Origin of the sequence: Pseudomonas gebzensis (assembly GCF_034427815.1) — a bacterium.
In the GTDB taxonomy this organism is placed as follows: domain Bacteria; phylum Pseudomonadota; class Gammaproteobacteria; order Pseudomonadales; family Pseudomonadaceae; genus Aquipseudomonas.
In genome coordinates, this window is sequence record NZ_JAXQNS010000001.1 from 676,148 (window position 1) to 853,689 (window position 177,542).

The window sequence follows — 177,542 nt, forward strand, 5'->3', positions numbered from 1 at the left end:
AACCCCGAGCGCATGGTCGAAGAAACCCTGCACAGCCACTTGCTCAAGTCCAACTGCCCGGTGACCAGCCAGCCCGACTGGGGCAGCGTGGTGGTCGACTACCAAGGCCCGGCGCTGGACCACGCAAGCCTGCTGGCCTACCTGGTGAGCTTCCGCCAGCACGCCGACTTCCACGAGCAGTGCGTCGAGCGCATCTACCTTGACCTCAAGCAATTGCTCGACCCGCAGCACCTGACCGTGTACGCCCGCTACGTGCGCCGCGGCGGCCTGGACATCAACCCGTACCGCAGCAGCGCGGCGATCACCCCGCGCAACCTGCGCCTGGTGCGCCAGTAAGCGAGCACTAAAAAAGGCCGCGCAAGGTGGCCCTGGAGGAAGCGCCGGCCCAGCGCGCCGAATTGCCGTGATGGGCCGCGCAGCGGCCCGGTCGCACGAGTGAACACCCTTCGGGCAAGACGCCCTCCGGCAGTTGCCTGGCCTGGACGCCTCAGATGCCCATGCTGTGCAGCGAATTGGCGATGCTGCGCAGGGTGGCGGTGAGGTCAGGGTGTTCGACCTCGAAGCGTTCGATGGCCAGATTCACGCCGTCGACCACGTTGTTGTCAGCCGTGGCTTCTTCGAGTTTCAGTTGCGCTTCGATCTCGCGCGCCTCTTCATGCAGGCTGGCCACTTCCTCATCGGAAAGCGGCACGTTGCGATCGAGTTGGTCGCGCAGGCTGTTGAGGCGCTCTTGCAGTTCGGGGGCGGACATGGGGCGTACTCCATCAATGACTTAAGGCATGGACCTTGAGAGTCAGGTAAAGGTTTCTGACGTGCCTGCAAGCGTCATCCACTGCCTGTGACTTTGCATGATGGGCGTCAAGCGCAGGGCTTGGGCAGGTTGGGCGAGGGTGAGGTGAAAGGCATGCCCGACCGCTGGCTGTGTTCCGTGCGGCCTGGCCGAGGGTGAAGGCTTTTCACGCAGGCGCTAAGGCTTCTCACCCTTGGCCAGCCGCTGGGCGATATCGGTCAGGCACAAGGGCAGGGCCTCGAGGTGGTCGATCACCGAATGCACGCCCAGGGCGTACAGCGCCAGCGTAGCCTCACCCCGCGCCTTGACCTGCGCGCTTTCGCTCAAACCCTGCCATTGGCGGGCACTGTGCGCACACGGTGGAGTGCAGGCAGCCAGGCCCACGGTCCAGAGCCCGGCATTGAGCGCCGATTGCAGCAGCGTGGGTTCAGCGCTGACCACCACCCCCCCGTGCAAGTGCTCGCAGCCCAAAGCCATCAAGGCTTGCCAGCAGGCATCCGGGGCTGGCCAGGGCCGTGACGCGCCGACCTGTCGGGGCAGGCCTTGCGGCAGGACGGCGGCCAGTCGACTGTGCTCGGCACTGGCGCCTGCGTCCAGCCACAGGCAGGGCAGCGACCGTTCGGCCAGATGGGCCAGGCACGCCAACGCCCCCGGTGTGGGATGGGCGCCGTCATCGTCAACGTGCACCAGGCAACCGCGCAGGCTGAACAGCACGGCAGTGAGGCGGGCGGGTGAGGGGGAGGAGGCGTGTGGCATGGCAACGTCCATGAAAGAACCTCCACCCTAGAACGACGGCGTGACCGTTACATGACAGAGGGCAATCTTTCCCAGTGTGAAGGCAAGACTGTTCATCGGCAGCGGACCCCTTATACTGGCGCTTTGTCAGGCAGCCGCCCCTTGCGATGCCGTCATGGACCCTCGATGGAGAAGCATTTATGCGTAGGACCGGCGTGATTGATCGCGTCACCCAGGCCTGTATCTGTGCCAGCTTGCTGCTGGCACCGATCACGGCAACCCAGGCCGCCACCGAGGAAGACCCCTGGGAAGCCGTCAACCGGCCGATCTTCCGGTTCAACGACGTGCTCGATACCTATGCGCTGAAGCCTCTGGCCAAGGGCTATCAGGCCGTCACGCCACAGTTCGTCGAAGACGGCATCCACAACGTGTTCAGCAACGTTGGCGACGTCACCAACCTGGCCAACAACGTGTTGCAGTTGAAGTACCGCGAAGCGGGCATCGACACCGCGCGGATCATCTTCAACACCACCTTCGGCATCGGTGGCCTGTTCGATGTCGGCACCCGCATGGGGCTGCAGCGCAGCGATGAAGACTTCGGCCAGACCCTGGGCTACTGGGGCGTACCGAGCGGGCCGTACGTGGTCATCCCGCTGCTGGGCCCAAGCACTGTGCGTGACGGGTTGGCGCGTTACCCGGACACCTACACCAGGCCGTACCGCTACATCGACCACGTACCGACCCGCAACTCGATCCTGGCGATGGACATTGTCGACACCCGCGCGCAACTGCTCTCGGCCGAGAAGCTGATCAGCGGCGACAAGTACATCTTCATTCGCAACGCCTACCTGCAGAACCGCGAGTTCCGCGTCAAGGACGGCGAAGTCGAAGACGACTTCTGATCGATCCGCTGTCCCTGAGCCGCGCGGCAGACGCGCGGCTCAGCGCATGTTGAGGATGCGCAGCCCCAGTTTCTGTTCCCCGTCGGGCTGATCGGCGATCCACACCACTTCGGTGCTGGCCTGCAACCCGGTGAGCGCGGCATGTTCCGACTCGATACGCACCTGCAGGCGATCACCCACCTGAAACTGCTGCGGCGCCTGCACCTGCATGCCGCTGCTGGACAGGTCCAGGCACACGGCGGCAATCACTTCACCTTCGTGCAGCAGACTGGCGGCCGCATCGACGCGCATCCGGATGAAATCGCGCTTCTCGCTGTAGTTCTGGGGCGTCTGTGACATAGGGACAACCTTCCATCTGGTAGGGCTTGAGAACTTTCTTATAACTCCCGGCGATTTCGCCTGTAAAGTGCAGGATCGTCGCCCCCTTCGCGCTTGAAACGCCTGGCGGATGGGAGTACCGTCTGCGCCTTACAGGGCATTTCTACCCTGGGTTGATGGCCAACTTCCCGGTCCATTGCCCAGCGAAGAGTGGCCAGAGAGAATCCAGTAGTGCCTGCCAGCCACCTTGCAGGGCTACGCCAACCTATTTCTGGCGCCGTTCGCCCACATGCAGAAAACCAGTGCAACGCTGCTGATCATCGACGACGACGACGTAGTACGGGCGAGCCTCGCCGCCTATCTCGAAGACAGCGGTTTTCGCGTGCTTCAGGCCAGCAACGGCCAAGCGGGTCTCCAGACCTTCGCACAGCAGCCCCCCGACCTCGTCATCTGCGACCTGCGCATGCCGAACATGGGCGGGCTCGAGCTGATCCGCACCCTCAACGAGCAAGCACCGCAGTTGCCGGTGATCGTCGTCTCGGGTGCCGGGGTGATGACCGATGCTGTCGAGGCGTTGCGCCTGGGCGCTGCCGACTACCTGATCAAGCCGCTCGAAGACCTCGCCGTACTCGAACTGTCGGTGCACCGCGCCCTGGAGCGCGCGCACCTGCAGCAGGAAAACCTGCGCTACCGCGAAAAGCTGGAAACCGCCAACCGCGAACTCGAAGCCAGCCTGCACCTGCTTCAGGAAGACCAGACCGCCGGGCGCCAGGTGCAGATGAACATGCTGCCGCAGAGCCCGTGGAGCGCTTCGGGCATCGCCTTCGAGCACCAGATCATTCCCTCGTTGTACCTGTCGGGGGATTTCGTCGATTACTTCCGCATCGATGAAACGCGTATCGCCTTTTATCTGGCCGATGTCTCCGGGCACGGCGCATCGTCAGCCTTCGTGACCGTCCTGCTGAAGTTCATGACCACTCGCCTGATGTTCGAATTCAAGCGCAACAGCAGCCTGCGTGATTTCAAACCGTCCGATGTGCTCGGCCACATCAACCGCGGCCTGATCAACTGCAAGCTCGGCAAGCACGTGACCATGGTCGGCGGCATCATCGACGAAGACACCGGCCTGCTGACCTACGCGGTTGGCGGCCACCTGCCGCTGCCGGTGCTGTACAGCCCCGGCCAGGCCCGTTACCTGGAAGGGCGCGGGCTACCGGTGGGGTTGTTCGAAGAGGCGACCTATCAGGACCATGTGCTGGAGCTGCCACCGCAGTTCAGCCTGACCCTGTTGTCGGACGGCATCCTGGACCTTTTGCCCGGGAGCACCCTCAAAGAGAAAGAAGCTGGCTTGCCCGAGGTGGTCAAGGCAGGCGGGGGCAGCCTGGATGGCCTGCGCCAACGATTCGGATTGGCTACGCTTGGGGAGATGCCGGATGATATCGCCCTATTGGTGTTGAGCAGGAACCTGCAATGAGTACTGGAAGAATCCAGTTTGCCGAAGAAGCCGGCACGTTTGTGCTGAAGTTCGTCGGTGAAGTGCGTCTGACCTTGTGCACCGCTTTGGATGCCACGATCGAGAAGATCTTCAGCTCGCGAAGCTTCTCCAACATCGTCATTGACCTCACCGAAACCGAGAGCATGGACAGCACCACGCTGGGCCTGCTGGCCAAGCTGTCGATCCTTTCGCGCCAACAGGTCGGCCTGCTGCCGACCGTGGTCACCACCCACCCCGACATCTCGCGCCTGCTGCAGTCGATGGGCTTCGAGCAGGTGTTCAACATCGTCGATCACCCGCTGCCGTGCCCGGAGTGCCTCGATGACCTGCCGCCGCAGGATCAGAGCGAAGATGTGGTGCGCGCCAAGGTGCTCGAAGCGCACCGTATTCTGATGGGCTTGAACGAGTCGAACCGCGAAGCGTTCCGCGATCTGGTGAATGCGCTGGAACGCACCTGAAACCAATGATCAGCGCCTGAAAAGCGGCTCGATGTGGTTGCTTCGGCACGCGCTCACGATCCGTCTAAATTCAGCCCGCTTCCGGCCTGTACGCGCTCAGTGTAGGAGTGGCCGGTCCGGCGCCCCGGTCAGCCGCCCTAACGCATGCAACCCATAACGCCAGACAACAACGCGACTGTAGCCATTAGGCCTGCTGCGCAGCCCATCGCGACTGAAGTCGCTCCTACATGTGCGCGTGGGCCGGGAGAAATCGTTCGTGCCAGCACGCCATCAAAATGGCAACTTCAGCTGCAAAGCGCGGCAGACCCTGCCTTCATGCCTTACCCACGAACTCCGTCTTCTCCCTCCCGTCCGAATTCAACTGATACACCCGCGCCGGCCGCCCATCCTCATCGAAAAACACCTGCCCCAGCCCCGCGCTGTTCCACAGCCGTTCCCCCGCCTGCCGGCTACTCGGCGTGCGCGGCTCCACCTGCATCTCACGGCGCTTGGTAAAGCCATTGAGCGGCGAGTGCGGCGAATACAGCCAGCGATTGAGCCGGTCCAGCACATCGAGCAAGCGCTTGGGGAACTGGTTCTTGATGCCGCTGCTGGTCACCTGCCACAGGTGCGGGCTGTGCTGGCGCTGGCGGATCAGCACTTCATAGACGAACGAGTAATGCACATCCCCCGAGAGAATCACGTAATGCCCCGGCGTGCGTGAGTGGCGGAAGATATTCAGTATGGTCTGCGCGCCCTCGCGATGGGCCATCCAGTTCTCCGCATCGACCAGCAGCGGATACCCCAGCCAGCTGAACACCCGCTGTACCGTTTCGATCAACTTCACCCCGAAGATCGGCGCGGGAGACACGATGACCGCCGAAGGATGATCCAGCAGCGCCTGCTGCAACTCGCACAAGCCCTCCCAATCCAGCAGCCCAGAGGGTTTGTGCGGTCGATCCTCGTTACGCCAGCGCCGGGTGCGCGTGTCGAGCACCAGCAAAGGCGGATCGCTGGCCAGCGCGTAGTGCCAGCCCTGAAAGCCCAGCAGCCGTTCGATCAGCGCATCGTGACGCTCGGCATTCAGCGTCTGCTTGGCGTCCAGTAGCTCGATGGCCGCCTCGACAAGCCCGCCACAGCGATCCGGATCGTTGCCCCAGCCCTGACACAACAGATACCCGAACAGCGCATTGCCAAGAATCTGCCGCGAGAACGGATGGCCATAGGCGGTCTGTTCCCACAGCAGCGACAGGTTCCAGTCATCGGTCACATCGTGGTCATCGAAGATCATCAGGCAGCTCAGGTGCGCCATCACCCGCGCCACCCGATCCAGCCCACGGGCAAAGCCCTCGATGTGCGGCAGCTCCTCGCCATAGCGCTGCTGATGCTGCGGCGCTAGCCCTGCGGGCATCTGCAGATCGACCAGCGTCCACGGCACCGGCGACCACACCAGCAGGTACATCGCCATCACCTCGGCAAAGCTCACCAGGTGGTTGTCCGCATTGGCCGAGGAAAAGATCGGCTTGCGCTTGCCGCCGAAGAACCGCCGCTTCAGCCCCTCGGTCCCCGCATGGCTGGGCAGCAGCTCCGCACGGCGGTAGTAGTAGGCAAGGTCGCCATGCAGCGCCTGAGTGTGGTCGATGCAGGCGTCCTCCAGCGTCTCATCGAACAGCCCGAGCCGCTCGATGAGCTGGTGGATTGCCCGCAGCATGGGCCCGGCCACATCGTCGGCATACACTTGATCGCCCGTCATCAACAGCGCAGCCGGTCGATCCTGCGGCGCCTCGCAGCCCAGCAGCAGCTCATCCGCGCACAGCAGGCCATCACGCGCCGGGTGGTGCGGCTTGCGGCAGGACCCATGCAGCAACTGATCGAAGCGCCCGCGCAACACCAGGTTCGGCTGCGACTCACCCGGGTAGAGCAGGTGCGCCGCCCAGTCCCGCACGCCGCCCAGACCAGGCATCTGCACGTCGTAGGGCAGCATAGTATCGACCGGCAGGGGCGCCGCGAAATGCACGTCCAGCAAGTGCACGAACGCCTCGCGCCCGACCGGCACCACGGTGCAGGTGGTCTCACAGGCTTGGCCCGGCATGCTGAACACCGGCGCAAGCGGCCGCGTGGCCACCAGCCAGATCGCCAGCCGAGAAGGTTCGAGACGCCGCAGCACAGGGCCGGCGAGGATACAGGGGAGGGGAGAGGTCATTGGGATTCAGAGGTTGAAAGAGGAAGAGGACAGTAGAGTCGAAGACAGTTTACAAAGCCGTGATACCCGATCGTGATCAGGGCCGCTTCGCGACCCACCACGCCTGACCAGGGCGCCTAACGAACCGCTGCAACAGATCGGCGCTGTTTTATAAGGCATCGACGCCGTTTTGTTGGAGCACCCGACCGGCTGCTCCAACAAGATCGGGATGGCTGTCCATGGTCACCCCAGCAGGAAAAACAGCCCCCTGCAGGTGCGGCTATTGCCGCGATGGGCTGCAAAGCAGCCCTGACCGATCCCAACCCCACATAACGGATCAGCACCACCGCATACACCCGTCGCTTATTTCTTCGCCATCACCGCTTCGAGTTTTTCCTGGTCACGGGCGAACTGACGAATGCCCTCGGCCAGCTTCTCGGTGGCCATGGCATCTTCATTGTGCGCCCAGCGGAACTGGCTTTCGTTCAATTGCTGCTTGGCCTCACCGGCATTGCCCGGCTGGAGGCGGCGCGGCAATTCGCCTTCGTCCTGGCCCAGCTTCTCCAGCAGTTCCGGGCTGATGGTCAGGCGATCACACCCTGCCAGTTGCTCGATCTGATTGAGGTTGCGGAAGCTCGCACCCATCACCACGGTCTTGTAACCGTTGGTCTTGTAGTAGTTGTAGATCTTCGTGACCGACTCGACACCCGGGTCGGCAGCGCCGGTGTATTCCTGGCCGGTACTCTTCTTGTACCAGTCGTAGATACGGCCCACGAACGGCGAAATCAGGAACACCCCCGCATCGGCACACGCCTGCGCCTGGGCGAAGGAGAACAGCAGCGTCAGGTTGGTCTGAATGCCTTCCTTCTCCAGCTTCTCGGCCGCGCGGATGCCTTCCCAGGTCGAGGCCAGCTTGATCAGCACGCGGTCACGGCCCACACCGGCTTTGTCATACAGCTCGATCAGGTGCCGCGCCTTGTTCAGCAGCGCCGCCTCGTCGAACGACAGCCGCGCATCGACCTCAGTGGAAATACGCCCCGGAATCGCCTTCAGAATCCCACTGCCCATCGTCACCGCGAACTGATCGCAGGCCAGATCGACGTTGCCCTTGGCATCCGCCTTGACCTTGCCCAGCAAGTCGGCGTAACCCGCGATGTCGGCCGCTTTGAGCAGCAGCGACGGGTTGGTGGTGGCATCGACCGGCTTCAGCCGAGTGATTGCATCCAGGTCACCGGTGTCGGCGACCACGGTGGTGAACTGCTTGAGTTGTTCCAGCTTGGAGGTCATGGCGTGCTCTTTCCTTTGCGAGTGCTCGACAGTACCCGACGCCCGTACTTCGCTCAAGGCGGTAGGGCAAGTCGGATCGGACTGTAGGCTTCGAGTCAGAGCGGCCCGGTCAGGTTCAGTTCACCGGCCTGCCAACAGCTCAGCGGCCTGATCCAGCACCACCAACGGCTGCGGATGCTTGTGAATGTCCGACGACAACAACTGCCGAAACCGCCGCGCCCCCGCAAAGCCCTGACCCAGCCCCAAAATGTGCCGCGTCACATGGTGCATCGCACCACCGCTTTCGATGTGCGCCACGATGTACGGCCGCAACTGCGCCAACGCCTCGGCCCGCGTGATCACCGGCGCCGCGCTGCCGAACAGCCGCTGATCCACCTCGGCCAGCAGGTACGGATTGTGATACGCCTCACGCCCCAGCATCACCCCATCGAAGGTCTGCAAGTGCGCCTCGCACGCGTCCAGCGTCTTGATCCCGCCGTTCAGCACGATCTCCAGGTCCGGGAAGTCAGCCTTCAGTTGCGCCGCCACGTCATAGCGCAGCGGCGGCACTTCACGGTTCTCCTTCGGCGACAGGCCCTCGAGGATGGCGATACGCGCATGCACGGTGAAGCTGCGGCAACCGGCATCGCGCACCTGACCGACGAAGTCGCACAGCTCGGCATAGCCGTCACGACCGTTGATGCCGATGCGGTGCTTGACCGTGACCGGCGTAGCGACCGCATCGCGCATGGCCTTCACGCAGTCAGCGACCAGCGCGGGGTGGGCCATGAGGCAGGCGCCGATCATGTTGTTCTGCACCCGGTCGCTCGGGCAGCCGACATTGAGGTTTACCTCATCGTAGCCGGCCGCTTCGGCGAGCTTGGCGCAGGCGGCGAGGTCCGCCGGGGTGCTGCCGCCGAGTTGCAGGGCCAGGGGGTGTTCGGTTTCGTGGTGCTGGAGGAAACGGTGGGCGTCGTTGTGGAGCAGGGCGCCGGTGGTGACCATTTCGGTGTAGAGGAGGGTTTGTTTGGAGAGGAGGCGCAGGAAGAAGCGGCAGTGGCGGTCGGTCCAGTCCATCATGGGGGCGACGCTGAAGCGGCGGCAGGGCTCAGGGTGCGTGGTTGCTGGCTTTGATTCGGTATTTAAGGGCATTGTGGCTTACGCGTTTATGTACCAATTTCCAGATTCGTTGAGCGGTTGAGGTGTGACATTGGTGAGCTGCACTACCTCAAACTGCGCTTGTATCACTGGAAGTCCTGGCAACGATCAGAGCAGGGGAAAGACTGACGATACGGTTAGCTGCACCGTCCAGATCAGTCTCAAGAAAAAATGGTGTTGTAGTCTATCAAGAAGCCCAGATCTTCGCCCGAAGCAGACTGTCCAGGCGTGGGCCAAGCGTAGTAAAACGGCGCTATCCGAGCCTGGCGCCGTTGATCGGGCCATAGGTCAGAGGCTAGCGGTCTGGCACATGATCGAGTGCTATCTGTTGCAGGCTTAGAAGTCGCGGCCCCTTGGGGAGAGTAAGCGGCGCACGCTTGGAGCCATCCAGTGCAGCCCCCTGGCCGGCGTAATCGACTCAGACGTTTCGCAGAAGGCGCTAGTCGACTACGCATTGTGAGGCATGAGCCGAGGGGATGATGCAGCGAAGCCGCAAACTGCTGGCAATGACCTGGCTCACTTTGGTTCGGTACTGTCGCTGGCTCGCGCTACCTGGGAATATGAGGCGAACCAAATGATAGCAGCTTGCAACCCATTCCAGCTTTTGTATAGGGCAGCAATCAGCCAAGAGTCGACCCGTGCAGCTTTGCACCTACAGTACGTATAAGCCTTTCTATATCTGCAGTAAATCAGGAGCTTGTCAGCGGCGTTGGTATAAATAAAAAGCGGCTACCAGACCTGCTAAGAGTGACTCGTTATCCTCGCCCAACTGTTTGAATGTTTTCAGCGATTTTCTAAGTATTTCAGATGCAACGATGAAAGTTCTCTTTCATCAAAGCGAAAACTGTCGGCCTGCTGTTCGATATGTAGGGCCGCGTGTTCAATGAACCGTTGGACGCGCCGAGGCATGTCAGGCTGATGAGCATGATAAAGAAAGATCGCGTAGCGCTGGCTAATGCTGTTGCAGAATAGAGGAACCAGTTCGCCGTTCCGTAGGTGAGGGGCGGCGATTATACCATCGATCATCCCTATACCCATGCCCGCCAAAGCCGCCTGCAGTTCTGTACCAACATCATTGGTACAGAATGAGACATGAACAGGCTCATACTCGGCGATGCCATCGACATTGAATTCCCAAGGAATGACCCGGCCGGTGTTTGGCCGCCGGCTGCCGATGCACGAATGATTGACTAGATCCATGCGGGTAACAGGAGCGCCGTGTTGATCCAGATATTTTGGAGAGGCGCACGCGATCAGTTGGAGTCGCAACAGCTCCCTCACCACGAGCTGACCTTCGGGGGAGAAACCTGATCGGAAGCCAACATCAATGCCGGCGCTCACGATATCTGTGTATCGATCCTCCGCAACCAGATCGAATTCAACAGCTGGATGAGCCTGCTGAAAGCTCTTGATCAGTGGCAGTATGAGGTTTTTGCATAAGCTCAATGGTGCTGTCAGACGGATGAGTCCTTGGTCAGAAGCAGTGGCCTGTCGAGTCTGTTCCCATGCCGATGCCAGGGCCGCAACCCCGCCTCTGGTTCGTTCGAGGAAGGTGCGCCCCTCTTCGGTTAGGCTGGAGTTCCTCCGCGAGCGCCTGAACAGCTGCAATCCCAGCTCAGTCTCCAACTGACGAACAGCTTTGCTAACCGCTTGAGGGGTTACACCTAGGACTGCGGCAGCCTTATAGAAGCTGCCCAGATCGGCGGATTTGATGAAGATTTCGATAGCTCGAAGACGGTCCATGGGCAACTCGTGGTTGTTTGTAAATAAGCATTTTACCTATTATTTGGTTGGCCATTGAAGGATAGGGTGTCACGCACCTCTCCAACAGTGAAGAGTCTTGGCATGAGCCGATCAAACATTGCAGGCAAAGTTGTCATCATTACGGGTGCCAGCAGCGGCTTGGGCGAGGCTACAGCGCGCCTCCTGGCTCGTGGAGGTGCACGGGTTGTTCTGGGTGCCCGGCGGCTAGCACGGCTTGATCAAATAGTCGCGGAGATTGCAGCTGAAGGCGGCCAAGCCATCGCAGTGCAAACCGACGTGACGCGTCAAGAGGATCTAAAAGCGTTGGCAGCCGCCGGCGTCGAGAGGTTTGGCCGAATCGACGTGCTGGTCAATAACGCAGGCATCATGCCGTTGGCGCCTATCAGTAAGCTCAGGGTTGATGAATGGGATCGCATGATCGACATCAACATAAAAGGCGTGCTTTACGGTATCGCGGCCGTATTGCCAGCCTTCGAGGCTCAGAGCAGCGGGCATATCATCAACATCTCATCAGTAGCCGGTATCAAAGTCTTCGCACCTATCGGCAGTGTCTACAGCGCTACCAAGTTCGCTGTACGGGCGATTGCCGAGGGGTTGCGTAGTGAGCTTGGCCATAACATCCGCTCAACAATCATCTCTCCCGGCGCGGTTGAGTCAGAGCTTAAACAGCACACCGGCGATAGCGCTACTGCGGAGCTGGTAGAAGGCTACTACCAAGCCAACCAGATTTCTTCCGCTGCAGTCGCTCGTGCTATCGCCTATGCCATCGAACAACCTCAGGACGTAGATATCAATGAAATTGTGATTCGTCCAACAGTCCAAGAGTTCTAAAGAGGAATAGACCATGACTAAACAAGTAATATCTCGGGTTTTGGCAACTGCTCAACTAGGTAGTTTGGAGCTAAAAAACCGTCTTGCTGTTGCTCCCATGACCCGCGTCACTGCCACTGAGCATGGAAGAATCACTGCAGTGATGCATGATTACTACTTGCGCTTCGCATTGGGTGGTTTCGGCCTGGTGACTACCGAAGGGCTTTATACCGACAAGAATTACTCTCAGGGATACGCATTCCAACCTGGCTTGGCTGACGACGACCAGGCGCAAGCATGGATCGCTACTGTGCAAGCGATTCAGGCCCAGGGCAGCAGATTCTTCGCTCAGATAATGCACTCGGGCGCGCTCAGTCAAAGTAACAGTTTCTGCACAGAAACCGTTGCGCCTTCGGCGATCAAGCCAAAGGGCCAGCAACTGAGTTTCTACTACGGGGCAGGCGATTACGCCGAACCGCAAGAATTGAGCAATCAGCAAATCACTGAAATCGTCGAGGGCTTCGTCAGCTCAGCGGCTCGCGCAGTACGTATATCGGGGTTCGACGGCGTCGAGATCCACGGTGCCAACGGCTATCTGCTTGATCAGTTTCTAAGCGCCGAGACAAACGAACGCACTGATCGGTGGGGTGGAACCACCCGTGGACGCGTCTCGCTGCTCACGGAAATCGTGCACAAGGTCAAACAGGAAATCGGTCAGTCAGCTCAGGTCGGGATCCGCATTTCTCAAGCAAAAGTGAACGATTTCACCAGTAAATGGGCGGGCGGTGAAGCTGACGCGCAGATCATCTTCAGTGCCCTTGCGCAAGCTGGGGCAGACTTTATCCATGTCACTGAGTATGACGCTTCAAAGCCAGCCTTTCCCGGCGGCCAGGACACCCTGGTGTCTCTCGCACATCGATACGCCCCTGGCGTTTCGATCATTGCCAATGGCGGTTTGGAAGATATCGAGAGTGCTGGCAAGGTGCTGGATGCAGGCGCGAGCGTACTGGCCATTGGCAAAGCGGCACTGGCTAATCCAGACCTACCAAACCGATTGGAAGCGCAGCTTGACCTACGTCCGTTCAGCGGTGATGTGCTACAGCCAATTGCTAACATCAAGGAAACCGAGCTCACGATCAAGCTGACGCGCTCACGTAAAACACTTCGCCTGAAGATTCCACAGTGGCAAGGTGGTGACAACCCGCCTACTGGATTCGGCGCAGAGCTACTCGCTTTCCTGGCACCAGCCAGTGCTAGCCCTCTGATCGAGATTCCGGTAAGACCCTATAAGGGGCAGGAGACGGTAGTTGATGATGGCGTAGCCCATCGTGAAGCGATCATGGAGCAGCTCCAGGCAACATCTGAAGTTCTTAATCACTATCGGCCAGATCGTGTTGTGGTCTTTGGAGGCGACTGTCTGGTCGACCAGGCCCCATTCGCTTACCTCAACGAAAGGTATAACGGACAGCTTGCTATCCTTTGGATAGATGCGCACCCGGATATCAAAAATCCGAAAGAGTATTGCAACGCCCACACGATGGTACTTGCCAACCTGCTGGGTGAAGGAGACGCAATGCTAGCTGCCGAAGTAAAGGTACACATTGATCCGAAGAAAGTGATGTTTGCTGGGCTGCGGGGGGATGGTCTGACGCCCCAGGAAGCTGACTTCATTGAGCGCCATAGCCTAGAAATTGCCACACCGCAAGCGCTTAGCTTGTCCAGTGAAAGCGTGCTGGAGTGGATCCGTCTCAACGAAGTCGAGCATCTAGCTATCCATTTCGACTTGGATGTTCTGGACCCAACTGAGTTTCGGTCGGTGTTTTTCGGTGAGCCTAATCCGGCGAGCGATCCTTATGAGGCATTCCCAGCGGGAAAAATGAGCGTGGCCCAGGTGGTGCGATTGATCCAGGATGTGTCTAGGGCGACTGATGTAGTAGGTCTAGGTATTACCGAACATCTGCCATGGGATGCCATCACGCTCAAGGAGATGCTTTCTGACATCCCGATTCTCTCGGGTAATGAAACGGAATCGCTCCCTGGTGATCAGAATCCCTCATAAACGAAAGGAGATGCGACAGCAGATGGGTGGGTGAACGTCGCCTGCTTCAATATCAGCTCAAGGCCGATTGCTACACTTCACGACGGCAGCAATCAGTCCGTCAGCCGCGCGCCCTTGTAGTGGTCTACTAACCCCGGACACCCATTTAGGCGAGAATGCTCGCCACAGAGAGGTGTCTGATGACCAAGCAACGCCGTACCTTTACCCCTGAATTCAAGCGCGAAGCTGCCTGTCTGGTGCTCGACCAAGGCTATAGCCATGCCGAAGCTGCACGCTCGCTCGGCTTGGTGGAGTCGGCCCTGCGCCGGTGGGTTAATCAGCTTCAGCAAGAGCGCGGCGGCATCACGCCGGCCAGCAAAGCGTTGACGCCAGAGCAGCAAAAAATCCAAGAACTGGGAGCTCGGATCACGCGCCTTGAACGCGAGAAGTCGATACTAAAAAAGGCTACCGCGCTCTTGATGTCGGAAGATCTCGAGCGTACGCGTTGATCCGTCAGCTCAGCGCCCATGAGCCCGTTGATTGGTTGTGCGAGGTGTTTGAAGTCACTCGCTCAAGTTACTACGCACATCGTCATAAAAGACGAACTCCGGACGTTGAGCGACTACGATTGCGCAGTCGAGTGAATGAGTTGTTCACGCAGGGGCGAAGTGCGCCCGGCAGCCGTAGCATCAAGACAATGATGCAAGAAGAAGGTGAGCAAATCGGGCGATTCATGGTGCGCAGCCTGATACGTGAACTGGCGCTGATCAGCAAGCATCCGGGATCACACGCCTACAAAAAGCGACGGTAGAGCGACCAGATATTCCGAATATTTTGAACCGGGCATTTGATGTCGAAGCGCCGAATCAGGTCTGGTGTAGCGACATCACTTACGTTTGGGCGCAGGACAAATGGCACTATCTGGCAGTTGTGCTGGATCTCTATGCACGCAGAGTAGTGGGCTGGGCCTTATCGGAAAAGCCGGACGCAGACCTCGTGGTCAAAGCGCTGGATGTGGCTTACGAACAACGTGGAAGACCTCAGGGCTGCTGTTTCACTCCGATCAGGGATCCCAATATGGCAGCCGTCAGTTTCGCCCAAGGCTATGGCGCTACCATGCGCCAAAGCATGAGTCGCCGAGGCAACTGCTGGGACAATGCACCGATGGAGCGAGTATTTCGCAGCTTGAAATCAGAGTGGATACCGACCACGGGCTACATGACCGGCCTGCAAGCTCAGCGAGACATTAGCCAGTACCTGATGAATCACCACAACTGGATCCGACCTCATCAATTCAACGATGGACTGGCTCCGGCGAAAGCTGAAGAAAAACTCAAAACCGTGTCCGGGATGAGTTGACCACTACATGCTGAAGATTGTCCCCGACCCGCCGCCTACCGCTTCATTGCTTTCCCAGCGCACTGTCCTGCTGCGCCACCCTCATAAGCCTGCCCTTCGCTGTCGCTATCCACGCTCTGGAACGGTCCTCAAGACTCATCGCCATTTGCAACGTAAGGGACGGCAGGCGCCGGCTTTCGGTTAGGCAAATAGCAGCCAATCTTCCAAGAACGGTCTAAGCCAGGGTGCGCTGCATTCGTCGGGCCATCCTGGCATTGAGCAGGTACGTCACGTATGAATACCCCTTCCTCCAGATCTTCAAGCCCAACAACCCAGTCCATCGGCTCAGCCACCTTCGGCGAGGGTGCCAAAGGCCTCAGCACACATCGCCTTTTCAAAGTCCAACCCGGCCACGACCACCAGTACTTACTGGAACAAACCAGCATCCTAATGAACTGCGTTTACCGCCTGACCCTCGAAGCAAGCCTTGAGCGCAACGATGCTTTGATCGTCGCGGCCCATCACTTGAGTGGCATGGCAAAAGCGTTGATCGAAGATATCGCCATGGCACAAATGCTCGCTCCCACTGCAAGCCAATGACGCATGCAGCGTCGCAGAGGCTTGAAATCACGCATTCGGATTCAGCATCAGCCCCCAGCATGCTCCATGTCGTTGCGAGGGCGTCTTGGCTTGAGGTTGCCCGGCATGGAGCTGCTTTTTAGCCTCCTCACAGGTCAATCCGTTTCGACCGGTACGCGTGCTCTGTCGGTGAGCGGGGCGGGCGCAGGTAGGGGTATCCGCCTGAACTTCGCACGTCCTGCGCAAATCTCACGTTATAGCTTGCGAACTCCGGCACACCCAGGCACTAGCGGGTGTGCACTACGCGCGCCTGCAAGGGAATGAACCGGCAAAGCAGGCCCGTCACTCAGTCCCCCGCACAGGCTGCTCCGGTCTGGGCACTGGTCTAGCCACCACGACCAGCCGTAACCACCCGTCCAACCACCCGCCAACGCCCCACCCAAGGACACCCGCATGCCCCGCACCCGCGCCGACAGCAACACCCAACTCGCGGCCATCTTCGATCAACTCCTGGCCCTACGCGAAAGCGTGCACGCCCTGCACACCACCGAACAGGACCGCGCCATTTCCCTACGCGGCCACCAGACGGTGGACGACGACGAAGCCCTGGACCTGGCCTTCGCCAAGCTCCAGGACGACATCGCCGGTATCGAAGAAGGCCTGGCGACCATCGCAGAGGCCATGGGCGATATTCCGAAGCTCTGAACCCCAACGCACACCCTGCGCACCCGTCCGTCTACCGAGCGCCCATCGGCTTGGCGCTAACCAGGCCTTGTGCGGTCTGAACTACCGCCATCGAGGTTCGAGCAGCAAGCGTCAATCTCCAAGCCCACCCTTTATTACTCACGACAGGAGTCGATCGTGACCGCAACCGCCGACAAACCCTCCCTGCGCCGCGCCATCACCGGCTCCATGCTGTTTCTCTTCATCCTTGGCGATGTGCTCGGCGCCGGTGTGTACGCGCTCGCCGGCACCATTGCGGGGGAGGTGGGTGGCGCGATCTGGGTGCCGCTGTTGATTGCGCTGTTCTTCGCGATGCTCACGGCGGGGTCTTATGCGGAACTGGTGACCAAGTATCCGCACGCGGGGGCGGCGTCGGTGTTTGCGGAGAAGGCCTTCAAGTCACCGCTGCTGTCGTTTCTGGTGGGCTTTTGCATGCTGGCGGCGGCCGTTACCAGCGCGGCGGGGTTGTCGCTGGCGTTTGCCGGGGATTACCTGAGCGCGTTCATCGATGTTTCGCCTTACCTGGCCGCGACCGTCTTCCTTGTGGTGATCGCCGCGCTTAATGCGCGGGGCATCAAGGAGTCCTTGGGGGCGAACCTGGTGATGACGCTCATCGAGCTGTCGGGCCTGATTTTGGTGGTGGTTGCCGCTGCCTGGTATTTCCGCACCGGCGACGCCGACCTGGGGCGCACACTGACGTTCAAGCCGGGCGTCAACCCGATGCTGGCCGTGCTCGGTGCGGCGTTGCTGGCGTTCTATTCCTTCGTTGGTTTCGAGACCTCCGCCAACCTGGCCGAGGAAATCAAGGATGTGCGCAAGGTCTACCCGCGCGCCTTGTTCGCCGCGTTGCTCACGGCGGGGGTGGTGTACATGGCGGTGGGGGTGGCGGCCTCGAGCGTGTTGCCGACCGACAAACTCGTGGCCACTTCGGCGCCGCTGCTGGAAGTGGTGCGCGCCTCGGGGCTGAACATTCCGCCCATGCTGTTTGCCTTCATCGCCTTGGTGGCGGTGGCCAACGGCGCGCTGCTGACCATGATCATGGCCAGCCGGCTCACCTATGGCATGGCCAACCTGCGCCTGCTGCCGGGCGTGCTGGGCGCGGTGCTGCCGGCGCGGCGCACGCCGTGGGTGGCGATCGTGGCCACCACGCTGGTGGCGATTGCCCTGACGCTCACCGGCACCTTGGCCACCTTGGCGCAGACGGTGGTCTTGCTGTTGCTGTTCGTGTTCCTCAGCACCAACATCGCGGTGCTGGTGTTGCGCCGTGATGCCGTGGCCGAGGCTCACTTTCGCGTGCCGACGTGGGTGCCGGTGCTGGCGATCGTGTCGTGTCTGTTGCTGCTCAGTCAGCAGGGCTGGGACACCTGGCTGCGGGCGGGCGGTCTGATGCTGGTGGGGGGGCTGCTGTACCTGTGCACGCGTGGCCAGCGGCTGGCAACCGGCAAGCCTGATTGAGGGGCTGACACAGGGCGAGTCAGGCGCGGAGTGCACGCTGGTACCTTGCAATCGGCCAGCCGGCCAACGCGCTCGCTGGGCCTGCTAACGACCGGCAAGCCCGACTCACGGGCTGACACACCGGCAAGCCTTCAGGCAAGAATGGCATGCGGGTAGTTTGCTAATCCGCCATCCGGCCACGCGCTCGCTGGGCTGTGCCCCCTCACTGGTGAAACCGCCGCCCCAACGCATCCAACCGCACCGCAATCGGCGGCAACCGCTCACTGCTCCTGCCCAGCGTCTCCACATCCTGCGCCGTGTTCTGCGCAATGCTCTGCACCGATTGCAGGCGCCCGACGATGTCCACATTCGCCGTGGACTGCTCACGGGTGGTCGACACGATCCGGCCATTGAGCTGGTCGATCTGCGAAATGTCATTGCCCACCGCCTGCAGCATCGCTACCGCCAGCTGGCTGTCCTCCACGCACCTGGCCACGCCCTCACGGCTCTCGTGCATGGCCTCGACCGCTTGCCGGCTGCCGTGTTGCAAGCCTTCGATGATCGTCTTGATCTCCTGGGTCGACACCGCCGTGCGCTGCGCCAGGCTGCGCACCTCATCGGCGACCACGGCGAAGCCGCGGCCTTGCTCGCCGGCGCGGGCGGCTTCGATGGCGGCGTTGAGGGCCAGCAGGTTGGTCTGGTTGGCGATGCTGCTGATCACTTCCAGCACCGAGCCGATGTGTTCGGCGTGCACGGCCAGGCCCTGGACCGTCTCGTGGGTGTCGTGCAGGCGGGTGGCGAGCTGGGTGATTTCCTGTTGGGCGCGGCCGACGCTTTCCTGGCCACGGATCACTTGCTGGCTGGCCTGCCCGGCGTGTTCGACGGCGTGCTCGACGTGCACGGTGATATGGCCCATGGCGTCTTCCATGCGTTGCATGGCGTCAGTCATCTGGGCGATTTCCGCCAGTTGGTGGCGCGCGCCTTGTTCCAATGTGCCGCTGGCGTGGGCCAGTTCCTGGCCGAGCTGGCCGAGGCCGTGTGAGTCGTGGGCGACGCCGTCGACCAGGTCGGTGAGCTGGGTCAAGAAGTGGTCGAAACGCGTTGCCAGCGAGACATGAACATTAGCCGGGCTGCCCTTGGCCGCCTCACCGCTGAACTGGGTGGTGACGGCGAGCATCTTTTCCAGCATCTCCTGGCTGTCCACCGCTTCTTTATGGCTGTGTACCGCGAGGTAGAGCAGGGCGATGGTTTCCATCACCACGTAGAACGCGTGCACGAAAATCATGCTCCAGCCGCCGTGATGGTCCATCACGAACACCGGGAAACCCTGGTGCTGCAAGGCATGAAACACCACGTGATGCAACGCGATGGTGACGGCGGCCACCAGAATCGGCAGCCAGTCGCGGTAGAACGTCAGCACCGCCAGCAGCGCGAAAATACCGAAGTGCGATTCGATGGCGCCCTGGGCCTGGTTGATGTGCAACGCCGCCATCACCATCAGCCCAACCCCCAGCGCACAGCGCATCAGGCGCGTGCCGCCGATGACGCGATAGGCCAGGGTCAGCACCCCACTGGTGCCGCCGCCGATGAAGAGCGCTTGCAGCAGCGTGTCGTGCCAGAACGCCAGGCCCACGGAGAACAGCGTCATCAGCCAGATGAGGGCGAGCATGATGCGGTCGGCTTTGCGGTAGTGCTCGATGAAAGGGGCGTGCGCAGGCATTCACTCGTACTCCATGTGGGCTGGGCAGGGTCAGGCAAGCATGCGACGTGCCAGACGGGCATGCGGGCGGTGGATCGGGTGCAGGGGATGGTAGGAGGCTATCGGCGTTTTTGGATGGGGCTTTAGGCTCGAAACGGCTGTGGCGATCGTCGGCTGATGGGGGACTTTGTGGCGGTTCAGCAGTCAAGCAGGTCATCGGCAAAAAAGAGTGGGCGTGTGGTTAATGCCAGTCAGTTGAGCGATTGGGGCCGCTTTGCGGCCCATCGCGGCTGACCGGAGCGCCGGACCGGCCGCTTCCACAGGAGGTGCGGCGCTCATGTTAGGCGCGATTGGCTGCAAAGCAGGGTAACCGGCTGGTTTCACCTGCCAGTGGCATCATCCCCATCCACCCGAGCAGAAGTGGATCGGGGCAACGCCAGCCGCACTTGGATCAGCCCTGCATACGTGCACGTTCAAGGGCCAACGCCATGGCCCGTTGATCCTGGCTGAAAACCTCTTGACTCGCACCCCGCGCCGCCACGTCCCCAATCACCAGCACCGCCGGTGCCTTCAGCGCAAATCCCACCGCCGCGTCATACATCCCCGTCAAGTCGCTGTAGCACGCCCGCTGCTGCGGCAACGAGGCGTTTTCGATCATCGCTACGGGCGTAGACGCCGCCATGCCGCCGGCCAGCAACGCCCGCCGCACGTCCTCCAGCTTCGCCACGCCCATGTACACCACCAGCGTGGTGCCGCTCTGCGCCAGCGCCTGCCAGTTCAATGCGCTGTCGTCTTCGGTGTGCGCCGTCACCAGGGTCACGCCGCGGGCCACGCCGCGCAGGGTCAGGGGGATGTCGCAGTGCGTGGCGCCGGCCAGGCCTGCGGTGATGCCGTTGACCAGCTCGACCTCGATGCTGCGCTCGCGCAGCCAGTCGGCCTCTTCGCTGCCGCGGCCAAAGATGCACGGGTCACCGCCCTTGAGGCGTACCACGCACTTGCCCTGGCGGGCGTAGCGCAGCATCAGGCGCTGGATGAAGGCCTGGGGCGTGGAGCGGCAGCCGCCGCGTTTGCCAACGCCGATGACGTTGGCGGTGGGGCAGTGCTCGAGCACGGCGGGGTTGACCAGGCTGTCGATCATCACCACGTCGGCGCTGCGCAGAGCGCGCACGGCCTTGAGGGTGAGCAGTTCCGGATCACCGGGGCCGGCGCCTACCAGCCAGACTTTTGCGTTCATGGGCGTTTCCTCATCAGGGCGGTGGAGACCATTGGGCGCGGTCCTTCACCAGGGTTGTTATCCGTGCAGCAGCCGGATTAGCGGCGGCGCATCAACAGCAGATAGAGCGTGCGCAACCTCTTCACGGGGGCGTCGCCCCTGCAGCAGCCAGATCAGCGGCAGCGCACGCAGCAGCAAATAATCCAGTGCGGCAGTGCGCGAGGCCTGTCGTGGAGTCCCTGTCCATGCAGCAGCCAGATCAGCAGCAGCCCATTCATCAACAGCGAAAGCAGCGCAACCGTGCGCCAGACCTTCACCGGTTCACGTTCCAGCAGCGGACGAAACCGCGTACTGGGATATTGCTCGCCATGCTCCAACGCCAGCCGCCATTCTTCGGCCGTTTCAAAACGTTCGGCCGGATCGGTGGCCAAGGCTTTGCCGAGGTTGTACACCAACCATTCCGGCAGGTCGGGGCGGTAGCGGCTGGCGGGCACGGGGGTGCCGAAGCGGGGGCGTTGAAAGGCTTCGATCTCGCCGTGGGGGTAGTGGCCGGTGAGCAGGAAATACAGGGTCACGCCCGCGCTGTAGAGGTCCTGGGCCGTGCTGGGCAGGGCGCCGGCGTAGGCTTCCGGGGCGATGTAGTTGGGTGTGCCGGGCAGTTCGCCGGGAACCTGCGCGGACAGCCCCGGGCAATAGGCCAGGCCGAAATCCAGCAGGCGCAGTTCGCCGTTGTCGCCCAGCAGCAGATTGGCCGGATTGACGTCGCGGTGCACGATGTTGCGCCGGTGCAGCATCCCCAGCGCCCGCAACAGCGACGTGGCGATGTCGAGCGCCTGGGTCAGGCTCAGCAGGCCGTGCTGACGGTGCTGTTCGGCCAAGGTGATGCCGGGGTGCTCGCGCATCAGGTAGTACAGATGCTGCCGCTCGCTGGCGGGGTGCACGTCGGGGAAGAAACGCCCGGCCACGCGGCGCAGGAACCATTCTTCCTGAAGCAGGCGCTGGCCGGCTTGGTTATCGCCTTCGCACCGCGCCGGCAAGGTTTTCAGCAACCAGCTGTGTTGCTGCGCATCGCGCACGCGGTAGAGCACCGATTGCCGGGTCTGGCCGAGCAGCGTCTCGACCTGCCAGCCTTCGAAGTGTTGGCCTGGTTTCAAGGCCGGGGGCACAGGCCATTGCTGCGCCTGGTCGAGTGCGTCGGTCAGGCTGGTGTCGCCCAGTTCATCGACCCGCACCAGCACGGCGCTGGCGTTGTCCTGGCTGCCGGCCAGGTGCGCGGCGCACACCAGCGCATCGGCGGCCTTCTGCAGGTCGGGTTCGTCGCGCAGCACGCCCGCGATGGCAGCATCGCCCAAGGTTGCCCAGACGCCATCGCTGACCAGCAGGAAGCACTCGCCCAGGCGCAGTTCGCCGTCTCGATAGTCCACCACCAGATGCTGCTCCAGGCCCATCGCGCGCTTGAGCACGTGCTGCAGGCCAGGTTGGGACCAGACGTGGTCTTCGCTGAGGCGTTGCAACTGCCCGTCGTACCAGCCATAGGCCCGACAGTCGCCGATGTGCGCCAGGGTGAAGCGCTGGCCGCGCAGCACCAGCGCACTGAGGGTGGTCAGCAGGGGCTGGCCGCCGCCGTTGGCGTGCAGCCAGCGGTTCTGCGCCAGCAGCAGGCGGTCCAGCGCCTGGGCCACGCCCCAGGTCTGCGGGGTGGCGTAGTAGTCGTGGGCCAAGGCCTGCACCGTGGAGCGCGCCGCCAGGCCGCCATCGGCGCACTGGCTGACGCCGTCGGCCAGCGCGAACAGGTAGCCCTTGCTGGCGGCCAGCGATGAGGCTGGGCTGACCATCCGCGTGGCGTCCTGGTTCTCGGCGCGGGGGCCGCTGGCGCTGCGTTGGGCGTAGCTCAGGCGCAAGGGCATGGCAGGGCCTCAGATCCGCGCGGCGGTGAAGGCCGCCGAACCCCAGGTGGTTCTCCAGCGGCGCTTGACGCTGTGCAGGCCGAACCACGCCACCACACCGAGGCTGGCGAACAGCCACAGGCCGAGCTGATAGTCGCCGGTCTGCTGCTTGATCGCGCCAAGGCCTGCGGCCAGAAGAAAGCCGCCGATGCCGCCGGCCATGCCGATCAGGCCGGTCATTACGCCGATTGCCTGGTTGAAGCGCTGCGGCACCAGTTGGAACACCGCGCCGTTGCCTGCACCCAGGCCGAGCATCGCGCTGACGAACAGCGCCAGTGCAGCCACCGAGCTGGTCAGGTTCATGCCCACCGCCGCGATGCACAGGGCGGCTATGGCGTACATGCCGAGCAGGGTGCGAATGCCGCCGAAGCGGTCGGCCAGGGCGCCGCCCAGGGGCCGCATCAGGCTGCCGCCGAACACGCAGGCGGCGGTGTAGTAACCGGCGGTGACCGGGCTCAGGCCGTACTGGTCGTGGAAGTAGCCGGGCAAGGCGCTGGCCAGGCCGATGAAACCGCCAAAGGTGACGCTGTAGAACAGCATGAACCACCAGCTGTCGCGGTCGGTCAGGGCCTTGAGGTAGTCGGCGGTGGATTTCGGCTTGCTGCGGTTGGGGGCGTTTTTCGCCATCAGGCTGAAGGCGATCAGGGTCAGGATCAGCGGGATCAGCGCCAGGCCGAACACGTTGGTCCAGCCGAAGGCCGCGGCCAGCACGGGGGCGGCAAGGGCGGCGAGTACCGTGCCGGAGTTGCCGGCACCGGCGATGCCCATGGCCTTGCCCTGGTGCTCGGCGGGGTACCACTGCGAGGCCAGCGGCAAGGCCACGGCGAACGAGGCGCCGGCCATGCCCAGGCAGACGCCGAGCAGCAGCGCCTGTTCGTAGCTGTGGATGCCCAGTTGCCAGGCGGCCAGCAGCGAGACGATGACGATCACCTGGCCGATGATGCCGGCGGTTTTCGGCGAGCGCTGGTCAGCCAGCATGCCCATGATGAAGCGCAGCAGCGCCCCAGCCAGGATCGGCGTGGCGACCATGAAGCCGCGCTGCTGGGTGGTCAGCTCCAGGTCGGTGGCGATCTGCACGGCCATCGGGCCGAGCAGGTACCAGACCATGAAGCTCAGGTCGAAATACAGGAACGCGGCAAACAATGTCGGGGTGTGCCCGGCTTTCCAGAAACTGTCGTTCATTCCAGCACCTCATCTGCAAAAGGAGTCAACCAAGGTCATGTGCTTGCAGGTGGGCGAGCCCTCACGGCTGCTCCACCGCCTCGTTTCGCGAGGCCAGAAACGCAAAAGACGTCGCAATCCCTCATCCGCTTGCGCGAAGGGAGGTGCGACGTCTTTGTCGGGGTGGGCAGCCGCCGTTGGCTACCTGGGCTTAGGTGAAAGCAGGTTGTGTGCCAACGGTTGTCGTGGGCTGTGGTACGCAGGTTCGCTGGGGTGGGGCAGGGTGCGCGAGGGGGTGCAGGTGGGCGGATGTGCCCTGATTTGAGCAGCCGCTGCTGCATTGCGGTGCACAGCCGCTGTGATGACAAGGGCCAGATTCGGTTTGGCTGGTCGCGGCGCCTGAGCTGACCGCGGCGCTCCGGTTGGGCCGAGCCCTATTGGCCATCGCGACTGAAGTTCTACCTGACCGTACAGAGTTCCGATACCGCACGTTCAGGGCGTTGGGCGGCATCAGCCCAACAGCTCGTTCATGGCGATGATCTGTTCGGCCACCTGGATCAGCTTCTGCTGGCGGCTCATGGCCTGGCGGCGCATCAGGGTGTAGGCCTCTTCTTCGCTGCAGGCCTTCATCTTCATCAGCATGCCCTTGGCCAGCTCCACCCGCTTGCGCTCGGCCAGCTGCTGGTCGCGGGCCTGCAATTGCGAGCGCAGCACCTGATCGCTTTCGAAGCGCGCCATGGCCACGTCCATGATCGGCTGCAGGCGCTGGGCGTGGATGCCTTCGACGATATAGGCGCTGACGCCTGACTGGATCGCCTGGCGCATCACGCTCGGGTCGTGCTCGTCGGTGAACATGACGATGGGCCGCGGCTGGTCGCGGGTCATCATCACCACCTGTTCCATCACGTCGCGGCTCGGCGATTCGGTGTCGATCAGCACCACATCCGGGCGCACGGCCTCGACCCGCGCCGGCAGGTCGATGGTCAGGCCCGATTCGTCGATCACCTCGAAGCCGGCCTCGCTCAGCGCAGTGCGTAGGCGGCCGACCTTTCGCGAGGTGTCGTTGATCAGCAGGATGCGCAGCATGTGAGCCTCCGCTTACTGGTCATGGCGGGCGTGCAGGGCAAAGCTGCGCGCGTACCCAGCCGGGTCGGTGCCGTCCCAGACGCTGCCGTCGAGCAATTGCGAGCGACGCATCGGGCTGGTGGGGACGGCAATTTCCAGGCTGCCTGCGGCTCGGCGATACAGCGCCCATTGCTGCACCCGCTGGGCCACCGCGAGGTAATCCGGGTCGTCGCGCAGCAGGCCCCAGCGGCGAAACTGGGTCATGAACCACAGGCCATCGGACAAGTAAGGGGCATTGGCAGCGCCGTGGTTGTGAAAGCTCAGCGGGTGAGCGTCTTGCCACGGCGTGCCGAGGCCGTCGTCGTAGTGGCCCAGAAAGCGCGGCTCGATGCTGGCCAGCGGCACGTCGAGGTAGTCGCGGCTACTCATCAGCTGCGCGGTGCTGCGCCGATTCTCGACATTGGCTTCGATGAAGCGGCTCGCTTCCAGCACCGCCATCACCAGCGCACGGGCGGCGTTGGGGTACTGCTCGACGAAGGCCCGCGTGCAGGCCAGGACCTTCTCCGGATGGTCGGGCCAGATCGACTGGCTGGTGGCGACCGTGAAGCCTTGGCCGAGGTCGACGGCCTGGGCCGACCACGGCTCGCCCACGCAGAAGCCGTCGATGCGCTCGGCCTGTAGGTGCGCGAGCATTTGCGGCGGCGGCACCACCACGCTGTTGACGTCGTGCAACGGGTGAATGCCTTGGCTGGCGAGCCAGTAGTACAGCCACATCGCGTGGCTGCCGGTGGGGAAGGTGTGGGCGAAGGTGAGCGATGCACCTGGCTGAGCGGCGCGCTGCTTGAGGGCGGCGGCGCAGGTGACACCGGCACTTTTGAGCGCTTGCGAGAGGTTGATGCTCTGGCCGTTCTGGTTCAGCCCCATCAGCACCGCCATGTCGCTGGCCGGTGCGCCGCTGATGCCCAGCTCGATGGCATAGATCATGCCGTAAAGGGCATGCGCCGCATCCAGCTCACCGCTCTGCAGCTTGTCGTTGAGGCCGGCCCAGGACGTTTGCCGGTGCAGGTTGAGGGTCAGCCCGTAGGGTTGGGCAAAGCCCTGGGTGGCGGCGACCACCACCGAGGCGGCATCGCTCAGCGGCATGAAGCCGATGTTCAGCGCGTTCTTTTCCGGGGCGTCGCTGCCGGCCGCCCAGGCCAGTGCATGCAGTGCGGTGAAATCGGTGCTGTTATCGCTCACGCGGTGATTCCTGAATCGTGGTGCATGGAAGCGCGCGCGGGGCGCGTGCTTGTGTTCAATGGGCGTCCCGCAGGTCGCTGCCTGTCACCCCGGCTCCGGCGTGCGGTGCTGCAGGTTGTTTGCGGTCATCGCTCACGCTGTGATTCCTGAATCGTGGTGCATGGAGGCGCGCCCTTGTGGTCAGTAGACGTCCCGCAAATAGCGCCGCGCCTTGCTCAACTCGCTCACGTACAACGTCGCCGCCGCGCTGCTCATCTTGCCGTGCCGCTGCACGATGGCTTTGAGCGCGGCATCGACGTCCTTGGCCATGCGGGCGGCATCGCCGCACACGCAGACATGCGCGCCCTGTTCCAGCCACGCCCATATCTCGGCGCCCGCTTCGAGCATGCGCTGCTGCACGTAGACCTTCACGTCCTGGTCGCGGGAGAACGCCGTGTCCAGCCGCTGCAACACGCCATTGCGCTGCCAGTCGCGCAGCTCCTGGCGGTAGTAGAAGTCGGTGCGCGCCCGTTGCTCGCCAAAGAACAGCCAGTTGCGGCCAGCGCCCTGCGCCTGCCGTTCCTGCAGGAACCCACGAAACGGTGCAATACCGGTGCCAGGCCCGATCATGATCAGCGGGGTGTCGGGATTTTGTGGCGGGCGGAAGTGTGCGCAGGGTTGCAGGAAGAGCCGCACGCCGTGCTCACCCGCCATGTCCGCCAGGAACGTGGAGCACACCCCGCCGCGTGCGACACCCTGGTGCGTGAAGCGCACCGTGGCCACGGTCAGGTGCACTTCGTTGGGCGTAAGTGCCGGGCTCGAGCTGATCGAATACAGCCGCGGTTGCAGCGGCTTGAGCAGTTGCAGCCACTCCTGCGCGCTCAGCGCGACTGGGAACTCGCGCAGCAGCGCGGGCAGTTGCCGGCCCCAGAGCCAGGTCTGCAACGCGGCGTGCTGGTCTTCTTCAAGCAGACTGCGCAGTGTCGCGCTGCCGTTCAGTTCGGCGACGCGGCGCAACAGGTTCGGGTTGATGCGGGCGATTTCCAGGTGCTCGGTCAGGGCCCTGCGCAAGGGCATGGGCGGCTGCTGGTCCAGCGCAACCGGGCTGTCACCGTCCAGGCCCATCGCCGCCAGCACCTCGTCCACCAGCCCTGGCGCATTGACCGGCCAGACGCCCAGCGCGTCGCCGGCGTGGTAGGGGAAGTGATGGCCGTTGAGATCGAATGCCAAGTGACGGGTTTCCTTTTCGGCCCCCTCGGCGTTGAGCAGACGATTGCTCAGCAGCGTGGTGCGCAGTGGCTGGGCGCGGGTGTAAGGGTTGCGCTCGGGGCTTGCGGATGAGGTGGACAAAGGCTCGCCGGGCGAGGCTGCTTCGAGGGTATAGGTGAGGTCACTGGCGGTGCTGGCACTGCTGATACCACTGGCACTACCGACGCCGTTGGCAGTGCTGGCACTGCGGGTGCCACAGGCATTACCGGCACCGTTGGCAGTGCTGGCACTGCTACCGCCACCAGCATTACCGGCACTGCCGGCACTACTGGCACCATCGGCACCACTGCCGCTACCGCCATCGCTAGCCAGCTTCGCACAAAGCTCGACCAGCCATTGTTCGGCAGGGCCTTCATAGTCCGGCTCGCAGTCCAGGCGCGGCTGCAGGCGCTCGGCCCCCAGGGCCGCGAGGCGCTCGTCGAGCCTGCGCCCGAAGCCGCAGAATTGCTGGTAGCTGGAATCCCCCAAGGCCAGTACGCCGAAGCGGCTGTCAGTCAGGGTCTGCGGTTCGGCCTGCGACAGTGTGTGCCAGAAATCGACGGCGTTGTCCGGCGGGTCGCCGTCGCCAAAGGTACTCGTCACCAGCAGCACCCCCGCAGCGCTGCGCAGTTGCTGCAGCTCGACAGTGTCCATGGCCTGCACCCGCGTGCGCTGGCCGGCGCTGCTCAGTCGCTGTGCGCACAGGCCCGCCAGCGTCTCCCCGTTACCCGTCTGCGAACCCCAGAGCACCAGCCACTCGGCACTTGGCGCCAGAACGGAGCCCGCAGCGGTCGGGAGCAAGTCGCCTGTGCGGGAGAACACCCCCGCCAACATACCGTTGAGCAACACACGTCGCTGCGGATCGAACGGCGCCTGCTCAGGCAGCGTCGGCACACCCGCTTGCGGGCCTTGCGCATTGCGCAGGCCCAACAGATAACCCTGCAGGTACAGCTGCTCGTCAGCGTTCAACACAAGCGGCGGGGCATCGTTCAGGTTCAGCAGCCGCGCAACGCTGTCGATCTGTGTCGGCGCGAAAGCCCGGGCGGCGTCCCCGCCAGAAGCCTCGGTCTGGCCGGCGCATGAGGCGACGGCCTGCAGGACGCCTGATGCCACCCCCAACTCAGCAGGGCCTGCCGTCTCCGGCTCGGTACCGGGCGCTGCTTGCAACGCCACCGCGCTGTACTTGAAGGCCGGCTGCAGCGAGGTCGGGTCAATGGCATCACTGGTCACGGCATTCACGGCCAGCCCTTCACCGAACACATCGTTCCAGTGAAACGGCGCAAAGCAGTGACCGGGGCGCACGCGGTCACTGATCAGCGCCGGCAGCACTGCCACGCCGCGGCGCGAACGGACCTGCACCGGCTGGCTCGGCTTGAGGCCCAGGCGCTCGGCATCCTCCGCATGAACCTCGATGAAGGGGCCGGGGTTGAGCTTGTTCAGCGTCGGCACTTTGCCGGTCTTGGTCAGGGTGTGCCACTGGTGCTGCACGCGCCCGGTGTTGAGCACCAGCGGGAAAAGTTCGTCGGGCAGCTCGGCAGGTGGCAGGTGAGGGCGGGCGAAGAACTGCGCCTTGCCGCTGGCGGTCGGGAAGGTGAGCGCCGCGTGTTCGCCAGGGGCGGCGGACGAGCCGTAGCGAATCGGGTTGCGCACAGGCCCGTCCGCGGCTGCGCAGGGCCATTGCAGTGGCTGTTGCCGCAGGCGCGCATGGCTGGCGCCGCGCAGGTCATAGCCGGTCTTGGGGTTGGCCGTGCGTTTGATCTCTTCGAACACCTCGGCCGCGCTGGCGTAGCTGAACGCCTCGGCATAGCCCATGGCGCAGGCGACCCGGGCGATGAGTTGCCAGTCCGGCAGGGCCTCGCCGGGCGGCTGTACGGCTTGCTGGGTCAGGGTCAGGTTGCGCTCGGAATTGATCATCACGCCCTCGGCTTCGGCCCACAGCGCGCCGGGCAAGAGGATGTCGGCGTAGCGATTGGTCTCGGTGTCGAGAAAGGCGTCCTGGGCGATCACCAGCTCGGCGGCGCGCAGCCCGTCGATGACCTGCTGACGGTTGGGCACGCTGGCCACCGGGTTGGTGCAGATGATCCAGCAGGCCTTGATGCTGCCGGCCGCCATGGCCTGGAACAGCGCGACGGTGCCCTGGCCGCCGTCGCTGCGCAGGCTGTCCGCTGGCATGCCCCACAGTTGCTCGATGAACGCGCGGTCTTCGGCTACCAGGGCCGAGCGCTGGCCGGGCAACCCAGGGCCCATGTAACCCATCTCTCGTCCGCCCATGGCATTGGGCTGGCCAGTCAGGGAAAACGGCCCGCTGCCGGTGCGGCAAATCGCGCCGGTGGCCAGGTGCAGGTTGCACAGCGCGTTGGTGTGCCAGGTGCCTTGCACGCTCTGGTTCAGGCCCATGGTCCAGCAGCTCATCCAGTTCGCCGCTTCGCCGATCCACTGCGCGCATTGACGGATGTCGGCTTCGGCAAGGCCTGTGACCTGCGCCACGTAAGTGGGCGTGTAGGTCTCCAGGAAGTGTTCCATGACCTCCCAGCCCTCGGTGAAATCGGCGATGAACGCCGGGTCGGTGTGGCCGTTGCGCACCAGCAGGTGCAGCAGGCCGTTGAGCAACGCCAGGTCGGTGCCGGGGGCGATCTGCAGGTACAGGTCGGCCTTGTCGGCCGTGCCGGTGCGCCGTGGGTCGACGACGATCAGCTTGGCCCCGGCCCTGACCCGCTCCAGCAGGCGCAGGAACAGCACGGGGTGACAGTCGGCCATGTTTGCGCCGATCACCAGGAACACATCGCTATGGTCCAGATCGTCGTAGGCACCGGGCGGCCCGTCAGCGCCGAGCGACAGTTTGTAGCCGCTGCCGGCGCTGGCCATGCACAGGCGCGAGTTGGATTCGATATGGCGGCTGCGGATAAAGCCCTTGGTCAGCTTGTTGGCCAGGTATTGGGCTTCCAGCGACATCTGCCCGCTGACGTACAAGGCGAAGGCATCCGCGCCATGCTCATCGATGATCGCGCGCAGGCGCCGGGCCGTGGCCTCGATGGCAGGCTCGATGCCGACGCGCACCGGGTCGTGGCTGCGCGCCTCGCGGACGAAGGCATGCGTCATCCGTCCACTGTCGGCCACCGGCACGGCGCACGTGCTGCCTTTGGTGCACAGGCGGCCGGCATTGCTGGGGTGCTGTTTGTCGCCCGAGACTTTGACGATCAGATTGTTTTCCACCTGCATGACGATGCCGCAGCCCACCCCGCAATAGGGGCACACACTGCGTACGGTCTTGCTCGGCTCAAGGGTTTGGTTCATCGCCGTGCTCTCTTGCAGAAACCACAAAGGCGCCATGCGGCTCCCGCGTTTTCAAACGGGAACTACACGGCGCCTTTGTCGTGAGGTGTTGCCTGGAGGGACCGCCATCGTCGTTGACGGCGTTTGCCGATGAGTAGCAAGAGCTGGGCCATGCGCGCTGGCGCAGCGCTGTTCACCAGGCCGAGTGGGCTGAAGGGGGGTGTGCAGCTGGCGCAAAACACGCGTCCTGCTGGAGCAGCCGCGCCTATCCGGTCACGCCTTGTTGCAGGCGAGTCGCGAGGGGTTGCGTAGCAGCGCCAATGGTTGCAGCCGCGCTTTCAGCGGGCGGTATGCGTCGACTGCGTCAGGGCGGCTGCGCGGTCCATTGCGGCAATAGCCGCACAGTCTGGCATTGTGTCGGCCAGAGCCAGAACTCGGGCGCCCACGGTCGGAGTAGGAGCGGCCGGTCCGGCGCTCCGGATTGCCGTGATGGCCGGCGCCGCCGGCCTGAATCAGGCGCCGCGCAATTGCAGGTGAATGGACGTTGCAGCCTTGGGCCGGCTGCGCTGCCCATCGCGGCAATAGGTGCGCCCACACTGGTCGTGTGCGGGGCTGGTTGTGCTGCGCTTGGCGGCTGAAGTCTATGTGTTCAACGCAGCTGCCCGTGCTGCAGTGCGGTGGATCACGCGCTGCACGGCGACCCGCCAGCGCCTCGACCTGGGGCAGGCTTGACCGGCCTGCACTGTTTTGGGACGGGCCAGCCGTCTTGCGCTGGATGGGCAGAAACGCCACGCCACCCTCCCTCGTGCGCCTCGCAGGCCATTTTCACTGTTGTGGCACAACCGCTGCATAGGCTTGAGCCATCCGCTGCACAGTGCCTGCGGACGACCTCGACGATCAACGGCGATCGTCTGGCCTTCGCAGGCCCAGGTGACAACGACTGCGTCAGGCCCACGGGCCGGCAGCAAGAACAGGCAATGGCGCCTGGAACCCTCTGGTTCCAGGCGTTTTTTTTTGCTTCGAAACAACCGGATCGGCTTCGAGAGGTGCCTTATGAACAGCGACTTGGCGAGTGACCTGCAAAACCTCGTGATCATCGGCAACGGCATGGTTGGCCATCACTGCGTCGAACAGTTGATAGACCGCGGAGCCCTGAGCCGTTATCGGATTCACGTGTTCAGCGAAGAACCCCTGCGCGCCTATGACCGGGTGCACCTGTCCGAATACTTCGGCGGGCGCGACGCCGAGTCCCTGGCGCTGGGGGACGCCGCGCTGTATCGGCGAGCAGGCGTGACCTTGCACCTGGGCGTGCCGGTGCTGGAGATCGACCGGGCCCGCCAGGAAGTGATCACCGCCAATGGCTGCCTGGCCTACGCCCACCTGGTCATGGCCACCGGCTCCTACCCCTTCGTGCCGCCCATCGAAGGCGCGGCAGGGGATTCGCGCCTGGTCTACCGCACCCTGGCGGATCTGGACACGATCCGCGCCGCGGCCGGCAATGCCCGGCGCGGCGTGGTGGTGGGCGGCGGCCTGCTCGGGCTCGAAGCGGCCAATGCGTTGCGCAGCCTGGGCCTGGAAGCCCATGTGGTGGAGTTTGCGCCGCGCCTGATGCCGGTGCAGCTGGACGAGGCGGGCGGCGTGGCGCTCAAGGCGCGTATCGAGGCGCTGGGCGTGCAGGTGCACCTGTCGCGCAGTACGCAATCGATCACACCCGGCGACCACTACCGTTTCCGGATGAATTTCGCCGGCGATGAGTACCTGGAAACCGACCTGGTGGTGTTCTCGGCCGGTATCCGCCCGCAGGACGCGCTGGCCAAGGCGTGTGGCCTTGACCTGGGCGCGCGCGGCGGCATCGCCATCGACGGCGACTGCCGCAGCAGCGATCCACACATCCATGCCATCGGTGAATGTGCGGCCTGGAACGGCAGCGTGTTCGGCCTCGTGGCGCCGGGTTACCAGATGGCGCGCAGCGTGGCGGCGCAGCTGTGCGGGATCGAGACAGACACCTTCGCCGGGGCGGACATGTCCACCAAGCTCAAGCTGCTGGGCGTCGACGTCGGCTCCATTGGCGATGCCCAAGGCGCCAGCGCCGGGGCGCGCAGCTACCGCTTCATCGACGAGGCCACCGCCAGCTACCGCCGCCTGGTGGTGTCTGCCGATGGCAAGCAGGCCATCGGCGCCGTGCTGGTGGGCGACAACCGCTATTACGACACGCTGCTGCAATACATCCAGAATGGTCTCAAGCTGCCAGCCGACCCAGCCTCGCTGATCCTGCCCCAGGGCGAAGCGGCGCCGGCCCTGGGCGTGGACGCCTTGCCCGCTACGGCCACCGTGTGTTCCTGCCATAACGTCACCAAGGGCGCGATCTGCTGCGCCATCGACGCCGGCTGCGGCGACCTCGCTGCGCTCAAGGGCCAGACCAAGGCTGCCACCGGCTGCGGCGGCTGCGCCGGGCTGCTCAAGCAGGTGTTCGAGCACGAGCTGACGGCCCGCGGCGTGACGGTCGACAACAGCCTGTGCGAACACTTTGCGTTCACCCGCCAGGCGCTGTATTCGCTGGTGCGCGTCGAGGGCATCGAGACCTTCGATGAGCTGCTGGCCCGTCACGGCAAGGGCCACCTGGGCTGCGACATCTGCAAGCCGGTGGTGGGCTCGATCCTGGCCTCGTGCTGGAACCGGCCGATCATGGAGCCCTGGCTGGTGCCTCTGCAGGACACCAACGACACCTTCATGGCCAACATGCAAAAGAACGGCACCTACTCGGTGGTACCGCGCATCCCCGCCGGTGAAATCACCCCCGACGGCCTGATCGCCATCGGCGCGGTGGCCAAGAAATACGACCTGTACACCAAGATCACCGGCGGCCAGCGCATCGACCTGTTCGGCGCGCAGTTGCACGAGCTGCCGGACATCTGGGCCGAACTGATCGCCGCCGGCTTTGAAACCGGCCACGCCTACGGCAAGTCCACCCGCACCGTGAAAAGCTGCGTGGGCAGCACCTGGTGCCGCTATGGCGTGCAGGACAGCGTGCACATGGCCCTGCGCATCGAGCACCGCTACAAGGGCTTGCGTTCGCCGCACAAACTCAAGTTCGCCGTGTCCGGCTGCACCCGCGAATGCGCCGAAGCGCAGAGCAAGGACGTGGGCGTGATCGCCACCGAGAAGGGCTGGAACCTCTACGTCAGCGGCAACGGCGGCATGCGCCCGCGCCATGCCGAGCTGTTCGCCACCGACCTCGACGACGACACCCTGATCCGCTACATCGACCGCTTCCTGATGCTGTACATCCGCACCGCCGACAAACTGCAGCGCACCTCGGTGTGGCGCGAAAGCCTGGAGGGCGGCCTGGACTACCTCAAGGCGGTGGTCATCGACGACAGCCTGGGCCTGGCCGGCGAACTCGAAGCGCAGATGCAACTGGTGGTCGACCGCTATGAATGCGAATGGGCCAATGCCCTGGACGACCCGGAAAAACTCAAGCGCTTCCGCACCTTCGTCAACGCCGCAGGGGCCGACCCGGACGTGCAGTTCGTCAAGGAGCGCGGCCAGCGGCGCCCGGCGCGTCTTGAGGAATCGAATCTGATCAGTGCAACGGAGGTGGTGTGATGAGCGGCTCGACTGCAATGAAGCTTGAACCGATCGCGCAGTGGCAGAGGGTGTGCAGTCGCCAGGACCTGGTGGCCCATTCCGGCGTGGTGGCCGTGCTCGATGGCGCGCAGATCGCGTTGTTCTACGTGCCCGGCGAGCACGGCGAGCACGGCGATGACCGGGTCTACGCACTGCAAAACCGCGATCCGCGGTCGGGCGCCAACGTGATCGGGCGCGGCTTGATCGGCAGCCTTTCGGGACGGCTGGTGGTCGCAGCGCCGCTGTACAAGCAGCACTTCGGCCTGGAAGACGGGGTGTGCGTGGAACAGCCGCAGGAGCGGCTGCGCGTGTGGGCGGCGCGGCTTCAGGGCAATGACGTGCAAGTGCGCGCCACGTGACCCTCGCAGGTCCGCGCGCTCGCTCGCCTCAGTAGCCTGTGAGGATGCCAGGCACTGCACGAACCGTTCTGTACTGGCTGGCGCGGAATTTATAGGCGCAGGCAAGCCAGCGCGGGCGACACCTGCCTGACACGTCGTCGTGCGTAACCGAACAGGTGCTACTGGTCGTTAAGACCTTGGACTTTCACAAGAAAGCGAAACCGCGAGGTAAAGAACGGGTAAAGAGCGAAGGCCTGCTGCGAGGTGCAACTGACCTGTGAATCAAGGACAGAACGGGCAGTACAGGTTATCGAGAAAGTCCTCGCTATCGATCGCGGCATCGAGCACCTGCACCACCACCGGTCCGTGTGTCTTGCACGCCAGTACTTGCCCCGCACCCTCCTGCGTTGGCGGCTGATCGCTGAATTCATTGCTACCGCACCAAGGGCACTTGTGCAGCGGCGCATCGCTCTGCGCGAGGATGGCCAGCGTCCAGCCGCAGCCGGTGCAGTTCAGGCGATGCAAGCGTCGGGCAGGCGTGCAGGTTGGCATCAGTCGGTTCCAGAAGGGTGCTTGAGGCCTCTGAAGAAATCGGAGGCGGCCAGTGCGAAAACAGTGCTGACCAACCGGGTCGAGTCATTGATCAACGGCGTTGCAAGCCTACCTCATTCTCCTTCGCGGACTGCCGCCCTGTGCTCAAAGACGCGGTGCAAGAACGTCGAACAATCTTCCCCCACGCTGGGCAGGTCGCAGAGGTGTGCCCCGCACTGCCAGCACCTCAGCCTTCTTCGGTAGGTGCCGGGAAATCCCCCTTGCTTCATCGATGGCAAGTGCGAGCGGCCCCTTCGCGAAATCGCTGCGGACCTGTACCCAGTACTAAAGAACGAGCCAATGCCCGCCAAAGGACCGTTTCGGCCTGGCGGCAGAGGTTTAGGCTCGGACTCGTGATCGTCAAGGAGGACAACAAGACGCGCGCCGTCCTGCGAGACGACTAGCACGTCTCACCTGACTTCCTTGTTCCCATAATAAAAAGAGGATCTCTCATGAGCAGTACCTTCTTCATTCCCGCCGTGAACATGATGGGCATTGGCAGCCTCGACGAGGCGATGCTTGCCATCCGCAAATACGGGTTTCGCAAGGCCTTGATCGTCACTGATGCCGGCCTGGCCAAAGCCGGCGTCGCTGCCAAGGTCGCCAACCTGCTGGCCCAGCAGGATATCGACTCCACCCTGTTCGACGGCGCCAAACCGAACCCCACCGTCGGCAATGTCGAGAGCGGTCTTGAACTGTTGGGCCGCAGCAGCTGCGATTTCATTATTTCCCTGGGCGGCGGTTCGCCCCATGACTGCGCCAAGGGCATTGCGCTGTGCGCCGCCAACGGCGGGCACATCAGTGACTACGAAGGCGTGGACCAATCGGCCAAGCCACAAATGCCGCTGATCGCGATCAACACCACCGCCGGTACGGCGAGTGAAATGACCCGGTTCTGCATCATCACCGACGAAGTGCGCCACGTGAAAATGGCCATCGTCGACCGCAATGTCACGCCGCTGCTGTCGGTCAACGACCCGTCGCTGATGGCCGCCATGCCCAAAGGCCTCACTGCCGCCACGGGCATGGACGCACTGACCCACGCCGTCGAAGCCTACGTGTCGACGGCAGCGACGCCGATCACCGACGCCTGCGCGATCAAGGCCATCGAACTGATCTCGGCCAACCTGCACAGCGCCGTCATCCAGGGTGATGACATGGCCGCCCGGGAAAACATGGCGTACGCGCAGTTCCTGGCGGGCATGGCCTTCAACAATGCGTCGCTGGGTTATGTGCACGCCATGGCGCACCAACTGGGCGGCTTCTACGACCTGCCGCACGGCGTGTGCAATGCGATCCTGCTGCCCCACGTGTCGAGCTTCAACGCCAGCGTCTGCCCGGCGCGGTTCAAGGACATCGCCCGCGCCATGGGGATCGATACGCAGCAGCTGGATGCAGAACAGGGCGCTGCTGCGGCAATCGCGGCCATCCGCACGCTGTCTGCGCAGGTGGGCATTCCGAGCGGCCTGGTCGAATTGAGCGTCAAGGTGGACGACATTCCGACCCTGGCCACCAATGCCATGAAAGACGCCTGCGGCTTTACCAATCCGCGCACCGCCAATCAGCATGAGATCGAGCAGATTTTCCACACGGCGATGTGACCGATGTGACGTGAGGCTTGGAAAAACGCCCCGCCTTCGTTGGAAGTGCGGGGCGTTTTGTTAGGTTCGGTCTGAGAAGGCTTGATGCCTGGTCATGCTGCGTTGAAAACAGCCTCGCCGGACCTGCGGCTCAAGGCTCTTCAGACCGACCCAATAGTGTATGGCAGCGACTGCATACGCACTTTCCAAAGTGCTCTGACGGGTTGACGCGTCCCTGGACATGCTGTGCTTGAGGGTGCCGGATCAGCCTCGACATGACGTCATCTCAAGCTGTACAAGCCGCTCTTCATGAATCCGAAGGCTGGATGCCAGCGCTAGCCTTCCGACTCCCGCGCCGCCGCCATCTGATCATTGAAGCGGGTGAAGAACCCCGCGTAATCATCCCCGCGTTCGGCAAACCTGAGCGGTTTCACGCGTTCCACCAGGATTTCGTCCGCCTCGGGCGAGTGCTGGAAAATCCCCATCACTTCATCGATGAACTCGCGCAACGGCATGGCGTGCGGGTCGTTCGCCTGGCGCTCGCCCATCAGTTGGGTCTGCACATAGGGCGGCGCGATTTCATGCACGCGGATGTTCGTGTCCTTCAACTGATAGCGCAGCGACTGGCTGTAGGAATGAATCGCCGCCTTGGTCGCGCTGTAGCTGGGCGTCAGCGCCAGCGGCAGAAACGCCAGGCCTGATGACACGGTGATGATCGCCGCATGGGGCTGTTGCAGAAAATGCGGCATCAGGAGGCTGTCGAGCCGCATCGGGCCCATCAGGTTCGTGGCGACGGTCTCTTCTAGCTCGGTGGCGCCGACCCTCAACGACTCACCGCGCATGATCCCGGCAGCATGCAGCACCCCATTCAAGGCGGGATGCTCACGAAGCAGAGCTTGCCCGACGCGCTGGATATCCTGGGCATCGCTGACATCCAGCACCACGTACTTCAGCCCGGGATTGTCCGCCACGCCCTGCTGCAACACGGCCTCACGCCGCCCGGCGATGATCACCTCGTTACCCAGTGCCAGGAAAGCCTTGGCCAGTTCCAGGCCGATGCCGCTGCCGCCGCCGGTGACCAGGAGGGTATTGCCTGTGGTGTGCATGATGGATCCTCGTCTTGATGAGTGAACACGTGCTACATGCAGTACCCTAGTTCGCTGGCGCGTCCTTCGGAAGTACGCGCCGAAAAGTGCCGTACTTACCGCGAGGAAACCATGGGCATGACTGACCCGACCCAACCTGCATCGCGTAGCCCCGCATGGCCCCATGGCACTGACCAGGTCGATCCGGAACTGGATCGGCTGGTGCGCGAAATCATCGGCCGCATCGCTGACAAGTGGACGATGCTGGTGATCGAGGCCCTGGCTGAACAGGGCTGCCTGCGCTTCACCCAGCTGGCCGCGCAGGTGGGCAATGTCAGCCAGAAGATGCTGACCAAGACCGTGCGCCAGATGGAGGCCGACGGCTTGCTGCTGCGCACGGTCTACCCCGTGGTGCCGCCGAAGGTCGAGTACCGCCTCACCGAGATGGGCATGAGCCTGGGGGAGGCGTTATGTGGCGTGTGGTTGTGGGCCGAACGGCATCGGCAGACCATCGAGGCGTCGCGGCGCGCGTATGAGGCGCGGGGCACTGATCCCGCTCGCTAGAAGCCGCACCGGTGCCTGCTCGCAACGCGGGGATCCCTTCACACGCTACGGACCTGATGACCCACCCTGCTCACCGTCCACGACCGGGTCTCCATCGAATTACTCCAGTTGCAGATCGCCGCAGGCGCAGGCGGCAGCGCTGCACCCGCGATCCCCCTCTGATGCTGCAACCGCAATCCACCTTCATTGCGCGGCGCGAATTGGGCCGGCTAAGCCGGCCATCGCGGCAATCCGCAGCGCCGGACCGGGCGCTTGTACCGATCAGTGTCGAGGTCGCTTCAGCAGCCTCGTGGCGAGCCCACTCTCGCCGATTGGCGTCGGTCTGTCTGGAGGGGAACAACGTTCAGCCCTGCTTGGCGCCACCACCGATCTGCCACACATACGGCGGCTCAGCGCCGTTCACCTGCCAGTCGCCCACGATGCGTTCCTTGTAGATCACCGGATTGTGCGACGCCGCCGTGCGTGCGTTGCGCCAGTGGCGGTCGAGCTGTTTGCCGGTGCTGGTGGTCGAGGCGCCGAGCGCGTTGAACAGGTCGCTGGTGGCGCGCAGCACCAGGTCCACCGCGGCCACCTGCGCTTGCGCCGATTCCAGCTCGGCGATGACATTGGCCTGGCGTTCGGCCGCGTCGTCGTTGCCCAGGCGCGCGAGGTAGGCGCGTTGCGCGGCCTCGGCGGCGCGCACGGTGCCGGCCTCGGCGGCGTAGACCAGGCCGCTGGCCTTGCCGATCACTTGCAGCACCTGCGCGTCCTGGCTCACGGCCGGGGCATTGCCATGGCTGAACACCCGGGTGCGGCTACGCGTTGCGGCGCTGAAGTCGCGCACCGCCGCGCGGCCGGCGCCGACGATCACGGCGAGCAGCACCAGCTGGTAGAACGCGGTCTGGTATTTGAAGCGCGTGCTGAAGTCGATGATGTGCTCCGGCTCGACCACGGCATTGACCAACACCGTGGTGCCGCTGCCGGTGGTGCGCTGGCCGAAGCCGTCCCAGTCGTCGCTCAAGGTGATGCCCGGCTGCCGGGTGCGGACGGCGGCGATGACGTCGGCGCCGGTGTCGTCGCGACGGGCGAACAGGTCGATCCAGTCGCTGAACAGGCTGCCGGTGCTGTAGTACTTGGTGCCGTTGACGACCCATTGCTCGCCCTGACGCGAGACGCGGGTGATGACATCGCCGATCTTCACCGCGCCGATTTCGGTCCAGGCGCAGCCCACCAGGTCGCCTCTGACGAAGCGCTTGAACCAGACGTCCTGGGCGGCGCTGGCGTGGGCGTTGAGGCGGTCTTCGACGAAGGCGAAGTGGCCGCGCAGCGCTTGTGGCAGGTTGGAGTCGGCCTCGGCGAGCTCGATCAGCAGCTGCAACAACTGCGGCAACGATGCGCCGGCGCCGCCGTGCTCCACGGGCACACGCACGGCCCCGAAGCCGGCTTCCTTCAACCAGCGGATCGGCTCGTACGGCAGGCTGCGCTGGCGTTCGCGCTCGACGCTGCCGTCGGCAATCTGCCTGAACACAGGGCCGAAGCGGGCGGCCAGGGTGGCGTAGTCGGTGCCGGTAGACAGATGAGGTACATGGGCTTGGGCGGTCATCGTGATGCTCCTGTGTCGATGCGAAGGCAGAAGCACCTGCATAGCAAACGCCATGCCTGTCCAATAAATGCTTATATATCAATGGGTTGAAGCTTATGGGCCTGTTTCGGCTGTAGCGCTGGCAACAGGCTGTTGAACGGCTGTTGCTGGCCACACAATGCCGCCTCTGGCCCTTGCTGTTGCCCTCCGGTCAGCGCTTCAACAGGGTGTGGCCCACACAACAGCAGTGTCCTTGGGCTGCACCTCGCAAGCCTCTGATTTTAAATGGATTAAGCGGTTGGCACGGTTGCTGCTCAGTGCTCTGGGCATCAACGCCCGTCGGGCAGGAGGAAAATGCATGACCGCCACTGCGATCAAGGTTGTCGTCGTCTCAGGAAGCTTGCGCGTACCGTCACGCACCCACAGTTTGCTCGAAGCACTGGTGCAGCGACTCCAGGCCAGGCGCCCGGAGGTGCATGTCCACTGGGTGCGCGTCGCCGCGCTGTCCGCCAGCTTGGCCGGTTCGCTGGAGCGCGACAGCGCAGCGGCCGAGTTACAGCCGCACTTGCAGGCCATCGAGCAGGCCGACCTGCTGCTGGTCGGCTCGCCGGTCTACCGCGCGTCCTACACCGGGCTGTTCAAGCACCTCTTTGACCTGGTCGACCATCAGTCGCTCAAAGGTGTGCCGGTGGTCTTGACGGCCACCGGCGGTAGCGAGCGGCATGCGCTGATGATCGATCATCAGCTGCGCCCGCTGTTCGCTTTCTTCCAGGCCCACACCTTGCCCTATGGCCTGTACGCCAGCGTCGAGGCCTTCGACGACGGCCATCGCCTGGTCGACCCCACGCAGTTCGAACGCCTCGAGCGGGTGCTCGATACCGTCGAGGCGTTCTTTCCTCTTCCGGTCGCCAGCGCGGCCTGACCCTACCGAGTGACAGGAGATTTGCACATGAGCCAAGCGATCAGATTCGCCTACTGGGTGCCCAACGTCAGCGGTGGCCTGGTAGTCAGCAAGATCGAGCAGCGCACCAGCTGGGACATCGACTACAACCGCAAACTGGCGCAGATCGCCGAACGCGCAGGTTTCGAATACGCGCTGTCGCAGATCCGCTTCACCGCCGGCTACGGCGCCGACAACCAGCACGAGTCGGTGACCATCAGCCATGCGCTGCTGGCCGCCACCGAAAAGCTCAAGGTCATCGCGGCCATCCTGCCCGGCCCCTGGACGCCCGCGCTGGCGGCCAAGCAATTGGCGAGCATCGACCAGTTCACCGCCGGGCGCATCGCGGTCAACATCGTCTCGGGCTGGTTCAAAGGCGAATTCCGCGCCATCGGCGAGCCGTGGCTCGACCATGACGAGCGCTACCGCCGCTCGGAAGAATTCATCCGCGCCCTCAAGGGCATCTGGACCCAGGACAACTTCAGCTTCCACGGCGACTTCTACCGCTTCCACGACTACACCCTCAAACCCAAGCCCGTACAGCGCCCGCATCCGGAGATCTTCCAGGGCGGCAGCTCGCGCGCTGCGCGCGACATGGCCGCGCGGGTATCGGACTGGTATTTCACCAACGGCAACAGTGTCGAGGGCATCAAGGCCCAGGTCGACGACCTGCGTGCCAAGGCCGCGGCCAATGGCCACTCGGTGAAGGTCGGGGTGAACGCCTTCATCATCGCCCGTGACAGCGAGGAAGAGGCCCGCGCCGTGCTGGCCGAGATCATCGCCAAGGCCGACCCGGAAGCAGTCAATGGTTTCGGCAGCGAGGCGAAGCACGCCGGCGCCGCGAGCCCGGAGGGCGAGGGCAACTGGGCCAAGTCGACTTTTGAAGACCTGGTTCAGTACAACGACGGCTTCAAGACCAACCTGATCGGCACGCCGCGGCAGATCGCCGAGCGCATCGTGGCCCTCAAGGCCGTTGGCGTGGATCTGATCCTGTCCGGCTTCCTGCATTTTCAGGAAGAAGTGGCGTACTTCGGCCAGCACGTGCTGCCGCTGGTGCGTGAGCTGGAGCAACAGCAAGTGGCAGCGCGAGCTGTGGCTTGAACCTGCCGTGAACTTCCCCCTCGGAAGGGCCGCATGGCGGCCTGACGCGGTGGCGGCCGCTCACCTGGATTGCGCTTGCGGGCGCGCGGCTTGGCCGCGCACCTCGCCAAAGCAGCCGACGGGCGGCTGAGGCGGTGCACTGCGCAAAATAGCCAACGGGCGGCTGACGCTGTGCACTGCGCAAAACAGCCAACGGGCGGCTGACGCTGTGCACCGCGAGCCACGCAACAAACCCGGCAAGCTGGACAGGCCATCGCAGGCCGGCATGGTCGAAGCCCTTGGCGGTGCTTACTTTCTAGATCGAGAGTTGCAGCGCCCGTTCGGCGTGTGCCTGGCTCTGTGCGCGTCGCCGGTTGACCACCAGCTCGCCGATGGCGATCAGCCGCGCGCGGGTGATGTTGCGGCTCAGCCCCAGCAAGCGGGCGGTGTGCACCTGATTGCAGTGGCAAAAACGGTAGGCACTGCGCAGCAGGCTGTCTTCGACCGTCTCATGCAAGGCGCCGGCCTGCTCCTCGAACAGGCGCTCGAAGGCGCGCAGCAGTTGTTGCTCGGCACTCTGGACGGGCGCTGCCTGGGCCTGGCCATGACGCTCGATGCGCAGGTGCGACAAACGCAGGTCAGCGTCCTGCACCAGGCCGTTACGGCACACCAGCAAGGTGTGGTGAATGACGTTCTCCAGCTCGCGAATGTTGCCGGGCCAGTCGTAGCGCATGAGCTTGCGCTCGGCGTCGGGGCTCAGGCGCACGTCGCCGTAACCCAGGCGGCTGCAGTAGGTTTTGATGAAGTGCCGGGTCAACGGCATGATGTCGCCCGGCCGCTCACGCAGCGGGTGCAGCTGCACGCTGACGACGTTGAGGCGGTAGTACAGGTCTTCGCGGAAATTGCCGGCGCCGATCGCCTTGTCCAACTGCACGTTGGTGGCAGCGACCACGCGCACGTCGATGGCAATACTCTTGCGCGAGCCCAGGCGCACCACTTCACGCTCCTGCAGCACGCGCAGCAACTTGACCTGAATGGCCAGCGGCAAGTCGCCGATTTCGTCGAGAAACAAAGTGCCGCCGTTGGCCTCTTCGAACCAGCCGGCCTTGGCGGCCAGAGCCCCCGTGAACGCGCCTTTTTCATGGCCGAACAGTTCGGCCTCCACCAGGGATTCGGAAAACGCGCCGCAATTAACCGCAACGAACGGCCCGTTGCGCCGGGCGCTCAGGGTGTGCACATGGCGGGCGACCAACTCTTTGCCTGTACCGGTGTCGCCAATGATCAACACGCTGGCCTCGCTGGGGGCGACTTGCTGCAGGTGGGCGAGCAACGCCTGTGATCGGGGGTCTTTGAACACCTGGGCGGTGGCGCGGATCGAGGTGGCCAGAGCGGGCGAGGGGGGAAGGGTCAGCAGCTGCATGGGAGTCCCTGTTAAGCATGGGCGTGCAGGCAGTTATAGAGGGGTGTGGATGTTTAAAAAAATACTAAAAAATCCTATTTATAGTTTTTTAAGGAATATTGGTTCGTCGCTGGGGTGCAGTGAATCCGCCCATTTGCCGGCAAGGCTTCGTTCGTGGCACGTAGATTCCTCCATCCTTGCGGGAACATACCTTCGCGCCAGGGCCTCCAAAGGCAACCCCACCTGGAGACGCCCCATGCAACCCGAAACCGCCGGTCAGGAAGAACAAGGCCCCAGCCAGGTGCCTTTCGTCAACGATCCACGCAAGCCTGCCAACCATGATGTGAAGCCGCTGGAGCCTGAGGATGAGGAGCCCGACGCCGAAGGTGAATAGCCCTGCCAGGGCGTGACGCCAGTCGTTTACCGCTGCGCCTTGGTTTCCCACAGCACCGGCCAGTCGTGGTCGCTCAAGCCCATGCAGGCATTCATCTGCGCGGCGTGGATGAGCACGAACCGCGCACCGTCATACCGCCAGCGCGCCGTTGTGCCGCAGCCGCCCATGCCCATGGCCAGCGTCAGGCTGGTCAGTTCGCCCGTCGCCGGGTCGAAGGCAACGCTGCCGTCAGGCTCCACATCCGGCAGCACCACGCCCTCCTCGAAGGGGGCGCCTTTCACCTGCGCGGGGTCGGCGAGGGGCGTCACGTACAGCCGGTAGGCGCAGTTGTAGGCGCTGCAGCCAGTCTGCACGATGAGCAGTGCCTGCTCGGCGTTCAACGCATGCACTTCACCCTTGGGCTCATCGTCATCCACTACATCGCGTTGCCATTGCTGGCGGCTGGCATCCATGGCCGCCTTGAGCACCTGTTCTGCCACGCCTTTATCCAGCGGGGCCGGCGCGGTCCAGGCCGGCGCCACGGGTGCTGCGGGCGCCGCCGGCACGTCACTGGCCGGTGCGGCGCCTGGCCGGGCCAGGGCGGTGACGGTGCCGACGCGGCCTTGTATGTCATCGATCAATAGCAGCGCGCCGGTCATGCCGTCGAGCGAGGCGGTGGTGGGGTCGTCCGAGGTGCTGAAGGCCAGTTCATGGGCGTTGCGCAGCGCCTTGATGAAGGTCAGGGCGCTCGCGCCGGTCGCGCTGCGCAGTTCGGGCACTGCCGACACGTCATAGTCGGATCGCTTGCGTTGCACCAAGGGCATGCGCACAGGCTGGCCATCGATCAGCGGGTCGCCGTGCAGCTCGATGTAGCTGAACACGCCCACGCGCAGTGCACCCTGCGGCCCGGCTTGGCGGGTGATGCGCAGGGGGAAGTACAACTCGCCGGCCTCGGCACTGGCCGGGCGGGTAGACACGGCGGTGCAGGTCCGCACGTTGTCGCAGGTGACGTTCCAGTCCTTGATGTCGCGGGACAGGGGCGGGGTGTCGGCGGCGTGGCTGGTGCAAGCGACCAGGCAGGTCAGCAGGGCGAAAAGGCGGCGCATAGGGCGGATGACCGAATCGGGAAGGGCAGTCGATTAGCGCATGAACGCACGCCCTGCGCAGCAGGCGAGGGCGCTTCGCACAAGAAAAAACGCAGGCCTCATAACAAAAGCTGCCAACGCTGCCAGCAGCGCCAGATTCCGGCAGGCGGCCTTTGGCCTTGCCGGCAGCGCCGTGCTGGCTGAGCCGGCGCATGGCTCAACCCTTGAGCAACCTCGCCCTGGCCAACGCCAGCCAGGCCTTGGCCGCGAAGGACAGCTGCCCGTCGCGCCGCCACGCCAGCGACACTTTCCAGTTCAGCGCCGGCGAGTGCACCTCGGCCACCGTGAAGCGTTGCGCATCGAGCGTGTCGCAGAACACCTTGGGCAACAACGCGATGCCGACCCCCAGGCTGACCAGCGAGGCCATGAAATCCCATTGCCCACTGCGCCCGCTGACCCTGGGCGCGAAGCCCGCTTCGGCGCAGGCCGCCTGAACCATGTCATTGAGCGCGAAGGCATCGCCGTAGAGGATGAATTCGCGCTCCGACAGCTCGCCAAGCGCCACGCTGTCTCGCCCCTGCCAGGGCGAGTCCTTGGGCGCCAGCAGGCACAGCGGTGACTCGAACAGCGGCAGGGATTCGAACTCAGACCACAGGTCACCTGCACCGGCAAAGTCCAGCAGCGTGCCCATTTCCAGCACGCCGTCCCTGAGATGACCGAGTGTGTCGTTGCTGCCGATCTCGAACAGCTTCAGCTCGATGTTCGGATACGCCGCGTGATAGGCCGCAAACACCGGCGCCAGAATCGAATGGGTAGACGGCGACAGGCCCATGCGCAGCACGCCGTGTTCGACCTTCTGCAGCGCCTCTACTTCGCGCTTCATGCGCCCGTGCACGGCGATCATCTCCTGGGCGCGCTGGTACACGATGTCACCGGCGTCGGTGACGGTAAACCGCTTGCCTTCACGTGCCAGCAGCGGCACGCCGAAGCTCTGCTCCAGCAACTGCACCATCTTGCTCACGGTCGGCTGGGTGAGGTGCAACTGCCTGGCGGCCTTGGTGAAGCTTTTCTGATCGACCACCGCTACGAAATAGCGCAATGCGCGAATGTCCATGGTGCATGCCTGTTGTGCATCATTTTCATAACTTTAATTCATTTTTTCTTTTAAAAAGCAATCGTTAGCCTGTGTGCTTCGAGTGAAGCGTCAGGTACCCCAGCAATGTCGTCTCTCCCCTGTGTACATGCCTCCAGCCTCGGCGCTCGTTGGGCCAAGGCCCTCGCCCAAGTCGCGCTGCTGAGCGCGCTGTGGTGGGTTGCCGACCGCCTGGCCACACGCCTGGCGCTTCCGTTGTCCGGCGGCATCGTGGGCATGGCGCTGCTAGTGGCGCTGCTGCTGGCCGGTGTGGTCAAGCCGGCCTGGGTCGAGGCGGGGGCCGAGCTGATCCTGGCCAACATGCTGCTGTACTTCATTCCGCTGGTGGTCTCGATCGTGCAATACACCGACTTGTTCGAGCATCAAGGGCTGAAATTGCTGGCGGCGATTGGCGTGGGCTTTTTGTCGGTGATGCTGGTGACTGCCTGTGTGGTGGAGCTGATCTGTCAGCGCATTCGCAAACGGCAATACGGCAAGCTGACCCAGCTGCGCAGCGGTCGCCCAGTGGTCAGTGAGAAGGTGTCGTGATGAAAGACGCTGTGATCTCTCTGTTGTTTCTGCTCGTCACCCTGGCGCTGTTTTATGGCAACCAGGCTGTCTACAGGCGCCATCCTCGGGTGTGGCTAACGCCGGCAATCGTCACCTCGGTCCTGCTGATCGCGCTGGTCCAGGCCACCTCTTCGAGCTACCCGCTGTACTTTCAGGACACCCGTTGGCTGGTGTGGTTGCTCGGGCCGGCGACGGTGGCCTTTGCCTTGCCGATCTACAACAACCGGCGGATTGTGCGCCGGTACTGGCTGGCGCTGCTGGCTGGCAGTGTGGCGAGCATCGTGGTGTCGGTGGGCGTGACCTTGCTCGCCGCCCGCGCCTTGGGGCTGGACGAGGCGATCACGCGCAGCCTGCTGTCGCGTTCGGTGTCTACCCCGTTTGCGCTGGAGGCCACGGCGCATCTGGGCGGCACGGCCCAGTTGACGGGGCTGTTCGTGGTCATCACCGGCGTGTTCGGCATCGTCCTGGGCGAGCTGGTTCTGACGCTGATCCCCTTGCGCACGCGGCTGGCCAAGGGGGCGCCGCTGGGCAGTGCGGCCCATGGCTTTGGCATGAGCATCGCGCGCGGGCTGGGCCAGGAAGAAGGCGCTGTGGCCAGCCTGACGATGATCTTCAGCGGCGTGCTGATGGTGCTGGCCTCGCCGCTGATCGCGATGGCAGTGGCCTGAATGGCCGCGCGTGATCGCGCTGCCGCAGGGCAGCGCGCGATACTCTCAGCGGCGTGTGCGTTGCAGGGTGCGCTTGGCAAACGGCACGTCTCGCCAGCCGCCGTTGTCGAACAGTCGTAAGTCGAACAGTCGTAATGTGACGGCCCGGGAACCTGACATGAAGAAAAGCGATCTCCCCATCAAACACTGCGTCGTCTGCGCTCGGCCCTTCACCTGGCGCAAGAAATGGGCGCGCTGTTGGGCCGAGGTGCGCTACTGCTCGGAGCGCTGCCGGCGGCAACGCGCTGTGATCCAGTCGACATCCTGAGCCGCAACCGGGCCGCCGCGTGGCACGGGCCGGGTCTGCGGTGAACTTTGCCTGCGAGCGGACTCAAAGTGGGCTGAGCCCCTCAGCGGTGCTGCTGCCCTGCCGCTAAAGCCCCCTCATTCAAGGACGCCCCGCATGACCGAGCAACCGATCTTTTCCGCCGATGACCACAGCGCTGCTTTCCAGACGGCCATCGCCAACGCCCAGGCCACGTTCAAGTTCTTCTGGCGTGAACTGTCGTGGGAGATGCGCCGCATCGTGCCGGCGTTGGAAATCGCGGCCGTGAAGATGTCGTTCCCGGTGCAGAGCGACGATCCACGGGCGCCCACCATCGAGAACATGTGGCTGAACGACATCGATTTCGACGGCGCCACCATCACCGGTGTGCTGCTCAACGAGCCGCAATGGGCCACCGAATTCAAGGCGTCGGAGTACGTGACCCTGCCGTTTTCGCGGCTCAATGACTGGATGTACGTGAGCCAGGGCACGGTCTGCGGCGGCTTCACCATCGACTTGATGCGCAGCGACATGAGTCCTGCCGAGCGTGACGAACATGACCAGGCCTGGGGCATGGACTTCGGCGAGCCGGGTGTGATCGAACTGGTGCCGCAGGCGCCTGATCAGCCCGCCCAGCGCCTGACCCGTGGCCTGGACACAGCGCAGGACCGGCTGACCCTGCAAGCCCTGGACGCGGGTGACCACCCGATGGCGCTGAACATGGAACAGAAGGTCGAAGAAGGCCTGCGCCAGCACCCAGGCATGGTCAGTGACGCCGATCAGGCTGGCTGGCTGCTGTTGCACCGCGAAGCCCTGGCGGGCAACTTTCCCGTGGTGCGCGCCTTGCTGCAACACGGCGCCGATGCCTCGGCCCTGACCGCAGACGGGCAGACACCGGCACAACTGGCCGAGGCCGCCGGCTGGGAACGCGTCGCTCGCTTGCTGCGTGGCCAGGCGTGAAATTCAGTCGCCGCCTTTGGACATACAACGGCGGCGTATGGGGTTCAGGCGCTCACGCCAGCGGTGCACGATCATGCAGCTGGGTCGCCAATTCACGAATCCGCTGCGACCACGCCACCTTCGCCACCCAGTCTGCTGGCATGCCCGACACCCCGTATAGCGCGCCCGCCAATTGCCCCGCCGTGGCGGCCACGCTGTCGGCATCATCCGCCAGGTTGGCGGCCAGCAGCACGGCATCGCGGAAGTTGTCGGTGTGCCAGACCGCCCACAAGGCCGCCTCCAGCGTGTCGACCACGTAGCCGGACGAGCGAATCTGCTCGCGGGATTTGGTTTTGTATTCGCCGGCATTGATGATCAGTGGGCGGGGCGACAGCGCGCACACCAGCGGCGCCAGTGCTTCGTGTTTGTCTGCGCCGTTGAGCGCCAGGTGCAGTTGCGCGCCGAACAGCTGGCAGCACTGAATCGCTTCCTGCGCGCGGTGCGTGACCTCGCTTTGCGCCGCGCTACCGTGCCAGGTCGCGCTCAGCGAGTGCCGGTGGAAGAGGGCGGTCGGCGCCAGGCGGATCAGCGAGCCGTTACCTGCGCTCGATGCTTCTCGGTTGCCCGGCCAGTGCTTGCCCTGGAGTTCCCAGCCGTGCAGGGCCTCGCGGGTGGCGTTGCCGATGTCGAAACAGCGGCCGTTGGCGCTGTTCTCACCGTGGCGATACCAGCGCAGCAACGCTTTGGCATAGGTGTCGTAATCGAAGGCGCCATGGCTCAGGTAGGTATCGGCCAGGGCCAGGGCCATGCTGGTGTCGTCAGTCCACTCGCCAGGTGCGAGTTGAAACGGGCCGCCGCCGACCATGTCGTGCACGTGATTTCGGTCACGGGGCTGGAATTCCAGCGTGGTGCCCACGGCATCGGCGATGGCCAGGCCCAGCAAGGCGCCTTGGGCGCGGTCCAGGGCTTGCGCTGCATCGAGGCTGCGGGCACTGGGCCTGGCGGCCACTGGGGCGTCACTGGCGGATGACGGCAGTAGCGCGTCATAGCGACGGACATGCAGGCTCAAGGCCTCGGGTGTGCTGCGCAGGTCGATCATAGGTGTCCTTTGCGAGGGCGTGTTCGCGCAATGGGTACAGCGGTTTGTGCGCGCTACTGAGTGAATGTTCCTGTCTGAATCTCTCGATGTGGGGTTTGTTGAAGTCGTTCTCAATCCTGAAGCGCCTTTCGTGCAATGATGCGCCCTGCGCACGTCCTTGACTGCGCCCCGGCCCACTCCGGAATCTTGCCCGCGGATTGGCGGTCGATGAGCCACGAACAAATCGAACCCATCGATAGTCAATGAGCAGGCCATCCCGGCTTGTCCTTCGCACATGACGCATCAGGAACCTCGTCGATGAAATGGAGTGAATCGGTATTCATGCGTCAGCGTTGCCTGAGCATTGTCATCTTGCTGAGTCCGGGCCTTGCCTTTGCCGCGCCTGCCGATGTCTGTGGCAACGCGCGCGCAGTCTTGCAGTGCGAAGTCGCGGGGGGTGGGGCGTTGGCAGTGTGTGGCAACTTCCAGGGCGACACCTTGCAGGGCTTGCAGTACCGGTACGCGCGCAAGGGTGTTACCGAACTGCAGTACCCCAAGGCAGGGTTCTCGCTGAAAGACTTCAACGCCAATCACTATGTGCGCTACCAGGTGGACTACAGCCTCATCAAGTTCACCAGCGCCGGTTACACCTATGGCGTCTACAGCAACTACGACGGCGAGGCAGGTGAAGCCCGCGGGCGTACCGCTGGCGTGGCCGTGACCAACGCATCGGGTGTTGAGGTGGCCAATAAACGCTGCACGAAGGTGCTGGTCGATGACCTGCAACAGGTCATCCCGCACCTGACCTGCGACCCCGATGACGCATTGGGATGCCTGTGAACCCGCGCCCGCATCGCCCGTACCGACCAGGAGCAACGGTGTCATGAACACGTCGATTGAACGACTGCAACACTGGCTCGAGGCCCATCTTCCCGACCTGCGTGAAGACTTGTCACCCGGTTGCTCGGAAGCTGCGCTCGACGCGTTCGAAGCGCTCATCGGCCGACCCTTGCCCGAGTGTCTGAAAGCCCTCTACCGAACGCACGATGGCCAAGGGTGTGAAGTCAATACCGGCCCTTTTTTCGGCCTCACCTTCTTGTCACTGGCCCAGGCCCGCGCCCACTGGCAATCCTGGAACGACATCATCGACGCGTGGACCCCGGAAGATCGTGATGAAGCCAGCGCGTTTTCACGCTCGGCCACGCCCGGCGCGATCAAGCCGTTGTATGCCAACCGCTACTGGATTCCCTTCGCCTACGATTACGGCGGGAATTACCTGGGTGTCGATCTGGACCCTGATACGCAAGGCACTGTGGGGCAGGTCATCAACTTTGGCCGGGACGAGGACGAGAAGTACGTGCTGGCCGATTCGTTCGGCGCCTTCCTGACGTGGCTGGTCGAGCAACTCGAGGGCGGCCAGTTCGTGCTGCGTGAGGAAGACGATGGCGGCATGAGCCTGAACACCCGAACACCGGCGACCTTCCACTTTCTCGATGCCGTTGCGTCATTGTTCGCAGTAGCGCCCGGGAAGCCGGCATGATGGGCAGCTCAGGGTCGATGGGCGACATTCTCGAAGGCGTTCAGCCCGCCTGAAGACGCTGAATGCTGAGGTGCATCTGCAGGGTGATCCACTCAAGGAACGCCTCGCACTTCGGGCTTTCACCAAAGGGTTTGGGTGACAACAGGCAGTAGGTCGAACCGTCACGCACGAATCCGTAGGGTGCCATCAACTGGCCGGAGCGCAGTTCGTCCTCGACCATCAGCGCAGACGCCATACTCACACCCAGCCCCGATGCAGCTGTCTGCAGGCACAGGTAGAAGCGCTCATAGTCGAGCTGCGTCGAACGGGGGGCCTCCACGTCGCACAAACGCATCCAGTTATCTGATCTACCTCGGCTGGCAATCGCTCACCAGCACATCGGCGTTGCAGGTCGGCTGTTCGAGCGCTCCGTGCCCTTCGGCAGGCAAGGCGTTCGGCATGGGCTTTCTGACCAACGCCTTGAACCCCAAGACCCTGCCGTTCGTGGTCGCCACCTACAGCCAGGTCGTGCAGGCCGACAACGCGCTGGCCACCCACTTTGCCTATGGTGTGTTCATGTCGGCAGCCCATGCGGTGTGGTTCAGCCTGGTTGCCGTGTTCTTTCGACCGACGCGCTGCGCCAGCGCTTGCTGGCCAGGCAGAAGGTCATCGACAGAGTGATCGGCTCGCTGTTGATCGGCCTGGGCATCAGCCTGATCCTGCCCGGGGTAGGGCGCTGACACGGGCGGGGCTTGTCGTGGTCGGTGGTCGCGGTCGAGGAAACAGGCCACGACGTCGACAGGCCTTGCCGGGTCCGCCAGGGCGTGCTGAATGCGCTGTCAGTCGCCACGCTCGAGGCCGCAACGGCACGCCGGCCTGGCTGTGGACGCAGGCCCCGCTGCGCAAATAAATGAACTCCTTTTTACGCGGCCCTCTCCATTGTGAAACCCCATGAGACAGGCGTGCGATGCTCCCACACAGCCAGCAGGGCCAAGGCCCGATCACCTTCGTGTTGATGCACTTCCTCGGCGGCTCACACCGTACCTGGGGGCCTACGCTGCCTTTTCTCGACCGCGAGTACCGCTGCATCGCCCTCAATACACCGGGCTTCGGTGATGCTAGCGAGGTTCATGGCTACACCGTCGAAGCGATGGCCGATCAGGTCGATGAAACCCTTCGCCAGCTCAAGCTCGAACGCTGCATCCTCGTCGGCCACTCGATGACCGGCAAAGTGGCTGTGGTGCTGGCCGCGCGACGCCCTGACTACCTCGAAGGCCTGATCCTGGTCGCCCCCTCGCCACCCGGGCCGCAGCCGATGAGTGAAGAGGATCGCGACCAACAGCGTGCCTACACGGCGTCGCGTGCAGATGCCGAAGCCTTCGTCGATGAGTCGAGCTGCCACCGGCTCCCCGATGCGCTGCGCGAAGTCGCCATTGCCGATGCTCAGGCGCTCAGCCTCGATGCCTGGCGCGCCTGGGTCGACCACGGCAGCCGCGAAGACTGGCAAGACCGTATCGGCCAGTTGCCGTACCCGGCGCTGCTGATCTGCGGCGCGGACGACGCCCAGGTGCCCGCGGCGGCCGAGCAGCAACGGACCACCCTGGCGCACTTTCCCGACAGCACGCTGCTGACACTGCCCGGCGCCGGGCACCTGATGCCCCTGCAGACCCCGCAGGCGTTGGCCGAACCCATGCTCGCATTCGCTCACCGTATCGCTGTTCGTATCCCTGAAGGAGACCATTGATGGACTTAGGCTTGAAAAACCGTGTGGCATTGATCAGTGGCGCAGCAGGCGGTATCGGCCTGGCCACCGCGCGCCTGTTGGCTGAGGAGGGTGTCAGACTGGTGCTGACCGACCTCGATCAGAACGCGCTCAACGGCGCGGCCAAGGGCCTGGCGGGCGAGCCGTTGCTGATTGCTGCCGACATGACCCAGCAGGCCGAGGTCGATCAGCTGGTGCAGCAGGCTGAAACGCGTTTTGGCCAAGTGGACATCGTGATTCACACCGCCGGCGTGACCGGGGCCAAGGGCGATCCGCTGGCGTTGGCTGACGAAGACTATGAACAAGCCTGGTCTACCGATTTCTTCAGTGCCGTGCGCATTGCCCGGGCTACCGTGCCAGCGATGCGCAAGCGCGGCTGGGGCCGGCTGGTGTGCATCACGTCGGAAAACGCGGTGCAGCCTTATTGGGAAGAGGCCGTGTACAACGTGGCCAAGGCCGCGCTGGGCGCGTTCATCAAGAACCTGTCCTACAAGGAAGCGGCCTACGGCGTGTTGTGCAACACGGTGGCACCTGCTTTCATCGAAACCGGCATGACCGACGGCATGATGAAAAAACGTGCTGAAGAGGAAGGTGTCAGCTTCGAGGACGCGGTGAAGAGTTTCCTCAAGGAGGAGCGCCCCGGCATCGTGCAACAGCGTCGCGGCCAGCCCGAAGAAGTCGCGGCGGCGATTGCCTTGCTGGTGTCCGAGCGTGCGTCGTTCATCAACGGCAGCAACCTGCGCGTGGATGGCGGGTCGGTGCAGGCGGTGCAGAACTGAGGCGCGGTGCTTGAACAAGGCGCCGCGCTCGACACCTGTCGGCAAGGGCGCTGCGTCACCGCGCAGCAATAGCGCAGACGTCATGACGGCGCTTCCCACCGTGGGAAAGCGCCGTTTTTGGCTGAGTTCGCCGTGCTGGGTCGACGTCTCAAGACGCTTCGCGCAACGTCGAGGCAGGCTTGGCCAACTGCGAATTGTCCGCCACCGAAAACGCGCACCTCTGGAGCATTTTGCCCATTGCGCGCAGGTTCGAGGCATGGCCCAGCGTGCTCAGCGCAACGCGTTTGACTCCGTCATCAGCCAAGCCCCTCTTCTGCACAGCAGCAAAGTGGAGAATACTGCTGACTTCTTCTGATCAGGACACTGCCGATGAAACTCTACTTTGCTCCGTACGCCTGTTCACTCGCCTCTCACATCGCTCTGCGTGAACTGGCGCTGCCGTTTACCTTGATCCGGGTAAACAACCAGAGCAAGCGCACCGCCGATGGTCGTGACTTCTATCAGATCAACCCCAAAGGTTATGTTGCGGCGCTTGAACTGGCCGACGGTACGGTACTGACCGAAGCCCCGGCGATTTTGCAGTACCTCGCTGACCTGCGCCCCGAAACCGGTCTGGCCCCGGCCAACGGCACGTTGCAGCGTACCGAGCTGCAAGCGCAGTTGAGTTTCATCGGCAGCGAACTGCATGCTGGCATGAGCCCGCTGTTCAATGACGCCATTCCCGACCAGGTCAAAGCCGTGTTGCGCGAACGCCTGAGCCGACGCATGGCCTACATGGAGCGCGTGCTGGCCGAGAACGACTACACGTGCGGCGAGCACTTCACCGTGGCGGATGCGTACCTGTTCACGGTGCTGGGCTGGACCGACCGTTTGAGCGTCGATCTGAGCGCCTTCCCGGCGCTTGTTCAGTTCCGCCAGCGGGTTGCAGCGCGGCCATCGGTCATCGACGCCTTGCAGGCCGAAGCCGCATCGGCTCCGGTGGCCTGAATCGCCTGAATCGCCTGAATCGCCTGAATCGCCTGAATCGCCTGAATCGCAGCGCTGTCACTGAGTGGCGCGGCGCTCAGGCCTTTTTTACAGGCGCAGCAACGCTGCGCGTCGTCGGCCGGTGAACTCAGGGCCAGTCAGGCGTCGCGCGGCAATGCGCTCGAGTCGTCAATACTGCCGTGCGTGCGCACCTGCAAGCCTTCATCGGCGTGCGGAGCCTGGAAATGGCGGGTGATCAACTCGAACTCGGCCTGTGTGGCCGAAAATGCGTGCTCGCCACGGCCGTTGCGGGCCTGCAGGCGCTCCAGGCAGAGCGCGTCGTCGAGTTCGAGGTAATGCAGCAGCGCCGTAGCGCCTGCGGCAGTGGCAAGACCGCCGAGCCACTGACGGTCCTCGGGTCTGTTGGCCGGGAAGTCCAATACCACCTCCAGCCCCTTGCTCAACAGGTCGGTGACCAGTGGGCCGACCACGGCGCGAAGGCGTCTGGCGTGTTGCACGTAGTCGCTTACCGAGGTGATCTGCCCGGGATAAAGCGCCGATAGCCAGTGGTCCTCACTGAGCAGGAGGGCAGCGTGCCGGGTCGCCAGCGTTTCGCCCAAGGTGGATTTCCCGGAAGCGATCTTCCCGCAGAGCAAATGAAGGGTAGGCATGTGCAAGGTGTCCTTTGGCAGAGAGGGCGCAGAATGCCGAGCGGCCCCGCACTCGCAGGGCCGCTCCCTGCGCAGCATGCGCAATGTGCAGCCTAAAAGCGATCCAGGCGATACGCATGGGTCTGGCTGGTCCCTGCGCGTTCGGCCAACTGCCCCACCCATTCGGCCGTCAGCGCCGCTTGGGTCAGCCCCAGGTGCTGATGCCCGAACGCCAACAACACGCGGCCCTCACACACACGGTCGATCACCGGCAGCGAATCGGGCAGGGAAGGGCGCATGCCCATCCAGGGCGTCGCCCCTTCGCGGCTCAGCTCGCGTTGAAACAGCCCGTGGCTCAGGCGATGCAACTGCCAGGCGCGCGGCAGGCTGGGCGGCGCCTCCAGGCCGGCGAACTCCACCGTGCCGGCCAGGCGCAGGCCGCCGCTCATGGGGGTCATGATGAACTTGCGTTCCAGCGAGGTGACGGCGAAGGGCAAGCGCTGGCGTTCGGTCGGCAGCATCAGGTGATAACCCCGTTCGGTGTCCAGCGGTACGCGCCGGCCGGTCAGCGCGGCGGTGAGGTGCGCGGAGTGGGCGCCGCAACACAGCAGCACTTGGCGGGCGTGCAACGGGCCGACGTCGCTGGCCAGGCGCACACCGCCGCTGTGCAGCTGCCCGTCGTTCACCTGTGCCTGGACGAAACGCACGCCACTGGCCTGGGCTGCTGCGAACAGCTCGCACAGCACGCGGTAGGGGTCGATGAAGTGGCCGGTGCTGGGGAAGAACAAACCGCCCAGCAGCGCAGGATTCAATTGCGGGGCTGCCGCCTGCACGTCGCCGGCAGACCACAGCGCTACCGGCACCTCCTGCGCCTGCATGCGCACGCGCAGACCTGCCATCGCCTCTCGGGAATCCTCACGCTCGAACACCAGCAGCGAGCCGTCCTGATGGAACAGCTCACTGCGCCCGATTGACTCAAGCAGCCGCTGCCAGGCCGCCAGGCTTCCCTCATTCAGCGCGCGCAGGCCTGCAATGCTGCGCTGAAACGGCGCAGGCCGCAGGTTGAGCAGCAAGCGGGTGAACCATGGCAGGGCCTGGGGCAGGTATTTCCAGTCCAGGCGCAGTGGCCCCATCGGGTCCCGCAGCATGCGTGGCAGGCGCTTGAGGATCGACAGGTCGGCGATGGGGAACACCTGTTCGGTGGCCAAGTGCCCGGCATTGCCCCAGGACGCGCCATGCCCCGGCGCCTGGCGATCGACCAGCACCACCTGACGGCCCTGACGCGCCAGTTGCAGCGCGCAGGCCACGCCGATGATGCCGGCGCCGACCACGACGATATCGCTCGTGCGAGTCTGCTCCATGCTCAGCCTTCCCGCTTGCCGTCAAGCAGCCGCCGCAGGTGCAGCGGGTTGCCGTGCTGGAGAGCCTGGGGCAGCAGCGCATCGGGGAAGTCCTGGTAACAGACGGGCCGCAGGAAACGCAGGATCGCCGCTGTGCCCACCGAGCTGGTGCGCGCATCGGAGGTGGCCGGGAAGGGGCCGCCGTGGACCATGGCGTCACAGACTTCCACGCCGGTTGGCCAGCCGTTGACCAGGAGGCGGCCGGCTTTGCGCTCCAGCGTTGGCAGCAGTGCGCGGGCCGCCTCGATGTCGGCGTCGTCCAGCTGCAAGGTGGCGGTCAGCTGGCCCTCGAGATGCTCAGCCACTTCGCGGACCTGTGCATCGCTGGTGCAGGTGACGATCAGTGACGCGGCGCCGAACACCTCGGCTTGCAGCGCCGGATCGGTGAGAAAGGCCTGCGCGTCGGTCACGAACAACTGCGCCTGGCCTTGGTGGGCGCTTTGGGTAGCCTGGCCGCTGGCAGCCGTCGTGGCTTTGCCGTTGGCGGCCAGGGCGTCGATGCCGTCGCGATACGCGCGGGCAATGCCCGGCGTCAGCATGGTCTGCGCTGCGGCGTGTTTGAGCTGTGCGCTGGCGGCGTCGATGAAGCGTTGCAGGGCAGGGCTCTGGCGAGCGATCAGCAGACCGGGGTTGGTGCAGAACTGGCCGGCGCCTTGGGTGAGCGAGGCGACGAAACCTTGTGCCAGGGCCTCGGCGCGCGCCTCCAGGGCGTGCTCGAACAAGAACACCGGGTTGATCGAACTCATCTCGGCGTACACGGGAATCGGCTCTGGTCGAGCCTGCGCCGCTTTGCACAATGCCAGCCCGCCGCTGCGCGAACCGGTGAAACCCACGGCCTTGATGCGCGGGTCGCTGACCAGCGCAATGCCCACCTCGTTGCCCGCGCCGTACACCAGCGAGAACACACCTTCCGGCAAGCCACACTGGTCCACTGCGCTCATCACTGCGCGCCCCACCAGCTCGCTGGTGCCGGGGTGGGCGCTGTGCGCCTTGACCACCACCGGGCAGCCGGCGGCCAGTGCCGAGGCGGTATCGCCACCCGCCACCGAGAAGGCCAGGGGGAAATTGCTGGCACCGAACACCGCCACCGGCCCCAGGGCGATCTGCCGTTGGCGCAGGTCGGGGCGTGGCAGCGGTTGGCGCGCTGGCTGGGCCGGATCGACGCGCACGTCGAGCCATTCGCCGTCCCGCACCACGCGGGCAAACAGGCGCAACTGCGTGCAGGTGCGCCCGCGTTCGCCCTGAATGCGTGCTTTGGGCAGGCCGCTTTCAGCCACGGCGCGGTCGACCAGGGTGTCGCCCAGTGCTTCGATGTGCGCGGCAATCGCTTCAAGCAGCTGCGCGCGGTGTTCCAGTGTGGTGTCGCGCAGGGTATCGAATGCCGCATCGGCCAAGGCGCAGGCCTGGGCCACGTGTTCGCCGCTACCGCCGCGGTAAGCCGGCTGCAGCGCCTGGCCGGTGGCCGGGTCGATGGCGTGGATGGGGTCGCGGGTGCCGGTGACCGGGGTCTGGCCGATCAGCAGATTGCCTGTGAGGGTCATGGGGCTTCCTTGGAAAGAGGGCTGTGGCGTAATGCCAGTCAGTTAAGGATGTGGTGCAGTCTCGAGGTGGGCGCCTGGTTCTTGCTCGCCAAGCGCTCAGGGCCGGCGCGCTTATCGAGCGTAGAGGCGTTGCCTAGGCGTTTTCGCGAGCAAGCGCCAGGCCTTCCCCTCGCGCCTACAGTGAATCACTTTCGCTCGACTGCCCGGCATCGGGCTGGAGCGGGGCTGCCACGCAGCCCCGGTGCATCACGCCAGGTTCTGCTCGGCTGACCAACTGGCGTACCAGTTGCGGAACAGCGTGTACTGCTGCTCGGCATAGTTGCGCTGGGCGTCGGTCAGCGCGTCGGTGTCGTTGAAGTGCAGGGCATATTCGCGGTCGCCGTTGAGCACCATCAGGTGCTTGTAGTACAGCACCAGGTCGCAGCCTTCATCGAACGACGACAACACCCCGAGCGCTGCTTCCAGCTCGCGCGCCAGGCGGCGCGCGCGGGCATCGCCCTTGGCCGCTTGCTTGCTCAGGCTGACCAGTTGCAGCACTTCGCGCGGCAGGGCGTTGCCGATGCCGGTGATCGCGCCGGTGGCGTTGCAGTTGACGAAGCCATGCACCACCTGGGTGTCGACGCCGACCATCAGCGTCACGGCATCGTCCTGGGAGGTGATGTGTTCGGCGGCGTAGCGCAGGTCGGCGCCGCCGCCGAACTCCTTGAAACCGATCAGGTTGGGGAATTCGCGGCGCAGCTCGAAGAACAGGTCAGCGCGGGTGGCGAAGCCGTAGTAGGGGCTGTTGTAGATCACCGCCGGCAGGTTCGGGGCAGCCGCGAGGATCGCCGCGAAGTGATGCTTCTGCGCGATCAGGGATGCGCCGCGGCTGAGCACTCGCGGAATCACCATCAGGCCGGCCGCGCCGACCTTGGCGGCATGCGCGGCATGGGCAACGGCCTCACGGCTGTTCACCGCCCCTGTACCGACGACGGTCGGAATGCCGGCAGCCACCAGCCGGGCCACACCTTCCTGGCGCTCGGCTTCGCTGAGCAGCGGCCAGTCGCCCATCGAGCCGCAGTACACCACCGCGCTCATGCCGGCGTCGATCAGTTCGCGGCCCTTGCGCACCAGGGCGTCGAAGTCCGGTGTGCGATCGGCGGTGCAGGGGGTCATGAGGGCCGGCATGGTGCCGCTGAAGAGGTTGTTGTTCATTGAGGTCGCTCCTGGCGATGTGCGGTGTTCAAGGTTCGATAAGAAGGGGCTCAGATGCCCCAGGCGAAGGGGTCTTGCTCATCGATCAGCAAGGTGCTGTCGGCGGTCATGTAGGCGCGGCCGGTAATGAACGGGCGGATGTGTTCGCCGTCACGCTCGTAACGGCCCTGGAACTGGCTGCCGGTGATGCTCGCCTGCAACCAGATCTGGCCCTCGGCCAGCGTGCCGTCGGCGGCCAGGCACGCCAGCTTGGCGCTGGTGCCGGTGCCACAAGGCGAGCGGTCGTAGGCCTTGCCGGGGCACATGACGAAGTTGCGGCTGTCGGCCTCGGGGTCGTCTGCGAACAGCTCGACATGGTCGATGGGCGCGCCGTCTTCCCCGGTGACGCCTTGCGCTTGAAGGGCGTTGAGCAATGCCCAGGTGTAGTCGGTGAGGGCGTCGCGGTTGTCCAGTTCCAGGCGTTGGCCATGCTCGCTGAGCAGGAAGAACCAGTTGCCGCCCCAGGCCACGTCCCCGTGCACCACGCCGTGGCCGGGCAGGCTGACCGCAACCTGCTGGCGATAGCGGTAGGACGGTACGTTGCCGACCGTCACCTCGCCGTTTTCATGCAGCCTGGCGCTGACCTGGCCGACCGGGGTGTCGATCAGGTGCATGCCCGGCTCGATCAGGCCCAGGTGGCGCAGCGAAGCAATCAGCCCAATCGTGCCGTGGCCGCACATGTTCAGGTAACCGGCGTTGTTGAAGAAGATCACCCCGCAGGTGGCGCCGGGCGACACGGGCGGGCAGTACAGCGCGCCTACCAGCACGTCGTTGCCGCGCGGCTCCAGCAGGCAGGCGCGGCGCCAGTGGTCATGCCGCTCGCGCAGCTCGTCGCGCTGTTCGGCCAGGGTTGAGCCCAGCAGCTGCGGGAAGCCTTTGAGCACCAGGCGGGTCGGTTCGCCGCCGGTGTGGGAATCGATGATGTGAACGTGCTGCATGTGCTTCTCCATCAGCGGGTCAGTCAGGAAGCGACGGCAGTGCCGTGCTGGCCGGTGGCGGTGTCGTTGACGGCTTCGCTTTCATCCTCGCCCTCCAACTGCACCAGGTGTGCCGGTACGCCAGTGGCCGCGCCCCAGTAGTAGATGCCCAGGGCGCAGACGGCCACGGCCACGGTGTCGAGCGGATGGCCAATCACCCCCAGGCCGCCGAAGCTGCCCAGCCATGACAGCAAAATGGTCACGGCGTAGAAACCGATCAGCCAGGCCGAGGAGCGCACCTGCTGGCCCAGCGACAGGTGCTGGGTGGGTACGAAGCGGCCGCACAACAGGTACAGCACGAACATCAGGATCTGCAGGGCCAGCAGCCAGGACACGGTGCTCCAGCCCGACCAGTACACGATCAGCGCGGCGATGATGAACGACAGCGGCCCCAGCACGCCCATGCCCTTGACCCGGAACGGGCGCGGCATGTCAGGGGCGTTGCGGCGCAGCGCGGCAACGGTGACCGGGGCCACTGCGTAGCTCAGCACCAACGCGGCAGAGACCACGTTGATCAGCGCTTCCCACGACGGGAACGGCAGGGTCCAGAACACCGACAGGCCGAAGGTCAGCCACAGCGCCGGGCGCGGGATGCCGGACTGCTCGTCGATGCGCGTGAAGTAGCGGAAGAAGGTCCCGGTCTGCGCCCAGCCATAGATCACCCGAGGCGTGGCGTTCATGTAGATGTTGCCGCAGCCGCTGGGCGAGATCACCGCGTCGGCTACCACCAGGTAGGCCAACCAGCCCACGCCAAGGGCCATGGCGATGTCGCGGTAGGGCAGGGCCAGCTCCTTGGACACGGCAGCCCAGCCGTTGGTGAGCATTTCAGTCGGCACGCTGCCGAGAAACGCCAGTTGCAGCAGCGAGTAGATGGCAGTCGACAACAAGACCGAGAGAATCAGCGCGATGGGTATGGTGCGCTGTGGGTTCTTCACTTCGCTGGCCACCGAAATGATCGGCGTCAGGCCCAGGTAGGCGAAAATCACGCCACCGGCCGACACCGCCATTTCCACACCCGAGAGGCCGAACGGGGCAAAGCCCTGTACCTCGAAGTTCTCGGGCTTGAAGAAGGTGAACAGCACACCGATCACCAGCAGCGGCACGATGAACTTGAACACGCTGACCAGGTTGTTGGCCTTGGCGAAAGTTTTCACGCTGCGGTAATTGAGCACGAAGAACAGCCCGAGCAGGGCGAATTGCACCAGCCAGCCGAGCACCGTGGGGTCACTGGAGCCGGTCTTGGTCAGCCCCGGAAACCAGGCCGCTGCGTATTGGCGCGAGGCGACCACCTCGATGGCGATCAGGCTGGAAAAGGCGATCAGGGTGATGAAGCCCATCAGGTAGCCCAGCAGTGGGCCGTGGGAGTAGACCGGGTAGCGCACCACACCGCCGGCCCGCGGCAGCGCCGCGCCCAGCTCGCAGTACACGATGCCCAGGAGCAGCACGGCAAAGCCGCCGAGGAACCACGACAGGATGCCCGCAGGCCCGGCGATGGCCGACACGTGGCTGGCGGCGAACAGCCAGCCCGAGCCGAAGATGGCGCCAAGGCCGATGAAGGTGAGGTCCAGCAATGACAACTGTTTCTTGAATTTGCCTGACATGGGTTCGCCTTTTTGTTGGTTATTGGATAGGCAGGTCTGATGTCACGAGGTGTGGCGTATGGGCCGCGTTGTTGTTGGGCGTGGGCGGCGTACATGGGGCATAGCCTGAACCGATCCGGGCGACGGTTCTTGATGGTTTTCGGCAGGTGCCGTGACGAAATCGGCACAGTCGGCAGAAAGCTGTGGCGGCGACAAAGGCCACGGCGCTAGGCTCCAGGCCTCATCGCACAAGGGCTCGAGAGATGACCCACACCCCGCTGGCGCTCCTCTATCCGTGCCTGGAGCAATACCGCCCGGCCAACCTCGAAGCGTTGCTCGCCGGGGTCTCGCTGCTGCTGCCGATCCTCGACGCCATCCCCAATGCCGCGATCTTCATCAAGGATTCAGCGGCGCGCTATGTGCTGGCCAACACCACGCTGGTGCAGCGTTGCGGGCTCAAGCGCCTGCAACCGTTGCTCGGCAAGACCAGCGCCGAGGTGTTTCCGGCACAACTGGGCCCCGGCTATACCGAGCAGGACCGGCGTGTGCTCAAGGAAGGGCTGGTGCTGGAAGATCAACTGGAACTGCACCTGTACGGCAGCCGCGAACCCGGCTGGTGCCTGACCCACAAGCGCCCGCTGTACAACCAGAGCGGGGACATCATCGGCCTGGTGGGCATCTCGGTCGACCTGCAGGGCGCCGCCCACACCCACCCGGCGTACCAGCGCCTGGCGGCGGTGGACGAGCACATCCGCCTGCATTTTCACCAGCCCATCAGTATGGGCGAGCTGACCCGCATCGCCGGCATTTCGGTGGCCCAGCTGGAGCGCTACTGCAAGCGTGTCTTCCACCTCACGCCGCGGCAGATGATTCACAAGGCGCGGCTGGAGCAGGCCCACCGGCTGCTGCATTCGGACGTGCCGATCACCGAGGTGGCGCTGCGCTGCGGGTACACCGATCACAGTGCGTTCAGCCGGCAGTTCAAGCAGTTGACGGGGTTTACGCCGCGCCAATATCGCAAGGCGACGGCAAGCTGATCTGTTCGACGATCAGCGTTCAGCAGCAAGGTGCCCCCTCTGCCATGTGACCCACCCTCCATACGGGCGTCTCCATGAATCAGCGCCGCGCATGGTGGCGCGAGTGCTCCTGCCTGATCGGGCAGGTTGAGCCAACCTTGCGTGATTCGATAGGAAGAAATGGCAATGACTGCCCCAAGAAAGATGTTCACGGCGCTGGGCTTGAGTCTGCTGATCCTCAGCTTTGGCTGCCTGGTCGCAGGTACGGGAGGATTGAGGCTCTACGGTTATCCCATTGCGGGCATGGTGGCGATGACCGCGTCTGCCACGGTGGTGCTCTACCTGCTGATCGAGATGAGAGCGTCGAGGATTGCCAAAGGTTTGACCATCATCGGTTTTGGGGCGTTCGTACCGGTGTGGAGCACAGTGGTGTTCCACGATGCGGGTCTGGGCGAGGTGGCAAGCGCTACCTTGGAGGTGCTGAGCGTCATGTTCAACCTTTCGGCCGCTGGGGCGGGCGGCAGCATCATTGCCGCGTACGGGGATCGCTTTTCCACCGACAATGACGTTGCCACTGCGTCGTTGCAGATCACGTCGGATACGCGGCGCATCCTCGAGCTGGAACGGGCCAGCCGTGATCAGGCGTCATGGACAAAGTGCCTCTGCCTGCTGATGGTCGTGCTGACCGTTGTGGTCTGTGTGAGCCTTGTCTATCGCTAGGTTCTGTACGAAAAGCCTCGAGACGAAGGCCAGGCAAGGCGAAAACGGCCGAGGAAGCGGAGTGTACTGGAGTACATGAGCATTCCGAGGGCGTTTTCAACGCAGCATGGGCGAGTATCGAGGTTTTTCGTACAGAACCTAGCAGACTTTCGTCACCCACTAGTGCGGCCCGGCGTGTTGACTGTTTGCTGGCCCTGCGAGGGCTCGCCCTTCAGCGCGACCCGTTGAATCAGTGCCGCCCCCTCATTGCGCACATTCCCCACCGCGCTACCCACAGGGTGCCAGGTGAAGTCCGTCGCTCGCCGGCACCCCTCGCGCACGATCATTTCTGCCCGGTGCGCGGGGGTGGCCGGGTCCAGCCACTCGCGCGCCAGGGTCGGCGTGAGCACCAGCGGCTTGCGGTCGTGCACATCGAGCAGCCCTTCGTCTGCCGCACCGGTGAGGATCACGAAGCCATCCCGCTTGCGCTGCTCAGGGTCGTTCGAGACCTGCGCCAACGCGGCAAAGAACAGCGGCTCATCGTTGGCCGCACGAATGTAGTACGCCTGCTTGCCCTTGCCTCCAGCCGGGTCGGCGACCCACTCGAACCAGCCATTGGCTGGCGCCAGAACGCGGCCGTGGGGCCACAATGACTTGAAGAAGCGCCCGCTGAGCACCGTTTCGCCACGCGCGTTGATCGGCACCGGGCCCTTGCCATTGGCCCAGTGCGGCGCCCAGCCCCAGGTCACCCGGTCGATGCTCAGTCCGCCCTGCACGGGCCGGATCAGTTCGACCCGGCTGCGCGGTGCGACGTTGTAGCGGTTGATGCGCTCGTCGTCATAGCCATTGATCACCACCTTGTCCAGGGCCAGCTGGCGCAGGTAGAAGTCCATGCTTTCGTAAAGTGAGTAGCGGCCACACATGCGTCACCTCGTGCGTTGGTCGGCTGGGCGCTGCGGCAGATTGACGGCGCGGCCACGTTCGACGTTAACTGTATACATATACAGTTTCCGCTGGAATTCGCGTCATGACCATCATCTTTCTCGGCCCACCGACGGGCGGGCCCCTGCGCATGCCCGTGTATGCCTTCCATATCCCGGCCGGCTTTCCGTCGCCTGCCGCCGACCACATGGAACGGCCCATCTCGCTCGACGAGCTGTTCAGCTTGCGGGCGCCGCACGTGTACCTGGTCAAGGTCGAGGGCGACAGCATGTGCGGCGCCGGTATCTACTCCGGCGACTTGCTGATCGTCGACCGCGACCGTGAAGCCGAGCACGGCGATATCGTGATCGCCGCCATCAACTGCGAGCCGGTGTGCAAGCGCCTGCACCGGCGCGGCAGCGAGCTGAGCCTGCTCTCGGAAAACCCGGCGTTTGCCCCGCGCACGGTGGGCGAGGGCGATGACCTGGTGATCTGGGGGGTTGTGCGCTACAGCGTGCGTGACCACAGCGGGTGAGCGGTGTGCGCGGCAGCGGCAGGCGCCGATCTCTGTGGTGCTCAGGTCATTGCCAAGCTACGCCTGAGCCGAACAATCTCCTCGGTGCCTGCGCTTGATCTACCGGGCATGGCGCTTGGCCCCGGCCACACACATGACCGCGCCCAGCGTCACCAGCAGCATCATCCCGCTGACCTGCTCGTGCAACAGCAGTGCGGCCAGCCCAAGCCCCATGAAGGGCTGAAGCAGTTGCAGTTGGCCCACCGCCGCAATGCCGCCCTGCACGAGCCCGCGGTACCAGAACACGAACCCGAGCAACATGCTGAACAGCGACACGTAGCCAAGGCTGAGCCACGCGGGGGCGCTGACCTTGGCGAGGGTGTCGAGCGCAGGGAAAGACGTGATGGTCAGCGGCAGCATGAGCGGCAATGCCACCACCAACGCCCAACTGATGACCTGCCAACCGCCCAAGGTCCGCGACAGACGCGCGCCCTCCGCATACCCCAATCCACACACAACCACCGCAGCCATCATCAGCAGATCGCCCAGCGCCGAGGCCTCTCCCGCGTTCATCAATGCATAGCCGACGACCAGCCCGGCACCGATCGACGAGAACAGCCAGAACAGTGGCCGAGGTCGCTCGCCGCCCCGCATCACGGCAAAGCCTGCGGTGCACAGGGGCAGCAACCCGACAAACACGATCGAATGCGCAGAGGTGACATGTTGCAGGGCCAGGGCGGTCAGTAACGGAAAACCGATGACAACCCCCACTGCAGTGATTGCCAGTGACGACAGGTCAGTGCGGCTGGGCCGAGGCTGGCGCAACACGAGCAGAAAGAGCGCGCCCAGCAAGGCGGCAATCGTTGCGCGGGCGCAGGTCAGAAAGGTGGGTTCGAACGCCGTTACGGCGACCCGCGTTGCGGGTAGCGAGCCCGCAAAGATAGCGACACCCACGAAGCCGTTCACCCAGCCACGGGTCGTTTTTTCCATCGGTGATTCCTCGAGAAGTGGGGGCGAGTAGATCACTGACGGGTGCATGCGGGCCATGTACAATCCCGCACAATTCAACCGAACTGTTATGCCTTTAAACTCAATACAGTCGAGGGTGCGATGACCCGCAACGCCACGCGAACTCACGCCGTGATGAGCGAAATCCAGGCCCGGATAGCGTCTCGAACCTACACACCAGGTGCGAGAATTCCGTCGGTCAGGGCCATGGCCACGGCCATGCAGGTCTCGGTTTCAACGGTACTGGAAGCCTATGAGCGGTTGGTGGCCGAGGGCACGCTCAGCTCGCGGCCTGGCGCCGGCTTCTACGTGGCAGGGCCGGTGGCGCCGTTGGTGTTGACCGAGCTTGAGCCCAGGCTCGACCGCAACGTCGACCCCCTGTGGATCTCGCGCTTGTCGTTGCAAGCGCCTGGCGACGTGTTGAAACCCGGCTGCGGCTGGCTACCTGCAGCCTGGATGTACGAAGCTGGCATGCGTAAGGCACTGCGAATCGTTGCGCGCGCCGAAACACCGACCCTGACTGAATATGCCTCACCCCTTGGCCATCCGCTGCTCAGGCAGTTCTTGTCGCGACGACTGGCCGGCATCGGCATCCAGGCGTCAGCCGAACAGGTGATGCTCACTGAATCCGGCACCCATGCCATCGACCTGATCTGCCGTTTCCTGCTGCAACCGGGAGACACCGTTCTCGTCGATGACCCGTGTTATTTCAACTTCCATGCACTGCTCAAGGCGCATCGGGTGACTGTCGTCGGCGTCCCTTACACGCGCACAGGCCCGGACACCGAGGCATTCGGTGCGGCGCTACGCGAACACGCTCCTCGGCTCTATATAACCAACGCCGGCATCCATAACCCCACCGGCGCAACGCTGTCGCCCATGACCGCGCACACGCTGCTGAAGCTCGCCGACACCTCCAACCTGATCATCGTCGAAGACGACATCTTCGCGGATTTCGAAAACACCCCTGCGCCACGCCTGTCTGCGTTCGATGGCCTTGCGCGGGTGATTCAGATAGGCAGCTTTTCCAAAACCATTTCCGCGTCGATTCGATGCGGTTACATCGCCGCACGAAGTGAGTGGATCGAGGGCCTGGTTGATCTGAAGATCGCCACGACGTTCGGGGGAGGACGCCTGGCGGCGGACATCATCTATCACGCGATGACGGGCGGCGGGTATCGAAAGCACATGGAAAATGTCCGCCTCAAGTTGGCTGACGCCATGCAGAAAACGCTTCCCAAGCTTGAGGCCCTGGGTATCGAACCCTGGATCACGCCGCAGGCAGGCATGTACGTGTGGTGCAAGCTTGCGCAGGGCCAGGATGCCGCCGCGCTCGCCAAGGCCTGTCTGAGTGAAGGCGTGGTGCTCGCACCTGGCAATGCATTCAGCCAGTCCATGACGGCGGGCGATTTCCTGCGATTCAACGTGGCTCAGTCGAGTGATGCGAGGATCTTCGAGGTATTGAAACGGGCGTTGAACGCCTAGCTGCGGGGCGCATCGATCGTTCGCTGGACGTTGCGCCGAGGCTGCGCGAGTCGCCCGCTGATTGCATGGGCTACCCACGCGTTGGTCGGCAATTTTCCCAGACAGCGTTGACGCGACCGGACCCTTACTTTTAACTGTATGCCCATACAGTCATCAGGAGGCCTTTCCATGCATCGCACCCACCGCCATACCCCCGCCACCACAGCCACCGCTCGCCAGCCTGAACGCGCACCCCGTCATGAGCCGTGACCGCGTTTTTGCCCTGATCGACTGCAATGCGTTCTACGCCAGTTGCGAACGGGTGTTCCGGCCAGACCTCGCCAACACGCCCATCGTGGTGCTGAGCAACAACGATGGCTGCATCATTGCCCGCTCCTACGACGCCAAGCCGTTCGTGAAAATGGGCGAGCCGTATTTCAAGGCGCGTGAGCGTTTGCAGCGCCATGGGATCGTCGCGTTCTCGTCCAATTACGCGCTGTACGGCGACATGAGCGAGCGGGTAATGGCCTTGATCGAGGCCATGGTACCGGCCTGCGAGGTGTACTCGATCGACGAGTGCTTCGCTGACCTCACTGGCGTACCGGGTGACCTGACCACGCTAGGCATGGCCATCCGCGACAAAGTGCTGCGCTGCACCGGCATCCCGGTCGGGGTCGGCATCGGCAGCACCAAGACCCTCGCCAAACTGGCCAACTACACCGCCAAGCAATGGCAGGCGCGCACGGGCGGGGTGCTGGATTTTGCCGATCCGGTCAAGCGCGAATGGACCTTGCGCAATACCGATGTGGCACACGTCTGGGGCATCGGCAAACGCATGACTGCACACTTGCAGGCGCTGGGCATCGTTACCGCAAAAGACCTGTCCATCGCCGACCCGCGCCTGTTGCGCCAGCAGTTCAGCGTGGTGGTGGAGAAGACCGCGCGCGAGCTGGGCGGGCTGTCCTGCCTGGACCTCGATGACGCCAGCGCGCCGAAGCAGGAAATCTGCTGCAGTCGCATGTTCGGCATGCGCCTGGAGCAGCTCGCGCCCATCCGCGAAGCCGTCGCCAGCTACACCGGGCGCGCGGCGCAAAAGTTGCGCGCCCAGGGCTCCTGGTGCAAGCGCCTGCGGGTGAGCATCCGCACGGGCATCTTCAACCCCAACGAGCGGCACCACGCGCAAGCCGCACTGGTCGAGCTGCCGTACCCCACCAATGACACGCTGCTGCTCACACGTGCTGCCACCGAGGCGCTGGCCCGGTTGTATCGCCCCGGCTATCGCTACAGCAAGGCCGAGGTGCTGCTGCTGGATCTGTGCCCGGCGGGGCAGTTCAGCGACGATCTGTTCGCGCCGTCGCAGTCGGCCAGGAGCAACCAGCTGATGGCCGTGCTCGATCAGGTGAATGCGCGCTATGGCCGCGAGGTCCTGCGCAGTGGCGGCGTGCCGCACGTGGCGGATTGGGCGATGCGCCGCGAGCTGATGAGTGCGGCGTATACGACGCGGATGGATCAGTTGTGGCGGGTAGGTGAGCGGTAGCGCTGGGCGCTGGGTGGCGGCGCCAGGACGACGGCCATGCAGGTGGCTCGGTTGGAAGAATAATGCAGATAAAGGTATTTCGACTGTTTCGAATATTGCTGTTTCGTTTGTTTCGGATAACAATCGGTGAATCTGCGTATCAATGCCCAACCTATTCATCAGCCCGTGGAGGCTATCCATGAACATCATCGATTCAAAAAGAACGCATCTTCCTGACGAAAGAGCCATTGCTGCGGCAATTGAGTCCAGTCGCCAGATCGCAGCATTCCTGTCCACAGAGTCGGAAACCCAGCGTATCGAGCTGGTCGACGACGTTCAGCAGCGGCAGATCGTCGAGTTGCCGACATTCGCCCTGCGTCTGCTGGGCGACATACTGAGCGAACTGGCGTTGGGCAATACCGTGAAAGTGGTGCCTATCCATGCAGAGTTGACAACTCAGGAGGGGGCAGACCTTCTCAATGTCTCGCGTCCTCATCTGGTCAAGTTGCTGGACGAGGGGCTCATTGCCCACACCAAAACGGGCAGCCATCGGCGTATCAAGTTCACCGACCTCATGGCCTACAAAAACGACCGCGACAGCACCAGTCAGGCTGCGATGGCCGCGTTGGCGGCTCAGGCTCAGGCGTTGGGAATGGGGTACTGATGCGGCATTCCCCGTTTACGGTCATTTATGACGCCTGCGTGCTTTATCCAGCCCCTCTGCGTGATTTGTTGATGCATCTGGCGTTGACCGGCGCGTACCGCGCGCGTTGGTCGGTGCAGATTCATGCTGAGTGGACCCGGAACGTATTGAAGAACCGACCTGATGTAGGCGCAGGACAACTTGAGCGCACTGTCGCCTTCATGAATCAAGCCATCCCTGACTCGTTGGTCTGTGAGTACGAGCCACTGGTGCAGGGCTTGGAACTTCCAGATGAGGACGATAGGCATGTCCTCGCAGCTGCCATCAAGTGTGGGGCTTCGGTAATCGTTACCTACAACCTCAAAGATTTTCCGGCGGACATCTTGAAGGGCTTCGAGGTGGAAGCGCTACACCCGGATGTTTTTCTGTCCGATATCTGGGATCTTGATCAAGCTGCGGTGCTTGAGGCGGTTCGAAGGCAGCGCGCAGCGTTGAAGCATCCAACGTATTGCGCACGGGAGTTGCTGGATACGCTGCTCAAGCAGCGGCTACCTGAAATCGTCAAACGGATTTCCGAGTATGAGCTTCTGATCTGAACGTCGGAGTATCGATGCGTCGCGAGCTGATGAGCGAGGCGTATACCACGCGTATGGATCAGTTGTGGCGGTAGGTGAGCGGTAGCGCTGGGCGATGCCGCGCCATCTGTTTTGTTTCGGAGCGATGAATCTGGGTAGTTGGAACGTAATGCCGTAAACAGGGAACTCGAATAAATCTTGTGGCCTTAACCTTGTTCGCGTCATATACATTTATTCCAGTAAACCATATAGGCGAATGCGACTGCTGAGCAGAAAGTATAAGGAGTTAAAAGCAAGATATCTGAGTAATGGATTTCGAACAGGCCCCTGACAGGCCATGCCAGCACGGCTAGCCAGATGAAAAGCGCAGTGCCCACAATAAGCAGGCTGCCCTTGAAGGAAGCGGCAGGGTGCAGTCTTCTTGAAAGCATCGCCACAGGGACGCCTACGACCAAAGAGCCTACGAGAGTACCCGTAACGCTGACTGAAGTGACAAGTATATAGCTGAAGAGGAATGATGTGATATCGCGTTCGATCGAGTCTATTTTTCCCCAATAGAGATAAATCAAAATTAACAGTGAGCCAATTGCGCTGCTAAAAATTGTTGATATCACGACCGCTTTGGTCCAGCTGTCGTCAATGATCTTGGCCATGGGTTCAGCTGTCCTGAGCAGCGATCTGTCATGCGACATGACTGCGTGTTTCTTCAATGTGGGTTCACGTGCAAGCAGGATTTTTGCACGACAGCCCTCGCAACACCATGCGAGCCAGCTGTTGATAAGTTGACGGTCGCTGCCAAGCGCTGGCGCTGAGAGGGCTGACCAGGCATCTATCGGCCCGGTTGCCATTGCCGGTAGCGCGGCAGGCCCTGACCCTCAAGCCACGGCACATCGTGCTCGGTCCAGATGTGGCTGTCGGGTGTGGCGGCGGGTGCATCGTCCAGCGTGGCGACACGCACGATCAACAGGTCGACACCCACGCGCTCGGCGACCAGGTGCGAACCGCACTGGCCGCAGAAATGCCGCAGCTTGCCGGGCGAGGACTCGTAGGCGCGCAAGGCTGTGTGTCCATGGCGCCATCGAAAGTGCGCTCTTCGCACGCCTGCCGTGGAGACGTAGGCCGCCGCGTGGGTCTTGCGGCACGTTGTGCAGTGGCAGTGCACGATGGGCGAGTCGAGGTGGTCGATTTCATAGCCCGTGGCGCCGCATGCGCAGCTTCCTTTCATGACGTCTCCTAAGCGTGGCGAATCTGTGGTGGATGCAGGGGGCGGACGACCGTACCGATAACGACCGTGTGCTGATGCAGCGGTCTGAACAGGCGTCTAGCGCAACACGTACGGGCATCATCCTCGGCCACCGGTCTTTTTCCAAACGCCGCACAGTGTGTGGGCGGCGCCACTGGATCGATGCGCAGCGGGAACGGCTGCCGCGTGCACCCGGTCAAACCAGGCTGCCGGGGACGCATTGCTGATCCATGCCTGCCCCCGATCCCGTCCTTCGCCTTGGAGAACCGCATGAGCACCTCGCACAGCGACGACAAACGCCCCACCCCCGACCTTGCCGAAGACAACGCCTTCTTCCCCTCGCCGTACTCCCTCAGCCAGTTCACTTCAGCCAAATCCGACCTCGGCGGCGCCGACTATCCGTCGCCCTATACCGGCGGCCGCTGGAAGGTGCTGATGATCGGCGCCGACGAGCGCTACTTGCTGACAGACAACGGCACGATGTTCTCCACCGGTAACCACCCCGTGGAAACGCTGCTGCCGATGTATCACTTGGACAAGGCCGGATTCGCCATCGACGTGGCGACGGTGTCTGGCAATCCGGTGAAGTTCGAGTTCTGGGCAATGCCCGGCGAAGACGCCGAGGTGAAGGGTTTCTATGCCAAATACCGCGACCAGTTCAAGCAGCCGCTGAAACTCAGCGAGGTGCTGGAACAGGCGCTGGGCGACGGCTCCGACTACCTCGGCGTGTTCATTCCCGGGGGCCATGGTGCGCTGATCGGCTTGCCAGACAGTACCGAGGTCAAGGGCGTGCTGGACTGGGCCGTGGCGCACGACAAGTTCGTCATTTCCCTGTGCCATGGGCCCGCGGCGTTGCTGGCGGCAGGGCTGGGCAAGGACCGCGACAGCTTCCCGTTCAAAGGTTACAAGCTGTGCGCCTTCCCAGACACGATGGATGCGCAGACGCCGGACATCGGCTACATGCCTGGGCACCTGACCTGGAAGTTTGGCGAGCGCTTGCAGGCCTTGGGCATGGAGATCGTGAACAAGGACATTTCCGGGGCGACGCTACAGGATCGCAAGTTGCTGTCGGGTGACAGTCCGTTGGCCGGGAATAACCTGGGCAAGTTGGCGGCCAAGGTGTTGCTGGAGGCGGTCAAGGGCGACTGAGATGCCCGCCAGTGGTGCGCGGGCCGTCTGGGTTCGCCGCGTGTTGCGGCTTAGGCGTGCGCCGGTCGCCTGAGCCGTGTGTATGCGCTGCGGATGCGCACCATGACCAGCGCTTGGTCAGGCAGGCCATCGGCCGGCGCTTTACGCGCTAGGCCTTGAGTCGCGCCTGCACAGCATCGTCGAAGAGGATGTAAAGCGCCTCGACCTGCGGGCCGCGAATTTTCTTCGCGGCCTCCATGGCCTGCACGAACTCGATCTGGATTTGCGCCTCTTGAGCAACCTCGTTGGCGTCTGCAGCATCGTCCAGTGCGCGCATCAGTCGCTCGATGGGTAGGCGCAGGTCCTTGGCGATACGTAAGGTGTCCAACTGTTCGGTAAGGCTCATAGGTGTTCCCAGTAAGTGAAGTCTTCAGGTGAGCGGTGTCACGCGTCGGGGTAGGTCCGCTCGGACAACGCGATGCCGCCGAGGCAGTCTACGTTGCCCCGAGGGGGGTAGATAGCCGTGCGCGGCAGCCAGACGCCCGCCTTTGATCCGCACGTTCAGCGATGACGTCACGTCGATGTCATGCCGTGCTTCGCGTCGCAATCGGTCCAGCGGTCGGGCAAAAGCCTGCTCATCCCGCTCAATCCAGCAAACTCAGCGCCCGCGCGCGGTGCATGGCCTGTATCCGACTGGTCACTTGCAATTTTGCATACAGATTCTTCAAGTGCCACTTTACCGTCTCGCTGGAAATATCCAGGCTGCGGGCAATCTCCTTGTTCGACTGCCCGCGCGCCACCAGGTGCAATGTCTGGCGTTCCCGTTCGCTGAGGCTCAGCGCCACGCTAGGCTCGCCACCCGGACCGGTGCGCAGCACGTGCTGCGTGTAGGGCTGGAGTGAAGGTTTGAGCGCGGCGCAGGCCTCCAGCAACGGCGTCAGGCAAGGCCCTGCATCCAGCAGGGTCTGCTGCAAGCCTTGCCCCTGACCCACCTCCAACACCGGCACCATGACCTCTGCCGCATGCCGGGTGTGCCCGGCGTTCCATAAGGTGCAGGCCCAGTGCGCACGGGCGCGCAGGCCTTCGAGTGGCTGGCCGTCACGCTCGTCATCGGCCACCTGCATGGCCCACAGCTGAGCGGCCTCCAGGTAGTCTGCGCTCCCCGCCAGCAGCCAGGCCTGGCTGCTGCGTAGACACCGTTCAAGCACGCGGCACAGGTGCGGATCGGCCTGGTGTTCAGCGCGCAATCGCGCCAACTGCTGACACCACTGCCGCGCGGTGCCGAGCGCGTTCGCCAACACCTGCACACGCACCTGCTCAGCCAGTAGCAGCCCTTGCAGGCGCGGCCAGCGGCGCGAAGTGGCCAGTTGCTGGGCATGTTCCAGCCAGCGCATGGCCTGGCTGGGATCACCGGCCTGCACGGCGCTGCGGGCGAGGGCGCGGTAGGCGCTGAACAGCGCGTCCAGCGGCGCGATGGCATCGATCTGCGGCAGGCGTGGTTGCAGCTCGCGGGTCAGGGCTGGCCAGTCGCCGCGCTCGTACCAGAGCTCGGCCAGCAGGGCGGTGAGGGTGGCACTGCCACTGGACTGCGCGCCGGTCAGCTGTTCGGCATGGGCCAGGGCCTGACGATAGTGGTGTTCGCCGCCGGCCAGATCTGCCTGGCGCACCTGGCTCAGGCCCAGGATGAACGCCCGATAGACGCTCACGAACAGGTTCTCGGCCGGGGTGCTCGGGCAGGGCATGTGGCGCTGCACGGCTTGCGCATCGAGGTAGCGCCCGCGCACCAGATAGCCGTAGCTGAGGATGTTGCACACCAGCCCATCGACCCAACGGTCGCCGCAGGGAATCTGCGCCAGCAGCGGCTCGACCTGGGCCAGGCCGTGATTGATGTGTTCAGCGAACGATTCGTTGATGGCGCAGATCACTTGGCGCTTGATCAGCAGGCGCGGGCTCACGCCGGGTTGTGCCAGCAACAGGTGCAGGTCGACGAGCAACTGGCGCGACTCGGCAAAGCGAAAGCGATGGGCCAGGGCCCAGCTCAGGTTCAGTTGCAGGTCGATGCGTTGCTCGTCCAGTGGCAACTGGGCGCTGGCCGGCAAGTTGTGCAGCCAGCGCACCAGGGTGTCGACATCGCCTTCTTCAGCCAGGGACTGCGCGCCTTTGTCGGCACACGCGGTGCTATTGGCCAATTGCCCGGCGGCCAGGGCATGGCGGATGGCCTCGGCCCAGTGCTGGTGGGCGGCCAGCCAGTTGCTGGCGCGTTGATGCAGCGATGCGACATCGACATCGCTGGCGTGCAGCCGTTGTTGCAAGGTTTCGGCGAACAGCGCGTGGTAGCGCAACCACTGGCCCTGAGCATCGAGGCAGGAAATGAACAGGTTGTGCCGCTCGATGAAGGCCAGCATGCGCTCGCCGTCCTCGCGTCCGGTCACGGCGTTGCACAACGCGGCGGTGAAGCGGTTGAGCACCGAGGTTTGCACCAGAAAGCGCTGCACCTCGGCCGGCAGTGGCGCCAGCACCACATCCTGCAGGTAGCTGCCGATCACCCGCGAGCCGCGCTCCAGGTGCGCCCAGCGGCCGGTCGGATCGGCCGCGACGGGCGTCGACAAACACGCCATCTGCATGCCGGTGATCCAACCTTCGGTCAGGCGCAGCAGGTGTTGCAGCTCGGCGGCGTCCAGGTGCAGCTCGGTGGCGCGGGCAAAGTAGCCCTCGGCCTCATCGAGGGTGAAACGCAGTTGGTTGGCGTCGATCTCCACCAGCTGCTGGCGGGCGCGCAGACGGCTCAGGGGCAAGTGCGTGGCGGTGCGACTGCCGATGGCCAGGCGCAGGCAGGCGGGGGCATGCAACACCAGGTCGAGCAGGTCGTGCTCGATCAGCGCATGGCTGACCAGGTGCGCGTCGTCCAGCACCAGGTACAGCGGCGCCTGGCGCGAATCGAGCTGGTTGATCAGGCTGCGGATAAAGCCGGCGGCGCCGATTGACAAGGGCTCACACGCCTCGTTCAGGCTCGGCTCGACGCTGCCCAGCGCCGCCAGCAGGTAGCGGCGAAAGTAGTCCGGGCTGTCGTCCTGCTCGTCCAGGCTCAACCAGGCCACAGCGTGGCCTTGATCGAGCAGGCGCTGGCGCCACTGGCTGAGCAGGGTGGTCTTGCCGAATCCGGCACCGCCGCACACCAGCGCCACGGTGCGCGTGTGCAGCCCATCGAGGGCGTCGAGCAGGCGGGTGCGCAGCAGTTGCGTGCCGGCTGCGCGCGGCGGGCCGAGCTTGGTACCGATCAGCGGCAGGCCGTGGCCCAGGCTATAGGCGCCGTGGCCATAGGCCGCAGCAGCGGGAGGTATCAGGTGATCCATGGACGGTCATCCTGGTGCGGTCGAGTGGCGATCATTGTTGTTGTAGACACGCGTTTGGCAAGGGTAATCCGCGTGGGGGGGCTTTGCCGCCCCCCCATCCGGGTGGTTATGGCCGCGGGCAGAGTTTCCTACCGTAGCGCCACGCTGTCGTCGGTCGCCTGACTCAGGTCAGCGATCCCTTCCTACAACAACACAGATGAGGGCGAAGCATGTCACTCAGCAAGGCACAACTGCTCCAGGCCTATCGCAAGATGCGGGAAATCCGCGTGTTCGAGGAGCGCTTGCACCAGGAAAACACCACCGGGGACATCCCCGGTTTCATCCACCTGTACAGCGGCGAGGAAGCCATCGCCGTCGGCGTGTGCGAAAACCTCACCGACGCCGACTACATCGGCTCTACCCACCGCGGCCACGGCCACTGCATCGCCAAGGGCTGCGACTTGCACGGCATGATGGCGGAAATCTTCGGCAAGGCCTCCGGCCTGTGCCGCGGCAAGGGCGGCTCGATGCACATCGCCGACCTCAGCAAAGGCATGCTCGGCGCCAACGCGATTGTCGGTGGCGCCCCGCCCCTGGCCATCGGCGCAGCGCTGACGGCGAAAACCCTCGGTACGCGCAACGTGGCGGTGTCGTTCACTGGCGACGGCGGCTCCAACCAGGGCCTGGTGTTCGAGGCCATGAACATGGCCGTGGTGCTCAAGCTGCCTGCGGTGTTCGTGTTCGAGAACAACGGCTTCGGCGAAGCCACCGGGCATGACTACGCGGTCGGCGGCCGCGACATCGCTGGCCGCGCAGCGGGCTTCGGGATGCCGGCGGTGAAGGTCGATGGCACGGACTTCTTCGCCGTGTACGAGGCGGTGGCGGTCGCCGTCGAGCGCGCCCGCAACGGCGAGGGGCCAAGCGCCATCGAGGCCGTGGCCCATCGCTGGCATGGCCATTTTGAAGGCGACCCGATGCTCTACCGCGCTGACGGTGAGGTGGAACGCCTGCGCAAGGAGCATGACCCGTTGCAGATCTTCATCGAGCGTGTCGCCGGCCAGCTCAGTGCAGAGGCGTTGCAGGCCATCGACGATGAGGTGCAGGCCCAGGTCGATGATGCCGTGAGCAAGGCCCGCGCCGCCGAGTACCCCTCGGTAGACCAACTGCTGACAGACGTCTACGTCGCCTACTGAGGAGCTGCACCATGGCAATGCGTACCTATCGTGAAGCGGTCAAGGAAGCCTTGGCCCAGGAAATGCAACTTGATCCCCGCGTGGTGGTGATCGGTGAAGACGTCTGCGGCGGCCAGGCGGGCACCGCTGAAGTCGGCAGTAAAGGTGAAGCCTTTGGCGGCGTGCTGGGGGTGACCAAGGGCCTGTGGACCCAGTTCGGCTCCTCGCGGGTGATCGACACGCCGATCACCGAATCGGCGATCATCGGCATGGCCGCCGGCGCTGCCGTGACCGGCCTGCGCCCGGTGGCCGAGCTGATGTTCATGGACTTTTTCGGCGTCTGCCACGACATGCTCTACAACCAAGCGGCGAAATTCCGCTACATGTTCGGCGGCAAGGCCAAGGCGCCGCTGGTGATTCGCGGCATGATCGGCGCTGGCTTCTCCGCTGCCGCCCAGCACTCGCAATCGCCCTACAACATCTTCGCCACCACGCCGGGGCTCAAAGTGGTAGTGCCGTCCAACCCCTACGATGTGAAGGGCCTGCTGATCCAGGCCATCCGCGACGATGACCCGGTGGTGTTCTGCGAGCACAAGATTCTCTACGACCTCAAGGGCGAGGTACCCGAACACGCCTACACCATCCCGTTTGGCGTGGCCAACTACACCCGCCACGGCACCGACGTGACGATCATTGCCCTGGCGGCGATGGTGCACAAGGCCAACGAAGTGGCCGACAAACTGGCCGCAGAAGGCATTTCGGTGGAGGTGGTCGACCCGCGGACCGTGTCGCCGCTCGATGAAGACGGGATTCTCGAATCGGTCGCCTCCACGGGCCGGGTGGTGATCGTCGACGAGTCGGCAGCGCGCATGGGCTTCGCCCATGACATCGCCGCGCTGATCGCCTCCCAGGCCTTCTACCGGCTCAAGGCGCCGATCATCATGGTCACCCCGCCGCATACGCCTGTGCCGTTCTCACCGGTGCTCGAGCAGGCCTGGATTCCCAGTGTGGACCGCATCGAAGCCGCCGTTCGCACCGTGATGGAGGGCTGAACATGAGTGACATTCGCGCAATCGAGGTGCCCAAATGGGGCCTGTCGATGGAGGAGGGCACGCTGACCAGCTGGCTGATCGAGGAGGGCGACACCTTCGCTGAGCAGCAGGAGGTGTGCGAGATCGAGACCAGCAAGATCGCCAACGTGTTGCAGGCGCCGTTCGCCGGGGTGCTGCGGCGAAAGGTGGCGCAGCCGGGCGAGACCATTGCGGTGGGCGGCGTGCTTGGCGTGGTGGCCGAGGCGTCGGTCAGTGAGGCGCAGATCGATGCCTATCTGGCCCAGCGCGGCGCAGCAGCGCCGGCCTCAGCCGCCGATGCCGCGGTGCAGGCCGCCAGTGGCGGGGGCTCCGCTGCCGGTGTTGGCACTGCCGGACAGGCCCGGCAGGGCTCGGCCAACCCCGCCCAGACGCCCCAGGCGTCTAGCAGCGCGGCGCAGGCCGGTAGCGTCGAGACCGGCAATGCCAGTGCGCACCCGACTGGCACCTGGCAGGTGCCGCCAGCCCTGCTCGGGACCACTGCAGCCGATACCTTCGCTACCCCCCATGCACTGAAACTGGCTGCAGAACTGGGTCTGGACCTCGGCCATGTGCCCGGTTCAGGCCGCGAAGGCCGCGTCAGCGTGGCCGACATCGAAGCCGCTATCCGCGCAGCCGGTGGCCAGGTCGCCAGCCGCTCGCCCGCACAGAAGGCCACTCAGGCAGCACCGTCGCGAGCCGACGACAGTCAGGTCGCCGCCACCCCGCTGGCGCGGCGCCTGGCTCAGCAATGGCACATCAACCTGCACGATTGCCGTGCCACTGGCAGCCGCGGCCGGGTGTGCCGGGCCGATGTGGAGCAGCAGCGTAGCCTTGCCGCGCTGCCGGCGAGCGACGCTGCCACCCGCCAGGCCGCACCCCAGGCTGGCGCGGACGCCTTTGCAACCTTGCCCATGAGCGGCATGCGCAAGGCCATTGCCGCACGTTTGCAGGCCTCCAAGCGCGAGGCCCCGCATTTCCGCCTGCATGCCGACCTCGACCTGGAGCGCCTGCTGGCCCTGCGCGCTGAAATCAACGCCTCGGTGCCGGCGGTCAAGCTCTCGGTCAATGACCTGCTGATCAAGGCCTGCGCCCAGGCCTTGGTGCAGGTGCCGGGCGTGAATGTGCAGTACGACGCCGAGCGCCAGGAAGTCCGGCGCTATCAGGACGCCGACATCGCCGTGGCGGTCGCCCTGGAGGGCGGTTTGATCACCCCGATCATCCGCCAGGCCAACCGCAAGCGGTTGGCCGAGGTGTCGGCCGAAATGCTCACCCTGGCCACCCAGGCCAAGGCCGGCACCTTGAAGCCGGAGCAATTCCAGGGCGGCACCTTCAGCCTCTCCAACCTGGGGATGCTCGGCGTGCGCCAGTTCGACGCCATCATCAACCCGCCTCAAGGCGCGATTCTGGCCATTGGTGCGGGCGAGCAGCGGGTCGTGGTGCACGACGGCCAGCCTGCCGTACGCATGCAGATGAGCGTGAGCCTGTCGTGCGATCACCGGGTCATTGACGGCGCGTTGGGGGCCACCTTCCTCAAGGCCCTCAAGCGCCTGGTGGAAAACCCCACCTTGATGCTGGTCTAGGAGGCTGCCATGAACGAGGCATTCGATGTACTGATCATTGGCGGTGGCCCGGGCGGTTATGTGGCGGCGATTCGGGCCGCGCAATTGGGCCTGCGCACGGCACTGGTGGAAAAACAGCACCTGGGCGGCATCTGCCTGAACTGGGGCTGCATCCCCACCAAGGCCATGCTCAGGGGCGCCGAGGTGGCGCACACCCTGCAGCAGGCGGGCACCTTCGGCTTCAGCGTCGGGCAGGTAGAATTCGATATCGGCACGCTGGTCGCCCACAGCCGCGAGGTGTCGCAGACCCTCACCGGTGGCATCGCGTATCTGTTGAAGAAAAACGGCATCACGGTGTTCGACGGCCGCGCTCGGCTCACGGCCAAGGGGTGCGTCAGTGTCACCTCGGCAGAGGGCGAGCGCGCGCTGCAGGCCAAGCACATCATCCTCGCCACCGGCGCCCGGCCGCGTCCGCTGCCGGCCATCGTGCCGGACGGCGAGCGCATCTGGAGCTACTTCGAGGCGCTGGTGCCGCAACAGGTGCCGGCGTCGCTGCTGGTCGTGGGCTCCGGGGCAATCGGGGTGGAGTTCGCCAGCCTGTACCACGACCTCGGCTGCGCCGTGACCCTGGTCGAAGTGGCTGGGCAGATCCTGCCCGCCGAAGACCGCGAGGTGGCCAGCCTGGTGCAGCGCGAGTTCGAGCGGCGCGGTATTCGCGTGCTGACCCAGGCCAGCGTCAGCGCGGTGCGCAGTGACGCCGAGCAGGCGCAGTGCAGCGTGCGCCTGGCCGATGGCCGCGAAGAGCAGATTGGTGTCGAGCGGGTGTTGCTGGCCGCGGGCATTCAAGCCAACAGCGAAGACCTCGGCCTGGAAGCGCTGGGGGTGGAGATCGAGCGCGGCTTCATCAAGACCGACCCGTGGTGCCGCACCAACGTCGCCGGCCTGTACGCCATTGGCGATGTCGCCGGCGCGCCATGCCTGGCGCACAAGGCCAGCCACGAAGGGGTGCTGTGCGTGGAAAAACTCGCGGGCGTGGAGGGTGTGCATCCGCTGGACAAAGCCTTCATCCCGGGCTGCACCTACGCCCGGCCACAGGTCGCCAGCCTCGGCCTGACCGAGGCCGCTGCCAAAGCCAGCGGGCGGCGTTTGAACATCGGCCGCTTCGACTATCAAGCCAATGGCAAAGCCTTGGCCATGGGCGAGGCGGGCGGTTTCGTGAAGACCATCTTCGATGCCGACAGCGGCGAGCTGCTCGGCGCGCACATGGTCGGGCCGGAAGTGACCGAACAGATACAGGGCTTGGGCATAGCCCAGGCGCTGGAAGCCACCGAGCAGAGCTTGAGCCAGGTGGTGTTTGCCCACCCGACCTTGAGCGAAGCCATGCACGAGGCGGTACTGGCCGCCAGCGGCAAGGCCTTGCACCAGTAATCCGACACGGCGCCGCAGTGCTGGCGCCGTCCTGTTTGATCCGCAGAGGGATACCGCGATGCATCGATTCCACGAAAAAGTAGTGCTGGTCACCGGCGCCGCCGCAGGCATTGGCGAGGCCACCGCGCGGCGCTTTGCCGAAGAGGGCGCCCGGGTGGTGCTGGCTGACTGGAACCTGGAAAAAGCCCAGGCCGTGGCCGCTGAGCTGCCCGCCGAGCGGGTGCTGGCCGTGCAGGTGGATGTGTCGAGCCTGGCCTCGGTGCAGCAGATGATCGACGCCACCGTCGAGCGCTTCGGCGGGCTGGATGTGCTGGTCAACAATGCCGGGGTGCACATCCCTGGCACCACCCTTGAAACCACCGAAGCCGACTGGCGCAAGATTGCTTCGGTGAACATCGACGGGGTGATCTTCTGCAGCAAGCTGGCCCTGCCGCACCTGCTCGAGCGGCGCGGCAATATCGTCAGCACTGCCTCGGTGTCGGGCCTGGGGGGCGACTGGGGCGCAGCGTTCTACTGCGCCAGCAAAGGCGCGGTGGTCAACTACACCCGCGCCCTGGCGCTGGACCACGGCGCCCAGGGCGTGCGCGCCAATGCCGTGTGCCCAAGCCTGACCCGCACGGCGATGACCTGGGGCTGGGAGCAGTCGATTCGCGACAAATTCAACGAGCGCATTCCCCTGCAACGCGAAGCGCTGCCCAGCGAAGTGGCGGCGGTGATCGCGTTCCTGGCCAGCGACGATGCCAGCTTCGTCAATGGTGTGAACCTGCCGGTGGACGGCGGCGTGACGGCGTCGGACGGGCAGCCCAAGGTGTCCTGAATGGCGGCTTAGGTTCTGTACGAAAAGCCTCGAGACGAAGGCCAGGCAAGGCGAAAACGGCCGAGGAAGCGGAGTGTACTGGAGTACATGAGCATTCCGAGGGCGTTTTCAACGCAGCATGGGCGAGTATCGAGGTTTTTCGTACTGAGCCCAGGGCGTTGCAATGCGCAGATGGGCGAGGCACCCTGAGCGGCCACTTCGCCCTGGAAGCCTTTGCCATGGACCTCGACCTTCTCAAGCAGCGCCTTGGCCGGCCCGCCACGCGCCTGGTCGCTGGCGGCTTTCGTCCTACCGACACCGATGACGAAAGCTGGCTGGGCCGGGTGTTTCTGTTCGCTCCCGACCAAGCGCTGCCGCTGGACGCCGCCGGTGAACCGATGCTGCCCATTGGCCAGTTCCACCTGCCCACGCTGATCCCTGCCCACCCGCAGCTTGAAGGTGTGCGCGTGCTCACGCTGTTCATGTCGCGCCGATTTCCCGAACCCTTTGAACCCATGGGTGCCAACTGGCTGATCCGCGAGTACGGCAAGCACGACACCCTGGTGCGCAAGGACCTGGCGGTGGCCGCTTCGCCGCTCAAAGCCTTTGCGCTGAAATCCCACTTCGTCGAGCGCGACTGCCCGCTGTGGGATGGCGGCGGCGTGCCGCTGGAGCTGGAACGCGAAGTGCTCGCGCTGATGCGCAGCGGCGATATCAACAGTTATTACGACATCACCACCCACTGCTACGAGCACAAGTTCGGCGGCTTCCCGTCGTTCTGCCAGGCTGGCGTCGAGCCGCCGGACGGGTTTGAGTTCGTGTTCCAGGTATCGTCCGATGCCAAGATCAACCTCAACGTGGTCGACAGCGGCAGTTTGCTGTTCTGGAAAAACGCCAGAACAGGGGAATGGGCGTTCTATTACGATTTCTATTAGCAGATGGACCTAGGCCACTGCAGGAGGCACCGCCTGATGACCACCTCGATTCGGCCCGCGACCCTCAGCGACATTCCAGCGCTGTTCACTATCCGCACCTGCGTCACCGAAAACGCTCTCGACCTTGAGCAGCTGGCCGAGCTGGGCATTACCCCCGGGACCATCGCCGAAGCGATCAACCATAGCCCGTGCGCCTGGATCGCCGAAGTGGACGGCGCGCCAGTGGGCTTCTCCATGGTCGATGGCGAAGACGCCTGTGTGTTTGCCGCGTTCGTGTTACCCGGGTTTGAAGGTCGCGGTATCGGCAGGGCGCTGATGGCGCAAGCTGAAGCCAGCCTGTTCGCCGACCATGCCGTGATCTGGCTGGAGACCGCCCAAGCCAGTCGCGCCAGTGGCTTCTACCGCACCTTGGGCTGGCAGGTCACACAAACGCTGGACGATGGCGATGTGCGTTTTGAAAAAAAGCGTGCTGCCGAGCGGTAGGGCGTTCTCCTACAGAGTTTTGAGACATCGGTAGCTTCACTGGTCGCTTTCAGTGCGACCCTGGTCGCCACCAAACAATCAAAAGTTCAAAAAAGTGCCATGCTTTCAGGATGCCGTGGGACTGGGCGCGTCAAGACGCCCGGCCTTGGGCAAAGAGGGTGACCGTGACCCACGCGACCGTGACGGGGCCGGACGCCGCAGCTGAACACCGCTAGGCGCGTCGCCATCGGAAGGTGGGCGCGCCTGGGTTGCCGAGGTCTGCTGTATGCCTGATGAACTGCAACACCTGCCGTTGATCCACCGCATTCTGGAGCGTGAACGCCACACGCCAGGGGCGCTCCTGCCCATCCTGCATGCCATCCAGAAGGGTGTGGGGTATGTGCCTGATCACGCTGTCCCGCTCATTGCCCATGCGCTCAACCTGAGCCTGGCCGAAGTGCGTGGCGTCATCAGTTTCTATCATGACTTCCGTACCACCCCGCCCGCACGCCATACCCTGCGCCTGTGCCAGGCCGAATCGTGCCGCAGCCGCGGGGCCGAGGCCCTGGCCGCGCAGGTGCGCGACCAGTTGGGCGTGGATGACCACGGCACCACGGCTGACGGGTCGCTGAGCTTGCGCCCGGTGTACTGCCTGGGTGCCTGCGCCTGCTCGCCGGCGCTGGAGCTGGATGGTCAGGTGCATGCGCGTCTGACCCCCGAGCGCCTGCGCGAGCTGGTCGATGGCTGCTTGAGCGAGGTGACGGCATGAACCTGTTCATTCCCTGCGATTCCCTGGCCCGCGCTGTCGGTGCCGATGCCCTGGCCGAAGCGCTGAGCCGCGAAGCCGAGCGCCGGCAGATGCCGCTGACCCTTCAGCGCACCAGTTCCCGTGGGTTGTATTGGCTCGAGCCGTTGCTCGAAATCGACACCGAGCAAGGCCGCCTGGGCTTCGGCCCGGTCAGCGCCAGCGATGCCGCCAGCCTGCTCGATGCGCTGGCCGGCAACATGGCCGAGCACCCGCTGGCCCTGGGGCTGGTCGAAGAAATTCCCTATTTGAAGACCCAGCAGCGCCTGCTGTTCGCCCGCGCCGGCGTCACCCGGCCGCTGTCGCTGGATGACTACCGCGCCCACGGCGGCTTCGAGGGCTTGTCCAAGGCCGCGCTGATGCCCACCGAAGCAGTGGTGGCGCAGGTGCTCGACTCGGGTCTGCGCGGCCGTGGCGGAGCAGCGTTCCCGGCCGGCATCAAGTGGCGCACCGTGCGTGAAGCGCGCGCCGAGCAGAAGTACATCGTGTGTAACGCCGACGAAGGCGACTCCGGCACCTTCGCCGACCGCATGCTGATGGAAGGTGACCCGTTCCTGTTGATCGAGGGCATGCTCATCGCCGGGCTCGCAGTGGGCGCCAGCAAGGGCTACATCTATGTGCGCTCGGAATACCCGGACGCTGTGCATGCGCTCGATGAGGCGGTGATCCTCGCCCGGGAAGCCGGGTATCTGGACAGCACCGGCAGCGGCGTGGCCTTCGACCTGGAAGTCCGGGTCGGGGCGGGCGCCTACATCTGTGGGGAAGAAACCGCACTGCTGGAATCGCTCGAAGGCAAGCGCGGTATCGTTCGCGCCAAGCCACCGCTGCCGGCGCTGGAAGGTCTGTTCGGCCTGCCGACGCTGGTGCACAACGTGCTCACCCTGGCGTCGGTGCCGATCATCATGGCCCGCGGCGCGCAGTTCTACCGCGACTTCGGTGTGGGCCGCTCGATGGGCACCCTGCCGTTCCAGCTGGCGGGCAACATTCGCCACGGCGGTCTGGTCGAGCGCGCCTTCGGCCTGACCCTGCGCGAACTGGTCGAAGGCTATGGCGGCGGCACGGCCAGTGGCCGACCGTTGAAAGCCGCGCAAATCGGCGGCCCGCTGGGCGCCTGGGTGCCGCCCGAGCAGTTCGACACCCCGTTGGACTACGAGGCCTTTGCCGCCATTGGCGCGATGCTTGGCCACGGCGGCGTGGTGGTCGCCGACGACACCCTGAACCTGGCCGGCATGGCCCGCTTCGCCCTGGAGTTCTGCGCCGAAGAGTCGTGCGGCAAATGCACGCCGTGCCGGATCGGCTCAACGCGCGGCATGGAGGTGGTCGACCGTCTGATCGCCAGCACCGACGCGGCCTATCGCGAAGATCAGGCCAACCTGCTGCGCGACCTGTGCGACACCCTGCAATACGGCTCGCTGTGCGCGATGGGCGGCATGACCGCCTACCCGGTCGCCAGCGCCCTCAAGCACTTCCCCGCCGACTTCGGTCTGGCCCCTCAGGAGGCTGTGCAATGATCAACTATTTCGATCCAGCCAGTGACGTCGACCTCGGCACGCCGGCACGCATCGCCGAGGTGCAGGTCAGCCTGCTCATCGACGGCCGCAGCATCAGCGTACCGGCCGGCACCTCAGTGATGCGCGCCGCCGCCCTGATGGGCACCACCATCCCCAAGCTGTGCGCCACCGACAGCCTGGAAGCCTTCGGTTCGTGCCGTATGTGCATGGTCGAAGTCGACGGCATGCGCGGTTACCCAGCCTCCTGCACCACACCCGTCGTCGAGGGCATGGTCGTGCGCACCCAGACCCCGCGCCTGGCCGACCTGCGCCGCAACGTCATGGAGCTGTACATCTCCGACCACCCGCTCGACTGCCTGACCTGTTCGGCCAACGGCAATTGCGAACTGCAGACCGTGGCGGGGCAAGTCGGCCTGCGCGAGGTGCGTTACGGCTACGCGGGTGAAAACCACCTGAGTGATGCCAAGGACGTGTCCAATCCGTACTTCGACTACGAGCCAAGCAAGTGCATCGTCTGCAGCCGCTGCGTGCGGGCCTGTGAAGACATTCAAGGCACCTTCGCCCTGACCATCACCGGCCGCGGCTTCGCGTCGCGGGTCTCGGCTGCCGGCGGCGATGATTTCCTTACCTCCGAGTGCGTGTCATGCGGCGCCTGTGTGCAGGCCTGCCCGACTGCCACACTCACCGAGAAGAGCCTGGTGCAGCTCGGCCAGCCAGAACGCGCCGTGATCACCACCTGCGCCTATTGCGGCGTGGGCTGCTCGTTCCGCGCAGAAATGAAAGGCGACCAGCTGGTGCGCATGGTGCCGGACAAGCAGGGCGGCGCCAACCACGGCCACGCCTGCGTCAAGGGCCGCTTTGCCTGGGGCTATGCCACCCACCCCGACCGCATCACCAAGCCGATGATCCGCAAAAGCCTGGACGACCCCTGGCAGGAAGTCAGCTGGGACGAGGCGGTGACCTACGCGGCCAGCGAGCTGCGGCGCATCCAGCTCAAGTACGGGCGTGACTCGATTGGCGGTATCACCTCCAGCCGCTGCACCAACGAAGAAGCCTATCTGGTGCAGAAGCTGGTACGCACTGCGTTCGGCAACAACAACGTCGACACCTGCGCCCGGGTCTGCCACTCGCCGACCGGCTATGGCTTGAAGCAGACCCTGGGCGAATCGGCCGGCACACAGAGTTTTGACTCGGTGATGAAGGCCGATGTGATTCTGGTCATCGGCGCCAACCCCACCGATGCCCACCCCGTGTTCGGCTCCCAGTTGAAACGGCGCTTGCGCCAAGGTGCGCGGCTGATCGTCATCGACCCGCGGCGCATCGATCTGGTCGACTCGCCGCACGCCCGCGCCGAATTGCACCTGCAACTGCGCCCCGGCACCAACGTGGCCATGCTCAACACCTTGGCCCACGTCATCGTCACCGAAGGGCTGCTTGACCAGGCCTTCGTCGATGCCCGCTGCGAGGGTGAAGCCTTTGGCCGCTGGCGCGACTTCGTCAGCTTGCCTGAGCATGCGCCCGAGCTGCTCGGCCCGGTATGCGGCGTGCCGCCAGAACAGATTCGCGCCGCCGCACGCTTGTACGCCACTGGCGGCAATGCTGCGATCTACTACGGCCTGGGCGTTACCGAGCACAGCCAGGGCAGTACCGCCGTGATGGGCATCGCCAACCTGGCCATGGCCACCGGCAACATCGGTCGCGAAGGGGTCGGGGTGAACCCGCTGCGCGGGCAGAACAACGTGCAGGGCTCGTGCGACATGGGCTCGTTCCCCCACGAGTTGCCGGGCTACCGACACATTTCCAACGAGGGCGTGCGCGCCGAGTTCGAGCAGGCCTGGGGCGTGACCCTGCAGCCTGACCCGGGCCTGCGCATTCCCAACATGTTCGAAGCAGCGCTCGATGGCAGCTTCAAGGCGCTGTATTGCCAGGGCGAAGACATTGCCCAGAGCGACCCGAACACCCAGCACGTGACTGCCGCGCTGACTGCCATGGAATGCGTGATCGTGCAGGACATCTTCCTCAACGAAACCGCCAAGTTCGCCCACGTGTTCCTGCCGGGCTGCTCGTTCCTGGAAAAAGACGGCACGTTCACCAACGCCGAGCGGCGTATTTCGCGGGTGCGCAAGGTGATGGAGCCGATGGCGGGCAAGGCCGACTGGGAAGGCACCGTCGCCCTGGCCAATGCCTTGGGCTACAAGATGGACTACCGCCACCCCTCCGAGATCATGGACGAGATCGCCCGCCTGACGCCGAGCTTCCATCGCGTCAGCTATGCCGAACTCGAGCGCCACGGCAGCCTGCAGTGGCCGTGCAACGACAACGCGCCAGATGGCACGCCGACCATGCACATCGACCAGTTCGTGCGCGGCCAGGGGCGCTTCATGCTCACCGGCTATGTGCCGACCGACGAGAAGGTCAACAGCCGCTACCCGCTGCTGCTGACCACCGGGCGCATCCTCAGCCAGTACAACGTGGGCGCACAGACCCGGCGCACCGGCAACAACGCCTGGCACGCCGAGGACCGTCTGGAAATCCACCCCAGCGACGCCGAGAGCCGTGGCATCAACGATGGCGATTGGGTAGGCATCGGCAGCCGCTCCGGGCAGACCGTGCTGCGCGCGCGGGTCACCCAGCGGGTCGCTCCAGGCGTGGTCTATACCACTTTCCACTTCCCCGAATCCGGGGCCAACGTGATCACCACCGACAACTCTGACTGGGCCACCAACTGCCCGGAATACAAGGTCACGGCCGTGGAAGTGGCCAAGGTCTTCCACCCTTCGGAGTGGCAGAAACGCTATCAGAGCTTCAGTGATGAACAACGCCGCCTGCTCAAGGAGCGGCGCCAACGTGACGCAACCGAGAACGCCGAGGTACGCCGATGAAGGACAACGACAACCTGGTCAAGATGGCCAATCACATCGCCCACTACTTTGAAAGCGAGCCCGACCGGCAAGTGGCCGTGCAGGGCTTGCGCCAACACCTGCACAGCTTCTGGACGCCGGCCATGCTCAAGCAGCTCGACGAAAAAGCCCAGGGCGAGGCGGCCAAACAGCTCGATCCCTTGGTGATGAGGGCGTTGCAAGCGTGAGGTGCGTGAAGCGAGGGCTGCGGACTTTCTGAGCACAGGGGGGCGCCAACGCGGCCTGGCGCTCTGCTCCAGTGATGCAGCGTCCATGGATTACCCGGCAATCTGTATGGACTGCCGGCAGCAACCTGTAGAGCGGGCTCGCTCGCGAAAAATGCCCAGGCGCCGCGCTGTGCCAGGCAATCGCGTCATCATTGACGTCCATCGCGAGCACGCTCGCGCCTACAGTGGGACGTAGTTCAGATTGGATTGCTCGCAGCAACCTGTGAGCGAGCTCGCTCGCGAGAAATGCCCAAGCGCCGCACTGTGTCAGGCGCTCGCGTCATCGTTGACGTCCATCGCGAGCAAGCTCGCGCCTACATGCAGCGAGGCGTGGGCAGGGGCATACGCGTGAGCGGCCCCGGCTGGTTCTCGGTTAACGCTGCCATCAGGACTTGAAACGCCCCACCAGCCCATTGAGCTCATCGGACAGCTGCGAGAGCTTGCCCGAATCCAGCTGCGCGGTGTGCGCCAGGCGCTCGACCTGCTGCGCTTCGTCATAGATTTGCTGGATATGCCGGTTGATCTCTTCGGCCACGCTGTGCTGCTCCTCGGCGGCAGCGGAAATCTGCAGGTTCTGGTCGCGGATCTCGTTCACCGACAGTTGAATGCCCTCGAAACTGTCGCGGGTGCGCTCGATGGAGGTGACGCTGTCACGCGATAGGGTCAGGCAGCTGTCCATCTTCTCCGAGACCTGATGGGTCTTGCTGGCCAGCGAGTTGAGCAGCTGGTCGATTTCGGTGGTGGAGTCGGAGGTGCGCTTGGCCAGCGCCCGCACTTCATCGGCCACCACGGCAAAACCTCGGCCCTGGTCACCGGCGCGGGCGGCCTCGATGGCGGCGTTCAGGGCCAGCAGGTTGGTCTGCTCGGCGATGGCGCGTATGGTGCCGAGGATCTGGTTGATGCTGCGGCTGCCTTCTTCAAGCGCCAGCATGGCCTGGGCCGACTCGCTCAGGCGCACCTCCAGACGATTGATGCTGTCGGTAGTGACTTCTACTTGCTGCTTGCCCTCGGCCACGCGGTGGTGGCCATTGTCGGCGGAGGTCGCGGCATGGCTGCACGAACGAGCCACCTCGTTGGCCGTGGCGACCATTTCGTTGAAGGCCGTGGACACCAGCTCGACCGCCTCACGTTGGCGCCCGGCGGCGTCGTTCATGTTGTCGGCCAGGGTGCTGTTGACCTTCGACGCCTCATGCAGGTTGCCGGAGGCGGCGCCGATGCGCTGGATCAGCTGACGAATGGCGGCGAGGAACTGGTTGAACCAGCCGGCCAGCTCGGCGGTTTCGTCCTTGCCCTGGACTTTCAGGTCGTGGCGCAGGTCGCCTTCGCCGGCGGCGATCGACTGCAGGCCCGTGCTGACTTGGCCGATGGGCCGAACGATGACCCTGGCGAAGGCCGCAGCGAGCCCGGCGAACAGCACCGCCAGGGCGACCACGATACCGAGGATCAGCCAGCTCATGCGGGTCGCGGCGCTCATCACTTCACTGGCCTCGATCAGGCCGACGAAGCGCCAGCCCAGACCAGGCGAGGTCCAGACGTTGGCCATGTAGCGCACGCCGTCGAGGGTCACCTCGGTCGAGCCTTGCTCGATGGCAGCCAACTGCGCATAGGGTTCGCCCAGGCTGTTGAGCGGCTTGAAGTTGTGCGCGGCATCGCGTGGGTCGACCAGCACCACGCCGTCTTCGATCAGCATCACATAGCCGCTGTCGCCAAGCTTGATGCTCTTGACCAGCTCGCTGAGGTTCTTCAACGACACACTGACCACGTACACGCCCTTGGCCTTGCCGCTGGCATCGTTCAGGGTGCGCGCGGTGCCGACCAGGGCAACGTCATCCTTGTCGTAGTAGTAGGCCGCGGTGCGCACGGTCTTGCCGGGGCTGGCCATGGCGGCCTTGTACCAGGGGCGGGCGGTGGGGTCGTAGCTGGCCAGCTTGGGGTCATCGGGCCACTTGGCGTAGCTGCCGTCTTCCAGGCCGATGGAAATGATCGCCGCGGCAGGGTGGGTGGCGCCATAGCGAGCGAACTGGTCGATCACCTGTTGTGCGGCGGCCGGCATTGGCTGGTTCGCCGCATCGGCGCTGCGGTAATCCTTGAGGTGGGTGACCGAGGTGTAGACGGGGTCTGCGGCCATTTGTTCGACGTTTTGCGTAGTGGCATCGAAGAACTGGCGCATGTTGCCGTCGATCTGACGGATTTCCCGGGTGCTGCCGTCGATGAACTGGTCGATGGCCTGATTGCGGATATTCAGCACTGAAATCACGGCCACAAGGCTCACCGGGATCAGCGCGACGAGGACAAAGGCGAGCATCAGCTTGTTTTTTATATTCATTGTTAGGCGCCATCCGATCAGTGGACGAAGGGCCAGGCGGCGTGCTGGCCTGTTGCTATCCACTGTGTGTCGGCTGAAATCTGACAAACGTTAGTCAATGTTTTGTGTACAAAACGATTTTCAATTGTTTTCCAGGTTTTCGCTTGCCGATGGGCGTAGCGGGGCTGTCGAGTGGTTCAGCGGGTATTGGCGGGCTTGCAGCCAGGCCGAGGTGACCCGCTCATCGATGGGCTGAGTGTGTCGCAGAGCGCCATGGGGAATGATTGTGGGGCAGGGTGTCGGTGCTGCTCAGGGTGGGTCAATTGCGCGCCAGGCGAGGGTCATCGTCCTGGCGCACAGAGAGATTCAGCGCGGGGCGGGCGGTCAGAACGCCAGCTTACAGCCGATCAGCAGCAACATCGCCGCCAGGCACGGGCGCAGTACGGCGTCAGAAATCCGCCCGGTCAGGTGGCTGCCCAGGTAGATGCCTGGCAACGAGCCGAGCAGCAAGTAGCCCAGCAGCGACCAGTCCATGTTGCCCATGCTGGCATGGCCCAGGCCTGCCACCAGGGTCAGCGGTACGGCATGGGCGATCTCGGTGCCCACCAGGCGGCGGGTGACCAGGAACGGGTAGAGCAGGAACAGCGCAACGGTGCCCAGGGCGCCTGCGCCGATCGAGGTCAGGGTGACCATGACGCCCAGGACCACACCGGTGCCCACGGTCAGCAGGTTCAGCGTGCGCTCGCTCAGATGATAGTGATCGCCCGCGTGACGGCTGGCGAACGCCTGTAGGCGTGATTTGAACAAGATGGCGAACGCGGTAAGGATCAGCACCACCGCCAGGCCCTGCTTGATCACCGCATTGAGCGCTGAAGTGTCGGCGTGCAGCGTGCTGAGGAACCACAGCGTCAAGGCCGCCGCGGGCACGCTGCCCAGGCTCAGCCAGCCGGTAATCTTCCAGTCGATGTTCTTGTTGCGCCCGTGTACCCAGACGCCGCTGGCCTTGGTGATGGCGGCATAGAGCAAGTCGGTACCGACAGCGGTAGCCGGATTGATGCCAAACCACAGGAGGATCGGCGTCATCAGAGAACCACCGCCAACGCCGGTCATGCCGACGATGAAACCTACGATCAAGCCTGCAATGGTGAAACCGAAAGAACCTACATCCATACGTTACTCGACCGCCCAACTGTGCCCGTTATCGGATGGATGCAGCATATAGATTTTTTTTTTGCCAAATAGACTTCTTGGTTATGAGGTTATAACCGGCGGCGTTCTTATGGGATTCGGTTAGGCGAGGCAGGAGGGCACTGGCGCTTGAGGGGTCGTGTTGGGGAAACACGGGGGCGCATTCAACGGCTTGCTGGCGGCCTGGCGTTGCAAGCGGGCCCTGGTGGCAAGGGCCCGTGTGTAGGGCCGGGGCGGATGGCCAGCCCCGGCGCTGGTTCAGATGCGGAAGCTGCCGACCAGGTGCTTGAGTCGACCTGCCTGCTGGCTCAATGCATCGCAATGGCGCAGGGTCTGGTTGAGGTTTTCCACGCCTTGCTGGTTGAGCGCGTTGATCTGGGTGATGTCGACGTTGAGGCTCTCGACCACCGCTGTCTGCTCCTCGGTCGCAGTGGCCACCGACTGGTTCATGCCATCGATTTCGCCGATGCGCGAGGTGACGCTGGCCAGGCGTTCGCCCGCCTGGTTGGCCACCTGCACGGTCTGTTCGCTCGACACCTGGCTGGCGTGCATGGTGTGCACCGCCTCACGCGAACCCACCTGCAGGCTGGTGATCATGCGGTGGATTTCTTCCGCCGATTCCTGGGTGCGGTGCGCCAGGTTGCGCACCTCGTCGGCCACCACGGCGAAGCCGCGGCCGGCCTCACCCGCACGCGCCGCCTCGATGGCGGCATTGAGCGCCAGCAGGTTGGTCTGCTGGGAGATACCCTTGATGACATCGAGAATCTTGCCGATTTCATCGGTGCTGGCGTTGAGCACTTCGATCTGCTGGCACGACTCGCTGATTTTCACCGACAGGCTGGTCATCGCGCCGATGGCCTCTTCAACCACCTGACGGCCACCGTTGGCCTGCTCGCTGGCACCACTGGCGTGTTGCGAGGCGTCGGCGGCGTTGCGCGCGATTTCCTGGGTGGCAGCGCCCAGCTCGTTGATCGCGGCGGCCACACTGTTGGTGCGCATGCTCTGCTCTTCGGAACCGGTGATCGAGGCGTTCGAGGAACTGACCACCTGCTCGGAGAGGTCATGCACCTGGCGCGTGGCCGAGGCCACCTCGCTGATCGAGTTGTGGATACGCTCGACGAAGCGGTTGAAGGCCACGGCCACCTCACCGAACTCGTCTTGTTGCTGCACTTCCAGGCGGCGGGTCAGATCGCCCTCGCCATCGGCGATGTCGCGCATGGCGCGGCCCATTACCGTCAGCGGACGCATCAGAACCGGGATCAGCACGCCCAGGAGGGCAACGATGGCGGCCACCGCAACCAACATGGCGATGATTGCAGAAGTGCGGAACTTGCTCAGGGCGGCGTAAGCTTTTTCCTTGTCGATCGACAGACCGATGTACCACTGCGCCGAGGGCAGGCCATTGACCGGCGCGAAGGAGATCAAGCGCTCGCTGCCGTCGAGGGTGGCGTGCTGCAGGTCGCTGTTCAGGTTGAACGAGTGGCCATAGATGTCTTTGAGGTTTTTCATCACCAGGGACTTGTCCGGGCTGACGATGACCTGGCCTTCGCGGTCGACCAGGAACGCGTGGCCGATGCCGCCGAAGTCGACCGAGTTGATGATTTCAACCAGCGTGTCGAGGGTCAGATCGCCGCCGACCACGCCCAGCAGCTCGCCGTTGCTCTTGGCCTTCACGGGTGTGGTGATGGTCACCACCATGCCGCCGACGGCAGCCTGGTAGGGCGGGGTCAACACGGTCTGGCCGGCCTGCGCGCCAGTGCTGTACCACGGGCGCTTGCGCGGGTCGTAGTCCGCCGGCATCTGCACATCCGGGCGCTGGGTGAACACGCCGTTGGCCGCCTGGCCGAAGTAGGTGAAGAGGAAATTGCGCGTGTAGGAGGGCTGGTCGACCAGGCCAGGCAGTGTGTCGCCGACGCCTTGCTGGGCGATGTCCTGGGCCAGGTTTTCCAGGACCAGAATGCGCCCGCTCATCCAGTTCTGCACGCTGCTGGCGGTGAGCGCGCCGGATTGGCGCATGGAGCTGTCCAGGTTCTGGGTGATCGTGTTGCGCTGCAGATAGTCGTTGTAGAGCGTGAACAATGCGAAGGCGAGTACCACGATTGCGCAGGCGCTCAGGAGAATCTTGTGGCGAAACTTCAGGTTCATGTTTCGAGACCTAGCCATTTAAAGGGAGGAGCCGTGCGGGATGGTGCACGAGCGGTACCTGTCAGATCAGCTATCGGCCTTGTCGGCAAATGGTTGAAGCCTTGCGCGCCAAACATTGTCGTGGGCGACGAACGGTCAGGGGGCGGCACTTTGCGGGTTGAGTCGGTGCTCGACCTTGAACGTCACGGCGCTCATGGAGCCGCTGCACGTCGCTGTACAGCTGGAAAAGCGAGAATCTGTTCCCATACACTTCGTAACTGTTCCGGTATTCTATTGCGCTGGTACGTCACACAAGAACAATGACATTCCCGCTCCGAGAGCCTGCTGCCATGACCAACCTCTTGCTTTATCAGCGAATCGCCCAGCAGTTGGCCGAAGACATTCGGCGGGGTGTCTACCAGCCGGGTGAGCGGGTGCCGTCGGTGCGCAAGATGAGCGCTCAGCTCAATGTCAGCCACGCGACCGTGCTGCAGGCCTACGCCAACCTGGAAGACCAGGGGTTGATACGCGCGCGGCCGCAGTCGGGCTATTACGTTCACCAGACCCCGGCCCTGACTGCACAGACCCCGGACATCGCTCGGGTCGAGCGTCCGGGGCTGGTCACCCGGGCGAGCATCATTCAGCAGGTCCTGGCCGAGGCACGCCGCGATGGCGTGTATGCCTTCGGGGCGGCGGTGCCTAACGTCGATTACCTGCCGGTGCGGGCGCTGCACCAGCAGTTGGCCAAGGTCACGCGCTTTCACAGCCCGCGTGCCTTCAGCTACATGTTCAGCCCGGGGTTCGAGCCGCTGCGCCGGCAGATCGCCATCCGTATGCGCGATGCCGGCGTGCTGGTCGATCCGCGCGAGGTGGTGGTGACCCATGGCTGTGTGGACGCCTTGCAGATGGCCCTGCGCGTGCTGACCCGGCCTGGCGACCTGATCGCCGCCGAGTCGCCGACCTATTACGGGCTGTTGCAGTTGGCCGACTTGCTGGGCCTGAAGGTCATCGAGATTCCCAGTGATCCGTCCACCGGCATCAGCCTGGAGGCCCTGCAGTTGGCGGCCAATCAGTGGTCCATCAAGGCACTGGTGCTGACCGCACGGCTGAGCAACCCCCTGGGCGGCACCATTCCGCAAGAGCGCCAGAAGCAGTTGCTGCGCCTGGCCTCGGATTTCGACATCCAGATCGTCGAGGACGACATCTACGGGGAATTGATGTTCGAGCAGGGCCGCACCAAGGCACTCAAGGCCTTCGATCGGCTCGACCGGGTGATCTATTGTTCGAGCTTCTCCAAGACATTGTCACCGGGCGTGCGGGTGGGCTGGATGATCCCCGGGCGCTACCAAGAGGAGGTGCAGCGCTTGCAGACATTCACCACCCACTCGGCCTGCAGCGTCACGCAGATGGCGGTGGCGGCGTATCTGGAGAACGGCGGCTACGATCGGCACCTGCGCTACATCCGGCAGGAGTACCGCAAGAACCTCAGCGCTTATCAGCTGGCCGTTCAGCAGCATTTCCCGCAAGGCACGCAGATGACCCGGCCCACGGGCGGCTTCATTCTGTGGGTGAGCCTGCCGGGGCGGGTCAATACCCAGGAGCTGCATGTGCGTGCGCTCGAGCAGGGCATCAGCATCGCGCCGGGGCTGATCTTCAGCAACACCGAGCAGTTCAACCACTGCATTCGCATCAACTGCGGCATTCCTTGGAACAACGAGTCTGAGCGCGCAGTCATTACTTTGGGCCTGTTGGCCCAGCAGCTGTGCAAGGAAGCCGCGGGTATGCCGTTTTAAGCCTTGGATCGCTTTGCATCAACGCGTGTTCCAGACAGCCTGGGTGCTTGCCAGCGGACCAGGGAACGTGGAGCATGTCCATATTGCTATCATGGCGCGGGTGACCATGGAATTCTTACGTCGTATCGCATTGGTGCTATGTCTCGGCTCGCTCGGTTTCGCTGCGCAGGAGGTGCGTGCGGCGCAGCCTGTGGCGCCTGCGCCGGTTGCCGACAACTCGACGACCGTGAAGGCGCCGGCCAAGGCGGCAGTCAAGCCCAAGGCAACGGCCAAAGCCAAAGCCAAGCAGTCGGTGACCAGGACGCGTGCGTCGAGCAAACGTGCGTCGAAAGCTGCGGCCAAGGCCGCTGCCGCGTCAGCCAAGGCTGAGCGGCTCGATCTGAGCCTGCCCAAGAGCGTCAACATGGACTACAAGCCTGATCTCGACAACGAGGACCTGCCGGGCAGGCGGGCCCCGCTGTTGCCTGCGATGTTCCCCGATACGCCGACCACCAATGACAACGCCTTCCAGCTCAATGGGCGTCTGATCAGCAATGAAATGCAGCTGCAATTGCGAAATGAAAGCCGGCGCGACCTCGAAGGCGCAGCCATCGAGTTCCAGTTCCGCCAGTGAAGGCGCGACGCTGTGTTTGGCCTGGCGCCAACTGACTGCTCGGTCACCGAGCCTAATCGCTGCTCGGCAATTTCAAACGTGTGTTTGAGCCGCTACTATCCAGAGGGCATGCTTGCCGTGTTCTTTTTCCAGGAGCCTGATTGTCCATGAATTGCCGTGAGGGTTGCGGTGCCTGCTGCATTGCCCCATCCATCAGTTCCGCCATTCCCGGTATGCCCGACGGCAAGCCGGCCGGCGTGCGCTGCCTGCATCTGTCGCTGGTCAATCTGTGCGGTTTGTTTGGCCAGCCTGAGCGGCCCAAGGTGTGTGGCGGCTTCAAGGCTGATGTCGAGGTGTGCGGCACGGACCGCGAAGAAGCAATCAGGATCATTGGCTGGCTGGAGCAGATGACGGCGGCGTAAAGCGAGTGGATCATCGACAACAAGGAACAACATGATGAGATCGATCAAGCGTATTGCTCTGCTGTGTGGCGTCAGCGCGCTGCTGTCGCCCCTGGCTCATGCGGATAACTGGCAAGTGGCCAAGGACGAGGAGGGGGTCAAGGTGTCGCTCAGTGAAGTCGCCGGCTCCAAGTACAAGGCCTACAAGGGCGAAACCCTGATCAAGGCGCCGCTGGCCAAGGTGGCTGCGGTGCAGGAAGATGTCGCAGGTGCCTGCGCCTGGATCCATGAATGCAAATCGCAGAAGCTGCTCAAGCACGAAGGCGACCTGACCTGGACCTACACCCAGTTCAATACCCCGGTCATGGTCACGCCGCGCGATTCGGTCCTGCGAATCACCACCTCCACCGGGGCCGATGGCAGCATCACCCGGAAGATCGAAGAAGACCCCGCGTATCTCCCTGAAGAAAAGGGCTTCGTACGTGTGACCAAGGTTGAGGGCTTCTGGAAGCTGGTGCCCCAAGGCGACAACACGTGGGTGACCTATCAAGTGCACACCGAACCGGGTGGTAGCGTGCCGTCGTGGCTGGCGAACAAGTTCGTGGTCGATGCCCCGTTCAATACGCTCAAGCACCTGCGTGAGCGTGTCGAGCAGCGCTGAAGCGGTATAGCAGGCATAAAAAATCCGGAACCCTCGCCAGGTTCCGGATTTTTTGTGCCCGTAAATCCCTGGCGCGCACCCGTGAGTGCGCGCCCGGTGGTTTACTTGCGCGCTTGCAGCTCGATGATGTCGCGCTGCGGCTCGCCGGTGTACAGCTGGCGCGGACGGCCAATCTTGTACGGGCTGGAGAGCATTTCTTTCCAGTGCGAGATCCAGCCAACAGTACGGGCCAAGGCGAAGATCACGGTGAACATGCTGGTTGGAATGCCGATCGCCTTGAGGATGATCCCCGAGTAGAAGTCGACGTTCGGGTACAGCGAGCGCTCGATGAAGTACGGATCGGTCAGCGCGATCTCTTCCAGGCGCATGGCCAGTTGCAGCTGCGGGTCGTTCTTGATGCCGAGTTCGGCCAGGACTTCATCGCAGGTCTGCTTCATCACGGTGGCGCGTGGGTCACGGTTCTTGTACACGCGGTGACCGAAGCCCATGAGCTTGAACGGATCGTTCTTGTCCTTGGCCTTGGCGATGTAGGTGTCGATGTTCGACACATCGCCAATTTCATCGAGCATGGTCAGTACGGCTTCGTTGGCGCCACCGTGTGCCGGGCCCCACAGCGCGGCGATGCCGGCAGCGATACAGGCGAACGGGTTGGCACCGGAGGAACCGGCCAGGCGCACGGTCGAGGTCGAGGCGTTCTGCTCGTGATCGGCATGGAGGATGAAGATGCGGTCCATGGCCTTGGCCAACACCGGGCTGATCGGTTTGATCTCGCACGGGGTGTTGAACATCATGTGCAGGAAGTTTTCAGCGTAGGTCAGGTCATTGCGCGGGTACATCATGGGCTGGCCCATGGAGTACTTGTAGACCATCGCGGCCAGGGTCGGCATCTTGGCGACCAGGCGCACCGCGGAAATTTCTCGGTGCTGCGGGTTATTGATGTCGAGCGAGTCGTGATAGAACGCCGACAGTGCACCGACCACACCGCACATGACTGCCATGGGGTGGGCGTCGCGGCGGAAACCGTTGAAGAAGGTTTTCAGCTGTTCATGAACCATGGTGTGGTTCTTGACGTTGCTGACGAACTTGGCTTTCTGCTCTTCGTTCGGCAGTTCGCCGTTGAGCAGCAGATAGCAGGTTTCCAGATAGTCGGATTTTTCTGCCAATTGCTCGATCGGGTAGCCGCGGTGCAGCAGTACGCCTTTGTCACCGTCGATGTAGGTGATCTTGGATTCGCACGAGGCGGTCGCCATGAAACCTGGGTCGAAGGTGAAATGGCCTGATGCCCCCAACCCGCGGACGTCGATGACATCTGGACCCACGGTGCCGGTTAAAATCGGCAGGTCGACGGGGGCATTGCCCTCGATGATCAACTGCGCTTTTTTGTCAGCCATGTGGCCTCCTATTAATGCTTGAAATCATCTGACAGACCCCCCACGCAGGGCCCGCACCACTATAGAGGGATAAATTCATATGTCAATTTGCCTAAAGGCTGCTTGAAACACTGCCCAAGCCTTGTTTTTTCAGGGATTTCCAGCGCGTTTACGCCTTTTGCAGGCAGAAGGCAATGCGCTCTTTGGGCGAGCCCATCACGTTGTCATGAGCAGCCTAACTGTCTATACTCGGCAGCCGACTCCCAAGGACCTTCCCAGGTCCGCTCATATGGGTGTCGTGCTCTCTGAATGGTGGGTACCTGACCAGTACACTTACCAACAACTTTGCCCTGCTTGCTAGGGGCTCTTCAGTGTGAAAAAAGCCGTGAAAAGCCAACGACCTGTAAACCTAGACCTAAGGACCATCAAACTCCCCATTACCGGCGTAACGTCATTCCTTCACCGCGTCTCCGGCATCATTCTGTTCCTCGGCCTGGGCATCATGCTTTACGCATTGTCCAACTCGTTGAGTTCGGAAGAAGGTTTCGGCGAAGTGAAGGGGTACATGACCAGCCCGCTGGCCAAGTTCGTGGCGTGGGGCCTCTTGTCTGCCCTGCTGTATCACCTGGTTGCCGGTGTGCGCCACTTGATCATGGACATGGGCGTCGGTGAAACGCTGGAAGGCGGAAGACTGGGCTCGAAAATCATCATCGCCATTTCCGTGGTGCTGATCGTGCTGGCAGGAGTTTGGATATGGTAACCAACGTCACGAACCTCTCGCGTTCGGGCCTCTATGACTGGATGGCGCAGCGCGTTTCTGCGGTCGTTCTCGCGGCTTATTTCATTTTCCTGATCGGATACCTCGTCGCGCACCCGGGCATCGATTATGTCCAGTGGCACGCGCTGTTCTCCCACAATGCGATGCGTATCTTCAGTCTGCTTGCCCTTGTGGCCCTCGGCGCTCACGCCTGGGTCGGCATGTGGACCATCGCCACCGACTACCTGACGCCGATGGCGCTGGGCAAATCGGCAACGGCGGTACGTTTCCTGTTCCAGGCGGTCTGCGGCGTCGCGATGTTCGCGTACTTCGTCTGGGGTGTACAGATTCTCTGGGGTATCTGATTCATGGCTAGTGTTCCGACTATTTCGTTTGACGCCATCATCATCGGTGGTGGCGGCGCCGGCATGCGCGCAGCGCTGCAGCTGGCCCAGGGCGGTCACAAGACTGCCGTGATCACCAAGGTCTTCCCGACCCGTTCGCACACCGTGTCTGCCCAGGGCGGCATCACCTGCGCCATCGCCTCGGCCGACCCGAACGACGACTGGCGCTGGCACATGTACGATACCGTCAAGGGCTCCGACTACATCGGTGACCAGGACGCGATCGAATACATGTGTCAGGAAGGCCCGGCGGCCGTGTTCGAGCTCGACCACATGGGTCTGCCGTTCTCGCGCACCGAAACCGGCCGTATCTACCAGCGTCCGTTCGGCGGCCAGTCCAAGGACTTCGGCAAGGGCGGCCAGGCGGCCCGTACCTGCGCCGCCTCCGACCGTACCGGCCACGCGCTGTTGCACACCCTGTACCAGGGCAACCTGAAAGCAGGGACCACGTTCCTCAACGAGTACTACGCCGTTGACCTGGTGAAGAACCAGGATGGCGCGTTCGTGGGCGTGATCGCCATCTGCATCGAAACCGGCGAAACCCTGTACATCAAAGCCAAGGCCACGGTCCTGGCCACCGGTGGTGCAGGGCGCATCTACGCCTCGACCACCAATGCCCTGATCAACACCGGCGACGGTGTCGGCATGGCGCTGCGCGCGGGCGTTCCGGTGCAAGACATCGAAATGTGGCAGTTCCACCCGACCGGCATCGCCGGCGCCGGCGTACTGGTTACCGAAGGCTGCCGTGGTGAAGGCGGTTACCTGATCAACGCCCACGGCGAGCGCTTCATGGAGCGTTACGCGCCGAACGCCAAAGACCTGGCCGGCCGCGACGTGGTCGCCCGTTCCATGGTCAAGGAAATCATCGCCGGCAACGGCGTGGGCCCGAACAAGGACCACGTACTGCTCAAGCTCGACCACCTGGGCGAGGAAGTGCTGCACAGCCGCCTGCCAGGCATCTGCGAGCTGTCCAAGACCTTCGCCCACGTCGACCCTGTGGTCGCGCCAGTGCCGGTCGTACCCACCTGCCACTACATGATGGGCGGCGTTGCCACCAACATTCATGGTCAGGCCATCACCATGGACACCGACGGTGTCGATCACATCATCCCGGGTCTGTTCGCCGTGGGTGAAGTGGCCTGCGTATCGGTGCACGGCGCCAACCGCCTGGGCGGCAACTCGCTGCTCGACCTGGTGGTGTTCGGCCGTGCTGCCGGTCTGCACCTGGAGAAGGCGCTGAGCGAAGGCATCGAGTACCGTGACGCCAGCGACACCGATGTCGACGTGGCCCTCAACCGTCTGGCCAAGCTCAACGAGCGCACCACCGGTGAAGACGTTGCGACCCTCAAGCGCGAACTGCAAAGCTGCATGCAGAACTACTTCGGTGTGTTCCGTACCGGCGAATACATGCAGAAGGGCATCGCCCAGCTGCAAGGTCTGCGTGAACGAATCGCCAACGTCAAGATCAATGACAAGTCGCAGGCGTTCAACACCGCGCGTATCGAAGCGCTCGAGCTGCAGAACCTGCTGGAAGTTGCCGAAGCTACCGCCATCGCGGCCGAAGCCCGTAAAGAGTCCCGCGGCGCTCACGCCCGTGAAGACTTCGAAGACCGTGACGACGAGAACTGGCTGTGCCACACCCTGTACTACCCGGGTGAGAAACGCGTAGCCAAGCGAGGCGTCAATTTCGCGCCGAAGACCGTACCGGCCTTCGAACCTAAGATCCGGACTTACTAAAGGGTGGCCGCTATGTTGAAAGTTGAAGTGTATCGCTACAACCCGGATACCGATTCGGCGCCTAAAACGCAGGTCTTCGAGGTCGATACCGACGGCAAGGACCTGATGGTTCTCGATGTGTTGGCGCTGATCAAGGAACAGGACGAGGGCTTCTCGTACCGTCGCTCCTGCCGTGAAGGGGTCTGTGGCTCCGATGGCATGAACATCAACGGCAAGAACGGCCTGGCATGCATCACGCCGTTGTCGGCCGTGGTCAAGGGCAACAAGCTGGTGGTTCGTCCACTGCCTGGCCTGCCGGTGATCCGTGACCTGGTCGTCGACATGAGCATCTTCTACAAGCAGTACGAGAAGGTGAAGCCATTCCTGCAGAACGACACCCCGGCACCAGCCATCGAGCGCCTGCAATCGCCAGAAGAGCGCGAGAAGCTGGACGGGCTGTACGAGTGCATCCTGTGCGCCTGCTGCTCCACGTCGTGCCCTTCGTTCTGGTGGAACCCGGACAAGTTCCTCGGTCCAGCCGCCTTGCTGCAGGCCTATCGCTTCCTGGCCGACAGCCGCGACACCAAGACCCAGGAGCGCCTCGCGTCCCTGGATGACCCCTTCAGCGTGTTCCGCTGCCGTGGGATCATGAACTGCGTGAACGTTTGCCCCAAGGGTCTGAACCCGACCAAGGCGATCGGCCACGTGCGCAACATGCTGCTGCAAAGCGGCACCTGATTCAGCCAGTGTTGTAACCGCAAGACACCAACGTGCGGGCCCTGCGCCCGCACCGAGGTGAAACTCGGGCAAGGGCTTACAAGGCTCGCGCTCTTACCTATGAAGATATGAGACCAGCAGGGGCTTCCGGGCTGGTACCCGGAAAATCTGCAGGATCTTCGCTGGCGTGGTTCAGCCGCAGTATTCGGCTTTTCCATGCTCGTCGAGGCACTTGCCGATCAGTCCCCTAATCGAGGGTGACCAAGCATGCAAGAAAGCGTGATGCAGCGCATGTGGGAAAGCGCCCACCTTTCAGGTGGTAACGCTGCATATGTGGAAGAGCTCTACGAACTCTACCTGCACGACCCTAACGCTGTGCCAGAAGAGTGGCGCACCTACTTCCAGAAGTTGCCCGCCGACGGCAGCACCGCTACCGATGTATCGCACTCGACGATCCGCGATCATTTCGTACTGCTGGCGAAGAACCAGCGCCGCGCCCAGCCGGTGTCAGCCGGGAGCGTGAGCAGTGAACACGAGAAGAAGCAGGTTGAAGTGCTGCGACTGATCCAGGCCTATCGCATGCGCGGTCATCAGGCTGCCAAGCTTGACCCCTTGGGGTTGTGGCAGCGTCCCGCGCCGGTAGACCTGTCGATCAATCACTACGGCTTGACCAGTGCCGATCTTGATACGACCTTCCGTGCCGGCGACCTGTTCATCGGCAAAGAGGAAGCGAGCCTACGTGAAATTCAGGACGCCTTGGAGAAGACATATTGTCGCACCATCGGCGCCGAATTCACCCACATCGTCGATTCCGAGCAGCGCAGCTGGTTCCAGCAGCGTCTGGAAAGCGTGCGTGGCCGGCCTGATTTCTCCGCCGATGTGCAGGCTCACCTGCTTGAGCGCGTCACTGCAGGCGAGGGCCTGGAGAAGTACCTGGGCACGAAATATCCAGGCACCAAGCGTTTCGGCCTGGAGGGCGGCGAGAGCCTGATCCCGATGCTGGACGAAATGATCCAGCGGTCAGGTTCCTACGGCACCAAGGAAGTCGTCATCGGCATGGCCCACCGTGGTCGCCTCAACGTCCTGGTCAACACCTTCGGCAAGAGCCCGCGCGAGCTGTTCGACGAGTTCGAAGGCAAGAAGATGAACGACCTGGGCTCGGGTGACGTGAAATATCACCAGGGCTTCTCCTCGAACGTAATGACCGCAGGCGGCGAAGTCCACCTGGCCATGGCGTTCAACCCTTCCCACCTGGAGATCGTCTCGCCGGTGGTGGAAGGTTCGGTGCGCGCCCGTCAGGACCGTCGCAACGACAAGTCGGGTGACAAGGTACTGCCGATCAACATCCATGGTGACGCGGCATTTGCCGGTCAGGGTGTGGTGCTGGAGACCTTCCAGATGTCGCAGACCCGCGGTTTCAAGACCGGCGGCACTGTGCACATCGTCATCAACAACCAGGTTGGCTTCACCATCAGCAACCCGCTGGACGCGCGTTCCACCGAATACTGCACCGACGTTGCCAAGATGATCCAGGCGCCGATCCTGCACGTCAACGGCGATGACCCGGAAGCAGTGCTGTTCGTGACCCAGCTGGCCATCGATTACCGCATGCAGTTCAAGCGTGACGTGGTGGTCGATCTGGTCTGCTACCGCCGTCGTGGCCACAACGAGGCCGACGAGCCAAGCGGCACTCAGCCACTGATGTACCAGCAGATCACCAAGCAGCGCACCACCCGTGAGCTGTATGCCGAGAAGCTGATTCAGGCCGGTCGCATCGAAGCCGAGCGCGCTCAGGCCAAGATCGACGAGTACCGCAACGCACTGGACAACGGTCTGCACGTGGTCAAGAGCCTGGTCAAGGAACCGAACCGCGAGCTGTTCGTCGACTGGCGTCCGTATCTGGGCCATGCCTGGACCGCGCGTCACGACACCCGTTTCGACCTGAAGACGTTGCAGGACCTGTCCGCCAAGCTGCTGGAAATTCCGGAAGGCTTCGTGGTGCAGCGCCAAGTCTCGAAGATCTACGAAGACCGCCAGAAGATGCAGGTCGGCGGTTTGTCGATCAACTGGGGCTACGCCGAAACCATGGCCTACGCCACGCTGATCTTCGAAGGCCACCCGATCCGCATCACCGGCCAGGACGTAGGCCGCGGCACCTTCTCGCACCGCCATGCGGCGCTGCACAACCAGAAGGACGCCAATACCTACCTGCCCTTGCAGAACCTGTACCCGGGCCAGCCGAAGTTCGACCTGTACGACTCCTTCCTCTCGGAAGAGGCCGTGCTGGCGTTCGAGTACGGTTATTCCACCACCGCGCCCAACTCGCTGGTGATCTGGGAAGCGCAGTTCGGTGACTTCGCCAACGGTGCGCAAGTGGTGATCGACCAGTTCATCACCAGCGGCGAGCACAAGTGGGGCCGTCTGTGCGGTCTGACCATGCTGCTGCCACACGGCTATGAAGGGCAGGGGCCGGAGCACTCCTCGGCACGCCTGGAGCGTTACCTGCAGCTGTGCGCCGAGCACAACATCCAGGTCTGCGTACCGACCACGCCGGCGCAGATCTATCACTTGCTGCGTCGTCAGGTCATTCGTCCGCTGCGTAAGCCTCTGGTCGTGCTCACGCCCAAGTCGCTGCTGCGCCACAAACTGGCCGTATCGACCCTCGAAGACCTGGCCGAAGGGTCGTTCCAGACCGTCATCCCGGAAATCGACACCCTGGAGCCGACCAAGGTCGAGCGCATCGTGCTGTGCAGCGGCAAGGTCTACTATGACCTGCTGGAAAAACGCCGTGCCGAAGGCCGTGAAGACATCGCCATCGTGCGTCTGGAGCAGCTGTATCCGTTCCCTGAGGACGACCTGGTCGAGATTCTCGCGCCGTACACCAACCTCAAGGCTGCGGTGTGGTGTCAGGAAGAGCCGATGAACCAGGGCGCCTGGTACAGCAGTCAGCATCACATGCGCCGTATCCTGGGTCGCCATAATCAGGCACTGACGCTGGAATACGCCGGTCGCGATGCCTCTGCTGCACCTGCCTGTGGGTACGCCTCCATTCACGCCGAGCAGCAAGAGAAGTTGCTGAACGCCGCGTTCACCGTCTAACGCTTCGCGCACTGAAACCGAATTTAAGGAAACACTGCTAATGGCTATCGAGATCAAAGCCCCAACCTTCCCGGAATCGGTTGCCGACGGCACCGTTGCCACCTGGCACAAGCAGCCGGGCGAAGCCGTCAAGCGTGACGAGCTGATCGTCGACATCGAGACCGACAAAGTCGTCCTGGAAGTCCTGGCCACCGCCGATGGCGTGCTGGGTGACATCGTCAAGGCCGAGGGCGATACCGTCCTGTCCGACGAAGTGCTGGGTTCGATCGTTCAAGGTGGCGCTGCTGCCGCACCTGCTGCCGCCGCAGCGCCGTCTGCTGCTCCGGCCGCCGCTGGCGCCGACGCGGGTGAAGACGACCCGGTCGCCGCCCCTGCCGCGCGCAAGCTGGCCGAAGAAAACGGTATCGACCTCGCTACCGTTTCCGGTACTGGCAAAGGCGGCCGCGTGACCAAGGAAGACATGGTCGCGGCCATCGCCAACAAGAAGTCCGCACCCGCCGCCGCTGCGGCTGCCAAGCCTGCTGCCGCTGCCGCTGCACCGGTGGTCACCGCTGCAGGTGATCGCACCGAGAAGCGCGTGCCGATGACCCGTCTGCGCGCCAAGATCGCTGAGCGTCTGGTCGAAGCCCAGTCGAACATGGCCATGCTGACCACCTTCAACGAAGTGGACATGACCGAAGTCATGGCCCTGCGTTCGAAGTACAAGGACCTGTTCGAGAAGAGCCACAACGGTGTGCGCCTGGGCTTCATGTCGTTCTTCGTCAAGGCTGCGACCGAAGCGTTGAAGCGCTACCCGGCCGTCAACGCCTCGATCGATGGCAACGACATCGTCTACCATGGCTTTGCCGACGTCGGTGTCGCGGTGTCCAGCGACCGTGGCCTGGTGGTTCCAGTGCTGCGCAACGCCGAATCGATGAGCCTGGCCGAAATCGAGGGCGGCATCGCCACCTTCGGCAAGAAAGCCCGTGACGGCAAGCTGTCGATCGACGAAATGACCGGTGGCACCTTCACCATCACCAACGGCGGCACCTTCGGTTCGATGATGTCGACCCCGATCGTCAACCCGCCGCAGGCCGCGATCCTGGGCATGCACAACATTCTCCAGCGTCCGATGGCGATCAATGGCCAAGTGGTCATTCGCCCGATGATGTACCTGGCGCTGTCTTACGATCACCGCCTGATCGATGGCAAGGAAGCGGTCACCTTCCTCGTCACCATCAAGAACCTGCTCGAAGATCCGTCTCGTCTTCTGCTGGACATTTAATGGTGCAGTCGCACGCCGCACGCCGCCAGCTTCACTAGGAAGCAGCCCGGTGTGCAGCGTGCGACGCGCAGCTTGAAGCTACTAAAGGAATCTTTTATGACCCAGAAATTCGACGTTGTTGTGATTGGTGCAGGTCCTGGCGGCTACGTGGCTGCCATCAAGGCTGCCCAGCTCGGTCTGAAGACTGCCTGCATCGAAAAATACACCGACGGCGAGGGCAAGCTGGCCCTGGGCGGCACCTGCCTCAACGTCGGTTGCATTCCTTCCAAGGCGCTGCTGGACAGCTCCTGGAAGTACAAGGAAGCCAAAGAGAGCTTCAACGTTCACGGTATCTCCACCGGCGAAGTGAAGATGGACGTGGCGGCGATGGTTGGTCGCAAGGCTGGCATCGTCAAGAACCTGACCGGTGGCGTTGCCACGCTGTTCAAGGCCAACGGCGTCACTTCGATCCAGGGCCACGGCAAGCTGCTGGCCGGCAAGAAGGTCGAAGTCACCAAGCCTGACGGCAGCACCGAAATCGTCGAAGCCGACAACGTGATCCTGGCCTCCGGCTCGCGTCCGATCGACATTCCGCCGGCCCCGGTCGACCAGAAGGTCATCGTTGATTCCACCGGCGCCCTGGAATTCCAGAGCGTTCCCCAGCGTCTTGGCGTGATCGGTGCTGGCGTGATCGGTCTGGAGCTGGGTTCGGTCTGGTCGCGCCTGGGTGCCCAGGTCACCGTGCTCGAAGCACTCGATACCTTCCTGATGGCCGCCGATACCGCAGTCTCCAAGGAAGCGCAGAAGATCCTGACCAAGCAAGGTCTGGACATCAAGATGGGCGCCCGGGTCACCGGTTCGAGCGTCAATGGCGATGAAGTCGAAGTCACTTACACCGATGCCAACGGCGAGCAGAAGATCGTCTTCGATCGCCTGATCGTGGCGGTGGGTCGTCGTCCGGTCACCACCGAGCTGCTGGCCTCCGATTCGGGTGTGAACATCGATGAGCGCGGCTACATCTATGTCGACGACCAGTGCGCGACCAGCGTGCCGGGCGTGTTCGCCATCGGCGACGTGGTCCGCGGCCTGATGCTGGCGCACAAGGCCTCGGAAGAGGGCATCATGGTCGTCGAGCGCATCAAGGGCCACAAGGCCCAGATGAACTACGACCTGATCCCGTCCGTGATCTACACCCACCCGGAGATCGCGTGGGTCGGCAAAACCGAGCAAACGTTGAAAGCCGAAGGTGTTGAGGTTAACGTGGGCACCTTCCCGTTCGCGGCCAGTGGCCGTGCGATGGCTGCCAACGATACCGGTGGCTTCGTCAAGGTCATCGCTGATGCCAAGACCGACCGCGTACTGGGCGTTCACGTGATTGGCCCATCGGCCGCCGAGCTGGTTCAGCAGGGCGCGATCGCCATGGAATTCGGCACCAGCGCCGAAGACCTGGGCATGATGGTCTTCAGCCACCCGACCCTGTCGGAAGCGCTGCACGAAGCTGCACTGGCGGTGAATGGCGGTGCCATCCACGTCGCCAATCGTAAGAAGCGTTAATTACAAGAAACCACGGCGGGCTGCCCGTCGTGAGTCTTGCGTGCATGACTCACCGCGGAACGTTCGCCGGACCAGGTCCACGGGCTCACCCGGGGCTGATGGTCACAGGTGGCGCGGCACCGGCAACGGTGCAGCGCCGAAGCGCAGTACCTAACGAAGACGGTAAAAAGCATGAATCTTCACGAGTATCAGGGCAAACAGCTGTTCGCTGAATACGGCCTGCCAGTTTCCAAGGGTTTCGCAGTCGACACCCCTGAAGCTGCCGCAGAAGCTTGCGACAAGATCGGTGGTTCGGAGTGGGTCGTCAAAGCCCAGGTCCATGCCGGTGGTCGCGGTAAAGCGGGTGGCGTAAAGCTGGTTCGCAGCAAGGAAGACGCCAAGGCGTTCGCTGCACAATGGTTGGGCAAGAATCTGGTCACCTACCAGACTGACGCCAACGGTCAACCCGTTTCCAAGATCCTGGTCGAATCCTGCACCGACATCGCCAAAGAGCTGTACCTGGGCGCTGTTGTCGATCGTTCGAGCCGCCGCATCGTGTTCATGGCTTCCACCGAAGGTGGCGTGGACATCGAGAAAGTTGCGCACGAGACTCCTGAGAAAATCATCAAGGCGACCATCGATCCGTTGGTCGGCGCTCAGCCGTTCCAGGGCCGTGAGCTGGCATTCCAGCTGGGTCTGGAAGGCAAGCAAGTGGCTCAGTTCGCGAAAATCTTCGTCGGTCTGGCCAAGCTGTTCAAGGACCACGATCTGGCCCTGCTGGAAGTCAACCCGCTGGTCATCAAGGCCGACGGCGACCTGCATTGCCTCGATGCCAAGCTGAACATCGACGCCAACGCCATGTACCGCCAGCCTAAGCTGAAAACCTTCCACGACCCGTCGCAAGACGACGCCCGTGAAGCCCATGCGGCCAAGTTCGAACTGAACTACGTCGCACTGGAAGGCAACATCGGCTGCATGGTCAACGGTGCTGGCCTGGCCATGGGTACCATGGACATCGTCAACCTGCATGGCGGCAAGCCAGCCAACTTCCTCGACGTAGGCGGCGGCGCTACCAAGGAACGCGTTACCGAAGCGTTCAAGATCATTCTGTCCGACAGCAATGTCGCGGCCGTACTGGTCAACATTTTCGGCGGCATCGTTCGTTGCGACATGATTGCCGAAGGCATCATTGGCGCAGTGAAAGAAGTCGGCGTGAAAGTGCCGGTGGTTGTTCGCCTTGAAGGCAACAACGCTGAACTCGGCGCGAAAGTATTGGCAGAAAGCGGTTTGAACATCATTGCTGCGACCAGCCTGACCGACGCTGCTCAACAAGTTGTCAAAGCTGCGGAGGGCAAGTAATGAGCGTCCTGATCAATAAAGACACCAAAGTCATCTGCCAGGGCTTCACCGGCTCGCAGGGCACGTTCCACTCCGAACAAGCCATCGCCTACGGCACCAAGATGGTTGGCGGCGTGACCCCAGGCAAAGGCGGCAGCACCCACCTCGGCCTGCCGGTGTTCAACACCGTCAAGGAAGCGGTAGAAGCCACCGGCGCTGACGCTTCGGTCATCTACGTACCCGCTCCGTTCTGCAAGGACTCGATCCTGGAAGCGGCGCTCGGCGGCATCAAGCTGATCGTCTGCATCACCGAAGGCATCCCGACCCTGGACATGCTGGACGCCAAGGTCAAGTGCGACGAGCTGGGTGTTACCCTGATCGGCCCTAACTGCCCAGGTGTCATCACTCCGGGCGAGTGCAAGATCGGCATCATGCCAGGTCACATCCACTTGCCAGGCAAGGTCGGTATCGTGTCGCGTTCCGGCACCCTGACCTACGAAGCCGTGAAGCAGACCACCGACGCCGGTTTCGGCCAGTCGACCTGCGTCGGCATCGGCGGCGACCCGATCCCGGGCTCGAACTTCATCGATATCCTCAAGCTGTTCCAGGAAGACCCGCAGACCGAAGCGATCGTCATGATCGGCGAGATCGGCGGTTCGGCTGAAGAAGAGGCGGCTGCCTACATCAAGGCCAACGTCACTAAACCGGTCGTTTCCTACATCGCGGGCGTTACCGCCCCGGCAGGCAAGCGTATGGGCCATGCTGGCGCCATCATTTCTGGCGGCAAGGGCACTGCGGACGAGAAGTTCGCTGCCCTGCAAGACGCCGGTGTGAAAACCGTACGTTCGCTGGCAGACATCGGCAAGGCCCTGGCCGAGCTGACTGGTTGGGAAGTGAAGCACTAATACGCTGACACCCCCCACGCTACGCAGAAACCACCTTCGGGTGGTTTTTGTGTTTTCAGCCGATCAATTGATGCTGGCGATCAAAAGCATAGGAATTTTCGTACAGACGGCTCCGTTGTCAGCAGGTAACTTTCCTACGTATCGAGTCGTTTAAACGACAAGAACAGTCGCTCATCGGACGTGGCCGCATGGCGCAGTGTGTTTTGCCGGTAAATTCGGTAACCTACGCGCCATTTTGTGCCCGATCCCCAAAAGGGACCGACACGCTAAACGGGTCTGGCTCATCACGCCGGGCAGCATTTCCCTCATCCCCAGGGCAATCCCTTCTCGAATCCCGATTTCAGCAGTGTGGTACTTCCCCAAATGAAAGTTTTAAAAGGCCAGGACATCCTGGCGCTTGGCTTTATGACATTTGCCCTGTTCGTGGGCGCCGGCAATATCATCTTCCCGCCCATCGTTGGCCTGCAGGCTGGGCCCAATGTGTGGATGGCGGCGCTCGGTTTTCTGGTCACGGCGGTCGGTTTGCCGGTGATTACCGTGGTCGCCCTGGCCAAGGTCGGCGGCGGCATGGACGCGTTGAGCAGCCCTATCGGCAAGTTCTTCGGTGGCCTGCTGGCGGCCGTGTGCTACCTGTCGGTCGGCCCGCTGTTCGCCACGCCCCGTACCGCCACCGTGTCGTTCGAGGTGGGTGTGGCCCCGTTGACCGGCGAGAGTCCACTGGCGCTGTTCATCTATAGCCTGGTGTACTTCCTGATCGTGCTGGCCGTGTCGATGTACCCCGGCAAGCTGCTCGACACCGTCGGCCGCTTCCTGGCACCGCTGAAGATCATCGCCCTGGCTGCATTGGGCATCGCTGCCTTCGCCTTGCCGGCTGGCAGCATCGGCGATGCGCAACCGGCCTACGTGGCTGCACCGTTTTCGCAGGGCTTCATCAGTGGCTACCTGACCATGGACACCCTGGGAGCCCTGGTCTTCGGCATCGTCATCGTCAATGCCATCCGTTCTCGTGGTGTTGAGTCGCCCCAGTTGATCACGCGCTACGCCATCATCGCCGGCCTGATCGCAGGCGTGGGCCTGGCCTTGGTCTACATCAGTCTGTTCCGTCTGGGCTCGGGCAGCCATGCCATCGCCATGGGCGCGAGCAACGGTGCGGCCGTATTGCACGCCTACGTGCAACACACCTTCGGCTCGCTTGGCAGCGGCTTCCTGGCGGTGCTGATCGCCTTGGCCTGCCTGGTCACTGCCGTGGGCCTGACCTGTGCTTGCGCTGAGTACTTCAGCAAGATCCTGCCGCTGTCGTACCGCGCGCTGGTAGTGATCCTGGCTGGCTTCTCGCTGCTGGTGTCGAACCTGGGCCTGACCAAGCTGATCATGTTCTCGATTCCGGTCCTGACCGCAATCTACCCGCCGTGCATCGTCATGGTGGCCTTGAGTTTCGTCAAAGAGCTGTGGCATTCGCCCGCTCGGGTACTGGGCCCGGTCATGCTGGTGTCGCTGCTGTTCGGCATCATCGATGCCATCAAGGGCAGCGCTCTGGCGCATTACCTGCCGGAATTTGCCGCCAACCTGCCGCTCAGCGACCAGGGCCTTGCCTGGTTGGTGCCGTCGGTAGGCGCGTTGGTGCTGTGCTTTGCGCTCGACCGCGCATTGGGTCGGCCTCGCGAAGCGCTGGCCTGATCGCCCTCAGGCAGGTGCCTGGCGGCCATAAGCCGTGAGCCAGCGCCCTGTTCGAGGCGCAAGACCCCGCACTGACCTGCGGGGTTTTTTATGTGCTCCAAACGTGCGGCGCACGTGCCTTTTCGCCAGCAGGGGCGTCGAACAGCGGTCTACTCTGTGCACTGTTCATCGTTCGGGACCTTTCATGAGCTTTGTTGAAAACAATCTGAGCCATCTGCTCGCTGTCTGCTGGTTCGCTTTGGCTTGGGGCGGATACACCCGCTACGCCCTCTGGAAAGCGCGCGACACCGCGTGCCTGGCCAGCGTGCTGCACCTGTACCGAGAAGACTGGATGCGCCGCATGCTGCTGCGCGACAACCGCATTGCCGATGCCAGTGTGATCGGCAATCTGGAACGCAACGCCTCGTTCTTCGCCTCCAGCACCTTGATCATCCTGGCCGGTATCCTGACGGTGCTGGGCGCCTCGGACAGGGCGCTGTCGCTGCTGGCCGACATCCCGATGGTGCAGCCGGCGACCCAAGGCATGTCGGAGATCAAGCTGCTGTGCCTGGCGATGGTATTCGTGTACGCCTTCTTCACCTTCAGCTGGTGCATGCGCCAATACAATTTCGCGGCAGTCCTGGTGGGCTCGGCGCCCATGATCGGCGAGCGGCAGGTCAGCGAGCTGCAGCGCAAAGCCTTTGCTGCACGAGCAGCACGCGTGTTATCGCTCGCGGCCAACCAGTTCAACCTCGGTTTGCGCGCTTATTACTTTGCCATGGCGTTATTGACCTGGTTCATCAGCCCATGGATGTTCATGTTGACCACGATCGGCGTAGTGCTGATTCTCTATCGTCGCGAGTTCCACTCCGATGTACTTGAAGTGATGGTCTTCACGCCCACTGAAAGTGCACCTGCCGAGGCGAGCAGAGAGAGCGGGGTAGAGCAGTCGTAAACAACCGCCCTACAAAATCCACGCATAAAAAAACCCGGCAGTGCCGGGTTTTTTATTACCGCCAGGCAATTACTGCTTGGCTGGCTCTGCAGGAACGGTGTTCGGTGCAGTGGTCGCAGGAGTAGCGTCATCGCGCGCTTCTTCAGCGGCTTTCTGCTGTGCTTCAGCCTGATCTTCAGCGGCTTTGGCGTTTTCCTTGTTTGCTTCGTTGACTTTGTCCTGAGCGTCACCCATTTTTTCCTGGGCTTTCTCAGCATGTTGTTGTGCATCTTGGGCTTTGTCTTCGCTCGCTTTATCGCAAGCGGCCAAGCCCATGGTGGCGGCCAGCATCAGAGCAAAAGCAAAAGGTTTACGCATGATTGTGTATCTCCATTGGTGGAATAAGTGACTTGTTGCTAAGAGTTGTGGCCTGCGAAAGAAGTTCCACCGTCATGGCAGATATCCACTGCAGCGTCGTAAAAACACTCGAAGAGGTCTTGTCAGGTCAGCGCTTATTGCCAGCAGGCACTAACGCGTTATGCGCCACCGCCAGTCACGACACGCTCTATTGCACCTGATCAGCACCAGGTTGCTCGCTGCGCAGGCGCGAGCTGGCCTGGCCGATCGCTGCTTCGGCCCTTGAAAAGGCCAGCCCAGCCCCCATCTGCTTGTCATCCCGCCCTGAAAGCAGCCCTTGGCGCTCACGGCGACCCCCCGCCAATCGATTGGAGTTTTGAAGACCATGAGTGTAGAGACTCAAAAGGAAACCCTGGGCTTCCAGACCGAAGTGAAGCAACTGCTGCACCTGATGATTCATTCCTTGTATTCGAACAAGGAAATCTTCCTGCGCGAGCTGATTTCCAACGCCTCCGATGCCGCTGACAAGCTGCGTTTCGAGGCGTTGGCCAAGCCTGAGCTGCTGGAAGGCGATTCCGACCTCAAGATCCGCGTCAGCTTCGACAAGGCGGCCAATACCGTCACGCTCGAAGACAACGGCATCGGCATGAGCCGTCAGGACGTCATCGCTCACCTGGGCACCATCGCCAAGTCTGGCACCGCCGACTTCATGAAAAACCTCACGGGCGACCAGAAAAAGGACTCGCACCTGATCGGTCAGTTCGGCGTGGGCTTCTATTCTGCATTCATCGTCGCTGACAAGGTCGACGTGTTCAGCCGCCGCGCGGGCCAGCCGGCCTCCGAAGGTGTGCATTGGTCATCCAAGGGCGAGGGCGACTTTGAGGTCGCGAACGTCGAGAAGCCGCAGCGCGGCACCCGCATCGTCCTGCACCTCAAATCCGCTGAGGACGAATTCGCCGATGGCTGGCGTCTGCGCAATGTGATCAAGAAGTACTCCGACCATATCGCTCTGCCAATCGAACTGCCGAAGGAACAGCCTGAACCCGCCGAAGGCGAAGCGGCCCCAGCCCAAGAGTGGGAAACCGTCAACCGCGCCAGCGCGCTGTGGACTCGCTCGCGCAGCGAGGTCAAAGACGAGGAATACCAGGAGTTCTACAAGCACATCGGCCATGACTTCGAGAATCCGCTGGCCTGGAGCCACAACAAGGTCGAAGGCAAGCTCGAATACAACTCGCTGTTGTTCGTGCCGGCCCGTGCGCCGTTCGACCTGTACCAGCGTGAAGCACCGCGCGGCCTGAAGTTGTATGTACAGCGCGTGTTCATCATGGACCAGGCCGAGTCCTTCCTGCCGCTGTACCTGCGCTTCATCAAGGGCGTTGTCGATTCCAACGACCTGTCGCTGAACGTCTCGCGCGAAATCTTGCAGAAAGATCCGATCATCGATTCGATGAAGACCGCGCTGACCAAGCGCGTGCTGGACATGCTGGAAAAACTGGCGAAAAACGAGCCTGAGCAATACAAGGGCTTCTGGAAGAACTTCGGCCAGGTGCTGAAGGAAGGCCCAGCCGAAGACTTCGCCAACAAGGAAAAGATCGCCGGCCTGCTGCGCTTTGCCTCCACCCACGACGACAGCGGCGAGCAAAGCGTATCGCTGGCCGACTACCTGGCCCGTGCCAAGGAAGGCCAGGACAAGGTCTACTACCTCACCGGTGAGTCTTACGCGCAGGTCAAGAACAGCCCGCACCTGGAAGTCTTCCGCAAGAAAGGCATCGAAGTGCTGCTGCTGACCGATCGCATCGACGAGTGGCTGATGAGCTACCTGACCGAGTTCGACGGCAAGCAGTTTGTCGATGTCGCCCGTGGTGACCTGGACCTGGGCACCCTGGACTCCGAAGAAGACAAGAAAGCCCAGGAAGAAGTCGCCAAAGACAAGGAAGGCCTGGTCGAGCGCCTCAAGGCCGCATTGGGCGAGAGCGTTGCCGAGGTGCGTGTCTCTCATCGTCTCACCGATTCGCCAGCGATCCTGGCCATCGGCGAGCAGGACCTGGGCTTGCAGATGCGCCAGATTCTCGAAGCCAGCGGGCAGAAGGTCCCTGATTCCAAGCCGATCTTCGAATTCAACCCGAGCCATCCGTTGATCGAGAAGCTGGATCACGAGCAGAGCGAAGATCGTTTCGCCGAGCTGTCGCACATCCTCTTCGACCAAGCGGCCCTGGCTGCCGGTGACAGCCTGAAAGACCCGGCCGCCTATGTGCGCCGTCTGAACAAGCTGTTGGTCGAGTTGTCTGCTTGAGTTGATGCGTTTGTACGAAAGCCCGCCTCGGCGGGCTTTTTTCATGGGGCTGGCGAGTATTGCGCGCCGGTCCGTCGTGAAGGTCTGAGGAGAGTTGCATGAGCAAGGTCATCATCGAATCACTGACGTACCACGCGTCGGGCAAGACATTCGAGAGTCGTCTGGTCTACGCCCAAGGCGCGCTGCAACAGCCGGCATTGGTCATGGCACCGAACTGGATGGGTATTACCGAAGGCGCCGAGCGCATTGCCAAGGAAGTCGCCAGCCGCGGCTACGTGGTGTTGCTCGCCGACCTGTATGGCCAAGGCGTCCGGCCGAGCAACGCTGAAGAGGCAGCTGCGGCCATGATGCCTTTGAAGAACGACCGGGCGCAGTTGCGCCAGCGTATGACCGAGGCGCTGGCGCAGGTGGTGGGGCAATCCCGCGCCGTGCTTGCGCCAGGCAAGGTGGCGGCGTTCGGCTTCTGTTTCGGCGGCTGCGCCGCCCTTGACCTGGCCCGCAGCGGCGCAGACCTCAAGGCCGCGATTTCCTTCCACGGCACGCTCGACGCGCCGGCGCCCGAGGATGCCCGGCAGATCAAAGGCGCGGTACTGGCATTGCACGGCGCGCAGGATCCGTTGGTGCCCAAGGAACAATTGCCGGCCTTCGAGGCCGAGATGTCCGCTGCCAATGTGGACTGGCAACTGACCAGCTACGGCGGCGCTGTGCACTCGTTCACCGACCCGGAGGCCAACGTGCCCGGCAAGACGCAGTACAACCGCAGAGTGTCCGAGCGGGCCTTCACGGCCATGTACAACCTGCTGGACGAGGTGTTCAGCCGCTGACCCTGTGCCGTGCCCGATCGCCTCAACCTGTGCCTGTGCAGGCTGGCGTAGGGCACCGCTGGACCCCTCCCCAAGCGCAGGGGTCTACCCGATTTCACTTTGATCAAGGACGCCCCCATGATTGCCCGTGCGCTCGCCGCCCTGGTGTGTTCCAGTCTGTTGCTGCCGCTGTGCGAGGCACGCGAGTATCGCTACAGCGATGCTCATCTGCATTACGTCGACTTCTTTCAGGAAAGCGAAGGCATGCCTGCGCTGCTCAAGGCCATGGATCAGGCGGGGATCGATCAATCCATGATCTCCGGCATTCCAGTGGCCAAGAAGTGGCACGAGGACGAACCCAAGCGCCCTCGCTATTACGCCGGGGACGACGCCAGCGCCTATTGGTACAGCGCCACCGACGTGTATGTGGCGGCGGCGCTGCAGGCCCTTGGCCCCGAGCAGCGCAAGCGCTTCCATCCGTTTCTCAGCGGTTTCAATCCGGTGGACAAGAATTCGGTCAAGCACATCGAGCGCATGCTCGACCTGTACCCGGGGTTGTGGCAGGGCATTGGCGAAGTATTCACCCGCCATGACGATTTGACGGCGCTGACCAGTGGCGACACTCCCCGCGCCAACAACGAGGCGATGAACCTCATCTACGAGCTGGCCGCCACGCGCGACCTGCCGGTGCTGGTGCACTCCAACATCACGTCGAAGCGCGAACGCAACACGCTGTACCTGGAGGAAATCGAAGAGCCTCTGCGCGATCACCCGCGCACGCGCTTTATCTGGGCCCATGCCGGTAGCAGCATGGAGATTCACCGTCACCAGACGCAGATGAAGTTCCTCTTGCCGACCCTGACTCGGCTACTGGACAGCTACCCGAACCTCTACGTGGACCTGTCCTGGAGCGTGTTGCAGCCGTACTTGCTGGACGAGCACGGCACGCCTCGCGAGGAGTGGGTGGCACTGGTCAAGCGCTTCCCGGACCGCTTCATGCTCGGCTCGGATGTGGTAGGGCGCTTCGGTAGCCTGGGTGAGCAGCTGCACGGGTTCGATCCGTTTCTCGATGCCTTGCCGCAGGCCGTGGCGAAGAAGGTGGCCCGCGACAACTTCCTCGACGTGCTGCCCAAGGCGCGCTGACCGCAAAGGCCTGAGCGCAGAAACGAAAACGCCCCGAACCAGTCGGGGCGTTTTCGGTGACGGCTCAGGCAATCACTTGCCTGTCCAGCGCTTCAGTACGAGGGTGGCGTTGGTGCCACCGAAGCCGAAGCTGTTGCTCATCACGGTGTCGATTTTCGCGTTCTCGACGGTGGTGCGCTGAATCGGCAGGTCAGCGACCGCCGGGTCCAGCTCGTCGATGTTGGCGGAGCCGGCGATGAAGTTGTTTTCCATCATCAGCAGGCAGTAGATCGCCTCGTGCACGCCTGCAGCGCCCAGCGAGTGGCCAGACAGGCTCTTGGTGGAGCTGATGGGCGGAGCCTTGTCAGCGAACACTTCGCGAATGCCTTTGACTTCGGCGACATCACCGACCGGGGTCGAAGTGCCGTGGGTGTTGAGGTAGTCGATCGGGGTGTCGACGGTGGACAGCGCCTGCTGCATGCAGCGGATAGCGCCTTCGCCGCTGGGTGCGACCATGTCGTAGCCATCTGATGTAGCACCGTAGCCGACGATTTCCGCGTAGATCTTGGCGCCACGGGCCAGGGCGTGTTCGAGTTCCTCGACCACGACCATGCCACCGCCGCCCGCGATGACGAAACCATCACGGTCAGCGTCGTAGGCGCGCGAAGCGGTTTCGGGCGAGTCGTTGCGCTTGGTCGACAGAGCGCCCATGGCATCGAACAGGAAGGATTGGCTCCAGTGCTCTTCTTCACCGCCACCGGCGAAGACGATGTCCTGCTTGCCCCACTGGATCTGCTCCAGCGCGGTGCCGATGCAGTGAGCGCTGGTAGCGCACGCCGAGGAGATCGAGTAGTTGATGCCCTTGATCTTGAATGGCGTGGCCAGGCAAGCCGATACCGTGCTGCCCATGGTGCGGGTAACGCGGTACGGGCCTACACGCTTGACGCCTTTTTCGCGCAAGGTGTCGAGGGCTTCCATCTGGTTCAGCGTGGAGGCGCCACCGGAGCCGGCAACCAGACCGGTACGCGGGTTGGACACCTGCTCTTCGGTAAGGCCCGAGTCCTTGATGGCGTCCTGCATGGCCAGGTAGGCATAGGCAGCGGCGTGACCGACGAAGCGGAACACCTTGCGGTCGATCAGTTCTTCGAGGTTGAGGTCGATGGAACCGGAAACTTGGCTACGCAGGCCCTGTTCCTGGTATTCGGGGTTGAAACGAATGCCCGGGCGGCTGTGGCGCAGGCTCTCGGTAACAGTAGCTTTGTCATTGCCCAGGCACGAAACGATGCCCAGACCAGTGATAACGACGCGGCGCATGCGAATGACCCTTAGAAATTGTCAGTGGAGGTGAACACGCCGACCCGCAGAGCTTCGGCGGTGTAGATCTCGCGACCATCGACGCTGACCGAACCATCGGCGATGGCCATGTTCAGCTTGCCCTTGAGAACGCGCTTGATGTCAATCTTGTAGGTGACCTTCTTCGCGGTAGGCAGAACCTGGCCGAAGAACTTCACTTCACCCGAACCCAATGCCCGGCCGCGGCCCGGCAGGCCTTGCCAGCCCAGGTGGAAACCGACCAGCTGCCACATGGCATCGAGGCCCAGGCAGCCCGGCATGACCGGGTCGCCTTCGAAATGGCAAGCAAAAAACCACAGGTCAGGCGTGATATCCAGCTCGGCGACCAATTCACCTTTGCCGTACTTGCCACCCTCGGAACTGATGTTGGTGATGCGATCGACCATCAGCATGTTGGGGGCGGGCAGTTGCGCATTACCTGGGCCGAACAGCTCACCGCGACTGCAGCGCAGCAGATCTTCCCGAGTAAAGGCGTTTTGTTTGGTCATGCGAGCTCCTCAATAACCCCCTGTGGCAGGGGACGAATCTTCCCGGCCAACCCCTGAACACCAGAGGGTTCCGGGGCGGCAGCCTACAGGTAGACTATTGCGTTGTAGTGAAAGTCACAGTGCACCCGGCAAAGAAGTACAGGTGTTCACTGAAACGTGCATTCTCAGGATCTGCGGCGGTCCTGTCCAGTGTTTGGCCGAACATTAAGCGTGAAGCAATTCTACATCAATCGCTACCCGGCACGCTGCGCTCTGGCAGCCAGCGCTGCAGAACGTCCAGCAATTCGGTGCGTTTGAGCGGTTTACTGAGGTAGTCGTTCATACCGGCTGCCAGGCAGCGTTCGCGATCACCCTGCAAGGCGTTGGCGGTCAGGGCAATGATCGGCAGGTCGCCGCCTTCATCCAGGGCGCGGATGCGTCGGGTTGCCTCGTAGCCGTCCATCAGTGGCAGGCGGCAGTCCATCAACACTGCCGCGAACGTCTGTTGCTGGACGTGCTCCAGCGCCTGCTGGCCGTCGCCGGCCAGGCAGGTCTGGAAGCCCAGGCTGCGCAACATGGCCTCGATCACGCTGCGGTTCACCGGGTTGTCCTCGACCAGCAGAATCGGCTGGTCGGCGCCTGATGTCGCTGCCGGGGCAGGCGGGGTCGTGGCCAGCGTGGGCAGTTGCGACAGCGCCAGCGGTATTTCCAGGGTAAAGGTCGAACCCAGGCCCTCGCGGCTCTGCGCGCGCAGCGCGCCGCCCATGCGTTCGGCCAGGGTCCGGGCGATCGACAGCCCCAGACCGGTGCCGCCATAGCGCCGAGAGATCGAGCTGTCGGCCTGCTGGAAAGCGACGAACATGGTCTCCAGCCGCTCATTGTCGATTCCGATGCCGGTGTCACGTACCGCGCAGGCGAAGTGGATCTGGCGCTGTTCGATCTGTTGCCAACTGGCCTCGATCACCACCTCACCGCGTTCGGTGAATTTCAAGGCGTTGCCGATCAGGTTCAGCAGTATCTGCCGAATGCGCGTGGGGTCGCCCACCACCTGCAACGCATCGAGACTGTCCGAGGCCTGCAAGCGCAGGTTCAAGCCGCGCTGGTGCGCACTGTGCTGAAACGCGTGGACGCAGTTGCCGAGCAGCTCGCCGAGGTTGAAGTCGATCGCCTCCAATTGCAGCGTGGTGCGCTCGATGCGTGAGAAATCAAGAATGTCGTTGATGACCTTGAGCAGGTGGCCGGTCGATTCGCTGGCCACGCTGGTGTACTCGGCCTGTTCGGCCGTCAGTTCCGTGGTGTCGAGCAACTGCAACATGCCCAGTACACCGTTCATCGGCGTTCGTAGTTCATGGCTCATCATTGCCAGGAAATCCGATTTGGCACCGTTTGCCTGCTCGGCTTCTTCGCGCGCCTGGGCCATCTGCGCCATCGCCTGACGCTGTTCGTCGCTGGCCTGTTCCAGGGCAAAGGCCAGGTTGTTGATGTGCGCCGCCAGATGGCCCAGCTCGCTGTCATCGACCACCGGTACGTGGGCGGTGAAGTCGCCTTGCTGAATGGCCCGCACGGCATTGCCCATGTCGCTGATCGGCCTCGACAGCCCCCTGGCCAGCCGCCGCGCGAGGAAAAACGTGAAGAGCAACGCGCCCAGCGCGAGGATGCCTGCCTTGATCACCATTTCCTGCTGACGCTCGCTGAACGCGTCGTCGGACATGCCCACGATCACCCGGCCCAGGTAGTCGTCGCCCACACTTGGCGTGCTGCCTGACTGCAGGAAGTCATCGTCGAGCCGAATCTGCTGCAGGCGGATCGGTGCCTGGAATACCTCGACTCGCTGCGCGCGGCTGATGCTTTCATCCGACTGCTCGACGTACACCAGGATGTGGTTGCGGCTGTCTTGCACTTCGAGAAAGCGCACGTGCGGAATGCTCAAGGTGGCGCGCATGAGGCTCTCGAGCATGTCGTTGTTGCCGGAGATGACGCCGTATTCCGACCCCGGTGCCAGCTGGTTGGCGATCAGCTGGCCGGTGTGGTTGAGTTCCTGGCGCAGGTCTTGCAGCCGCACGAAGGTGAAGAAGCCGATCAGCAGCAGCGTCAGCAGCAGTGCCGGGCCCAGGCTGATGATCTGGGTGCGGGTATGGATGTCCCAGCTCAGGCGCTTGCTCATGGATTCGCGGTTCCTTCGATCACCTGGGCGGCCGTCGTCGAGTCGATCGCTTCCAACCCCAGCGTGCGGGCCACCTGCTGGTTGCCGCTGACGCCGAACTGATTCGGATAAAGGCTGCGCGGCCAGAGCGCTGGCGGTTGGTCGAGCAACTGGTCGAGCACGGCCAGCCAATCGGTCTGATCACTGTAGGTGCTGGCCAGTGCGCCGGCGCGGACGAAACCCGCCGTCGGCCCCACCAGTGCGATCTGGCGCGCGTAACTGCTCAACAGCAGGTTTTTCGCCGTGATGGCGTTGTACAGCTCAGGGTCATCCAGGCCCAGCAGCACATCGCTGCTGGCCAGCACCTCTCGCAGGGCGCGGCTGTCACGCGGGCCGGTCCAGGCCTGGGCAACGATCTGCAAGCCCAGGTGGCGCGCCACCGGGTGCAGCTCATCGAGCAGGAAACGGCTGCGCGCGCTGTACAACACCCCGACCCGTCGCGCCTTGGGCAGCAGATAATGGATCAGGCGCAATTGACGAACCGGCGACGGATCACTCCACAACAAGCTGAGAAAGGCCGGGCGAGCGTGCGGCCAACGCTGCTGCGCCTCTACACGGTTGACCCGCAGCACCAGCGCTGTCGGCCCGGCCGCTTCACCCAGACGCCAGTCGAGGGCCGCGCGGTCCAGCAGGATGAGGCGCACATCAGGCTGCAACGCGCTCGGTCGGGGCATCTGCCGCACACTGCGAAACGCCACCGTGTCGTGCCCGCGTCGCGCCTGCAGCCCGGCCGTGAAGCTGCGGTAACTGGGTTGGGATTCGGCGCCGATCAGCAGTACCTCGCTGGCACCGACGCAGGCACCGACCCAGGGGCACAGGCACAGCAGCAGCAGCCGCAGCGCGCGGCGCATCAGGAGGGCACCTCGGCGTTGGCCCGCTTGAGAGGCCGATCGCGCGCGCCAGTCGCTGGCCAAGCGCAGGTGCCGACAGGCAGCCCGAGAGGGCGAGGGGCGAAGGCTTGGGATTGTTTGCTTGCCACCGCGGTCACAGGTTCGAGCAGGCGCTCCACGCGCGAACGCTGGCCAGCAGCCACGGCGATGCCGTCCGGAAGGGCTGTGCGTCGCGAGCAGCGTGCGGGGAGGCCAGGGAACACGGATGCAGCCTTGATTCAGGGGCAAGCCGGCTATGGTAAACCACCGCACGGCTTTTACCAGTGAACCCGGCTGACGGGGCGTGGCCGCCAAGTAGCGCTGGTGATGCAGTAGCCCGCCCGTATAATGCACGCGGCGCAATCAACTCACTGTTTTGATGGATGAAATATGACTGAACAGCAACCTGTCGCGGTGCTTGGGGGCGGTAGCTTCGGCACTGCCGTAGCCAATCTGCTGGCCGAAAACGGCGTGCCGGTGCGCCAGTGGATGCGTGATCCGCAGCAGGCCGAAGCCATGCGCGTCAATCGTGAGAACCCGCGCTACCTCAAAGGCATTCGCCTACACGACGGGGTGGAGCCGGTCAGTGACCTGCTCGCCACCTTGCAGGCCTGCGAACTGATGTTCATTGCCCTGCCGTCCAGCGCCTTGCGCACGGTGCTGGCCCCGCATGCGGCGCTGCTCGGCGGCAAGGGCCTGATCAGCCTGACCAAAGGCATCGAGGCGCAAAGCTTCAAGCTCATGAGCCAGATCGTCGAGGAAATCGCCCCTCAGGCGCGCATTGGCGTGCTGTCGGGCCCCAACCTTGCCCGTGAAATCGCCGAGCACGCACTCACCGCCACCGTGGTGGCCAGCGAAGACGACGCGCTGTGCCAGCAGGTACAGTCGGTGCTCCATGGCCGTACCTTCCGCGTTTACGCCAGCAACGATCGCTTTGGCGTCGAACTGGGCGGCGCGCTGAAAAACGTCTACGCGATCATTGCAGGCCTGGCCGCTGCCTTGGGCATGGGGGAAAACACCAAGAGCATGCTGATCACCCGCGCGCTGGCGGAGATGACGCGCTTTGCCGTCAGCCAGGGCGCCAACCCCATGACGTTCCTGGGCCTGGCCGGCGTGGGCGATCTGATCGTCACCTGCTCATCGCCCAAGAGCCGCAACTACCAGGTGGGTCAGGCGCTAGGGCAGGGCTTGTCGCTGGCCGAGGCGGTCGAGCGCCTGGGTGAAGTCGCTGAAGGCGTCAATACCATCAAGGTGCTCAAGGCCAAGGCTGAACAGGTGCAGGTATACATGCCCCTGGTCGCGGGCCTGCATGCGATTCTTTTCGAAGGGCGTACGCTGGACCAGGTCATCGAGCACCTGATGCGCGCCGAACCCAAGACCGACGTCGACTTCATTTCGATCGACGGCTTCAACTGATCCAAGGAGTGACACATGAGCGCAACCCCGGAACACAGCCAACGCGAATCGCTTCTGCTGCGCGTGCTGTGGATGCTGGTCTTCCTGCTGGTCTGGCAGCTGGCCGAGGTGCTGCTCGGCGCCCTGGTGCTGGTGCAACTGATCTATCGGCTGGTCTACGGCGCGCCGAGTGCCAGCGTGATGAACCTGGGCGACAGCCTGAGCCAGTATCTGGCGCAGATCGGTCGCTTCGGCACCTTCCACACCGAGCAGAAACCCTGGCCGTTCGCCGACTGGCCGAGCCCACGTCCGCCCGAGGGCGAAACGCCGCACGTTGTGCAAGCGGCACCTGATCAGGCGCCCAAGCCGTGAAGCTCTGGATACTACGCCATGGTGAGGCCGAGCCACGAGCCGACAGCGATGCTGACCGCCGCTTGACTGCCCACGGCCGCGATCAGGTCCTGCACAGCGCCGCGCACCTGCGTGGCCTGCCGCTGCAGGCGATTCTGGCCAGCCCCTATGTGCGCGCCCAGCAGACGGCAGCGCTGGTGCACGGTGCGCTCAGCCCGGCTGAGGCGGTGATCACCGTGGACTGGCTGACACCCGACGGCGAAGTCGATCAGGTCATCGCCGAGCTGGAGCGCCTGGGGCTGGAGGAGGTGCTGCTGGTCAGCCACCAGCCGCTGGTGGGCAATCTGGTGGCGGTGCTGCAGCACGGGCACCGGCAACATCCCACGGCCATGGGCACGGCCAGCCTGGCCCAGTTGGAGGGTGATTGGCCGCTGCCAGGGCTGATGACGCTCAAGGCCATCCACCACTGCTGAGCGGCGCGCAACTGACATTTTTGTCAGTTGCCGCTACAAGGTCTGCCTTGCTAGTTTTTGCCTACAACGCGAGGGCGAGCCCAAGGAAGTGGTATTGATGAGCATTCGGTATCTGCAATTGGTGGGTTCGGCGCAACTGCGACCCACAATGGTGAAAGTGGACAACCACCAGCCGCTTGACTTCGCGGAATACCGCATCCTGCAAGACTGCGCCAACGTTCGACTCGATCAGCTGATTCGCAAGTTCGACGACCTCGATGACCTGGAAGAACTGCGCGTGATCAGCGGCCGCATGGCACACCTGTTGCAGAGCAGTTGCCTTGCACTGCGCCAGCGCGCGCTGGCGCAACGCGACCAGGCGTTGGCCCGCGATGCGCTGTTGGCTCAAGTAGCCTACATGCAGGCCTGCCTGAGGCGCTCCTTGCTCAGCTTCGACGAACCCTGACTGACCTGATCGGCGTGGGCAATGACCGTTCTGGACATTGCCGCCGCGTAAGCGCGCACCGACAATGGGCGACCATTCTGTGTTCGGACCTGGCGCCATGCCGCAGCCTATCTTCTTCGCTCATGCCAATGGCTTTCCATCGGCCACCTACGGCAAGCTGTTTGCCGCGCTGGGTCCGGATTACGAGGTCAGCCATCTTGATCAGCATGGTCACGATCCGCGCTTTCCCGTCGATGACAACTGGCAGCAACTGGTCGCCGAACTGCTCCACCACCTGGCCTTGCAAGCGGCGCCCGTGTGGGGCGTGGGCCACTCGCTGGGGGGGCTGCTGCACCTGCACGCCGCCTTGCGTGCGCCGCAGTTCTACCGCGGCATCGTCATGCTCGATTCACCGCTGCTGACCCGCGCCGATCAATGGGTCATCCACCTGGCCAAGCGTCTGGGATTCATCGATCGCATCACACCGGCCGGGCGCACGCTGGGCCGGCGCGAAGCCTTCGCCGACCGTGACAGCGCCCGTGCTTACTTTGCCGGCAAGACCTTGTTCCGCGCGTTCGATCCCGACTGCCTCGAGGCTTACCTTGAACATGGTTTGCAGGCTGCCGAGCAAGGCTTGCGGTTGCGCTTCGACCCCGCCACGGAAATCAGCATCTATCGCACCATTCCCCACATGAGCCCCAAGCCTGCGCGCCAGCTGCACTTGCCCGTGGCCTTGGTGCGGGGCGCGGCCAGCGGGGTGGTCCGGCGGCACCACGGCCTGGCGGTTCGTGGATTGCCGCAGGGCGAGTATCACTGTCTGCCGGGCGGGCACATGTTTCCATTGGAGCGGCCGGCTGACACCGCCGGGCTCCTCAAGGCGCTGTTTGCGCGTTGGGGGCAGGCATGACGGCCGAAGTGGAAGAAGTACGCCTGAATCTTGGCCACATCGAGCTGGCTGCGCACCTGTTCGGGCCGGTCGACGGTCTACCGGTGATCGCGTTGCACGGCTGGCTGGACAACGCCAACAGCTTCGCTCGCCTGGCACCGCAGTTGCGTGGTTTGCGCATCGTCGCCCTGGATCTGGCCGGGCACGGTCATTCAGCGCATCGCCCGCCAGGCGCGAGCTACACCTTGGCCGACTACACCTTTGACGTGTTGTGTGTGGCCGAGCGACTAGGATGGAAACGCTTTGCGCTGCTCGGCCATTCCCTGGGCGCGGTGATCAGCGTGCAGTTGGCCGGTGCACTGCCCGAGCGCGTCAGCCACCTGGCGCTGATTGATGGTGTGGTACCGCCTACCGGCGCGCAGAGCGACGCCGCCGAGCGCCTTGGCATGGCGCTGACCGCCCAGTTACGTCGGGAGGGCCGACCGAAAACGGTCTACCGCACGCTCGAGGAGGGCGTCAACGCGCGCATGAAGGGCATGATCGCGGTCAGTCATGAGGCCGCCGAGTACTTGGCCCAGCGCGGTCTGATGCCGGTGCCGGGAGGCTATAGCTGGCGCAGCGACAGCCGCCTCACCCTGCCATCGCCGCTGCGCCTGAGTGAGCGGCAGGCGCTGGCCTTCGTGCACCGGGTACAGTGCCCTGCCTGCCTGGTAGTGGCGGCCGAGGGTCTGTTGGTGCGACACACCGCGCTGCTTGAGCAACTACCCTTTACCCAGAGCGTGCTAGCAGGGGGGCATCATCTGCACCTGAACGACACCGCAGGCGCAGGCCTTGTTGCAGACTGTTTCAATCGCTTCTTTGGCTTTCCTTGACTTGCACCCGGCAAGTGCCGAGGCTTGCCGGGCTGACTAGGGAGAGAGCCGTTTCCATGCCAAACATCCAAACGTGTCATTCCGGCCTTGTGGGCCGTGAGGGTGGCCGATGAGCGCCACCGTTTCCGTGCGCAGCGCCCTGGGCCTGTGCCTCGCGTTGTCCAGCCCCTGGTTGATGGCCGCAAGCCTGCCAGTGCCGCAGGACGCAAAAGTCGTTGATCAACGCCCAGCGGTGGAGCAGGAACGCGTCTACCCCATGGGGCCGTTGCGCAAGATCAGCGGCCGCCTGCGCGTCGATGACAAGGTCGAGGCCCGCGGGCAGGTCAGCTCGCTGACCTACGAGTTGCCAGTCGAGCGCAGTGCCCGAGAGGCCTTCACCAGTGCCCGCGAAGCGCTGCAGGGCGACGGCGGTTACCCGCTGTTCTGGTGCCAGGGCCGTGATTGCGGCGAGGCCAGCCTGTGGGCCAATGACGTGTTTGCCAATGCGCGGCTCAACGGCGGCGACGAACAACAGGCCTTCATCCTGCTGCGCCGCTCGGCCGAAGAGGCCGATACCCTGGTGGCCCTGTATAGCGTGACCCGTGGCAATCGCCGCGCCTACCTGCACGTCGAAGAATTCGTCGCTGCCGCGCCACTGGGCGAACTGCTGCCGACCGCCGCCACGGTGCTGCGCGAAATGCGCGACACCGGCAAGCTTGATTACCCTGACCTGGGTGAGCCACAACCGGCCTGGGTCACGCTGCTCGGGCGCAGCCTGAACCTCGACAGCACCCTGCGCGCTACCCTGAGCGGTGCCGAGGCTCAAGCCTGGCGCGAGCAACTGATCAAGGCGGGTGTGCGCAGCGCCCGGCTCGAGGTCGGTGACACCGCTACCGACGGCCTGCATCTGGAGCTGATCCGCTGAGTAGCCCCCCCATGCCCAACCATGATCGTCTGTTCGTGCAGATCCTGTTGCTGGCCCTGCTGGGCGCCGGCCTTTGGGTCATGGCACCGTTCATTTCCGCGCTGCTATGGGGCGCCATCCTGGCCTTTGCCAGTTGGCCGTTGATGCGCCTGTTGACCCGGGTGCTGGGCGGTCGCGAAACCCTGGCGGCGGGCATGCTCACCGGCGTGTGGATCGTGGTGGCGGTGCTGCCGCTGGTGTGGTTGGGCTTCAACCTGGCCGACCATATCCGCGATGCCACCGCATTCGTGCGCGATGTTCAGGTCGATGGGCTTCCCGAGGCGCCGACCTGGCTGGGCGCCATCCCGCTGGTGGGTGAGCGGCTGGTCAGCATGTGGGACACCGTCGATCAGCAAGGGCCCGCGCTGCTGGCCTCGGTCAAGCCCTACCTGGGCCAGACCGGCAACTGGCTATTGGCCCGCAGTGCGCAGATCGGCAGCGGCATTCTCGAACTCAGCCTGAGCCTGGTGTTCGTGTTCTTCTTCTATCGCGATGGGCCACGCCTGGCAGCGTTCGTCCTGCGCCTGCTGCAACGGTTGGTCGGCGAGCGCGCCGGCTACTACCTGGACCTGGTCGCCGGCACTGTGCAGCGGGTGGTCAACGGGGTGATCGGCACGGCGGCGGCGCAAGCCGTGCTGGCCCTGATCGGCTTCCTCATCGCAGGTGTGCCCGGCGCCATCGTGCTGGGCCTGGTCACCTTCATGCTCAGCCTGATCCCCATGGGCCCGCCGCTGGCCTGGCTGCCGGCCACCGCCTGGCTGGCCTGGAAGGGCGAATACGGCATGGCCATATTCCTCGGCATCTGGGGCACCTTCGTGATCAGCGGCGTGGACAACGTGCTCAAACCCTACCTGATCAGCCGCGGCGGTAACCTGCCGCTGGTGATCGTGTTGCTGGGGGTGTTTGGCGGGTTGATCGCGTTCGGCTTCATCGGCTTGTTCATTGGCCCGACGTTGCTGGCGGTGGGGTATAGCTTGTTGCTTGATTGGAGTCGCAATCCGACCAGTAGCAGCACCCCAGGACCGCAGTTGTAGACCAACGGGTTGCGCCACTGTAGGGAGTCCAGGGCGCTTATCAGCAGGCTCCACGACATGCAGTGAAATCATTCCGCTGCCCCGGAGCAGATCAACCGGGCAGCGGAGGTTTGCCCCTCCACGGCGCTGTTTTTACAGATTCTTTACGCCCCGACTGCGCAATCATTCTGGCCCCTTTACGGCCCTCCCTCGGACAATTTCCCCCAGGCACTCAACGCCATTACCCCGGGGAATCGATCGATGTCCATCCTTGACACCCTTTCACTGCTACTGGCCCTCGCGCTGGCGGTCTACCTGCTGGTGGCGCTGTTGCGCGCCGCGCGCAGTTAGGAGTGGCCATGCACAATCATGACTACGCATTGCTGCTCGGTTTCTTCCTGCTTGTCCTGCTCCCGGCACCCTGGCTAGGACGTTTCTACTACCGTGTGATGGAGGGCCAGCGGACTTGGCTGACCCCGCTCCTAAGCCCGTTAGAGCGCGCCGCCTACCGTCTGGCGGGGGTGGATTCACGCCGCGAGCAGACCTGGCAGCAATACGCCCTGGCGCTTGTTACGTTCAACCTGGCTGGGCTGGCGCTGTTGCTGGCCGTTCTTGCCCTGCAAGGCGTTCTGCCCCTCAATCCGCAGCATCTGCCGGGGCAGTCGTGGTCGCTGGCGTTCAATACCGCCGTGAGCTTCGTGACCAACACCAACTGGCAGGCTTACAGTGGCGAAGCGTCCCTCAGCATGTTCAGCCAGATGCTTGGGCTGACTGTGCAGAACTTCGTCAGCGCCGCTACCGGCCTGGCCGTGCTGGTTGCCCTGTGCCGCGGCATCGCACGGCGCTCGGCCAGCAGCATTGGCAACTTCTGGGTCGACCTGACCCGCGCCACGCTCTATGGCCTGCTACCGCTGAGCCTGCTCTTGGCCTTGCTGTTGATCTGGCAGGGCGTGCCACAGACCTTCATCGACCAGGTGCAGGCCGTCACGCTCCAGGGCAATGAGCAGACCTTGCCCATGGGTCCGGTCGCCAGCCAGGTAGCGATCAAGCAACTGGGCACCAATGGTGGCGGCTTCTTTGGCGTCAACGCGGCTCACCCGTTCGAAAACCCCAGCGCCTGGAGCAACCTGTTCGAGCTGGTGAGCATCGTGCTGATCCCTGTCGCGCTGGTGTTCACCTTCGGTCATTACGTGAAAGACCTGCGCCAGAGCCGCGCGATTCTCGGCTGCATGTTGGCGCTGTTCCTGCTCGGCGGGGCAACGGCCCTATGGGCCGAACACCAGCCTAACCCGGCGTTGGCCAGTGCACTGATTGAACAGGCCGCACCCTTGGAGGGTAAGGAGTCGCGCTTTGGCACCACTGGCTCGGTGCTGTGGGCGGTCACCACAACGGCAGCGTCCAATGGCTCGGTGAACGCCATGCACGACAGCCTCAATCCGCTGACAGGCCTGGTAGCACTGGCCAACATGATGCTCGGTGAAGTGATTTTCGGCGGTGTCGGGGCAGGGCTGTACGGCATGTTGCTGTTCGTGATGATCGCGGTATTCCTGGCCGGACTGATGATCGGGCGAACCCCGCATTACCTGGGCAAGTCACTGCAGGCCAGTGAGGTGAAACTGCTGGTCGCGACCCTGCTGGTGATGCCGGTGGGTGCGCTGGTACTCGGCGCGATTGCAGCCAGCTTGCCCGGTGCCGAAGGGGCGTTGAGCAATCCTGGGCCGCATGGTTTCAGCCAACTGCTCTACGCCTACACCTCCAGCACCGCCAACAACGGCTCGGCGTTCGCCGGCTTTGGCGCCAACACGCCCCTGCACAATGTCCTGCTCGGGCTGGCCATGCTGATCGGCCGCTTTGGCTACATCCTGCCAGTGCTGGCGCTGGCCGGCGGCCTGGCCGCCAAGCGCGGTGCAGCGTCTGGCGCGGACAGCTTCCCCACCCACGGCGTGCTGTTCGCCAGCCTGCTGTTGATGACCGTACTGCTGGTTGGCGGGCTGACCTTCCTGCCGACCCTGGCCCTTGGGCCGATCGCCGAACATTTGAGCCTGGGCTTCTGAGGAATCGACCATGAACCTGCCTGTTGCCGATCTCGGCACCCCTGCCAGCCAGGCCACGCGTTTGCGCGCGCTGTGGCGCCCGGCGCTGGTGCAAGCCTTCGTCAAGCTCGACCCGCGTCAACTGAAGCGCTCACCGGTGATGCTGGTGGTGGCCGTGGCCGCGTTGCTGACCACCGTGCTGTGCCTGACCCCTGACAATGGCGTCAGCACCGGCGTTGCCGTGCAGATCACCCTGTGGCTGTGGTTCACCGTGTTGTTCGCCAACTTTGCCGAAGCCCTCGCCGAGGGTCGCGGCAAGGCCCGTGCTGATAGCCTCAGGGCCGGCAGCCAGGGCCTGCAGGCACGCCGCCGCGGCGACGATGGACACTTTTCGACCGTCGCGGCCGGCACGCTGGTCAAAGGCGATGTGGTCCAGGTGCGCGCCGGGGAGCTGATTCCCGCCGATGGCGAGGTGCTCGAAGGCATCGCTGCAGTCAATGAGGCAGCCATCACCGGCGAATCGGCGCCGGTGATTCGTGAGTCCGGCGGTGATCGCTCGGCGGTCACGGGTAATACTCGACTGGTTTCCGACCGCCTGCTGGTACGCATTACCAGCAACCCCGGCGACTCCACCCTCGACCGCATGGTGGCGCTGGTCGAGGGCGCCAAGCGGCAGAAAACGCCGAACGAGGTCGCTCTCGACCTGCTGCTGATCGGCCTGACGCTGGTGTTTCTCATCGTGGTGGTGACCTTGCAGCCCTTTGCGCGTTTCTCCGGAGCAGGGCTGCCGCTGATCTTTCTCGCTGCGCTGTTGGTGACGCTGATCCCAACCACCATCGGCGGACTGCTGTCGGCCATCGGTATCGCTGGCATGGACCGGCTGGTACGGCTCAACGTGATCGCTCGCTCCGGGCGTGCGGTGGAAGCCGCTGGGGATGTCCAGACCCTGTTGCTGGACAAGACCGGCACCATCACCTTTGGCAACCGCCGCTGCACCGCCTTGCACAGTGCGCCGGGCGTCACCCCTGAAGCGCTGGCCCATGCCGCCTTGATTGCCTCGTTGGGCGACGACACGGCCGAGGGCAAGTCGGTTGCCGAGTTCGTCCGCACCGCCTATACGTTGGCCGAGCCCGACGCCGCCGAGTGCCAGACCATTGCCTTCAGCGCGCAGACACGGCTATCTGGAGTCGATGTCGGGCAGCAACGCTACCGCAAGGGCGCTGTCGATGCTGTGCTTGACGTGGTCGGTCTGGCCGACGCGCACCTGCCGGCCTCGGTACGTGCTGAGGTCGAGCGCATCGCCCAGAGCGGCGGCACGCCGTTGCTGGTGTGCATCGACGCGCAGCTGATGGGTGCCATTCACCTCAAGGACGTGGTCAAGCCCGGCATTCGCGAGCGCTTCGCCGCCCTGCGTGCCATGGGCATCGGCACGGTGATGATCACCGGGGACAACCCGCTGACCGCCGCCGCGATTGCCGCCGAGGCCGGGGTCGACGATGTGCTGGCCCAGGCCACTCCTGAGAAGAAGCTGGCGCGGATCCGCCAGGAACAGGCGCAGGGTCGCTTGGTGGCCATGTGTGGCGATGGTGCCAATGACGCCCCGGCCTTGGCCCAGGCCGACGTCGGTGTGGCCATGAACGAAGGCACGCAAGCGGCTCGCGAGGCGGCCAACATGGTCGATCTGGACAGCGACCCGACCAAGCTGCTGGACGTGGTGCAGGTCGGCAAGGCGCTGCTGGTCACCCGCGGCGCGTTGACTACCTTTTCCATCGCCAATGATGTGGCCAAGTACTTCGCCATCCTGCCGGCGCTGTTCGCGGCCATCTACCCGCAGCTCGGTGTGCTCAACCTGATGCACCTGCACAGCCCGCAGAGCGCGATCCTCTCGGCCATCGTCTTCAATGCGCTGATCATCGTCGCGCTGATCCCTCTGGCCCTGCGTGGGGTGCCGGTGCAGGCCACCAGCGCTGCCCAACTGCTGCGCCGCAACCTACTGATCTACGGCGTGGGCGGGCTGGTAGTGCCGTTCGCCGGGATCAAGTCGATCGACCTGCTGCTCACTGCCCTGAATCTGGTCTGAGGAGACTGCCATGACCCCCTACCTGCGCCCGGCGCTGTGTCTGTTGCTATTGCTGACGTTGCTCACAGGCGGGCTCTACCCGTTGCTCGTTACCGGGCTGGGCCAATGGCTGTTCCCGGTCCAGGCCAACGGTAGCCTGCTGCGCGATGACACCGGCCGGGTGCGCGGCTCGACGCTGATCGCCCAGCCCTTGAACGGTGCTGGCTGGTTTCAGTCGCGTCCTTCGGCGGGCGACTACGCCACGCTGCCCAGCGCTGCCAGCAACCTGGCGCCGAGCAATCCGGCGCTGGTGCAGCGCATCACGGCCGATGCCCAGCGCTGGCAGGGCACCAGCCAAGGTGCCGTGCCAATGGCACTGCTGAGCACCTCCGGCAGCGGCCTCGACCCCCACTTGCCGCTGGCGGCAGTGGCCTGGCAGGTGCCGGGCGTGGCGGCGGTGCGCGGGTTGCCAGCGTCGCACTTGCAAGCCTTGATCGATGACGCCACGCTGCGCCCACTGATCGGCCCACCGGTGGTCAATGTGCTGCTGCTCAACCAGGCGCTGGACCGCCTCGCGCCCCTGCCCACGAAAGGATGATCCATGACTGATGCGCAACGTGCCGACGCGCTGCTCAACGCATTGCCGCGCCAGGGGCGGGGGCGGCTGAAGGTGTTTCTCGGTGCCGCGCCCGGGGTGGGCAAGACCTACGCCATGCTCCAGGCCGCCCACCGTTGCCGTCGTCAGGGCGTCGAGGTGCTGGCCGGCGTGGTGGAAAGCCACGGGCGCAACGAAACCGAGGCGTTGTTGGTCGATCTGCCCCAGGTCGCGCTGCTGCGCCGCGATCACCGCGGCGTACCGCTGCAGGAGATGGACCTCGACGCGCTGCTGGCCGCCCACCCGCAACTGGCGCTGGTGGACGAACTGGCCCACAGCAACGTGCCCGGCAGCCGCCATGCCAAACGCTGGCAGGATGTTCAGGAACTGCTGGCCGCGGGTATCGACGTGTACACCACGCTCAACGTCCAGCACCTGGAAAGCCTGAACGACAAAGTGCGGGGCATCACGGGTGTGCAGGTTCGCGAGACCGTGCCGGACTGGGTCGTGCAGGAAGCCTTCGAGCTGGTGCTCATCGACCTGCCGCCGCGCGAACTGCTCGAGCGCTTGCGCCAAGGCAAGGTGTACGTCCCCGAGCAGGCGCGGGCCGCCATTGATGCGTTCTTCTCGCAGACCAACCTCAGCGCCTTGCGTGAGCTGGCGTTGCACACGGCAGCGGCGCAGGTCGACGCAGATCTGGCCCAGGGCTATCGGCAGCGGGGTGAGCAGGCACCGGCATTGCAGGGACGATTGCTGGTCGGTGTCGATGGCGATGCGCAGGCCGAACGGCTGGTGCGCCATGCCAGCCGCGTCGCCCAGCGTCGCCACCTGCCGTGGAGCCTGGTGCATGTAGACCGTGGTCAAACACGGGACGACACCAGCAGGCAACGTTTGCAGGCCGCCCAGCACCTGGCAGAGCGCCTGGGGGGTGAAGTCGTGGTGCTGCGTGCTGCGCAGGTGGCCAAAACGCTGGTGCAGCACGCCCACGAGCGCAGGGCCAGCCTGCTGCTGGTCGGGCAGAGCCGCCGCCGTTGGTACCGTCCAGTGTTCGGCGCCGGGGTCGGTGTACGCCTGCTACGTCAGCGTTGCGGCCTGGAAATCACGGTATTCGATGCAGAGCCGGACGCCGTGCCGCGGGTGCCGCTCAGCCGGCCCCTGGGGCCGCTGCGTCACTATGTGCTGGCGATGCTCGCCACCGTGCTGGCGGCGGGCCTGGCCTGGTCCGTGTCGAGCGTGCTGGAGCTGCCGAACATATCCTTGGTGTTCCTCGCGGCGGTGCTGCTGGTGGCGGTGCGCAGCAGCCTGGGCCCGGCGCTGACCTGCGCGGTGCTGTCGTTCCTGAGCTACGACTACCTGTTCATCGCTCCGAATTTCTCGTTGAGCATCCAGCGTGAAGAAGATGTCCTGACCTTGCTGTTCTTCCTGCTGATGGCTGCGCTCACTGGCAACCTGGCGGCGCGGCAGCGGCGGCAACTGCAGGCGCTGCGGCGCACCCAGGACGAGACCCGGCAACTGCTGGAACTGTCCCAGCGCCTGGCCCTGGCCACTGATCGCCAGGCAGTGTTCGCCGCGGCGGCGCTACACCTAAACGGTGGCGAAGGACAGCAAGTCTGCGTGGTGCAGCGTGAGGCCAATGCGGGTTTGACGGTGTCAGGAAATGAACAGCAGGCCTTCACCGTCAACGAGCGCGCCGCCGCCGACTGGGCCTGGCAGCACGGTCAGGCGGCCGGAGCGGGCACAGACACCTTGCCTGACGGGCGCTGGTGGTGGTGGCCCTTGCGCGATGACGACCAGTCCTTGGCCTTGCTCGCTGCCTGCTCTACCACGACGCGTCCACTTGGCCGCCAGCGCCTGATGCGACTGCGCGCACTGGCCCAGCCGTTGACCCTGGCCCTGGCCCGGGTCAATCTGGCCGAGCAGTTGGAGGCCGCACGCTTGCAGGGCGAAACCGAACAACTGCGCAGCGCCTTGCTCGCCTCGGTGTCCCACGACCTGCGCACGCCGCTGACGGCCATGCGCGGCAGCATCGACAGCCTGCTGGCCTTGGGCGAAGTGATTCCCGCCGCAGATCGCCGCGAGTTGCTGGAAGGCACCCGTGATGAGGCCGAGCGCCTGGACCGCTACATCCAGAACCTGCTCGACATGACCCGTCTCGGCCATGGCGCGCTGGCACTGGCCCGCGACTGGGTAGCCCCGGCCGACATCGTTGGCAGTGCCCTGCAGCGCTTGCACAGCGTGCTGGCATCCTTGGACGTACAGTGTCAGGTACCGGCCGACGCCCCGCTGCTGTTCGTCCACGCCGCGCTGATCGAGCAAGCGTTGGTCAACGTCATGGAAAACGCCGCGCGCTTCTCACCGGTCCACGGCCGCCTGCGGGTGCAGGTCGAGACGCGTCCCGGGCAGTTGCGCCTGGCGGTGAGCGACGAGGGTCCGGGCATTCCTGAAACCGAGCGCAGCCAGATTTTCGACATGTTCTACACCGCTGCCCGCGGCGACCGCGGTGGGCAGGGCACGGGGCTGGGCCTGGCCATCTGCCAAGGCATGATTGGCGCCCACGGTGGCCACATCGAAGTGAGTGACGGGCTGGATGGCCAGGGCACCTGCATCACCTTATGCTTGCCGCTTCCCGAGCAGCCCGATACCGAGGCCCCATGAACCTGTCCGCTACCGTGCTGGTCATTGATGACGAACCGCAGATCCGCAAGTTCCTGCGCATCAGCCTGAGCTCGCAGGGCTACCAGGTGATCGAGGCCGCCACGGGCGGTGATGGGCTGGCCCAGGCTGCGCTGGCACAACCGGACCTGGTGGTGCTTGACCTGGGCCTGCCGGACATGGACGGCCAGCAGGTGTTGCTGGCGCTACGCGAGTGGAGTGCGGTGCCGGTGATGGTGCTGTCGGTACGCGCCAGCGAAGTGCAGAAGGTCGATGCCCTGGACGGCGGAGCCAATGACTACGTGACCAAGCCGTTTGGCATTCAGGAGTTTCTCGCCCGGGTTCGCGCGTTGCTTCGCTCCTCGGCGAGTGGCGGCCTGCCCGTGGGCGCAGGGGCGCCCACGATCAGCCTCGGGCCGCTGACCATCGACCTGGCCGAGCGCCGCGTCAGCCTGGCCGGTGCGGCCGTCGAGCTGACCCGCAAGGAGTACAGCCTGCTGGCGCAGTTGGCCCGCCATCCCGGTCGGGTCATTACCCAGCAACAATTGCTCAAGGACATCTGGGGCCCGAGTCACGTACATGACACGCATTACCTGCGCATCGTGGTCGGGCACCTGCGCCAGAAACTGGGTGATGATCCGACGGCGCCGCGCTTCATCCACACCGAAGTCGGCGTAGGCTATCGCCTGCTGGCGGGTTAGCGCCCTGCCTCGCGAACGCGGTGCCTGCCGAACGGCAGCTTTGCGGCGTCCAGTGAGCAGGCCGTCACCACCCAACAGCCTGCTCGTCGGGGCGAGGCGCTAGACATCCCCTGCCGGGCGTAGAAACGCCGCCTCCAGCAACTGCCGGGTATAGGCATGCTGCGGATCCTGAAAAATGCGCTGAGCGTCCCCTTGCTCCACCACCTGGCCCTGCTTGATCACCATCAGCTGATGGCTCAAGGCTTTCACCACCGCCAGATCGTGGCTGATGAACAGGTAGGTCAGGTTGTATTTACGCTGCAGCGAACGCAACAGCTCCACGACCTGCCGCTGTACGGTGCGGTCCAGCGCCGAGGTGGGTTCATCCAGCAGGATCAGTGCGGGCTTGAGCACCAGGGCACGGGCAATCGCAATGCGCTGGCGCTGGCCGCCAGAGAACTCATGCGGATAGCGGTGGCGGGTGGCCGGGTCCAGGCCCACTTCCTGCAACGCCGCGATGATCGCGGCTTCGCGTTCTTCGGCGGTGCCGATACGGTGGATCTGCAGACCTTCGCCGACGATGTCGGCCACGCTCATGCGCGGGCTGAGGCTGCCGAACGGGTCCTGGAACACCACCTGCATCTGCCGGCGCAGTGGCCTGACCTGCTGCGGGTCGAGGCCTTCCAGCGACTGGCCGTCGAAGCGGATGGCACCCTCGCTGGCGATCAGGCGCAGGATCGCCAGGCCCAGCGTCGACTTGCCTGAGCCACTCTCACCGACGATGCCCAGGGTCTGCCCCTGCGGCAGGCTGAAGTGGATACCGTTGACCGCCTTGACGTGATCGACCGTGCGCCGCAGGAAGCCCTTCTTGATCGGGAACCACACTTTCAGGTCATCGACTTCCAGCAACGCTGCACCGGCCGGATTCGGCACCGGGTCGCCGGTAGGTTCGGCGTTGATCAGCATCTGTGTGTAGGGGTGCTGCGGCGCCTCGAACAAGCTGGCGCACTCGGCCTGTTCGACGATCTTGCCCTGCTGCATCACGCACACGCGGTGGGCGATGCGCCGTACCAGGTTGAGGTCATGGCTGATCAGCAGCAGTGCCATGCCCAGGCGCGCCTGCAGGGACTTGAGCAGTTCGAGGATCTTCAACTGCACGGTCACGTCCAGCGCCGTGGTGGGCTCATCGGCGATCAGCAGCTCCGGCTCATTGGCCAAGGCCATGGCGATCATCACCCGCTGGCGCTGCCCGCCCGAGAGTTCATGGGGCAGGGCTTTGAGGCGTTTGTGCGGCTCGGGAATACCCACCAGCTCCAGCAGCTCTATCGTGCGTGCAGTGGCCTGCGGCCCGGTCAGGCCCTTGTGCAGCAAGAGGATTTCGTTGATCTGCTTTTCGATGTTGTGCAGCGGATTGAGCGAGGTCATCGGCTCCTGGAAGATCATCGCGATGCGGTTGCCGCGAATGCGCTGCATCGGCTTTTCGCCGAGCGTGAGCAAGTCCTGCGCCTGGTAGCCGATGCTGCCGCTGGGGTGGCGCGCGAGCGGGTAGGGCAGCAGGCGCAGGATCGAGTGCGCCGTCACCGACTTGCCCGAGCCACTCTCGCCCACCAGGGCCAGGGTTTCGCCACGGCGGATGTCGAAGCTGATGCCATCGACCACGCGGTTGACCTGGTCACCGCTGAGGAATTCGACGGCCAGGTCGCGGACTTCGATCAGGTTCTGTTCAGTCATGTCATTTTCTCGGATCGAAGGCGTCGCGGGCGGATTCGCCAATGAACACCAGCAGGCTCAGCATCACCGCCAGCACGGCAAAGGCGCTGATGCCCAGCCAGGGCGCCTGCAGATTGGATTTGCCTTGGGCCACCAGCTCGCCCAGCGACGGTGCGCCGGCGGGCAGGCCGAAGCCGAGGAAGTCCAGGGCGGTCAGGGTGCCGATGGCGCCCGTGAGGATGAACGGCATGAAGGTCATGGTGGAGATCATTGCATTGGGCAATATGTGCCGGTACATGATTGCCCCGTCGCGCATGCCCAAGGCCCGGGCGGCGCGCACGTATTCAAGGTTGCGCCCGCGCAGGAACTCGGCGCGCACCACATCCACCAGGCTCATCCACGAGAACAGCAGCATGATGCCCAGCAGCCACCAGAAGTTGGGCTGCACGAAGCTGGCGAGGATGATCAGCAGGTACAGCACCGGCAGCCCCGACCAGATTTCCAGAAAGCGCTGCCCGGCCAGGTCCACCCAGCCGCCGTAATAGCCCTGCAAGGCCCCGGCGATCACACCGATAATCGAACTGGCGATGGTCAGGGTCAGGGCGAACAGCACCGAAATGCGGAAGCCGTAGATCACCCGCGCCAATACATCACGGCCCTGGTCGTCGGTGCCCAGCCAGTTGTCTGCCGAGGGCGGGGCAGGGGCCGGCACTTTGAGGTCGTAGTTGATGCTCTGGTAACTGAAGGGAATAGGTGCCCAGAGCACCCAGGCCTCTTGCTTGGCCAGCAGCTCGCGGATGTATGGGCTCTTGTAGTTGGCTTCCAGCGGGAACTCGCCGCCGAAGGTGGTTTCCGGATAGCGCTTGAAGGCCGGGAAATACCAGGTGTTGTCGTAGTGCACCGCGATGGGTTTGTCGTTGGCGATCAGCTCGGCGCCCAGGCTCAGGCCGAAAAGAACGAGAAACAGCCACAGCGACCACCAGCCGCGGCGGTTGGCCTTGAAACGCTCGAAGCGTCGACGGTTGAGAGGAGAGAGGGCCATGTCAGTGCTTCCTGCTGGCGAAATCGATACGCGGATCGACCAAGGTGTAGGTCAGGTCGCCGATCAGCTTCACCACCAGCCCCAGCAGGGTGAAGATGAACAGGGTGCCGAAGACCACAGGGTAGTCACGGTTGATCGCCGCCTCGAAGCTCATCAGGCCCAGGCCGTCGAGCGAGAAGATCACTTCGATCAGCAGAGAGCCGGTGAAGAAAATGCCGATGAACGCCGACGGAAAGCCGGCGATCACCAGCAGCATGGCGTTGCGGAACACATGCCCGTACAGCACCCGCGAACGGCTCAGACCCTTGGCTTTGGCCGTGACCACGTACTGCTTGTTGATTTCGTCGAGGAAGCTGTTCTTGGTCAGCAGGGTCATGGTGGCGAAGTTGCCGACCACCAATGCAGTGATCGGCAGCACCAGGTGCCAGAAGTAATCGAGCACCTTGCTGGTGGCGGACAGCTCATCGAAGTTGTTGGAGGTCAGCCCGCGTAACGGGAACCAGTCGAAATAGCTGCCGCCGGCAAACAGCACGATCAGCAGGATGGCGAACAGGAACGCAGGAATTGCGTAGCCGACGATGATCGCCGAGCTGGTCCAGACATCGAAGTGGCTGCCGTGCCGCACCGCCTTGGCGATGCCCAGCGGAATCGACACCAGGTACATGATCAAGGTGCTCCACAACCCCAGCGAGATCGACACCGGCATCTTCTCGACGATCAGGTCGATGACCTTGGCGTCGCGAAAGAAGCTGTCGCCGAAGTCCAGGTGGGCGTAGTTCTTGATCATGATCCACAGCCGCTCAGGCGCTGGCTTGTCGAAGCCGTACATGTGCTCGATTTCGGCGATCAGGGCGGGGTCCAGGCCTTGCGCGCCGCGGTAGTTGGAGCCGGCCACCGACACTTCTGCACCACCGCCGGCAATCCGGCTGGTGGCCCCCTCGAAGCCTTCGAGCTTGGCGATCATCTGCTCGACCGGCCCGCCCGGCGCGGCTTGCACGATGATGAAGTTGATGACCAGGATGCCCAGCAGGGTCGGAATGATCAGCAGCAGGCGCCGCAGGATATAGGCCAGCATGTCAGTGGGCCTCGGCAGCGGGGACGGGGTTTGTGACGACCGAGGGTTTTACCTCGGGCTTGATCCACCAGGTGTCGATGCCGATGTCGGACTTGGGGTAGGCGGGCGGGTGACCGATGTGGTCCCAGTACACCACGCGCCAGGTCTTGATATGCCAGTTGGGGATCACGTAGTAGCCCCACAGCAGCACGCGGTCCAGGGCCTTGGCGTGATCGACCAGCGACTGGCGTGAATCTGCATTGATGAGCGATTCGACCAATTGATCGATGGCCGGGTCGCGCAGGCCGATGTAGTTACGGCTGCCAGGGTTGTCGGCAGCGGCGCTGGACCAGAACTCACGTTGTTCGTTACCCGGCGAGCTGGATTGCGCAAAGCCGCCGACCATCAGGTCGAAGTCGCGCGAGCGGACCCGGTTGATGTACTGCGACACATCCACGCGGCGGATACTCAGCTCGATGCCGAGATCGGCCAGGTTGCGCTTGAACGGCAACAACACCCGCTCGAATTCGGGCTGCGCCAGCAGGAACTCGATCACCACCGGCTTACCCTGGGCATCGACCATCTTGTCGTCGACGATCTTCCAACCGGCCGCTTGCAGCAGGCCATAGGCCTTGCGTTGCTGCTCGCGAATCATGCCACTGCCGTCGGTGACCGGATTGTGGAACGCCTCGGTCAGTGCTCGCGGCGGAATCTGCCCGCTCAGCGGTTGCAGAATGGCCTGCTCAGCCGGGCCCGGCAGGCCTTTGGCAGCCATGTCGGAGTTCTCGAAATAGCTGCCGGTGCGCGTATAGGCGCCGCTGAACAACTGCTTGTTGGCCCATTCGAAGTCAAATAGTTGGCTGAGCGCTTCGCGCACGCGAATGTCCTGGAACAGCGGCCGACGCAGGTTGAAGACGAAACCCTGCATGCCGCTTGGCGTGCCATTGGGCAGCTCTTCACGCTTGAGCCGGCCCTCGCGCACGGCGGGCACGTTATAGGCCGTGGCCCAGTTCTTGGCAATGCGTTCTTCCCAGAAGTCGAACTGCCCGGCCTTCAGCGCTTCGAGCGCCACTACATTGTCGCGGTAGGAGTCGAAGGTCATGGCATCGAAGTTGTACAGGCCGCGGTTGAGCGGCAGGTCCTTGGCCCAGTAGTCCTTGACGCGCTCGTAGCGGATCGAGCGTCCCGGCTTGACCTCGGCGACCTTGTACGGCCCGCTGCCCAGCGGGATTTCCAGGTTGCCGCGGGCGAACTCGCGATTGGCGTACCAATGCTTGGGCAGCACCGGCAGCTGGCCAAGGATCATCGGTAGCTCGCGGTTGGTGCCGTGTTTGAAGTCGAAGCGGACCTGCAGCGGGTTTTCCACGACCACCTTGTCGACATCGCCGTAGTACTGGCGGTACAGCGGTGCGCCCTGGGTAACCAGTGCGTTGAAGCTGAACGCGACGTCTTCTGCGCGCATCGGGTGGCCGTCATGGAAACGTGCCTCCGGGCGCAGGTAGAAACGCACCCAGCGGTTGTCCGGGGCTTTCTCGATCTTGCCGGCGACCAGCCCGTATTCGGTGAACGGCTCGTCCAGGCTCTGGCGCATCAGGGTGTCGTAGATGATCGAGATGTTCTCGGCCGGCACACCTTTGGTGATGTACGGATTGAGGCTGTCGAAGCTGCCGAAGCTGGACTGGCGGAAAGTGCCGCCTTTGGGCGCGTCCGGATTGACGTAGTCGAAGTGGGTGAAGTTGGCCGGGTATTTGGGCGCCTCGTCGTATAACGTCAGCGCATGTTGCGGCGCGGCGGTGGCCCCCAGGTTGAGGCAGGCGAGCATCAGGCCGGCGGCCAGTGCGCCCAGGCGAGGCATCGGCTTCATGGTGTGGTCTCCGGAGTTTTGCGCCACCAGCTGTTCAGCCCCAGGGTGTAGGGCGGCGTGGCGACGAAGGCGAACCGGTTGCGGTAAGCCAGACGGTGATTGTCGAGGTACCAGTTAGGAATCATGTAGTAGTGCCAGGACAGCACGCGGTCCAGGGCTTTGGCCGCGGCCACCTGGTCATCGCGGCTCTGCGCGGCGAGCAGCCTGTCGAGCAGGTGATCGACCACCGGGTCGTCGATGCCCGCGTAGTTCTTGCTGCCCTTGATCGCGGCCTGGCTGGAGTGGAAGTACTGCCACTGCTCAAGGCCCGGGCTGAGAGTCTGGCCGAGGGTCATGAGGATCATGTCGAAGTCGAACTGGTCCAGGCGCTGCTTGTACTGGGCGCGGTCCACGGTGCGCAGGCCGGCACTGATGCCGATGCGCTTCAGGTTTTCCACGTAGGGCTGGAAGATGCGTTCCAGGTTCGGGTTGACCAGGAGGATCTCCAGGCGCAGCGGTTGCCCCTTGGCATCGACCAGGCGTTGGCCGTCAAGGGCATAGCCCGCCTTGGCGAAGAGCGCCAGGGCGCGGCGCAGGCTTTCGCGGGGTATGCCATTGCCACTGGTATGGCTGACCTGATACGGCTGGGTGAACAGTTCGCTGGGTAATTGATCGCGAAACGGTTTGAGCAGCAGCCATTCCTTGCCCACGGGCAGGCCGCTGGCGGCGAACTCACTGTTGGGGTAGTAGCTGGTCGAGCGCTTGTAGGCGTCGTTGAACAGGGCGCGGTTGCTCCATTCGAAATCGAGCATCAAGCCCAGGGCCTGGCGCACATTGGGGTCATCGAAGGGTGCGCGGCGGCTGTTCATGAACAGGCCTTGGGTCTGGGTCGGGATGCGGTGCGGGATCTGCGCCTTGATCACCTCGCCGCGGCGCACGGCCGGGAAGTTGTAGCTGGTGGCCCAGTTCTTCGCCTGGTGCTCGATGTAGATGTCGAATTCACCCGCCTTGAAGGCCTCGAAAGCCACCGTGGCGTCGCGGTAGAACTCGAACTCCACGCCGTCGAAGTTGTACTTGCCGCGATTGACCGGCAGATCCTTGCCCCAGTAATCCTTGACTCGCTCGAACACCAGACGCCGGCCGGGCAGTACCTGCGTGATGCGATACGGGCCGCTGCCCAGCGGCGGCTCGAACGTGGTGGCCTTGAAGTCGCGTTTTTCCCAGTAATGCTTGGGCAGTACCGGCATTTCGCCCAGGCGCAGGATCAGCAACGGGTTGCCGGCGCGCTTGAAGACGAAGCGAATGCGCAGCGGGCCGAGGATGTCGACCCGCTGCACTTCCTGAAGGTTGGTGCGGTACTGCGGATGGCCTTCGTTGAGCAACGTGCGATAGGAGAACGCCACATCGGCCGAGGTGATGGGTTTGCCGTCGTGGAAGCGCGCTTCGGGGCGCAGGTTGAACACCACCCAACTGCGGTCCTCGCTGTACTCCACCGAGCGTGCGATCAGGCCATAGCTGGACGTGGGTTCGTCGCCGGACGGGTCGTACTGGCCGGTGCCGACCATCAGCGTCTCGTTCAGCTCGCTGATGCCATATTGGCCGAAGTTGCGCGTGCTGACCGGGCTCGACCCCTTGAAGGTATAGGGGTTGAGGGTATCGAACGTGTCAAAGGCCATGGCCCGCAATGTGCCGCCTTTGGGCGCTTGCGGATTGACCCAGTCGAAATGGGTGAAGCTGGCTGGGTACTTGAGCGTGCCGAACTGCGCGTAGCCATGGCTTTCGCTCACGGTAGCGCTGGCGGGGAAGCTCAAGGCCAGACTGATTGACAGCAGGAGGGGACGTATCAAGTCGGCATCCGATCCAGAGGCATTGGGCTTGGGTCGGGCTACAGTAACAGCTTGTCAGGGATGGAAAAAGACACCCTGGTATAGCACTGGGAAACGGCTGTCGAAGCGCTTTGGAGGCGGGGTCGACGCCTCGGGGTGCGAGGCGTCAGCAGGACACGTCAGGGCGCTCTGGCAAAGGTCAGCGGCCCACGTACACGGTCAGGGTCTGCCCCGGCTTGAGTGCTTGGCCACTGCGAGGATTCCAGCGCTTGAGGTGCTGCATTTCAACGTTGAAGCGCTTGGCGACCAGATACAGCGAATCGCCCTTGCGCACCTTGTATTGCGTGGAGCGCTTCTGCGCTGTAGCGACTCGGTTGGCAGCGGCGCTCGGGGCGCTTGGAGCGCTGGGTGCACTGGCGCCGCGCAGGGCCAGCACTTGACCGGCTCTGAGGCTGGAGCCGGAGAGGCGATTCCACCGTTGCAGGTCGCGTACCGACACCCGGTTGGCGCGAGCAATGGCGCCGAGATTATCGCCGCGCTTGACCCGATAACTGCGCGAAGCGGCTGCCGCGGGTACTTGAACTTCGGCCAACGCTGCCTGGAATACCGCCTTGTTGGGCTGCAGGCTGACCAGTTGCTCAGGCTTGAGGTTGGACAGGCTGGTGGCCAGCAATTGCGCCTTGGCCGTTGGCACCAGCAGTTGCTGCGGGCCGTCGACGGTCATGCGCTTCTTGAACGCCGGGTTGAGCTGGATCAACTCGTCCTCGTCGATATCGGCAAAGGCAGCAACGCGCGCCAGGTCGAGACGGTCGCTGATCGCCACGGCTGCGAAATAGGGTTCGTTGGCAATGGGGCTGAGGTTGACGCCATAGGCTTCGGGCGTGTTCACCACCTGTGACAGGGCCAGCAGCTTGGGCACGTAGTCACGGGTTTCCTGCGGCAGCGGCAGGTTCCAGTAGTCGGTGGGCAGGCCCAGGCGCTCGTTGCGCTCGATGGCGCGGCTGACCGTGCCTTCGCCGGCGTTGTAGGCGGCGAGGGCGAGCAGCCAGTCGCCGTTGAACATGTCGTGCAGACGGCTCAGGTAGTCGAGTGCTGCGTTGGTCGAAGCGGTGATGTCGCGGCGACCGTCATAGAAGTTGGTCTGGCGCAGGTTGAAGTGGCGCCCGGTCGAGGGGATGAACTGCCACAGGCCAACCGCATGGGCCCGTGAATAGGCCATGGGGTTGTAGGCACTTTCAATAGCGGGCAGCAGGGCCAGTTCCAGCGGCATGTCGCGCTCTTCGAGACGCTCGACGATGTAGTGCATGTACAGACTGCCACGATCGCCCAGCACTTCGACCGACCGGGCATTGTTGGCGAACCACAGGCGTTGCTGCTCGATGCGCGGGTTGAGGTCGACATCCTGCAGCGCAAAGCCCTGGCGCATACGCACCCACACGTCTTGCGGCGCCTGGGCGACGACTGGGGCGAGGACCCGTGGCGCCGGTTTGTGCTTGATCCGTACCTGGTAGTTGGGCGCGCGAACGCTGTCGGTCTCATCGACCTTCGGGGCGCTCTGACAGCCCACCAGTGTGGCTGTCAGGGCCAGTGCACTGGCCTGGGCCAGGCGCCTCAGGGCGATGGAATGAGAGGTTCTGCGGCTACGGAAGGACATCGGCAGGCACGTTTATCCGGGCAAAAAAGTTGGGCGATTCTAGGAATCGCTTCCCCCCGGGTCAACCTTGCCGATGTGCTGCGATATATCTTGGGGTTATCAAAAGGCATTTTTCCAGGCCCGCAAGGCAGCAAAAACCGCGATGGAACTAGGATTTACGCTATCTGTCCATTCGTCTGCTTTTTGTTTAACAGATGTTTCGGCGGTGCGCAGGAAGGGATTGGTCCGCCGCTCGAGGCCGAGGGTGGAGGGCAGCGTGATGCGCTGCTCGGCGCGCAGTGTGTGCACGTCTGCCAGGCGCTGGCGAACCTGGGCATTGTCCGGTTCCACGGCCTGGGCGAAACGCAGGTTGCTCAGCGTGTATTCATGGGCGCAGTACACCTCGGTGGCCTCGGGCAGCGCGGCCAGTCGCGCCAACGAGTCGTGCATCTGCGCGGGTGTGCCCTCGAACACGCGTCCACAGCCCCCGGCAAACAAGGTATCGCCGCTGAACAACAACGGCACGTCAGGCTGCGCGCTATAGAAGGCGATGTGCCCCAAGGTATGCCCAGGGACCTCGATGACTTGGAAGGTGATGCCGAGCACTGTCAGCGTGGCGCCGTCGATCAGCGCCACATCGCGTGCCGGGATCTGTTCGTTGGCTGGGCCGTGGACCTGCGCGCCGGTCCTGGCCTTGATCGCCTCGACGCCGCCGACGTGGTCCTGGTGGTGGTGGGTGATGAGGATGTCGGTCAGTTGCCACTGCGGATGTGCATCGAGCCAGTCGAGCACCGGTTGCGCATCGCCTGGGTCGACCACCGCGCAGCGCTGTGTGGCAGTATCCTGTAACAACCAGATGTAGTTGTCCGAAAAAGCGGGGAGTGCATCGATCTGTATCATGGCGCGGATCCGAGTCATCTGGTGGGACATGGAGGCATCTTAGCTGCGATGGCGCAGTGCGAGAACCTTCCGAGGGAGAGTGCAATGAGCGATCAACCGTTTGCCCAGGCCGATAGCGAATGGGTCGAGCTGATCAGCGAGGCCCGAGATTGGTTCGACGGCCCGCTGGGACAACTGATGCTCAAGGAAGAGCAAGCCCTGCTCGAAGAGGAGCTGGCGCGCTTTTTCGGCGGTTTCCTGGTGCATTACGGCCCCTGCGCCGAAGCGCCGCCCAGCGCGCCGCAAGTGCAGCGCAACGTGCGCCTTGGCGCGCCGTTTGCGGGCGTGGAAATTGTCTGTGAAGAGCAGGCCTGGCCGCTCAGCGAACACGCCGCCGATGTCGTGGTGCTGCAACATGGCCTGGACTTCAGCCTGTCGCCGCACGGCCTGTTGCGTGAAGCGGCCATGGCGGTACGCCCAGGTGGGCACCTGCTGATCGTGGGCATCAATCCCTGGAGCACCTGGGGCATGCGCCATGTGCTGGGTCACGGTGCGTTGCGCAAGGCGCGCTGCATCTCTGCATCACGGCTCGGCGACTGGCTCAACCTGCTGGGCTTCGCTCTGGAGAAACGCCGCTTCGGGTGCTATCGTCCGCCGCTTGCCTCGCCAGCCTGGCAGCAACGCCTGATGGGTTGGGAGCGCCGGGCCGGCCGCTGGCAACTCGGCGGTGGCGGGGTCTATGTGCTGGTGGCGCGCAAGATGGTGGTCGGCTTGCGACCGTTGCGCCAGGCCCGCCGCGAGCCCATGGGCAAGTTGCTGCCACTGCCGCTGGCCAAGGTCAATCGCCGGCGTAGCGATTCCTGACCGGGTTCGCTGTTCGCCGAGCGTCGAAAATTTTCAAGCGAATGGGCAGTACATGACCGAAAGCGTCGAGATCTACACCGATGGTGCCTGCAAGGGCAATCCTGGCCTGGGCGGCTGGGGCGTTCTGATCGTCTACAAGGGCGCAGAAAAAGAACTCTGCGGCGGTGAGCTCAACACCACCAACAACCGTATGGAGTTGATGGCGGCCATCCAGGGCCTGATGGTGCTGACTCGCGAGTGCGATGTCGTGCTCACCACAGACTCGCAGTACGTGATGAAAGGCATCACCGAATGGATGGCCAACTGGAAGAAGCGCGGCTGGAAAACCGCTGCCAAGGAGCCGGTGAAGAACGCTGATCTGTGGCGCCTGCTCGACGAGCAGGTCAACCGCCACAAGGTTACCTGGAAGTGGGTCCGCGGCCACATCGGCCACCCCGGTAACGAACGCGCCGACCAATTGGCCAACCGGGGCGTCGAGCAGGTCCGCGGCAGCCGCTGACCGCTCGCACCCCGGGCCAGCAGCGCGCTGCGGCCTGGGGTACACTCACCGCCTTTTTTCGTGATGCAAGTTGGAGTCACCGCGTGGAGCAGCAGCAAGACAAACGGCTCATCATCCTCGACACCGAAACCACCGGCATGCCCGTGACCGAAGGGCATCGGGTGATCGAGATCGGCTGCGTCGAGGTCATCGGTCGGCGCCTGACCGGCCGCCATTTTCACGTCTACCTGCAGCCTGACCGCGAAAGTGATGAAGGGGCGATCGGCGTTCACGGGATCACCGATGCGTTCCTGGTTGGCAAGCCGCGCTTCAACGAAGTGGCTGATGAGTTTTTCGAGTTCATTCAGGGCGCGACCCTGGTCATTCACAACGCAGCGTTCGACGTCGGCTTCATCAACAACGAATTCGCCCTGATCCGCCAGCCACATCGTGCTGATATCTCGGTGCATTGTCCGATTCTCGACACCCTGATGATGGCGCGCTCGCGCCACCCTGGCCAGCGCAACAGCCTCGACGCCCTGTGCAAACGCTACGGCATCGACAACTCCGGACGCGACCTGCACGGCGCGTTGCTCGATGCCGAGTTGCTGGCGGATGTCTATCTGGCAATGACCGGTGGCCAGACCAGCCTGTCGCTGGCCGGCAATGGCAGTGACAACGACGATGGCGGCACGGCCCGCCCCAGCGAGATACGCCGCGTCAGCGGCCGTCAGCCAGGGCCGGTGCTGCTCGCCACCCCGGCCGAGCTCGACGCCCACGCCGAACGGCTGGCAGCCATCGCCAAGGCCGCCGGTGGCCCTGCACTGTGGGAAAGTCTTGGCTGAAATCGGGGCCGAGCGGCCCGCTGCTGTCGCCCATGGGCAGGGTGGCTCTGGGTGAGCCAAGGGCGCAACAGGCCGCGCCTACCGAGCGCTGGCAAGCCGTCATCCCTCCTTCTCGAATAACGGCTGCGTTTCACATCAAGGAACGCGGATCAGCTCAACGCCGTTGCTCACCAGCTCAAAACGATTTTCCCCCAGGTGATTCACCCGGTCACCAATCGCCAGGCGGTAGGTGACGATGGGTGAACCCACCGCGTGGCCATCATCTTGCAGGGTCGATTCCTGGAATTCGTGGACGGGATAGATACGGCCTTCGGCGTCGCGGGCGTGAAACTGGCCGACCATTACTGCTGCCATGAGCGAGGAAACCTCTGAAATATTAGGAAATGTCTGTAGCGATAGACCAATGCAGCGGTCAGGAAGTTTTCCTCGCAAAAAGAAAAAAACCCTGAGCGCGTACAATGGTCATCTATATCTACAGCGTTCAATCCACAGCCCAGTCAGGAAATCGCCATGAGCCATGAGTATTCGGTAGCCGTCGTCGTCGGAAGCCTGCGCAAGGACTCCTATAACCGCAAGGTTGCACAGGCGCTGTCCGAGCTTGCCCCCTCCAGCCTGTCCCTGAAGATCGTCGAGATCGGCGACCTGGCGCTCTACAACGAAGATGTCGAGGCCAATGCTCCCGAGGCGTGGAAGCGGTTCCGGGACGAAATTCGCCACAGCGATGCCGTTTTGTTCGTCACGCCCGAGTACAACCGCACCATGCCGGGTTGCCTGAAAAACGCCATCGATGTGGGTTCCCGGCCCTATGGGGAAAGTGCCTGGAACGGTAAGCCTGCTGCAGTCGTCAGTGTTTCACCCAGTGCGCTGGGCGGCTTTGGTGCCAACCATGCCGTACGCCAGGCGTTGGTGTTTCTCGACATGCCCTGCATGCAGATGCCTGAAGCGTATGTCGGCAACGCGGCCAACCTGTTCGACGAGGCAGGCAAGCTGAACGACAAGACCCGGCCGTTCTTGCAGTCGTTCATCGACCGATTTGCCGGCTGGGTCAAACTCAACCGCTCGGTCTGAACCGCTCGCGCTTGTCACACCGGGGCCGCTGGGTAAGATGACCCATCCCCCAGCCTCCGGTGCCCGGTTCAGATGAGCGACAAAGACACCATTTCCATGCACCTGGTCCGTGAGGCGCTGGTGCAGAGCTGCCCGGATGCCTCGGCCAGTGCCGCACTGCTGCAGCGTCTGGGCATCGATCCCTGCAGCGTGCAGCGGTCCGATGCACGCATCCCCAGCCAGACCTATGCTGCGCTGTGGCGGCGGCTGGCGCGCCAGTGCCACGACGAATTCTTTGCCATGGACACCCGTGGCCTGCCGCTCGGCAGCCTGGCCTTCATGGGCCGGGTGAGCCTTGCGCAACCCACGCTTGGTGCGGGGCTCGAGACCGCGCTGGATTACCTGGCGCTGGCGCTCGGTACGCTGAAACCGCGACTGTTGCGCCAGCAGAGCGTGGCACAGGTGGTCATCGACGAACCCGAGCCCACCCCACAACGCGCGTTCGCCTATTTCACGCTATGGATGATCATCCATGGTCTGGCCTGCTGGCTGGCAGGCCGGCGCATTCCCATTCTCGCGGTGGACCTGCGCTGTGACGAGCCGCCGTTCTGCGACGATTACCGCGTGATGTTTTCGGACAACCTGCGCTTTGCCAGCCCCAGCACACGCATGATCATCGCCGGTGATTGTCTCGATCAGCCCATCCGCCGCAGTGCCGAAGACTTGCAGCAGTTCCTCGCCCAGGCGCCAGGCAACATCCTGGTCCGCTACCGCGATCCCGCCAGCCTCGCACGCCGCATCCGCAGCGACCTGCTGGCCCTCGATCCTGCCCAGTGGCCCGATGCCGAGTCGTTGGCGCGACGCCTGTGTCTGTCAGCCTCGACCCTGCGTCGGCGCCTGGCGGAAGAGGGCCAGACCTACCAGGGCCTCAAGGACAGTGTGCGGCGCGCGCTGGCGGTGCGCTGGCTGGCCGCTCAGGGGGCTGCCATGAGCGACATCGCCGAGCGGCTCGGCTACGCCGACAGCAGCTCGTTCTACAAGGCGTTTCGCAAATGGTTCGGGTGCAACCCCGGCCACTACCGCACCTTGAGCGGTGCCGTGCAAAAGCCCTGAGCCTCCGGGACAGCGTTCCACCTGCTGCTATACCGCGGGATTGTTCATCGTAGCGCTCCATTTCCAGGAGCCGCTCATGACCCATCCCACCCCAGGCGCTCAGGCTGCCAACCCCAGCGATATCTTCATTCGATCGCTGCTGATGCCATGGTTGGCCGATGCCACCCCGGCCCAGATCAACCACCTGCGTGACCGCTTCCAGGCCTACCGCACCAGCCATCAACGCGTGCGTGACGCCACCGTTGCGTTGATCTCCCTGGAAGACTTCGCCAAGCGCCAGTTCAACCAGCACCTGGCGCGTTACCTGCCGCTGGGTACCAGGGTGGAGCAGCTGGAATGGCGCGTGGTCAAGCCCAGCATTCCCTCCGTTTCGCTGCCCGGCTGGACGGTCCTGGAGCCGGATTACCGACGCGAGCCGGCGCTCCTGCGGCTGATGCAGAACTTCCCCGCTGACACCTCTTATTTCCAGGGCACAGGCTTGGTGCGCGCCGGCGCATTCGACCTGATCGCTGCCGACACCAACGCGTTGATCGCCACCTGCCGTGCTGAAGATGTCGGCGCCCGCTACCAGCAATTGCTGATCCAGGTGTTCACCGAACCGACCTGCGCCTTGTTGGCCGAAGACAAGCGCGCGGGTTTTCTGTTGTCTGCCGAGATCGCGCGGCTCAAAGGCCATTTGGCGCCCGCTGCCCATGCAGCGCTGCAAGCGCTGGTCGATGGCAGCGCCCAGGCCTGCGCCGATTGCCTGCGTGGCACGGCCGTGCGCGTCAGCCTGCTTGGGCAGTTGCTGGCGGATGTGCTGGCGATCGAGTTGCACGATGCGCAAGGGCAAATCCAAGGCGTGGTGCTGTACATGCCCAGCGACAGCACCCAAGCGTTTCGTGCGTTTACCGGTTGGTCGGATCTCAGCGCTGCGCTGCTGGCCGACTTGCAGCCGCAGGACGACCATCAGGCGTTTGCGCAGTTGATTGCGCTGGATGAGCGGGCCGCGTTCATGACGCGGTTGGGTCAGCGGCTCAAGGACGATGTACCGGACCTTGAGCTACAGGCGCAGGCGCTGAGCGGTGATCCGTTCGCCACGCTGGTGGCAGCCCAGGTCGAGCGCATCAAGCGCGATGCCAGATTGCTCTTGGTGCCCTCGGCGCTGGTCGATGCCACGGCGGCAAGCCGGCGCCGCGAGCAGTGGAAGAGCGCTGGTCTGGCGCTGGCGGGGCTGGCCGGCTTCTTCGTCCCGGTGGTCGGTGCGGTGCTGCTCGGGCAGTTGGTGGTGCAGGTGCTGTCCGAAGCGTTCGAGGGCGTGCAGGACTGGAGCTACGGCCATCAGCATGAGGCTCTGGAGCATTTTCTGGGGGTGGCAGAGGTGGTGGCGGTCACGGCCGCTGTGGCGGGCGGGGCGTCGTTGGTGGCGCGCGGTTTTGCCCGCAGCAGTCTGGTCGATGGCTTGCAGCCGGTTACCCTCGACAGTGGCGCCAAACGCTTATGGTCGGCCGATCCGAGTGCTTACCAAATCCCGCCACCCGAGGCCCGACTGCAGGCGGACGGGCTCTACGGCGACGGTAAACGGCGTTGGTTGCGGGTGAACCAGGCCTGGTACGAGGTGCAGGCCAGCGGCGGCGGGTCATGGCGCTTGCGACACCCACAGCGCCCGCAGACTTACGGCCCGATCGTGGAAAGCAACGGCGAGCGCGGCTGGCGCCTGCACCTGTCGTATCCCATGAGCTGGCATGACGAGGGGCGGATGCTCGCAGCCCTGTGGCCCAGCGACCCGTTGTTGGACACCGCGCAGGCCAGGCAGATCCTGCGCATTGCCGGCATGGACAGCGATGAGCTGCGCGGATTGATCGTCGAAAATCGGCCGCTGCCCGTCAATCTGCTCGACACCGTCCAACGCTTCGAGTCGCGCGGGCGGATAGACCGCTTCTTCGCTGCACTGGCTGGCCAACATCCTCTGACCGACCCGCAGATTCAGGCTTGGTGCCTGCAGCAGCCGGGCATCGGCAGGTTGCAAGGCACGCAGATGCGCAACGCGGTGCTTGCGCGCCAAGCGGCCTGGCGTCGACCGTTGTTCGAGCACCTGAGCACCCTGCAATGGCCGGGCGATGCCTTGCGCACGCTGCTGCAGCGGGATTTTCCAGGATTGCCGGACGCGTATGCCGAAGAGGCGATCCGGGAGGTCGGCGAGGTCGAACGTCGCGTGGCGCTGCTGGAACAGCGCATTCCCTGCGCACTGGCGCGCAAGGCCCGCTCGCTCAGGCAATTGGCGCGTTTGAGCCGGGCCGTTGAAGGGCTGGTCTATGACCAGCATTACAACAACGACAGCGCCGACCTTGCCATCGCCTTGCTGCGCCGCCTGCCGCATTGGCCTTCGGCACTGAACATCGAGGTGCGTGAAGGCAGTGTCTGGGGGCGGCGTGTCAGCATTCTCGATCCTCAAGGCGAGGCGCAGAACCTGCGCATCTTTGTGCAGGCTGCGGATCGTTTCCAGGTCTACGACTACCAGGGTCAGGCCCTGGAGCTCGATATCGCCGAACCGCAAGGGCTGTTCGAAGCGTTGGTGGCGCTGCTGACACCGCAGCAGATGACCGCGCTCGGCCTGCCGGCAGAACAGGCGTCGATGCCGTTGCGCGACCAGCTCGTGCGGCAGTTGCCCGAGTCAGTCAGCCGTCGTTTGCAGTTGCTCGGCTGGCGCCTCGAGGCGCCCTGGTTCAATCCGGGGCAGCGCCTGCCAGACGGCCGTGTGGGCTATCTGCTCAGCGGTCGGGGGCACCCGTCGACCTCCAGACGGGCCTTGCATCATCGCATTCGCGCATTGTTCCCCGGGCTGAGCGAGCATGGCGTTAACCAGTACCTGCTACTGCTGGAGTCAACCGAGTCACCCTACGAGGCCCTCCTTGAGCAGGAAAACAGCTATCAGCGCCTGCACAGCAGGCTGTCTGAGTGGGAAACCGATGCGCGCCAGGCGACGGTGCGCCACGGTCGTCAGCAACTGGGTCAGCGGCTGCGCCGTTGCTGGCGGATGATCGGCCAGTTCGAGCCTAGTCCCGACGGCCTGGGGATGGAAATGCGCCTCGACCTGAGCGGCATCGGCGTGTTGGAGTTGCCCGAGTTACCACCGCGGCTGGAATTCGACCACGTCTCGGTGCTGATTCTGCGCAACATGCATCTGCAGGCCATTCCGGTGAGCTTCCTGAGGGCGTTCAGTCAATTGCGCAGGCTCAACCTCGGCAGTAACCACTTCACCAGCATTCCCCCAGGGCTCGCCTACCTCCTTCGTCTGCGAACGCTGAACCTGGACCACAATCGCATTCGCCTGGACGCGATCGGCGAAGGGATACTCAGCGGCCTGCCCCAACTGTCTTCGCTGAACTTGAGCCACAACCCACTGGGCACCTTCCGCATGCGCTTCAATCATCTCTGGCGGCTGTCGTGGATCAGCCTGCGCTACTGCCACCTGCGCGCCTGGCCAGTGGGGCTCGACCTGTGCGGGCTGCTGGAGATCGCTGATCTGCGCAACAATCAGCTGTCTTCCATCCCTGACAGCATCCTGCAGATGCCCTTGGCCTATCGGCGCGCGTTGTTGGTGGATCACAATGCACTGAGCGCTGAGCAAGTGCAGGCGTTGTTCAGTCTCAGGGCACACGATAGGGTGCATGCTGGCGTCCAAGGCGTACCGGCCGAAGGCCTGTCGCCTGGCGCGGCCCGCACGGAGTGGTTGTCGCGGGGTGGGGTAGACGATCGCAACGAGCGTGCGGAGCGCTGGGACGCTTTGTCCGCAATGGCCGACAGCACGGGCTTGTTCGAGCTGTTCGGCCAGCTCCAGCGCACCGCCGACTACCGCCGTTCGCCTGGCCATCTGAGCCAACAGGTGTGGTCGATGATCGCCGCGCTGAGTCACGACGCCGACTTGCGCGAGGCCATTTTCAGCCGGGCCAATGACCCATTGACTTGCGCCGACAGCGTGGCGGAGCGTTTCAGCGATCTGCAGGTGCAGGTGCTGGAAAGCCAGGCCAACGCTCATGCCACGACTGACACGTCGCGTGGCGCGCGGCTGATCACCCTGGGCAGACGCCTGTGGCGCTTGAATCAGGTCGAGGCTTTTGCCCGTCAGGACATGCAGCGGCGCATCGCCGAGGAGCGCGGCGTCGATGAAGTCGAGGTCAGCCTGTACTACCGCATCAATCTGGCAGCGGCCCTCGACCTGCCGTTCCAGCCCACCAGCATGCATTACGCGACCATCGCCAACGTCACCGCGCAGCAACTGGACGATGCCTTGCAGTTCGTCCGTTCCGCAGAAACCCGCGAGGCCCTGGCCGAAAGCCTGACCGAGCGCACGTTCTGGCAAAACTACCTGCTGGCCGAACATGAACGCGCCTTTACCGAGCTGCAGGCAGCGTACGACGAGGAAGGCACCGAGCTGGACGCGCAAGTCGACAGCCTCAGCAGCGAGGCTTACCGCCAGCGCTGGGACGAGCTCAGTGTCCGCCGCAACAGCGCTTTGCAGGCGTTACGCCTGCAACTGACCCTGGATGCCATCGACACGCTTGATACGAGCACCCCTGAAACCAGCACCCCTGCGCAGTGATGCGCTGACCGACAATGGCCCAAGCAGTCAGGCACGCTGACAGCTTTGGCCATTGTTCCGCCTGCCCAGCAGCGCGACTATCGTGCCTACGACGGTGACAGTTCTCCCTCATTCCAACCCGTGCCCTTACCAGCCACCGTCGTCGGGCCAGAAGGACGCCGGACATGCTCATCGCCAACACCCCATTCATCGTCAGCGGCGCTGCCTCCGGGCTGGGCGCTGCCACCGCGCAGATGCTCATCGAAGCCGGTGCGCGGGTCATGCTGGTCGACCTCAATGCACACGCGGTCCAGGCCAAAGCCCGTGAACTGGGTGACAACGCCCGCTTCGCGGTCGCCGACATCAGTGATGAGCACGCCGCCAAGGCCGCCGTCGATGCCGCACTCCAGGCGTTTGGCAGCCTCCATGGACTGGTCAATTGCGCCGGTGTCGTGGCCGGCGAGAAGGTCCTGGGCAAGCAGGGCCCGCACGCACTGGACAGCTTCTCGCGAATCATCAACGTCAACCTGATCGGCAGCTTCAACCTGATGCGCCTTGCGGCAGCCGCCATTGCCGAAGGCGCTGCCGACGCGCAGGGCGAGCGCGGGGTGATCATCAACACCGCCTCGGTTGCCGCCTTCGATGGGCAGATCGGCCAAGCCGCTTATTCGGCGTCCAAAGGTGCCATTGCCAGCATGACCTTGCCGGTCGCTCGTGAGCTGGCGCGCTATGGCATCCGTGTGATGACCATCGCCCCCGGCATCTTTGAAACCCCCATGATGGCCGGCATGAGCGACGAGGTGCGCAGCTCACTGGCCGCGGGCGTACCGTTCCCGCCACGCCTTGGCCGCCCGCAGGAATACGCCGCGCTGGTGCGCCATATCATTGAAAACAGCATGCTCAATGGCGAGGTGATCCGGCTTGACGGCGCCTTGCGCATGGCTGCGCGCTAAGGAGATTCATCATGAGCCTGCACACTGATCCCATCGTTATCGTCAGCGCCGTACGCACCCCCATGGGCGGATTGCAAGGTGACCTGGCCTCCCGAACCGCGCCGCAATTGGGCGCCGTCGCGATTGCCGCTGCGGTCGAGCGCGCCGGCATCGCCTCGGCCGAGGTCGAGCAAGTGCTGTTCGGCTGCGTGCTGCCCGCCGGCCTCGGCCAGGCGCCGGCACGCCAGGCCGCCCTCGGCGCCGGGCTGGCCCAGCACACGACCTGCACCACCTTGAACAAGATGTGCGGTTCGGGCATGCAGGCGGTGATCATGGCCCATGACCTGCTGCTGGCCGGCAGCGCCGAGGTGGTGGTGGCGGGCGGCATGGAGAGCATGAGCAACGCGCCGTATGTGCTCGACAAGGCGCGCAACGGCTACCGCATGGGCCACGGCAAGCTGCTCGACCACATGTTCCTCGATGGCCTTGAAGATGCCTATGACAAGGGCCGTCTGATGGGCACCTTCGCCGAAGACTGCGCGCAGACCCACGGCTTCAGCCGCCAGGCCCAGGACGACTTCGCTATCGCCTCGCTGACGCGCGCTCAGCAGGCCATGAGCGAGGGCCGTTTTACCGCCGAAATCGTCCCGGTGGAGGTGACCGAAGGCAAGCAGACCCGTCTGGTCAGTGAAGACGAACAGCCGCCCAAGGCGCGCCTTGAGAAAATCCCCCAACTGCGCCCGGCCTTTCGCGCCGATGGCACTGTCACCGCCGCCAATGCCAGCTCGATCTCCGATGGTGCCGCCGCTCTGGTGCTGATGCGCCGCTCTCAGGCTGAGCAGCGTGGGTTGACGCCGTTGGCGGTGATCCATGGCCATGCGGCCTTCGCTGACGCCCCGGCGCTGTTCCCCACCGCACCCATCGGCGCCATCGAACGGCTGTTGGCGCGCACCGGCTGGTCACTGAACGACGTCGATCTGTTCGAGATCAACGAAGCCTTTGCGGTCGTTGCTCTGGCTGCCATGCAGCAACTGCACTTGCCCCACACCAAGGTCAATGTCCACGGCGGCGCCTGCGCGCTGGGCCACCCGATCGGCGCCTCGGGTGCGCGCATTCTGGTGACCCTGCTGTCAGCGCTGCGCCAGAACGGTCTGCGCCGTGGCGTGGCTGCCATCTGCATCGGCGGCGGTGAGGCTACGGCGCTCGCGGTCGAATGTCTGTATTGAGGTGAAACCATGTTGATAACCGATGAGCAGCAACAGATCGCCGACGCTATCCGCGATTTCGCCCAGGAACGCCTCAAGCCCTTCGCCGAGCAATGGGACAAGGCCCATCGCTTCCCCCGCGAGGCCATCGATGAAATGGCCGCCCTTGGCCTGTTCGGCATGCTGGTGCCCGAACAGTGGGGCGGCAGTGACACCGGTTACGTGGCCTATGCCTTGGCCCTGGAAGAAATCGCCGCCGGAGATGGCGCGTGTTCCACCATCATGAGCGTGCACAACTCGGTCGGTTGTGTGCCCATTCTCAACTTCGGCAGCGAGGCGCAGAAGCAGCGTTTTCTCATCCCCTTGGCCCAAGGTGAGATGCTTGGCGCCTTTGCCCTGACCGAGCCGCAGGCAGGCTCCGATGCCAGTGCGCTGAAAACCCGAGCGCGGCGCGATGGCGAGCACTACGTCATCGACGGCAGCAAACAGTTCATCACTTCCGGACAGAACGCAGGCGCGGTGATCGTCTTTGCCGTCACCGACCCCGAGGCCGGCAAGCGTGGCCTGAGTGCCTTCATCGTGCCCACCGACACGCCGGGCTACCAGGTCGCGCGGGTCGAGGACAAGCTTGGCCAGCACGCCTCGGACACCTGCCAGTTGCACTTCGACGGCATGCGCATTCCTATGGCCAACCGCCTGGGCGAGGAGGGCGAGGGCTACCGCATTGCCTTGGCCAACCTCGAAGGCGGCCGCGTGGGTATCGCCGCCCAGTCGGTCGGCATGGCCCGCGCAGCTTTCGAGGTGGCCCGCGACTATGCCCGCGAGCGGCAGAGCTTCGGCAAGCCGATCATCGAACACCAGGCGGTGGCCTTCCGCCTTGCCGACATGGCCACGCGCATTGCCGTTGCCCGGCAAATGGTGCTGCACGCCGCCGCGCTTCGCGATGCCGGGCGTCCCGCCCTGGTCGAGGCGTCGATGGCCAAGCTGTTCGCCTCGGAAATGGCCGAGCAGGTCTGTTCCGATGCCTTGCAGACGCTGGGTGGATATGGCTATCTGAGCGACTTCCCCCTGGAGCGGATCTACCGTGATGTCCGCGTCTGCCAGATCTACGAAGGCACCAGCGACATTCAGCGCATGGTCATCGCGCGCAATCTTTGAAGGAGCAGCTTGCATGGCATTTGAAAGCATCATTCTGGACATTCACGGCAAGGTCGGCCTGATAACCCTCAACCGACCACAAGCCCTCAATGCGCTCAACGCGCAGATCGTCGCCGAGATCAACCAGGCCCTGGACCAGCTCGAGCATGATCCGCAGATCGGCTGTGTGGTGCTGACCGGTTCTGCCAAGGCGTTCGCCGCTGGCGCCGACATCAAGGAAATGGCTGACCTCAGCTACCCGCAGATCTACACCGAAGACCTGTTCAGCGACGCCGACCGCATCGCCAACCGGCGCAAGCCGATCATCGCTGCGGTGTCGGGCTTCGCCTTGGGCGGCGGCTGCGAGCTGGCGATGATGTGCGATTTCATTCTGGCGGCCGACACTGCGAAGTTCGGCCAGCCTGAGATCAACCTCGGCGTGCTGCCCGGCATGGGCGGCACCCAGCGCCTGACCCGTGCGGTGGGCAAGGCCAAAGCCATGGAACTGTGCCTGAGCGGTCGTTTGATGGGCGCCGAGGAAGCCGAACGTGCGGGTTTGGTGGCGCGCATCGTGCCGCAGGCCGAGTTGCTCGACGAAGCCTTGAAGGTGGCAACGAGCATTGCCAGCAAGTCGATTCCGGTGACCATGATGGTCAAGGAGAGCGTCAACCGCGCCTTCGAGGTGAGCTTGAGCGAAGGCGTGCGCTTCGAGCGCCGAGTGTTCCATGCAGCCTTTGCCACGCAAGATCAGAAAGAGGGCATGGCGGCGTTCATTGCCAAGCGTGAAGCGCAGTTCAAGGATCGCTGACACGCTGGGTGGGGGCGCCCGTGCCTGGGCTGTGGCGTGCAGCCCCCTGCCGACATCGCCCGAACCAGTGCCAAAGTAGCAAGGCGTGCGCCGCTGCGAGCGTGTATCACTGGTGGCACCGCAATCCTGTGGTGCCAGAGGAGGCTGGAACGATGTGGAAAAAACCTGCGTTCACCGATCTGCGGATCGGCTTTGAAGTGACGATGTATTTCGCCAACCGTTGATCCGTTCTGCATGGAGCGCCTGGCACCCGGGTTGTGGGTGCCGGGTGCCGGAACGCCCGCCGAACGTCGCATTGCAAATGACGGAAGATGGCATAGGCTCAGGCCCCTCTTTGGATAACAACAACAAAAGCAGGCGTTGCAATGAGCGCGAATCTCAGCCAGTTGCGCAAGTTCGTTTCCCCCGAAATCATCTTTGGCGCCGGTAGCCGGCACCATGTCGCCAATTACGCCCGTACCTTCGGTGCGCGCAAGGTACTGCTGGTCAGCGATCCGGGCGTGGTGGCGGCCGGCTGGGTGGCCGATATCGAAGCCAGCCTGCGAGGCCAGGGTATCGGCTACTGCCTGTACACCGCCGTGTCGCCCAATCCGCGGATCGAGGAGGTCATGGCCGGCGCCGAGCGCTACCGCAGCGAGCAGTGCGACGTGATCGTGGCCGTCGGCGGTGGCAGCCCTATGGACTGCGCCAAGGGCATCGGCATCGTGGTTGCCCATGGCCGGCACATTCTCGAGTTCGAAGGCGTCGACACCATCCGCGTGCCCAGCCCTCCGCTGATCCTCATTCCCACCACGGCGGGCACCTCCGCCGATGTGTCTCAGTTCGTCATTCTTTCCAACCAGCAGGAGCGCATGAAGCTCTCCATCGTCAGCAAGGCGGTAGTGCCGGACGTGTCGCTGATCGACCCGGAAACCACCCTGAGCATGGACCCGTTCCTCTCGGCCTGTACCGGCATCGATGCGTTGGTGCATGCCATCGAGGCATTCGTGTCGACTGGCCACGGGCCACTGACGGACCCTCACGCGCTGGAGGCCATGCGCCTGATCGATGGCAACCTGGTAGCGATGATCGCCCAGCCCGGCGACATTGCCCTGCGCGAGAAGGTCATGCTCGGCAGCATGCAGGCCGGGCTGGCCTTTTCCAATGCGATTCTGGGCGCCGTGCATGCCATGTCGCACAGCCTTGGCGGCTTTCTCGACTTGCCCCATGGCTTGTGCAATGCGGTGCTGGTCGAGCACGTGGTGGCGTTCAACTACAGCGCTGCCCCCGAGCGCTTCAAGGTTATCGCTCAAACACTGGGCATTGATTGCCGTGGGCTGAACCATCAGCAGGTGCGCCAGCGCCTGGTCGAACACTTGATCGCCCTCAAGCGGGCGGTGGGCTTCCACGAAACCCTCGGTTTGCACGGGGTCGGCAGCAGCGACATCCCGTTCCTCTCGCGCCATGCCATGGACGATCCGTGCATCCTGACCAACCCGCGCAATTCGAGTTTGCGCGATGTCGAGGTGGTGTATGGCGAGGCGCTCTGAATCCGCCGTCGAGGCGTCCAGTGTCGCGCAGTCGCACGCATCGCCGCGCAGCGGTGCGGCGCTGGCAGGCTTGCTCGGGCTGTCCAACCATACCGTGCGCAAGAGCCACTACCCCGAGCTTGCGGTGCGCCTGGAAGAGCTCGAAGCCGAACGCAACCGCTACACGTGGCTGTTCGAACATGCCGTGCACGGGATTTTCCAGGCCAGCCTGGAAGACGGCATGCGCGCTGCCAACCCGGCGCTGGCACGCATGCTCGGCTACGCCGACCCGCTGGCAGTGATGTTTTCACGCACTGAACTGGCCAGCCGGCTGTTCGTCGGCGGTGGCCAGGAGCTGCTGGGTATTGTCGAGGTGCTGCAGCGCGAGCAGGCGTTGCTCGGCTACGAAACCCGCCTGCGCCGACGCGACGGCAGCAGCGTCGACGTATTGATGAACCTGCTCATGCGGCCTGACGAACAGGGCGTGGTCGAGGGCTTCGTCGCTGACATCACTGAGCGCAAGCTTGCCCAGGATCGCCTGCAGCAACTCAATGACCAGCTCGAACAGCGCGTCGCCGAGCGCACCAACGAGCTGATCGAGGCGCGCGATGCCGCCCAGGCCGCCAACCTCAGCAAAGACAAGTACCTGGCGGCGGCCAGCCATGACCTGCTGCAACCGCTCAATGCTGCGCGGCTGCTGATCTCGACGCTGCGCGAGCGCACCCTGGCTGCGGCCGAGCAGGTGTTGGTGGAGCGTGCCCACCAGGCGCTGGAAGGGGCTGAAGACCTGTTGACGGACCTGCTGGACATCTCGCGCCTGGACCAAGCCAGCATCCAGCCGGACCTCGACCTGTATCGCCTGGATGAAGTCCTGCTGCCACTGGCTTCGGAGTTCGAGTCCGTCGCTGCCGCCGCAAGCCTGCACCTGCGGGTCCGCGGCGGCCAGGTAGTCCTGCATACCGACCTGCGCCTGCTCACGCGTATCCTGCGCAACTTTCTCAGCAATGCATGCCGCTATACCGATCACGGACGTGTGCTGCTGGGCTGGCGCTTACGCGGTCGGGCGCTGCGCATCGAGGTGTGGGATACCGGGCGCGGAATTGCCCAGGATCGACTGCAGGCGATCTTTCTCGAGTTCAACCAGCTGGATGTCGGCCGCGCGGCGGATCGCAAGGGTGTCGGCCTGGGCCTGGCCATCGTCGAGCGGATTGCGCGGATCCTGCAGTGTCCGGTGGCGGTTCGCTCATGGCCGGGGCGCGGCTCGGTGTTCAGTATCGACATTCCAGTGTCCACCGAGCACCCCGCGCAGCCCGTTCCGGCGGCGCCACAGCCGACGCTCGGCAATCCGCTGCCTGGGCGCCGCCTGCTGGTGCTGGACAACGAACTGAGCATCCGCCTGAGCATGGCCGCGCTACTGGCACAGTGGGGGTGCGAGGTGGTGACTGCCAGCGATCTGCAGGAATCGTTGCAGGCGCTCCAGGGGCGAGCGCCGGAGCTGGTACTTGCCGATTTTCACCTGGACCATGGCGTGACAGGGTGCGATGTGATTCGCGCGCTGCGCATCCATTTCGATGCTGCCATACCGGCCGTGATGATCACCGCTGACCGGAGCGAGCAGAGCCGGCGTGCAATGCAGCAGGTCAGTGCCCCCTTGCTGAACAAGCCCGTCAAGCCCGGCAAGTTGCGGGCGGTGCTGAGCCAGTTGCTCGGCTGAGCGGCCGCAGCGAAGTGCAGGGCAATACAGTTCAAAGGATGCCTTGCAAGGGCAGGATGTGCCGTTTTCCGACCGCCCATGCTCATTTAGGTTGCCCACTTGCACGCGGCACCTTAGACTGCCGCCCCCTGCAAACAAGCGTCTGATGGGCGCTTGAACAATTCCGTTGCCTGCGCGCGACGCTGGCGACCCCCGGATCGCCCAAATGCACCTTTTTTCATAGAGAAGTCGATGACCAAGGAACAGTTACTGGCCATGTCGGCCGATGACTACATGAATGCCGATCAGCTCGGTTACTTCACCTCGCTGCTGCAAGCGATGAAGGTGGATACCCATGAGCGTATCGAGCTGAGCCGTACCACCATCGAGAGTCTGGATACGCCGTCAGACCCTGCCGACGTTGCGTCTGTCGAGGAAGAGCGGCACTGGCTGGTCAATGCCATCGAGCGCGACCAGCGTTTGCTGCCGCAACTCGAAATGGCGCTGGGTCGCATTCAGGACGAAAGCTTCGGCTGGTGCGACGACAGCGGCGAGCCTATCGGCCTGCAACGCCTGCTGATCAGCCCCACGACCAAGTATTGCATCGAGGCCCAAGAGCGCCACGAGCAGCTCGACCGCCACTTGCGTCAGGTCTGAGTGCGGGATGACAAAGGCCCCAGGGAGCGATCCCTGGGGCCTTTGTGTACATGGCTCCGATACCCGGCTGTTCGCTGTTGCCCTACGGACACCGGTTTGCTGAGTGATCGAGTGATTGGGCCAGCAGGCAGGCATCCCGGTGCAGGCGGCGGAATCCCCGGACCCTGCCTGTGGCGCTTTCCATCACGTGAAAAAAACCGATACCGGCGGGGATCACAATGAAACGTGGTAAGTTCACGTGGTGCTGAGCGTAGGAAATACCCTTTTCCTCTCGACGAATTTCGGTCTTATCGTGCATATTCTTTTTCCGGAACGTGTAGGTGATCACCAGATGCCTGTCGTGGCTGCAAACCGGACACATCTACGCATCTTTGCTGACGGGGCTGTTGTCAGACATCGCGCTTTGTTCGGCCAGAAAACGCCGCCAGCCTAGTTAGGGAAAAGAAGTTGGCCAAGGATGTAATCATTCCTGCGAGTCTCGTTGCTTACTTCGACAGACGCTTTAGGCACTGATTAGTAGTCTCCCGCACTTCAACTTGAAGTCCCGCCGCCAGGCCTGCGCTCGAGCGCTGCCCAGGCGCTGGGTGCAACCGTTTCGAGGATTTCTTAATTGGCAGTCAGTACGTTGGATACACATGCATTGTTTGTCTTGGGTGATCTGCGCGCCCAACTGGTCAAACTGTTCCAAGGACGTTTCGTTTACATCAGCGAGCAAGGCCCGGACGGTTTGTACATGGCCGAGGTCGATCTCGAGAGTGCGCTAGTGGTCGACGACAAACAACGTCTTGAACTCAAGGTAGGCGATCACCTGCGCGCTGCCGTGTTGCCCAGCCGTGAAGGCGGCAAACTGGAACTGCGCTTTCGCGACATCAAGTTCAGCGTCTATGGGGTAGGCGATTACGCTTTTGTATCCGTGCCAGAAGGCGAGGGCATCGTATTCCGTGAGGCACACGGCGTGATGCTGGTCTTCGCTGCGCACCAGCAGGTATCTGAAGGCCTGGGCAAGTTGATCAAGGGCGTGATCGGTAAAGTGGCTAAGTGGCGAAAAGGCGAGCTGACCACGTTCAAGGCCAGCGAGTGATGGGCGAGCCTGGCTCGCCGTTGCCGCAGCGCTCCGTTGCCGGTTCGCGCGCCGAGGCCGTGGTCATGGCCGAGCAATGGTTGGCACGGCGAACTGAGCTGCAGGGCAAGTGGTTTGACTGGGTGGCGGCGCAGCTCTATGTCATGAGCCCGCCGGCTTTCGCTGCGGCTGTAAGACGTGAATTGCAACGGCTGACGTCAGGCTGAGTACATCAGTTGCCGCCATCGCGCCCACTGACCTCTTCAGGCACGTCGTCCCCTGCAGCGCGCTTGCGAAACAACGCTGCCCTGGCCAGTAGCAGCGTTGTCACAGGTACGGTGATCGACAGCAGGATCGGGATCAGCCAGGCGTGCAAAACCAGGCTTTGCTTGAGGCTGGAGAAGTACAGGATCGATGCCAGCGCTACGCACCACGCGCCCAGCGTTGATGCCAGCGCCGGCGGATGCATGCGCTGGAAGTAGTCTTTCAGACGCACCAGCCCTACCGCGCCAAGCAGGGCGAACAGACTGCCGCACAGCAGCAGTGCGGCCGTGGTGAGCTCCAGCCAGAACGACAATTCAACGGTCTCGGTCATTCGATCACCTCGCCTCGCAGAAGGAATTTGGCCAGCGCGAACGAACCCACGAAGCCGAACAGTGCAATCAGCAGCGCGCCTTCAAAGTAGGTGTCACTGGCGTAGCGAATTCCCAGCACCAGCATCATCAGCATGCCCAGGATGTACAGGTAGTCCAGCGCCAGGACCCGGTCCTGCGCCGAGGGGCCGCGAAACAGCCGCACCAGTGTCAGGCACATGGCGATGCTGAGGATGAACAGGCTGGCCAGCACAGCATTGGCAAGCACTCCGGTCATTCGAAGATCTCCATCAGTGGACGTTCATAGACCCGCTTGAAATGCTCGATGAAGGCAGCTTCATCCTTGAGGTCGAACACGTGCAGCAGCAGCACGCTGCGATCGAGCGCCAGCTCCGACCAGACAGTTCCCGGCACCACGGTAGTGATCATCGACAGCGCCGCCAGTCCATGGGCCTCGCGCAGCTCGAGGGGAATGTGCACGAAAGCCGAGTGCGGTGCGCGCGAACCCATGCGCAGAACCCCTGCCGCCACCTGAACATTCGAGAGCACCACGTCGATGCCAACCCGGGCAACCAGCTTCAACACCACCCATGGACGTTTGACATGCGCATGCTGAGGGCGCAGTGGCGCCAGCAGCAGCGGCGCAAACAACGCCAGGCCGGCCGCCAGCAGAATATTGCCGGGGCTGACTGACAGGTTGAGAAGAAGCCACAGGACAAACAGCGCGACCGACAACAGCGGCGCAGGGAATAGGCGGCTCATGGTTGCACCTGCGCGTGCTGGGTAGTGGGTCCTGGTAGGGGTTTGCTGGACATCACCGCATCGATATAGCGCTCGGGGGTGCGCAGGCTGGCGGCCGTGTCCTGTGTATAACGCAGCAGCGGCTCAGCCTTGAAGCTCAGTGCCAGACACAACCCCAGCAGAATCACGATCGGCAGGCACTCATAACGACGCAGCACGGGTGACGGTCGTTCTTCCGGCTTCCAGAAACGCTGGATGCCGACCCGCCCGAAGGCAATCAGCGACGCCAGGCCGGAGAGTATCAGCAGCCCTACCAGCATCCACCCCTCAGGCGGCAGCGGCTGTTGCGGCGCGATGCCCAGGCCCAGTGGGTTGAACAGGGCGCTGATCAGGCCCAGCTTGCCGATGAAGCCAGACAGCGGCGGCATGCCGATGATCAGCAGCGCGCAGGCAATGAAACTCAAGCCGAGGAATGCCATGGTCCAGGGAATGATCTGACCGATAACCGCCTTTTGATTGTCATCCAGGTTGATACCCTTGGGCGGATGCAGCGATTCGAGCGGGGAGGGCATGGCGTCTTCCTCCTCATACAGGGGTTGTTCGTTAGCTGAACGCGAGCGCTCGATCAGTTCGGCCAGCAGGAACAATGCGCTCAGCGCCAGCGTAGAGCTGACCAGATAGAACAATGCTGCACCGGTGAGCACCGGTTGGCCGAAGCCGATCGCTGCCAGCAGGGTGCCTGCCGACACCAGAATGCTCAATGCCGCCATGCGCTCCAGCCGCTGCGCCGCCAGCAATGACACGGCTGCCACTGCCAGGGTCGCCAGGCCGCCGTAGACCAGCCACTGGCCGCCGAAATATGCCGAAGCGCCGGCTTGGCCCGAGAACAGCAGCGTCCACAGGCGCAGGGTGGCATACAGGCCCACCTTGGTCATGATGGCAAACAGCGCGGCCACCGGGGCACTGGCGCAGGCATAGGCGCGGACAAGCCAGAAGTTCAGCGGCCAGATGCCCGCTTTGGCCAGGAACGCCATGGCCAGGATCGCCGCACCCGCATGCAGCAGGCCACGATCGGCTTCGGGTACCAGCGGAATCTTCAGCGCCAGATCTGCCATGTTCAGAGTGCCGGTGACGCCATAGAGCATGGCAGCGCCGATCAGGAACAGAGAAGAAGCAAACAGATTGATGGCGATGTAGTGCAGCCCCGCCCTGACCCGAGCGCGCCCGGAGCCGTGCAGGATCAAGCCGTAGGAAGCGGCCAGCAGCACCTCGAAGAACACGAACAGGTTGAACAGGTCGGCGGTCAGAAAGGCGCCGTACAAACCCATCAGCTGAATCTGGAACAGTGCATGAAAGCTGGCGCCAGCATTGGCCCAGCGCGCCCGGGCGAAGAGCAACGCGCTTACCCCGATCACGCCGGTCAGCGTCAGCATCAGCGCAGACAGGTGATCGAGCACCAGTACGATGCCAAACGGCGCCGGCCAGTTGCCCGGCAGGTACACCCCGATCGATTCGGCCGCACCTTGATTTTTCACCCACAACAGCAGAGTTACCGCCACCGCCAGACCCGCCGCGCTGGACAGCAGGTTCAAGCGGGCCTTGAGCAGACGATGCTTCTCGCCAAGCATGAGCATCAGCGCGGCGGTCAGCAGTGGCAACAGAATGGGCAGGGCGATCAGTTGGTTCATCACGGTCATTCTTCACGCTCCCGGCCATCGACGTGGTCGGTCCCGGTCAGGCCTCTGGAGGCCAGCATTACCACGAGGAACAGCGCGGTCATGGCGAAGCTGATGACGATAGCGGTCAGTACCAGTGCCTGTGGTAGAGGGTCGGTGTAATGCAGCAGGTCTTGGGTCACGCCCTCTTTGATGATCGGCTCCTTGCCAATGAACAGGCTGCCCATGCTGAAGATGAACAGGTTGACCCCATACGAAAGCAGGCACAGGCCCATGATGACCTGATACGTCCGCGGGCGCAGAATCAGCCATACGCCTGACGCGGCGAGCACACCGATGGCTACGGCAATCACTTCTTCCATCAGACAGCTCCCGCTTGGCTGGATTTGGCTGGTCCGCCCGGGCGATAGGCACGGACCGATTGGTGTGCAAGCGCCGTGAGGATCAGCAGGGTCGAACCTACCACCACGCTGAACACGCCAACGTCGAACAGCAGGGCGCTGGCTACGTGCATGTCGCCCAGCAGCGGCAGGCTCAGGTGAGCGGTGTGGGTGGTCAGGAACGGATAGCCAAAGGCCATTGCCCCGACGCCCGTCAGCGTTGCGAACAGCAGGCCGACGCCCATCCAGCGCAGCGGCCGAAGGCTCATCTGCGCCTCGACCCACTGCGTGCCTGCCACCATGTACTGCAGGATGAACGCGACCGACATCACCAGCCCCGCCACGAAGCCGCCACCGGGTTGGTTATGGCCGCGCATGAACAGGTACATCGACACCAGCAGCGCCATGGGCAGCAGCAGACGCACCAGTACAGCAGGCACCATCATGAAGCCCAGTGCGGTATCGGCTGCATGGCGCGGGTTGACCAGATCGGTGATCACATCAGGCGCCAGGCGTCGCTGCTGAGCAGGCAATTGCATGCTTTCCTTGGGCGGCCTGAAGCGGCGCAACAGGGCAAAGACCGTGAGCCCTACCGCCACCAATACCGTGATTTCGCCCAAGGTATCGAAGCCGCGGAAGTCCACCAGCATCACGTTGACCACATTGGTTCCGCCACCCTCGGGTAATGCTCGGCTGAGGTAGAACGAGGAAATCACGTTGGGCGTCGGCCGGGTCAGCATTGCGTACGACAGCAAGGCCATGCCGCCGCCAACGAGGATAGCCAGCACCAGGTCACGCACGCGCCGCATACGGGCACGGTCCAGGCTGCCCGGCAGCGGCGACACCCCGGCGATTCGCCGTGGCAGCCAGCGCAGGCCGAGCAGGATCAGCACGGTGGTGACCACCTCGACCACCAGTTGAGTGAGGGCAAGGTCCGGCGCAGAGAACCAGACAAAGGTGATGCAGGTCATCAGCCCGCAGACACTGACCATGATCAGCGCCGCCAAGCGGTGATACTTGGCCTGCCAGGCAGCACCAATGGCGCAGGCGATGGCGATCAGCCAGAGCGCAACGAACACCCCTGACCCTGGAATTTTCGGACGCTCGCCCCAGGTCAAGCCGCTGTAGAGCATCGGTGTGAGTCCGGCCAGGAAGGCGGCGAGCACCAGCATGAATAGCTGGGTTTGCAGGCGTCGACTGGTCAGCAGCCGCTCCGTGCGCTGTGCCAGCAGCATCAGGTGCACCTGGCCTCGCTCGAACATGCGCTTGCCATTGAAGCGTTCGATCAGCGGTGGGTAAGGGAAGCGGCCGCGCCGGAGCTGCTTGCGCAGTAGCAGGTAAAGGATGATCCCTCCCGACATGGCCACCAGGCTCATGATCATGGGCGCATTCCAGCCGTGCCAGATGGCCAGGCTGTACTCGGGCAATGGTCCACCGACCACCGGCAGTGCGGCGGCAGCGAGCAGCGGGGCGACCGATTGGGCCGGGAAGATACCCACCACCAGACACGTCAGCACCAGCAGTTCGACCGGGGCGCGCATCCAGCGCGCAGGCTCATGGGGGATGTGCGGGAGGTCCTTGGCCGGAGGGCCAAAGAACACGTCAACCGTGAACCGCAGGGCGTAGGCCACGCTGAACGTGCCGGCGAGCGTAGCGATGACCGGCAGCGCCGTCTCGACCCACACCGAGGAGCTGATGAACACCGTTTCGGCGAAGAACATCTCTTTTGAAAGGAACCCGTTCAACAACGGCACCCCCGCCATGGACGCACTGGCGACCATGGCCAGCGTGGCGGTGTAGGGGACCAGTCGAATCAGGCCGCTCAGGCGGCGGATGTCGCGAGTACCACTTTCGTGGTCGATGATGCCTGCCGCCATGAACAGAGAGGCCTTGAACGTGGCGTGGTTGAGAATATGGAACACGGCCGCGACGGCAGCCAATGGGCTGTTGAGCCCCAGCAGCAAGGTGATCAGGCCCAGATGGCTGATCGTCGAATAGGCCAGCAGGCCTTTGAGATCGTTCTGGAACATGGCTGCGAAGGCACCGAGCAACAAGGTGCAGGCACCGGCGCCACCAACGATCCAGAACCACTCGTCTGTGCCTGACAGCGCCGGCCAGAACCGCGCCAGCAAAAACACCCCGGCCTTGACCATGGTTGCCGAGTGAAGATAGGCCGAGACCGGCGTAGGCGCCGCCATTGCATGGGGCAGCCAGAAATGGAACGGGAACTGCGCACTCTTGCTCAATGCGCCAATCAGGATTAAAGGCAGCAGCACGGGGTACAGCGCGTGCTGGCGGATCAGGTCGCCGGCGCCGAGGATCTTGTCGAGGTCATAACTGCCGACCACGTGGCCCAGCAGCAATGCACCGACCAGCAAGCACAACCCGCCCGCACCGGTCACCATCAAGGCCATGTAAGCGCCGCGCCTGGCATCGGCGCGATGGTGCCAGTAGCCAATCAGCAGGAAGGAAAACAGGCTGGTCAGCTCCCAGAAGAACACCAGCTGGATCAGGTTGCCGGAGATCACCAGTCCCAGCATCGCACCCATGAATGCCAGGAAGAAGGCGAAGAAACGCGGGACCGGATCCTGCGGAGACATGTAGTAGCGCGCATACAGCGCGACCAATGTACCGATGCCCAGGACCAGTAGGCTGAACAGCCAGGCGAAGCCGTCCATGCGCAAGACCAGGTTGAGCCCAAGGCTGGGCAACCACAGGAACTCTTCGCGAATGACCCCGCCATCGACGATCTGCGGGTACATGAACGCCACCTGGACGGTACCGACCAGTGCTACGAGGCCCGCAAGAATGGACTCGGCGTTGCGCGCGTTGTGCGGCAGGACGGCCGCCAGACAACTGCCTATGAAGGGCAGAAGCAATAGCACTATCAAGGACATAGCGTTCCAATCGGCAGGAGTTTGCAAAGAATAATACGTGCCGGGTTGTTGATCACCAACACGTAACCTGTCGCAGAATCCTACAAACCGACGCCATCCTTATGTTTTTTTATGACATTTCTTTACGAAGTGACGCGGCTGGCATGGGAGCGCTGCTACGTTTTGTCCTCGCAGCAGGGACTGGGTTCAATCTGTTTCTCGGGACGGGGGCGTCGTTGCAGCTTGAGTTCGCTCACCACTACCGCCAACACGATCAGGCCAGCGCCCACCAAGGCCATGCCCGGCAGCCGCTCACCCGCCAATCGGCCGAAGACGCCAGCCCAGACCGGTTCTCCGGCATAGATCAAGGTGGCCCGCGTGGGGGAGATCGACTGTTGGGCCCAGTTCATGGCGACCTGGATGACGGCACTCATTGCGCCCAGCCCAAGGGCGCTGAACACCAACAGCCCCGAGATAGCGGGCAGCGACTCCTGCAGCGGGGCCATCATCATGAATGACAGCAACGAAGCAGTCGCTAGCTGGACCACCGTCACCCGGCGCACATCCACTTTGCCGGCATAGCGGCTGATCAGAATGATTTCTGCGGCGATGGCCACCGCGCTGACCAGCGTGATCAGTTCACCGCTGCTCAAGTGCATCGCGCCGGATTCCGGTCCAGCCAGCAGGATGAGCCCCAGGAATGCCACGCAGATGCCGAGGCTTGGCATCAGGCCGGGCCGGCGCCCGAGCACCAACCACTGCAGCAATGGCACGAACGGCACATACAGGGCGGTGATGAAGGCGGATTGGCTACTGGTGATCGTTTGCAGCCCCATGGTCTGCAAGCCATAGCCAAGCATGATGGTAACGCCGATCAGCATGCCTGCCTTGAGCTCGAGTCGCGTCAGGCCGGCCAGGCTGCGCCAGCTGATCAAGGCAACGAACACTGCTGCCGCTGCAAAGCGCAACCCGACGAAGAACATTGGCCCGCTGACACTCATGACGTTGTGCACCAGCAGAAACGTACCGCCCCATAACAAGGTTATGAAGACCAGCACGGCCTCTGCTTTGCTCAGGCGCATGGATGGGCGCAGGCGTTGGCTGCTGGTGGCATCGGTCATGGGCTTGCACGCTCGGAAGACGCGGCGCACAATCGCCGCAAAGTGCGCAGTATACTGCGCAATCTCGATCAGTGAGCAAACCTTTGTCCAAACCTACCGAGCATTCTGGCTCAGTGCTGCAGCATGTCAGCCACAACATTCGCCATTTGCGTTGCGCTGCCGGGCTGAGCCAGTCCGCGCTTGCCGAGCGGTCCGCCGTCAGTCGACGCATGCTGGTCGCCATTGAGGCCGGAGAGAAAAATGTCAGCCTGGCTACGCTGGATCGGATTGCTGGCGCGCTTGAGGTGCCGTTCAGTCAGCTCATCCAGGCCGCAGACCAACGCGACCGAAGTCGCATCGATGAACTGGCGTGGGCAGGCCAGAAAGGCAGCAAAGCCGTGTTGCTCGGGACCAGTCCGGCCAGTCGCGAGGTCGAGCTCTGGGAGTGGCGTCTCGAGCCGGGCGAGCAGTATGTCAGTGAGGCAGATGCTGAAGGATGGAGCGAACAGATCTACGTTGCCCAGGGTTGTCTCACGCTGGTGATCGAGGGCGTGGAGCGTACGCTACGAGCCGGGGAGTTCTTCGTTTTCGCCAGCAACTGCCTTTATGGCTACAGGAACGACACCAGTGCTGAAGTGCGCTTCGTGCGTAACGTGGTGATCTGAGGTCCCGTGCAGGTTCGCCAAGCCCGGCATCGCTGCTCAGGTGTTGACCTCAGCTTTACTTGAGGTTCTATCCTTCCTGCCTTCGTTTCGCATGCCCTCTACAAGGAGACTGTCGATGATGGCCAGGCCTGATTCACCTCGCTTCACCCAACTGATCGAGTACTGCGTTGCGCCGGTGTGTCAGGAGCGCCTGGCGCACGCGTTGTTGCAGGGGTGTCAAGCGTTGCGGCAAGCGCATCAGGGTTTGCTCGAGGCAAACGTGCAGGCCAGCGATGACGGTAGGCGGGTGCTGCAATGCCTGCAATGGCGATCACGCGCAGAAGGGGTGACCGGTGCCGAGTTCTTCAGTGGTACTGATTTTTGTCAGATGCTGCTCCAGCATCGTTCCAGTAGCGTGCGTTTTGCGTCGTATGAATCACTCGATGTCCTTTGCACGCCCACTGCTGCTCAGTTCTGTGGTGAGTCTGCGTTCGGGGCGTGTGGCGCTTGAGGCGGTCGCGCTACCCTCGCGCTCAGATTCGTCCTGAACGCGGTGCGATTCCGCGCGCCGCCGCCCAGGGTGAAACTTCTGTAGGAAAAGGCTCTTAATTCTGTCGAATTTGCCGTATGCGACCGCCTGCGCCGGGTGCAGGATATGGGCGCATGTCGGGCTGCTAGAGTAGGCCCCTCGATCAAATTGGAGTCGGAGTGTGCATGAGCAATCAGTTCCCTGTTTCACAGGCAGTGCCCCAGCGCCTTGAGCGCGTCCGCGAAGTCATGCGGCGCAGGCGTGTCGACGCCTTGCTGGTACCGTCGGCAGATCCTCACCTCTCAGAATACCTGCCTGAACACTGGCAGGGCCGCCAATGGTTGTCGGGCTTCAATGGGTCTGTCGGCACGTTGGTCGTTACCGCGCAGTTTGCGGGTTTATGGGCCGACAGTCGGTACTGGGAGCAGGCGGCTCTGGAACTTGCCGGCACTGGTGTCACATTGATCAAGCACACCTCGGAACAGCCTTCGCCCACTCAATGGCTGGTTGAACATACCCCGTCCGAGGGCGTTGTCAGCGTTGACGGCGCTGTCATGGCCTTGGCCGGCGGGCGTGAGTTGCAAGCCCAGCTACAGGCCCGCGGCGTTACCTTGGCGACTGACATTGACCTGCTCGATGAGGTCTGGCTGGACAGGCCGCAACTGCCTGCTTTTCCGCTCTACGAGCACGAGTTTCCCTATGCCACTGTTGGCCGGACTGCCAAGCTGGCAACGCTACGTGAGACCATGCGTGCGCATCGCGTGCAAGCGCACGTGATCGCTGCGCTCGATGACATCGCCTGGCTCTTCAATCTTCGTGGCAGTGACGTGTCCTACAACCCGCTTTTTCTGTCGTTCGCCCTGATCGAGCCTCAGCGTGCAAGGTTGTTCGTGGACTTCACCAAACTCGACGAGCCGCTTCTTCGTGTTCTGGAGGGCGACGGCATCGAAATCCACGACTATGCAGATGTCGCTCAGGCGCTCCGGTCGCTTGCCCCCGCCACTCGACTGCTGATCGACCCGGCGCGAGTGACCATGGGCTTGATCGGCAACCTGCAGACGGGTGTGGAATTGGTCGAAGCGACCAATCCCACGCACGTGTGCAAATCGCGCAAGTCCGAACAGGACCTTCAGCATGTCCGGCATGCGATGGAGCAGGATGGCGCTGCACTGTGTGAGTTCTTCGCGTGGCTGGAGTCGAATCTGGGCCGTGGAGACGTTACCGAGCTCAGCGTCGACGAGCACCTCACTGCGGCACGCGCCAGGCGCAAGGACTTCATCTCGCCCAGCTTTGCGACCATCGCCGCGTTCAATGGCAATGGGGCAATGCCTCACTACCGCGCGACCGCGCAATCCCATGCGCGCATAGCGGGCGACGGCCTGCTGTTGCTTGATTCAGGCGGGCAATACCTGGGTGGTACAACAGACATCACGCGTATGGTGCCTGTGGGAACGCCCAGCATCGAGCAGCGGCATGACTGCACGCGGGTGCTCAAGGGCGTTATCGCCTTATCCAGAGCCCGCTTTCCCGAAGGCATCGCGTCGCCCCTGCTCGACGCGATAGCTCGGGCGCCACTGTGGGCTGAGCAAGTCGACTACGGGCATGGCACCGGCCATGGTGTGGGGTACTTCCTCAATGTGCACGAAGGGCCGCAAGTCATTTCCTATCGCGCCAGTCCTTCTGCCCACACAGCGTTGCGTGCTGGAATGATCACTTCGGTCGAGCCGGGTACCTACCGACCGGGCCAGTGGGGCGTACGCATCGAAAACCTGGTGGCGACTCGCGATGCGGGCAACAGCACCTTCGGCGCATTTCTTGATTTCGAGACGCTGACGTTGTGTCCGATCGACACCCGTTGCCTGCTCACGGACTTGCTCGATGCCAGTGAGCGGGCTTGGCTCAATGCTTATCATGAGCATGTTTTCCAGCGGCTGGCGCCATTGCTCGAAAGCGATGCGTTGATCTGGTTGGAGCTGCGCACGCAGCGCGTATAGGTGCCTGATCAAGGCAGCCCACTGGGCTGCCTCTGTTTCACTTAGCGACAGATGACGATCATGCTACGGCTGGTATAGCCAGCAGGGTTGATTCCGAACAGATAGTCGCCAGGTTCTCCTTCCGAATTGCCCGAGCGTGCAATCACCTTGTAGTTTTTGGGGCTACAGGCGCTCACGGCCCTGCTATAGCACTTCTCCCACGAGGACGTGAGCCCTGAACAATCAATGTGCAGGCCTTTTTTGCCTCGCTTGACTTCGGTTTTGGCATTTGCGGCGCAACCAGTTACGGTCAGGATCGCCAGGATAAGGATGATACGTTTCATTCCTGTCCTTAATACTTGCCAGGTGCAAAGCCTGGCCTTCTAGTGATCACAGCGTTGCTTTATCGCTGTGATGGAGCTCGCGTGGATCCTAACGGGTCAAGACGGTCGGCAGCGTGTTGTGCAATCCTGGGCCGGCTGATTAATTTGTTTTAAATGCAAACATTTCTCATGTCAATCAGCCGGTATCGCCACTGCTGCCTCCCGGCGCATTGTCAGGGTGGCGCCTACCGAAGCAACGATGATAGCCAAGATTGCCAACCACTGAGTGTTGGTCAGCATTTCGCTTAAAAAGATCAGTCCAGATAGCGCTGCGATGGCAGGCTCGATACTCATCAATGTACCGAAGGTGCGGGCGGGCAGTCGTGTCAGGGCAATCATTTCCAGGCTGTAGGGCAGGGCGGTTGATAGTATGGCCACGCCCAGGGCCACAGGAATGATTGCCGGATTCAGCAGTGCGCTGCCTGCATGGACGATACCTACCGGCGCGATGAACACTGCAGCGATCACCACGCCCAGGGCAGCAGTCTGCACGCCGTGCTCAGCACCGGCCTTTTGCCCGTAAAGAATGTACAGCGCCCAGCACACCCCAGCGCCCAGCGCGTAGGCTGCGCCGGTAAGGTCGATCGCCGCGTCGGTGTGGCCCAGAGGGATGAGCATCAACAGTCCAGTCACAGCCAGCGCAATCCAGATGAAGTCGACCAGCCGACGCGAAGCGAGCAATGCCACAGCCAAGGGCCCAGTGAACTCGAGCGCAACGGCGATGCCCAGCGGCACGGTGCGTACAGACATATAGAAGAGCAGATTCATGCCGCCCAGGGCCATGCCATAGATGATCACGCTACGCAGCGTGGCCCTGTCCAGGCGCACGCGCCAGGGGCGCAGAAGCAGCACCATGATCACGCTGGCAAAGATCAGTCGCAGGGCGGTTGTTCCTTGGGCGCCAATGAGCGGGAAGAGACTTTTGGCGAGCGATGCTCCGGACTGGATCGAAAGCATGGCGATCAACAGCAGGCCAACGGGGAAGAGGATGCCGGCCAGGCTGCGGGGGGTGGTGTTCATGGAGGTGGAGCCATCCTGATAGAAGACGAAGGTGCGCATTATAGTGCGCATCCTCTCGACAGCCTGCAACTGGCTGCAATCGCGCTCTGGTCAACACCGACGCCATTGTGAATGTC

Annotated in this window: 160 protein-coding genes and 4 pseudogenes (1 of these 164 cut by a window edge); 101 read left to right on the forward strand and 63 right to left on the reverse strand. The window is 63.5% G+C overall.

Annotated elements, in window-relative coordinates; genetic code table 11:
- Positions 1 to 336, forward strand: the end of a protein-coding gene (queF, locus tag SJI00_RS03255; RefSeq protein WP_322460297.1) for an NADPH-dependent 7-cyano-7-deazaguanine reductase QueF. It extends 495 nt beyond the left edge of the window; 336 of the gene's 831 nt are visible here — the last part of the coding sequence; its start codon lies off the left edge, out of view; its stop codon occupies positions 334 to 336.
- A gap of 151 nt (positions 337 to 487) precedes the next feature.
- Here the strand turns inward: queF and SJI00_RS03260 are convergent, their stop codons facing one another.
- Positions 488 to 751 carry a DUF4404 family protein gene (locus SJI00_RS03260; RefSeq protein ID WP_322460298.1) on the reverse strand — a complete coding sequence of 88 codons (264 nt, stop codon included), beginning with the start codon at positions 749 to 751 and terminating at the stop codon, positions 488 to 490.
- Positions 752 to 967: 216 nt separating this feature from the next.
- The gene (locus tag SJI00_RS03265; protein WP_322460465.1) at positions 968 to 1,546 is read right to left on the reverse strand and encodes a phosphonoacetaldehyde phosphonohydrolase-related protein; all 579 of its coding nucleotides are present in this window, start codon (positions 1,544 to 1,546) and stop codon (positions 968 to 970) included.
- Positions 1,547 to 1,725: 179 nt separating this feature from the next.
- On the opposite strand from SJI00_RS03265, the gene SJI00_RS03270 reads away from it, so the two are divergent.
- On the forward strand, positions 1,726 to 2,427 hold the full coding sequence (locus SJI00_RS03270) for an MlaA family lipoprotein (protein WP_322460299.1): 702 nt from the start codon (positions 1,726 to 1,728) through the stop codon (positions 2,425 to 2,427).
- A 39-nt stretch (positions 2,428 to 2,466) separates the two neighbouring features.
- Here the strand turns inward: SJI00_RS03270 and SJI00_RS03275 are convergent, their stop codons facing one another.
- Positions 2,467 to 2,766, reverse strand: coding sequence for a PilZ domain-containing protein (locus SJI00_RS03275; protein ID WP_322460300.1), 300 nt, complete (start codon positions 2,764 to 2,766; stop codon positions 2,467 to 2,469).
- A 268-nt stretch (positions 2,767 to 3,034) separates the two neighbouring features.
- On the opposite strand from SJI00_RS03275, the gene rssB reads away from it, so the two are divergent.
- Together rssB and rssC are read left to right on the forward strand one after the other, a co-directional pair.
- Positions 3,035 to 4,219, forward strand: coding sequence for a two-component system response regulator RssB (gene rssB, locus SJI00_RS03280; protein WP_322460301.1), 1,185 nt, complete (start codon positions 3,035 to 3,037; stop codon positions 4,217 to 4,219).
- Entirely contained in the window at positions 4,216 to 4,698 is a 483-nt protein-coding gene (rssC, locus tag SJI00_RS03285) for an anti-sigma factor antagonist RssC (protein WP_322460302.1), read from the forward strand. Before rssB ends, rssC begins: the two co-directional genes overlap by 4 nt.
- 313 nt (positions 4,699 to 5,011) lie before the next feature.
- Here the strand turns inward: rssC and SJI00_RS03290 are convergent, their stop codons facing one another.
- The 4 genes from SJI00_RS03290 to SJI00_RS03305 form a co-directional block, all read right to left on the reverse strand.
- Positions 5,012 to 6,880 carry a metallophosphoesterase family protein gene (locus SJI00_RS03290; protein ID WP_322460303.1) on the reverse strand — a complete coding sequence of 623 codons (1,869 nt, stop codon included), beginning with the start codon at positions 6,878 to 6,880 and terminating at the stop codon, positions 5,012 to 5,014.
- Between the two features lie 342 nt (positions 6,881 to 7,222).
- Complete coding sequence (tal, locus tag SJI00_RS03295; RefSeq protein ID WP_322460304.1) at positions 7,223 to 8,146, reverse strand: transaldolase; 924 nt, start codon at positions 8,144 to 8,146, stop codon at positions 7,223 to 7,225.
- 120 nt (positions 8,147 to 8,266) lie between these two features.
- On the reverse strand, positions 8,267 to 9,277 hold the full coding sequence (gene dusA, locus SJI00_RS03300; protein WP_322460305.1) for a tRNA dihydrouridine(20/20a) synthase DusA: 1,011 nt from the start codon (positions 9,275 to 9,277) through the stop codon (positions 8,267 to 8,269).
- 789 nt (positions 9,278 to 10,066) lie between these two features.
- Positions 10,067 to 11,026, reverse strand: a complete 960-nt coding sequence (locus SJI00_RS03305; protein WP_322460306.1) for a LysR family transcriptional regulator — start codon at positions 11,024 to 11,026, stop codon at positions 10,067 to 10,069.
- A 102-nt stretch (positions 11,027 to 11,128) separates the two neighbouring features.
- Here SJI00_RS03305 and SJI00_RS03310 point away from each other — a divergent pair, with 102 nt between their 5' ends.
- The 8 genes and pseudogenes from SJI00_RS03310 to SJI00_RS03345 all read left to right on the forward strand — a co-directional run bounded on the left by SJI00_RS03310 (position 11,129) and on the right by SJI00_RS03345 (position 17,990).
- On the forward strand, positions 11,129 to 11,878 hold the full coding sequence (locus tag SJI00_RS03310) for an SDR family oxidoreductase (RefSeq protein ID WP_322460307.1): 750 nt from the start codon (positions 11,129 to 11,131) through the stop codon (positions 11,876 to 11,878).
- A gap of 13 nt (positions 11,879 to 11,891) precedes the next feature.
- Positions 11,892 to 12,989 (forward strand): annotated as a pseudogene (locus SJI00_RS03315) (NADH:flavin oxidoreductase); the annotation flags it as partial.
- Positions 12,990 to 13,193: 204 nt separating this feature from the next.
- On the forward strand, positions 13,194 to 13,916 hold the full coding sequence (locus SJI00_RS03320; RefSeq protein WP_416220992.1) for an arginase family protein: 723 nt from the start codon (positions 13,194 to 13,196) through the stop codon (positions 13,914 to 13,916).
- Between the two features lie 179 nt (positions 13,917 to 14,095).
- Positions 14,096 to 14,404, forward strand: coding sequence for a transposase (locus SJI00_RS03325; protein WP_322460308.1), 309 nt, complete (start codon positions 14,096 to 14,098; stop codon positions 14,402 to 14,404).
- A gap of 325 nt (positions 14,405 to 14,729) precedes the next feature.
- Positions 14,730 to 15,254 (forward strand): IS3 family transposase, encoded by a 525-nt coding sequence (locus tag SJI00_RS03330; RefSeq protein WP_322460309.1) that lies wholly within the window; start codon positions 14,730 to 14,732, stop codon positions 15,252 to 15,254.
- A gap of 273 nt (positions 15,255 to 15,527) precedes the next feature.
- Positions 15,528 to 15,833, forward strand: a complete 306-nt coding sequence (locus SJI00_RS03335) for a DUF3077 domain-containing protein (protein WP_322460310.1) — start codon at positions 15,528 to 15,530, stop codon at positions 15,831 to 15,833.
- 432 nt (positions 15,834 to 16,265) lie between these two features.
- Positions 16,266 to 16,517, forward strand: coding sequence for a hypothetical protein (locus tag SJI00_RS03340; RefSeq protein WP_322460311.1), 252 nt, complete (start codon positions 16,266 to 16,268; stop codon positions 16,515 to 16,517).
- 207 nt (positions 16,518 to 16,724) lie between these two features.
- Positions 16,725 to 17,990 carry an APC family permease gene (locus SJI00_RS03345; protein WP_322460467.1) on the forward strand — a complete coding sequence of 422 codons (1,266 nt, stop codon included), beginning with the start codon at positions 16,725 to 16,727 and terminating at the stop codon, positions 17,988 to 17,990.
- 202 nt (positions 17,991 to 18,192) lie between these two features.
- On the opposite strand, the gene SJI00_RS03350 is transcribed toward SJI00_RS03345, so the two are convergent.
- The 7 genes and pseudogenes from SJI00_RS03350 to SJI00_RS03380 form a co-directional block, all read right to left on the reverse strand.
- Positions 18,193 to 19,689, reverse strand: coding sequence for a methyl-accepting chemotaxis protein (locus tag SJI00_RS03350; RefSeq protein WP_322460312.1), 1,497 nt, complete (start codon positions 19,687 to 19,689; stop codon positions 18,193 to 18,195).
- Positions 19,690 to 20,119: 430 nt separating this feature from the next.
- Positions 20,120 to 20,902: a uroporphyrinogen-III C-methyltransferase gene (cobA, locus tag SJI00_RS03355; protein ID WP_322460313.1), complete on the reverse strand. Its 783-nt coding sequence runs from the start codon at positions 20,900 to 20,902 to the stop codon at positions 20,120 to 20,122.
- A gap of 221 nt (positions 20,903 to 21,123) precedes the next feature.
- Positions 21,124 to 22,788, reverse strand: a pseudogene (locus tag SJI00_RS03360) (bifunctional protein-serine/threonine kinase/phosphatase); the annotation flags it as partial.
- Between the two features lie 9 nt (positions 22,789 to 22,797).
- Positions 22,798 to 24,009, reverse strand: coding sequence for a nitrate/nitrite transporter (locus SJI00_RS03365; protein WP_322460314.1), 1,212 nt, complete (start codon positions 24,007 to 24,009; stop codon positions 22,798 to 22,800).
- Positions 24,010 to 24,498: 489 nt separating this feature from the next.
- A complete protein-coding gene (locus SJI00_RS03370) occupies positions 24,499 to 25,074 on the reverse strand; it encodes an ANTAR domain-containing response regulator (protein ID WP_322460315.1) in 576 nt (191 codons plus the stop codon).
- Between the two features lie 12 nt (positions 25,075 to 25,086).
- Positions 25,087 to 26,292 carry a CmpA/NrtA family ABC transporter substrate-binding protein gene (locus tag SJI00_RS03375; protein ID WP_322460316.1) on the reverse strand — a complete coding sequence of 402 codons (1,206 nt, stop codon included), beginning with the start codon at positions 26,290 to 26,292 and terminating at the stop codon, positions 25,087 to 25,089.
- 180 nt (positions 26,293 to 26,472) lie between these two features.
- On the reverse strand, positions 26,473 to 30,813 hold the full coding sequence (locus SJI00_RS03380) for a bifunctional nitrate reductase/sulfite reductase flavoprotein subunit alpha (protein ID WP_322460317.1): 4,341 nt from the start codon (positions 30,811 to 30,813) through the stop codon (positions 26,473 to 26,475).
- A 1,032-nt stretch (positions 30,814 to 31,845) separates the two neighbouring features.
- Here SJI00_RS03380 and nirB point away from each other — a divergent pair.
- Both nirB and nirD read left to right on the forward strand, forming a co-directional pair.
- Positions 31,846 to 34,398: a nitrite reductase large subunit NirB gene (gene nirB / locus SJI00_RS03385; protein WP_322460318.1), complete on the forward strand. Its 2,553-nt coding sequence runs from the start codon at positions 31,846 to 31,848 to the stop codon at positions 34,396 to 34,398.
- The gene (nirD, locus tag SJI00_RS03390; protein WP_322460319.1) at positions 34,398 to 34,778 is read left to right on the forward strand and encodes a nitrite reductase small subunit NirD; all 381 of its coding nucleotides are present in this window, start codon (positions 34,398 to 34,400) and stop codon (positions 34,776 to 34,778) included. Before nirB ends, nirD begins: the two co-directional genes overlap by 1 nt.
- Before the next feature lie 261 nt (positions 34,779 to 35,039).
- On the opposite strand, the gene SJI00_RS03395 is transcribed toward nirD, so the two are convergent.
- Positions 35,040 to 35,309: a zinc ribbon-containing protein gene (locus SJI00_RS03395; protein ID WP_322460320.1), complete on the reverse strand. Its 270-nt coding sequence runs from the start codon at positions 35,307 to 35,309 to the stop codon at positions 35,040 to 35,042.
- Positions 35,310 to 35,800: 491 nt separating this feature from the next.
- Here SJI00_RS03395 and yiaY point away from each other — a divergent pair, with 491 nt between their 5' ends.
- Positions 35,801 to 36,949, forward strand: coding sequence for an L-threonine dehydrogenase (gene yiaY, locus SJI00_RS03400; protein WP_322460321.1), 1,149 nt, complete (start codon positions 35,801 to 35,803; stop codon positions 36,947 to 36,949).
- 314 nt (positions 36,950 to 37,263) lie between these two features.
- On the opposite strand, the gene SJI00_RS03405 is transcribed toward yiaY, so the two are convergent.
- Positions 37,264 to 38,034, reverse strand: a complete 771-nt coding sequence (locus tag SJI00_RS03405; RefSeq protein WP_322460322.1) for an SDR family oxidoreductase — start codon at positions 38,032 to 38,034, stop codon at positions 37,264 to 37,266.
- A 117-nt stretch (positions 38,035 to 38,151) separates the two neighbouring features.
- Here SJI00_RS03405 and SJI00_RS03410 point away from each other — a divergent pair, with 117 nt between their 5' ends.
- Entirely contained in the window at positions 38,152 to 38,577 is a 426-nt protein-coding gene (locus SJI00_RS03410) for a winged helix-turn-helix transcriptional regulator (protein ID WP_322460323.1), read from the forward strand.
- A 343-nt stretch (positions 38,578 to 38,920) separates the two neighbouring features.
- Here the strand turns inward: SJI00_RS03410 and SJI00_RS03415 are convergent, their stop codons facing one another.
- Complete coding sequence (locus SJI00_RS03415) at positions 38,921 to 40,159, reverse strand: acyl-CoA dehydrogenase family protein (RefSeq protein WP_322460324.1); 1,239 nt, start codon at positions 40,157 to 40,159, stop codon at positions 38,921 to 38,923.
- Positions 40,160 to 40,496: 337 nt separating this feature from the next.
- On the opposite strand from SJI00_RS03415, the gene msuE reads away from it, so the two are divergent.
- Together msuE and sfnG are read left to right on the forward strand one after the other, a co-directional pair.
- Positions 40,497 to 41,060 carry an FMN reductase gene (gene msuE, locus SJI00_RS03420; protein ID WP_322460325.1) on the forward strand — a complete coding sequence of 188 codons (564 nt, stop codon included), beginning with the start codon at positions 40,497 to 40,499 and terminating at the stop codon, positions 41,058 to 41,060.
- Between the two features lie 27 nt (positions 41,061 to 41,087).
- Positions 41,088 to 42,179: a dimethylsulfone monooxygenase SfnG gene (gene sfnG / locus SJI00_RS03425; RefSeq protein WP_322460326.1), complete on the forward strand. Its 1,092-nt coding sequence runs from the start codon at positions 41,088 to 41,090 to the stop codon at positions 42,177 to 42,179.
- A 295-nt stretch (positions 42,180 to 42,474) separates the two neighbouring features.
- Here sfnG and SJI00_RS03430 read toward each other — a convergent pair whose 3' ends face one another.
- On the reverse strand, positions 42,475 to 43,578 hold the full coding sequence (locus SJI00_RS03430; protein WP_322460327.1) for a sigma-54 interaction domain-containing protein: 1,104 nt from the start codon (positions 43,576 to 43,578) through the stop codon (positions 42,475 to 42,477).
- Positions 43,579 to 43,813: 235 nt separating this feature from the next.
- On the opposite strand from SJI00_RS03430, the gene SJI00_RS03435 reads away from it, so the two are divergent.
- Positions 43,814 to 43,951 carry a hypothetical protein gene (locus SJI00_RS03435; protein ID WP_322460328.1) on the forward strand — a complete coding sequence of 46 codons (138 nt, stop codon included), beginning with the start codon at positions 43,814 to 43,816 and terminating at the stop codon, positions 43,949 to 43,951.
- Between the two features lie 26 nt (positions 43,952 to 43,977).
- On the opposite strand, the gene SJI00_RS03440 is transcribed toward SJI00_RS03435, so the two are convergent.
- Entirely contained in the window at positions 43,978 to 45,036 is a 1,059-nt protein-coding gene (locus SJI00_RS03440) for a DUF1176 domain-containing protein (RefSeq protein ID WP_322460329.1), read from the reverse strand.
- A 196-nt stretch (positions 45,037 to 45,232) separates the two neighbouring features.
- Entirely contained in the window at positions 45,233 to 46,129 is an 897-nt protein-coding gene (locus tag SJI00_RS03445) for a LysR family transcriptional regulator (protein ID WP_322460330.1), read from the reverse strand.
- A gap of 105 nt (positions 46,130 to 46,234) precedes the next feature.
- Here SJI00_RS03445 and SJI00_RS03450 point away from each other — a divergent pair, with 105 nt between their 5' ends.
- From SJI00_RS03450 to SJI00_RS03465, 4 genes are all read left to right on the forward strand, one after another.
- Positions 46,235 to 46,696 carry a CidA/LrgA family protein gene (locus SJI00_RS03450; protein WP_322460331.1) on the forward strand — a complete coding sequence of 154 codons (462 nt, stop codon included), beginning with the start codon at positions 46,235 to 46,237 and terminating at the stop codon, positions 46,694 to 46,696.
- Positions 46,696 to 47,385, forward strand: coding sequence for an LrgB family protein (locus SJI00_RS03455; protein WP_322460332.1), 690 nt, complete (start codon positions 46,696 to 46,698; stop codon positions 47,383 to 47,385). Before SJI00_RS03450 ends, SJI00_RS03455 begins: the two co-directional genes overlap by 1 nt.
- Positions 47,386 to 47,542: 157 nt before the next feature.
- Positions 47,543 to 47,692 (forward strand): DUF2256 domain-containing protein, encoded by a 150-nt coding sequence (locus tag SJI00_RS03460; RefSeq protein WP_322460333.1) that lies wholly within the window; start codon positions 47,543 to 47,545, stop codon positions 47,690 to 47,692.
- A gap of 135 nt (positions 47,693 to 47,827) precedes the next feature.
- A complete protein-coding gene (locus tag SJI00_RS03465; protein ID WP_322460334.1) occupies positions 47,828 to 48,649 on the forward strand; it encodes a DUF2314 domain-containing protein in 822 nt (273 codons plus the stop codon).
- Between the two features lie 52 nt (positions 48,650 to 48,701).
- On the opposite strand, the gene tri1 is transcribed toward SJI00_RS03465, so the two are convergent.
- A complete protein-coding gene (tri1, locus tag SJI00_RS03470) occupies positions 48,702 to 49,727 on the reverse strand; it encodes an ADP-ribosylarginine hydrolase Tri1 (RefSeq protein WP_322460335.1) in 1,026 nt (341 codons plus the stop codon).
- A gap of 297 nt (positions 49,728 to 50,024) precedes the next feature.
- Between tri1 and SJI00_RS03475 the strand changes: the two genes are divergently transcribed.
- Both SJI00_RS03475 and SJI00_RS03480 read left to right on the forward strand, forming a co-directional pair.
- Positions 50,025 to 50,546 (forward strand): hypothetical protein, encoded by a 522-nt coding sequence (locus SJI00_RS03475; RefSeq protein WP_322460336.1) that lies wholly within the window; start codon positions 50,025 to 50,027, stop codon positions 50,544 to 50,546.
- 43 nt (positions 50,547 to 50,589) lie between these two features.
- Complete coding sequence (locus SJI00_RS03480) at positions 50,590 to 51,246, forward strand: SMI1/KNR4 family protein (RefSeq protein WP_322460337.1); 657 nt, start codon at positions 50,590 to 50,592, stop codon at positions 51,244 to 51,246.
- A gap of 40 nt (positions 51,247 to 51,286) precedes the next feature.
- Here SJI00_RS03480 and SJI00_RS03485 read toward each other — a convergent pair whose 3' ends face one another.
- Entirely contained in the window at positions 51,287 to 51,580 is a 294-nt protein-coding gene (locus tag SJI00_RS03485) for a LysR substrate-binding domain-containing protein (protein WP_416220985.1), read from the reverse strand.
- On the opposite strand from SJI00_RS03485, the gene SJI00_RS03490 reads away from it, so the two are divergent.
- The 5 genes from SJI00_RS03490 (at position 51,499) to gstA (ending at position 54,753) form a co-directional block, all read left to right on the forward strand.
- A complete protein-coding gene (locus SJI00_RS03490; protein ID WP_322460338.1) occupies positions 51,499 to 51,906 on the forward strand; it encodes a LysE family translocator in 408 nt (135 codons plus the stop codon). The two genes, SJI00_RS03485 and SJI00_RS03490, sit on opposite strands and share 82 nt — an antisense overlap.
- Before the next feature lie 286 nt (positions 51,907 to 52,192).
- The gene (locus tag SJI00_RS03495) at positions 52,193 to 52,969 is read left to right on the forward strand and encodes an alpha/beta fold hydrolase (protein ID WP_322460339.1); all 777 of its coding nucleotides are present in this window, start codon (positions 52,193 to 52,195) and stop codon (positions 52,967 to 52,969) included.
- Positions 52,969 to 53,766, forward strand: a complete 798-nt coding sequence (locus SJI00_RS03500; RefSeq protein ID WP_322460340.1) for an SDR family NAD(P)-dependent oxidoreductase — start codon at positions 52,969 to 52,971, stop codon at positions 53,764 to 53,766. Before SJI00_RS03495 ends, SJI00_RS03500 begins: the two co-directional genes overlap by 1 nt.
- 10 nt (positions 53,767 to 53,776) lie before the next feature.
- Positions 53,777 to 54,121 (forward strand): hypothetical protein, encoded by a 345-nt coding sequence (locus SJI00_RS03505; protein WP_322460341.1) that lies wholly within the window; start codon positions 53,777 to 53,779, stop codon positions 54,119 to 54,121.
- A 14-nt stretch (positions 54,122 to 54,135) separates the two neighbouring features.
- Positions 54,136 to 54,753, forward strand: coding sequence for a glutathione transferase GstA (gene gstA / locus SJI00_RS03510; protein WP_322460342.1), 618 nt, complete (start codon positions 54,136 to 54,138; stop codon positions 54,751 to 54,753).
- 137 nt (positions 54,754 to 54,890) lie between these two features.
- Here the strand turns inward: gstA and SJI00_RS03515 are convergent, their stop codons facing one another.
- From SJI00_RS03515 to SJI00_RS03540, 6 genes are all read right to left on the reverse strand, one after another.
- Positions 54,891 to 55,403, reverse strand: a complete 513-nt coding sequence (locus tag SJI00_RS03515) for a P-loop nucleotide/nucleoside kinase family protein (protein WP_322460343.1) — start codon at positions 55,401 to 55,403, stop codon at positions 54,891 to 54,893.
- A gap of 92 nt (positions 55,404 to 55,495) precedes the next feature.
- On the reverse strand, positions 55,496 to 56,743 hold the full coding sequence (locus SJI00_RS03520) for an NAD(P)/FAD-dependent oxidoreductase (RefSeq protein ID WP_322460344.1): 1,248 nt from the start codon (positions 56,741 to 56,743) through the stop codon (positions 55,496 to 55,498).
- Positions 56,744 to 56,745: 2 nt separating this feature from the next.
- On the reverse strand, positions 56,746 to 58,323 hold the full coding sequence (locus SJI00_RS03525; RefSeq protein WP_322460345.1) for an aldehyde dehydrogenase (NADP(+)): 1,578 nt from the start codon (positions 58,321 to 58,323) through the stop codon (positions 56,746 to 56,748).
- Between the two features lie 246 nt (positions 58,324 to 58,569).
- On the reverse strand, positions 58,570 to 59,517 hold the full coding sequence (locus tag SJI00_RS03530; RefSeq protein ID WP_322460346.1) for a dihydrodipicolinate synthase family protein: 948 nt from the start codon (positions 59,515 to 59,517) through the stop codon (positions 58,570 to 58,572).
- 50 nt (positions 59,518 to 59,567) lie between these two features.
- Positions 59,568 to 60,494 (reverse strand): 4-hydroxyproline epimerase, encoded by a 927-nt coding sequence (locus tag SJI00_RS03535; protein WP_322460347.1) that lies wholly within the window; start codon positions 60,492 to 60,494, stop codon positions 59,568 to 59,570.
- A gap of 23 nt (positions 60,495 to 60,517) precedes the next feature.
- Entirely contained in the window at positions 60,518 to 62,134 is a 1,617-nt protein-coding gene (locus SJI00_RS03540) for an APC family permease (RefSeq protein ID WP_322460348.1), read from the reverse strand.
- A 242-nt stretch (positions 62,135 to 62,376) separates the two neighbouring features.
- Here SJI00_RS03540 and SJI00_RS03545 point away from each other — a divergent pair, with 242 nt between their 5' ends.
- Both SJI00_RS03545 and SJI00_RS03550 read left to right on the forward strand, forming a co-directional pair.
- Entirely contained in the window at positions 62,377 to 63,150 is a 774-nt protein-coding gene (locus SJI00_RS03545) for an AraC family transcriptional regulator (RefSeq protein WP_322460349.1), read from the forward strand.
- 165 nt (positions 63,151 to 63,315) lie between these two features.
- Positions 63,316 to 63,849 carry a hypothetical protein gene (locus SJI00_RS03550; protein WP_322460350.1) on the forward strand — a complete coding sequence of 178 codons (534 nt, stop codon included), beginning with the start codon at positions 63,316 to 63,318 and terminating at the stop codon, positions 63,847 to 63,849.
- Positions 63,850 to 64,001: 152 nt separating this feature from the next.
- Here the strand turns inward: SJI00_RS03550 and SJI00_RS03555 are convergent, their stop codons facing one another.
- Complete coding sequence (locus SJI00_RS03555) at positions 64,002 to 64,751, reverse strand: SOS response-associated peptidase family protein (RefSeq protein ID WP_322460351.1); 750 nt, start codon at positions 64,749 to 64,751, stop codon at positions 64,002 to 64,004.
- Between the two features lie 104 nt (positions 64,752 to 64,855).
- Between SJI00_RS03555 and SJI00_RS03560 the strand changes: the two genes are divergently transcribed.
- The gene (locus tag SJI00_RS03560) at positions 64,856 to 65,284 is read left to right on the forward strand and encodes a LexA family protein (protein WP_322460352.1); all 429 of its coding nucleotides are present in this window, start codon (positions 64,856 to 64,858) and stop codon (positions 65,282 to 65,284) included.
- Between the two features lie 99 nt (positions 65,285 to 65,383).
- On the opposite strand, the gene SJI00_RS03565 is transcribed toward SJI00_RS03560, so the two are convergent.
- Positions 65,384 to 66,253 carry a DMT family transporter gene (locus SJI00_RS03565; protein WP_322460353.1) on the reverse strand — a complete coding sequence of 290 codons (870 nt, stop codon included), beginning with the start codon at positions 66,251 to 66,253 and terminating at the stop codon, positions 65,384 to 65,386.
- Between the two features lie 120 nt (positions 66,254 to 66,373).
- Here SJI00_RS03565 and SJI00_RS03570 point away from each other — a divergent pair, with 120 nt between their 5' ends.
- The 5 genes from SJI00_RS03570 to SJI00_RS22510 all read left to right on the forward strand — a co-directional run bounded on the left by SJI00_RS03570 (position 66,374) and on the right by SJI00_RS22510 (position 70,564).
- Entirely contained in the window at positions 66,374 to 67,756 is a 1,383-nt protein-coding gene (locus SJI00_RS03570) for an aminotransferase-like domain-containing protein (RefSeq protein ID WP_322460354.1), read from the forward strand.
- A 238-nt stretch (positions 67,757 to 67,994) separates the two neighbouring features.
- Positions 67,995 to 69,272: a translesion error-prone DNA polymerase V subunit UmuC gene (gene umuC, locus SJI00_RS03575; protein ID WP_322460355.1), complete on the forward strand. Its 1,278-nt coding sequence runs from the start codon at positions 67,995 to 67,997 to the stop codon at positions 69,270 to 69,272.
- 178 nt (positions 69,273 to 69,450) lie between these two features.
- The gene (locus tag SJI00_RS03580; protein WP_322460356.1) at positions 69,451 to 69,915 is read left to right on the forward strand and encodes a helix-turn-helix domain-containing protein; all 465 of its coding nucleotides are present in this window, start codon (positions 69,451 to 69,453) and stop codon (positions 69,913 to 69,915) included.
- Positions 69,915 to 70,490: a PIN domain-containing protein gene (locus SJI00_RS03585; protein WP_322460357.1), complete on the forward strand. Its 576-nt coding sequence runs from the start codon at positions 69,915 to 69,917 to the stop codon at positions 70,488 to 70,490. The genes SJI00_RS03580 and SJI00_RS03585 overlap by 1 nt, the downstream gene beginning before the upstream one ends.
- The gene (locus SJI00_RS22510) at positions 70,487 to 70,564 is read left to right on the forward strand and encodes a DUF4113 domain-containing protein (protein ID WP_416220993.1); all 78 of its coding nucleotides are present in this window, start codon (positions 70,487 to 70,489) and stop codon (positions 70,562 to 70,564) included. The genes SJI00_RS03585 and SJI00_RS22510 overlap by 4 nt, the downstream gene beginning before the upstream one ends.
- 126 nt (positions 70,565 to 70,690) lie before the next feature.
- On the opposite strand, the gene SJI00_RS03590 is transcribed toward SJI00_RS22510, so the two are convergent.
- A complete protein-coding gene (locus SJI00_RS03590) occupies positions 70,691 to 71,122 on the reverse strand; it encodes a hypothetical protein (RefSeq protein ID WP_322460358.1) in 432 nt (143 codons plus the stop codon).
- A 176-nt stretch (positions 71,123 to 71,298) separates the two neighbouring features.
- Complete coding sequence (locus tag SJI00_RS03595) at positions 71,299 to 71,694, reverse strand: GFA family protein (protein WP_322460359.1); 396 nt, start codon at positions 71,692 to 71,694, stop codon at positions 71,299 to 71,301.
- 288 nt (positions 71,695 to 71,982) lie between these two features.
- Here SJI00_RS03595 and hchA point away from each other — a divergent pair, with 288 nt between their 5' ends.
- Complete coding sequence (gene hchA, locus SJI00_RS03600; protein ID WP_322460360.1) at positions 71,983 to 72,861, forward strand: glyoxalase III HchA; 879 nt, start codon at positions 71,983 to 71,985, stop codon at positions 72,859 to 72,861.
- A 148-nt stretch (positions 72,862 to 73,009) separates the two neighbouring features.
- On the opposite strand, the gene SJI00_RS03605 is transcribed toward hchA, so the two are convergent.
- Positions 73,010 to 73,246, reverse strand: a complete 237-nt coding sequence (locus SJI00_RS03605; protein ID WP_322460361.1) for a hypothetical protein — start codon at positions 73,244 to 73,246, stop codon at positions 73,010 to 73,012.
- A gap of 238 nt (positions 73,247 to 73,484) precedes the next feature.
- Positions 73,485 to 76,193, reverse strand: coding sequence for a winged helix-turn-helix domain-containing protein (locus SJI00_RS03610; RefSeq protein WP_322460362.1), 2,709 nt, complete (start codon positions 76,191 to 76,193; stop codon positions 73,485 to 73,487).
- Positions 76,194 to 76,402: 209 nt separating this feature from the next.
- Between SJI00_RS03610 and SJI00_RS03615 the strand changes: the two genes are divergently transcribed.
- From SJI00_RS03615 to SJI00_RS03665, 11 genes are all read left to right on the forward strand, one after another.
- Positions 76,403 to 77,365, forward strand: a complete 963-nt coding sequence (locus SJI00_RS03615; RefSeq protein WP_322460363.1) for a thiamine pyrophosphate-dependent dehydrogenase E1 component subunit alpha — start codon at positions 76,403 to 76,405, stop codon at positions 77,363 to 77,365.
- An 11-nt stretch (positions 77,366 to 77,376) separates the two neighbouring features.
- Complete coding sequence (locus SJI00_RS03620) at positions 77,377 to 78,396, forward strand: alpha-ketoacid dehydrogenase subunit beta (RefSeq protein ID WP_322460364.1); 1,020 nt, start codon at positions 77,377 to 77,379, stop codon at positions 78,394 to 78,396.
- Positions 78,397 to 78,398: 2 nt separating this feature from the next.
- Positions 78,399 to 79,994, forward strand: coding sequence for a dihydrolipoamide acetyltransferase family protein (locus tag SJI00_RS03625; protein ID WP_322460365.1), 1,596 nt, complete (start codon positions 78,399 to 78,401; stop codon positions 79,992 to 79,994).
- Between the two features lie 9 nt (positions 79,995 to 80,003).
- Positions 80,004 to 81,401: a dihydrolipoyl dehydrogenase gene (gene lpdA / locus SJI00_RS03630; protein WP_322460366.1), complete on the forward strand. Its 1,398-nt coding sequence runs from the start codon at positions 80,004 to 80,006 to the stop codon at positions 81,399 to 81,401.
- A 58-nt stretch (positions 81,402 to 81,459) separates the two neighbouring features.
- Entirely contained in the window at positions 81,460 to 82,218 is a 759-nt protein-coding gene (budC, locus tag SJI00_RS03635) for a meso-2,3-butanediol dehydrogenase (RefSeq protein ID WP_322460367.1), read from the forward strand.
- A gap of 218 nt (positions 82,219 to 82,436) precedes the next feature.
- A complete protein-coding gene (locus tag SJI00_RS03640) occupies positions 82,437 to 83,132 on the forward strand; it encodes a hypothetical protein (protein ID WP_322460368.1) in 696 nt (231 codons plus the stop codon).
- A gap of 36 nt (positions 83,133 to 83,168) precedes the next feature.
- Positions 83,169 to 83,615 carry a GNAT family N-acetyltransferase gene (locus tag SJI00_RS03645; RefSeq protein WP_322460369.1) on the forward strand — a complete coding sequence of 149 codons (447 nt, stop codon included), beginning with the start codon at positions 83,169 to 83,171 and terminating at the stop codon, positions 83,613 to 83,615.
- Positions 83,616 to 83,880: 265 nt separating this feature from the next.
- The gene (locus SJI00_RS03650; protein WP_322460370.1) at positions 83,881 to 84,363 is read left to right on the forward strand and encodes a formate dehydrogenase subunit gamma; all 483 of its coding nucleotides are present in this window, start codon (positions 83,881 to 83,883) and stop codon (positions 84,361 to 84,363) included.
- Positions 84,360 to 85,910 carry a formate dehydrogenase beta subunit gene (locus tag SJI00_RS03655; RefSeq protein WP_322460371.1) on the forward strand — a complete coding sequence of 517 codons (1,551 nt, stop codon included), beginning with the start codon at positions 84,360 to 84,362 and terminating at the stop codon, positions 85,908 to 85,910. The genes SJI00_RS03650 and SJI00_RS03655 overlap by 4 nt, the downstream gene beginning before the upstream one ends.
- Entirely contained in the window at positions 85,907 to 88,792 is a 2,886-nt protein-coding gene (gene fdhF / locus SJI00_RS03660; RefSeq protein WP_322460372.1) for a formate dehydrogenase subunit alpha, read from the forward strand. Before SJI00_RS03655 ends, fdhF begins: the two co-directional genes overlap by 4 nt.
- Positions 88,789 to 88,998: a formate dehydrogenase subunit delta gene (locus SJI00_RS03665; protein ID WP_322460373.1), complete on the forward strand. Its 210-nt coding sequence runs from the start codon at positions 88,789 to 88,791 to the stop codon at positions 88,996 to 88,998. The genes fdhF and SJI00_RS03665 overlap by 4 nt, the downstream gene beginning before the upstream one ends.
- 424 nt (positions 88,999 to 89,422) lie before the next feature.
- Here the strand turns inward: SJI00_RS03665 and SJI00_RS22515 are convergent, their stop codons facing one another.
- The 5 genes and pseudogenes from SJI00_RS22515 to SJI00_RS22530 form a co-directional block, all read right to left on the reverse strand.
- Entirely contained in the window at positions 89,423 to 90,190 is a 768-nt protein-coding gene (locus SJI00_RS22515) for a methyl-accepting chemotaxis protein (RefSeq protein WP_416220994.1), read from the reverse strand.
- An 87-nt stretch (positions 90,191 to 90,277) separates the two neighbouring features.
- Positions 90,278 to 91,363 (reverse strand): annotated as a pseudogene (locus SJI00_RS22520) (HAMP domain-containing protein); the annotation flags it as partial.
- A gap of 363 nt (positions 91,364 to 91,726) precedes the next feature.
- Entirely contained in the window at positions 91,727 to 92,512 is a 786-nt protein-coding gene (locus SJI00_RS03675) for a sulfite exporter TauE/SafE family protein (RefSeq protein WP_322460375.1), read from the reverse strand.
- Positions 92,513 to 92,788: 276 nt separating this feature from the next.
- Positions 92,789 to 93,529, reverse strand: coding sequence for a methyl-accepting chemotaxis protein (locus SJI00_RS22525; protein WP_416220995.1), 741 nt, complete (start codon positions 93,527 to 93,529; stop codon positions 92,789 to 92,791).
- A 117-nt stretch (positions 93,530 to 93,646) separates the two neighbouring features.
- Positions 93,647 to 94,693, reverse strand: a pseudogene (locus SJI00_RS22530) (HAMP domain-containing protein); the annotation flags it as partial.
- Positions 94,694 to 95,004: 311 nt separating this feature from the next.
- Here SJI00_RS22530 and SJI00_RS03685 point away from each other — a divergent pair.
- From SJI00_RS03685 to SJI00_RS03700, 4 genes are all read left to right on the forward strand, one after another.
- Positions 95,005 to 96,447 carry an aminotransferase-like domain-containing protein gene (locus SJI00_RS03685; protein WP_322460377.1) on the forward strand — a complete coding sequence of 481 codons (1,443 nt, stop codon included), beginning with the start codon at positions 95,005 to 95,007 and terminating at the stop codon, positions 96,445 to 96,447.
- A gap of 106 nt (positions 96,448 to 96,553) precedes the next feature.
- Complete coding sequence (locus SJI00_RS03690) at positions 96,554 to 97,060, forward strand: hypothetical protein (protein ID WP_322460378.1); 507 nt, start codon at positions 96,554 to 96,556, stop codon at positions 97,058 to 97,060.
- A gap of 146 nt (positions 97,061 to 97,206) precedes the next feature.
- Positions 97,207 to 97,461: a YkgJ family cysteine cluster protein gene (locus SJI00_RS03695; protein ID WP_322460379.1), complete on the forward strand. Its 255-nt coding sequence runs from the start codon at positions 97,207 to 97,209 to the stop codon at positions 97,459 to 97,461.
- A gap of 34 nt (positions 97,462 to 97,495) precedes the next feature.
- Entirely contained in the window at positions 97,496 to 98,101 is a 606-nt protein-coding gene (locus SJI00_RS03700; protein ID WP_322460468.1) for an START domain-containing protein, read from the forward strand.
- Positions 98,102 to 98,202: 101 nt separating this feature from the next.
- On the opposite strand, the gene gltA is transcribed toward SJI00_RS03700, so the two are convergent.
- Positions 98,203 to 99,492: a citrate synthase gene (gltA, locus tag SJI00_RS03705; protein ID WP_322460380.1), complete on the reverse strand. Its 1,290-nt coding sequence runs from the start codon at positions 99,490 to 99,492 to the stop codon at positions 98,203 to 98,205.
- Between the two features lie 352 nt (positions 99,493 to 99,844).
- Between gltA and sdhC the strand changes: the two genes are divergently transcribed.
- The 11 genes from sdhC (at position 99,845) to SJI00_RS03760 (ending at position 113,794) form a co-directional block, all read left to right on the forward strand.
- A complete protein-coding gene (sdhC, locus tag SJI00_RS03710) occupies positions 99,845 to 100,231 on the forward strand; it encodes a succinate dehydrogenase, cytochrome b556 subunit (RefSeq protein ID WP_322460381.1) in 387 nt (128 codons plus the stop codon).
- On the forward strand, positions 100,225 to 100,593 hold the full coding sequence (gene sdhD, locus SJI00_RS03715; RefSeq protein WP_119142975.1) for a succinate dehydrogenase, hydrophobic membrane anchor protein: 369 nt from the start codon (positions 100,225 to 100,227) through the stop codon (positions 100,591 to 100,593). Before sdhC ends, sdhD begins: the two co-directional genes overlap by 7 nt.
- A 3-nt stretch (positions 100,594 to 100,596) precedes the next feature.
- Positions 100,597 to 102,369, forward strand: coding sequence for a succinate dehydrogenase flavoprotein subunit (gene sdhA / locus SJI00_RS03720; protein WP_312932087.1), 1,773 nt, complete (start codon positions 100,597 to 100,599; stop codon positions 102,367 to 102,369).
- 12 nt (positions 102,370 to 102,381) lie between these two features.
- A complete protein-coding gene (locus SJI00_RS03725; protein WP_312932089.1) occupies positions 102,382 to 103,086 on the forward strand; it encodes a succinate dehydrogenase iron-sulfur subunit in 705 nt (234 codons plus the stop codon).
- A 246-nt stretch (positions 103,087 to 103,332) separates the two neighbouring features.
- Entirely contained in the window at positions 103,333 to 106,164 is a 2,832-nt protein-coding gene (locus tag SJI00_RS03730; RefSeq protein WP_322460382.1) for a 2-oxoglutarate dehydrogenase E1 component, read from the forward strand.
- 40 nt (positions 106,165 to 106,204) lie between these two features.
- Positions 106,205 to 107,428 (forward strand): 2-oxoglutarate dehydrogenase complex dihydrolipoyllysine-residue succinyltransferase, encoded by a 1,224-nt coding sequence (gene odhB / locus SJI00_RS03735; RefSeq protein ID WP_322460383.1) that lies wholly within the window; start codon positions 106,205 to 106,207, stop codon positions 107,426 to 107,428.
- Positions 107,429 to 107,524: 96 nt separating this feature from the next.
- Positions 107,525 to 108,961, forward strand: a complete 1,437-nt coding sequence (gene lpdA / locus SJI00_RS03740) for a dihydrolipoyl dehydrogenase (protein WP_322460384.1) — start codon at positions 107,525 to 107,527, stop codon at positions 108,959 to 108,961.
- A gap of 171 nt (positions 108,962 to 109,132) precedes the next feature.
- The gene (gene sucC / locus SJI00_RS03745; RefSeq protein ID WP_322460385.1) at positions 109,133 to 110,299 is read left to right on the forward strand and encodes an ADP-forming succinate--CoA ligase subunit beta; all 1,167 of its coding nucleotides are present in this window, start codon (positions 109,133 to 109,135) and stop codon (positions 110,297 to 110,299) included.
- The gene (gene sucD / locus SJI00_RS03750; protein WP_322460386.1) at positions 110,299 to 111,183 is read left to right on the forward strand and encodes a succinate--CoA ligase subunit alpha; all 885 of its coding nucleotides are present in this window, start codon (positions 110,299 to 110,301) and stop codon (positions 111,181 to 111,183) included. Before sucC ends, sucD begins: the two co-directional genes overlap by 1 nt.
- Before the next feature lie 363 nt (positions 111,184 to 111,546).
- On the forward strand, positions 111,547 to 112,860 hold the full coding sequence (gene brnQ / locus SJI00_RS03755) for a branched-chain amino acid transport system II carrier protein (RefSeq protein ID WP_322460387.1): 1,314 nt from the start codon (positions 111,547 to 111,549) through the stop codon (positions 112,858 to 112,860).
- Between the two features lie 184 nt (positions 112,861 to 113,044).
- Positions 113,045 to 113,794: a DUF599 domain-containing protein gene (locus tag SJI00_RS03760; protein ID WP_322460388.1), complete on the forward strand. Its 750-nt coding sequence runs from the start codon at positions 113,045 to 113,047 to the stop codon at positions 113,792 to 113,794.
- 69 nt (positions 113,795 to 113,863) lie between these two features.
- On the opposite strand, the gene SJI00_RS03765 is transcribed toward SJI00_RS03760, so the two are convergent.
- Positions 113,864 to 114,151: a hypothetical protein gene (locus SJI00_RS03765; RefSeq protein ID WP_322460389.1), complete on the reverse strand. Its 288-nt coding sequence runs from the start codon at positions 114,149 to 114,151 to the stop codon at positions 113,864 to 113,866.
- A 364-nt stretch (positions 114,152 to 114,515) separates the two neighbouring features.
- On the opposite strand from SJI00_RS03765, the gene htpG reads away from it, so the two are divergent.
- The 3 genes from htpG to SJI00_RS03780 all read left to right on the forward strand — a co-directional run bounded on the left by htpG (position 114,516) and on the right by SJI00_RS03780 (position 118,369).
- Entirely contained in the window at positions 114,516 to 116,423 is a 1,908-nt protein-coding gene (htpG, locus tag SJI00_RS03770) for a molecular chaperone HtpG (protein ID WP_322460390.1), read from the forward strand.
- Between the two features lie 98 nt (positions 116,424 to 116,521).
- Positions 116,522 to 117,247: a dienelactone hydrolase family protein gene (locus SJI00_RS03775; protein WP_322460391.1), complete on the forward strand. Its 726-nt coding sequence runs from the start codon at positions 116,522 to 116,524 to the stop codon at positions 117,245 to 117,247.
- A 117-nt stretch (positions 117,248 to 117,364) separates the two neighbouring features.
- Positions 117,365 to 118,369 carry an amidohydrolase family protein gene (locus SJI00_RS03780; RefSeq protein ID WP_322460392.1) on the forward strand — a complete coding sequence of 335 codons (1,005 nt, stop codon included), beginning with the start codon at positions 117,365 to 117,367 and terminating at the stop codon, positions 118,367 to 118,369.
- Positions 118,370 to 118,441: 72 nt separating this feature from the next.
- Here the strand turns inward: SJI00_RS03780 and fabB are convergent, their stop codons facing one another.
- From fabB to SJI00_RS03800, 4 genes are all read right to left on the reverse strand, one after another.
- Positions 118,442 to 119,662, reverse strand: coding sequence for a beta-ketoacyl-ACP synthase I (gene fabB / locus SJI00_RS03785; RefSeq protein WP_322460393.1), 1,221 nt, complete (start codon positions 119,660 to 119,662; stop codon positions 118,442 to 118,444).
- A gap of 11 nt (positions 119,663 to 119,673) precedes the next feature.
- Positions 119,674 to 120,189, reverse strand: coding sequence for a 3-hydroxyacyl-[acyl-carrier-protein] dehydratase FabA (fabA, locus tag SJI00_RS03790; protein WP_312935717.1), 516 nt, complete (start codon positions 120,187 to 120,189; stop codon positions 119,674 to 119,676).
- Positions 120,190 to 120,415: 226 nt separating this feature from the next.
- Complete coding sequence (locus tag SJI00_RS03795; protein WP_322460394.1) at positions 120,416 to 122,332, reverse strand: response regulator; 1,917 nt, start codon at positions 122,330 to 122,332, stop codon at positions 120,416 to 120,418.
- Complete coding sequence (locus SJI00_RS03800; RefSeq protein ID WP_322460395.1) at positions 122,329 to 123,222, reverse strand: ABC transporter substrate-binding protein; 894 nt, start codon at positions 123,220 to 123,222, stop codon at positions 122,329 to 122,331. The genes SJI00_RS03795 and SJI00_RS03800 overlap by 4 nt, the downstream gene beginning before the upstream one ends.
- 408 nt (positions 123,223 to 123,630) lie before the next feature.
- Here SJI00_RS03800 and SJI00_RS03805 point away from each other — a divergent pair, with 408 nt between their 5' ends.
- The 14 genes from SJI00_RS03805 to SJI00_RS03870 all read left to right on the forward strand — a co-directional run bounded on the left by SJI00_RS03805 (position 123,631) and on the right by SJI00_RS03870 (position 137,637).
- Positions 123,631 to 124,656: an NAD(P)H-dependent glycerol-3-phosphate dehydrogenase gene (locus tag SJI00_RS03805; protein ID WP_322460396.1), complete on the forward strand. Its 1,026-nt coding sequence runs from the start codon at positions 123,631 to 123,633 to the stop codon at positions 124,654 to 124,656.
- 15 nt (positions 124,657 to 124,671) lie between these two features.
- Positions 124,672 to 125,007: a DUF4389 domain-containing protein gene (locus SJI00_RS03810; RefSeq protein WP_322460397.1), complete on the forward strand. Its 336-nt coding sequence runs from the start codon at positions 124,672 to 124,674 to the stop codon at positions 125,005 to 125,007.
- A complete protein-coding gene (gene sixA, locus SJI00_RS03815; protein ID WP_322460398.1) occupies positions 125,004 to 125,459 on the forward strand; it encodes a phosphohistidine phosphatase SixA in 456 nt (151 codons plus the stop codon). Before SJI00_RS03810 ends, sixA begins: the two co-directional genes overlap by 4 nt.
- 97 nt (positions 125,460 to 125,556) lie before the next feature.
- Positions 125,557 to 125,904 carry a hypothetical protein gene (locus tag SJI00_RS03820; protein ID WP_322460399.1) on the forward strand — a complete coding sequence of 116 codons (348 nt, stop codon included), beginning with the start codon at positions 125,557 to 125,559 and terminating at the stop codon, positions 125,902 to 125,904.
- Positions 125,905 to 126,001: 97 nt separating this feature from the next.
- Positions 126,002 to 126,790: an alpha/beta fold hydrolase gene (locus tag SJI00_RS03825; RefSeq protein WP_322460400.1), complete on the forward strand. Its 789-nt coding sequence runs from the start codon at positions 126,002 to 126,004 to the stop codon at positions 126,788 to 126,790.
- Positions 126,787 to 127,641, forward strand: a complete 855-nt coding sequence (locus SJI00_RS03830; RefSeq protein WP_322460401.1) for an alpha/beta fold hydrolase — start codon at positions 126,787 to 126,789, stop codon at positions 127,639 to 127,641. The genes SJI00_RS03825 and SJI00_RS03830 overlap by 4 nt, the downstream gene beginning before the upstream one ends.
- A gap of 109 nt (positions 127,642 to 127,750) precedes the next feature.
- Positions 127,751 to 128,545 (forward strand): DUF4892 domain-containing protein, encoded by a 795-nt coding sequence (locus SJI00_RS03835; protein WP_322460402.1) that lies wholly within the window; start codon positions 127,751 to 127,753, stop codon positions 128,543 to 128,545.
- Positions 128,546 to 128,556: 11 nt separating this feature from the next.
- Positions 128,557 to 129,618 carry an AI-2E family transporter gene (locus tag SJI00_RS03840; protein ID WP_322460403.1) on the forward strand — a complete coding sequence of 354 codons (1,062 nt, stop codon included), beginning with the start codon at positions 128,557 to 128,559 and terminating at the stop codon, positions 129,616 to 129,618.
- A 240-nt stretch (positions 129,619 to 129,858) separates the two neighbouring features.
- Positions 129,859 to 129,948, forward strand: coding sequence for a K(+)-transporting ATPase subunit F (gene kdpF, locus SJI00_RS03845; protein WP_322460404.1), 90 nt, complete (start codon positions 129,859 to 129,861; stop codon positions 129,946 to 129,948).
- A gap of 8 nt (positions 129,949 to 129,956) precedes the next feature.
- Positions 129,957 to 131,651 (forward strand): potassium-transporting ATPase subunit KdpA, encoded by a 1,695-nt coding sequence (gene kdpA, locus SJI00_RS03850; RefSeq protein WP_322460405.1) that lies wholly within the window; start codon positions 129,957 to 129,959, stop codon positions 131,649 to 131,651.
- Between the two features lie 10 nt (positions 131,652 to 131,661).
- Positions 131,662 to 133,710 carry a potassium-transporting ATPase subunit KdpB gene (kdpB, locus tag SJI00_RS03855; RefSeq protein ID WP_322460406.1) on the forward strand — a complete coding sequence of 683 codons (2,049 nt, stop codon included), beginning with the start codon at positions 131,662 to 131,664 and terminating at the stop codon, positions 133,708 to 133,710.
- A gap of 10 nt (positions 133,711 to 133,720) precedes the next feature.
- Positions 133,721 to 134,287 carry a potassium-transporting ATPase subunit KdpC gene (gene kdpC / locus SJI00_RS03860; RefSeq protein ID WP_322460407.1) on the forward strand — a complete coding sequence of 189 codons (567 nt, stop codon included), beginning with the start codon at positions 133,721 to 133,723 and terminating at the stop codon, positions 134,285 to 134,287.
- A 3-nt stretch (positions 134,288 to 134,290) separates the two neighbouring features.
- Positions 134,291 to 136,939 carry a sensor histidine kinase KdpD gene (locus SJI00_RS03865; RefSeq protein ID WP_322460408.1) on the forward strand — a complete coding sequence of 883 codons (2,649 nt, stop codon included), beginning with the start codon at positions 134,291 to 134,293 and terminating at the stop codon, positions 136,937 to 136,939.
- On the forward strand, positions 136,936 to 137,637 hold the full coding sequence (locus tag SJI00_RS03870) for a response regulator (protein ID WP_322460409.1): 702 nt from the start codon (positions 136,936 to 136,938) through the stop codon (positions 137,635 to 137,637). The genes SJI00_RS03865 and SJI00_RS03870 overlap by 4 nt, the downstream gene beginning before the upstream one ends.
- Positions 137,638 to 137,736: 99 nt before the next feature.
- Here the strand turns inward: SJI00_RS03870 and SJI00_RS03875 are convergent, their stop codons facing one another.
- From SJI00_RS03875 to gloB, 7 genes are all read right to left on the reverse strand, one after another.
- On the reverse strand, positions 137,737 to 139,347 hold the full coding sequence (locus SJI00_RS03875) for an ABC transporter ATP-binding protein (protein ID WP_322460410.1): 1,611 nt from the start codon (positions 139,345 to 139,347) through the stop codon (positions 137,737 to 137,739).
- 1 nt (position 139,348) lies between these two features.
- Entirely contained in the window at positions 139,349 to 140,368 is a 1,020-nt protein-coding gene (locus tag SJI00_RS03880) for an ABC transporter permease (protein ID WP_322460411.1), read from the reverse strand.
- Position 140,369: 1 nt separating this feature from the next.
- Positions 140,370 to 141,443: a microcin C ABC transporter permease YejB gene (locus SJI00_RS03885; RefSeq protein WP_322460412.1), complete on the reverse strand. Its 1,074-nt coding sequence runs from the start codon at positions 141,441 to 141,443 to the stop codon at positions 140,370 to 140,372.
- 1 nt (position 141,444) lies between these two features.
- Positions 141,445 to 143,286 (reverse strand): extracellular solute-binding protein, encoded by a 1,842-nt coding sequence (locus SJI00_RS03890; RefSeq protein ID WP_322460413.1) that lies wholly within the window; start codon positions 143,284 to 143,286, stop codon positions 141,445 to 141,447.
- On the reverse strand, positions 143,283 to 145,109 hold the full coding sequence (locus tag SJI00_RS03895; protein ID WP_416220996.1) for an extracellular solute-binding protein: 1,827 nt from the start codon (positions 145,107 to 145,109) through the stop codon (positions 143,283 to 143,285). The genes SJI00_RS03890 and SJI00_RS03895 overlap by 4 nt, the downstream gene beginning before the upstream one ends.
- A 181-nt stretch (positions 145,110 to 145,290) precedes the next feature.
- Positions 145,291 to 146,745, reverse strand: coding sequence for a lytic transglycosylase domain-containing protein (locus SJI00_RS03900; protein ID WP_322460415.1), 1,455 nt, complete (start codon positions 146,743 to 146,745; stop codon positions 145,291 to 145,293).
- Positions 146,746 to 146,844: 99 nt separating this feature from the next.
- Positions 146,845 to 147,624: a hydroxyacylglutathione hydrolase gene (gloB, locus tag SJI00_RS03905; protein ID WP_322460469.1), complete on the reverse strand. Its 780-nt coding sequence runs from the start codon at positions 147,622 to 147,624 to the stop codon at positions 146,845 to 146,847.
- Positions 147,625 to 147,708: 84 nt separating this feature from the next.
- Here gloB and SJI00_RS03910 point away from each other — a divergent pair, with 84 nt between their 5' ends.
- From SJI00_RS03910 to dnaQ, 3 genes are all read left to right on the forward strand, one after another.
- Positions 147,709 to 148,467, forward strand: coding sequence for a methyltransferase domain-containing protein (locus SJI00_RS03910; RefSeq protein WP_322460416.1), 759 nt, complete (start codon positions 147,709 to 147,711; stop codon positions 148,465 to 148,467).
- Positions 148,468 to 148,519: 52 nt separating this feature from the next.
- Entirely contained in the window at positions 148,520 to 148,966 is a 447-nt protein-coding gene (rnhA, locus tag SJI00_RS03915) for a ribonuclease HI (RefSeq protein ID WP_322460417.1), read from the forward strand.
- An 83-nt stretch (positions 148,967 to 149,049) separates the two neighbouring features.
- Positions 149,050 to 149,790, forward strand: coding sequence for a DNA polymerase III subunit epsilon (gene dnaQ, locus SJI00_RS03920; RefSeq protein WP_322460418.1), 741 nt, complete (start codon positions 149,050 to 149,052; stop codon positions 149,788 to 149,790).
- A 135-nt stretch (positions 149,791 to 149,925) separates the two neighbouring features.
- Here the strand turns inward: dnaQ and SJI00_RS03925 are convergent, their stop codons facing one another.
- Positions 149,926 to 150,144 carry a hypothetical protein gene (locus SJI00_RS03925; protein WP_312934196.1) on the reverse strand — a complete coding sequence of 73 codons (219 nt, stop codon included), beginning with the start codon at positions 150,142 to 150,144 and terminating at the stop codon, positions 149,926 to 149,928.
- 156 nt (positions 150,145 to 150,300) lie between these two features.
- On the opposite strand from SJI00_RS03925, the gene SJI00_RS03930 reads away from it, so the two are divergent.
- The 11 genes from SJI00_RS03930 to SJI00_RS03980 all read left to right on the forward strand — a co-directional run bounded on the left by SJI00_RS03930 (position 150,301) and on the right by SJI00_RS03980 (position 164,451).
- A complete protein-coding gene (locus SJI00_RS03930) occupies positions 150,301 to 150,858 on the forward strand; it encodes an NADPH-dependent FMN reductase (protein WP_322460419.1) in 558 nt (185 codons plus the stop codon).
- A 72-nt stretch (positions 150,859 to 150,930) separates the two neighbouring features.
- Entirely contained in the window at positions 150,931 to 151,950 is a 1,020-nt protein-coding gene (locus SJI00_RS03935) for an AraC family transcriptional regulator (RefSeq protein WP_322460420.1), read from the forward strand.
- Between the two features lie 76 nt (positions 151,951 to 152,026).
- The gene (locus SJI00_RS03940; protein WP_322460421.1) at positions 152,027 to 156,532 is read left to right on the forward strand and encodes an NEL-type E3 ubiquitin ligase domain-containing protein; all 4,506 of its coding nucleotides are present in this window, start codon (positions 152,027 to 152,029) and stop codon (positions 156,530 to 156,532) included.
- 164 nt (positions 156,533 to 156,696) lie between these two features.
- Entirely contained in the window at positions 156,697 to 157,464 is a 768-nt protein-coding gene (locus SJI00_RS03945) for an SDR family NAD(P)-dependent oxidoreductase (protein WP_322460422.1), read from the forward strand.
- An 11-nt stretch (positions 157,465 to 157,475) separates the two neighbouring features.
- Entirely contained in the window at positions 157,476 to 158,669 is a 1,194-nt protein-coding gene (locus SJI00_RS03950) for an acetyl-CoA C-acyltransferase (RefSeq protein WP_322460423.1), read from the forward strand.
- Positions 158,670 to 158,678: 9 nt separating this feature from the next.
- A complete protein-coding gene (locus SJI00_RS03955; RefSeq protein ID WP_322460424.1) occupies positions 158,679 to 159,806 on the forward strand; it encodes an acyl-CoA dehydrogenase in 1,128 nt (375 codons plus the stop codon).
- 13 nt (positions 159,807 to 159,819) lie between these two features.
- Positions 159,820 to 160,593 (forward strand): enoyl-CoA hydratase, encoded by a 774-nt coding sequence (locus SJI00_RS03960; protein ID WP_322460425.1) that lies wholly within the window; start codon positions 159,820 to 159,822, stop codon positions 160,591 to 160,593.
- Positions 160,594 to 160,745: 152 nt separating this feature from the next.
- Positions 160,746 to 160,817 (forward strand): pyrroloquinoline quinone precursor peptide PqqA, encoded by a 72-nt coding sequence (gene pqqA, locus SJI00_RS03965; RefSeq protein ID WP_009394664.1) that lies wholly within the window; start codon positions 160,746 to 160,748, stop codon positions 160,815 to 160,817.
- Between the two features lie 141 nt (positions 160,818 to 160,958).
- Entirely contained in the window at positions 160,959 to 162,122 is a 1,164-nt protein-coding gene (gene ercA / locus SJI00_RS03970) for an alcohol dehydrogenase-like regulatory protein ErcA (protein WP_322460426.1), read from the forward strand.
- A complete protein-coding gene (locus tag SJI00_RS03975) occupies positions 162,106 to 163,815 on the forward strand; it encodes a PAS domain-containing hybrid sensor histidine kinase/response regulator (RefSeq protein WP_322460427.1) in 1,710 nt (569 codons plus the stop codon). Before ercA ends, SJI00_RS03975 begins: the two co-directional genes overlap by 17 nt.
- Before the next feature lie 231 nt (positions 163,816 to 164,046).
- Positions 164,047 to 164,451, forward strand: coding sequence for a TraR/DksA family transcriptional regulator (locus tag SJI00_RS03980; protein ID WP_312934186.1), 405 nt, complete (start codon positions 164,047 to 164,049; stop codon positions 164,449 to 164,451).
- An 82-nt stretch (positions 164,452 to 164,533) separates the two neighbouring features.
- On the opposite strand, the gene SJI00_RS03985 is transcribed toward SJI00_RS03980, so the two are convergent.
- Positions 164,534 to 164,749: a hypothetical protein gene (locus SJI00_RS03985; protein ID WP_322460428.1), complete on the reverse strand. Its 216-nt coding sequence runs from the start codon at positions 164,747 to 164,749 to the stop codon at positions 164,534 to 164,536.
- A 312-nt stretch (positions 164,750 to 165,061) separates the two neighbouring features.
- Here SJI00_RS03985 and SJI00_RS03990 point away from each other — a divergent pair, with 312 nt between their 5' ends.
- Complete coding sequence (locus SJI00_RS03990; protein ID WP_322460429.1) at positions 165,062 to 165,532, forward strand: hypothetical protein; 471 nt, start codon at positions 165,062 to 165,064, stop codon at positions 165,530 to 165,532.
- Positions 165,532 to 165,738, forward strand: coding sequence for a hypothetical protein (locus tag SJI00_RS03995; RefSeq protein ID WP_322460430.1), 207 nt, complete (start codon positions 165,532 to 165,534; stop codon positions 165,736 to 165,738). Before SJI00_RS03990 ends, SJI00_RS03995 begins: the two co-directional genes overlap by 1 nt.
- 5 nt (positions 165,739 to 165,743) lie before the next feature.
- On the opposite strand, the gene SJI00_RS04000 is transcribed toward SJI00_RS03995, so the two are convergent.
- The 7 genes from SJI00_RS04000 to SJI00_RS04030 form a co-directional block, all read right to left on the reverse strand.
- Entirely contained in the window at positions 165,744 to 166,106 is a 363-nt protein-coding gene (locus SJI00_RS04000) for a Na+/H+ antiporter subunit G (RefSeq protein WP_322460431.1), read from the reverse strand.
- On the reverse strand, positions 166,103 to 166,381 hold the full coding sequence (locus SJI00_RS04005) for a K+/H+ antiporter subunit F (RefSeq protein WP_322460432.1): 279 nt from the start codon (positions 166,379 to 166,381) through the stop codon (positions 166,103 to 166,105). The genes SJI00_RS04000 and SJI00_RS04005 overlap by 4 nt, the downstream gene beginning before the upstream one ends.
- Positions 166,378 to 166,866, reverse strand: a complete 489-nt coding sequence (locus SJI00_RS04010; RefSeq protein ID WP_322460433.1) for a Na+/H+ antiporter subunit E — start codon at positions 166,864 to 166,866, stop codon at positions 166,378 to 166,380. Before SJI00_RS04010 ends, SJI00_RS04005 begins: the two co-directional genes overlap by 4 nt.
- On the reverse strand, positions 166,863 to 168,542 hold the full coding sequence (locus SJI00_RS04015) for a monovalent cation/H+ antiporter subunit D (protein ID WP_322460434.1): 1,680 nt from the start codon (positions 168,540 to 168,542) through the stop codon (positions 166,863 to 166,865). Before SJI00_RS04015 ends, SJI00_RS04010 begins: the two co-directional genes overlap by 4 nt.
- Positions 168,539 to 168,883, reverse strand: a complete 345-nt coding sequence (locus tag SJI00_RS04020) for a Na+/H+ antiporter subunit C (protein ID WP_312934178.1) — start codon at positions 168,881 to 168,883, stop codon at positions 168,539 to 168,541. Before SJI00_RS04020 ends, SJI00_RS04015 begins: the two co-directional genes overlap by 4 nt.
- Positions 168,883 to 171,798, reverse strand: a complete 2,916-nt coding sequence (locus SJI00_RS04025) for a monovalent cation/H+ antiporter subunit A (RefSeq protein ID WP_322460435.1) — start codon at positions 171,796 to 171,798, stop codon at positions 168,883 to 168,885. Before SJI00_RS04025 ends, SJI00_RS04020 begins: the two co-directional genes overlap by 1 nt.
- A 155-nt stretch (positions 171,799 to 171,953) precedes the next feature.
- Positions 171,954 to 172,898, reverse strand: coding sequence for a DMT family transporter (locus SJI00_RS04030; RefSeq protein ID WP_322460436.1), 945 nt, complete (start codon positions 172,896 to 172,898; stop codon positions 171,954 to 171,956).
- Positions 172,899 to 172,981: 83 nt separating this feature from the next.
- Between SJI00_RS04030 and SJI00_RS04035 the strand changes: the two genes are divergently transcribed.
- From SJI00_RS04035 to SJI00_RS04045, 3 genes are all read left to right on the forward strand, one after another.
- Positions 172,982 to 173,542, forward strand: coding sequence for a helix-turn-helix domain-containing protein (locus tag SJI00_RS04035; protein WP_322460437.1), 561 nt, complete (start codon positions 172,982 to 172,984; stop codon positions 173,540 to 173,542).
- A 115-nt stretch (positions 173,543 to 173,657) separates the two neighbouring features.
- The gene (locus tag SJI00_RS04040) at positions 173,658 to 174,032 is read left to right on the forward strand and encodes an antibiotic biosynthesis monooxygenase (RefSeq protein ID WP_322460438.1); all 375 of its coding nucleotides are present in this window, start codon (positions 173,658 to 173,660) and stop codon (positions 174,030 to 174,032) included.
- 203 nt (positions 174,033 to 174,235) lie between these two features.
- Positions 174,236 to 176,044, forward strand: coding sequence for an aminopeptidase P family protein (locus SJI00_RS04045; RefSeq protein ID WP_322460439.1), 1,809 nt, complete (start codon positions 174,236 to 174,238; stop codon positions 176,042 to 176,044).
- Between the two features lie 41 nt (positions 176,045 to 176,085).
- Here the strand turns inward: SJI00_RS04045 and SJI00_RS04050 are convergent, their stop codons facing one another.
- Both SJI00_RS04050 and rhtA read right to left on the reverse strand, forming a co-directional pair.
- Positions 176,086 to 176,367, reverse strand: a complete 282-nt coding sequence (locus SJI00_RS04050; protein ID WP_322460440.1) for a hypothetical protein — start codon at positions 176,365 to 176,367, stop codon at positions 176,086 to 176,088.
- Between the two features lie 171 nt (positions 176,368 to 176,538).
- Positions 176,539 to 177,426: a threonine/homoserine exporter RhtA gene (rhtA, locus tag SJI00_RS04055; protein ID WP_322460470.1), complete on the reverse strand. Its 888-nt coding sequence runs from the start codon at positions 177,424 to 177,426 to the stop codon at positions 176,539 to 176,541.
- Between the last annotated feature and the right edge of the window lie 116 nt (positions 177,427 to 177,542).

What these genes read in the sequence shown, in the direction of transcription:
- kdpB (WP_322460406.1), top strand. Translation starts at nt 131,662, where the DNA reads ATGAACCTGCCTGTTGCCGATCTCGGCACCCCTGCCAGCCAGGCCACG.
- htpG (WP_322460390.1), top strand. Translation starts at nt 114,516, where the DNA reads ATGAGTGTAGAGACTCAAAAGGAAACCCTGGGCTTCCAGACCGAAGTG.
- SJI00_RS03530 (WP_322460346.1), bottom strand. Translation starts at nt 59,517, where the DNA reads ATGAACAACAACCTCTTCAGCGGCACCATGCCGGCCCTCATGACCCCC.
- SJI00_RS03545 (WP_322460349.1), top strand. Translation starts at nt 62,377, where the DNA reads ATGACCCACACCCCGCTGGCGCTCCTCTATCCGTGCCTGGAGCAATAC.
- fdhF (WP_322460372.1), top strand. Translation starts at nt 85,907, where the DNA reads ATGATCAACTATTTCGATCCAGCCAGTGACGTCGACCTCGGCACGCCG.
- SJI00_RS03325 (WP_322460308.1), top strand. Translation starts at nt 14,096, where the DNA reads ATGACCAAGCAACGCCGTACCTTTACCCCTGAATTCAAGCGCGAAGCT.
- SJI00_RS03405 (WP_322460322.1), bottom strand. Translation starts at nt 38,034, where the DNA reads ATGCACACCACAGGCAATACCCTCCTGGTCACCGGCGGCGGCAGCGGC.
- SJI00_RS03955 (WP_322460424.1), top strand. Translation starts at nt 158,679, where the DNA reads ATGTTGATAACCGATGAGCAGCAACAGATCGCCGACGCTATCCGCGAT.
- SJI00_RS03485 (WP_416220985.1), bottom strand. Translation starts at nt 51,580, where the DNA reads ATGCGTTTGTGCGACGTGGAGGCCCCCCGTTCGACGCAGCTCGACTAT.
- gloB (WP_322460469.1), bottom strand. Translation starts at nt 147,624, where the DNA reads ATGATACAGATCGATGCACTCCCCGCTTTTTCGGACAACTACATCTGG.
- SJI00_RS04005 (WP_322460432.1), bottom strand. Translation starts at nt 166,381, where the DNA reads ATGACCGGAGTGCTTGCCAATGCTGTGCTGGCCAGCCTGTTCATCCTC.
- budC (WP_322460367.1), top strand. Translation starts at nt 81,460, where the DNA reads ATGCATCGATTCCACGAAAAAGTAGTGCTGGTCACCGGCGCCGCCGCA.
- kdpF (WP_322460404.1), top strand. Translation starts at nt 129,859, where the DNA reads ATGTCCATCCTTGACACCCTTTCACTGCTACTGGCCCTCGCGCTGGCG.
- SJI00_RS03940 (WP_322460421.1), top strand. Translation starts at nt 152,027, where the DNA reads ATGACCCATCCCACCCCAGGCGCTCAGGCTGCCAACCCCAGCGATATC.
- SJI00_RS03270 (WP_322460299.1), top strand. Translation starts at nt 1,726, where the DNA reads ATGCGTAGGACCGGCGTGATTGATCGCGTCACCCAGGCCTGTATCTGT.
- SJI00_RS03695 (WP_322460379.1), top strand. Translation starts at nt 97,207, where the DNA reads ATGAATTGCCGTGAGGGTTGCGGTGCCTGCTGCATTGCCCCATCCATC.
- SJI00_RS03900 (WP_322460415.1), bottom strand. Translation starts at nt 146,745, where the DNA reads ATGTCCTTCCGTAGCCGCAGAACCTCTCATTCCATCGCCCTGAGGCGC.
- SJI00_RS03825 (WP_322460400.1), top strand. Translation starts at nt 126,002, where the DNA reads ATGCCGCAGCCTATCTTCTTCGCTCATGCCAATGGCTTTCCATCGGCC.
- SJI00_RS03450 (WP_322460331.1), top strand. Translation starts at nt 46,235, where the DNA reads ATGTCGTCTCTCCCCTGTGTACATGCCTCCAGCCTCGGCGCTCGTTGG.
- SJI00_RS03580 (WP_322460356.1), top strand. Translation starts at nt 69,451, where the DNA reads ATGAACATCATCGATTCAAAAAGAACGCATCTTCCTGACGAAAGAGCC.
- rhtA (WP_322460470.1), bottom strand. Translation starts at nt 177,426, where the DNA reads ATGAACACCACCCCCCGCAGCCTGGCCGGCATCCTCTTCCCCGTTGGC.
- SJI00_RS03685 (WP_322460377.1), top strand. Translation starts at nt 95,005, where the DNA reads ATGACCAACCTCTTGCTTTATCAGCGAATCGCCCAGCAGTTGGCCGAA.
- SJI00_RS03795 (WP_322460394.1), bottom strand. Translation starts at nt 122,332, where the DNA reads ATGAGCAAGCGCCTGAGCTGGGACATCCATACCCGCACCCAGATCATC.
- SJI00_RS03980 (WP_312934186.1), top strand. Translation starts at nt 164,047, where the DNA reads ATGACCAAGGAACAGTTACTGGCCATGTCGGCCGATGACTACATGAAT.
- ercA (WP_322460426.1), top strand. Translation starts at nt 160,959, where the DNA reads ATGAGCGCGAATCTCAGCCAGTTGCGCAAGTTCGTTTCCCCCGAAATC.
- SJI00_RS03495 (WP_322460339.1), top strand. Translation starts at nt 52,193, where the DNA reads ATGCTCCCACACAGCCAGCAGGGCCAAGGCCCGATCACCTTCGTGTTG.
- SJI00_RS03890 (WP_322460413.1), bottom strand. Translation starts at nt 143,286, where the DNA reads ATGAAGCCGATGCCTCGCCTGGGCGCACTGGCCGCCGGCCTGATGCTC.
- sdhA (WP_312932087.1), top strand. Translation starts at nt 100,597, where the DNA reads ATGGCTAGTGTTCCGACTATTTCGTTTGACGCCATCATCATCGGTGGT.
- SJI00_RS03780 (WP_322460392.1), top strand. Translation starts at nt 117,365, where the DNA reads ATGATTGCCCGTGCGCTCGCCGCCCTGGTGTGTTCCAGTCTGTTGCTG.
- SJI00_RS03500 (WP_322460340.1), top strand. Translation starts at nt 52,969, where the DNA reads ATGGACTTAGGCTTGAAAAACCGTGTGGCATTGATCAGTGGCGCAGCA.
- SJI00_RS04040 (WP_322460438.1), top strand. Translation starts at nt 173,658, where the DNA reads ATGATGGCCAGGCCTGATTCACCTCGCTTCACCCAACTGATCGAGTAC.
- SJI00_RS03520 (WP_322460344.1), bottom strand. Translation starts at nt 56,743, where the DNA reads ATGGAGCAGACTCGCACGAGCGATATCGTCGTGGTCGGCGCCGGCATC.
- SJI00_RS22515 (WP_416220994.1), bottom strand. Translation starts at nt 90,190, where the DNA reads ATGAACGACGCCGCCGGGCGCCAACGTGAGGCGGTCGAGCTGGTGTCC.
- SJI00_RS04045 (WP_322460439.1), top strand. Translation starts at nt 174,236, where the DNA reads ATGAGCAATCAGTTCCCTGTTTCACAGGCAGTGCCCCAGCGCCTTGAG.
- SJI00_RS03725 (WP_312932089.1), top strand. Translation starts at nt 102,382, where the DNA reads ATGTTGAAAGTTGAAGTGTATCGCTACAACCCGGATACCGATTCGGCG.
- kdpC (WP_322460407.1), top strand. Translation starts at nt 133,721, where the DNA reads ATGACCCCCTACCTGCGCCCGGCGCTGTGTCTGTTGCTATTGCTGACG.
- odhB (WP_322460383.1), top strand. Translation starts at nt 106,205, where the DNA reads ATGGCTATCGAGATCAAAGCCCCAACCTTCCCGGAATCGGTTGCCGAC.
- SJI00_RS03585 (WP_322460357.1), top strand. Translation starts at nt 69,915, where the DNA reads ATGCGGCATTCCCCGTTTACGGTCATTTATGACGCCTGCGTGCTTTAT.
- tal (WP_322460304.1), bottom strand. Translation starts at nt 8,146, where the DNA reads ATGACCTCCAAGCTGGAACAACTCAAGCAGTTCACCACCGTGGTCGCC.
- SJI00_RS03950 (WP_322460423.1), top strand. Translation starts at nt 157,476, where the DNA reads ATGAGCCTGCACACTGATCCCATCGTTATCGTCAGCGCCGTACGCACC.
- SJI00_RS03475 (WP_322460336.1), top strand. Translation starts at nt 50,025, where the DNA reads ATGAAATGGAGTGAATCGGTATTCATGCGTCAGCGTTGCCTGAGCATT.
- lpdA (WP_322460366.1), top strand. Translation starts at nt 80,004, where the DNA reads ATGAACGAGGCATTCGATGTACTGATCATTGGCGGTGGCCCGGGCGGT.
- SJI00_RS03435 (WP_322460328.1), top strand. Translation starts at nt 43,814, where the DNA reads ATGCAACCCGAAACCGCCGGTCAGGAAGAACAAGGCCCCAGCCAGGTG.
- SJI00_RS03480 (WP_322460337.1), top strand. Translation starts at nt 50,590, where the DNA reads ATGAACACGTCGATTGAACGACTGCAACACTGGCTCGAGGCCCATCTT.
- SJI00_RS04050 (WP_322460440.1), bottom strand. Translation starts at nt 176,367, where the DNA reads ATGAAACGTATCATCCTTATCCTGGCGATCCTGACCGTAACTGGTTGC.
- SJI00_RS03440 (WP_322460329.1), bottom strand. Translation starts at nt 45,036, where the DNA reads ATGCGCCGCCTTTTCGCCCTGCTGACCTGCCTGGTCGCTTGCACCAGC.
- SJI00_RS03820 (WP_322460399.1), top strand. Translation starts at nt 125,557, where the DNA reads ATGAGCATTCGGTATCTGCAATTGGTGGGTTCGGCGCAACTGCGACCC.
- SJI00_RS04025 (WP_322460435.1), bottom strand. Translation starts at nt 171,798, where the DNA reads ATGTCCTTGATAGTGCTATTGCTTCTGCCCTTCATAGGCAGTTGTCTG.
- SJI00_RS03830 (WP_322460401.1), top strand. Translation starts at nt 126,787, where the DNA reads ATGACGGCCGAAGTGGAAGAAGTACGCCTGAATCTTGGCCACATCGAG.
- SJI00_RS03960 (WP_322460425.1), top strand. Translation starts at nt 159,820, where the DNA reads ATGGCATTTGAAAGCATCATTCTGGACATTCACGGCAAGGTCGGCCTG.
- SJI00_RS03395 (WP_322460320.1), bottom strand. Translation starts at nt 35,309, where the DNA reads ATGCCAACCTGCACGCCTGCCCGACGCTTGCATCGCCTGAACTGCACC.
- SJI00_RS03730 (WP_322460382.1), top strand. Translation starts at nt 103,333, where the DNA reads ATGCAAGAAAGCGTGATGCAGCGCATGTGGGAAAGCGCCCACCTTTCA.
- SJI00_RS04030 (WP_322460436.1), bottom strand. Translation starts at nt 172,898, where the DNA reads ATGACCGATGCCACCAGCAGCCAACGCCTGCGCCCATCCATGCGCCTG.
- SJI00_RS03455 (WP_322460332.1), top strand. Translation starts at nt 46,696, where the DNA reads ATGAAAGACGCTGTGATCTCTCTGTTGTTTCTGCTCGTCACCCTGGCG.
- SJI00_RS03840 (WP_322460403.1), top strand. Translation starts at nt 128,557, where the DNA reads ATGCCCAACCATGATCGTCTGTTCGTGCAGATCCTGTTGCTGGCCCTG.
- brnQ (WP_322460387.1), top strand. Translation starts at nt 111,547, where the DNA reads ATGAAAGTTTTAAAAGGCCAGGACATCCTGGCGCTTGGCTTTATGACA.
- SJI00_RS03925 (WP_312934196.1), bottom strand. Translation starts at nt 150,144, where the DNA reads ATGGCAGCAGTAATGGTCGGCCAGTTTCACGCCCGCGACGCCGAAGGC.
- fabB (WP_322460393.1), bottom strand. Translation starts at nt 119,662, where the DNA reads ATGCGCCGCGTCGTTATCACTGGTCTGGGCATCGTTTCGTGCCTGGGC.
- SJI00_RS03665 (WP_322460373.1), top strand. Translation starts at nt 88,789, where the DNA reads ATGAAGGACAACGACAACCTGGTCAAGATGGCCAATCACATCGCCCAC.
- SJI00_RS03260 (WP_322460298.1), bottom strand. Translation starts at nt 751, where the DNA reads ATGTCCGCCCCCGAACTGCAAGAGCGCCTCAACAGCCTGCGCGACCAA.
- SJI00_RS04015 (WP_322460434.1), bottom strand. Translation starts at nt 168,542, where the DNA reads ATGACCGTGATGAACCAACTGATCGCCCTGCCCATTCTGTTGCCACTG.
- SJI00_RS03610 (WP_322460362.1), bottom strand. Translation starts at nt 76,193, where the DNA reads ATGGATCACCTGATACCTCCCGCTGCTGCGGCCTATGGCCACGGCGCC.
- tri1 (WP_322460335.1), bottom strand. Translation starts at nt 49,727, where the DNA reads ATGATCGACCTGCGCAGCACACCCGAGGCCTTGAGCCTGCATGTCCGT.
- SJI00_RS03620 (WP_322460364.1), top strand. Translation starts at nt 77,377, where the DNA reads ATGGCAATGCGTACCTATCGTGAAGCGGTCAAGGAAGCCTTGGCCCAG.
- SJI00_RS03865 (WP_322460408.1), top strand. Translation starts at nt 134,291, where the DNA reads ATGACTGATGCGCAACGTGCCGACGCGCTGCTCAACGCATTGCCGCGC.
- SJI00_RS03345 (WP_322460467.1), top strand. Translation starts at nt 16,725, where the DNA reads ATGCTGTTTCTCTTCATCCTTGGCGATGTGCTCGGCGCCGGTGTGTAC.
- SJI00_RS03290 (WP_322460303.1), bottom strand. Translation starts at nt 6,880, where the DNA reads ATGACCTCTCCCCTCCCCTGTATCCTCGCCGGCCCTGTGCTGCGGCGT.
- SJI00_RS03595 (WP_322460359.1), bottom strand. Translation starts at nt 71,694, where the DNA reads ATGAAAGGAAGCTGCGCATGCGGCGCCACGGGCTATGAAATCGACCAC.
- SJI00_RS03700 (WP_322460468.1), top strand. Translation starts at nt 97,496, where the DNA reads ATGAGATCGATCAAGCGTATTGCTCTGCTGTGTGGCGTCAGCGCGCTG.
- SJI00_RS03305 (WP_322460306.1), bottom strand. Translation starts at nt 11,026, where the DNA reads ATGGACCGTCTTCGAGCTATCGAAATCTTCATCAAATCCGCCGATCTG.
- SJI00_RS03760 (WP_322460388.1), top strand. Translation starts at nt 113,045, where the DNA reads ATGAGCTTTGTTGAAAACAATCTGAGCCATCTGCTCGCTGTCTGCTGG.
- fabA (WP_312935717.1), bottom strand. Translation starts at nt 120,189, where the DNA reads ATGACCAAACAAAACGCCTTTACTCGGGAAGATCTGCTGCGCTGCAGT.
- SJI00_RS03885 (WP_322460412.1), bottom strand. Translation starts at nt 141,443, where the DNA reads ATGCTGGCCTATATCCTGCGGCGCCTGCTGCTGATCATTCCGACCCTG.
- SJI00_RS03880 (WP_322460411.1), bottom strand. Translation starts at nt 140,368, where the DNA reads ATGGCCCTCTCTCCTCTCAACCGTCGACGCTTCGAGCGTTTCAAGGCC.
- sdhD (WP_119142975.1), top strand. Translation starts at nt 100,225, where the DNA reads ATGGTAACCAACGTCACGAACCTCTCGCGTTCGGGCCTCTATGACTGG.
- SJI00_RS03605 (WP_322460361.1), bottom strand. Translation starts at nt 73,246, where the DNA reads ATGAGCCTTACCGAACAGTTGGACACCTTACGTATCGCCAAGGACCTG.
- SJI00_RS03945 (WP_322460422.1), top strand. Translation starts at nt 156,697, where the DNA reads ATGCTCATCGCCAACACCCCATTCATCGTCAGCGGCGCTGCCTCCGGG.
- SJI00_RS04010 (WP_322460433.1), bottom strand. Translation starts at nt 166,866, where the DNA reads ATGAGCCGCCTATTCCCTGCGCCGCTGTTGTCGGTCGCGCTGTTTGTC.
- SJI00_RS03310 (WP_322460307.1), top strand. Translation starts at nt 11,129, where the DNA reads ATGAGCCGATCAAACATTGCAGGCAAAGTTGTCATCATTACGGGTGCC.
- SJI00_RS03560 (WP_322460352.1), top strand. Translation starts at nt 64,856, where the DNA reads ATGACCATCATCTTTCTCGGCCCACCGACGGGCGGGCCCCTGCGCATG.
- SJI00_RS03930 (WP_322460419.1), top strand. Translation starts at nt 150,301, where the DNA reads ATGAGCCATGAGTATTCGGTAGCCGTCGTCGTCGGAAGCCTGCGCAAG.
- SJI00_RS03645 (WP_322460369.1), top strand. Translation starts at nt 83,169, where the DNA reads ATGACCACCTCGATTCGGCCCGCGACCCTCAGCGACATTCCAGCGCTG.
- SJI00_RS03910 (WP_322460416.1), top strand. Translation starts at nt 147,709, where the DNA reads ATGAGCGATCAACCGTTTGCCCAGGCCGATAGCGAATGGGTCGAGCTG.
- SJI00_RS03775 (WP_322460391.1), top strand. Translation starts at nt 116,522, where the DNA reads ATGAGCAAGGTCATCATCGAATCACTGACGTACCACGCGTCGGGCAAG.
- SJI00_RS03675 (WP_322460375.1), bottom strand. Translation starts at nt 92,512, where the DNA reads ATGGATGTAGGTTCTTTCGGTTTCACCATTGCAGGCTTGATCGTAGGT.
- SJI00_RS04020 (WP_312934178.1), bottom strand. Translation starts at nt 168,883, where the DNA reads ATGGAAGAAGTGATTGCCGTAGCCATCGGTGTGCTCGCCGCGTCAGGC.
- SJI00_RS03555 (WP_322460351.1), bottom strand. Translation starts at nt 64,751, where the DNA reads ATGTGTGGCCGCTACTCACTTTACGAAAGCATGGACTTCTACCTGCGC.
- sfnG (WP_322460326.1), top strand. Translation starts at nt 41,088, where the DNA reads ATGAGCCAAGCGATCAGATTCGCCTACTGGGTGCCCAACGTCAGCGGT.
- SJI00_RS03805 (WP_322460396.1), top strand. Translation starts at nt 123,631, where the DNA reads ATGACTGAACAGCAACCTGTCGCGGTGCTTGGGGGCGGTAGCTTCGGC.
- SJI00_RS03625 (WP_322460365.1), top strand. Translation starts at nt 78,399, where the DNA reads ATGAGTGACATTCGCGCAATCGAGGTGCCCAAATGGGGCCTGTCGATG.
- rssB (WP_322460301.1), top strand. Translation starts at nt 3,035, where the DNA reads ATGCAGAAAACCAGTGCAACGCTGCTGATCATCGACGACGACGACGTA.
- sucC (WP_322460385.1), top strand. Translation starts at nt 109,133, where the DNA reads ATGAATCTTCACGAGTATCAGGGCAAACAGCTGTTCGCTGAATACGGC.
- msuE (WP_322460325.1), top strand. Translation starts at nt 40,497, where the DNA reads ATGACCGCCACTGCGATCAAGGTTGTCGTCGTCTCAGGAAGCTTGCGC.
- cobA (WP_322460313.1), bottom strand. Translation starts at nt 20,902, where the DNA reads ATGAACGCAAAAGTCTGGCTGGTAGGCGCCGGCCCCGGTGATCCGGAA.
- SJI00_RS03655 (WP_322460371.1), top strand. Translation starts at nt 84,360, where the DNA reads ATGAACCTGTTCATTCCCTGCGATTCCCTGGCCCGCGCTGTCGGTGCC.
- SJI00_RS03465 (WP_322460334.1), top strand. Translation starts at nt 47,828, where the DNA reads ATGACCGAGCAACCGATCTTTTCCGCCGATGACCACAGCGCTGCTTTC.
- SJI00_RS03430 (WP_322460327.1), bottom strand. Translation starts at nt 43,578, where the DNA reads ATGCAGCTGCTGACCCTTCCCCCCTCGCCCGCTCTGGCCACCTCGATC.
- SJI00_RS03380 (WP_322460317.1), bottom strand. Translation starts at nt 30,813, where the DNA reads ATGAACCAAACCCTTGAGCCGAGCAAGACCGTACGCAGTGTGTGCCCC.
- SJI00_RS03995 (WP_322460430.1), top strand. Translation starts at nt 165,532, where the DNA reads ATGGGCGAGCCTGGCTCGCCGTTGCCGCAGCGCTCCGTTGCCGGTTCG.
- SJI00_RS03835 (WP_322460402.1), top strand. Translation starts at nt 127,751, where the DNA reads ATGAGCGCCACCGTTTCCGTGCGCAGCGCCCTGGGCCTGTGCCTCGCG.
- SJI00_RS03525 (WP_322460345.1), bottom strand. Translation starts at nt 58,323, where the DNA reads ATGACCCTCACAGGCAATCTGCTGATCGGCCAGACCCCGGTCACCGGC.
- SJI00_RS03415 (WP_322460324.1), bottom strand. Translation starts at nt 40,159, where the DNA reads ATGACCGCCCAAGCCCATGTACCTCATCTGTCTACCGGCACCGACTAC.
- SJI00_RS03875 (WP_322460410.1), bottom strand. Translation starts at nt 139,347, where the DNA reads ATGACTGAACAGAACCTGATCGAAGTCCGCGACCTGGCCGTCGAATTC.
- SJI00_RS03935 (WP_322460420.1), top strand. Translation starts at nt 150,931, where the DNA reads ATGAGCGACAAAGACACCATTTCCATGCACCTGGTCCGTGAGGCGCTG.
- SJI00_RS03765 (WP_322460389.1), bottom strand. Translation starts at nt 114,151, where the DNA reads ATGCGTAAACCTTTTGCTTTTGCTCTGATGCTGGCCGCCACCATGGGC.
- gltA (WP_322460380.1), bottom strand. Translation starts at nt 99,492, where the DNA reads ATGGCTGACAAAAAAGCGCAGTTGATCATCGAGGGCAATGCCCCCGTC.
- SJI00_RS03810 (WP_322460397.1), top strand. Translation starts at nt 124,672, where the DNA reads ATGAGCGCAACCCCGGAACACAGCCAACGCGAATCGCTTCTGCTGCGC.
- rssC (WP_322460302.1), top strand. Translation starts at nt 4,216, where the DNA reads ATGAGTACTGGAAGAATCCAGTTTGCCGAAGAAGCCGGCACGTTTGTG.
- SJI00_RS03340 (WP_322460311.1), top strand. Translation starts at nt 16,266, where the DNA reads ATGCCCCGCACCCGCGCCGACAGCAACACCCAACTCGCGGCCATCTTC.
- SJI00_RS03985 (WP_322460428.1), bottom strand. Translation starts at nt 164,749, where the DNA reads ATGCACGATAAGACCGAAATTCGTCGAGAGGAAAAGGGTATTTCCTAC.
- SJI00_RS03350 (WP_322460312.1), bottom strand. Translation starts at nt 19,689, where the DNA reads ATGCCTGCGCACGCCCCTTTCATCGAGCACTACCGCAAAGCCGACCGC.
- SJI00_RS03650 (WP_322460370.1), top strand. Translation starts at nt 83,881, where the DNA reads ATGCCTGATGAACTGCAACACCTGCCGTTGATCCACCGCATTCTGGAG.
- SJI00_RS03335 (WP_322460310.1), top strand. Translation starts at nt 15,528, where the DNA reads ATGAATACCCCTTCCTCCAGATCTTCAAGCCCAACAACCCAGTCCATC.
- SJI00_RS03565 (WP_322460353.1), bottom strand. Translation starts at nt 66,253, where the DNA reads ATGGAAAAAACGACCCGTGGCTGGGTGAACGGCTTCGTGGGTGTCGCT.
- SJI00_RS03535 (WP_322460347.1), bottom strand. Translation starts at nt 60,494, where the DNA reads ATGCAGCACGTTCACATCATCGATTCCCACACCGGCGGCGAACCGACC.
- SJI00_RS03460 (WP_322460333.1), top strand. Translation starts at nt 47,543, where the DNA reads ATGAAGAAAAGCGATCTCCCCATCAAACACTGCGTCGTCTGCGCTCGG.
- SJI00_RS03870 (WP_322460409.1), top strand. Translation starts at nt 136,936, where the DNA reads ATGAACCTGTCCGCTACCGTGCTGGTCATTGATGACGAACCGCAGATC.
- kdpA (WP_322460405.1), top strand. Translation starts at nt 129,957, where the DNA reads ATGCACAATCATGACTACGCATTGCTGCTCGGTTTCTTCCTGCTTGTC.
- SJI00_RS03615 (WP_322460363.1), top strand. Translation starts at nt 76,403, where the DNA reads ATGTCACTCAGCAAGGCACAACTGCTCCAGGCCTATCGCAAGATGCGG.
- SJI00_RS03540 (WP_322460348.1), bottom strand. Translation starts at nt 62,134, where the DNA reads ATGTCAGGCAAATTCAAGAAACAGTTGTCATTGCTGGACCTCACCTTC.
- sucD (WP_322460386.1), top strand. Translation starts at nt 110,299, where the DNA reads ATGAGCGTCCTGATCAATAAAGACACCAAAGTCATCTGCCAGGGCTTC.
- SJI00_RS03515 (WP_322460343.1), bottom strand. Translation starts at nt 55,403, where the DNA reads ATGCCTACCCTTCATTTGCTCTGCGGGAAGATCGCTTCCGGGAAATCC.
- SJI00_RS03690 (WP_322460378.1), top strand. Translation starts at nt 96,554, where the DNA reads ATGGAATTCTTACGTCGTATCGCATTGGTGCTATGTCTCGGCTCGCTC.
- SJI00_RS03570 (WP_322460354.1), top strand. Translation starts at nt 66,374, where the DNA reads ATGACCCGCAACGCCACGCGAACTCACGCCGTGATGAGCGAAATCCAG.
- SJI00_RS03490 (WP_322460338.1), top strand. Translation starts at nt 51,499, where the DNA reads ATGCAGCTGTCTGCAGGCACAGGTAGAAGCGCTCATAGTCGAGCTGCG.
- nirB (WP_322460318.1), top strand. Translation starts at nt 31,846, where the DNA reads ATGAACAGCGACTTGGCGAGTGACCTGCAAAACCTCGTGATCATCGGC.
- lpdA (WP_322460384.1), top strand. Translation starts at nt 107,525, where the DNA reads ATGACCCAGAAATTCGACGTTGTTGTGATTGGTGCAGGTCCTGGCGGC.
- SJI00_RS03590 (WP_322460358.1), bottom strand. Translation starts at nt 71,122, where the DNA reads ATGGCCAAGATCATTGACGACAGCTGGACCAAAGCGGTCGTGATATCA.
- SJI00_RS03800 (WP_322460395.1), bottom strand. Translation starts at nt 123,222, where the DNA reads ATGCGCCGCGCGCTGCGGCTGCTGCTGCTGTGCCTGTGCCCCTGGGTC.
- yiaY (WP_322460321.1), top strand. Translation starts at nt 35,801, where the DNA reads ATGAGCAGTACCTTCTTCATTCCCGCCGTGAACATGATGGGCATTGGC.
- rnhA (WP_322460417.1), top strand. Translation starts at nt 148,520, where the DNA reads ATGACCGAAAGCGTCGAGATCTACACCGATGGTGCCTGCAAGGGCAAT.
- SJI00_RS04000 (WP_322460431.1), bottom strand. Translation starts at nt 166,106, where the DNA reads ATGACCGAGACCGTTGAATTGTCGTTCTGGCTGGAGCTCACCACGGCC.
- SJI00_RS03550 (WP_322460350.1), top strand. Translation starts at nt 63,316, where the DNA reads ATGACTGCCCCAAGAAAGATGTTCACGGCGCTGGGCTTGAGTCTGCTG.
- SJI00_RS03410 (WP_322460323.1), top strand. Translation starts at nt 38,152, where the DNA reads ATGACTGACCCGACCCAACCTGCATCGCGTAGCCCCGCATGGCCCCAT.
- SJI00_RS03640 (WP_322460368.1), top strand. Translation starts at nt 82,437, where the DNA reads ATGGACCTCGACCTTCTCAAGCAGCGCCTTGGCCGGCCCGCCACGCGC.
- SJI00_RS03445 (WP_322460330.1), bottom strand. Translation starts at nt 46,129, where the DNA reads ATGGACATTCGCGCATTGCGCTATTTCGTAGCGGTGGTCGATCAGAAA.
- SJI00_RS03265 (WP_322460465.1), bottom strand. Translation starts at nt 1,546, where the DNA reads ATGCCACACGCCTCCTCCCCCTCACCCGCCCGCCTCACTGCCGTGCTG.
- dusA (WP_322460305.1), bottom strand. Translation starts at nt 9,277, where the DNA reads ATGCCCTTAAATACCGAATCAAAGCCAGCAACCACGCACCCTGAGCCC.
- hchA (WP_322460360.1), top strand. Translation starts at nt 71,983, where the DNA reads ATGAGCACCTCGCACAGCGACGACAAACGCCCCACCCCCGACCTTGCC.
- SJI00_RS22525 (WP_416220995.1), bottom strand. Translation starts at nt 93,529, where the DNA reads ATGCGCACCAACAGTGTGGCCGCCGCGATCAACGAGCTGGGCGCTGCC.
- SJI00_RS03370 (WP_322460315.1), bottom strand. Translation starts at nt 25,074, where the DNA reads ATGCTGCGCATCCTGCTGATCAACGACACCTCGCGAAAGGTCGGCCGC.
- umuC (WP_322460355.1), top strand. Translation starts at nt 67,995, where the DNA reads ATGAGCCGTGACCGCGTTTTTGCCCTGATCGACTGCAATGCGTTCTAC.
- nirD (WP_322460319.1), top strand. Translation starts at nt 34,398, where the DNA reads ATGAGCGGCTCGACTGCAATGAAGCTTGAACCGATCGCGCAGTGGCAG.
- SJI00_RS03365 (WP_322460314.1), bottom strand. Translation starts at nt 24,009, where the DNA reads ATGAACGACAGTTTCTGGAAAGCCGGGCACACCCCGACATTGTTTGCC.
- SJI00_RS03275 (WP_322460300.1), bottom strand. Translation starts at nt 2,766, where the DNA reads ATGTCACAGACGCCCCAGAACTACAGCGAGAAGCGCGATTTCATCCGG.
- SJI00_RS03975 (WP_322460427.1), top strand. Translation starts at nt 162,106, where the DNA reads ATGGCGAGGCGCTCTGAATCCGCCGTCGAGGCGTCCAGTGTCGCGCAG.
- gstA (WP_322460342.1), top strand. Translation starts at nt 54,136, where the DNA reads ATGAAACTCTACTTTGCTCCGTACGCCTGTTCACTCGCCTCTCACATC.